We start from the raw sequence: 183,277 nt of genomic DNA on the forward strand, positions 1-183,277 counted from the left end.
AGTCAGGTTTTTGCCGATCATTCTGGTGCGGATGATCGGCAAAAACCTGACTGACAAAGCCTGAGGCCCGCCATGACTCTTCAACAATCCCGCCGGCTGCAAAGCCTGCTGCTCGGCACCCTGGCCTGGGCCATCGCGATCGTGATTTTCTTCCCGATCTTCTGGATGGTGATGACCAGTTTCAAGACCGAAATCGACGCCTTCGCCACGCCACCGCAGTTCATCTTCACGCCGACGCTGGAGAACTATCTGCACATCAACGAGCGCAGCGACTACTTCAGTTTCGCCTGGAACTCGGTGGTGATTTCCTTCAGCGCCACCGCCCTGTGCCTGCTGATCGCGGTGCCCGCCGCTTACTCGATGGCGTTCTACGAAACCCAGCGCACCAAGGGTACGCTGCTGTGGATGCTCTCGACCAAGATGCTGCCGCCGGTAGGCGTGCTGATGCCGATCTACCTGCTGGCGAAGAGTTTCGGCCTGCTCGATACACGCATCGCACTGATCGTGATCTACACCCTGATCAATCTGCCGATTGTGGTGTGGATGATTTACACCTACTTCAAGGACATCCCCAAAGACATCCTCGAAGCCGCCCGTCTGGACGGCGCCACCCTGTGGCAGGAAATGGTCCGCGTGCTGCTGCCGATCGCCAAGGGCGGCCTCGCCTCCACCGTGCTGCTATCGCTGATCCTGTGCTGGAACGAGGCCTTCTGGTCGCTGAACCTGACCTCGTCGAAAGCCGCGCCACTGACGGCGCTGATCGCCTCGTACTCAAGTCCTGAGGGCTTGTTCTGGGCCAAGTTGTCGGCGGTCTCGACTCTGGCCTGTGCGCCGATTTTGATCTTCGGCTGGATCAGCCAGAAACAACTGGTACGCGGCTTGTCGTTCGGCGCCGTGAAATGAATATCTCTGACCCAACACAACCACCTGTAGGAGTGAGCCTGCTCGCGATGAGGCCATGTCAGTCGACATCATCGCTGAATGACACTCCGCTATCGCGAGCAGGCTCACTCCTACAGAAAAGCTGATCCGGTTCAACTGAATAATTTATCGCGGAGGCCCACCATCATGGCCAACCTGAAAATCAAGAATCTGCAAAAAGGCTTCGAAGGTTTCTCCATCATCAAGGGCATCGACCTTGAGGTGAACGACAAGGAATTCGTGGTCTTCGTCGGCCCGTCCGGCTGTGGCAAATCCACGCTGCTGCGGCTGATCGCCGGGCTGGAAGAAGTCAGTGGCGGCACCATCGAACTCGATGGCCGCGACATCACCGAAGTCAGCCCGGCCAAGCGCGATCTGGCGATGGTGTTCCAGACCTACGCGCTGTACCCGCACATGACCGTGAAAAAGAACATGTCATTCGCCCTCGATCTGGCCGGCGTGCCGAAAGCCGAAGTCGAGAAAAAGGTCGGCGAAGCGGCGCGGATTCTCGAACTCGGGCCGATGCTCGAGCGCAAGCCGAAACAGCTGTCCGGCGGGCAGCGCCAGCGCGTCGCCATCGGCCGGGCCATCGTGCGCAATCCGAAGATCTTCCTGTTCGACGAACCGCTGTCCAACCTCGACGCTGCCCTGCGCGTGCAGATGCGTCTGGAGTTGCTGCGGCTGCACAAGGACCTGCAAGCCACGATGATCTACGTGACCCACGATCAGGTCGAAGCGATGACCATGGCCGACAAGGTGGTGGTGCTCAACGGCGGCAAAATCGAGCAGGTCGGTTCGCCGCTGGATCTCTATCACAACCCGGCCAACCTGTTCGTCGCCGGTTTTCTCGGCACGCCAAAAATGGGTTTCCTCAAGGGCACGATCGCCCGCGTAGACAGCCAGACCTGCGAAGTTTCGCTGGACGCCGGCACGCGCATCACCCTGCCGTTCAACGCTGCCAACCTGAGCGTGGGCAGCGCGGTGACCCTGGGCATTCGCCCGGAACATCTGGAACTGGCCCAACCGGGCGACTGCACCCTGCAAGTCACCGCCGACGTCAGCGAACGCCTGGGCAGCGACACCTTCTGCCATGTCACCACCAGCGCCGGCGAAGCCCTGACCATGCGCGTGCGCGGCGACCTGGCGAGCCGCTACGGCGCGCAACTGAACCTGCACCTGGACGCCAGCCATTGCCACCTGTTCGACGCCAATGGCGTGGCGCTGACCCGCCCGCTGCGCGTCGCGGCCTGAATTTCGAGACTTGCCCGATGAAACTGAATAAACAAAACCTGCATCGCCTCGCCCCCGAGGTGCAACTGCCGGCCTACAGCCTCAGCGACACCCGGCAGGGCATCGCGCACATTGGCGTCGGCGGCTTCCACCGTGCGCATCAGGCGTATTACACCGATGCGCTGATGAACACCGGTCAGGCGCTGGACTGGGCGATCTGCGGCGTCGGCCTGCGCGCTGAAGACCGCCGCGCCCGTGACGACCTGAAGGAACAGGACTACCTGTTCACCCTGTTCGAGCTCGGTGACAGCGACGACACCGAAGTGCGGGTGATCGGTGCGATCCGCGACATGCTCCTGGCCGAAGACGGCGCACAAGCGCTGATCGACAAACTCGCCGATCCGCAGATCCGTATCGTCTCGCTGACCATCACCGAGGGCGGCTACTGCATCGACGACAGCAACGGCGAGTTCATGGCGCACCTGCCACAGATTCAGCACGACCTGACCCATCCGCAGGCGCCGAAAACCGTGTTCGGCTTCCTCTGCGCAGCGCTGGAAAAGCGTCGTGGCGCAGGCACACCGGCGTTCACCCTGATGTCCTGCGATAACCTGCCGCATAACGGCGCAGTGACCCGCAAAGCCCTGCTAGCGTTCGCCACTCTGCGTGACACTGGGCTGCGCGACTGGATCGAGCAGAACGTCAGTTTTCCCAACGCCATGGTCGACCGCATCACGCCGATGACCAGCACCGCGCATCGCCTGCAACTGGCCGACAAACACGCGGTGGACGATGCCTGGCCGGTGGTCTGCGAGCCGTTCGTGCAGTGGGTGCTGGAGGACAAATTCGTCAACGGTCGCCCGGCCTGGGAACAGGTCGGCGTGCAGTTCACCGATGACGTTTCGCCCTACGAAGAAATGAAGATCAAACTGCTCAACGGCAGCCACTTGGCGCTGACGTATCTGGGTTTTCTGAAGGGCTACCGCTTCGTTCACGAAACCATGAACGACCCGCTGTTCGTGCGCTACATGCGTGCGTACATGGACCTCGACGTCACCCCACAACTGGCGCCGGTACCGGGCATCGATCTGACCGACTACAAAAATACGCTGGTCGCGCGCTTCTCTAATCAGGCGATTGCCGATCAGCTGGAGCGGGTGTGTTCGGATGGCTCGTCGAAGTTTCCCAAGTTCACCATTCCGACCATCAACCGCTTGATTGCCGATGGTCAGGAAACCAAGCGAGCGGCGCTGGTGGTGGCGGCGTGGGCGCTGTATTTGAAGGGTGTGGATGAGAACGGCGATACCTATGCGATTCCCGATCCACGGGCGGAATTTTGTCAGGGGTTGGTGGCGGATGATGCGTTGATCACTCAGCGCTTGCTGGCGGTTGAGGAGATCTTCGGCACGACGATTCCGCGGTCGGCGGCGTTTGTGGCGGCATTTGAATGGTGCTGCAACAGCTTGCGTGAGGTGGGTGTTTCGCGGACTTTGGAGCGGGTGCTGGCTGAGTGATGCGGTGAAACCACCGACGCCTTCGCGAGCAAGCCCGCTCCCACAGGGAAACGCGTTTCAAAATGTGGGAGCGAGCCTGCTCGCGAATGGCAGCCTCACCCTGGCAAACCCGACACCCTGAGGACTTCACTGTGACCACCCGACAACTCTTCCTCGGCATCGACTGCGGCACTCAGGGCACCAAGGCGATCATCCTCGATGCCGCCAGCGGTCAGGTGCTCGGCGAAGGCGCCGCCACGCACACGATGATCAGCGGCGCCAACGGCCGGCGCGAGCAGGACACTCAACAGTGGCTGGACGCCTTCGCCCTCGCCACCCGCCGCGCCTTGCTCGCCGCCGATGTCGACGGTCAGGCGATCCTCGGCATCGGTGTCTCCGGCCAGCAACACGGTCTGGTGCTGCTCGACGATCAGGGCCAGGTACTGCGCCCGGCCAAGCTGTGGTGCGACACCGAAACCACTGATGAAAACGACCGTTTGCTCAAACACCTCGGCGGCGAAAAAGGCTCACTGGAGCGCCTCGGCGTGGTCATCGCGCCGGGCTACACCGTGTCGAAACTGCTGTGGACCCAAGAACAACACCCGGAGGTGTTCTCGCGTATTGCGCGGATCCTTCTGCCCCACGATTATCTGAATTTCTGGCTCACCGGTCGCGCCTGCAGCGAATACGGCGACGCCTCCGGCACCGGCTATTTCAATGTGCGCAGCCGCCAGTGGGACTTGCAACTGCTACGCGACATCGACGCCAGCGGTCGCCTGCAAGCCGCACTGCCGGAGCTGATCGACGCGCATCAGGCGCTCGGCACGCTGCTGCCGGCGGTTGCCGAACAACTCGGCCTCAACCCGAATGCGCTGGTCTCCAGCGGCGGTGGCGACAACATGATGGGCGCCATCGGCACCGGCAACATTCAGCCGGGGGCGATCACCATGAGCCTCGGCTCCTCCGGCACGGTGTACGCCTACGCCGCAGCGCCGAAGGTCAGCGCGGATGCCTCGGTCGCGACGTTCTGTTCGTCCAGCGGTGGCTGGCTGCCGCTGATCTGCACCATGAACCTGACCAACGCCACCGGCGCAATCCGCGAACTGTTCAACCTCGACCTGGAGCAGTTCAATCAACTCGTGGCCCAGGCGCCGATCGGTGCCGAAGGCGTGAGCATGCTGCCGTTCCTCAACGGCGAACGCGTCCCCGCCCTGCCCCATGCCACCGGCAGCCTGCACGGCTTGACCCTGAACAACCTGACCCAGGCCAACCTGTGTCGCGCCGTGGTCGAGGGCACCACCTTCGGTTTGCGTTATGGACTGGATCTGTTGCGCCACAATGGTTTACAAAGCCGCAGCATTTGCCTGATCGGCGGCGGTTCGAAAAGTGCGGTGTGGCGGCAGATCGTCGCCGACATCATGAACACCCCGGTGATCTGCACCGAACACAGCGAAGCCGCAGCCCTTGGCGCGGCGATTCAGGCGGCGTGGTGCAAATCATGGTCGAACGGCCACGAGGACACTTTGGCCGATCTGTGCCAGCGCTGTGTGAAGCTCGATCTGCACAGCGAAACCCTGCCGATTGCCGCGAATGTCGCGGCGTTCCAGCAGGCCTATGAACGCTATCAACAGCATGTCGCAACCCTATAAAGAGCAAACAATTATGTATTTGGTGTGTGGCGAAGCCCTGTTCGATTTCTTCAGCGAAGACGATGCCAGCGGTCTGGCCTCGAAGGTCAATTTCAAGGCGATTGCCGGCGGCTCGCCGTTCAACGTCGCGGTCGGCTTGCGCCGTTTGGGTGTGGATTCGGCGCTGTTTGCCGGGCTGTCCACCGACTATCTCGGCCGACGCTTGCAGCAGGTGTTGCAGACTGAAGGCGTGCGTGCGGACTACCTGATCGACTTCGCCGCGCCAACCACCCTGGCGATGGTCGCGGTCGGCGCCAACGGCTCGCCGCATTACAGCTTTCGCGGTGAAGGCTGCGCCGATCGCCAGTTGAGTCTCGCCCATCTGCCGCAGTTGGGCACCGAAGTACGCGGCCTGCACATCGGCTCATTCTCGTTGGTGGTGCAACCGATCGCCGACACCTTGCTGACGCTGGTGCAGCGTGAAAGCGGCAAGCGCCTGATCACCCTCGACCCCAACGTGCGCCTCAACCCGGAGCCGAACATCGACCTGTGGCGCGAGCGCGTGGCGACCTTGGTGCAACTGGCCGACATGATCAAGGTCAGCGACGAAGACCTGAGCCTGCTGTATCCCGAGCAGGACCCACAACGCGTGATCGAAGGCTGGCTGCAGCATCGCTGCCAGTTGGTGTTCCTGACCCGTGGCGGCGAAGGCGCAACGGTGTTCAGCCGCACTCATGGTTCGTGGTCAGTAGCGGCGTGCTCGGTGCAGATCGCTGATACCGTCGGCGCCGGCGATACCTTTCAGGCGGCGCTGATCACCTGGCTGACCGAGCAAGGACTGGACTCGGTCGAAGGGGTTCAAGCGCTCAGCCGCGAGCAGATCGACGCAATGCTCCGGTTTGCCGTACAGGCGGCCGCCCTTACGTGCAGCAAGACCGGTCCGGATTTACCCTATCGTCACCAGTTGACCTGAGCGCGTAGACTGTCGCCCTTTTTGCGCGCATGGGGATGACGGTTTGATTTCGGGGCGGACGGCGGGACTTTTGATACTGGCGGGATTACTCAGCGGCTGCGGCACCTCGCCGCCGCGTTCGCCGGAAGACATCTGCGCGATCTTCCGCGAGAAAAGCGACTGGTACGACGCCGCGCAAGTTACGCAAAAGCGCTGGGGCGTACCGATCCAGGTGCCCTTCGCGATCATGTATCAGGAGTCCGGCTATCGCTACGACGCCAAGACGCCGCGCAAATACCTGTTGTGGGTGATTCCGTGGGGCCGGGTCACCACAGCCTCGGGCTATGCCCAGGCCAAGGATGAAGTCTGGTCCGACTATCAGAAAAGCACCGGCCGACACGGCGCTGATCGCGAAGACTTCGACGACGCCATCGACTTCGTCGGCTGGTACATGGACAAGACCACTTCGATCAACGGCGTGTACAAATACGACGCCTACAACCAGTACCTCAACTACCACGAAGGCTGGGGCGGTTTCCGCAACAAGACCTACGCCAGCAAAGCCTGGCTGATGCCGACTGCACGCAAGGTGCAGGCGCGCTCCGATGTGTATGCGCGGCAGTATGCCGGCTGCAAGGACGATCTGAATCGCGGCTTCTGGAGCCGGTTCTGGCATTGGTTGTAGGCCGCCGAAGATCCCTGTAGGAGCTGCCGCAGGCTGCGATGTTTTGATCTTGCTTTTTAAAAGATCGCAGCCTGCGGCAGCTCCTACAGGGGTGAGGTTTAGAGGACGGAGAAGTTGTAACTCACAATCAACCGGGTCTCATCCACATCCCGCGCAAACTTTTCATAGTTGGTGCGGTAAGTCGCATTGCGCAGACGCAGGCTGACATCCTTGAACGTGCCCGTCTGGATCACGTACTTCAGCTCGCTGTCGCGTTCCCACTCTTTGCCTTCCTGATCGCTGCCCGGGACCTTGATGTGGTCGCCGTTCACATAACGGGTGAGGAAGCTCAGGCCGTTAATGCCGATGGCCTTGAAGTCATAGTCGTAACGCAGCTGCCACGAGCGTTCCTGCGCGGCGGCGAAGTCGTTGACCTGCACGTAGTTGACCAGATACGGATTGCTGCCATCGAGGTACGGCATCGAGTTGTCGCCGTTCATGCGCTGCCAGCCGGCGCTGAAGGTGTGGCCGCTGATGCCGTAGGACAGCATGCCGCTCAAGGCGCGGTTGTCGATGGAGCCGGCCTTGGCATCACCGCTGTCGGCGCTTTTCAGCAAACGCAGATCGGCCTTCAGTACACCGTCACCCAGCGGCTGGTTAGCCAACAGACCCACAAAGTGCTGGCGATAGATGTCTTCCAGTTCCGCGTAGTGATACTGCGCGGTCAGGCGATCGTTGATCTTGTAGTCGATGCCGTACATATCGAAATGATCGGCGGTGGTGTTACAGGCGTAGCGCTTGTTCTTGCAATGCACGCGGATGTCTTGTGAGTCGGTGGAATCGCGCGCGGTGTACTTGTCCAGACGCGCGGCCATGAAGGTCAGGTCCTTGACCTCTTTGGAGGTCAGCATTGCCCCGTTGAACAGGGTCGGCAGCAAGCGGCCGTCGTTGTACTTGAGCAGCGGCAGGTCCGGCAGCAGCGCGCCATATTTCAACACCGTGTCCGAGACCTTGATCTTGGCGGTCAGGCCCATTTTTGCGTATTGGCCTTTCGAGCCGCGCGGGTTCTCGCCGCTGGACGGCAGCAAGCCGCTGTTGCTGCGATCAGGGCTGGAATCGAGCTGAAAACCGAGCATGCCCAGCGCATCAATGCCGAAGCCGACCGTGCCCTCGGTGTAACCCGATTGCAGATTGAGAATAAAGCCCTGAGCCGACTCTTCACGCTTGGAAGCGCCCTGCTCGTTGGAGGTGTGCCCATCACGGAAATCACGGTTGAAATACACCGTGCGCGATTCGATTTTCGCCGTGGTGTCTTCGAGAAAACCGCTGGCCTGAGCCTGCGCGGCAAAACCGGCGCACAGCACAACGGCTCCGAAGCCAAACGACTGGCGCGGGGTGATGAGGGGGAATGGGGGACGCATGAAAAACTCCAACAGTACAGCGTTTGCGCCGAGGCGCAGTCAGCCAGAAAAATAGCTCCCGTCCCGGGTCAAAAACAGCCGGGAAGAAGTGGACACGCAGGGGTGAGGCGCAATGATGGCAGATGGCTTTGACGGGCCGAAGGCGACTTTAGTCTGAAACTGACCGGCGATTCTTCAGCCTGCGCCTGGCTAGAACCGTGCGCCGACCAGTGGCTCACAGCGGCGAAGCCCCCGGTTTCATTGGGCTAAACCACCACCCTAAGGGTTTTCCCTATACGCTGCGGGCCCCGTGCCTACGGCATTTGCGCCTTGAACGGGGCGGTTTAATCCTCCATCATCCGTCACCTGCTTATTCAATGGACGGAATTCAAGGCATGCTGGACGCCAACGCTACCCACATTACCCTTACGCTCGAAGGCGCCTCCGCCGACCTGCAAGTGCTCAGCTTCACCGGTCGCGAAGCCCTCAACGAGCCTTTCCGTTTCGACCTCGAACTGGTCAGCGCCCGCCCCGACCTCAAACTCGAAGAGCTGCTGCACAAGCCCGGCGTCCTGACCTTCGGCGCCACCGGCGAAGGCCAGATCCACGGCTTGGTGTACCGCATCGAACAAGGCGATTCCGGCAAGACTCTGACCCGTTACAGCATCAGCCTGGTGCCGCAACTGGCCTATTTGCGGCACAACCATGACCAGCAGATTTTCCAGAACCTCACGGTGCCGAAGATCATCGCCCAAGTGTTGGAAGATCGCGGCATCCTCGCCGACGCCTACAGCTTCCAGCTCAACGCCGAGTACCCGCAGCGCGACTACTGCGTGCAGTACGACGAATCCGACCTGCATTTCATCCAGCGTCTGTGCGAAGAGGAAGGCATTCACTTCCACTTCCAGCACAGCAGCAGCGGGCACAAACTGGTGTTCGGCGACGACCAGACGGTGTTCCGCAAACTCAAGGCCGTGAGCTACCAGCAAGACTCCGGCATGAGCGCCGACAAACCGGTGATCAAGCGTTTCAACCTGCGCCTGGAAACCCGCACCACTCGCGTCAGCCGGCGCGACTACGACTTCGAAAAACCGAAGATCCTGCCCGAAGGCGCGGTCAAATCGGAGTTCGCCCCGGACCTCGAAGACTACGATTACCCCGGCCGTTTCACCACCCGCGAGCGCGGCAAGTTCCTCTCGACCCGCGCCCTCGAACGCCATCGCAGCGACTACAAACTCGCCGAAGGCAAAGGTGACGAACCGACCCTGACCAGCGGCCACTTCCTGACCCTGGCCGAACACCCGCGCGCTGAATGGAACGACCTGTGGCTGCTGCTGGAAGTCTTCCACGAGGGCAAACAACCGCAAGTGCTCGGTGAAAACGTCACCAGCGACGTCACCGACAACAAAAGCGATTTCCACCAGGGCTACCGCAACAGCTTCCTCGCCACCCCGTGGGACGCACACTACCGCCCTGCCCTCGAACACCCGAAACCTAAAGTCCTCGGCAGCCAGACCGCGATCGTCACCGGCCCGGCCGGCGAAGAGATCCACTGCGACCAGTACGGCCGCATCAAAGTCCAGTTCCACTGGGACCGCGACGGCCAGGCCGACGACAAAACCACCTGCTGGCTGCGCGTCGCCAGCGGCTGGGCCGGCGCCGCCTACGGTGGCATCGCCATCCCGCGCATCGGCATGGAAGTCCTCGTCACCTTCCTCGAAGGCGACCCCGACCAGCCACTCGTCACCGGCTGCCTGTACCACAAGGAAAACGTCGTCCCCTACGACCTGCCGGCGAACAAAACCCGCAGCACCTTCAAAACCCTCAGTTCCCCGGGCGGCAAGGGCTACAACGAGTTTCGCATTGAAGACAAAAAGGGTGCCGAGCAGATCTACATCCATGCCCAGCGCGATTGGGACGAGAACATCGAGCACGACCAGAAGATTCGTGTGGGCAATGAGCGGCATGACACGGTTGAGGCCAATGCCTACAGCGAATTCAAAGTCGAAGAGCACCGCATCACCCATTTGAATCGCGTCAGTGAAATGCGCGCAGATGACCACCTGACCGTCGCAGTCACCCAGCACCTCAAAGTAGGCACAGCGCAATTCGTCGAAGCCGGCAGCGAAATCCATTACTACGCCGGCCAGAAAGTCGTCCTCGAAGGCGCCATGGAACTGACCGCCAAAGCGGGCGGCAGCTTCGTCAAGGTCGACGCCGGTGGCGTGACCATCAGCGGCGCCGAGGTGAAGGTCAATACCGGCGGTGCACCGGGTGTAGGTACGCCGGCCGCGCCGTTGCTGCCAGGGCCGATGAAGGTGGCGGATGCGGATAAGGCGGGCAAAGCACCGCTCCCCGCTCGTCTCAATGAATCAGGCATCACACCGTTGTGCGGCAAACAGAGTAACGGCGCTTGCAGCCGTAAGGATTGCACATGCATGTAAAAGCGCTGAGCGCTCTGCTGGCAGAGCCTCGCTACAACTTCTCGGATCTGCCCGCTGCAAGCGAATCGCTGTGCTTCATCATCGATCAGGGCCTCCAGCCGCAAGCCTTGAGTCGGCTCTACCGAGTAGGTGAACCCGTTGTTTCTCAAGAGCTGTTCTTCGGTACCGACTTCGCAGAGATCCCTGAGGGCCCATTGTGGTTGATCGCCCCCAGAGGCAGCAAACTGGCTGCAGAAGCGACAAAACTTTGTGAGGAACAGTTTTCGGGAATTGCGATCTCAACACCTGACCCGGAAAAAGCCCTGGCTCACGCACGCTGGCTCCTCAAAGTCAACGACGGTTCTGGAGGGCAGAGTTTGTTGAGCTTCCACAAACCGAGCCTGTGGGCAGCATTGGTCTACACCGCCGATAAAACCTTTGATCAGTTACTGGGTTGCTGGAGCGCCGTTTACTCCCCGGCGCCAAAGAACTTCGGCGAGCAGCGTGGTCCATGGTTAGCCTGGATAGCCAACAAAGAATCGACATGGCCAGGTGACAAAGCGCCATTCAACCTTCCGGAGGCAGCCGCGCAAGTTCAAGCGCGTCTCGGCTGGGTGTATTGGGTAGATGAGGAATACGTAGCTTTTGAAGAGCCGAATGATGATCGTCTGAACGATATCGCCGACAACCTCGACCTCCTGCTCAAGAGCAACATCTATGAAGGTGATCACCTGCTCAAGCTTGGTCATGCCGTGAACGGCCCGCTATTTGAAGCGCAGCCGGAGATCATGGCGATCCTGCAATCAAAGGACGAGTCGTTTATCAAAGTAGATCGGCTCCTGGAATCAGCCGCCGTCGCCCAACGTTAACGGTGACGCGACAACAGAACGGAATCACCATGGAAATCACGAATCACGCCGTCATGCCCGGCGAAACCCTGAGCCAGATTGCCTCGCGCTACAACAGCACCGTGGCGCAACTTCGCCAACTCAACCCCTTCATCACCGATCCGAACAACGTCAAAGTCGGATGGAACCTGAGCGTCCCTAAAAGCGCGCAAACCGCCTCAGCTTCACCCGCTGCTTCGGCACCCGCTGCGCCTAAGGCCCCTGCCGAGACGGCTGCGAATGGTGCAACGCAGTGCTCTGCGGAAGACTTGGTTGAGCTGGATCCGGTCAAGGACTCTCCCGATGGTTCCTCAAAGACCTTCAAGCCTCACGCCCCACCCTGCTCCAAGACTTTTGCGAGCGCCATTTATGCGACAGAGGAACAAGAGTTCTGGCTACTCCCTGAGCGGGCAAAGTCCGCCATCAAAGAGTCGATGTTCGCGCTGGATAAAATGATTGCCCCCAGCAAACCACGTGATGCACGCCTGAACGGGCTGCAAGAATCGGGTTTGCTGGAATACTTCCTTGAGCCCAAGTTGAGCAACTTCCTCACGGGTGCGAAGCGTACACGTATGGAAGAATTTGAGGCGATGGGGGATGAGATCGAAATCGATCCCGCCACCGCCAAAAAGAGGCAAAACGAAGCCAACGGAAAAAAACCGGCAACGGCTGCTGCGCAGTCCCCATTAGAGGACACCGCGCAATCGCGTCTGGATCGTCTAACGGCAGATCTGGCTACTCAGCAAGACGTCCACAACGCCTATACCGATTTTTACAAGCGGAGGGCTGAATGGCATGCGCTGAAAAAAGAAGCGGTAGCGGCTGCGAAGCTGGAAGGCTACACCTACGAAAGCGGCTCTCTCTACTCCAAAGAGGCGATCGAAGCGCGCGCACGGGTACAAGCTTATCTGGAGGCTCGCAAAAAACTCCTCGGCAACAAAGACTTCAAGCAGGTTCCGCTGGAAGACGTTGCCAAAGCCTTGGCGGAAAAGAAGAAAAGTTACGAAAACATCTGCAGCGGCATGAATGACTGCACCGCCGATCTCGTCGGCTATGTTTATACGCTCATCAAAAACGCCGATGCGCTTGATTACCATGCCTACACTGAATCCATTATCAAAGCGTCTGAGTACGGCATCGCACTTCCAGAATTCGCTTTGATCAGTGACGGCCTGCCATCCGGTATCGAGAAGTTCAAACTCTACCTGGATACCGAGAAAAAGCAGGCGGAAGTTACAGCTCAGCTTCAGGAGAAATACAAGCGCTGGATCGAGGCAACAGGCCAGAATGCCCAAGCGCCAGCAGGCCTGGTTGATGCGGAACGTACCGAATGGGATCGCCTGCAAAAAATAAAAGACGACCTTCAGGCCACAGCCCAAAGTAATGTCAGCACTAGCAAACCAGGGCGTTTTCTGGTTTGGGAACCGGAAGAGTTCCAGCCAAAACCGGTGGACCGCATGGTGAAACCGGGCTTTCCGCTGCGTGAAGTCAGTCTTTCTGACGCCAAAGGCACGCCCTTGAGCTGGTTCAGCATGGCGAACCTGAAAGACGCAAAAAAGATCATGAAAGAGGATTCAAAAAAAGCGGCCGGCTCAGTAAAAAAGGTCACTCAAAGTTTGCCCGCGGACGCAACTGAAGGCTCCGATAAAAACAGTGAAATCAATTCGTTCCGCCAATGGCTTCTAGATCAGGGCGCCATAAAGTTCAGCGATCAAGTCGGCGACTGTTTTGATGGAAAAGGCTGGTTCAAAGCCAAAGACTTTTATGCTTACTTGAAAAAGCAAGGCTATGAGGTCACCGAACTGGAGGACGACGCGGCGCTGACCAACTGGGGCAAGCATCTTCAGCAACTGGTGTTCAAGAAAAGTGTACGCGGCAAAGTAAGACTCTTCGATGCAAGTCCTCAGGCGCAATTCGTTCGCTGCCTGACGCCGCCACAGCCAAGCATTCACGGCGAAGTGAAGCTCGAAGGCCCGAAAATGTCTGCCGCCGAGGGCTTCCAGATATCTGGCGAGATGGGCTTGAGCCTGGACTTGGCCCGTGGCGAAGTTCAGTTGTTGAAAGTCGACATGCCTGCCAAAGCCAGTGCTCAAGACATCACGCTTGATTACTTCCTGGACGGCAGCCCCCAAAAAATGAATTTCGGCCGCTTCTCCTTCCACTTTGGTGTGAAGGCATGGGGCTACGCCGGAGCATCGTTGCTGCTAGCCGGCAGCGTGGAGTTGAGCCCCATCCTCGGCAACGTCAAATACGGCGCCTCCCTCAGCCCGGTCAAACGCGCACAGCGTGAAGACGCATCAGCCAAAGAAGAACGTGCAGATCACGATGCGGCCAAGAAAGCCAAGGCCGACAGCGGCGACAACAGCCCTACTCCCGACCTTGAACACAAGTCCAAATCCGGCACCGTGGCCAGTACCAAAAGCACAGACCAAGTGCTGACCGGGCGTGCCGCCAATGTCCAGATCGAAAACGGAGCGAAAGCGACTTTCAATGTTTTCGGAGGCTTGCAAGCCGCCATCGAACTCACCGGCGCACTGAACTGGGCACCACCTAAAGAACTGGTCGCCCTGCGCACCGCTCCAACAATGGGTATCGGCAGCGATAAAGACGCGAAAAAAGCGAATCCATGGTTGACGCTTGCCAAGCTGAGTGGGTCTGTGGGGGTTGCGCTGGGCGCAGGATTCCAGGGAACGGCGCAGATTTCTGTGGATAAGGGCCGCTTCATTCTCAATCTGAAGGCTGCGGTAGTGCTGGGCCCTGGTGCTAACGGCAGCTTTAAGTTTGAGATTGGTTATGAGGCGGTGGTTGATATCATCAACTTGTACCGTAAGGAACTTCACAAGACTAAAGGTCGTAAGGTCGAGTGGATGGATCCTGAAGCGAGCGAATATGCTTCAGCGCTTAATGCATTGGGTGCTGCCGGGTTGAACGTGGCGATGGCGTACATGATGCGTTGGGATGTTGTGATGAGCCTATACGAGGCTTTGACTCGTAGTGGCAAGGGTGGCCCAATTGCGGATGCGATTATCACCTATAAAAATCAGAATGAGCTTGAAAATTGGGTTATCAACGCAATACCAGACGCTCTTGGGCCACTTATAATGACACTGATAAGCACTCCAAAAGCATTTATCATCACTGATAATGACGCTAACAAATCCGGACTTTCTGAGAAGCGTACTTACGACAGCGAAGAGGCGCATTTACTTCAACAGAAAGCAATTGAGCGGATACTTGGATGGATCGTTGAAAATGCAAAAAAACAGAATACAATCAGCCAAGCCCAAAGTCAGTTTGAAAGTATATGCATGCGAATGAACGGATTCGGTACACAGCCAGCGGAAGATGGGCAACTTTATTGCACAAACCGACTTGAACTCGATAAATTTATGGGCGAAGCAGTAAAGCGACTGAGCGATCCAGAAAACGACAGGATGCGTGATCGTTACAAGAAACACGTTGCTGTTCTAGGCGAGAACCTTGATAAAACTTGCCATCGAAGCCAATTTTATGGCCGCACTTACATACCATCTAGCGCCGGCACAGCCCGATACATCGGGCCAATTAAATAATTTAGGTCAGACCATGAAAACTTCGACATTTTTATTCAGCATTCTCCTCTCAATCGTATCCCTCTCTGCAAATGCAGAGTTGAAGCCGGAACAGATTCTAGCAAAGAACAAGGGCCTAGTCCTTTATAACCAACTAAAAATCGACTTAGCCACGCCCTATCTAAAAACTGCTTCAGAAGCTGGAGACTCTGAATCTCAGTATTATCTTGCAGAGGCAATTAGACAAACCAACCGTTATATGACTCCGGAGGCAGAAAAGTGGTACGAAGCTGCAGCCCGCCAAGGCAACTACTATGCAATGATACAACTAGGGCGGAGTGGCAACGATCTTTGCAAAGTAATGAGTAATTGCCCTGATTCCGGTAAACCTCCTGTCGACTGGCTAAAAAATGCACGTTCACTTGCGGAATCTTTGGCAGAAAAAGGTGACGCGGAGGCCATGTACGTAATGTATGAAATTACATTGAATCGTGATTGGTTAGAAAAGTCTGCAAATTCCGGCAATCCAGATGCACAATTCTGGATGGCAATTGGTGACAAGCAAGGTGAGGGCTTCTTACTTCCCTGGAAACGTAAGGAGGCAGTGGGAAACTGGTTTAAAGCATCTGCAGAAGGAGGAAATCCTCGAGCCATGATGGAGTATGCCGCTTACCTTTATGAGAATGAAGGTGATCTTAAAGTTGCTCGACATTGGATAAAAATAGCGGCCGAGAAAGGATACAAAAGCGGCGTGAGCAGTTACGGTGCTTATTTAGCGCATGCTCCCGAACGATTTGGCTTCGAACTAGACTTGGTTAAGGGTTACGCTATCACTTCGCTTTTAAAAGATCTTGATGGCGGGGGCAACGTGCAGGTCTACGTCGAGGAAGTTCTTCCGGAAATCGCAGAAAAAATGACCTCCCAACAAATAAAAGAAGCGGAAGACTTTGCCATTCAATGGAAGAAATCCCATCCGCCACTTTCGTTTTTTCCAGACAAATTAAGCCGGTAGTTTCGATGAAGGTTCTAGCATACCTCTTAGTCGCTTCACTTTTTACCTTTAGTGAAACCGGCCCAGCAAAATAGCAAGCGACCAAATTAGAGCCAGATACAAAAAACATGTTGAGGAGCTTGGCGCGAGACTAGACGGATTATGTCAACGATTCACGCATTATGGCCGGGCATACCTTCCTGGCGGACGAGCAACATATAGCGACCCAAAGAATAAATGACTAAAACACAATCATGACAACACAAGTCCAGATCCGGCACCGATGCCAGCACCAAAAGTACAGACCAAGTGCTGACCGCGCGTGCCGCGAATGTTCAGATCGAAAACGGAGCGAAAGCGACTTTCAATGTTTTTGGAGGTTTGCAAGCCGCCATCGAACTCACCGGCGCACTGAACTGGGCACCACCTAAAGAAATGGTCGCCCTGCGCACCGCTCCAACAATGGGTATCGGCAGCGATAAAGACGCGAAAAAAGCCAATCCATGGCTAACCCTTGCCAAGCTGAGTGGGTCTGTGGGGGTTGCGCTGGGCGCAGGATTCCAGGGAACGGCGCAGGTGTCTCTGGATAAGGGGCGCTTTATTCTGAACTTGAAAGCGGCGGTAGTGCTGGGTCCTGGTGCTAACGGCAGCTTTAAATTCGAAGTTGGTTATGAGGCAGTAGTTGACCTAATCAACTTGTACCGCAAGGAGCTGCACAAAGCGAAAGGCAGAAAGGTAGAGTGGATGGAACCTGAAGCAGGAAAGTTCGCATCCGCGCTGAACGCATTAGGAGCAGCTGGACTTAGTGTGGAAATGTCCTATCTTATGGGTTGGAATTTAGTCATGGACTTATATGACGCAATGACCAGCGGAGGAAAAGGCGGCCCAATTGCTCATGCCATTGTTGAATACCAAAATCCAGAAGAGCTAAAAGCATGGGTTGTGGAAGCCACTCCGGCGGCACTCGGCCCCATTTTAATGACTCTTATCTCCACCCCAGCAGACTTCTCAATTAACGCCAATACAAAAGAAAGTGACACGCCGCCAACTTTCAGCAAGCAAACCTACCCAAAAGACAAAGCACATTTAACTCAGCAGGTAGCAATTGGGATAATTATTGACCACATAGTCACTAACGCAAAAGAAAAGGACGCACTGGAAGAGGCTCAAAAACAATTTGAACTAGCCTGCGCAAGCATGAATAAGTTTGGAATTGAACCAGTTGATATCGGTCAAAAATATTGTGAAAACCGTCATTTACTCGATACTTTCATGAGTGATCCGGTACTCAGTTTTACCGACCCAAGGGGAAATAAATCAAGAGCCCGCTACAAGGAAAATTCAAAAATATTAGGCCAGCGCATTGATGGAGCTTGTAAAATTGTAATGGGTGAAAACAGTTACATACCGAGCACATCCGTAAAATACTTGCCCCCTGCGAGCATATAAAATTGAAAACAAAGTCAAACTTAATCCGCACACCTTTTTTTGCAGTTTTTCTTTTAATGTGCGTAAACGCGAATGCGGAGCTTACTTCACAACAACAGGAGGCAAAGAAAAAAGGTATAGAGCTTTACAATCAATACAAGGCTATTTCTGCAATCGAACCACTCAAAATAGCGGCCGAAGGCGGTGATGATGAAGCACTTTATTATCTGGGTGAGGCATTAAGAAAAAACAACCGCTTCATGACTCCGGAAGCTAAAAAAGCATATGAAAGTTCCGCAAGAAAGGGGAATATCTACTCTATGATTCGCCTCGGGAGAATTGAAGACGACTTGTGTTCAACCATGAAAAACTGTCCACCGGGTGAAGAATCTCCTAGCAGTTGGGTAATCAAAGCTAAAAGCCTTGCAATTCAACGATCAACGCAGGGAGATAGCGAATCAATGTACCTGTTATATGAAATGACAGGGAACGATGACTGGTTGGAAAAATCAGCAGAGAACGGATTCGCATTTGCACAGTTCCGTCTGGCGACTAAATACCAAGAAGGAAGTGGTTCATTTTTACTACCCTCCAGGCGCAACCAAGCTATCGAACGATGGATGAAGGCCTCTGCGGAAAATGGTTACCCACCTGCGATGATGGGGTTAGCCGCGATCATGATCGAAAAAAAAGATTTAGCCTCGTTCAGAAGCTGGAACGAAAAAGCAGCTGAGTCGAGCTTCGTAGAAGGTGTATTTGGATATGCATCCTACATAGGCGAAGAGAACTCAAAATACGGCTTCGTCTTCGACCCGATAAAATCACATGCTTTACTGTCAAACCTGCTGGAACTTAATGGCGGAGGCAATGTAATACGAGACGTCAATGACACCTTGCCCGATATAGAAAAAAACATGTCAAAAGCGCAAATAGAAATAGCGAAAGACCTCGCAAAAACGTGGAAGGCCAACCACCCGCCTCTCTCGTTCTACCCTGACAAGCTAGGATATTAATTTTAGTGAGCGTATATTTTCGGATCTTAGCGATAGTTATTTCTGCGCTCACCGAAACGTGCGCAGTCGCAGGATGGCGGGGGGGATGCAGGAAAATGTTAAATACAAGCTTCCCGTCATTGCTTCCAAGTTGACCCCTTCGCAAATATTAGAAGCTAAAGAGCAATCAAAAAAATGGATATCCATTCACCCTCCCCTGTCCTTCTTCCCTGACAAACTAAGCCGTTAGCTTGTTTTATTCGAATACAAGGGCACAAGAATCATACAAACGGGAGGAGTAGATGGCGTGAGGTTCTCCAACGCGATCCTACTCCCGTTCTCATTCAAGGCATCAAACCGGCGCCTTCCAATCCAGCATCTGCTGCTGCGCCACCTGCAGCAAATCATTGCCGTCCTGCGCCAGAAGGTATAGCGCATGGGTAATGTGTGGAATGTCCTGAACATCGCCATGGCGGAAGCACATGCAGTGCAGGGTTTCGAGCAGGTCGCTGCAGGCGCGGATGCGCTGGACGGCGGACTCGAGGATGTCTTGGGGGTTGGCTTGGGTGTCGATGACCATTGGCGCGCTGTCGGTGACGCCGCTGTTGAGCGGGTGATAGCGGTTTGGGAGCGGGTTTAGTATTGGCATACTGATTACTCAACTGTATTAGAGGGTAACCGCTAACACCGTGACCAAACGGTGGGAGGCGGCCGTGTACAGGCTTGGTCAACCGAGAACAGTTCAAACTCAGCTCGCCCGAAGGCGTCCTGCACACAGCCGCCACAGCAGTGCACTTTACGAACATGAGTGTCCGTAGTGCAAATGAAGGCACATATGCAATGAACTCTTCTCAGGTGACCAAACCCGAATCGCTGATTTTGCAGCGACGCCAAACCATAACCGCCCCGCTCCCACCGCCGAAAGCAGACAAGGCATCACCTCTTGTAGGAATCGGCACCACATCCCCGAGAAATCATCCCGCTGCCAGACAGCCGGCGTTCAGCCAGGTTAACCATCGCTTAACGCCGCAGTCCAAGACTGTACTGAACCGCACACTTCAGCCCCTGGCTGACGCCGAGTGCGGCAGGTTCGGCCGTGTTGCGCCGAACGCTCATTCCGTCGCACGGGAGTCCGATTCATGAACATTCGCACGCTGTTGCTCACCTCCGCCCTCGCCTGCAGCGCATTCGCCGGGCTGGCTCAGGCCAATGACACCTCCGCTACGTCCAAAGCCGTTCCCTATCAGTACGGCATGCCGTTGCATGTGAACAAAGTGATCTCCATGACCGAGCCACAGACACAGCAGTGCAAAGTCATCACCGCCGACATGAAGTACATCGACAACGCCGGTAAGCCTGAGGAAATCACCTACCGGAAAATGTCTGACGCCTGTAACTTCCAGAACTGACAGAAGGCTCTGATTTGCGGCTTTGCGGTAGGCGGTGAAGGGTTCGCGGGTTATGCTCGGGACCCTTCCTCACTGCCGCAAGGACTCGCCATGCAGTTGTCGTTTCGCACGTTGTCGATCATCACTTCTTCGTTGTGTTTTGTGCTGGCGCTGGCCTGGGGCGTTTTCCCACAGGTGTTGCTGGCGATCTGGAGTATCGAGTACTCGAGTGCTGCCGGTTTTGTCGCGCGGCGCAGTGCGGTGCTGTTTGCGGCGTTGGGGGTGATGTTTTATCTGGTGCGCAACGCACCACCGTCGTTGGGTCGCAATGCCCTGAGCAATGGATTTATCGTCGGTTGTTTTGGTTTGGCGGTGCTGGGTTTCGGCGAATGGCTCAACGGCCATGCCGGCCCCGGGATTCTGCTCGCGGTGCTGGTCGAGTTCGCGCTGGGCCTTGGTTTTGTGCAGGCCCGGCGCGTGACGATCGAACTGGGTGAAACGGTTCGTTAAACAGCTCTGGAGCGGGGACTGTAATGGGTTGGCGTGGTTTGTTGCGCCAGATCCGAACGCAGGCCGGCAATCAGCTCGCTGATTTCGCGGGGGCCGTTGAGGGGGCGGGCGTCGATTCCGCTGACGTGCAGATCAACCTGGTCAGTCTGGTGGTCGCCGAATACCTTGACGGTCATCGACAGGTCTGGCGACAGCGTGCACTGACAGCGTTTAGGCAGAAAACTGCTTTCAATGATATTGCGTAGTTCCAAGGCAGACAGAAACATGGTGAACCTCTCCTTATTGATGAAACTGCCAATCAACTCTTCACGTTGACCGCTTTTGCTGCCCCTGCACGGGTGTGTCCCCGCTGATTCCCTGGTGCGGCAAACGGTTGTACGGCGAAATGCCTCTTGGAGTGTAGGCGCCCGGACCCGGTGCGCTGCACCAGATAGAGGCATAAACTGTGCCTTTCATCGGATCATTTTGATCCTTTTGAAATCAAGCACTTGGCGGCTGAGCCAGTATTTGGCCAGTTGCAAAATGCAAGAATTGCCTGTCGGGGCACTGCAATTTGCAAGTCGACGCCGGTTTGCATTCATCACGCATGGCAGTGAGAATGCCCGTCTTTCACCCTACACCCGCCAGGAGGCTTTCATGGGTTCTTTACGCGCTCGCGCGACAATCGGTCTGCTCGTTGCTGGCCTGTCCACCCTCGCCCACGCGGCCAAACTCGAAGACGTCGCGCCGTACCCCAAGGCGGAGAACGGCTTTACCCGTCAAGTCATTCACCTGCCCAAGCAAGATCAGGAAGAGAATTTCCAGGTTGAAGTACTCGCCGGTAAAACCCTGGAAGTCGACTGCAATCGCCAGCGCCTGGGCGGTGTTCTGGACGAAAAAAACCTCGAAGGCTGGGGTTACCCGTTCTACCGCCTGGAAAAAGTCATCGGCCCAATGAGCACGCTGATGGCCTGCCCGCCCGGTACCCAGAAGAAACGCGCATTCGTGCCCGTCGTCGGAGACGGCTTCATGCTGCGCTACAACAGCAAGCTGCCACTGGTGATTTACGCCCCCAAAGACGTCGAGGTGCGCTACCGCATCTGGTCTGCGTCGGACAAGGTCGGCACCGCCACTGCAGAATGACCTGAACAGGGAGCGTCAAACGTGATTACCTGCCATGTGCGATACGTCATCGATCCGTACCAATTGAGCGAATTCGAGGCCTACGCAAAGGCCTGGCTGGGCATCGTCGAGCGGTTGGGCGGCACTCATCACGGCTACTTCCTGCCGTCCGAGGGCGCGAGCAACATTGCTTATTGCCTGTTCAGCTTTCCATCGCTGGCCGATTACGAAAGCTACCGGCACATCGCGTTGACCGACCCGGAAAGCACGGCGCTGGTGGAATCACTGGTGCAGAAAAAATTCATCGTCAGCTACGAGCGCAGTTTCCTGCGCCCGCTGCTGCCCTGAGCCCTGTCACGCCGGGACGCTGCATACGGCGGCGCGCTCGGCGACGTGCCGCAAGCTGTCGAAGTTGATGTTCGCGCCCGAGTCGATGGCGATGAAGGTTTCCCCACGAACAGCGTTGCGCGCCGCGTATTGCTTGATGCCCGCTACCGCCAGCGCGCCGGAAGGCTCGGTGATCGAGCGGGTATCGTCGTAGATATTCTTGATCGCGGCGCAAAGCTCGTCATTGCTGACGGTGATCACCTCGTCCACGCAAAAACGGCACACTTCGAAACCATAAGCGCCAATCTGCGCCACCGCTACGCCATCTGCGAATGTACCGACACTGGGCAGCACCACTCGATCATCCACTTGCAGCGCCGCCTTCAGGCAGGCCGAATGCTCCGATTCGACACCGATGATCCGCACCTCCGGCCGCAGGTATTTGACGTACGCCGCGATGCCGGCGATCAATCCGCCACCGCCGACTGGGACGAAGATCGCATCCAGCGGCCCCTGATGCTGACGCAGGATTTCCATGGCCACCGTGCCCTGGCCGGCAATCACGTCCGGGTCATCGAAAGGCGAGACAAAGGTGCGCCCGGTTTGCTCGGCCAATTGCAGCGCATGGGCCAGGGCAAACGGAAAACTCTCGCCGTGCAGCAGCGCCTCGGCGCCGCGACTTCGCACCCCAAGCACCTTGAGTTCGGGCGTGGTCGAGGGCATGACGATGGTCGCGGTGATCCCCAGCTCCCGCGCTGCCAGCGCCACGCCCTGCGCATGATTGCCCGCTGATGCGGTGATGACGCCGCGTGCTTTCTGCGCATCGCTCAATTGCACCAGTTTGTTGTAAGCACCACGGATCTTGAAGGAGAACGTCGGTTGCAGGTCTTCGCGCTTGAGCAAAATCCGGTTGCCCAGCGTCTCGGACAACGCCGGCGCCGCTTGCAACGGCGTACGCACGGCGATGTCGTAGACCGGCGCGGCGAGGATCCTTTTCACGTACTGCTCAAGCAGAGCTTGCTGGTCGGGGCTGTATTTCATCGTCATCTCCGGGCGCTCTGTGCAGGAGCTGCCGGAGGCTGCGATCTCTTGATCTTGCTGTTGATTTGAGCAAAACAAAGTCAAAAGATCGCAGCCTTCGGCAGCACCTACAGGGAGCCTTCGTTGTTAAAACCCTGGAGACAGAAAATGAAAACCCGCCTCTAGGGCGGGTTGGGTGCTTCAGTCGTGAGCTAGCCCGCCAAATGAGGAATGGCGGTAATAATGCTTGGCTGGCAGCGCAATACGGTGGAAGTCATGGGCCCGAAATTAGCCCGGCGGCGGCGGGCGAGTCAATGGCTTATTTACGGATGCCAAGGTAGGCTGGCGATTCTGCTCATCACCCCAAGGAAGGAAAACATGATGTCCGTCGCCCTGCCCCTCACTGCGTTGATTGCGTTTACCGGCTACACCGTGTCGGTGATGCTCCAGGCCGAACAGTCGTTGATCGACTTCGGCATCAGCCTGATGTCGCGACCGGACACGGCGCAGGTGGTGATTGATCTGTATCTGCTGGCAACGCTGGCCGGGGTGTGGATGGTCAGGGATGCGCGGGCGCGGGGGATGTCGGTGTGGTCGGTGGTGCCGTATCTGTTGTTGACGGCGGTGTTTGTGTCGATCGGGCCGTTGTTGTATCTGGTGGTGCGTGGGGTTCGGGAGCGTAAGAAACTGGCAGCGCCAGCCCCTGCGAGCTGATCCCGAGCTTCGAATGCTGCTGAGATCGCTTTCGCGAGCAAGCCCGCTCCCACAAGGGGTTTGTGTCAGGCACAGATCCCGTGCCAACCCGCGATCCACTGTGGGAGCGGGCTTGCTCGCGAAGGCGTCGGCCAAGTCACCACAAATCACTTGGCCAACCGCCGCAACCCGAACAACATCCCCCCCGCCCCCAACAACATCACCAGCAGAAACACCGGGTAGGAAATCCACCACGGCGTGCCCGCCGTCATCATGCTGAACTCCGACATCCCGCCAATACTGGCGATCAGGTTCAACGGCAGAAACACTACGTTGATCAACGTCAGTTTGCGCAGCAGATTGTTCATGCTGTTGTTCATCAGATTACCGCGTGCATCGATCAGCCCCGAGAACACCGTAGAGTAGATTTCCGCCTGTTTGTAGCACTGGTTGTTTTCGATGATCAGGTCGTCGATCAACCCCAGCGCTTCGCTGCCGAAGTGCTGTTTTTCCGCGTGATTGCGCAGCCGCGTCAGCACCGCGCCATTGCTGTGCAGGGCGTTGATGTAATAGATCAGGCTTTCGCTGAGGTTGAACATCTGCACCAGATGCTGGTTCTGCATCGAGGCGTTGAACTTCTGTTGCAGCTCACGGGCGACCAGTTTGATCACCTTCAGATGGCCGAGGTAATGGTGGATGTTGTTGAACAGCAAATCGAGCAACACATCCAGCGGCGCATTGAGTGGCTGGCGCGTGCCGATGCCGTGCAACGGCGTGTCGTCGGTGGCGATCACCAGCAGTTGGCCGGGCGAAAACAGCAGACCGCAGGACGACACTTCAAACGCCAGGCTGCCACCGCCGGAATAGTTTTCCGGGCGTTTCCAGATCAGGAACAAGTGATCGGGGTGAAACTCGATGCGCGACACTTCGTCCGGGTCCAGCGCCGAGGCCAGCGCATGTTCGTCGACCTTGTAGTGACTGTGGAGCAAGTCGCGCTCGGCAGCATCAGGATTGCTGAACAGCATCACCTCAGCGTCCAGCCGCTCGACCCGCTGCAGCGCGCCATGACTCAATGCGAAACTGCTGATCATCGGCGCTTCACCAGGCCTGGCCGCGACGTTTGAGCTCCAGGCGTCGCACAAACTCCTCCAGCACCAATGAATACAGATCGTCCTGCAAGTAGGCGTCTTCAATGCCCGCGTCGAGATTCGGGTTATCGTTGACCTCGATCACCACCACTTTGTCGCCGGCCTGTTTCAGGTCCACGCCGTAGAGGCCATCGCCGATAAGGTTGGCGGTCTTGACCGCCAGTTCCACCACTGCTCGCGGCGCCTCGTGAACGGCCAGGGTGCGGCACTCGCCGTTGATGTCCTGACCCTTGGCCTTGTGGTTGTAGATTTGCCAGTGGCCCTTGGACATGAAGTACTGGCAGGCAAAGATCGGTTTGCGGTTGAGCACGCCGATGCGCCAGTCATACTCGGTGTAGAAAAACTCCTGAGCCAGCAGCAACACCGAGTGTTCGAACAGTTCAGCGGTGGCCTCAAGCAGCGCCTGCTGGCTTTCAACCTTGATCACCCCGCGAGAAAAACAACCATCGGGAATCTTCAGCACCAGTGGAAAACCGAGGCGTTCGCCGACCCGTTCGAAGTCTTCCGGTCGCTCCTTGTAGAGGATTTCCGTAGCGGGCATGCCCAGTTGGTGGCTGTTGAGCAGGTCGGTCAGATAGACCTTGTTGGTGCAGCGCAGGATCGACGTCGGGTCATCCATCACCACCAGGCCTTCGCTCTCGGCTTTTTTCGCGAAGCGATAGGTGTGGTTGTCGACGCTGGTGGTCTCACGAATCAACAAGCCGTCGTACTCGGCAATCCGCGCATAGTCCTTGCGCTCGATCAGCTCGACGTCGATGCCCATGCGCTTGCCGACCCGGACGAAATTCTCCAGTGCCTTGGCATTGGATGGCGGCAAGGCTTCCTGTGGATCGTGCAGGATCGCCAGGTCGTAACGCGCCACTTGTGGCGAGCGTGGCGCCCGCCAGACTTTACGGCTGAAGCCATCCAGCGCATTGGCGAACTGATCTTCCTGATCGTCGCGTAACTTGTGCAAGGCACCGGATTTTATGCCTTCGATGTGCCAACCGTTAGTTCGACGAAACTCAACTAACAGGATCGGACACGGAAACACTTCGAACAATTGTCGGGCCAGATCCTGCAACGGCTCGATATGCGTCTTGCCGAAGTAAAGTGTCAGGGTAAAACCTTCGGTATCGCTATACAAATGATGACTGAGGGCTTTTTCCAAGGTTTTATCGAGGTCGTCCAGCGCCAGGCCGTAAAGCGATTTCCTGGTCAGTTCGCTGATCGTGCGCACCGATGGAATCACCTTGTGGCCGCGGGCTTCAGCCAGCAGCGAGCAGTAGTAACCGTGCCCGAGGTACTTGTAGCTGCGGCACAGGTTGATCACCTGCACCCGTTTGCCGGGCTCGCTGTCACGGGTTTGCTCGAGGTATTCCTGAGCCGTGACGATGTCCTCGCTGGGAAAGTACGAGGCCCAGTCTTCCTTGCGCTCGACGATAATCAACACTTGACTGGAAGTTCTGATGGCTGAATTTAAAAAAGTTGCCGCCGGCAAACTTTGCTCGGATACTTCGCGCCAATGACCCTGTACCGCTGACATAGAGATTGATCCGTTGGAGAACAAGACCATTTCTATTAAGCACGAAGTTTTTCGAAAGTCCCGTTTCGTTACGCAACTTTTACGGTGGTCATATGAATGCTGTTTTTCGTTTGGCGGTAGTTGAAGATCTGCCAGCGCTGCTGGCCCTGGAAATGCAATGTTTCACCACCGACCGGCTCACCAGCCGCAGCTTTCAATGGATGATCACCCGCGCCCATGCGCAGCTGCTGATCGCCGAACTTGATGGTCGATTGCTCGGCTACGCACTGGTGCTGTTTCATCGCGGCACATCGCTGGCGCGTCTGTATTCCATTGCGATTGCCGCCGAAGCCCGTGGCAGCGGTCTGGGCAAGCAATTGCTGCAGCGTATCGAGGCCTGCGCCGTGGAGCACGATTGCGCATACTTGCGGCTTGAAGTGCGCATCGACAACCCCACCGCCATCGCACTGTACGAGCGCAACGGCTACCGACGCTTTGCGCTGATTCACGATTACTACGAAGACCATGCCGACGCGCTGCGTCTGGAAAAGCGCATTGTTCAGCACCGTGATTCACGCAGCATCAAGGTGCCCTACTACCCGCAAACCACTGAGTTCACCTGTGGCCCGGCCTGTCTGTTGATGGCCATGGGCGCGTTGCAACCTGCACGTCTACTCGAGCGGCGTGAGGAATTACAGATATGGCGTGAAGCAACCACGGTGTTCATGACGTCCGGCCATGGTGGCTGCAGCCCCCAAGGCTTGGCGCTGGCGGCCTGGCGCCGGGGTTTCCGGGTACGTTTGCAGTTGAGTATGGCCGGGGCACTGTTTCTCGACGGCGTGCGCGATGCGCATAAAAAAGACGTCATGCGCCTGGTGCACGAGGAGTTCACCGCGCAAATGCAGGACACCGACATAGAACCGAAGATCGGCGCCAATCTGGATCTGCCGCGCCTGTTGCAGGCTGGGGGCCAGCCTCTGGTGCTGATCAGCAGTTACCGCCTGACCCGCTCCAAGTCACCACATTGGGTGGTAGTGACCGACTGCGATGAAGACTTTGTGTACCTGCACGACCCGGATGTCGATCACAGCCAGCATCGCCAGCCGATGGACTGCCAACATGTGCCGGTGAGCCATGGGGAGTTTGAAAAGATGAGTCGGTTTGGGCGTGGGAAATTGCGCGCGGCGGTGGTTTTGTATGCCCGGAATGTACCCGCCGATTGAAACTTTGTGGTGAAAGGATTTGGCGAAACGTCGCACCACCCCGATTGCGCGTGACGCAGGCCCTCTCCGAACTTTCAGGGCCTGCTGCGCAGGCCATCGGGGATAAATCCCCTCACCACAGGGGATCTGTGAAAATTTGAAGTGAAGTTACTTCAGGCCGATCTTGTAGAGCGCACCGTCCTGCTCATCCGTCAGCACATACAGATACCCGTCGGGCCCCTGTCGCACATCACGAATCCGCTGTTTAAGTTCGCCCAGTAGCCGCTCCTCGTGCACAACTTTGTCTCCATCGAACTGCAACCGGATAAGCTCCTGGCTGACCAACGCGCCAATGAACAGGTTCTGCTGCCACGATTTGAAGCGATCAGCGTCATAGAACGCCATCCCGGTAACGCCGGGAGACTTCTCCCACACATGGCGCGGATCCACGCCGCCTTCGACACTCTTGCCCTTGGCTTCAGGGATCGGTTGCAGCGAGTAGTTGATGCCGTGGGTCGCCATCGGCCAGCCGTAGTTCTTCCCACGCTCGATGAGGTTCACTTCATCGCCGCCGCGCGGGCCGTGTTCGTTCTCCCAGAGGGTGCCGTTCCACGGATTGAGCGCCGCCCCCTGCGGGTTGCGGTGGCCATATGACCAGATTTCCGGACGCACGCCGGACTGGCCCACGAACGGGTTGTCATCCGGCACCTTGCCATCGGGGAAGATCCGCACGACTTTGCCTTGCAGCTTGTCGAGATCCTGCGCGGTCGGTCGATCGTTGTTTTCGCCCAAGGTGATGAACAGGTAACCGTCGCGGTCGAACACCAGCCGTGAGCCGAAATGGTTGCCGGTCGAGAGCTTCGGCTCCTGACGGAAGATCACCTTGAAGTTCTCCAGGGTCCGCAAGTCGTCCGACAGCCGCCCACGCCCCACGGCCGTCCCGGCCTTGTCCCCGGCACCACCACCCTCGGCGTACGACAGGTAGACCAGCCGGTCCTGTTTGAAGTCGGGCGACAGCACCACATCGAGCAATCCACCCTGCCCCTTGGCCCAGACTTTCGGCACGCCACTGATCGGTTCAGAGCGCTTGCCATCGGCACCGATCACCCGCAGATTGCCTGGACGCTCGGTCACCAGCATGCCCTGACGATCCGGTAGAAACGCCAGGGCCCAGGGATGCTCGAGACCTTGGGAGATCGTGGTGACTTCGAGGGTGCCCTGCTCGCTTTGCAGCTCTTTGGCGGCAGCGGCGAAAGCTGGAGCGCTGATCAGCGCGCCGGCGCACAGTGTGGCTAGAAGGGTTTTACGCAACATGCACGATTCCTTTTGTTCGTTTGAAAGGCTGGCAGGCGTTCAGTCCTGCCGTTCAACGGTTGCTGTCTCCATCACGTGGCGGTGGGTTGGGAATGAATTTTGGTGGCGTACTCGGAACCGAGCGTTGTTGCTGGCCATTACCGATACCGCCATTACCAACGGTGGGTGAGCTGGGCACCGGCACCGTGTTCGGTCCGCGTATCACCGGTGCATTGGGCTGCGTGCCTTGCATGCTGTTGGGATTGGCTCGGCGGATCGGGCTGTTGTAGGGATTGTTGTTGGTGCCGGTGGGACTTTGTGCCAGCAACAGCGGCGCGGACGGAGCCGTGCCTTCGGCATGCGCCAGCCCCGCCCCCAGGAGCAGAACGATAACGCCTGGCAGTATTCGGTTCATGGGGCGGCCTCTCGATGCTCAGGGGATAGAGCCTTCGAGTCCACGCTACGCCCTGGGTTCGGATTTGTTAACCCACCCGCCTTAAACAAGATGTAACACGGCTTGACCGGCAACGCAGCGAGCCACGCAAACGCTGGAAACTTTCGCCACCCGCCGCAGGTCACCTGATCATCACTCGGAGGACTCACCATGGCTCGGGCAATCTGGAAAGGCGCGATCAGTTTCGGACTGGTACACATCCCCGTCGCGCTGGTATCGGCAACCTCCTCGCAGGGTGTGGATTTCGACTGGCTCGACAGTCGCAGCATGGATCCGGTGGGTTATAAACGGGTAAACAAGGTCACCGGCAAGGAAGTCACCAAGGAGCACATCGTCAAAGGTGTGGCCTATGAAAAGGGGCGCTACGTGGTGCTCAGCGAGGAAGAGATCCGCTCGGCGCACCCGGTCTCGACCCAGACCATCGACATTTTTTCCTTCGTCGATGCCGAGCAGATCCCGCTGCAGAACATCGATACGCCTTATTACCTGGCCCCGGACAAGCGCGGTGGCAAGGTCTACGCCCTGCTGCGCGAAACATTGAGCAAAACCAACAAGGTCGCCCTCGCCCGCGTCGTCCTGCACACTCGGCAATATCTGGCGGCACTGATGCCGCTGGAATCGGCGCTGGTGCTGGTCAAACTGCGCTGGCCGCAGGAAGTGCGCGGCCTCGACGAACTGGAACTTGGCAGTGAAGTGACCAAGCCGCAACTGGCCAAGGGCGAGTTGGACATGGCCAAACGTCTGGTGCAGGACATGAGCGGCGACTGGAGTCCGGAGGATTACAAGGACGAGTTTGAAGACAAGATCATGGCCCTGGTCGAGAAAAAGGCCCATGAAGGCAAGATCGAGGATGTGGAGACCGTGGGTGGCGAGGAGGAGCGCAAGTCTGCGGATGTGATCGACTTGACCGAGTTGCTTAAACGCAGTCTGGGCGGTAAAGCACCGGCCAAACCAAAGGCCAAGGACAAGCCTGCAAGTAAGGCAGCCCCGGCGAGAAAAACCAAAAAGGCCTCGGGGGAGTAATCAGATTCGGTTCTTGTCAGGAAGCTGACAGGTTGGTTTTGAGAGAGTCATCGCTAGCAGACTGGCTCCTACAGAATGCGTTCCCTCCTGAACTCACATTCCACTGCAGGAGCCAACCTGCGGGCGATGGCTTAAAAAGGCATGATAAAGCGGTCAGATCAAAATGAAGATCGCCAGCAAACCGCCGAAGATCGCCCACTTTTCCATGTAGTAACGCGCGCGGTTGCGTTTCTTCAGTTCTTTGCCGCGCAGGCGCACTTTGTAGATTCTGGTAAACAGGCGGTTGATCCCACCCGTGCGGTCGCCCGCATCGTTGGGCGCACCTGCTGCCGACATCACGGTGCGGCTGAACCAGCTGTTGAACGCCGCCGCCCAGCGATATTTCATCGGGCGCTCGATGTCGCAGAACAGGATGATGCGGTTTTTGTCGGTGGTGTTTTCGGCGTAGTGGATGTAGGTCTCATCGAACATCACCGCTTCGCCGTCGCGCCAGTGGTAGCTCTCACCGTCGACATTGATATAGCAACCCGCGTCGTTCGGCGTGTCGAGACCCAGGTGGTAGCGGTACGAACCGGCATACGGGTCACGGTGACGAACCAGTTTCGAACCCGGAGGCAGCTCGGCGAACATCGCGGCCTTGATCGAACCGATGCTCTGCACCAGTTCGGTGGTGCGCGGGCACAGTTTCATCGCCGACGGATGGCTCTCGCCGTACCATTTCAGGTAGAAACGCTTCCAGCCACTTTTGAAGAATGAGTTGAAACCGACATCATCGTACTGATTCGAGCGCTTGATCTCACCGGCGCGCAGCAGGTTCTGGCCTTCCTGGCGAATTTCTTCCCAATGCGCCTGCAACGGGCTCAGGTCGGGAAATTCCGATGGATCGAGATACGGCTTGTTCGGCTTCTTCGAAAACAGGTACAGGAAGCAGTTGATCGGGGCCAGGAACGTCGAGTGATCGCTCAACTGACGGCCCAGTTTGTGACGCACACGGCCACGAAGGTGAACGTATGCAATCGAAATGACATAAATAGCAGCAATGATGAGTTTCACGGAAATCGTCACACGTCAAAAGTGAACAAACTGCGCGCCTGCCGGCCAGTGGCCCAGGGTCTGATGCAGTGGCATGAATACAAATACTGTCCCGGTGGCACTTCCTTGAGCCCTTGCCGTTAGTGGCTATTGGGTAATTGGCTGGCATTTTAGCCATACTTTGTAACCAAGGGTGAACCTGATCTGTGAAAAACTGTCCGCTGAATCTGCCAAACGGCGGACGCGACGTCTTCGCCCTATCGTTTAAAGAGCCAGACCAGTACAATCGCCGCCAAACTTTACGCGCCCCCCTTGGTTGATGACGGGACTGTCCCGCTTCAGCGCACTTTGACTCGGGCCAAGCGCTCCAGCCGCACCCTCGCTACTCAGAATGCTTCGCAGGAAAAACCTTTGATTTCTACAGCTAACATCACGATGCAGTTCGGCGCCAAGCCGCTCTTCGAAAACGTTTCGGTCAAATTCGGCGCGGGCAACCGCTACGGCCTGATCGGCGCCAACGGTTGCGGCAAGTCGACCTTCATGAAAATCCTCGGTGGCGACCTCGATCCGTCGGGCGGTCAGGTCATGCTTGAGCCGAACGTGCGCCTGGGTAAATTGCGCCAGGATCAGTTCGCCTACGAAGAATTCACCGTGATCGACACCGTGATCATGGGTCACGAAGAGCTGTGGAAGGTCAAGGCCGAGCGCGACCGCATCTACTCGCTGGCAGAAATGTCGGAAGAAGACGGCATGGCTGTGGCCGAGCTGGAAACCGAGTTCGCCGAGATGGACGGTTACACCGCCGAATCCCGCGCCGGTGAGCTGCTGCTGGGGTTGGGTATTCCACTGGAACAGCATTTCGGCCCGATGAGCGAAGTCTCGCCAGGCTGGAAACTGCGGGTATTGCTGGCTCAGGCGCTGTTCTCCGATCCGGAAGTGCTGTTGCTCGACGAACCGACCAACCACCTGGACATCAACACCATTCGCTGGCTGGAAAACGTCCTGACCCAGCGTAACAGCCTGATGATCATCATCTCTCACGACCGTCACTTCCTGAACAGCGTGTGCACGCACATGGCTGACCTGGATTACGGCGAGCTGCGTCTGTTCCCGGGCAACTACGACGAATACATGACCGTGGCGACCCAGTCCCGCGAGCAACTGCTGTCGGATAACGCCAAGAAGAAAGCGCAGATTTCCGAGCTGCAATCGTTCGTCAGCCGCTTCTCGGCCAACGCCTCGAAAGCCAAACAGGCCACCTCCCGCGCCAAGGCGATCGACAAGATCCAGCTGGCCGAGGTCAAGCCTTCCAGCCGCGTCAGCCCGTTCATCCGTTTCGAGCAGAACAAAAAGCTGCACCGTCAGGCCGTCATGGTCGAGAAAATGGCCAAAGGTTTCGACGGCAAGCCACTGTTCAAAGACTTCAGCTTCCAGGTTGAAGCGGGCGAGCGCGTAGCGATCATCGGCCCGAACGGTATCGGCAAAACCACCCTGCTGCGCACCTTGGTCAACGAACTGACCCCGGATGCCGGTAGCGTCAAGTGGACCGACGCCGCGGAGCTGGGCTACTACGCTCAAGACCACGCGCACGACTTCGAAGACGATGTGACGCTGTTCGACTGGATGGGTCAGTGGACGCAGGGCGAGCAGATGATTCGCGGTACTTTGGGCCGCATGCTGTTCTCCAACGATGAAATCCTCAAGTCGGTCAAAGTGATCTCCGGTGGTGAGCAAGGTCGCATGCTGTTCGGCAAGCTGATCCTGCAAAAGCCGAACGTGCTGATCATGGACGAACCGACCAACCACTTGGACATGGAATCGATCGAGGCGCTGAACCTGGCGCTGGAAAACTATCCGGGCACGCTGATTTTCGTCAGCCACGACCGTGAGTTCGTATCGTCCCTGGCCACGCGCATCATCGAGCTGAGCCCGAATGGCGTGACCGACTTCAGCGGCACCTATGATGACTACCTGCGTAGTCAGGGTGTGGTGTTCTAAGAGCAGCTGCGAGTTTTAAGTTGCTAGCTTCACGCTAAGGCCCTGTCCATGTGACAGGGCTTTTTGCATTTCCAGGGATAGTGATTTTGTGCTGCGAAGCCCTTCGCGAGCACGCTCGCTCCCACAGGAAACGCATTTCAAATGTGGGAGCGAGCTTGCTCGCGAAGAGGCCCTCAAAAACACCATCGACTCCAGGAAAATTAGTTAGCCTGCTTCCTTTTATTTCAGCGCCAAGCCATGATGCCGACTCTCCCACCGCCGCCCGCGAACGAGTCCAAATGTCTGCGCAGCAACAGCCTCCGCAAAGCTCAATGGCGATCACTCTGCAGATCGTCTCCATCGTGTTCTACACCTTTGTCGCCTTCCTGTGCATCGGCCTGCCGATCGCGGTGTTGCCCGGTTATGTGCATGAACAACTGGGGTTCAGTGCGATCGTCGCCGGGCTGGTGATCGGCTCGCAGTATCTGGCCACTTTGCTCAGTCGGCCGATGGCCGGGCGCATGTCGGATACGCTGGGTACCAAACGGGCGATTGTTTATGGCTTGTCAGGGATTGTGCTCAGCGGGCTGCTGACGCTGTTTTCGACGCTGTTGCAGGATTTTCCGTTGCCGAGTCTGATCATTCTGATCATCGGGCGCCTGCTGCTCGGCGTGGCACAGGGCTTGATCGGAGTCGGCACCATCAGTTGGTGCATGGGCCAGGTCGGGGTCGAACACACGGCAAGGTCGATCGGCTGGAACGGCATTGCCTCCTATGGCGCGATTGCGATCGGTGCGCCACTGGGCGTGGTGATGGTTGCCGACTACGGCTTTGCCAGCCTGGGGATCGCCCTGTCGATATTGGCCGCGGGCGCTCTGGTGCTGATCCGCAATAAACCTTCGGTGCCGGTGGTGCGTGGCGAACGGCTGCCTTTTTGGGCGGTGTTCGGGCGGATTGCACCGTATGGGGCCAGTTTGAGTCTGGCGTCGATCGGTTACGGCACGCTGACCACCTTCATCACCCTTTATTACCTCAACCGTGGCTGGAGCGGTGCCGCGTATTGCCTGACGGTTTTTGGCGTGTGTTTCATTCTGTCGCGGCTGCTGTTTATCTCGGCGATCAGTCGTTTTGGCGGCTTCAACTCGGCCATTGCCTGCATGAGCATCGAAACCGTCGGCCTGGTGCTGTTGTGGCTGGCGCCGTCCACCGCGTTCGCCTTGATTGGCGCGGGGCTGGCCGGGTTTGGCTTGTCGCTGGTGTATCCGGCGCTGGGGGTCGAGGCGATCAAGCAGGTACCCAGTTCCAGCCGTGGCTCGGGGTTGGGGGCTTATGCGGTGTTCTTCGATCTGGCGCTGGCGATTGCCGGGCCGCTGATGGGCGCGGTGGCGTTGAATCTGGGGTATGCGTGGATATTTTTCAGTGCGGCGCTGTTGTCGGTGATCGGGCTGGGGTTGACCTTGCTGCTCAAGCGCCGGGCGATGAGCTGAAAGACCAGAATGTTGCCAAAAGCAAAAGATCGCAGCCTTCGGCAGCTCCTACAGGGGATTGCATTCAATTGTAGGAGTTGCCGGAGGCTGCGATCTTTTGATCTTTATTGATCCGCGGTCTGCATCCCCGCCCGGCTCGGCTTGCCGAGGGTTCGCGAGAAGAACTGCCCGGCCTCGGAGATCAGGTTGCGGTGGATGTCTTCGCGATCAACGCCGTCAGCGTCGGTGCACAGCGCCGGCATAGCGCGGATCTGCTCTTCATTGCACGGTGCCATGAACACGAAGTGCCCTGCCCCGGCGAGCAATTTGAAATCCGGCGCGGTCGGCAGTTTTCGCGCCAGTGCAGCAGCGTTTTTATCGAAGGCCACCAGTTTGTCGCCATCACCGCTGTACAGCAGCACCGGCACATGCACGTCTGCCAGAGTGTGGCGGCCGAATTTCAGGCTCAGCGGCGCCATCAGTAGCAACGCATGCACGCGCGGATCGGCCACTGGCTGCAAGTCATCGCGGTCGACGATCAGTTCGCCCTGGGTATTGCAGGCATCACGGTCGTCCGGGCGTTCCTGGCAGTAACGGCGCAGGCGATCCAGATCCGGCTGCGCGCCGGAGAGGATCAATGCGGTCTCGCCCCCCGCCGAGTAGCCAATGACTCCGACCTGATCGGCGTTGACGAACGGCGAGAGCATCGGATCGCCGAGGGTGGCGGTGATCGCTTCGGAAATCTGGATCGGCCGCCCGTACAGATTGCTCAGGGTGCCGAGCCGGCTGTGGTCCTTGGAGTTGTCACCGGGATGAATCACCGCGACCACCACAAAGCCCTTGCGCGCCAGCGAGGTGGCGAGGTCATGCAGCGCGATAGGCGTGCCGGTATTGCCGTGGGACAGCATCAGCATCGGAAAGCGGCCGATGGCCACCTTGGTGTCGGCGCCGGCCTCGACGGTGTAGCCCTCAAGCAGGCTGGTGTGTTCGCGGTCGCTGGAGGGATAGAAGGCGATGGCACGCATCGGTTGCAGATCCAGCGGATCGAGGAACGTCATCTCGTGATAACCGACGCTCCAGACAGGGTGTCGCCCGGGCGCGGCATGCACTGAACCGAGGCTGCCGAGCAGGCAAATCAGTAACGCTGCACAAAGACGCATCATGGGATGGCCCACCCTGTGTTACTCAATCGAAAGATCCTTTGTGTTCCGACACGCCCGAAACCCGGTGGTTCGGTGATCCGGCGCGGCGTTGCACTCAGACGTTGATCGTTTGACTGCATAACCCGGGCCAGATTATGCAACAGTCAGAAACAAAAAAATCCGCATCTGGCCCTTGCAGAACCAGAATACAGAGTTTTTTCAGAGGCTACCTGAACGGCAGCTGCTCTTTACGCAATGCTTACGCAGCGGCGAACAGTTGCTCGCTGATCTTCGCCTGAGCAGCGCTCATCGCGTTGTTGCGCACTTCATCACCGTAGGCCAGACCTTCGGCACGGACGATTTCGATGTCGGTGATGCCGAGGAAGCCCAGGACCAGTTTCAGATATTCTTCGTGAGCGATGCCGCTCGCCTGACCGGCATGGATGCCGCCGGAGGTGGAGACGATCACCACTTTCTTGCCACCGCACAGACCTTCAGGGCCGGCTTCGGTGTAGCGGAAAGTCTGGCCGGCCACGGCGACGCGGTCGATCCACGCCTTGAGCTGGGTCGGAACGGTGAAGTTGTACATCGGCGCGGCGATGACGATGGCGTCAGCGGCGATGAATTCGGCCAGGGTCGAAGCGCTCAGCTCGGCTTCGTGCTGTTGTGCAGCGTCGCGCAGTTCAGCAGTGGTACCGGCAGCCACCAGGGTGGTCGACGAGAAGTGGCTGATGGCGTCGGCGGCCAGGTCGCGGTAGGTCACCACGGCGGTTGGCTCGGCGGCTTGCCAGGCTTTGACGACCTGGCTGCTCAGCTGACGGGAAGCGGAGTTGTCGCCCAGAATGCTCGAATCGATGTGCAGCAGTTTCATGTGGAATCTCCTGTAAAGAATCGCCGGCGGCGACGGAATGGAGACAATCCTACGGAAGAAACCAATAGCTGATTAGCCGCCGACAATGCGATAGTTCGTCCCACTGATAGAACGGTGGACTTTTCATGCAGGATCTCAACGACCTCTACTATTTCGCCAAAGTGGTCGAGGCTGGGGGCTTCGCGGCGGCTGGCCGATTGCTGGGCATTCCCAAGTCGCGGTTGTCGCGGCGTATTGCCGAACTCGAAGAACGCCTCGGCGCCCGCCTGCTGCAACGCACCACCCGCCAGCTGAACCTGACTGCGGTCGGTGAGCGCTACTTGCGTCACTGTCAGGCCATGTTGCTGGAAGCGGAAATGGCCGACGAAGCCGTTGCCAGCATGTCCAGCGAGCCACGCGGCCGCTTGCGCGTGTCTTGTCCAACCGGTCTGGCGCGGGAAATGTTGCCGTGGGTGATCAGCGAATTCCTCGGCAAATTTCCTCAGGTACAACTGGAAGTGGTGCTGATCAATCGTCGCGTCGATCTGGTTGCCGAAGGTTTCGACGTTGCGTTACGGGTGCGCGAACTCGGCGATGAAGATCCGTTGCTGGTGACCCGGCGTCTGCGTCAGGCGCAAATGGTCGTGGTGGCCAGCCCGGCTTTTGTCGAGGGCAAAACCATCGCCCACCCGCAGGACCTGAAGAACCTGCCGGTGCTCGGCGCGCTGGAAGCCGATCGCATGGTGCACTTGCGTTTGCTCGATCAACAGGGCAACAGCGTCGAACTGAACATGGAAGCGCGGCTGGGCATTGATGACTTCATCGTGCGCAAGGCCTGTGTGCTGGCCGGCCAGGGGTTTACCCTGCTGCCGATGATGTATTGCGAGGGCGACCTGGTGAGCGGCGCGCTGGTGCAACTGTTGCCTGAATGGTCGTTGCCCGGCGGCTGGCTGCAAGCGGTGTATCCGCATCGGCGCGGGGTGATGCCGGCGGTGCGGGCGTGGATCGATCACCTGGTCGATTCGTTCAATGCGTGCGGGGAGCGGTTGTTATGAAACAGGGAAAGATGAACGAAGCGCAGGTCGCCGCCTTCTGCCTGGCCTTGCCGGGCGCGCGCGAGGATTACAAGTGGGGCGGCGTGCGGGTGTTTTCGATTGCCGGCAACAAGATGTTCGCCTTGCAAGGGCTACGTGGAGACTCATTGGCGTTCAAGGTCGACAAGGACCTGTTTCTCGGCCATTGCGACCGCCCTGGCATTCACCCGGCACCTTATCTGGCGCGGGCGCAGTGGATCATCATGCATCCGCCCTACCCGCTGGGCGCCGAGGAACTGCAGGGCTTGCTGCAGCGGTCGCATCAATTGGTGGTGGGCAAGTTGCCCAAAAAAACCCAGGTTGGATTGTTGCTTTAGCTTTTGACTTTGGTGGGAGCGGGCTTGCTCGCGAATGCGCTGTGCCAATGGACGAATATGTTGTCTGACACACCGCATTCGTCGGAACGCCGCCCGGAGCAAGCCCGCTCCCACAGGGTTTCTTGTGGTGATTTAGAACAGTGAAAGCAGGTTTGAACCGAGAAACAACTGGTCGATCCAGAACACCTGATGCAGCGCCACGATCACCCAGAATAGAATCTGAAACGACGCCTTGCGCGTCTTGTGCCGGAACACCTGTTGGGCAATCAGCGCGCCGGGCCAGCCGCCGGCCAGTTCCAGCGCATGCAGGATGTTTTCCGGGGTGCGCCACGCATCGGCGCGGGCCTTGCGCTTGTCTGCCCAGTACATGAAAAACGCCAGCACGCTGACCACGCCATAAGCGATCAGCGGCACCCGCGAGATCCCGTGCAGCAACATCGACAGCGAACCGAACAGTGGCAGTGCGCAGACGATCAGCAGCACCACCAGTTTCAGTTTCAGATGCTGAATGCCGCCACTGGGCGGGCGCCCCTGCGGGCGGCGCGTGCGCGAATCACTCATGGTTTGGCCGCCGACCAGTCCACCCAGCCGAACTGCCAGGTCGCCAGAATCACCAGGCCGAAGACGATCCGGTACCAGGCGAACGCCGCGTAGCTGTGGTTGGCGATGAACTTGAGCAGACCGCGCACGGCAATCATTGCGAAGACGAACGCGGTGATGAAACCGATGGCGAACACCGGGAAATCCGCCGGCACGAACAGGTGGCGATACTTGTAGCCGGAGTACACCGCCGCACCGACCATGGTCGGCATGGCCAGGAAGAACGAGAACTCGGTCGCGGTCTTGCGCGACAGGCCGAACAGCAGGCCGCCGATGATCGTCGAGCCGGAACGCGAAGTGCCGGGAATCATCGCCAGACATTGGGCGAAACCGACTTTCAGCGCGTCCTTCCAGGTGATCTGGTCCACGGTTTCGGCGTGCACTTCATGCTGGCGGCGTTCGGCCCACAACATGATCACACCGCCCACCACCAGCGCGGTCGCGACGGTGATCGGATTGAACAGGTATTGGTGAATCAGGTCGGCAAAAATCACCCCCAACACCACCGCCGGCAGAAACGCGATCAGCAGGTTGGCAGTAAAACGCCGCGCACTCGGCTGGGTTGGCAAGCCAATCACCACGTCGAGAATCTTGCGGCGAAACTCCCAGACCACCGCGAGGATCGCACCAAGCTGAATAATGATGTTGAACGCCATGGCCCGTTCGCCGCCGAAGTCGAGCAAGTCGGCAACAATGATCTGGTGTCCGGTACTGGAAATGGGCAAAAACTCCGTCAGCCCTTCTACAACTCCTAGAATCAGTGCCTGCAAGGCGGTCCAAAGATCCATCAGTCCCCCAAAGAGCGATGCACGGCGGCATGCCCCGATAATATTTTTCGTTCACTGCGATCAGCGTAGCTGTCTGTTGCTGTACCGATTCCGCGCGCACAGCATCCACACGAAACGGTCAAAATTCCGTGAAATATCAACTTGGATTCAGGTTTTCTCGCGCGGGGCCGAAATCCTAACAGACAAGCTTTAATAGTGCTGCGGCGTTATACGACTTGGGTCGCGTATGCCCGATCACCCAAACGTGGTTGGATGCTGGCGTTGATTTATTACAAGAAAAAGAAATCGGAGTGACAGCGTTATGAACAGCTTGCGCAGTGTGTCGATCAGCCGACGCTTGTGGCTCATTTTGATTGTGGCCGTGGTCATGTTGTTGACCTTGGGCGTGTTGATGCTCAAGCAGATCCACGATGACCTGTATCACGCCAAGGCGCAGAAAACCCAGCATGTGGTGCAGACCGCCAGCGGCCTGCTGACCTACTACCATGACCTGGAAACCGCCGGCACCCTCACCCGCGACGCCGCACAGAAACAGGCGCTGACCGCCATTCGCGGCCTGCGCTACGACCAGAGCGATTACTTCTGGATCAACGACCTCACCCCCGTGATGGTCATGCACCCGACCAACCCCAAGCTCGAAGGCCAGAACCTCTCGGCGATCCGTGACCCGGACGGTTTCGCGGTGTTCAACGAAATGGTCGCGATCGCCAAAAGCCAGGGCGCGGGCATGGTCGATTACCGCTGGCCGAAACCCGGCGCCAGCGAGCCGGTGGCGAAAACCTCCTACGTCAAACTGTTCGAGCCGTGGGGCTGGGTACTCGGTTCCGGGGTTTACATCGACGATGTGCAGAACGAATTCCAGGGTCAGGTGATCAAGGCTTCGGTGATCGGCCTGGTGATCGCCGTGATCATGGCCCTGCTGGTGATCCTGATTGCGCGCAGCATCGTGCGTCCGTTGCAGGAAACCGTGAATGCCATGGCCAACATCGCCAGCGGCGAAAGCGACCTGACCCGCAGCCTCGATACCCACGGCCAGGACGAAGTCACGCAACTGGCGCACCATTTCAACGCCTTCACCGCCAAGTTGCGCCGGGTCATCGCTGACCTGCAGGTTTCGGCCAGCGCGCTGGGCCAGTCGTCCAGCGAACTGGGCAACGATGCGACCCAGGCCCAGCAACGCAGCCAACAGCAATCGCAACAGATGGAACTGGTGGCGACCGCCATCAACGAGGTCACCTACGGCGTACAGGACGTAGCGAAAAACGCTGAACATGCCGCCGCTGAAATGCGCGACGCCGAAGCCCAGGCGCAGCAGGGCCAGATCAACATCGACGGCAGCCTGCAACAGATCGACAAGTTGTCCGGGACCATTGATCAGGCGGTCGAAGTGATTCGCACCTTGGCGGCGGAAAGCACGCAGATCGGCAGCGTGCTGGAGGTGATCCGTTCGATTGCCGAGCAGACCAACCTGCTGGCACTCAACGCGGCCATCGAAGCGGCCCGCGCCGGTGAACAGGGCCGTGGCTTTGCGGTGGTGGCCGATGAAGTTCGGTTGCTGGCGCAGCGCACGCAAAAGTCGACCGCGGAAATCCAGACCATGATCGAGCGCCTGCAGAATCATTCCGAAGCGGCGGTGAAGGTCATTGGCGACAGCAGCAAGGCCTCGCAACTGACCATTGAGCAAGCCGGCCTCGCCGGTGCCAGCCTCAATGCCATCGGCCAGGCACTGCGCAATCTCAATGGCTTGAACGCCTCGATTGCCAGCGCCACCTTGCAACAGGCGCATGTGGTCGAGGACATCAATCAGAACGTCACGCAGGCGGCGGGCCTGTCCCACAGCACCGCGTTGGCGGCGGAGCAGTCGAGTGCGGCGAGTGTGAAACTGGGGCAATTGAGTGAACAGTTGAATCAGCTTCTGCGCCAGTTCCGCGTCTGACCCCTCACCCTTGTGACACTCCACCCTTGTGGGAGCGAGCCTGCTCGCGAAGGCGTAATGTCAGTCAACATCTGCGTTACTGAAATACCGCTTTCGCGAGCAGGCTCGCTCCCACAGGTTTTTGGGTACAATTGCGCCCCTTCTTGCACTCCCCCAAGGAACCCCCATGTCCGGGCTTGAACTGTTTGCCGCCGCCCTCGGTGTGATCGCCGTCTGGCTGACGGTCAAACAGAATCCGTGGTGCTGGCCGATCGGTCTGGTCATGGTGTTGCTGTACAGCTGGATCTTCTATGACGTGAAGCTGTACTCGGACATGTTGCTGCAAGTGATCTACGCCGCGTTGCAAGTCTACGGCTGGTGGCAATGGACCCGTGCCGGGACGATGCATGACGGCCGCGAAGTCACTCGTCTGGACCGCCGTTCGATCCTGCTCGGCCTGAGTGTCGGCGCACTTGGCAGCCTGCTGCTGGGCGCGGCCATGGCGCACTGGACCGACGCGGCGCAGCCGTGGCTCGACGCCGCGCTGACAGCGTTCAGCCTGGTTGCGCAATTGTGGATGGCGCAGAAACGCCTGCAATGCTGGGCGCTGTGGTTCGTGCTGGATGTGATTTTCGTCGGTCTGTTCCTTTATAAGGGCTTGTACCTCACCGCCGCGCTGTACGCCCTGTTCACCCTGATTGCGCTGCAAGGCTGGCGGGAATGGCGCGCCGATCCGGCGTTGCAGCGATGAAGGTGGTGGTCCTCACCGGCCCGGAATCCACCGGCAAGAGTTGGCTGGCGGCGGGCCTGCAGGAACACTTCGGCGGCCTGCGGGTGGATGAATACGTGCGCTGGTTCATCGAGCAGAATCCCCGTGATACCTGCCTGAACGACATTCCCGCTATCGCCCGTGGGCAGTTGCAATGGGAAGATCAGGCCCGAGCGCAGCAACCGCAACTGCTGATTCTCGACACTCACCTGCTGAGCAATATCCTCTGGAGCCAGACCCTGTTTGGCGACTGCCCGGCGTGGCTGGAGCCCGAGCTGCTGGCACGGCATTACGACCTGCACCTGCTGTTGTCGCCGGAGCAGATCGACTGGACGGATGACGGCCAACGCTGCCAGCCGCAGCTCAGTGAACGCATGGCGTTCTTTCAGGCCACCCGCGACTGGCTGGAACAACACCGGCAACCGCTGCAAATCATTCAGGGCAACTGGGATGAACGTCGGTCTCAGGCCTTCGAAGCCGTGGCGCATTTGTTGGCTGATTGACTTGGCAAACGGGCCCTGTCGAGGGCCAAGTGTCCATTCCTGAAACACTCGCCACAGCGCAAAGCAGCCGTTTAAATGGTCTTCATCATTTTGTAAGGCAATCTGTTACGCCCGTGTAACACCTCATGGCAAACCCTTGTTCCAGAGCTTTGCGCCGGCCGTGACCACCGCGGTGACCGGGGGTCTGTTTCAGCGTTGAAACAGATTATGTATCAACATTGCGCGCCACACTGCCAACTCATTGATATTCAAGTAAAACCCAAAAGCGGCACAGCTTTCGCTCTCTCTTTCCCAACGCTGACAAGAGCCAGCCCACTGAAGAAGGAATTGCCGCCGTGGGGAATATCAATAAAGGCCTGACCTGCCTTCTGCTGATTGGATCAGCAGCCAGCACATTCATCAGTTTCAACGTTCAGGCCGAAGGCAATGGCGTGATCGTTCTCAACCGCGACGTTCAGCCCATTCCCATCGGACGCAGCGGCGGAAAAGACCCCTATCCCACCACGGTCAATGCCAACCCTTCGGCTCGCATCAATCAGGCGATGACCAGCACCGAGCTCAATGACGGTGACTTTGCCAGTGTAGCCAGCGGCTCTTCGATCCGCAGCAACATCATCACGCCGAACTCGGACATGCCCGGCATGAACGTATTGACCAACCCCAACGGTCTGCCCGGCATGAGTGCCGGTCACGGTGGCGGCGGTGGCGGCACGATCTCCAACACGATCAATCGCTCGTTGAGCACTGGTCTTGCGCCGCTGACCCGCATGGCTGGAGGCCAATGAGATGAATCGTTCCCTTCTGCTGCTTGCCCTTTTCAGCTGCGCCAGCGCCATGGCCGATCCGAGCTCCGTGAACAACGCAGATATCCAGGATAGCGGTGTGCAGTACCGCGGCAACTTCAACGTCAACCAGGCCGCCGGCGACCAGATGCAACAGACCAACACCAAGGCGATCGCCATTGGCACCAATGCCAGTGCCACGACCATCGTCAGGCAAAAGCTGGATACGCCGGCCAACCCCTCGATGAACGCCAGCGCCACCATTGGCGGCACCTCTTTCAGTAATGGCAACGGGATCCTGGGCGTGAACCAGGGCGCCGGTGCCAATAACCAGATGGCCAACGTGACGCGCGTCAGCATCAGTGCTGCACCGCAGAGCGTTGACGACAGCGCCCTTTCGCAACAGAACGTGGCGCTTTTACCGAGCTCAGGAGCAACTGGCACCTCACCCGGCAGTCGCCAGGTCACGACAAGTGATCAGGCCTTCACCGGCAGCCGAGGGGTGATTCAGGTGAACCAGAGTGCCGGGGTGGGGAACCGTATGGCTAACACCCTGAGCATCCGGGTCGCTGACTGACCCAAACAACAAAAGCAGTGCAATTAGAAAGTACCAACACTTAACCAACTAATAAGCACGACGGAGAAACACCATGAAAACTACAATGGCTCTCAAACCACTGGTTTTCGCACTTGCAGCAGTAATGGCAATGGCGGCTCAAGCAGGCGGCAACGATCATGGTAACAATGGTGGTCACGGTCACAACCCTCCTCCACCAAAAAGCCCTACCCTGGAAGAACTGCTGCAAATCGGTGCAGGGGCCGGTGCTGCAGTACTCGACGTGCAAAACAACGACGGTAACACCGTCCTGAACCAGGGCACCCAGAACAACGCCAACGTCAGCGGCTCGCTTAACGGCGCCAACGGCAACATCGGCGCCAACAACGCGGCGGGTGACGGCAACCAGCAAGACAACGCCGCTGCTCTGGCTACCGCCGACGAAAGCTTCATCTTCGGCTCTGCGGTGTCCGCTTCCAGCGCCACTCAAGTCAACAACAACAACACCGTTGGCAACTACTCCACCACCAACAACGCTAACATGAACAATGTTGGCAACAGTGGCTCGGGTAACATTGGCGTGAACAACGCTGCCGGCAACTTCAACCAACAGAAAAACAACCTGGCAATCGCTGTGTCCGGTGGTCGTGTAGCGCAAGCCGCTGCTGCGGCCAACCAAAGCACTACCGGTCTGCAAGTCGGCAACAACGGCACTCAGACCTACAAAAAAGACACACTCACTGGCACTGTCGCCGCCGTCGGCGTATTCGGCGCCGTGGGCGAAGCTACCATCAAAGGTGACAGCCACGGCGGTGGCGGTTACGGCGACAAAGGCCATGGCGGCAGTGGCGGCAGCAAAGATCAAAAAGCCACCTTCGAAGCTGTGGGTGCCTTCGGCCTGGCCGGTGTAACCACTCAACAAGTGCTGACTCCGGACGGCTGGAAAAACCCTGTTACCAACAACGCCAGCATGACCAACGTAGGCAACAACTGGTCGGGCAACGGTGGCTTCAACAACGCCTCCGGTGTTGGCAACCAACAAAGCAACTCGCTGTCCATCGCTGCAGGTTGCAAAGCCTGCATGTAATCGCGATCGAAACGAAAGCCCCGGAAACGGGGCTTTTCCTCAGTCCGCAAAGGCGTATCGATCATGCGTAAGACTGCCTTTATCGCCCTGCTTTGCCTGTCCGGCCTGACCCAGGCTGCCCAGATGCCTATCGCTGCCCTGCCCGGCGGCGTACTCGTCTACAAGAACGTGCAAAGCATCCGTGAACGCAAGTTTGCCGACATCGTCGAACAAAAAACCGATTTCAGCTGCGGCGCCGCCGCACTGGCCACGGTACTGCGCCAGGCTTATTGGCTCGACGTCGATGAGGAGCACATCATCAAAGGCATGCTGGTCAACGCTGACCAGGACCTTGTTCGCACTCAAGGTTTTTCCATGCTGGACATGAAGCGCTACATAGAAAGCATCGGCATGCGCGCCAGAGGCTACAAGATTCCACCGGAAAAACTCGACGATGTAACCATCCCGGTGGTGGTACTGATGGAAATTCGCGGCTACAAGCATTTCGTGGTGCTGCAGCGTTCGGACAAGAATTGGGTTTACATCGGAGACCCGGTTCTAGGCCACAAACGCTACGCCCATGATGACTTTGTCAAAGGCTGGAACGGCATTGTCTTCGCCATCGTCGGCCCCGGATACGACAAAACCAATGCACTACGCAGTCCTCCGGAACCGCTGACCGCCAAGAACAAGCTCGATAATTTCAACCCTGTCAAAGATGCTGAATTGATGGACTTCGGGTTCATACAGAGCGACTTCTTTTAATCGCCGATTATAAAGAATGGGGCTGGATGTCCCGGGAGCAGCAGATGAAAACCTCATACTGGCTGGCCGCCGCCTGCCTGGCAGCGAGCGCGTCAGGCTATGCCAATGCAGGGTTCAAACCTATCGAAATTCAGGACCAGGAGCTCGCCGAGCTACGCGGTCGTTACGTGATGCCGGGGCGGATTATCAGCTTCGGCATTGTCATGAGCAGTACCTGGCGCAACGCCAGTGGTGATCTGATCGGAGCAGCAAGCTCAATGCAGATCCAGGCCGCCACGATCAAACCGGAATTCTACGTCTCGACCATCAAGGAACACGGCAATGGCAGCACCCCGACTCCGGGCACTGGCACTGTCGTTGGTGGCGCGGCACTCAACAGCAGCCAGGGCGTAACCCAAAGCGTACGCGCCGCCGGCGACGGCAACACCGCCAACAACAACGTGGCGATCAATGTTCAGGAAGCCAACACTCCTCCTGCCCTGGTCCCCGCACAAGGCCAGGCCCTGATGGCCGGGCAGACGATCGGTGCCAGCAATGCCGCCGGCAGCGTCGCCGTTTCGGCCAGCAGCGGTGGCGTGCAAATGGCCATTCAGGCCTCGGGCAATCAAGGCACCGCACTGCAACAGGTGGCCCAGGGCGGCCTGCTGCAGAACACTCGCCTGCTCGGCAGCGCCAACGTGGTCAACAACATGACCCAACTCAATGTTGTGCTTAACAATAACGGCATCAGCCCCGGCGCATTGGACTGCAACCTGACTCAACTCAGGGCACTACGCAATATCGGATATTGAACTACGCTGAGTCTCGATCATTGGGCTTAAAGGGACGGCTTATTCATGTATCGATCAGTATCACTGCGTGCCGCTGTATGTTTGAGTACTCTTCTACCTGCGGCGATGCTGCAAGCAGCACCTGACGCAGATGTGGAGACCCTGAAACAGGAACTTCTGGAGCTGAAGCAACGATACGAAGTACAACAAAAAGCGCTGGCGGTGCTCGAACAACGGGTCCGCCAGGTCGAAGACCAACCGGCAGCCCCGCAACCCAAGCGTCTGGCCAAGTCGCCCGCCGACATGAAGGGCAATCCAAAAGTCGCTACCAGCACCGGAGCGCCTGGTACCGGTGCCGCAGCAGCGTCGGGGGGCGCAGCTGGGGGCAGCGGCGCGTCCTACGGACAATCGCTGGCCGACGATTCGCAACCGGCCCAGAGTGTGTCCAACCTCTACGACGAGGCCAGCGGCTTCTTCGGCGGCGGCAAGTTCAGCTTTGAAACCGGTGTGACCTACTCGCGTTACGACACGCGGCAGTTGATCCTCAACGGCTTCCTCGCACTGGACTCGATCTTTCTCGGTAACATAAACCTCGACCGGATCAAGGCCGACACCTGGACGCTGGACCTGACCGGGCGCTACAACTTCGACAATCGCTGGCAGTTCGACGTGAACGTGCCGGTGGTTTACCGCGACTCGACCTACCAGTCCGGTGGCGGCAACGGCGGTGCGTCAAACGTCACGACCGAACAGGACGTCGATCGCGACCCGACCATTGGCGACGTCAACTTCGGCATCGCGTACAAATTCCTCGACGAATCGGTCAACACCCCGGACGCCGTGGTTACCCTGCGGGTCAAGGCGCCAACCGGCAAGGACCCGTTCGGGATCAAACTGCGCCAGAGCGATGCCAACTCCAACCTGTTCGTGCCTGACACCTTGCCCACCGGTAACGGCGTCTGGTCGATCACACCGGGCGTCTCGCTGGTCAAGACGTTCGACCCGGCTGTGCTGTTCGGCAGTTTGTCGTACACCCACAACCTCGAAGAGTCGTTCGACGACATCAGTTCTACCGTCAACCAGAAAACCCCGGGCAAGGTACAGATCGGCGACAGCTTCCAGATCGGCGCCGGTATTGCGTTCGCTCTGAACGAAAAAATGAGTATGTCGTTCTCGGTGTCTGACCTGGTACAACGCAAGAGCAAGCTGAAACAGGATGGCGGTGATTGGCAATCGGTGGTTTCCAGTGACGCCAACGCCGGTTACTTCAACGTCGGCATGACCATTGCCGCCACACCTAACTTGACCATCGTTCCCAACCTGTCCATCGGCATGACCGACGATGCCCCGGACTTTTCCTTCAGCCTGAAATTCCCGTACTACTTCTAAAGCAAAAGATCGCAGCCTGCGGCAGCTCCTACATTTGAAATTCCTGTAGGAGCTGCCGCAGGCCGCGATCTTTTGAGCTTTGGTCTCTAGCGAATCTGATGCTTGTGCAGCAGGCGATAAAACGTCGGCCGCGACACACCCAGTACCTTCGCCGCCACGCTGAGGTTGTCGCTGTGCCGGTTCAACACGTCGCACAGCGCCTGGCGTTCGGCGCGGGTCTTGTAGTCTTCCAGCGTCCCCATCGGTGCCGAAATCGAGTGCTGACTGAGTAATCCCAGATCTCGGGCTTCGATCTGCCTTCCCTCCGCCAGCACCAGACCACGTCGCACGCGGTTGGCCAGTTCCCGCACGTTGCCTGGCCAATCGTGTTTGCCCATGGCGATCAACGCATCCTCACTGAAGCTGCGCGGACGGCGCCCGGTCTCGTGGCTGTAAAAGTGGGAAAAATGGTTGGCCAGCATCGACAGATCACCGTGGCGTTCGCGCAATGGCGCGGTCGCCACCTGCAGCACGTTGAGCCGGTAATACAGGTCTTCGCGAAAACGCTTTTTCTCGATGGCCGCTTCGAGGTCGACGTGGGTGGCTGCCAGCACACGCACATCCACCGGAATCGGCTGACTGCCGCCGACGCGCTCGATGTGTTTTTCCTGGAGAAACCGCAGCAGATTTGCCTGCAATTCCAGTGGCAGATCGCCGATCTCATCCAGAAACAACGTACCGCCGTTGGCCGCCTCGATGCGCCCGACCTTGCGCTGATGCGCGCCGGTGAAGGCGCCCTTTTCATGGCCGAACAGTTCAGACTGAATCAGGTGTTCGGGAATCGCCCCGCAATTGATCGCCACGAAGGGCTTGCTGTGGCGCTGCGACTGACGGTGCAGCGTGCGCGCCACCAGCTCTTTGCCGGTGCCGCTTTCACCACGGATCAGTACCGGGGATTCGGTCGGCGCCAGTTTGCTCAATAACTTGCGCAGCTCGCGGATCGGCTTGCTGTCACCGAGCAGTTCATGTTCCGGCTGATCAACGTGAATCGTGCCTTGCCCGCGCAGGCGCGCCATGCCGAATGCGCGCCCCAGAGTCACCTGGACCCGTGAGACATCGAACGGCAAGGTATGGAAATCGAAAAACCACTCGCAAACGAAGTCACCGACGTTCTGCAAACGCAGGACTTCCTGATTCAACACGGCGATCCACTCGGTGCCGCTGCGGCTGATCAACTCCTTGACCGCCTCCGGGCGTTCGAGGTGAAAAGGTTGCAGTCGCAACAGTCCGACATCGCATGTCCGATCGGCGGCATTTTCCAGGGTACAGCTGTCAACATCCCAACCCACCGCGCGCAAACCGGGTAACAGCCGGTGACAATCGTCGCACGGGTCGACCACCAATAAACGTCGTAACGCAGGCGCTTCGATCATGACTGTTCCTTGGCGCCAAATTTAAGGAATTTATTGTAAAAACAGTCATTTGGCAGACCCGACTGTAACATTAGCAAGAAATTGACAGGGCCTTGTACCGTTTGCTTATAGGCGTACAAGCTAACGAGTTATAAGAAGCCAGTTTATTAGTTAGCTATCGACTCGCTATCTTTCACCAGGCTTTCAAAGACTGTCGGAATGTTGAGCATAAGCAATAAAGTTGAAATTTCTGTGTTTCGTGTGTGACCTGCCACGGGGTTGCGTGCATCAGTACAAGTAACCAGCCGAACGGTAAGCCCAACCGACGGCACATCACTTGATTGGGCACGACAGAGAGAAGACCCCATGACCGCCCCGCTCCGTATCAACGAAGCTCTTTTGATTGCCAACCACGCGTTCAAACCTTTCCAGTGCGTGGCCTGGGCCCCACAAGACGGCAACGGCGAACTGAACCTGACCGTCATCGACCGCACCAACTCGCACATCGGCCGCCAGCAGATTCCGAGCAGCGCCTACTCTGATCCGGCGCAACTGGAACTGCTGTTGCAACAGGCTCGTGCCGAACTGAGCAAAGAAGGTTACCTGCTGCAATCGTGGTCGATGCCACATTGATCAAAGGGTAAAGCGGATGACTTTTAAGTCATCCGCCCTGTTCTTTGTTAGTTATTCGCTGCGGTTTATCTCCACTACCTCTGTACAACTTCCTTTAAAGCGCGAGGCAGTATTGCTTGGCACGCTTTCATTTGGGTCAAAAAGACACTGTTCTGGCACAGTACGACGCTCCACCTGTTAGTTCTGTCAGTTGAACTTGCGCCTATTCAGGGATTGAATGTTCCGCTCATGCAGTTACCCGCCCGATTCGGGTCCCGGTCAACTTGCAAGGAGACGCATGCATGTCTACCGAGAACGCCTTTGCGCTCCCGACGCCACTGAATAACGCCGGAGAACTCGACAGCAGTTTCGCCCACAGCGGCATTGCTCAAGTGTATTTCCCTGACAGCCTGTCCAGCATGACCCAGGGTCTGGCACTCGATTCGCAAGGCCGCGTGCTGGTAGCCGCCAAGGTCAGCACTGCGCAGGGCAGTCGTTTCGGACTTGCGCGGATGTTCGCTGATGGTTCTGCCGATCTTGGCTTCGGTACTCACGGCAGCGTGATCGGCGAATTCGCCCCCGGCTTCGAAGCCATGGGCGCGAAAGTGCAGGTATTGGCGGACGGGCGCATCCTGCTGGCCGGTCTGCATTACGAGAACGCCCACCGCACGCTGCCCGCCCTCGCCCTGTTCAACACTGACGGCTCACCTGACCCGACATTCGGCAGCGATGGTCGGCAGGTCGTGCGCTTGCCGGGTGATCTGTCCATTGGCTCCCGGGATGCCTGGTTGCCGCCCGGTGTACCGGGCGCCGAAGCCTGTGACGTTGCGGTGCAGGACGACGGGCATATTCTGCTGATCGCCAATCACCACTTCGAGCTGGCCGACCATGCCGGCATGCTGATCCGCCTCACGCCAGACGGCGCGCTCGATGCAAGTTTCAATGGTCGTGGTTTCGTGATGATCCGCCATCTGTTGCTCAACACCTGGCTCAGTAGCCTGGTGTTGCAGGAGGATGGGCGGATCCTTGTCGCCGGCTCCATTGACTTCCCCCAGGAGGGGCTGGTCGCACGCTACTTGCCCGATGGGCGCCTGGATGAGCGCTTCGCCGTGGATGGTTTCCTCGCCTTCAAGGCCCACGGCAAAAGCGCCATGGTCAGTCAGGTCATCGCGTCGCAGGAGCACCTGCATTGTTTTGGCAGCAGTCGTGATCCGATCCGCTGCCTGGCGCTGAGCCTGCACTCCAATGGTCGACCGCAGGTGCGCAACAACGCCGGCCATCCGCATCTGCTGGAGATTGGCCCCAGCGGCTGCCAGTGGAGCGCAGCCCAATGCATGGCCGATGGGCGAATCGTCGCGGTGGGCGCAACCATTGGCGGGATCGAGGCGGATTTTATCGTCGCGCGCTACCTGGCCGACGGGCGACTCGACGCGCAATTCGGCAACGGCCACGGCTGGCTGCGCACGCGTCTGGGACACAGCCTGGACACCGCCAACTCGCTTGCCGTGCAGGCAGACGGACGCATCCTGGTCGGCGGCTATTCACTGGACGGCAACTACCGCGCCATGATCGCGCGTTATCTGAATCAATAATTGCTCCCGGACTTGAACTCACCAAACGCTTGCGGCAACTTGCGCGCTTCTTAATACAAGGAGCAACCGATGTCCGGTTCACTGACCCAGGCGTTCGCGCACAATTTCCTCGGGCATTCGCCCCGCTGGTACAAGGCGTGCATCGTCGGGTTCCTGATCCTCAACGCCGTGGTGCTGTTCACCGTCGGCCCGGTCGCCGCAGGCTGGTTGTTGGTGATCGAGTTCATTTTCACCTTGGCCATGGCCCTCAAGTGCTATCCGTTGATGCCCGGCGGTCTGTTGCTGATCGAAGCCCTGCTGCTGAAGATGACCACGCCGCAGGCGCTGTACGACGAATTGCTGCACAACTTTCCGGTGATCCTGCTGCTGATGTTCATGGTCGCCGGCATCTACTTCATGAAAGACCTGCTGCTGTTTCTGTTCTCGCGATTGCTGCTGGGCGTGCGTTCCAAGGCGCTGCTGGCGCTGATGTTCTGCTTTCTCTCGGCGTTTCTGTCGGCATTTCTCGATGCCTTGACCGTAACCGCGGTAATCATCAGCGCGGCGGTCGGTTTCTATTCGGTCTACCACCGTGTGGCCTCGGGCAACGATCCGCGTCAGGACAGTGAATTCAGCGACGACCGACACCTGCATGCGCTGCACCATGAGGATCTGGAGCAGTTTCGCGCGTTCCTGCGCAGCTTGCTGATGCACGGTGCGGTGGGCACCGCCCTCGGCGGGGTCTGCACCCTGGTGGGCGAGCCGCAGAACCTGCTGATCGGCCATGAGATGGGTTGGCACTTCGCGGAGTTCTTCCAGAAAGTTGCGCCGGTATCACTGCCAGTATTGGTGGCAGGCCTGCTGACCTGCGTGCTGCTGGAAAAACTGCGCTGGTTTGGCTACGGCACGCTGCTGCCGGACAACGTCCGTGCCGTGCTGGCCAACTACGCCGCTGAAGACAACGCCGAACGCACCTCACGCCAGCGGGCTGCCCTGCTGGTGCAAGGCGCCGCTGCATTGATCCTGATTGGCTGCCTGGCGTTTCATGTCGCCGAAGTCGGTTTGATCGGCTTGATGGTGATCGTGTTGATCACCGCCTTCACCGGCATCACCGACGAGCATCGCCTGGGCAGCGCGTTCAAGGACGCCATGCCGTTCACCGCATTGCTGGTGGTGTTCTTTGCGGTGGTAGCGGTGATTCACGATCAGCAACTGTTTGCCCCGTTGATCCAGTGGGTGTTGGCCCTGCCGGCGGAGCAACAGCCAGGCATGCTGTTCATTGCCAACGGCTTGCTCTCGGCGATCAGCGACAACGTGTTTGTCGCCACGATCTACATTACCGAAGTGAAACAGGCCTTCCTGTCCGGACACATGAGCCGCGAGCATTTCGAGACACTGGCGATCGCGATCAACACCGGCACCAACCTGCCGAGCGTGGCGACGCCGAATGGTCAGGCGGCGTTTCTGTTCCTGCTGACCTCGGCCATTGCGCCGCTGGTGCGCCTGTCTTACGGGCGGATGGTGTGGATGGCGTTGCCGTACACCGTGGTGATGGGATTGCTGGGGTGGTATGCGGTGAGCTACTGGCTCTGACAACACCCGCTCCCACAATGGTCTGTGGTGAGCCAATGGCTATGGCTGCACCCGATTAAAACTGTGGGAGCGGGCTTGCTCGCGAAGGGGCAGTGTCAGGCAATGATGTGTTGGCTGGCACACCGCTTTCGCGAGCAAGCCCGCTCCCACAATTGTTTGTGGGTTCATTCAGCGACGGAGGATGTGTTTTTCGATCGCTTGCGCCACGCCGTCTTCGGTGTTTGGCGCGGTGACCACGTCGGCTTGACGCTTCACCGCCTCTTCCGCCTGCCCCATGGCGATCGACAATCCCGCGCAATGGAACATTGCCGGGTCGTTACCGCCATCGCCAATCGCCGCCGTCTGCTCCAGCGGGATGCCGAGATGTGCGGCAATCGTCGACAGCGCCGTGCCCTTGTTCGCCTCCAGCGCCGTAACGTCCAGATACACCGGTTGCGAACGTGAAACCTGCGCCATGCCGCTGACCTTGGCCAACAGGCGCGCCTCAAGCTCGATCAGCAGATCGGTGTTGTGGCTGGTAGCGACAATCTTGTCGATGCGCTCCAGATACGGTTCGAAACTTTCAACCACCACCGGCGGGTAACCGAGGCCGTGCTGTTCGCGCGGCACCATCGGCCCGTGCGGATCCTTGAGCAACCAGTCGCCGCCGCTGAACACCCAGATTTCCACCTCCGGCTGATCAGCGAACAATGCCAAAGCAATCAGCGCCGTCGGCACCGGCAGGTAATGCGCCACCAACAGGCTGCCATCCGGGTTGACGATGGTGCCGCCATTGAAGGCGGCGGTCGGCAGATCGACGCCCAGGGCTTCGATTTGCTGCAACATGGCTTTGGGCGGACGCCCGGTCGCCAGGCTGAACAACACGCCGGCCTCGCGCAGCGAACGCACGGCGTCAATGGTGCGCTGGCTCAGGCTGTGATCGGGCAGCAACAGCGTGCCGTCCATGTCACTCAGTAAAAAGCGGATCGGCTCACTCATCCCAGACCATGCCAGACGCGACCATCGCGAGTCAGTAGATCATTGGCGGCTTGCGGGCCGTCTTCACCGGCCGCGTAGGTCTGCACGCTGGCGTCCTGCTGCCAGGCATCGAGGAACGGTTGCACCGCACGCCAGCCGTTCTCGATGTTATCGGCGCGCTGGAACAGCGTCTGATCGCCGGTCAGGCAGTCGTAGATCAGCGTTTCGTAGCCGGTGGACGGCTGCATCTCGAAGAAATCCTTGTAGGCAAAACCCAGCTCGATGTTGGCCATGTTCAACGCCGGCCCCGGCCGCTTGGCCAGCAGGTCGAACCACATGCCTTCGTTGGGCTGGATCTGGATGCGCAGATAAGTCGGCTGCAACTCGTCGACCTCGGTGTCACGGAACTGCGCGTACGGCGCCGGTTTGAAGCAGATGACGATCTCGGTGTCGCGCACGCTCATGCGCTTGCCGGTGCGCAGGTAAAACGGCACGCCGACCCAGCGCCAGTTGTCGATCATGACCTTCAGCGCGACGTAGGTTTCGGTGTTGCTGTCGGGCGCCACGTTGGCTTCCTGGCGGTAGCCATTCAACGCTTTGCCATCGACTTCACCGGCGCTGTACTGACCGCGTACCGAGTTGGCCCGTGCTTCATCAACGCTCCATGGGCGGATCGCGCCGACCACTTTGGCCTTCTCGCCGCGCACCGCGTCGGCGCCGAACGCCGCCGGCGGTTCCATGGCAACCATCGCCAGCAACTGGAACAGGTGATTGGGCACCATGTCGCGCAACGCGCCGGTGTGTTCGTAAAAACTGCCACGGGTTTCGACGCCGACGGTTTCTGCGGCGGTGATCTGCACGTGGTCGATGTAATGGTTGTTCCAGAACGCCTCGAACAGGCTGTTGGAAAACCGGCTGACCAGAATGTTCTGCACGGTTTCCTTGCCCAGGTAATGGTCGATCCGATAGATCTGTTTCTCGGACATGACCTTGAGCAGGCAGGCGTTCAATGCTTCAGCGGTTTGCAGATCGGAGCCGAACGGCTTCTCGATCACCACCCTTCTGAACGCTTCCGGGGTTTCCTCCAGCAGTTTGGCGGCGCCCAGTCGGGTCACCACTTCACTGAAAAAGCGTGGCGCGGTGGCCAGATAGAACACGGCATTGCCAGTGCCGCTGTCGGCGATTTTTGCCGCCAGCGCGGAATAAGTGCTGTTGTCCAGGAAGTCGCCCTGGACGTAGCTGATACCTTTGGCGAGCTTGGCCCACAAGGCCGGATCAAGCATCTGATCGCCCTTGCCGACTTTCGCCGCCACTTCGGTACGGATGAAGTCTTCGAGTTTTTGCGCGAAGGCTTCATCGGTAATGGCGTTGTGGTCAACGCCGACGATCCGCAGATTCTCGTCAAGCAAGCCGTCGCGACTGAGGTTGTACAGCGCCGGCATCAGCAAGCGCTTGACCAGGTCGCCGTGGGCACCGAACAGAAACAGCGTGGTCGGTGGTGCGGGTTCTGCCTTGGATTTTCTGCGGATCGTATGGGTCATTTCTTCGGTGTCTCCACGTGGCCGCCGAAGCCGAAGCGCTGGGCCGAGAGAATCTTGTCGCCAAAAGTGCCCTGACCGCGCGAGCGGTAGCGCGAGAACAGCGAGTTCGACAGCACCGGTACCGGCACCGCCTGCTCCATGGCCGCTTCGATGGTCCATTGGCCTTCGCCGCTGTCAGCCACCGAACCGGAGAAGCCGTCGAGTTTCGGATCGCTGGCCAGCGCGTCGGCGGTCAGGTCGAGCAGCCAGGACGAGACAACGCTGCCACGGCGCCAGACTTCGGCGATGTCAGCCACGTTCAGGTCGAAGCGCTGATCTTCCGGCAGACGTTCGCTGGACTTGGTCTTGAGGATGTCGAAGCCCTCGGCGAACGCGGCCATCATGCCGTACTCGATACCGTTGTGAATCATCTTCACAAAGTGCCCGGCACCGGCGGGACCTGCGTGGATGTAGCCGTGCTCGGCACGGTGATCATCGGACTTGCGGTCCTTGGTGCGCGGAATCTCGCCCATGCCCGGTGCCAGAGCGGCAAACAGCGGGTCAAGACGGCTGACGGTCTCGGCATCACCGCCGATCATCATGCAATAGCCGCGCTCCAGGCCCCAGACGCCGCCGGAGGTGCCGACGTCGATGTAGTGCAGGCCCTTCTCGGCCAGGGTTTTCGCCCGGCGGATGTCGTCCTTATAGTTGGTGTTGCCGCCGTCGATGATGGTGTCACCGGCTTCCAGCAAGTCGCTCAGGGTGTTGATGGTGTCTTCGGTCGGCGCGCCGGCCGGCAGCATGACCCATACGGCACGTGGCTTGGCCAGGCCTGCCACCAGAGCGGGCAGGTCGGCAACGCCGGTGGCGCCCTCGGCGGCCAGGGTGTCGACAAAAGCGGTATTGCGGTCGTAAACAACGGTGGTGTGACCGTTGAGCATCAGACGCCGCGCAATATTGCCGCCCATGCGGCCCAGTCCAATAATCCCGAGTTGCATGTGCTGATGCTCCTTACTACAAATAAATGTGTGTCATTGGTTATAGCCCAACGCGACTGATGGAGGTTAGTCCAGAGCGTTGCGATGAAGTTTCCGGGCATTGTGCCCGATCCAGACTGATAACGCCCCGAATCCTGCCGAAGACACACCGACCGTGAAAAATAAAAAAGTTCCATTCACGGGCGAAAGAAATCAAAATTGCTGCCGATAGCAAGTCAGTACCCCGAACGCGGGGACGATTTGCAGTTGAGACACGCCATTTGCGAGGTGAGCAATGGGCACAGTACACACAGCAATGCCGCCACAAACCCTGTACGTCACGATCCGTCGCGATGAATTGCGCCAGTTGAAAGACGAGCGCGACCAATTGAAGCAGGAGCTGGCGCAGCTGCGCGCTCTGACTCAGGGCGCTCAGCCCAAACCTCTGCCGGTTGTCCAGCGCAATCCGCACGCCTGACCTGTCCCGCCAGCTTCGGGAACGGCGCTTGTCGTTCCCGACATGATGCACCCCTGCCCCTGATCAGCAACTAACGAAGTTTTCACACTGCCTTGGTGATACTCCGGCCCATTCTGGCCGTGCGTTTGCGCGCGGCTTCCGTTCGTCGGTTTGATGTAGCGTACCGGCGGTGGTTAGTGACGATGAGCTGGAGTGCTGAATGGCATTGTTCAAACGCAGCAAAACGACTGCGACAGGTTTCGACTGGGCCGGGGTTCTCTGGCTGTTCGCGTTTTTCTGGTATTTCTCGGGCATCACCCAACTGCTCATTCAGCTGACCGGCACCTCCGGTTTCAGCGGGTTCCGCCAAGCCTTTGTGATGAGTGCGCTCTGGCTCGCTCCGATGCTGGCGTTTCCCAAACGCACCAAGCTGCTGGCGGCGTTGATCGGTATCGTCCTGTGGGCCTGCTCCATGGCCAGCCTGGGCTATTTCTTCATCTATCAGCAGGAATTCTCGCAAAGCGTCATCTTCATCATGTTCGAGTCGAACATCTCTGAAGCCGGCGAGTACATGACTCAATACTTTGCCTGGTGGATGGTTCCGGCGTTCCTCGCCCATACCGCTTTCGCCTACTTCCTGTGGACGCGCCTGCGCCCGGTTTACATGCCCCGTGGCCGCGCCTTCGTCGCTGCGCTGGCGATCCTGATTGCGGTGGTCGGCTACCCGTTGATCAAACAGACTCAGCGCACCGGCAGTTTCGCCGGCGGTTTCGAGAAATTCGAAGACCGCATCGAGCCGGCCGTGCCGTGGCAGATGGCCGTGGCTTACCACCGTTACCTCGACACCCTGGCCGGCATGCAGGACATGCTGCATAGCACCAGCAAGGTTCCACCGCTGCATAACCTCAAGGTTGCCGACGCCGACAAGCCCTCGACCCTGGTGCTGGTGATCGGCGAGTCGACCAACCGTCAGCGCATGAGCCTGTACGGCTATGGGCGCAAGACCACACCGGAGCTGGACAAGCTCAAGGATCAGCTGTCGGTGTTCGACAACGTCATCACCCCGCGCCCTTACACCATTGAAGCGCTGCAGCAGGTGCTGACCTTCGCCGACGAAGAGAACCCTGATCTGTACCTGTCCACGCCGTCGCTGGTCAGCATGATGAAACAGGCCGGCTACAAGACGTTCTGGATCACCAACCAGCAGACCATGACCAAGCGCAACACCATGCTCACGACCTTCTCCGAACAGGCCGACGAGCAGGTGTACCTGAACAACAACCGCAACCAGAACGCCGCACAGTACGACGGTGACGTGATCGAGCCGTTCAACAAGGCACTGACCGACCCGGCTCAACGCAAGCTGATCGTCGTGCATCTGCTCGGCACCCACATGAGCTACCAGTATCGCTATCCGCCGACCTTCGACAAGTTCCAGGACCGTACCGGCGTGCCGGCCGGCGTGCGTGATGACCAGGTGCCGACCTACAACAGCTACGACAACGCCGTGCTGTACAACGATTTCGTGGTGTCGAGCCTGATCAAGGACTACGCCAAGTCCGATCCGAACGGTTTCCTGCTGTACCTCTCCGACCACGGAGAAGACGTGTTCGACTCGGCAGGCCACAACACCCTGGGCCGTAACGAGAACAAACCGACGGCGCCGATGTACACCATTCCGTTCATGGCCTGGGCTTCGCCAAAATGGCGCGAGAACCATGACTGGAACTTCGCCGCGGATCTGAGCCGGCCTTACAGCAGCTCGCACCTGATCCACACTTGGGCGGACATGGCCGGTTTGAGTTTCGATGAACTGGACCGCAGCAAGAGCCTGGTCAGCGACAGCTTCAAACCGCGCCCACTGATGATCGGCAACCCGTACGAACGCGAGCAGCGCGCCTTGATCGACTTCAGCCTGATGAAGCCGAAAAAGGTCGACCCTGCCGCTGCGAATGTCGTGCAGCAGTAACCGCTCGGAAGGCGCCGGTTTCGAGAGATCGCAATCGGTGTAACGCCTACAGAAAAAGCTCCGTATCGCAAGATACGGAGCTTTTTTCATTCCGGGCGGACAAGTCGTCCGCTGGTTCGGGGCCCTGCTGTGCCATCTGAAGGGAATCGGCACGGCCTGCATGCTCGAAGGCACCCTCCCCTTGAAAACGCAGCCAACGCGCTCAGAGGGCGTCAGTAAATCGCGGCGTAGGGCTCAGGGATTATTTCCAGCACAAAAACAAACGCCCCGAACAAGTCGGGGCGTTTGTGGGGCATTCACTTGGGTGCATTCACACTTCGCGATGCAGATCCGGCGCTATCAGTAAGCCTTGCCGGTCTTGTAGAAGTTCTCGAAGCAGAAGTTGGTGGCTTCGATGTAGCCTTCGGCGCCACCGCAGTCAAAACGCTTGCCCTTGAACTTGTAGGCCATGACGCAGCCGTTCTGGGCCTGCTTCATCAGGGCGTCGGTGATCTGGATTTCGCCACCCTTGCCTGGCTCGGTCTGTTCGATCAGGTCAAAGATGTCCGGAGTCAGGATGTAACGACCGATGATCGCCAGGTTCGACGGCGCGTCTTCCGGCTTTGGCTTCTCGACCATGCTGTGTACGCGGTAGATGTCGTCACGGATCATCTCGCCGGCGATCACGCCGTACTTGCTGGTTTCCTGCGGATCGACTTCCTGAATCGCGATGATCGAGCAGCGGAACTGCTTGTACAGCTTGACCATCTGGGTCAGTACGCCATCGCCTTCGAGGTTGACGCACAGGTCGTCCGCCAATACCACGGCGAACGGTTCGTCACCGATCAGCGGGCGACCGGTGAGGATCGCGTGGCCCAGACCTTTCATTTCGGTCTGACGGGTGTAGGAGAACGAGCACTCGTCCAGCAGCTTGCGGATGCCGACCAGGTATTTCTCCTTGTCGGTGCCCTTGATCTGGTTTTCCAGTTCATAGCTGATGTCGAAGTGGTCTTCCAGAGCGCGCTTGCCACGACCGGTCACGATCGAGATTTCAGTCAGGCCAGCGTCCAGAGCTTCTTCAACGCCGTACTGGATCAGTGGCTTGTTTACCACCGGCAGCATTTCTTTGGGCATGGCTTTAGTCGCTGGCAGGAAGCGAGTACCGTAACCGGCTGCTGGGAACAAGCATTTCTTGATCATATAAGTCCTTGAAAGGGCTGTGTGTACGAGTTTCGGCGCAGTCTAATCAGGCGGCGTGCACCTTACAATGCCCCGCACTGGCTAACCGATGTCAACATAGAGAAATATTCTCGCCGTTAGTTCCGTTGGCGCCTTCGAGCGGCGAAATCAGAGTAGCTCAAACACGCAAATGCGCTGTCCCACCATACACTCATCATCCCCCAATGTGAGGATTTGTCGGTATCATGGCGCCTTTGAACCAGCGAACGAGACAGATAGATGGCCGCGGTAAAAATCATCAACGGGTACGTGATCGACAAGAAAGACGGCAAGTGGAGCCTGACCACTACCAACGGCGAACACATCGCCGGGCCTTTCGACAGCGAGCAACTGGCGACGGATGTGGCGTCGGTGTTCACCGACACGCCTGCGTCGTCCAAGCGCCGGGGCAAGGATCAGGACTGACCGGTTGCGATACGCGCCGAGCCCTGCCCTTGCGCAGGGCTTTTTTGTGGCCGCCCGCAGCCCGATGAAAACAAGTGGCCAATCGCTATAACCTTTTCACTCCGGCGCTGTCAGAGCGTTTAGCCCCTCCCTCGCTGAAGACGACACACCTATGAACATGAACAGAATGCTGCCGCTGATCGCGGTATTGGCCCTTGGTGGTTGTGCGACCTCGGAAACCACCTACCTGAACAACGGCGAACAGGGTTTGAGCATCGACTGCTCCGGGGAAGCCAACTCCTGGGCCACCTGCTACGAAAAGGCTGACGCCTCCTGCGCCGGCACCGGTTATCGCATCGTCGGTACTGACGGCACGCCGGCCCCCAAGGAAAGCGACAAGACCCTGGGCGTCGATGTCGGCAACTACAAGAATCGCAGTGTGGTGGTGGTCTGCAAATAGCCCCTACATGTGGATCTCGGCGAATTTGATCCCGAGCCCGCGCACGACCTCGATCAGGTCGTCGAGCCGGGCGAAGGATTCGACTTCGTCGTTATCGTCGACCAGGAAGTAGCTGCGACCGGCGCTCTTCTTGAAAAACACGATCCACTCGCCCGAGTTCGCCGGATTTTGAATCACATGCGTGGCAGAGATAAGGCCCTCTGCATGCCGTTCCCGTACTTGCTCTCGCTTCATGCGCGACTCCAGAAATGAAAATGCCGTCACAGCAAGACTGTGACGGCATCGGTGCTGATGACCGCTATTCTATCAGCCGGAAATACAGGCATTGGCGGCGTTTTGCACATCATGAGGACGCACCGGCACATTGGACATGCGCTCATGCAGCTTGATGCTGCTGCCGCCGGAACGGTCTTCGATATCAAACACCGCGGCCGCGCCGGTGGAAAACTTTCCGGGAACAATCACTCGCACGCCATCCTTGTGCGGCTGCATCTGCAGCGCGCCACGACTGGTGGCAAGCTTGTCCGCCAGGCACTGAGCATACTCATGGGGTTTCTTGCCGGAAATCACGCTCATGGTCGGCAAGGTTTCATTGATCTCGGAAACACTCGCGCAACCACCCATGACCAACATCAACGGCAGACACACCACACCCCACTTCATACGAATACCTCCCATAAAAACCCTCGGACAGCATTAATGCCATTTTTCTCCGAGGCTTACTCCATTAAACCCGCATCGAATCGCGAATAACTGTTTTTAATTGTCAAAGCAGCGCTCGACGGCGGGATAATAACCCGTTCGGGCTGATAAACTGCGCCAATCGCACATGCTATCGTTTTGATTTAGTAGAAAAAGCCCTTCTGGAGGCGCCCATGAAATTCATTCACCAGCGCGAGCACCTCAACGAAGACGACATCGTCGTCATCCAATGCTCGCAAACCTGCAACATCCGTTTGATGAACGACGCCAATTTCCGCGCGTTCAAGAACGGTGGCCGCCACACTTACCATGGCGGCGCTTTCGACACGTTTCCGGCGCGCATCACCGCACCCAGCACCGGTTTCTGGAACATCACCATCGACACCGTCAGCCGTCGCGCCATCAGCGTCACGCGCAAACCGACCCTGACCCACTCGATCAAGATCATCCGCCGCTCCAGCACCAAACTCAGCTGAGCCGCCCCCCAACGCAAAGGTAAGCACGACCGTGGCCCAAACGACCAAATACGTCATCAAATACAAGCTCAACGGTGAACGCCGCTTCGAGTTCGCGCAACTGGAACAAGGCACGGTAGAAGAGGCCAAGGCGGCACTGGACGCGATCCACGGCCAGACTGAAGACGTGATCAGCGAAATCGCCGTGAGCAAAGCGCTGTAACACCACATTCCGAGATTCGACCGCAAGCGGCGGAGTGTTATGCCGCCGGGACTTGCCCAGACTGACCGCCTCGACCAAAGGGTTCAGGAGTCAGAATGTCAATGTCCCCGTCTCGGCTGGATGCGCTCGATTGGGCAAGCCTCGAACAGCATCTGGATCAATATGGCTATGCCATCGTCCGCTCGCTGCTGTCGGCGCAAACCTGTGAACGCCTGAGCGCCCTGTATCCGCAGACCGAACCGTTTCGTTCGCAGGTCGTCATGGCGCGCCACGGTTTCGGTCGCGGGGAATACAAGTACTTCAGCTATCCCCTGCCGACCACTATCGAACGTCTGCGCACTGCGCTTTACCCGCGCCTGGTGCCGCTGGCCAACCGCTGGTACGAACGCATGAATGTGCCTGTACGCTTTCCCGCAACCCATTCCGAGTTTGTGCAGTGCTGTCAAGCTGCCGGCCAACTGCGGCCGACACCCTTGCTGTTGCGTTACGGCCCGCAGGACTACAACTGCCTGCATCAGGATCTGTACGGAGAACTGGTTTTTCCACTGCAAGTGGCGATTCTTCTGTCGCAGCCCGGACAGGATTTTGCCGGTGGTGAGTTCGTCCTGACCGAGCAGCGTCCACGCATGCAGTCGCGCCCTCACGTCCTGGATCTGCAAAAGGGTGACGCAGTCATATTCGCGGTCAACCAGCGCCCGGTCAGCGGCACACGCGGCGATTATCGAGTGACCATGCGTCACGGCGTCAGTCGCCTGCACAGCGGAAATCGGCATACTCTGGGCATCATCTTTCACGACGCATCATGAACACCATGCAACCGACCACCTTCGACCTGTTCGCCGACCACGAACCCGAGCAACAACCCCGCGCCGAGCAGATCGGCGAACAATCGTGGGTGTTGCGCGGCTTCGCTCTGCCGGTTGCAGACCAACTGCTGCCCGCGCTGGATGCCATTGTTGCCGCAGCACCGTTGCGCCACATGATGACGCCGGGCGGTTTCAGCATGTCGGTGGGCACCAGCAGTTGCGGAACGCTGGGCTGGATCACCGACCGCAGCGGCTATCGCTACAGCGCGGTGGATCCGCTGACCGGCAAGCCTTGGCCGGCGATGCCAGAAGTGCTGTCAGAACTGGCGCGCAAAGCAGCACTAAGCGCAGGATTTGCCGACTTTCATCCAGACTCCTGCCTGATCAACCAATATGTCCCCGGGGCAAAAATGTCTTTGCACCAGGACAAGGACGAACATGCCTACGCGGCGCCAATCGTTTCGCTGTCTTTGGGTTTGCCCGCCATGTTCCTGTTCGGCGGTTTCGTTCGCAGCGACAAGAGCCAGCGCGTCCCCCTGCTGCACGGCGACATGGTGATCTGGGGCGGCGTCGACCGCTTGCGTTTTCACGGCGTATTGCCGATCAAGCCCGGGCGCCATCCGCAGCTTGGCGAACGCCGAGTCAACCTGACTTTTCGTGTTGCCGGATGCTTGTGAAAAATTTGACCGCAAGGCCCGGAGTGTTACCCACCTCGCTGCTGGTTAACCTGAATCAAACAGGTCAACGGACTACTCGTCATGAAAAAGCTGTCGCCGATCATCAACATTGAAACCGATCCACGCTGGGCTGCCGTGGTTGCGCGGGACCCACGGGCCGACGGGCAGTTTGTCTATGCGGTGAAAACCACCGGCATCTATTGCCGCCCCAGCAGCCTTTCACGTTTGCCCAAACCGCAGAACGTCGAGTTCTTCGAAAGTGCTCAAGCTGCCGAAGCGGCGGGCTACCGCCCAAGCAAACGCACGAGTAAGGATCAGACTGAAGTCGCCAGCCAGCACGCCGCGACCGTGGCGATAGCCTGTCGGCAGATCGAGTCGAGTGAAACAGTGCCCGCGCTCAATGAACTCGCCGAGGTCGCCGGCCTCAGCCCGTTCCATTTTCATCGCGTGTTCAAGGCTGCTACCGGCCTGACGCCCAAAGGCTATGCAGCGGCGCATCGTTCGCGCCGGGTGCGTGAACGGCTTGCAGACGGCGGCACAGTGACTGATGCGCTGTACGACGCGGGTTTCAATTCCAACAGCCGCTTTTATGAGTCAGCCGACAAGGTACTGGGGATGAAGCCCGGTGACTATCGCGCTGCCGGGCGCAACAACGACATTCACTTTGCCGTTGGCCAATGTTCACTCGGGGCGATTCTGGTAGCGCAAAGCGCGCGCGGGGTGTGCGCGATTCTGATGGGCGACGATCCGCATCAACTGGTCTGCGACCTGCAGGATCAGTTCCGTCAGGCCAATCTGATTGGTGCCGACACCGGGTTCGAGCAGTTGATCGCCAAAGTCGTGGGCTTCATCGAGGCCCCGGCGCTGGGTCTCGATCTGCCGCTGGACGTGCGCGGCACGGCGTTTCAGGAACGGGTGTGGCAGGCACTGCGGGAAATCCCGGTGGGCCGCACCGCCAGTTACGCCGAAATCGCCCAGCGCATTGGCGCGCCGACCTCCATGCGTGCTGTGGCACAAGCCTGTGGCGCCAACCGCCTGGCCGTGGCGATCCCTTGCCACCGCGTGGTGCGCAGCGATGGCAATCTTTCGGGGTATCGCTGGGGCGTGGAGCGCAAGCGCCAACTGCTGGAGCGCGAAACGCAGCCTTAGCGCACGCCGATGTAGACCGATACGGACTCGGGGCCGGTATAGGCCTCGAAGTCGGTCGCGTAGCGGCGCTGGATCTGCGGATTGGCCTCGAAGAACGACCAGATCCGCCCCCAGGTCGAAATCACCGCATCAGGCAATGCGCCCTGCGCCTCGAACACCAGATACTCGCCTGCTTCGATCAGGACCGACTCGTAGTCTTTGGCCGGAGCAGTCACCGCAACACCGGCGGTGACATCGAATTCGCCCGAGGCATCCGACTCGTAAGCCGAATACACGCCATAAATCGGCGAATTGGCCGACTTGCCGGGAATGGTTTCGGCCAGTTCCTTGCCGAAAAACTGCCCCCACATCGGGCCGATTTTCGCTGTCTCGGGTTGGTGCTCTGCTGCGTTATGGGTGCGAACCCGCAGGCCGGCTACGGTGAAGGCGTCGATTTGCTTTCGTTTCAAGTCCATCGAAATTGCCGCTCCCTTAATAGAAGTGCGGCCACGCGGGGCCGCAATGCCGCCTACTCTGTCAGCGATTGACGTCGACCACAACCCTGCCGCGCAGCTGTCCGGCGAGCAACTTCGGCGCCGCGTCGATGGCTTCGCTCAGGGCGATTTCATGGCTGATCAAAGGCAACAGGGCGAAGTCCAGGTCCTTGGCCAGACGCGCCCAGGCCTCAATCCGCCGCGCCTTCGGCTGCGTCACGCTGTTGATCCCGGCCAGGGTCACGCCGCGCAGAATGAACGGCGCCACCGACGCCGGGAAATCCATGCCCTGAGCCAGACCGCAAGCCGCTACCGTGCCCTCGGCGCGGGTGCTGGCACAAGCATTGGCCAAGGTGTGACTACCGACCGAATCGATCACCCCGGCCCAGCGTTCCTTGGCCAAAGGCTTGCCTGGCGCCGAAAGGGTCGCGCGGTCGATGATCTCGCAGGCACCCAATTGCTTCAGGTACTCATGCTCGGAGACCCGGCCGGTGGACGCCACCACGCGGAACCCGAGCTTGCTGAGCAAGGCGATGGCAAAACTGCCCACCCCGCCGTTGGCGCCGGTCACCAGCACTTCGCCCTGATCCGGGGTCACGCCGTTCCGCTCCAGCGCCAGAATGCACAGCATCGCCGTGTAGCCGGCGGTACCGATGGCCATGGCTTGCGCAGCGGTAAAGGCTTCGGGCAACGGAATCAGCCAGTCGCCATTGAGCCGCGCCTTCTGCGCCAGCCCGCCCCAGTGATTCTCGCCAACCCCCCAGCCGTTGAGCAGCACCTGATCACCCACCTTGTAGTCGGGATGCGAACTGACTTCGACCGTGCCCGCCAGATCAATCCCCGGCACCATCGGGAATTTGCGCACCACTGGACTGCTGCCGGTAATCGCCAGTCCGTCCTTGAAGTTCAGCGTGCTGTACGCAACCTTCACCGTCACGTCGCCTTCGGGCAATTGCGCTTCGCTGATCTGCTGCAGGCTGGCGTGGTACCCGTTGTCGTCTTTGTCGATCAAAATGCCGTTGAACATGGCTGCCTCTCAAGCAATGGATTCAAGTTCTCGTGCCTTGAAATAACACAAAGCAACACATTGCCCCACTCGACTTTGCGCCAATTCGCAAATCTGCCAAGTAATTGCGAAGCGGGCGACTATGCTTTTTCGACGGTCGTGCTTTCGCTGCCATCCTTGCTGAAAGCGGCCCTGTCGATGGAGCTGACAATGTCTTACCTGCGCTCGTTGCTTGCCATGTTGATGCTGTGCCTGCTGACTATTGGCAATGTCTGGGCTGCGCCCGCTGCCGCGACCAAGGCGCCTGCGGCCGACTCCGCCGCGAGCGCACCGACCTGGCCGCAGGTGATCAGCAGTGGCAAGGCCAAACTGACCGTGTACCAGCCGCAACTCGATAGCTGGGATGGCTACACCCTCAATGCCCGGGCCGCCGTCGAAGCCACTGGCGCCGACGGCAAGCCCACCTACGGCATCGTCCAGTTCAGCGCGCACACGCTGGTCGACAAGGCCACGCGCTGGGTCGCGCTGGATCAGTACAAGATCATCAAGGCCGACTTCCCGGCCGACGCCAGTCAGGCCGACGTCTGGCTCAGCGCTCTGCAAAAAGATGCCGACAGCCGCAAGAAAACCATTTCCCTCGATCAACTCGAAGCCGCCGTCAGCGTGCTGTCGGCAGAACAGAAGGCTGACAACGCGCCGCTGGAAAACACCCCGCCGGCGATCATCAGCTCCGACGTCCCTGCCCTGCTCGTCTACATCGACGGCGAGGCGGCCTACCGGGCGGTTGACGGCACGGGTCTGCAGCGGGTGATCAACACCCGTCCGCTATTGCTCAAGGATGCTCAGGGCAAACATTACCTGCACGTGTTCGATGGCTGGATGGTTGCCGACAGCCTCAGTGGCGACTACACCCGTCTGGCCACCGCGCCGGCCGATCTGCAGAAGGCCAAACAAGCGGCGATCCAGAGTCGTCAGGTCGATCTGCTGACCGGCCAGAGTGATCCGAAAGACAAGGTACCCAGTCTGGCCAAGCCGCCGCAGCCGAAAATCTTTATTGCCACCACGCCCACGGAATTGATCGTCACCGACGGCGCACCGCAGTGGCAGCCTATTCAGGGCACCCGCCTGCTCTACGTGAGCAACACCACCGGGCACGTCTTCAAGGAGATTGGCGACCAGAACAGTTACGTGCTGATCTCTGGCCGCTGGTTTCGCGCGGCCGACATGAAGGGGCCATGGACGTTTACCCCGGCGGACAAACTGCCGGCAGACTTTGCCAACATTCCCGACGACAGCCCGAAAGAGAACGTCAAGGCATCGGTCGCGGGCACGCCGCAAGCTCAAGAAGCCGCGATCGCTGCGACCATCCCGCAAACCTCGGCGATCAAGAAAAGCGCAGTGAAAATGAGTGCGCCGCAGTTTGATGGCGAGCCGCAGCTCAAGGCGATCAACAACACGTCGTTGCAGTACGTGGCCAACAGTGCCACGCCGATCATTCGGGTCGACAACGACAGTTGGTTTGCGGTGGAAAACGGCATTTGGTTCACCGCCACCTCAGTCAACGGACCATGGAGCGTCGCCAGCTCCGTTCCGGCAGTGATCTATTCGATCCCGCCGAGTTCACCGATGCATTACCTCACCTACGTCAAAGTCTATGAATCCACTGGCGATACCGTGGTGGTGGGCTACACCCCGGGGTATCAGGGCTCGAACCTGGACCCGGCCACCGGCGTGGTGGTCTACGGCACCGGTTATCCGTACACGCCGTGGGTCGGCAGCGTCTGGTACGGGCCGCCCGTGACCTACGGTTTCGGCGTTGCGATTCGCTACACGCCGTGGACCGGCTGGTCCTTCGGCTTCGGTTTCGGCTGGAGCTGGGGCGGCGGCAATACCGGGGCCATGGGTTGGGGCTGGGGCGCTTATCCGTGGTGGGGCAATTACGGTTGGGGTTACGCCTGGGGACCGCGTTTGTACCCCGCGCCACTGGCCTGGGGCGGTGCCGCTTACGGTTATCGCGGAGGCGCCGTAGCCTGGGGCCCCGCAGGCTGGGCCGGGACCACCGGCAACCTCTATCGTCAGTGGGGCGACCGCGCGACCGTGAGCCGCTATGGCGCCGGGTACAACGCCTGGACCGGCAATCGCTGGGCCGGTCAGGTCGGTTCGTCCTATAACTCGCGCACCGGCATTGCAGCCGCAGGCCAGCGCGGCGCGGTACACAATGTCTACAACGGCAATTATGCGGCCGGGCGCAGCGGTGAGGTGGTCGGCCCGAACGGTGGCGCCATCGCCGGCGGCCGGGTCACCGCAGGCAATGTTCGCAATGGCACGCAGGTCACCGCCAATCGTGGCGCGGTGTACAACCCCAACACCGACAAAACCACGCAATACGGCAGTGTCAGGGGCCGAAACGGCGGCGCCGCGCGGGTGGGCGACAACGTCTACGCCGGGCATGACGGCAACGTCTACAAGAAGACCGACACCGGCTGGCAATCCATGGTCAAGGGCAGCCCGACCCGCACGGCACCGGTCAATAACAATGCCCAGTTGCAAAACCTCAATCGCGAATCCGCCGCGCGCAATTTCGGCAACCAGCGCACCAACAACTTTCACAACTCCTCGCAATTGATGAATCACTCATTTGGAGGTGGCGGCGGTGGTTTTCATCGACGCTGAACAGCTGCGTGGAAAATTCGGGCTGGCCCTGAGTCCGGTTTTGCTGTTAAAAAACCGGCTCCGCCGTCCCTGCCCCGTTTCGTCGTTCGGAGAACCGCTTCCATGAGCCCATGGCCTGACACGCGCATTCTTGACCTGCTCGGCATCGAGCTGCCGATCATCCAGGCCCCAATGGCCGGTGCCACGAACTCGTCCATGGTGATCGCCGTGTGCAATGCCGGTGGCTTGGGTTCGATGCCTGCGGCGATGCTGAGCATCGAACAGTTGCGCGAAGAGCTGAAGACCATTCGCGAACACACCCGCAAACCGTTCAACGTCAATTTCTTCTGCCACCAGCCACCGGCCGCCGACGAACAGCGCGCACAAGACTGGAAGAATCTCCTTGAGCCGTATTACCGCGAACTGGGCGCCGACTTCGACGCACCGACGCCGGTGTCCAACCGGGCGCCATTTGATGCGGCGGCGTGCGCCGTGCTGGAAGAGTTTCGTCCTGAAGTGGTGAGCTTTCACTTCGGTCTGCCGGAAAAATCCCTGCTGGATCGGGTCAAGGCTACGGGTGCGAAAATTCTCTCGTCGGCCACCACCGTCGACGAAGCCGTTTGGCTTGAGCAAAACGGCTGCGACGCGATCATCGCGATGGGCTACGAGGCAGGCGGGCATCGCGGGATGTTTCTCAGCGATGACCTGAGCAGCCAGGTCGGTACCTTTGCGCTGGTGCCGCAGATCGTCGATGCGGTGAAGATGCCGGTGATCGCTGCCGGCGCCATCGCCGATGCGCGCGGTGTGGCCGCGGCATTGATCCTCGGTGCATCGGCAGCGCAGGTCGGCACCGCCTATCTGTTCACTCCGGAAGCAAAAGTCAGCGCCGCGCATCATCAGGCGCTGCGCAGCGCCAAGGAAAGCGAAACCGCGATGACCAACCTGTTCACCGGCCGTCCGGCTCGCGGCATTCTTAATCGGGTGATGCGCGAAATCGGCCCGATGTCGTCCAAGGCGCCGGCATTCCCGCTGGCGGGGGGAGCGTTGATGCCGTTGCGTGCCAAAAGTGAAGCGCAATTCAGTAACCTTTGGGCCGGTCAGGCTTTCCCGCTGGGCGAAGAGTTGGGCAGCGCCGAACTGACCCGGCAACTGGCACAAGGCGCGCTGGCAAAACTGGGCCGCGGCTAATTCGATTCAGGGTGAGGCGTGGCATAGCCTCATCCTGTATACAACAGCACTTCCTGTTTAGCGGCATTTCGCTATATATTTCGCTATATAGCGTTTCACCCCCTCGCATCGGTGCAGTCCACCCCTAACAATAACTGCCCTCTGCACTTGCCAATAACGGAGCTGTTACATGACCATTCGTGCCTCACGTTTTGCCCCAACCTGCCTGGCCACCCTGTTTGCGGTATTCGCCTTCGGTGCCGCTCAGGCTGATGAAGTGCAAGTGGCGGTTGCCGCCAACTTCACCGCACCGATCCAGGCGATTGCTGCCGATTTCGAAAAAGACACCGGGCACAAACTGGTCGCTGCCTACGGCGCCACAGGCCAGTTCTACACCCAGATCAAGAACGGCGCACCGTTCGAAGTGTTCCTCTCGGCGGACGACACCACGCCGGAAAAACTGGAAAAAGAAGGCGACACTGTCAAGGGTTCGCGCTTCACCTACGCCATCGGCACCCTGGCCCTGTGGTCGGCGAAAGAAGGTTATGTCGACGCCAAAGGTGAAGTCCTGAAGAAGAACGAATACCAGCACCTGTCCATCGCCAACCCGAAAGCCGCGCCATACGGCCTGGCCGCCACTCAGGTGCTGGAAAAACTCAAGCTGACTGAAGCGACCAAGGCCAAGATCGTCGAAGGCCAGAACATCACTCAGGCCTACCAGTTCGTGTCTACCGGCAACGCCGAACTGGGCTTCGTCGCGCTGTCGCAGATCTACAAGGACGGCAAGGTCACCAGCGGCTCGGCGTGGATTGTTCCAGCGAGCATGCACGACCCGATCAAACAGGATGCGGTGATTCTGAACAAGGGCAAGGACAGCGCCGCCGCCAAAGCACTGGTTGAATATCTCAAAGGCCCGAAAGCCGCTGCGGTGATCAAGTCTTACGGTTACCAGCTCTAAATGTCGCTGACGAGTGCCGACTTCGCGGCGATCTGGCTGACCCTGAAACTGGCGTCCCTGACCACCGCTATCCTGCTGGTCGTCGGCACTCCGATTGCCCTGTGGTTGTCGCGCAGCCGTTCCTGGCTGCGCGGCCCCATCGGCGCAATCGTCGCCCTGCCCCTCGTGCTGCCGCCGACCGTGATCGGCTTCTATCTGTTGCTGATGATGGGCCCCAACGGCTTTCTCGGCCACTTCACGCAATGGCTGGGTCTGGGCACTCTGACCTTCAGTTTTACCGGGCTGGTGATCGGTTCGGTGATTTATTCCATGCCGTTTGTGGTGCAACCGTTGCAGAACGCGTTCTCCGCCATCGGCACCCGCCCATTGGAAGTCGCCGCGACCTTGCGCGCCAATCCCTGGGACACTTTTTTCAGCGTGATCCTGCCGTTGGCCCGCCCCGGTTTCGTGACAGCGGCGATCCTCGGGTTCGCGCATACCGTCGGTGAATTCGGCGTTGTGCTGATGATCGGCGGCAACATCCCCGACAAGACCCGCGTGGTCTCGGTGCAGATCTACGACCATGTCGAAGCGATGGAATATGCCCAGGCCCATTGGCTGGCCGGGGCGATGCTGGTGTTTTCGTTTCTGGTGTTGCTGGCGCTCTACTCCAGCCGCAAGACCCGCGCGGGCTGGAGCTGATCGATGATTGATGCACGTCTGAAAATCGCTTATTCGGGCTTCAGCCTGGACGTCGATCTGCATTTGCCGGGACGCGGCGTGACCGCGTTGTATGGTCATTCCGGGTCGGGCAAAACCACCTGTCTGCGCTGTATCGCCGGGCTTGAGCGCGCCGAGCAGGGTTTTATCAAGATCAACGACGAAGTCTGGCAGGACAGCGAACGGCGGATTTTCGTCCCGCCGCACAAACGTGCAATCGGTTATGTATTCCAGGAAGCCAGCCTGTTCCCGCATCTGTCGGTGCTGGCCAATCTGCAGTTCGGTCTCAAACGCATCGCCAAGGCTCAGCGCCGGGTCGACATGGCGCAGGCCACCGAATTGCTGGGCATCGGTCATTTGCTGGAGCGTGATCCGCAGCACCTGTCCGGCGGCGAACGTCAGCGCGTCGGCATCGCCCGCGCACTCTTGACCAGCCCGAAACTGCTGCTGATGGACGAGCCGTTGGCCGCCCTCGACAGCCAGCGCAAAAATGAAATCCTGCCGTATCTGCAACGCCTGCACGACGAGCTGGACATTCCAGTGCTTTACGTCAGTCACGCACAGGATGAAGTGGCGCGCCTGGCCGATCATCTGGTGTTGCTCAGCGATGGCAAGGCCCTGGCCAGCGGGCCGATCGGCGAAACCCTCGCCAGGCTGGACCTGCCGATGGCGATGGGCGACGACGCCGGGGTCATCATCGAAGGCCAGGTGAGCGCCTACGATGCCGAGTACCAGTTGCTCAGCCTGCAATTGCCGGCCACCGCCATGAATATCCGCGTGACTCATGCGCCGATGGCGGTCGGTCAGGCTTTGCGCTGCAAAGTGCACGCCCGCGACATCAGTCTGGCGCTGCACGACAGCGAGGCCAGCAGCATCCTCAATCGCTTGCCGGTGACCGTGGTCAGCGAACAGGCGGCGGACAATGCCGCACATGTGCTGATTCGTCTGGACGCTGGCGGCACCCCGCTGTTGGCACGGATCACGCGGTTTTCCCGGGATCAGCTCGGCATCCATCCCGGTCAGCATTTGTGGGCGCAGATCAAGGCTGTCGCAGTGCTGGCCTGAATTGGTTGGCACGACGGCCACGGCGCGCGGTCAATCGCAGTAACAGAGCGATTCGCCAAGGACACCGCCATGCCCGACACCGCATTAGCCGACGTATTACCGCCCGACCTGCATTACGTCGACGATACCCAACCCGGCCTGCGCCGCAAAAAGCTGCGCGGCAAGTTCGCCTATTTCGATCCGGCCGGGCAGCGCATTACCGACCCCGACGAAATCAAACGGATCAATTCGCTGGCAGTGCCACCGGCCTACACCGACGTGTGGATCTGCGCCGATCCGCGTGGCCATTTGCAGGCCACCGGCCGCGATGCCCGGGGCCGCAAGCAGTATCGATATCACCCGCGCTGGCGCGAGGTGCGCGATGCCGACAAGTACTCGCGCCTGCGTGAATTCGGCATGGCGCTACCGAAGTTGCGCAAACAGCTCGAAACCCTGCTGGACGCCCCCGGCTTCAGCCGTGACAAGGTCATGGCCACTGTGATCACACTGCTCGACGCCACACTGATCCGCGTCGGCAACACCCAGTACGCGCGGGACAATCGCTCCTATGGCCTGACCACGCTGCGCAGCCGGCATGTCGAGGTCAACGGGAGCGCGATTCTGTTCCAGTTTCGCGGCAAGAGCGGCATCGAACACCAGATCACCGTGAAAGATCGACGTCTGGCACGCATCATCAAGCGCTGCCTGGAAATCCCCGGACAGAATCTGTTCCAGTATCTGGATGAAAACGGCGAGCGACACACCGTCAGCTCGCACGACGTCAACACCTACCTGCAAACCCTCACCGGCGCCGACTTCACCGCCAAGGATTACCGCACCTGGGCCGGCAGCGCGCTGGCCCTTGCGGTATTGCGCGAACTGCAATGGGAGTCCGAAGCCGAGGCGAAACGGCATGTGGTGGAAATGGTGAAGAGCGTGTCCAAACAGTTAGGCAACACCCCGGCGGTGTGCCGTAAGTGCTACATCCATCCGGCCGTGGTCGAGCGCTTCCTGCTCGGTGCGCTGGCCGAACTGCCACGTCCGAGAATGCGCAAGGGCCTGCGCTCCGAGGAAGTTGCCTTGGCGATGTTTCTCGAGCAAATGATCGAGGCGTCTTGATCGCGGCGGACGGGTGATCTAGGCTAGCCACCTTCCCGCCTCCAGGACAACCGCAGAAAGTGAATAATCCAGCCTTCTGAAAACGTAATCGCGACCAGCGCTGAATTGCGCCTGTCACCGTTCACGACATTTTTCGGAGGTGCCGATGACTCACGTCTCGCGTACGCCTGCCCTCGTCTGCCTGAATCAAACCGGTTTTCAGTTCGCCAATGGCGAGACGATTTTCAACGACCTGAATCTGCAATTCGATCACACCCACACCGCGATCGTCGGGCGCAACGGCGTCGGTAAAAGCGTGCTGGCCAAACTGATTGCCGGACACTTGCAACCGACTGCCGGCAGCGTGACCTGCTCGGCTCCCTTGGCGTATGTGGCGCAAACCTTCACCGCCGAGGCGGGACAGACCGTGGCCGATGCTACCGGCACCGCTGCCGCTCTTTGCGCACTGCAACGGCTGCAGTGTGGCGAGGCGGCTGCAGAAGATTTCGACATCCTCGCAGAGCGCTGGGATCTGCCCGAACGCCTGCGCCAATGGCTGGACGATGCCGTTCTGCCGGACATCGCCCACACGGATTTGACCCAACCGCTGAGCGGCGGCCAGCAGGCACGGCTGGCGTTGATCGGAGCGTTTCAGAGTCCGGCGCGCCTGTTGGTGCTGGATGAGCCGACCAACCATCTCGACGGCCCCGGCCGCCACTGGCTGATGAAAGAACTGGAACGCTGGCGCGGCGGATTGATCGTCATCAGCCACGACCGGCAATTGCTTGAGCGCATGCAACGTATCGTCGAGCTGACGCCGCTGGGTGCCACGGTGTACGGCGGCAATTTTTCCGCTTACCAGCAGCAACGGCAGATCCAGCAGGCGGCGGCACAAACGACACTGGATCAAAGCCGAACCGAGCGCCGGCGCGAGCAGCAGCGCTTGCAAAGCGAGCATGACACCATCCAGCGGCATGCGGCCCGCTCACTGCGCAACGCCAAAACCGCTAATGTCTCGGGCTTCGAACGCGCGAGTCTGAAAGGTGCCGCGAGGCAGATCATGGGGCAGGTGCGTCATGGTCATCAGCAGCGCAAATCCGAACTCGATGCGCGGGTGCGCGATGCCTACGCCAAAGTGCTCGCGGACGATGTGGTGCTGATGAACCTGCCCGGCAGCGCAGTGCCTGCTGCACGCAGGGTCTGTACGCTGATTGATGCGCGTGTGCCATGGTTGCCGGCGCAACCGTTCAACCTCGCGCTGAGCGGGCCCGTGCGCGTCGCCGTCAATGGCCCGAATGGCTGCGGCAAATCGACGTTGCTCAGGTTGCTCGCGGGTCAACTGCATCCCGCCAGCGGCGAATGCATCACCCATGTTCCTGTGGCTTATCTGGACCAGCATCTGAAGCTGCTGGACGACGGTCTCAGTGTCATAGAGCAACTGCTCGCGCTGCACAGTCCGCTCAGTGAAAGTGCATTGCGCAGCCATTTGGCTCATCTGCAACTGGACGCGCGACGGGTCACCCGAGCGAGCGCGTCACTGAGCGGTGGCGAACGCTTGAAAGCCGCGCTGGCGGTAGCCTTGTGGGGCAAGACGCCTGCGCAATTGTTGCTGCTGGATGAGCCTGGCAATCATCTGGACCTGGCCTCGGTTCAGGCTTTCGAGCAGGCATTGCAGACGTTTCCCGGGGCAATTGTCGCGGTTTCCCACGACCCTGAGTTTCTACAGGCGTTGAAACCGACGCATCGCCTGGATTGGTATTGCGAGGGATGGCACCTGCAACCGACGAACTGACTGTCTATTTTTTGCACGATTGGCCAAGGCTTCTATAGTTGATCTGACACCCATTTGCTGTGGTGACGCCATGGAAGACATCTTTGTCGTGAAGCGCTGCAACAAGATCATCATTCACGGCCGGCGCGCCGGCGAAAGCCAGCATGAACCCGCCGAAGCCAGCAGCTGGTTTCGGATCAACGACACGCGCACCGGCGGCTTTATCGGTGATGGCTACGATCTTGAGGAAGAGGCTCGACGCGAATGCCGTCGGCTCAATGCGGCCAGTTCGCCGGTCCCGGCGCGCCAATCGGCCGGCTGATGCAATTGACAGGCGGGGTCTATACTCAAAGCAACTGACGGACCAGCGCCCCAACGGCAGAGAACTCGCAGCCTGCGGGCTTTTTGCTGCCTCTCAACGGTTTGTTTGAACGGAGGTGTTCCATGTCCGAAAAAGAGTCCATCACCACCCTTCTCACCCTGCTCGACTCCCGTCAGGCGCGCCTGGCTGCGGCCTGCAAGGAACTCGCCGACTGGGTCGATCACCAAGGCGGCCATCCGACCGCCCTGCGCATCCGTGATCGCCTGAACGACATCGAAAAAGACACGCCGCTGATCCGCAGCACTTTGTCTTCGCTAAAACCTGTCGAGCGGCCACTGCCTCGTTTCAGATGATTGCGCAGTGATAAACGACAGTCTCCGAGCGTGCCACCTGGCCGGTGCGGCGAACGCCCGTGGCCGTTTGAGGTCATAACCTGTACACGTCACCCAGGAGACTGTTCATGGTTATCCATTTCAAAACAGACGGACATCTGGCTTGTGGTCACAAGGGCAACAACCTCGCCTCGAGCCTGGAACTCAATCGCGTCAAATGCCGCAGCTGCCGCAACACCGATGCCTACAAGGAAGCGCGCAAAACCCAGCGCAATGCCGCACGGCGCGCAGCGCGCGATACCAAGGCTGATCATGGTGCATCGAACTGGCGTTCGGAGTGGATCGAACGCCTCACCGCACTGGCCGGGCCACAGCGCCTGCCACGGGGCTTTTTCGGGCAAGCGTTTGTATAACCGTTTGATGTCGTGTGTTTAATCCATCACTCGATGTGAACTGCCCTGAATTCAAACCTCCAACCCATCCATGCCCTGGCGTTATCGTCAGGGCTTTTTGTTGAAAACACCGGTGCGAGCAGCCCCTTACGCTGGGTCAAGCTTGCAAATAGCCAACGCGCCCTCATAACCAGAACCGTATCTACAGTCACCGAGAGGCAAAAAAGATCATGACCGGACAAACTGAAACCGCGATTCTCGCCGGCGGCTGCTTCTGGGGTATGCAGGACCTGCTGCGGCGCTATCCCGGCGTGCTGAACACCCGTGTCGGTTATACCGGCGGCGAGGTGCCGAATGCCACCTACCGCAACCACGGCAACCACGCCGAAGCCATCGAAATCGTCTTCGACCCGGCCGTGATCAGCTACCGGCAGATCCTCGAGTTTTTCTTCCAGATCCACGACCCCAGCACGCCTGACCGCCAAGGCAACGACCTGGGCCCGAGCTATCGTTCGGCGATTTATTACCTCAGTGAAGAGCAACGCGACATCGCCGAGGACACTGCGGCCGATGTCGACGCTTCAGGTCTTTGGCCGGGCCGAGTGGTTACCGAAATCGAACCGGCGGGACCGTTCTGGGAAGCGGAACCGGAGCATCAGGACTATCTGGAGCGGATACCGAACGGCTACACCTGCCACTTCATCCGCCCGAACTGGAAACTGCCCAAGCGCAGCTGAAAACACACCTGCGTAATCACTCCTCGCGCGGCGCTGGCCTTAACTGAAGGCCGGCGCTTGCGCACCTCTGGAATCGATCATTTCGGCGAGCCCTCCGTAGCACAGTTCAAGCGCCCGAGGATGAACATACGTTCATCGCAAGCATGGCTCAATGCGTCTAGCCTGCGGGTTCCAACATAGTGCCTACAGGAGTACCCCACCATGTTCTCGCACGAAAGCCTCCCGCTGATTGCCATTTTCATCATCTTGCTGCTGTGCATACTCGCGGCGTTTTTACACCCGGTTCACGCTTTCTATAGCTGGATTCGGCGGCGTAGGGAAAGAGCGTCGGCGCGGACTCAGGAAAAAGTAAATTCGCGCTGAGGGTTTGCCCTGAGAAGCCCGGATGCCTCCGGGCTTTTTGTTGCCTGCCGATCAGCCCATAATTATTCAAAATGGTGAAGCGGCCGTGCTCACGTAACCACTTCGACCTGAGTAATTCCCATCACATCCGCCTGCTGGAGAATCTCTTCAGCGGTCGAGTCCGCAGTCGGCATGATCAAACTGTTCTCACCATCGCCGAAATGTAGCTCGAGCAGGTGCATTGCAGCATCCGCCACCGAAAGCTCAGATTGATTCAGCTCAAGCTGATGCGTGCGGGGCGCGTCGTTGAACAAATATTGGATCGTGTAGTTGCGCATAAATGACCTCTGAGTGAAGGGACGACACATTATCCCGACTTACCGGTCAGCTTTTAGTTCAAGGAAAACTGCGGACATGTGATGTGCCTGGCAGGCTTCGACTAAGCCTCTCGAGAGTTCACCCATTGCCACGCCACGACTGGCTGATTCGCAAAACCTTCGTGCTCTATTGACACCCTGCCAATTGGTTGATGGCTAAAGAGCGGCCATAGCTGGCAACCTCTGATTTTTAATGATCAATCGAAAAGGCTATGCCCACTGAAGTCATCACCGCCATGGCAATGGCACGCTCAAACTTCGGGTATCTCAGTGAAGCCCGAGATGAAACTCAGCTTTTGGCGCTGAAGAGCAGTTCGACCAGCTTCAACCAGGCCCTGAAGGTAGCTGGCATGATCACTCGCGAAGAATTGACGTGTCTTACAGAAGAACTGGAGTCGGTGTGTCTGAGCTGGCACAGCCTGCGTCGATAGCCCTCAGCGCAGTAAGACGTTTTCACCCGCCCCTCTTGGGCGCGTGGTCGAATCGCGGGCACAAAAAAACCCGGAGCTGAGCCGGGTTTTAAGTTGTGTGTGGTTCGCATTAATGATGCTCACACTCTGATGCGCCATCCACCTTCCCGAGATGATCATTCGAAACAGTAAATCGCGAAGCGGGCTCAACAATCGCGGAGCAGAAATGATAAGGGCCTGCATGAGTAATCTCATACAAGCCCTTGATATTCATGGTGCCCGAAGCCGGAATCGAACCGGCACGCCCTTACGAGCGGGGGATTTTAAGTCCATTATTTTTTCCCTATAAATCATAACCTTATAGTGATTATTTTTCCGCATCACACAAATTCTCTGTTCGTTTTAGGGTAGTGAAACCAGGACCTCAAAACAAATTGCGGAAAGAATTCGGGCCGCCGGAAGCCCGTATTTCAAGCAAAGGCAGTCGGATGTAGGTCTGTAGAAATGGCCTTGAAGCTAGTACCGGTTACAGCTCTACACTGAATCCGCTGAGGCCCACGCCTTCGGCAAAACGTTCCACGGCGGTCAAGCTGGCCCAGGTGCGCATTGACTCCCGTCGCGAGCGCACCGGCACCCAGCGTGCGCCGCTGCCGCCCAGGCGAATCGACAGGCCCCAGTCGGGGCTGCCGTTGATCCTGGCCACCAGGCATTCGCGCACCGCGTGTTGTTCGACCAGGGCGCGCAACACGTCTTCGTGAATACCTTCGCCGATCACTGTTCGTGCTCCTGACGCCGCGCCGTGGCCGCTGCCTCGAAAGTCTTATACAAACCTTCGATACTGGCCGCATTCAGCACCTTGACCGTCTCCAGGCCCAGCACAAAATCTTCGGCACGATCACTGGCTCGAAACAGGTCGTCAGCCGTGTGCGCCAGTTCAATTTGGTGCAGCAGTTTCAGGGTTTGCACCTCAACTGCGTTCGGCAGTTTCAGTGCCGCCAATGCATCAGTCATGCGTACTCCCACGTCCAGAGATCAACCAGATATCGAGGGAATGGTAGACCAGCCCTGGGGGGACCGGCTTCCACGGCCACAAAAAAAGGCCCCCACACCTGAGCCAGGTGTGGGGGCCGATTGAACATAGGCTGGAATTATGTCTACCTATCGATAAAGGTCGCTATGTCGCTATAAAGCTCTAGCTACCAGTCTGCATTGGGATCTGCTAATCGGCTACGAATATACGCAATAGATCCCGATAGTCTTAACGTGGTGCGGATGATAAAACCTTGAAAGAGAAGGTTCAGCCACCGCACCCGTCATCACTACTTCAAACCCAAAGAAAGTTGTTCTTTGTAATTCGCCCCAAACACACGCTCAAAATTACGCTTGAACTCAACCACGCCATTTGAAAGCTCCATGATCGTAATGAGCTTAGTGATGTGTTTTTCTAAGTGAGGAATACCAATGTCGCCAGACAAGAATTGGTGATGTTTTTTTGAACGATTCCCCGAGTCATTTTTTGGGTTTTTTTGCCGCAACTCTTTGAGCACACCGGCGGGCAAATGCTCATAGACGTACTCGTTTGTGAACTTCCCTAGATACTGAGGGTGAGTCATTTTCAGAGGATCATATTCCCAATCATAGAGACGATATAGCTCCTGATAGTATTTCCGTGGAAAGCGTGCCTGCCACTTCAACAAATCTTCAGATATGTAGGCTTTGAGAATTGTTTGCAGCGCGTTACTTTCGCGCTCATATTGATAACCGGTTGCCTCATCGATAAGAGCGGTTATGCCAACCTTAGCGAGAGCACGAATCAAAATGTGCGCTTGGAGAACAATTTTCTCCTGGCTCTCGAGTAGAGCATTCTCATCGTTTGCTGTGAGATACAACTCGCATATCAGAGGAATCAATTCGGCATTGTGCCCCGAAACTACTTTTCCCGTTGGGGAGTAATAGTGTACGACAGCTGATTTTTCTTTAAGCTCATCAGAGATAAATGGAAGGAGGTTTTTAGCGCCGATCACAGAGGGCAAACCATCAATGCGTTTCTCTCCCTTCCTCGGGCGATCAAAAGCATCAAAGAGCGCGGTCTGCGTGATTATCCGCATACCATTGCTTAAAATCGCACATGAGATTGTTTTATCGCCGATTACCAGCTCACCACGGTGCGTGCACTCAAAAACTTCCATACTGATTCCTCCCGGTCACTGATTTCGTTTGAGAATAGTGACCTCGACGGTCACCATTGTCAACTGAAAAGTGTGACCAGCCAAGCTGGCACATATCAACCGAGATCAAAAATGAGCCGGTAGGGGGTGAACGCCTGCTGAGGATACGAAAATGCCAGTCAGTTGTTTTTGCAGAATCAGTCGCAGGTCCCTAACACTCGCGTAATCGCATGATCGCATTTGTGAGTGCTTGGGCATTTGTATCCAACGTTTCCATAGCTGCGATCGCGTTATCCCCAACAGTCTCTGCGCCATTCTCTGAAAACCATTTTGCAAATTCATCTATTGCAGCACCGATGGCATGCTGGTTTTGCAGTAACAATGTCAGCGCATCAGCAGTGGCGATATTAGAGGCAGAGTTATCCGGCATGCGATCCATCCTAGACGTGAGGGGTATGCAAAGCCTAGCTCATACGGTCGCAGCGGTAGAGCGGTCCATCGACTCTCTCAGCAGCAGCTTTTTACGCACCAGAATAGTGCACCAGTCCCATCTCAGTCCCACGTGGCCTTTTTTCAGACTCCAAAAACCACAAACCCCCGACTTTCTCTAGGAAAATCAGAGGTTTGCGTTTACTGAATGTGGCGGTGAAGGAGAGATTCGAACTCCAGAATATCTGCGAGCATAAATATTCAACACGATAACTTCCCACTGGCAGCTTTCGGCCAAAAGCAGTCGTTCCGAGCGACCTTTTCGACCCAGAAGCGACACTCACTGTCCCAAACGCATAGCCACGAAGAAGCCCCTTTTGGCCAGACACAGGTAGCCAATACCTAGTTTTAACCGGCCATAGATGTCTGTGTGCCTACAGACCGCGATTGTCACCAGCGGTCATCGGCGTGTAATTGGTTTACTAACCGCTTGTAAGAGACTGAAGTCCGATGCGGTTCGAAAGCTAATGCCTGCGAGTCCACTTGATGCGTTCTCCGGTTGTGCCTGCAATGTTGCTCCGGAGAGCGGACATTCGAGGCGCTGATTTGAAGGTGCCGCGACCTTGTCAGGATGTCGAACGGTGCATCCAGCACCGAGTAATGAATACGCTGCTGGCTCCCTGCCCTACATAAAACATCTACTGCGCCCAAGAAAGGCGGCGTCCAACTCGCCTGATTCGATCTACGATTGAGTGCTCGAAGCAGGCTGATAGATGTGAGTAAGCTTGTGAATATGCTGGTGGTTCGCGTAGTACTCGTGCAGGTTGTGCGCCTCTACTGACCGGTGATGGAAGCCACGCTCTCCCCACATTAGCCATACCAGCGCCTTGCCGAACTGCGTCAAGTAGCTATCAAGAAGGTCACGACGCAGATAGCTAAAAAAGCCACTGGCCTGCGAGCCATACTCACCGACTTCTCGGTACAGGGACGCCACGCCTGCAGCATCGTGCAGGTCCCATTTGTTGGCGCAGTACCTGAGACTCAAAGCCTGACAGAGCTGTTTAGCGGGCAGGCATGCACCGCTGTTCTGGTTCACCACGCTGTGGTAGCTCTCCCAGTTGTACTTCTGCACTGGGATGTCGACCGCGATGCCATTGTTTGACCACCTATCAGCGGACACCATGTATTCGACGCGGTCACCCTCTTGCTCGTCAGTGACAGGCAGTCCCGGAATCGAAGAGAAAGGCATCTCACCCGCATAGGTGTAGTAGTAGCTTGGCTCGCTCGGAATGGCGTCATTGCCGGGGTACTCGAGGCCAGTGAACAACGTGCACAGGCGGTCGACTTCTCCGCTGTCCACGAGTACACCTCGGAGAAAGGTGAAGACCTGTCTGTCATCAGCGGGGGCGTTCTGTTCGAGGAACCCGTCAAGTACGACCCATGGCCCCGTCATGCCATCAATCTCCGCTAATTCGAGGATGCCACGGTAGTCTGGTTGCGGACCTCTCACTATCCAGTCGCCAGCATCCGTAGGCTGACTGCCGAACAAGTCTGGAAGCGGCAGGTCAATGCTCGCGGCCTCAAGCGGGAACGTCGGGTCGATGTCCACATCTGAGGGACGAGCGCTGCGTTCTTCGGCAAGGAGGCCCCGCGCGTACCGCACCCCCCACATCTCGAAGTAAGCAATCCAGCCGTACTTCTTCCCGTATCTGTCGACCTTGTTCTTGTCATTTCCCATACGAGGACCGGAGTCCATTTGCCGATCAACAGCTTCGAATTTCTCGGGGTCATAGCCAAGCACCAGCATTCGCGAAACGATTGCCGGTAGTACCCGTTGGTACTCTGGATTGCGGTCGTCGTAGTTCGACCGACCTGGAATCAGTCTCCCCATCGTGTAGTTGCCAAAGTCCATTCTAATCGCCGCGCGCTTCGCACGTTCGATCACCGCCGGGTCATAATGTGGCATGTTCTCGAACGGACTGGGTAGATGGTCAAACGGTGGAACGAGATGAGCTGCCTCGTCCTCAGACAAGCAAGCCGGATCAACCGTCCTCGCGATGGTAATGGTTCCCAGGCAGTACTGCTGATATAGAGCATGCCAGGTGGGATGCGTCGCGCCAGGCGCGAACATCGCTTGATAGATCTCACGAGCAATTCTCGGCAGTGCCTCACGCATCTCCACAGCATTAGTATCCCACCAATTGGTCAGCACCGTACCGTAGGCCGCGGCGAACATCCGCTCGGGGACATATGGATCTGAAATGGCGATTGCCTCCACTGCCAGCCGGAAAAACTCCCCGGGCCGCTTGGCGGCGAATTCGTATAGGGTCTTGGTGGCCACGTCTCTCAGGCTTCTGGACGTCGACGTTAGCGTCCACATCACCCAGCGCGCCCGCCGAATCTCTCGTTCGTCTAGGCTACCCGACTTCCATTTAGTCGACAGGAATTTGAAATCGTCTTCAACATCTTTAGACCGCTCGCGAACCCACTCCGACCAGAAAAGATCGCGCTGCGTATTGGACATGGCCAAGAGCACGCCGTGCAAGAAGTCCATGTCAAACGGATGCGCTCGCGCTGCCCTGGTGCTCCAAAGTCTTTTGAAGGCCATCCGTGCGAACTGCTTCGACTCCTGCATTGCGCGCGCGAACCGTTCCACCGTTTCCCGCCCGATTTGCCTTGGGTCTGATTGCGCTGTCAACAACAGAGCGTTCATGACAAGGTTCTCGTCCGACAATTCTTGCCAAAGCTGGCGCCTGCCAAGGCGTTGGGGATACAGGCCAACCAGAGCCTGGAACACGTCATAGGCGAAGGTATGCGATCCAGCCTCACGGAATTGGAATTGAGTGCGTCCTTCATCGCTTTGCAGCCACTGCACCAAGGACGGCCTGGCGAGGAGGTACCGTGCCATCATATGCCCGGCCATCAGATCGTATGAGAACGCGATTCCTTGGCCACCGTCTTCAGAAGTCGTTCGAACGAGGATGCCTTCGGACTCCAGCGCGCGAATAACGCTGGCGTCCCAACGGCCCACGTCTCGAACAGCCGTTCGTGCAGCTTGGAACTCCACGCTTCTCGCGTTACCCCTCCAGAGGAGACCCGCGATCGTCAGCAGCGCATCTTGCACTTCCTCCTGATAGATGCGATGCGCCGCCGGTGAAAGCTCAGCAACTCGTTCGGCGACCTTATTGAAGTGCACTTCAAACAGGCTTGCAAGCGAACTGGGTAACGCCTCCACGCCGACAATGTGCTGGCGTCGAGGGTTTGCCACCTCGCAGAAGATTCTCAGCGTCAAAGGATGCTGCAAGAACTCAATTGGCAGATCCGCGTCGGTGGCGTCGATCTTGTAGTACATAAAGTACTTATCGATAGCCGTCTGCGGATCTTCCTGGAACCCGTTGTGCTCAACTTTAGGAAACTCCTCTGGCAGACACATCTGCGTGAACTCATTGCGCAGAGTGACAACCAGCAGTACGTAGGGAAAGTCCCTAAGAAGCTCATCCGCCCTGCAGAGTTCATCCCTCCAACTTCTCGGGTCTTCCGCTTCATTTAGACCGTCAATGACAATAGGGATACGCTTGCCCGCGCGCTGACCCGCCGCATCTACTGCCTCAACCAGTCGGTCGAAGCTCTCCGCCGGCCTTCCAGAAATCTTGAAGGCAGACACTAGATCGTCAAGTCCCTGGCCTGCATGGAGATTCTTGCCCAGCAGCAAAACACCACCGGGGAATTCTCCGTCCGCCTGCGTCACCTTGACGGCAAGCTCGGACTTTCCTTCGCCGGCAGCCGCAAGCACGGCGACGGCTCGAGCGCCGATCGACCGATCCAGACTGCGCAGTGCCGACGAAACTGCGTGGATGTCCGCAACCAGATTCGCGGCTAAAGGAGCTCCGTCTGAACGCGCCCCACGCAGCTTCGAGAGCAGCCTGTCATAGCGCACCGGCTGCGAAGGATTCGACGCCAGTATTTGTTGTAAAGCGTCGAAGTCGCCCTTGCCAAGCGCCTCGTGCAGGCTATCAAGCAGGTCAGCCAGTCCAGTGGCTCGAGCCAAGAGCGATTCGACTTCAGCCTTTATTTCATCTTTGACTTTCCCTGTCAGCGAAGCAATGTCCGTACAATTCCTCTTGAGAGCACTTGAGAGCTTCTTCAGTGATTCCCACGCGCTCTGGCCGCCCAGACGCCTGAGTACCTTCTCCTCTGCTCCAACGACAACATGAACTTCTGGCTGATATCGGCGCTTGAACGGAGCCGCAGCGAGCCTGTACTGCTCAGCAAGTAGCGCAGGCGTCAGAACGAGCTCGCCGAAGTAGGTTTCTCGAAGTAGCGCTCCCGGCCCAACCAAGAGGTCGTCAATATCGGTTGCCGTCAACAGCTCCAACTTCAACTCGGGGAAGCGGTCTTTCTCAAGCGCGAAGAACCACTCTTGGTCTCCCTTTGTCAGGGTGTGGTATGTCCAAAGCTTCCAATCGGTCACGCCTTGGACATGCTTTCGCGTCTTCTCCATGCCCTCGATGATATTGTTGCGGCGCGTGGCTCCCAAGTCTTGTCCGTTCGCCAGCTGATACCATTTGCATTGCCAACCAATCCACCGTGGCGGCGCTCCGAGATCACAAGACTCCGTCAGTTGGAGGTGGAACTCCACGCCAGGCTGGTTTGCGAGTTGCTTGAAGCGACCGAAGCGACTGTAGTGTCGGCGCACCAGAGAGCGGCAAAGCTTCTCGAAGTTTTCATCCGCTGCTCCGGGTAGCTCGCTGAATACATCCCAATTTGCTTCAGGCATCAGTATTTTCCCTGTCAACTAACGTCGGCGGAATCGGACGGGTAGTCGTGAGCCGAGAAAACTTCGACCTTTGCCCCAGCCTCGATAAAGATCTTCACGAACGCGGACACCTCAGCCTCGTCAGTCGTGACAGTGATTCGATCGCCCTCTCGCGTGAGATAATGCTCAGATGCCAGCTGGCCGAGATCAGTTGGCCCCAAGGTGTTGAGGTTCAGGCTGCGCAGCAACGAGAGCATGTCATCTGAAAATCTCTGATCCTCTGGCTCACCAAAAGTGATGGAGTGGCTGTCATCTTTCGAGGCCTGAGCGCTGAGACTGTCAATGTCCTTCTCGACCTTCTCTGCGTCTTGCACTCGCTTGAACCTCCCAATGAGAACCAAGTTCATCGAATGCTCAGACCCGTATCCGTTCCAAATCTTCATGATTGCGTCTCGCGTTTAATCTCGAAGGTATTTCTCAGTCGCTGAAGCGCCGACAGAACGCCGGCGTCTCCAATCTTCGCACCGGCAGGTGAGTAAGAACTAGCGCGAAGCATGCCGGACGCGTCTATGTGCGCATAGGCCTGAAGGCCACGCTCATCGGGCAGAGGGTCGCACGTAGGCAGTCCTGACGCACCCGCCTCACTGACCGCAAGGCGAACCCTGCCTCCGTAGCTGGAAACCCAGTCCTGAAGTGCTCGGCAGACCAACCCATCCATGCTTGCGACTGCGGTGGTTGCTTGCTGAGGTAGCAACAGCAATTCGCTAGCTCCAACCTTTTGCGCGAGCTCGCTTATCGCGTCAAGTTCTGCAACCGTTCGCTCGTTGACCACGACGTTGATCCCAAAGGGCGACAAGGTCGCAATCGAATCCATACCTCGGAGCAGGCTGGCAAACTGCTTCCCGCGCTGTTCTTCATAGGTGCGACCTACCCCGTCAACGCTAATGCGTGCGAAGTGGATCGAGCCCTTGAGGCGCTCGACCAGCTGTGGCGTCAGGCGATGACCATGAGTCGTGAATGTGACCGCGAGCTGAGTTTCTCCCGCAATCCGTTTGCATATGTCGACGAAGTCAGGATGCAGCGTGGGTTCGCCGCCGCCAAATCCGATGCCGAGGCACCCCTCAGTATCCAGTTCCTTCAACCAGCTGAGCACCTGGTCAGTATGCAGCGACGCCTTGTGCTTCGGCGCGTAGCAGTACGCGCAGTGAAGGTCGCAAACATTTGTTAGAGCAATGGATACCTGGCGGGGGGACGTTGACCAAATCGCCTCTTTCGGGCGCAACTCGTCTAGCAGCACATTCAGACCTGAAAGGCGATCGAAAAGATGCACCCCGTTTGGGCCGATTCTTGACTTCATAAGACTTTGTCACCGTAAGCGGTTCTACGTTAAATGACATTCTAGCGCGTCGATTTTCTCGAGACAGCCTACCAGTGAGTCAGCGCCTACGGCCCGTGTTCTGCCAATCGAGGACGCAGCCCTCATGATCACCAAGAACTCGTCCGAGACGACCTCTACCGCGCGATCGAATGCAGCGACCGATTCGGACCCGGGGCGGTGCGAAATCGCTACTTCCGCTTTCTCAATAGCCGCGACCGTTGCGTCGTTAAGGCTGTGTGGCTGCATTTGGCCGGAAGCAGTCGTTCCCGGATGTCCGCTTCTGGCCGAAAACGGTAGCTTGGTACGGCAGGTTTCGGCTAGAAGCGAACTCGACAGTTAGCCGCTGATGTCTCTACGCTGATCGATCTGGTGAAAGCACACCACTAAAAGGAGCAGTCATGTTGGTAGTTGCCATTGATCGAGATAGCGTTCATGCGGGAGATGATCTGGAAAGTCATGCAATATCGGTCACACTCGATCAATCAGCAACACTGCGCACCTTGATCGAAGTGATACAAGATATGGGCTACCTACCTCGTATCAGTGGAGGCAAGGCCACTTGGGTTGTTTATTCATCTGGCAAACCATTAGGTGTTTTAGCCCAGCAATGGCCAGAACCTAAATGGGTCGTGCGCCCCGAGAGAATCGTGGATCAATTTTTCGGAAATATCGAGCCTCGCCTACTTTTCAGATATTGGTGTCAGGCAGATCCAGATGAGGTCTTTTCGGATGCCCAGGCCGGAAATGAACTGCCATCACGATTTTAGGATGGGCAGGAGGCATTGCTTTAGATCAATGCGGTTCAGATTACTGCTGTGCGTCGATAGCTGCCTCCCGTGAACGACCTCTTTTGCCCGTTGCGGCCGTTCTGAGGAACATTGCAGGCAATCAAAGCGGAACACTGCGGCTCATAACTCATTGAAATTAGTCGAATTATTAAAGGTCTTGAAAACCGTCGACTGTAACAGGTCCATGAGTTCGAATCCCATCGCCTCCGCCATCTTATGTACGACAAAGCCCTGATTATTCAGGGCTTTGTCGTTTCTGGGGATCGAGCTTTTTTACTCCTTGATGTCCATATCGTTTCCGCATCTTTTCAGTCATTTCCGCAACCCTACCCCTTCGAAACAAGTGCGTCCCCCTAAAATTTAGTTAATTCGACTTCGATACTCACGGGGGTGTGTCTGTCTTCATAGGCAGCTTTCGGCCAAAGCGGAAATTCGTACTCAACTGGCGCGAGAATCAAAACGTTTGTCCGAGACAAGTTCGACGTCATCAAGGAGCCATAAACCTATACCGCGTGACGCTATACCCTTGACTATCTACACTGCCTCAGACACCAAAACCTTTGGCTCGACCGGGGCTACACGCATGAACCTTCAACATCGCAACAACGTAAAACTATTGGGCGATGGTCCTTCAACGTTGATCTTTTCCCATGGTTTCGGCTGCGATCAGACCATGTGGCGTTATCTTGCCGAAGGTTTCGCCGATCGATTTACAGTCCTTCTGTACGACCTCGTCGGCGCCGGTGAGTCGGATCTTGAAGCCTATGATCGGGAAAAGTACAACTCACTGGCCGGGTACGCACGTGACCTCAATGAAATCATCGACTATTACACTCGCGGGCCCGTGATCGTCGTAGGCCACTCTGTCAGCAGCATGATCGGTGCGTTGGCTGACCGCCAGGCGCCCGGAAGCATTTCTGCCCATATAATGATCGGTCCCTCACCCTGCTACATCGACACCGACGACTATGTCGGTGGTTTCAAGCTGGAGGACATTTACTCACTGCTCGACACACTCGACAGCAACTACCTTGGCTGGTCTAGCACCATGGCTCCAGTGATCATGGGCACACCTGGGCAACCGGCACTGAGCGAAGATCTGACCAATAGCTTTTGCCGCACCGAGCCCGATATCGCCAAGCAATTTGCGCGAGTGACGTTCATGTCCGACAACCGCCAAGACATCATCGGGCTGGCTACACCCACGCTGATCCTGCAATCCACAGACGACCTGATCGCTCCCGTCGCCGTTGGTGAATACCTACAGTCTGTGATGACCTCTAGCACGCTCTGCCTGGTGGCTAACGTCGGCCATTGCCCCCACATGAGTTCGCCCAGTGCATGCTCTGAGGCCATGGAAAACTTTTTGTTACCCTGGATGGGCGAATATGTCGACTGACCAGCCATTGCTGCCAGATGCTCACGCGCTGTTTGATGAAGCCCCATGCGGATTGGTGGTAACGAAGGAAGACGGCACGATTCTTCGCAGCAATAAGACGTTCAGCCATTCAATCGGCTTGGACGCCCAGGAGATCATCGGGCGGCGTTTTCAGGACCTACTGACGATGGGCGGACGCATTTTCCACCAAACTCATTGGTCGCCGCTGATGCAGATGCAAGGCTCCGTCGCTGAGGTAAAGCTCGACCTGGTCCACCATGACAAACACATTGTGACCATGTTGCTTAATGGCGTCCGACGCAAGCACGCCAGCGGTGCGTTTTATGAGTTAGCGCTGTTTCGCACCAAAGATCGCGATAAGTATGAGCGTGAGCTGCTCAACGCACGAAAAATCGCCGAAGACCTGCTGCGCGAAAAAACCGCCGCCGAAACAGCTCTCAGACTGGCTCAGGAGGAGCTAAAAAACGCCTACGAAAAGGCCCAGGTTCGCGCCGCGTTTGCCGAACAAATGGTCGCCATCGTCAGCCACGATCTGAAAAACCCGCTGACGGCTATCAAAATGGCCTCTGGCATCCTTGCCCGAGAGGAACGTCCCACTCGAGATAACAAGATGCTCGGCCACATCAGCCTGTCGGCAGACCGTGCTGAACGCATGATTGGCGACCTGCTAGACTTGGCATTAGCCAGAGTTGGGCAAGGCATTACTATCGGCCCTTCGACCGTGGATTTACATGCCTTCGTTGGCGCCAGCGTCGATGAATTGCGTATGACGTTCCCCCAAGCCAAGTTGGTGCATCGGACTGTGGGGACCGGCAGTGCTTTTCTGGATGCAGACCGCGTGCAGCAAATCATTGGTAATCTGGTGGCTAACAGCGTGGTGTATGGTGATTTACAACAGCCGATCACGATCACTTCACGCATCGAGCAGGATAACGCCATTGTATCGGTACAAAACCTGGGGCCAGCCATTCCCAAGTCGTTGATGGGCGTTTTGTTTGAGCCCATGATTCGGGGAGAAATGACCGGCACCGACTCGCGAAGTGTGGGGCTTGGACTCTTTATCGTTCGAGAGATCGTCAGGGCGCATAACGGTGTCGTATCGGTGAATTCAACACGAGAGAGTGGCACCACCTTCACCGCGAAATTTCCGATGGTTTGATACACCGCATCCGCCTCAATTTCTCTTGTATCGACGTTACATTAATCGATCGTTTTCCGCCCGGGACGAAAGACAGAGTGTGGGGCCGGAAAACTTAATGACTTTACTGCTGTAGGAGGTACTGAAATGTAGCCCTTAGGCTAACCGCTCGAGCGCCGTCATTAAAATCCCGTCGGGGCGAGCAAGATCCTCAAGCACCGAGAAATGTGTGCAGTCAGGAACATACACACTCTCGACTCTTTCTCCTGCAGCTTCACACGCTGCCGAGTATGCGTCTGACTGGCGTAACAACTCGGGTAGTTCCGCAGCGCCAACCGCAACAATCATTGGAGCCCCCCGACTTATATGGCGTATTGGGCTATAAATTTCGACCTCCGCACTGGTCAGTTGCAATTTGTCATTGAGCCAACAGAGGCTAATTGGCTCAAGATCGACCAGCGCGCTTATTGCGAGCGCATTTGCGACAAGTGGATGCGAGCGATGTACTGCAGTCAGATGCCCCCCGGCCGAGTGACCGCTGAGACAAACTTTACCACCAGCAATTCCAAGCCCTTCGACGTCCATTGTAAGACAATCAAGTAGACGTCCTATTTCCCCAACGATATGTGTGATAGATGCTTCAGGTGCAAGAGTGTATTCGGCCAATATCACATTAAAGCCTTTTGCGAGTGCTCCTTCCGCTATAAATGCAAAATCTTCTTTGGCGCAGTTCTGCCAGTACCCTCCGTGAATGAAGATGAAAGTGGGAGCTTCCGCGTAGCCGCAGGGGAACCAGTCGAATCGCTGCCGCGAGCCCTCGCCATAGCGAAGGTCGCGCCTGCATGGTCTCCTTTCGTATAGTCGGGTGCTACGCGATTGAAATTTCCTCAGCACATCGGGAAAATCAGATATTGCTTGGGTGTTATTGTATGCGGCGTCGAGAGCTTTTCTATCCATGCCGTGATAAAGCGTTGTCATATTTTCTCCTGGATGGCTTAGCGAACAGCTACATAAAATGGCGTACATGGCAGCACTGCGCGTCGCTCAAACAGCTGCTGCAAAAGCAATTACACCTCAGTAGAACAAGTAAGAATCAAAAAAATCATAAACACATGCTCACACTTAACAAAAAACAATCTTAAAAGTCATTAATATTTACCCTTCAGCACTTTTTCAAGCACACCAACAACTACTAACTCACATTCTATACTGCCGAGCGCCAATCAACATAACCACAAAATAAATGCCCGGCCATACCAACTTGAAAAATATTTTCCCCTAAAGCTGTTCAGTATTTCGATCACCAGGTTACTCCACCCGCACGGATCCGCCGCCAGCCCTACACTTGAAACATCTAATAGATAATACGCGAAACTAACTATTAGCCGTATCAATCAGAGGGATAAGATTTTCGAGCACGGTGGAATCTGCTTTTTTTACTCTCCACACATAGTAGGCTGACCGTTCAGATAGGACCTCAAGCTCATTTGAGGATTTGTACTCATCGTAAATCAACACATGTTTCAAACGAGAACTACTCAAACAAAACTGCGCCCATTGAACTTTAACATCACGAAATATTCGCGCATTAGCTATTAACAAATCAAAACGCTCAAACAAGTCAGGTGAGTAATGAGTAATTGAAACCAGCTCATCAAAATCGCTAACAGTAGCTGTACGAAAACAGCCCAATGCAATCAACGAATTCTCGACAGAACACCTTTGCTCAAAGTTTTGTTCAGCGACAACTGCCCTGATTGCTCTGCCTGAAATTAGACGAGATCTCATCTGAAGACCTTAAAATACTAAGGTGATAGCTTAACGGCCAACTTTGCCGGCTATCAATCAGACAAATCTGAAAGTGCATTTAACTAGCAGGAGGGGCATGCAAAAACCTTACAATTTGGTACGGAGTGAAGGCTAAGATTGAATATTTGCCCCTCCTGAATGAGAGTCTTACCTCAGAACTCGAAGCTAACCCCAATGGTACCTTGCAGCCTTGAGTCGATCTGAGAGCCTCCTCCGTTATGGAACGTCTTGCCTACTTCGGCGTGGACCCGGGTACGGTCATTGAGATGCAACGTCGACCCAAAGGAGAGTTCTGTCGAGCTGTAGTCGGTACTCTCGGAAAAACGGGTACTAGTGCCTGGGGTCACGAAGCGCGTCGTGTCGGTACCACCAAAATCATGCCACACATTGACCCGTGTATAAGGGGTCAGCCGGCCAAGCGGCGTGTCCGTCTCCCCTCCGAACCTCACCCCCAAACGCCCCGTCACATTGGTGGCCATATCCTGCTGAATAGAAGCTCCCGGTATCGAGGTATTAGCGAGATTATTATGGCCCACTAGGATTTGCGCCTGTGGTTCCACCCACATCTCCTGGCTCAAAGCGAACCGCTGCCCAATTTCCACAGATCCAGTGACGCTGTTGCCGCGACGTTCTTCATCATTAGTGCCTGAAGGAGTTTGGGCAGTAATGTTTTGATGACTGGACTGAAATACGATATCGGCATACTGATGCCGCGCATTCGCATAGTTCGCATAGCCCGCAATAGCCAGAGTATCGAACTTGAGATCGCCTGCGAATCTACGATCTGCGCTGGCAAGGCCATAGCGGCCGTTCACACGAGCACGACTGTGCAAATAACCCACATAAAAGCCGGTCGTCCAATCATCGTGAGCGAAAAGATCCACTCCAACTTGTATCCCTGAGAAGCCAACGTCACTGTCAGTTTTGGAAGCTCCACCCTGACGTATCCGCGAGTTTGAGCCTAGCGTTCGCAACCAGGCCTCTGGACCGTTCGACAAGCGCGCCCCATCTGTGTCGCCCCTTCGGGCGTGCAACGTTGACAACATAGTCATATCGCTTTGACGCAGCAGGTTTGGGAGTGCGCTGTACAGCGGTACTTCTGCCCGGTAGTTTGCATGCTGAAGCACCTCACCGGAGGTAGTGCGCAGATACCAGTTTTCGCCCTCGCCCTTCGCGTCTCCGGCGTAGAGACGATACTCAAACGCACCTGCGTCAACATGACCGCCCACAAGCGAAAACCCATCCTTGGAGGTCTGCGCGGTGGTCACAGCGCCATTCTCTGCCGCGATGATATTAATTCCGTCGCCAGTGGTCTGCGCACCTAGTCCCCCCCGATTGGTGACCTGTATGAACGTATGACCGGTCACCGTCGCATCAGGGCCGCTCAAAAGCAATCGATCTGTAGCGCTGCCATCGGCCCCCAATGAAGTGCCCAATTGAAGGATGCCGTTGTGACTGGTGTAAGCGCCCGTAACCTTCAAAGTCGAGCCTGCGCCGCCACCGAGCAAAGCGACAATTCCGTTGTTTTCCAGCGAGCGCAGAGTTTGACTCCAGCCCGCCGTGTCCAACCTCGCGTAAGGCGCCACCACATAGGAGGCGGCTGCGCCAAAAGTATCTTCCGCTCCAGCACGCAATGTGCCTGCTTCGACGTTAGTGGTGCCGGTAGATGCACTAGAACCTGTCAAAGTCAGCGTGCCATCACCAAGCTTGAGCCAATTACCGTAGCCCGACCGGCGGCTGACCATCGTCCAGTCGTGATTTGCATCGATTGTCACAAGCCCGTCATTGTCCACCGCCGCACGACCAAGATCGGCGGCATCAGCGACCCAAAGCCTTGCGCTCTCTCTCACGTCGTAAAGTCCTGAGAACGCCTGATTATTACCCCTGATCGTCACATCACTCTCGTTTGTCAAGCTGACCGTACCTGCGCCGCTGAGAGCATTGCGCAACACACCTCCAGCGTCATCCAAGACGAGCGTGCCGTGGTTGTTAATCTCACCATTCCCCAAACCTGACGCGTCATCAAGGTAGGCCGCGGCATTGGAGGCAATAGTCGTGTCGGCACTCAATGCTTCGTTAGCCCCGTCGATGAGCAGATTCCCGTCACGCAGATAGATCTGCCCCTGCCCCATAAGGCTCCCTTCCGACAGGCCACCTTCTCGGATCGTCAATGAACCATCGTTGATGTCTATGCTTGAGCCGCGCTGCCCCTCGAGTCGGCCAATTGTGGCGACCATACCGTTTAGGTCCACTGCGCTATTGCTGGAGACTTGTAACGCGCGGGTCCGTCCCAGAGCGTTATCAGCTTCTAGCAGCAAAGTCCCTGAAGAAACGGTTGTCGTTCCCAAATAATCATTGTGTGCGTTAGATAAAGATAAATGGCCGACACCAGCATTGACTTCAATATTTCCGTTGCCGCTTAGTTGCGCTGATAGGTCTGCGGCGGCACCGGTCGCTGAGTCGCGTTGTGCCAGAGCAAGAGTCTGGTTCAATTGCAAATCAAGACGTGAAAGTCCGTAATTGACGTATAACCCATCGCCCGGTGCCGTGGTGAGTCGATAGTCGTAAGTGCCCTTGGCAACGATTTGATCATTCTGCGCAATATCAATATGCTGCGCAGCACTAATTACCCGGTCGTTTTGATCGACAAGCGTCAATGCACCTGCGCTACCGAAAACTTGCTCTGCATTCACAAGACGAGTACCCACGCCAGCATCATCCTGGCTCAACAGGTCAACTGTATTGCCTAAACCAGGAGGCGTGGGGGTAAATGGCGTCGGTAACTTAACCTGAATAGCCCCTCCCTCTCTCGTGTTTAAGCTCTGGGTAGTAACAAGACTTTCAGCAGTCATCTGAGCGGGAACGGTTGCGTTGAATGCAAGTTTCCCCCCTTTAATCTCCAAACCTTTGATATTTTGCTCGCCGTCGGCGACAGTTATGAGGCTGCCGGTGTCAGCTCTCAGTGTTGCGTTGCCAAGTGACAGCGCGTTAAAACCTCCCAGGTTGAAGGTACTACGCCCCACGACTAACACACCTTCGAAAGCCTTCCCAGTGGACGCTGCCAAATCAAACGCATGACTATCAGTGTCAATGGTGATCAGCCCTGCGCCACTCAATGAATTACTCAGCACGACATCGTTACTCCGCCGCACGGCCAAGACGCCACCAGTGCTGACAATCACGTCACCGGATACACTGCCGCTAGCCCCGCCATCGCCCAACTGCAGTACTCCCGCATCAACTAGGGTCGGTCCTTGATAACGACTGTCTCCGCTCAAGATTGTTGTCCCGAGCCCCGTTTGACGGACGGCACCCGCTCCGGCAATGGTATTTACTCGGACGGTATCGGGGCGATCGAACACCAGCATCGAATCATTATCGACATAGCCAAGCTCAACCTTGCCCACTGCTTCACCGTTACCTATTTTCAAGGTGCCATCCGACACCATAATAGAACCAGCGCGACTGATCCCGCTCGAAAGCGTCAGCGTACCGCCCCCCTCTTTCACCAGATGGCCTGCATTGATCAATTCAGGAGCCGAAAGCATGGCGGTGCCCTCAATAATGCCCATCATAGTGGCGCCCGCACTGAGGCGAACGTTATCCGCAACAGTGAGCTCTGCACCGTCGGCAAACCTGAGTTCGCTGCCGCTGACCCCCAGACTACCAAGCGTTGAACGGCCTGTTTCCAGTGCCCATACCGATCCGCCATTCAAGTTCACGGTCGAATGATCTGCGGAAGTATTGCCAATCAATGCAGAGGCATCGTTCGCGGTCAGATTTATAGATTGGCCGTTATCCCTGATCAGCGAGACGCCTGATAGAAGGCTTTTCGAGAGCGTCAAATCCAAACCGGCCGGAGCAGAATGGGCGACGCCGAGGATTGCTACCCCACGGGTGCTTTGCATATCGCTATCAGTCAAGGCAAGCGAATTGAGACCACCGGCAGATCGAATGACGCTGGCATCCGGACCATCCATCGTGGCGTGTAGCTCACTGAAAGTTTGACCGGAATGGTCGACGAGTGTGATGGCAGAACCTTCCGCTGCCGTGGAATTCAGGAACAACGGCGCATTGCTGGTCAGTTTTGAGTCCTGGCCTTGAATAATGAGCGCTGAACTGCCGTTGCCGGAAAGAGTTAGCGTGCCTCCCGTGAGTGAAACTTTGCCACCCTCTCGAGCTTCAATGCCGTTGCCACTGAGTCTCGCACCGGCCAGCACCTCTGAATTGGTCACCTTCACCTCACCCTGATTGTCAGCAACGATCGCCGAGTCTGTTGCACCAGTGGTCGTAAGGTCTCCGCCGTCAAATATAACCAGCCCACCGTCTGTGGCGCGTGCGACCGTTTTAACGGCGCTGACATTTCCGGAGCTGACGATCGAGCTTCCAGTGCCCATCGCCTCCAAGGCCGTATCGCTTCCGAACATGGTTCCGCCCGATGCTAAAAGATAAGTGCCGCCATTCGAAGCGCGAGCGCCAGTTGCATTGGAGCCGGTAATGGTCGCGGCGGTGTTTCGGATCACAGAATTGCCGCCGTTCGCTTCCAGGGCAATATTGTTCCAGTACGGTGCGATAATCTGGCCGCTGGCGAGTTCGACTGACGCGCCGTCCAATGCGCTGACAGCGCGTGAGCCCTGGATCTCACTTTGTTGGACCACAGCCTCCGACATGCGGATAACGGAGCTAGGACCAGTGGCGAGCAGCGCCTGACCGGCCCCGACAACTGTACCGCCGACCAGATCGATCACGCCTCCCTCAGTGGCTTTCAAGGCTGTCGCGTTGCCGAAACCCGTAACTGTGATGTCGGCAGAGGTGGTGATGTGACTGGGGACTACGCCTCGTGCAGTTACGGCAGCAACACCCCATCCTTCAGCGTCCACCGTACCCCCATCGAGCACAATTGCTGCGCCGTTCACTGCCCTGATTTCTCCGGTGGTGGCAACCGATCGAGCGGTGATGGTGCTGCCAGGATCTCTTGCAACCATACCGTTTTCAACTTTGCTGCCGCTATCCAGCGTAATACTAGCGCCCCGCTCCGCGAGCACGCCGGCGCCCGCTTCGGTCCCAGCGGCATAGGTTGAGCCCTCGACGATACTGCCTTCGCCGCTAGCGGCAATGCCAAAAAGTCCGGTATAGGTGCCGCCGTTAAGATTAAGCCGCCCGCCCCCAAAAACGGCTGCCCCACCCGTCACTCCGCTAACTTTGGCTGAACTATTCACTTCGCCGGTGCCCCTGACCACCATGCCAAATGCACAACACAAATCAGGAGGCGTGGCAGGCTCGATCGAAACTGCGCTGAACTCATCTAGATTTACGATCCCACCGTCAGCTACATAAAGCGCGCCCTGAATACCTCCCTCAAGCCCCCCCTCTCGCGCATATGAGTTGATCAACACGCTATAGCCTGTATAAATTCCTCCCGAATTGACATAGACAGCAGCTGCGTTCGGATAGTCGTGTGTGACGTGGCTTTCTGTAAGCGGGCCGGTCACAACGAAAGGGAAGCCGTCTCCTCCTCGCGCCTGGCAACACACGACAAAGCCCAGCGATAGCGAAGAAAAGCAACCCATAATACGGGTAGCGTAGCGCACCAGCTTGCGGGCTCCGGAGTTGCAATGTCGTCGGGCATATTCAGACGCGACCACCCACCCCTTGGTGGCTGTTTTCCACACAAGAGAATAAACAAAGTTCATTTTAATACTTCCATTACCAAGTCAATCGATAACCGATGTTCAGTGCCCAGGGACGCTCGAGAGTAGAGCTGTGACTTGTCTCCAGATCTGCATAGATTTGGTGGCCATTACCAACCGAACCGGTGATGCCGGCTCCGCCGTACCAACCTCCCCCTTTGCCATCGGGATGACTTGCAATACTGTTGGTCTTAACTTCGTCGCGAGCATTCAGGTCTTGCGTCCACCCGGCTTTCAAGTACGGCTGCAGGGTTACGCTCCCTTCTAGTTTCAGATCACGACCCAACAGGCTGCCGACGCGGGTCTGAGTGGACATTTCACCGCTCGTGCTCACGCGCATACCGTTGCTCAATCGGTAACTGTCGGCAGAGGCATAAAGCGTCGAGAACTGGACCTGAGGTTCAACGAACCAGCCATCATCAAGGGTGAATCGTTTGCCTACCTCGAGTGCAATACCGGCACCATAGTTGCGGGTATGACCTTTTATCTGAGCACCGTCGCTACCTTGGACGTCCAGTCGGGTTGACCAGCGATTCAGTGTGAGCAAACCATCGGCGTACCAGCCAGCGTCATCGAAGTAGGTGGTGTAACTCCCAATCTGATAGCTCTCCAGCTTGCCGCTGCCCTCATCGTTGAAACGCCTGTTGGTATGGCTGTATCCCAATAGCCCGCCCAGAATCAAAGATCCGTTACCGACGGCAATTCGACGATCTATGCCGAACTGAACGCCTTTAACATGCTGGGAAAAATGCCGGCCGACATCGTTATCTAATAGCTGTTTCTGTCCATAACTGCGTATCCACACCCCCTCATGCTCTGCATTTTGTCGCGCATCACCCAAACGCTGGATCAGCGTGCTGCGCTCCGCATCCCAAGTGCCGCGCAAAGTGGCAATGGCACTTGAGTTGATTGCGGCGCTGGCTGCAGTGGATAGGTTTCGGGCGGTTGGTACCGGGGGGGGTGTTGGAATAGCAGGCTCGGGTATAGGCGGCTCCGGCGTCGGGAGCAAAGGCCCAGGCAGTGCTGGCTCCAAGGGGTCAGGCGAAGTAACGGGCGGCTTAGGAGTAGATACACTAGGCGGCGGAATCGAAGGTTCAGTTGGCTCTCCAGGCTCCGGGTCAGGCTCAACGTGAGAAACGTTGACCAAACTCCAGCGTGAAACATTCTGGCTCCCACTTGCCTCGCTATCGCTACGGCGCAATACGTAGCGGTAGGAGCCAACATCTACTACCTGGTTTCGGTTCGCCAATAAGAAACCACCACTGCCGCCTTGGCTTTGTACCAATGTCAGGCTTTGAGCGTTCACCGATGGTTCCGTGCCGCTGTTTCTTACCAAAATTTGATTGTTACCCGTCACCTGCCCGCCAACCTCAAGACGGTCACCCTGCTGAGCGCTTAAGTTGGTGTTCACGGCGTAATGACCATCGCCGTTGAGATCTCCACCAATTGTGAGATGTTTGAAGTTTTCTGTGACTGGGCTGCCGAAATCGACCATACCGTTATTCGTGAGCGATGCGATGCTGGAGTCACCCCGAATGGTCCATTTGCTGCTGCGATCAATGGATATGGCAGAAGTCATGAGGCCTGCGTCACGAACCGCGCCGTCGAGCAAAGATTGGTCATGCAAGCCTATGTAAAGCTGGCCGGCATCCTGTTGTATATCTCCGTTGATTGAAGAGTTGTAAGCGTCCATGGCCACGTACCCTGCCTTGACGTCACCGGTACCATTGGTCACCCATACCGCAGTGCCGGAGTCTTCGCCCTTGCTGCCGCTGAGCGTGCTTTTAATCATGGATAATCCGAGGCTGCCACCCGAAACTCTCAGCGCACTGCTTTTATACGACTGCACATCGCTATCAACGAGTTGTATGTGGTTGCTCACCTGTGATTCAGCAGCCTGGCTGACCAGCGCATACGCCCTATTCGCAAAGGTCTTGACATGCGACCCCTCTAAACTGACGAAGCCGTTATTACTGATGTGCACTCCATAAGCTGAGGCGCCTAGAGTGGTCACAGTACTGTTAGTCACCTCTAGCTCAGCGCCCTTACCCGATGCGAATAGCCCATGTCCCATCTCCCCGTGAGTCAGCACCTGACTGTCGGTGATTGCCATGCGCGCTCCCGCATACCTAGCCAGCGCACCGACAGAGCCCGCGCCATAGGTCTCGATTAAAACGTTCTGCACATCGAAGGAAGCTGAAGGTTTTTCGGAAGGGTCACCGATAACGTCCGTTGACGCATACAGCCCGTGGGCCGATTTACCGTGGGTAATCACGCTACCGCCTGCCATTTGTACTGCGCCTGCGCGATTGTCAACTCCTGCCGCCTGTGCGCCCCAAGTTTGCAGATCGCTGTCTTTAATCACTGCGAGGGTGTCGGTACCCGGTAACCAGAGCGTAGCGCCGCGGTTGCCCTCGGTTGTTACTTGCACGTCGTCCAACTGCGCCTTAGCTTGGCGTGCATCTAGAACGATCGCATTGCCAGTCTGCGAAGCGATGTGTGAGTGATCGACCGATACCTCCCCGCCGTTTTGCGAGCCGGGCCTTATTAGAATGGCATCGCCTTTGGCTTTCAGACTGCCATTGCTGAAGACGAACCGCCCCCCCTCTATATCTGCCCCTTGGGCATTCTGAGCCAAAGCGGAAACACCATCGGACTCGATGATAGTGTCGGCGCCGATAATCGTGAACACAGGTGCGAATTGCCCAAAAGTTACGGCCGATACGCCGGTTAATTCAACGATTGCGCCTTTTTGTGCCCTGACCGCGTAAGCAATTTTGCCCGAGGACGTGAGAGTTGAGCCGTTGCTCCTGATGACCGAACCTGCCCCATTGGCCGATAACACGTCACCAGAATTACCACTGGAGCTAAGGGTTCCTCCAGCGAGTTCAGCCACAGCGCCTTTTTCCACCACGACACCTCGGCCACGATCACCGGTAGCAATGATGTTGGTGTCCTGCAAGCGCAAAAGGGAGCCTCTTCCGCTGGAGCTCGAACCATCGGCTAAATTACCGCTGGCGAGGATCGTCGACTGCTTCAATTGCGCCGCCCCCCCGGCAAGTACTTGCACGCCGCTGACAGCACCATTGTCAGTATCTGCGATTGCCTTAATATTTAGAGCGGATCCGTTCAAGATGTTATTCGACCCGCTGACTCTAATGCCGGGCCCTTGACCGATATGCGTGACATGGTCACCTTCCAGTGTGAGAGATTTTCCGGAAGTGGATGACAGGTCAATTTGGTCATACTCAGCGGCGTCTGCAGGCGACATCAAGACTAACAGCGCACAACTTATCGCCAGATCGACAGGTGATCTTTTAAGTAACCCCATCCGTCATCTCCCATATAAAACTTAAGCAAAATCACGCAACCAATCGAAAAATCTTCCCGACTGCCCGACCAGAATTTTAATCACTGATAACTTACGGTTACCGTAGCTGCCCCATGGACTTTCCCGGGAGAAACACAGTTTTTACCTGCATCGCTTTGGTAATAGCGCACTTGATAAGGCAAGTTAAAACTGGCCGAACCATTCAACACCGACCCGACAACTCGCCTTACCCCGAGAGTTATTGGTTGCCCGGTATCAGAGTCGATAATTTGAAGTGCAATACATTCCGCATTGCCGCTGCCAGTTTGGGGTTTGATAAGTCCCGCACTGCCGTTGGCAATAAAACGGTCGGCGTCAAGATTCAGAGTGACGGCGCCATTGCTTCCAGAGCAAGTGAAGGCAACATTAAATGGTGTCTCACCACTCGTCGTACCCAATCCTTGGAATCGGCTGATCGGCACAGCGCCCATTTCCACAAGCAAGTCGCCAATCGAGCATGTGCCGGTTTCCGGCACTATCTCACCGCCACCACCCGAAATCCTTGTAGTTAGAAAAACTCCGCTGTTGAAGGGATAAGTGCCATAGGCTGTATTGTTGGTATATATACCACCCGCCAAGGCGCCTGATCCCACATCAGTACTGGTCTTTATCAACTCGACCACAACTCTTCCGCTTACATTTACAGCGAGCGAATTCTGCTGCACTGACCCGCTTACACCTGGCATGCCTAATTGCCAAGTAGTTGATTGGCCTGCATAGAAAGGTATCGCCGCTCCTGCCTGATACCAGCTGGTTCGAATGCCTACACCGGCTATATTGGTACTGTAAACATTTTCTATTGAGGTGGCAGTTCCTTTAACAACTCGCCATTGGGTGGTATCTCCTGGGGTGCAACTTAATATAGCGAAATACGAACCTGTAATAGGAAACTCCTGAGTATAAAACACCTCGCCGACAGCGGCAGTGGCCGGCACAGATATTCGCCCCATTGCCATATCGATAGTTGCGCCCTCTTGATAATTAGGCATCATGCCGCAAATTGCGTAAGCCGATGACGAAAACATCAAGACCAACATCGCACGAAATAATTTACTCAGAAATTTTAACCGTATACTTCTAGCACAACACTTTCCAACGGCATTCTTGCAGCATTGTTTGATCAAGTATTTCATCGGCTGCTCAGGCTTGCGCCTCCTCTAACCACACAAGGGGCCTGAGCACGCATAATGTCGTGATTACCTGCATTCGCAGCCGCCAATTGATATATCACTTCACAACTGGAATCGTCCTGCATGCTTACGGTCAGGGAGCCGTTGTCGCCGACACCTTGTACGAACAGATTGTTGCCTTGGCCTACTACACCCACCACGTTGCCTTCCTGATCGCGGACGTCCGCGCCGAAGGTCAGATTCAAGCTTTTGCCGTTGCTAACGTGTATCACTGCTGACTGCCCGACCCTAGTCTCGAAGTCGACTCGAACGATGGCGCCTGCGTAAGGAGCGACCTGTTTGGTGGTGTTCTGGAACGCGACATTCATTGAACTGCCTTTCGGATCCAGATTGATGTTGTTCATGCGATAAGGTGACAACGACGGAACGATGGCGTAGCCGTTCTTATCGACTACCAGGCCGGATAAACCACCAACGCTCGCGCCCTCCCCACCCGGCGCGGAGACCAGTCCGATGGTCTCGCCAGTGTTGGGCGAGAAAGTCACCCCTCCGCTGTGCGCCAGCACGCTGCCGTTACTGCCAAACGATGTAGATTTATAATCGCCACCTCTTTCGAAGGATCCTCGCAGTGTGCTGCGATTGCCTCGATACTGCGTGTTGAGGCTGCTAGAGCTTGAGGTGTTGGTATCAGTCGCTTGCGTGATGCCGTAACTCCAACGTCCAGCCTCATCGGCTACGCCACTAAGGTAGTTGCGCAATGTGCTACCCTGGCCCGGACCGCCGGTATACTGAGTGCTGAGCGTCGGCGACCTCCCGCTATTTCCAAGCGGTATGTTCAAGCTAACGAAGTATTGAGTTTGAGAGCCAAGAAACTCGTCGTTATTGCGGCTGGCGGAAATGCTGTAACTGATGTCGCCCGCATTGCCGTTGAACCCTATTTCAAACTGGCGGCTAGAGTCGTTTCCGCCACCCCAGGTTTGACGAGTACTGCCGGTCAAGAATAGCGAGCCAAAGTTGCCGACGGGTTGGTCGATGCTTAAATCGAAGCGATCACGCTCGTGTCCTTCCCATAGCCACTGCTCACGAAACCCTGGAGCGTTGACCCACTCGCGAGCATCCACAGCCTGGGTTAGGGTCATATATTTAGAGGAGGAATAGCGATAGGCGGCCAAAGTGAAGTTGGTCTTGGTTTCACTCAGCATTTTGCTGTACGCGATTTTGAGACTACGGCCTTCAGTCGAGCCATAGCCACCACTAAGCTGGGTGTTTTCCTGCGTTAAATCTAACGAAAACGCTCCGTAGGTAGTATTCACCCCCAAGCCTAAAAGCCCGGATTGAAAACCCTCGCTGAATTGAAGCCCTCCGTATCCGGTTAGGTAATTGTTCAAGCCGTAGTACACCGTACCCTGCAACAAATGGGCATCATTGGCCATAACCTGGTTATAAAGCTTGCCTGAGACAAGATCGTATTTAGCTCGACCTGGTCGCATGAGATTGGTAACAGAAGAATAAGGCACATCGAAGCGCCGCTCGCCCCCGTCAGCCTCGGTTACAACAACATTTAGATCGCCGCCATATCCTGTTGGGTAAAGATCGTCGATCACAAAATTACCTGGAGTCACTGTCGTCTGGTAGATTTTTGTGTCGTTCTGCCACACCTCTACACGCGCGTTGCTGCGAGCAAAACTGCGAATGGTTGGTGCAAAACCAATCTGCGAGTCTGGGAACATGCGCTCGTCGGACGCCAAACTGACGCCTCTAACCGCCACGCTGTCAAAGCCCGCACCTTTTGTATTGAACTCGCCCAAAGAAACTGTGCTTTTGATGTCGCCAACAGGTCGTTGCACATAGGTTGATAAACGGTTCCAAGTGCTTTTGGAGCCATTGGTCCAGTTGACGTTGGCGTTGTGCCTGAATTGCCAAAGTCCGAAGTTGAACCCGCCACGCAAGCTTAGGTACGCGGAGTCCGTACTGCCGGAATGGTCATTCTGACTGTTGAAATAGTTCAGGTTATAGTCAAGTTTGCCCGCCGTAATACCAGGATCCCAGTAATCGGGTTCGACATAGCCTCGTGCAGTGCGGCGCAGTGCTGCCTGGGGGATTTGCAGGTAGAGTTTTTGCTCCGAGATGTCAGCATAGGAAACAGTGTTAGACATCACCGCAGAGAGGGTGCGACAGCCCTGAAATACTTTCAGGGATTTAGTATCGATTCCAAACTGATGCATTGCGTCCAGGGTCAGGCAGGCTTGGGCAATGTTGCTGCTGCTTATTTCAACAAATTCAACTTTTGCCCTGGTAACCTGTTTTCCGTTGATATAAATATCTAGATCGTAGAATCCAGGTAGCACCGGATTGCCTTTTTGATAGCGCGACATGTCCATGGTTTTAGCATTGCCTACTAGAAATGAGCTACTGAACTCGGCATCCTCATATTCCGCGTGCGACGCCGCTGCGGGCAGCGTTGCTTCTGCTGCCATCGCCCTAACATCAGCTATGCCCAAGATCAGAAAAAACATCGCACGAAAGCAACTGCTCGCGCGAAGTGGCATCGCCAAAAAAAACTGACGGCGAGGTATTGATAAATCAAAACTCTTCATAAAACATCACAACTAAGAGCCCGTTAACACCCATACACTTTCTCTGCTGCGGATGAGATAGCGCACAACAGGTGAGTAGCACTGCGATTGAGAAAGATGTCAGCACATATGAAAAACGGCGTGCGCAAATAAGCTTGTGCCAAATCGTCAATACTTAGATAGCTTGCGAGCTCAACATCTTGAGCGCGCCGTAGTCATTTATATATTCAAATTGTACCTGCCCATCCCCCGCCCCTGTTCGGACAACATCTTGACGAACAAGCCTGAAAACCTCTTTCTTTCCTGGCGCCACCATGTGAGTTCCTTCTTTGTTACCAAGGCTACCCCCATCTTTGGTGACTTGAATATTGGCGAATGAGATATGCAACGGTGAATTATTAGTACAACTTAGCTTCCATTGTCCGTCCTCTTTTATCAGATGCCACTTTAGCGTTTTCGCTGCCTCCTCTAGTGTTTCCTTGACTTTCTCCGGACGATAGAAAACCTTGATACGGCTTTGCACAGCAAGTAATAAGTTATTCTTGTCCTTCGAATTCGCAGCTACAGGTGGAATCTCCAGCACATTGAGATAAAACACTGCCTCCTTATCCTCTGGAAGTTTTGCACCGTTAAAAAGAATTCGTAGAGTTTGAGAGGCTTGACCTTCGATTCTAGAAATTGGAGGCATAACGAAAAAAGGTGCCGAACTATTCTCGGGTGTAGAATTGGTCGCACCATCATCCATCCAAGACTGCACCAGAGAAGGCGTTACACCTTTGTTAGCCAATGCAATTGTAACTTCCCTCTCCCCTGCTGGGTAAATCAAGCGCGTACCTCCCAATACGATATTCGCGCATGCAACCGGACTCGAAAGACAAACTATTAGAAAGCTTATAAAACATGAATACTTTGGCATGGTCACAGTAGCGCCCCCCTGCGCAAACGTCGCACAGGGGGACGAATCTCAGTTATAGCTAAGTTGATATTTAACTTGGCTCTTCACCAAGCCCGCGGATGACTTTCCAGTGGCGTAGTATTGCACGCCATAGACCATCTCAGCGGCGCCGTTATCAACGGCGAAAGTTTTAGCGGCGCCCGCATCACCTGGCTTAATAACGCTACTATCATCATAATTATAAAGCTGTAGACCGACGTTGCTTGCGGATGTCGCGCCGCTCACTTGATTCTTGAGCAGACCCGAGCTCAAATCCACCAAGCTTGCATCATAAAGAAATTGCGCACGCACGTTGGTTACTGTTGGCGAGCAATTATCGATCGCAATGCGGAAGTTGGAAGGAACAGCTGTCGCACCTGCAATACTCAGATCACTAGACTTTGCGGTCGCCAGATTTACGGTGAAATCTCCCGCCGCCCCGGTGGTTACTTCACATGTTTCATCAGTAACCTTTCCGTTAAATGTGATCGTGCCGGAATCCGCAGCATTTGACGTTGTGGACAGCATCAGCAGACCGAGGACACTGAACGCAGTCACATTCAGCGGCAACATGAAATGTTTCTTCATAAACATCATCCTTCGTTAGTACGATAAAAACACCGGACACCCCAGCGTCTTAAATCCGAGCTCAGATTAGCGAATACAAAAGCGTAATCAAAACTCTCCAGCGACCTACCTGAGTGCGATAAGCATCACAATTTCATAACCTTATCTCAATAAAGAATTCGGGAACAAAAAGTGATACAACAGCCGCACACCCACAGCGAGTTGCTGGACCCGATGATAGTCAACGAAAAAACTTTGGTCTTTAAGATATATCTGAAAATCTTTCAGAGCAGCAGCGTAAAATGCAAGGACACGCCACTAAATGCTCCACCTCATTGAAACTCTCTGGAATCAATGCAAAAAGCCAACAATGCCTGCTCATTATCAACACTTAGTTTACGCATGGCTGAGATTTTTTGGGCGCTAATTGTCTTTGTACTTCGATTGAGCAGCAGTGCAGTTTCACGCCCATTCAGGCCGGCAACGAAGTGTCGGAGCACTTCATATTCTCTTGCTGACAGACTTGAAATTCGAGCCTCAACACTTTCTTCTGCTGGGGGCGGGCTATAAAGCGAAGGCAGCCTTGAAACATAATATTTCCCCCCACAAAGCAAGACATCCAATGCACGGAGTATCTCATTAAAGTCTCCACTTTTAAGGATTACCCCTGACACACCTAAATCGTACAAGCGACCATGAATCAAGGGATTAGAGAGCATTGTCAATATCAAAACCTTTGAATTCTTGAAGTGGCGAAGTAGATATTCAATCATTTGCAGACCGTCGCCGCATGTTTCATCACCCGGCATACTGTAGTCGGCAATGATCACACTCGGTAAGAGTTCATGGCATAGACGGACGAGTTCGCTCGGACCGTTAGCGACCCCTGCTACATAGAACCGATCATCCCGCTCGATTATCTCTTCGACCGCCAACAATATAAGCGGATGATCATCGGCTATCACAACGCTGACTCTATTCATCATTTTCCGATCCCGTATCAGATAGCGCACGAGGAATCCCGTGGCGTGAATCGTGACTCTGCCCATCAGCGTTTCGAACACGCAAGAGCAGGCATTCAAGATTCTTCACGAGTTCGGCCAGGGCCAAGGGCCATTGCAGGTCACTGCTCGACTCCAGAAGCTGGTGCTCAAGCTGCTCACATGAATGTACTAAATGGCGGGCGTTTACCGCAGCTAACGCACCTCGAATCCGATGCAACTGCTGCGTAACGGTATTTACATCTTGACGTTCACAGGCATCCTGCAACTTCTGGATGTCCTCGTCCATGGTGGTCAAAAATAGCTTAAGCATCCTCGGCGAAGACTTTAATACAACTTCTTCAACGCGCAATTGTGCGAACTTCTCGGGCTGCACAATCTCGACTCTATTGGCACGGGGGCACCAGTTGCGCAGCACCTCGTACAGATCACGTAGGCTCATTGGCTTTACTAACCAAGCGCTCACCCAATCTTCAACGAGTCGCCTGCTTTTCTCCTGTACCGTGCTAGCGCTGATCACTACGATCGGCTGGTTGGCCCCTCGCCGGCGTAGCTCTTGAACCAATTGGTAGCCATCCATCGTCGGCATGTTTACATCGGTCAAGACCGCATCGAAACCTGCGCTCCACCTTTGTAAAGCTTCGACTCCATTGCTTGCTAAAGTCACGCGACAGCCCAGCTCCTCCAACTGATGGCTGAGCAGGGCCTGATTGATTGGATTGTCTTCAACTACCAATATCGATAAACCTAGCTCACCTAAGCGCTGCTGGGGGGGCCGTTGCCCTCGCGCTGGGATTTCAGCTTGAACCACCTCGAGTTTTAGGCTGAATGTAAAACGACTTCCAACGGCCACTTCGCTGGCTACCTCGATCCGTCCGCCCATTAATTGTGTAAGATAGGCACATATCGATAGTCCCAGACCAGTACCACTGATGGTATGTTCAACTCGGTGCGCCTGATAAAAAGGCTCAAATAAATGTGCCTGCTCGCTAGCCGCTATTCCGATGCCAGTATCGATCACCTGCCAATTCAGGGTTACATAGCCGTCGTCCAGTTGCGCGCCCACCATTAACGTAACGCTGCCCTGCTCTGTGAACTTCAGCGCGTTGCTGAGCAAATTAGTGATGATTTGGCGAATGCGGAGAGCATCCCCCTTAACAGCACCGGGAATTCCAGGATCAAGACAGAGTTGCAACGATAAAAACTTTCCCTGAGCCAAACCGTAAAACTGTCTGACGACGTCCTCAGCGAGATCCACTGGACTAAATTCCGTGTAGGCGAGCGCCATCTCTCCAGCTTCTATCTTGGACACGTCCAGCACATCGCTAACCAGTTGCAGCAGAATCAAGGAGGATCTCTCGATGGTCTGATGATAGATTCTCTGTTGGCGATCCAGATTGGTAAGGCCGAGCAATTCCAGCGTACCTAAGGCACCATAGAGAGGCGTGCGAATCTCGTGGCTCATGGTAGCGAGAAATCGTGACTTGGCTGCGCTAGCAGCATCAGCGCTGCGTTTCGCTTCCGCCAATTTTTTCTCGGCTTGGCGGTGAGCGCTAATGTCATTGAATGTGCAAAGCACCACGTCTTCACCCTGGTAACGTGCGGACGCAAAACTGCCATGAAGAGTCGTGGAGCCAACACTGTCGAAGATGACATCTGTTTCGGGAACAGCGGGATCATGATTTATGTTCCAGCTTTCACTGAGTCGTGCAACGTCACTAGCGTCCCCCAACAGCTTTTCCGCAAGAGGGTTGTGCATGATCAACTGCCTATCCGTACGCCTGAGGACGCAAAGAGCCACAGGTGCGATCTGAATTACAGTACGACTGAATGTATCACTCTCAACAATTTCTAGGTGCGCGCGCCGCGCAGGCGATATGACCTTACGGGCATACCAACGAGTTGCCACCCAACCGCCAACTAAGGTCGCGAGGAATAACAGAAAGCCCCCCAACACCTGCCATTTGGCATACCCGAAAAAGCTTTGATATGTGACCTCATACAATGCAACCCAACCACCTGAACCGGCGTCTTCCATTTTGAATATCAGGCCAAGAGGTGCGAAATTGAGCCCTTTGTGATAGCCATCAACCGAACCGATCTGATCACCAAGAGAGTTTCCGCGTGGCGACACCAGTTGGAGCCTGTCGTAAGTGAGGCTTTGCATTCCATAGGTCACATTCCCAACCTGGTTGAGCTCTAGCAAGCTGACTGCAATAAGTTGGCGCTTGATTTTAGGCACCCACCAAAGGGCATCTGGCATTGTGAAATAAAGATAACCAAGCAGTTCTTTCTGAGCCGCGCCGCTGTAATGGCGGGCTGGCGCCCACCGCACTTCCATCTTACTCATTGGCCCAGCTTTAGCTGGTAAAGCGTTGAAAATGCTGTGGACCACACTAAAGTAGGACTCTAACGTCACAACGCCAATTTTTCCGATAGCGGGCACCGCCATGCTGGTATTGCCCCGTGCACCGATTATGAAAACTTGTGGAGATGGATAGGCCGACGTGCTCCAGAAATTTCCATAGAAGCTAGCGAGTAACGCTCCCAAGTAAAAATTTCGGGGGTGAGGCTCAGCTCTTGCGTGCTGTTGTGAGAGAGTGAAAGGCATGGAAAATGAATACGCGGCGCCTTCGTAGATCCTGCGCCCTCGTTCATCGACGAGCAAACGATGCGACGTCACCGCGCCATTTTCGGTTTTTATGGGAGCGACCGAGTTGCCGTGCTCAGCGACTCGTAACAGAAACTCTTCATGCTGGCGAATTTCGCTCACCAGCCGATTGAAATGCACCGATACCTTGTTCCGCTCGAGGGTAACCAACCTTGATAACGCCCAACCAAAGGCCGCCAAAGTAAGGAGGTTGAGAAACATTGCACAAACCAGCACTTTATTAAGCCGGAGGGCCGTATTCGCCAGTTTCCGAATCAAGCTGTAGTTGTGCTCAGGCATGCGAACAACTTCCAGTAGGGGTGTGGCTCAGGGACAACCTTTACGCCCTGATCACCATGGAAACGGCGATCTCAAGGGTAGCAATCGTTTTGGGTCACTGAGCAATTAACTAGAGGCTTAATTGACTCATCCCTGACCAGCGCTCCTACGTAGCCCATGGTGCTGGCGTTGCGCTGGGACACGGTAGCCCAACGGCAAGTTCAAGTATTTAGGATAGATCTGATTTTCATTGCCGGGTGTCTGTGAGCAGCATCAAGCAACGCTAGCGTAGCGAGTTCCAAAGAACCTTCTGAACTACATCAGACAGGTATGGAAATTTGTTTCTGCAGTAGGAGCTTGCCATTCGTCAACATTCTTCCAATGTTAGTCCAAAGTCATCGCCGGATACCTGAGCAGCTTCGTTGAGCCGTTGACGTAGTGCAGCGGTCAGCTGCCGTTCCACTTCCCATGGGTCTGACAGCGCGGCGAGCTGTGGTGCCAATTGCGGCGACAGGCTCATCAACGAATGATTGAGCGATCGCGCCGTTTCAAAAGCGGCCTTCTGCACAAAGCTGATTTCCACCAGTTCCCCCTGCGCCTTGCGAAATTCCATTTCAGCCATCCTCGCCAAGTAATGTTCGCGATGTGCACGCGCTTTCTGAAAGTCTGGAGTCTGCCCTTGCGCAGGATCAGCGGGCGGCGGCGCAGCCATGTTAGTCGGCTCGGATTGGGCTGAGACTTGGCTGTACACATCACGCTTAAGCCGCTCCTGTTGGTGGCGAGCAGCGACGGCAACCTTGCTCGGGTCAGCGGTATCGCGGATAAATGCTTCGGTGGCCAGCAGCTCGGGACCAACTTGGGCACACCACCGTAGGGATGACAGAACAGTACATCCGTATGCGAAAGGGCATGAAGGTCACCCCTACGAGGTGACTAACGGTCACGAATTGCGGAAAAGATTTTTTGATTGCGGAAAAAAGAACTAAGGGCTTGCATGAGGTACGTCATGCAAGCCCTTGATATTCATGGTGCCCGAAGCCGGAATCGAACCGGCACGCCCTTACGAGCGGGGGATTTTAAGTCCCATGCGTCTACCAGTTTCGCCATTCGGGCGGTAGCGCGGTGTAGTGCTCAACTCAGCTATCAGTAAACCTGACAGAACCGAGCCTTGTGAAGCAGAGCGGGAAATATATACATCACGTCCCGGTGAAGCAAGTTCGCAGTCGCTGATTTCAAGACTAAATCTTGCAGCGCACTGCAAATAAAAAAGCTCCGTAAATCATGGATCTACGGAGCTTGTTTATAGTGGAGGCCGAGGTCGGAATCGAACCGGCGTAGGTGGATTTGCAATCCATCTATAAAGCTACGTATTTCAATAGGTTAGCACTATTTCCGTTCCGCAAGCTACTGATTTTTAAATGGCTGTAGGCCGCGTGCGCCTTGGAGGATTCTAGAGGTTGCGGAACGCTTCGACGCACCCTGTTCATCTAGTGCCGGCAAGTCGCACATGGCACTTTAAAATCACGTCAATCGCAGCGATGATTACGCCTTTGGATTCGGCCGGAGAGAGAGAGGAATACATGTCCAGGGATTACAGTCCACCAGTTTATGAAGCTGAACGCTTCCATTGCCCATTTCCAGATTGCGGCGCTTTTGCCCATATGATTTGGCAACAGGCAACGCGAGATATTTTTACGGCGGAGTGCGCTGGTTGCAACAAAAGATCGATTTGGCGCCACTTTACCAAGTCTCAGGGGATAGGATTTGTAAGATGCGGAGAGATGCTCTATCCAATCGCAACCCTGGCTCCGCAACACCACCCTGATTTACCGGAACATATCAAATCTGACTATGAAGAAGCGCGCCTGATCTGTGCGCAGTCCCCTCGAGCTGCCGCAGCCTTACTTCGCTTGTGCGTACAAAAATTGTGCAATCACCTGCTGGAGAAGGAAGGGGATATCAACACTCAGATCGGGGAGCTCGTGCAGAACGGTTTGCCGGTAAAAGTACAGAAAGCCCTAGACTCGGTTCGGGTAATTGGTAACGAGTCAGTGCACCCAGGCACAATGGATCTAAATGATACTCCCGAGCTGGCAATAGTTTTATTTCGATTGGTAAACCTAATCGTACAAAACTGCATCACCGACCCTAACGAAGCTGATGAGATTTTTGACGGGCTTCCGGCTAACAAAATTAAGGGCATCGAAAACAGGGACAAGGTAAAAAACAGCTGATTACCCAATACTCCGATTGTGTGGACCATTGTCTAAAGAGCGGGCGATTTACGTCCGCCTCTGGTGGTATCACTCACTTCGTCGCTTTCCTTTTGCGTACGCTGCGCGGCCAGATTACTGTATATAAAAACAGTATTCGTAAGGAGCGGACGGTGACCGAAGCCGAAATAGAGAACACTGACGACTGGCTCGGATGTCCCACACCTCTGGAAACCTGCCAGCACCAGCTCAGGTTATACGAGAACGAATTCGATGAACTGAATCTGCAACTCCGGGAGGCGCGGGAAAGGATCTTCAAGCTGGTTGATATGCACGCCGAAGCCATCAGCGAAAGGGACGAAGCCAAGGCCACCCTCCGGGAGAAAGCAGCCGAAACGGCGAAGCTGCGCAAGAGTCTCTATGACTTGAACATCACGGCGAGGGGTTACCAAAGAGAAGTAAATCGGCTACGCGGAATGCTCGATGGTCTGACGCCCAACACGAAAACAATCGTATAGTCATTCATAGCGACTTGGTTGCAGCGCCCTGACGTACGCCTGGCACGCCTGAAGCGCGATCAATCCCTTGTCGCCTTCATCGGTGATGGCGACAATTCGTTGAGCATGCGCTGGGTCAAGTTCGGCTTGTATGGGGCCATGAACCACGCCGCCGGTGCCGGAGGCGGCAGGCACTGAACAGCCACCGGTTGAACTCGCATCGAGGAGGACTGACAGCCGCAGATCAGAAGTGGCAAGGCGATCGCGCATGCGATCCTGGTTCTTTTGAGCATCGCTCAGTTCCTTATAGTGTGATTGCTCACTGGCCGACAGGCGCTGTTCCAGTACCAGCCGTCTGTCCTGCTCGGCCTGCTGCGCGGCGGCAGCGGCCATGGTCAATTGGTTGAGGGTTTCAGTTTGCAGTCGGGCCTGATCAGCCAACTGCTTGCCGTAGCGCCAGTTCTGGAACTGCCAGGCGCTGGCAGCGCCGATCAGCACCAACACCAGAACACCCGCTGCTCTCCACAGCATAGGCATTACGGCACATCCTTGAAGAAGAGGTGGCCACCCAACTTGCAGGTCTGTTTCGCCTTCGCGGCCCAAGCCGGTGGAGATTCATGCTGGTGACGTAGTAGTGCGTGGCGCCGCCAGTGGGGTCTGAAACCTTGCCATCAATCACTTGGTCAGCGGCCTTCCGTGCTTGAGCAAGCTCGCGGCCTGAGATCGGCTTAGCACCGCTGAGGTACGGGAAATTCGGATCGTTCTTGTTCCAGCAGCTAAATTGGTAGGGTTTCTGGCACACGCCGGCGTAGCCCTCCCCCCACCATGAATTGGTCTTGCCATCGTCCACGCGGTTGCGGATCGCCCACGCCACAGCCACTTGACCATCCGCGCCCTCACCGCGAGCCTCGCCCCACAGCGTGCGCGCAAGAATGTCGCGCTCTTTTTCCGTTGCATTCATTACGATTCTCCTGACAAGAAAAAGCCCGCACGTGGCGGGCTATGGGTTTATTGATTTGATGGTCACTCGGGCCAGGGAAAGTCGGCCTGAATCTCGGCGTACCGATCCAGCCCTGTCTGCCGGGCTACCTGAATCTCGCTCTCGTCCGCCCCCATCATTTGAAGTCGGGCAGCCTCCGAGAAGAACCGGTCGGATCCTGTAATTGGATCGGCGTAAGCCTGCAGACGCTTGGCCTCGGTCTGCTCTCGCAGGCTCGGGACAGGGATGTCCACGATCATTGGCAAACCGTCGGGACCGGGTACCACCCGCTTGTCAGCGGGCCGGAAGCGTACAAACTCATCGTACTGTGCAGCGGTCAGCTCCACGGCATCGGACGGGAAGTCTGAATAGTTTGCGGGGTCGTCATACCAACTGTTTGTCACGGCGCTGTAGTACATGCCAATTCCTCAATATCCGATTGCTATAACGCCGAACGAAGAGGGAACAGTCCCGGCCCAAGCGTTGAAGGTGGTTGTGGTCGGTGTTCCCACCGCGATGGTGTAAGGCGCGCCCCCGTTGGTTGATGCTCCCCAAACGCCGCAACAAGCGTTTGGAAACGCAATTGGGAAGGTAGATGAAGCCCCTTGACCGCCTAAGGTTGTTGTGCGAATCCACTGAATGATCAACTCGCGCCGCACGCCATTTGTCTTGTCCCGGAACGGGATCTTGATGTAATCGTTATTCGCCGCTCCGCCGGCACCGATGAACGTGGCCAACAACCCTAGCGGCGAAACTGCCTTGTCTGAAATCGCACCAGCCAGAATTTCCGCGGGGCTCGCAAACTGCGTAACACCTACCGCCGACTCAGTAGCGGTCTGACCCAATGCGACGGCGTGATGACTTTTGGTTCCATTCGGCACTTGCAAGCCGCCGCCCGTGGATGACACCAATACCCACGCGGCCAGAGCGACCGAATACCTGACGGTGCACAATCCATTCGCAACAATCTCTCCGCCCTGAAGCGGAAGATGGGACGGACCAAGCAAAGGACTGGGCGCCAAACCGTTGGGTGCAAAGGTACAGGCACCCGTGTTTGCCGTCTTTGCCTTAAACCGGAGCACCAGTTTTTCATCGACTGCCGCGACGGCAGGCGTGTAGGCAACCAGATAAGCGTTTGCCACGCCAGTGTCAGCTCCGTAGCCACCGGAGCCCAACTGGCCGATGACTCGAATTGCCTGCAACAACTGGGTCAGATCCGCTTCAGCCGGCGCGAGCCCAGCAGCCTGAATGACATTGAGGACTTCATCTGTTACCGAGTTACCCCAGGCAGATGGAATCAAGGACCCAGGCGTTCCTGTCAGCGGATTCTCGTCGACAAACTTGCCGTCCACCAGGCCAATGCTGGGCACACTTTTCGGATAATCCACGTTCTCACCTCTCAGCCATAATTGATGTGCACTACGGTGTGCGCCGGCGCCGGGCGCCGGATTGAACACTCCAGCGGATCACCTGGGTTTGCACCGAAACGCTCCCCCCAGTAGCTGACACCGAATCGTCTGCCCTGCCGCTGGCGACCGCCGGTGTTGAGCGTCCACATGAACTGCGCGTACCAGGTACCGAAGTGCGCAGACCCAAAACGAGAACGCCCCATACGGGGCGCTCGGTGTTCGGTGATGGTCGCATCGGGGTAGCCCTGGCTTACCGCTATCTCAATAAAGTACGCCCTGCTCTGCCCCCCGACCTCCACAAGCCGCCGGCGTACAGCAAGGCGTCGATCCTCGAACGCTGGATTTGGCCCGAGGCACGGGTCGGGCAGATTCATCACCGCTTCCCAGTCGGGCACGAGCTCACTCACGCCCGACGGGTCCATCTCGTTAAGCAGATCCACGGCGCGGGCATCAATACGGGAGAACTCCACGGCTACCCCGTTCAGCACCAGATCGATCTCCGGCACCAACTCAGGGTCCCAGGCCTGGCCTAGGGGCAACAGCCCGCGCAGTTGGCGACGGTACTGCTCTGCTGTGCGCGCTATAGCCATGTGATGCCCCCAAAGGTCAGCAGCTCATTCGAAAGCGCCGTAACATTTGCGGCAGGCAGAGTCAGGGAATGATCGGTTTCACCCGCCGCCCCGCTGATTGCCTCCCGGATATGGCTGATCAACAGGGTTTCGCCCAGCCCAGCTTCACGCTCATGAAGGTCAATCAGGTTCGTCTGAATCGCGGCACGAACGGCGCTGGTATCTGGTACGGGGTGGATGCTGTAGAGCACGGGCTTCTCCGTGGGAGCGAGCACATACAACTCAGCAGTCACAGGACGTAGGGGCTCGATGTAGTCCTTGGTCTCTTGCAACTGCGTGGGGTTGGGTACCGGATCAGGATCGTTGTCACGCATAACAAACAACCCAACCGTGCCGGGCCCCATGTAGTTCCCCCGGCACCAGGCTCGTGTGACGCCGGGCACCTCGAGCGCCCAGGTCTCGTAATCATCTACCGAGCCGCCGTGCGGGATCACCCTGTAGGAGCGAATCACCCGCGACCGAAGCGACTCGATGCTCTCCTTCGCAATGCCGCCACTCAAGCCAGGCGCAATGACGGTGAAGGCATTGACTACCCCAGGCACCGGCTGGACCAAAGTAAGAACCAAACCCGCGTCAGCGTTGCCGAGCGCGCCAGCATCGACGGCTTCTATCGTCGTTGTGTTGTTCCCCGCCACGGTGGTAACACCCGTCGTGACGCGGTACATGCGCCCGTCACTGGCCTGCAGCACGACGTCAACATCCAACACTGCGCCGGCGGCAGCACTGAAGGTCACGCTGCCCTCGGCCGGCTGGGCCGCGTTCCGCGGCTGGTTCAGACGTAGCGCGGCAATCCGTTCAAGGGTTTCTTCGTCGGCCTTGTCCGGCAGGATCTGATCGACAATCCAATTTAGATAGCCGTACAGGCCGTAGGCAGTGCCGCCCATTGTTCTGGCCAGCACCTGAGCGTCGGAGCGCCGGAGCGCGTCGCCGACCAGGTCACTATGGGTGCGACTGATGAGCACCGGCAGTGAAGGTGTGTCAAACGGCATAGATCACCTGCCAGGAAGAGTTGGGTTTGATTTCGACGCGATCGCCCCCGGGAATGGTCAGGATGACGATCAGGTTCAGCCGACTGGTATCGTGCTTCTCGCTGGCGATCTCGATCGCAATGACGTGACCGTCATCGAGCAGCCACTGAAGCGCCTCATTGGCGTAGAACTCGGCGTCACGCTGGGTGGCATCGGTGAGTTTTACCCGGCGCAGTAGCCACAAGCGCGAGCCAATCCGGTCATCGGCGATGGTTGGGTACCCAGCATGGGCGCAGGCGATGAAAGCGCTCGGCTACCAGCTCGCCCCGCACATCGTTGATTGCGCTGACTTGGGCGTGCCGCAGCACCGCATCAGAATGTTCATGATCGCAACCAGAAGCAAGGCACCACTCCACCTCAACCTGCAGAAGTACCAGCACGTCCCTGCCAGCTCTTTCATCGACTTTGATTCTGGCAACTGGTCATCCATCGAGAAGCCGGGCCGCGCTGCCTCAACGCTGACTCGCGTCGCAAACGGTCGGAAGAAGTTTGGTGAGCGATTCCTGATGCCTTACTACGGATCTGGATCCGGTTTGACCGGGCGCTGCATCGAGCGACCAATTGGAACCATTACAACTCGCGATCGCTGGGCAGTCGTGGATGGCAACAAGATGCGGATGCTCACCGCCGACGAAGTATTGGCGGCTCAAACATTTCCAAGCAGCACCCTTCGGCCGGACAACCACCGCCTCACTGTCCACATGGCGGGGAACGCAGTCCCGCCACTGGCGGCGAAACGGATTATCCAAGCGCTCAAGGAGGCTGCATGACCACCGCCCATATCAGCACTATCGGGAGTCAGACCATGGAATTCCTAAGTGAAACCCTCACAGACGAAGAGCTGGCAACCATCACCGGTTACAAGATTCCATCCTGCCAGCGCCAATGGCTGGCCAGCAATCATTGGGAGTTCGTACTGACCGGCGCCCAGCGCCCAGTGGTGGGCCGCGTTTACGCCCGGTTGAAGTTGGCCGGAGTCAAGCCCACGGCAAACAACGCCGTAGCAGAGACCTGGACCCTTGACTTGGCACGCGTGGGCTGAAGATGCGACAGAAGAAAACAGCCAATCGGGATCTGCCACCACGGATGATCCGGCGCACTCGAAAGAGAAAAGGCGGTACCACCTGGACGGGTTACTACTACAACGGCAGGGACGCCGACGGTAACCGAGTTGAAATTCCGCTCGGCAGCGACCTCGACGAAGCCAAGATCGAATGGGCGCGGCTCGACCGCAAGGCGACTCCCAAACCGACCCACTTGATGGGACGACTTTTCGACGACTACGAAAAAAAGGTGATCCCCACGCTCAAGCCTGGCACTCAGCGCGACTACCTAAAAGGATTAAAGCAACTTCGAAATTCATTCGAGTCCGCCCCTATCGACGCGATCACCCCACAGGTGATTGCTCAGTACAGAGACGCACGCACGGCCAAAGTGCGCGCCAACCGGGAAGTAGCACTGCTTTCAACCATGTTCACCTTCGCCCGCGAGTGGGGCCTTACTGACAAGGCCAATCCCTGCTTCGGCCTGCGCCGGAATAAGGAAACGCCGAGGGACTTCTACGCTGGCGATATAATCTGGAATGCGGTGTACGGCCAAGCTGGACAGGATCTTAGGGACGCAATGGACCTGGCATATCTGACCGGCCAGCGCCCGGCCGACGTGTTGAAAGCGTCAGTCACCGATCTCAACCATGGTTTTCTGATGGTTGGCCAGGGCAAGACGGAAAAGCGCCTGAGAATTCGTCTCTACGACGGCGACAACGAGACGGACCTCTGCGTCTTCATCAACGGCCTACTTGATCGGCGGGCACAGGCGGGCACCAGGACATCGATCCTAATCACCAACCAGGCCGGCCTCCGTATGAGTTATAACATGTTGCGCAACCGCTGGGACGAAGCCCGGAACAAGGCCGCGAACAAGGCGGTAACTGACGGTGATGGCGAGCTCGCCACCACAATTCGGAAGTTTCAATTCCGAGACATCCGGCCCAAGGCCGGCAGCGAGATCGCGGACATCAAAGACGCTAGCCGTTTACTGGACCACTCAACGGAAGAGATGACAAAGAAGGTTTATCGACGAGTTGGTGAGATAGTCAAGCCTACAAAATAACGAATTCAAAAATTCGTGCAATACCGCAATTAAACTTCTAATTACGGCATCATTTCGTTTCCGGCTCAGAATCGCTCCGCTTTTTAGGGTTATAAATAAAGTTTTTCGGCCCACGGTGGTTTTTTAAAACTTCATTTATTTCAATCGCTGTGAGCCCCAATTGCTGGGCACCACTACTTATTTCGCTAGCCGTATATTTCCCCGACATTGCCATGTCCAACATTTGCGTAAACCTATTTATAGCCCCCACCTCGATCACAGAATCTGAGTGCACAGACGCTCTGTTCTCGAGCTCGCGAACTCTAGTGGAAAGCATTCTGGTATTTGACAAGATTTCCGCCAGCATGCTGTCTCCAGATCGAGGCACAACCTCCACCTCCTGCGGAGTAGCGGCAAGCAACTCCGCAAATGACGCTTCAAATTTCGGCCAATACGTATCAAATACTTGCGTCAAAATACGATCATCAAGCCGAGTGTTTTCAAGACAGGAATTCAACGAGCTAATCAATCCCCACATTGAGGAGCGCTCTGGGAAGGTGTGATTAAACTGCGCCAGCGGGTCCTCTATATCAGTAGGCGTCAAGTCTACAAGAAACGTACAAACTCGATTTGTGCTTAATCCCTTCGCGAGTGCACCAGTTTCAAAAAGAATCCATGGCTTATTCTTGTTTTCTTGGGTAAGGCAAACTATTCCTGCAGCCGTTTCACGAAGCTGATCTGAGATCTCAGAAAACCAGATTGCGCCTTTATCAATATCACGAGTTGATATCCAAGGTTGAGATCCTTGAAGCACACATTTAATCCAATCTCTTAACAGCTCAGCGACAACCCTGCTTCGGTGTCCAGACCAACTGACGAATACCTTCATTCCTTATCCCTTACAAAAAGCCTGAGATATCAATATGGCATAGCCCAAGCAAAAATACACTCCATCCTAGCCTTATGTCTTTACCTCGGCAGGGATGGTGAAAAGAACGCCCGGCTCGGCCAAGAACCGCCAACCCATCACCGTATCGTAGACGGATCGGCACCCATAGAGACTTCAAGTTGCGGAACACCTATCCAAAGTTGCGGAACACCCCACTTTTTCACAGGCAATAAAAAACCCCGTAGATCACTGATCTACGGGGTTTTTAATAGTGGAGGCCGAGGTCGGAATCGAACCGGCGTAGGTGGATTTGCAATCCACTGCATAACCATTTTGCTACTCGGCCTCAAACGATCGCTGTTTAGTAGCACAACAACAACCGCGTACAAATTGGAGCGGGAAACGAGACTCGAACTCGCGACCCCGACCTTGGCAAGGTCGTGCTCTACCAACTGAGCTATTCCCGCTTGGTGTGGCGCATTCTATAGATTTCAGAAGCCCCGTCAACCCTTTGATTCAAAAAAGTTTTATTTCTTTTCAACGTCGGTTTTCAGATGCGGCCAGGCAGCCCGCAGGTATTGCACCATCGACCACAATGTCAGGCCTGCCGAGATCATCAGCAAGGAGTAGCCCAGCAAGACCCAGAAGCTGAAGTCGCGGGGATTGGCCAGCAGGATCACCAGCGCCAGCATCTGCGCCGCGGTTTTCCACTTGCCGAGATTGGACACCGCCACGTGGGCACGTGCACCGAGTTCGGCCATCCATTCACGCAAGGCCGATACGACAATCTCGCGGCCTATGATGACGGCAGCGGGAAGCGTCAACCACAGGTTGCCGTGTTCCTGCACCAGCAGCACCAGGGCGACCGCCACCATCAGCTTGTCAGCGACCGGATCGAGGAAGGCTCCGAACGGTGTGCTTTGTTCCAGGCGACGGGCCAGATAGCCATCCAGCCAGTCAGTGGCCGCCGCAAAGGCGAATACCGAGGCGGAAGCCATGTAGCTCCACTGGTAAGGCAGGTAGAACAGCAAAATGAAGATCGGGATGAGCAGGACGCGTAGAACGGTAATCAGATTCGGGATATTCATCGGCACAACTGGCTACGAGGTGAGTTGGCATTCTACTCGCTATGCAGGTTTGCATAAATCGACTCTGCGAGCTTTTTACTGATCCCCGGTGCTTTGGCGATCTCTTCGATGCTTGCACGAGACAGCTCCTGCAATCCACCAAAATGTTTCAACAAGTCCCGACGTCGGGTCGGCCCGACACCGGCAACACCTTCCAGCGTTGAAGTGCGGCGGGTTTTGCCGCGTCGTGCGCGGTGGCCGGTAATTGCGAACCGGTGCGCTTCGTCGCGAATCTGCTGGATCAGGTGCAGCGCCGGCGAATCGCCACGCAAAGTGAACTCGTGCGCGGCATCATTAAGATACAAAGTTTCGAAGCCGGCCTTGCGCGTGGCGCCTTTCGCCACACCCAAGAGGATGAGATCAGGCACGGCGAGTTCATTGAGTACGTCACGGGCCATCGACAGCTGTCCCTTGCCGCCATCCACCAGCAAGATGTCCGGCAGCTTGCCCTCGCCGTCCTTCAGTTTGCTGAAGCGCCGGGTCAGTGCCTGGTGCATCGCCGCATAGTCATCGCCTGCCGTGACGCCTTCAATGTTGTAACGACGATAATCGGACTTGATCGCGCCTTCCGGGCCGAACACGACACAGGAGGCGACGGTGGCCTCGCCACTGGAATGACTGATGTCGTAGCATTCCAGGCGTTGCGGCGGCTCATCCAGATTCAGCACCTCAGCCAGTGCATCGAAGCGTGCAGCCGTGTGTTGACGGTTGGCCAGGCGTGCACCCAGCGCCTGCTCGGCATTGGTGACCGCCAACTGCTGCCAGCGTGCCCGCGTACCACGCACCCGATGGCTGATGCTCAGTTCACGACCGCGCAACTCGTGGATGGCCTCGATCAAGGCCGTAGCGTCTTCAGGCACCACGTTGACGATCAGCTCGCTCGGCAGGTCGCGCTCAGGACTGCTGATGAAATACTGACCAAGGAACGCCGCCATGACTTCGGCAACCTCCTCCTCAATACCGACCTGCGGGAAGAAGTTCTTGCTGCCCAGCACTCGCCCGCCACGCACGCTGATCAAATGAACGCAGGCGCCGCCCGGATTGACGAAGGCCGCGATGACATCAATGTCGCCCGTCCCGCCTTCCATGCTTTGCTGATCCTGAACCCGGCGCAGCAAGGCAATCTGGTCACGCAGCTCCGCGGCGCGCTCGAACTCGAGATTGATCGCCGCCTCTTCCATCGCCGTTGACAGCTCATTGGTCAATGCGTGACTGCGCCCCTCAAGGAACATCACCGAGTGGCGTACATCCTCGGCATAGACCTCTGGCTCGACCAGGCCGACGCAAGGCGCCTTGCAGCGTTTGATCTGATATTGAAGACACGGACGCGTGCGATTCTTGTAGTAACTGTCTTCGCACTGACGGACGAAAAAGGTCTTTTGCAGCAGGCTGAGGCTTTCGCGAATGGCCCCGGCGCTCGGGTACGGGCCGAAATACCTACCCTTGGCCTTCTTCGCACCACGATGGATGCTCAGACGTGGGAATTGGCCGTCGGAAAGGAACACATAGGGGTAGGACTTATCGTCGCGCAACAGAATGTTGTACGGCGGCCGCCACTCCTTGATCAGCGTCTGCTCAAGCAGTAATGCTTCCGTTTCGTTGGCGGTAATGGTCGTTTCGACCTGCGCGATACGCCCGACCAGCGCAGCGGTTTTCGGCGCCAGTCCGGTCTTGCGAAAATAGCTGGCAAGGCGCTTCTTGAGGTTCTTGGCCTTGCCGACGTACAGCAGGCGCGCCTCGCTGTCGAACATGCGATAGACGCCGGGACGCCCGCTGACTGTCGCCAGGAAGGCGCCTGAATCGAATACTTCAGTCATGATCAGGCGCTGGCATCAACCATGCCGTGGCGTACTGCCAACAGCGTCAGCTCGACGTCACTGCTGATCGAGAGCTTTTCGAAGATCCGATAGCGGTAAGTGTTCACCGTTTTCGGCGACAGACACAGTTTGTCGGAAATGATCTGCACCTTCTGGCAGCCGACAATCATCAAGGCGATCTGGATTTCCCGTTCGGACAAGGCATCGAAAGGTGAATCGTTGGTGGGCTGGAACGATTTGATCGCCAGTTGCTGGGCAATCTGCGGGCTGATGTAACGCTGCCCGGCAAATACCAGGCGAATCGCCTGGACCATTTCCGGCAATCCAGCGCCCTTGGTCAGGTAACCGGCGGCGCCGGCCTGCAGCAGACGCGTCGGAAACGGATCTTCCTCGCACACCGTGACCGCGACAACCTTGATGTCCGGATGACTGCGCAACAGCTTGCGCGTAGCCTCGAGACCACCGATACCGGGCATCTTGACGTCCATCAGGACCACATCGGGTTTCAACTCACGGGCCTTGATCAGGGATTCTTCCCCGGACTCGGCCTGTCCCACTACCTGCAAGCCATCGATATCGGCCAGCATTCGTGTAATGCCTGTACGAACGAGATCATGGTCATCGACCACTAGCACCCTAATCAAGCAGACACCTCGCGATATGGTCTTATTGGGATGCCGGACACCTTAGCAAAAAGTGCCAGACAGACCTAGCGGCAAGCATCATTTAAAAAGTTTCAATTCATCATCGAGGGCTTGCCGGCCGTGGGTTTCAGAGCACAGGTGTACCGAAATCGAGCTGCATCCTCAGGAAACACTCGTCCTCGCCGCACCCATTCAGACCTTTTCTCTTATACAGACTTTGTGCCGGATTATTCTTGAATACGGTCAGACGCAGCGCCGGCACTCTCTCGGCACGGGCCATGGCGATAACCTGATCAATCGCCCAGGATCCAGCACCCTGCCTGCGAAATGCCTCGGCTATTTGTAGCTCGCGGATATACAACGCCCGGCGATCCCGACTGAGACTGAAAAATCCCACGGGGACTTTGCCAAGAATGATCAACCAATTGTCGCGTCCATCCCAGGCAACGTCGAACGCTTCGTCCTGCCACAGCAGATCGTGGTCAATGTAATAGCGCAGCATGTTCCGGCACGTCAGCTCTCGGGCGAATCCCCGATCAGCCGGTTCGGCACGACGCAACTGCCATGTCATTGCTCCACCGCCACGGGCACCACCCGCCCCTGCCATTCGCCGCCTTCACGTCGCGCGATGACCAACAGTTCACCCGGCCCTGGCGCCGCAATCACCAGCGATCCGCTTTCAGACCAGACTGCGCTGCGCCCCGCGGACTGCCATCCACCCGTGAGCCCGGCGTGATTGGCCATCAACACCGCCATTGAGTGTTTTTGGGCATAGCCCTGCAGTATCGCGCTATCCACGCCATAGCCTTTTTCGCCAATCAGCACGCCTGCTGCGTAAAGGTCGGCGCCAGCAACGGCGGCCGCTGCCGCGTGGCTGGCATGGGAAAAATCAGCGCAGACCGCCAGCGCGACGGTATTGCCGCCTATGCGCAAGGTCGAACCACCGGCACCTGGGGCGTAAATAAACGCTTCGCCGCTGTGCAAATGTTGTTTGCTGTACACCTCAAGAGAACCGTCGCGGCCTAACGTCAGAGCGCCGATCAATACCTTCGAACTGTCCTTCAGGCGAATCGGCATACCTACGACAACGGTGATGCCCAGTGCGCGAGCGCAATCGCGCAAGGGTTGCAATACCGCGTCCTCAGGATCAATTGCCTGGTCCGCAGCCATCTGCCCTTCGTAACCTGTGAGCGACAGTTCCGGGAACACCAGCAGCTCAACACCCTGCTCCGCCGCCACGGCCATGAAACGCAAATGACGGGCAATGTTCGCCGTCAAATCACCGGCAACGGAAAACGCTTGAGCTGCTGCAATGGTGAACGCCGACATTATTCATCCTTGGGGTTATGCAAAACACGCAGTGTGTCACAACGCCCGTGGCACTCAAGCGATAGGTAACGTCTTGAATGAGCGATAGCAATTTCTGATTGCTCAGGCGCATGGGCCTCTAGTAAGCTCGGCGCATTCATCGGAGACAGACCATGTTCAACGCCCTCTCACAGCTTCGTTCCGCCAGCGCCCTGCGCTCGGTTGCGGCTGCCCGGGCGAATGACGTTTGCGCTCCAGCGAGCTTTTATTTTGGGTATTGGTTTAGCCACTGGCGCGCCTGATACCCACACGGCGCCCATAAAAACGGGTCGCCTACCAGAGAATTCTCAACCCCCGGTCGGCCTCCCGACCGGGGGTTTTGTTTTTTCAGGCCCATCACTTTTTAGCAACACACCAGACACTTTGAGGAATTACGACATGAACTACGCCACTTATTACCGTTACGACAGTTTTACCGCCTGGCGATTTAGCAGCCTCCGCTCGGGACAGCCTGCCGCCTCCGATCGGTCACCCACAGGTGGCAAGCACACACACGCAGCCAATACGGCCAATTGTCGAACACCCCAGTAGGGCCGAGTGAGCGGGAAGCACCCGCCACCAGCCCAGGAATCCCGAATATGAACTCTTCTGTTTCTGCTCTGCCACTGACCACCCTGAACTCTGCCAACGAAGCACTGACCCTGCGTCTGCCCAGCTCGTTGCAGCTCAAACAGCAATTGCCCCTGAGCACTGCCCTCGCCCAGCAGGTCGCAGCCCACCGCCAGGCGGTCCGCGCGATTCTCAATGGTGAAGACCATCGCCTGCTGGTTGTCGTCGGCCCCTGCTCGATTCACGATCCGCGCTCCGCACTCGAATACGCCGAAAAACTTTCCCGCCTGGCCCATGAAGTCAGCGACGAGATGCTGCTGGTGATGCGCGCCTACGTCGAAAAACCACGCACCACCGTCGGCTGGAAAGGCCTGGCCTACGATCCGCACCTCGATGGCAGCGATGACATGGCCGCCGGCCTGACCCTGTCCCGCGAGTTGATGCTTGAGATGATCCGCCTCGGCTTGCCCATCGCCACCGAACTGCTGCAGCCAATGGCCGCCGGCTACTTCGACGACCTGCTCAGTTGGGTTGCCGTCGGCGCACGCACCACCGAGTCGCAGATCCACCGGGAAATGGCCAGCGGCCTGAGCATGCCCGTTGGTTTCAAGAACGGCACCGACGGTGGCGTAACCGTTGCCGTCGATGCCATGCGTTCGGCAGCCCATCCGCATCGGCACTTCGGCGTCGACAGCCAAGGGCACCCGGCGATCATTCAGACCCCGGGCAACCCCGATACCCACCTGGTTCTGCGCGGTGGTCATCAAGGCCCGAACTACGATCGCGAAAGCGTCGCCCGGGTACATGCCGACCTGAATCGCTTGAAGATTCCGAGCCGAATCATGGTCGATTGCAGCCACGCCAACAGCGGCAAGGATCCACTGCGCCAGCCCGACGTGTTCAACGAAGTACTCGAGCAACGCCTGCAAGGTGATCGCTCCTTGATCGGCATGATGATCGAGTCCCACCTGTTCGAGGGCTGCCAGCCTTTGAGCCCCGCCCTGCGTTATGGCGTGTCGGTCACCGATGGTTGCCTGGGGTTCATCGCGACGGAGCAATTGTTGTCGAACGCAGCCAAACGGCTGAAGGCCTGACGCGCAGAACAATCTTTGCGGGTGGTAGCAGAAACCCGCAAAGGTCGAACCAACGCTCAATCCAGAATTACGCCCGCACCCGGATGCGGGCGATACTGGAAGCCTGACTGACATCATCCAGCCGCTCTACCAGGTACGACACCTGCACCACGGTTTCCCGATGCTCTCGCCAGAAACGGTAAGGCACGATGAATACCAGCGGCTGACCGGCGGTCTCCCGAGTGATGTCGCGATCATCGCGATGACTGAAATACTCCCCATCGCATTTCAGGTATACCAGTTCGCCCTCCTCGGCCTGGGCATTGCCGATTACCACGGTCACGCCATCCTCGGCGTCGGCCACCTCCAGTTCACCGTCTTGCGCTTCCAGCACTTGCGGTGCCTCGAGATCGCCGCGAATCAACGGTGCAATCAGAATTTGCGAGATCGCCGATTTCCTCACCCACCCCTCGCTTGACTCGACCCGGTAACTGACGCTGACTTCTTGCGCCGAATGGGGGGCGATGTATTCCGCCGTTATCCAGAACGACAACCCTTCACCAACGGCAAAGTGCTCCACACGCAACACATCATTGAAGACAGGTGTCCCGGAAGCACCCTGCCAGGACAGGAAAACCCGGTCACCTGCGGCCATCCGGGCATAGGGACGCACGGCAACGCTTGTACCCTGCGGAACGCGCGCCGGATCAAGCGTCCCGCCCACGGTTTCTTCAATGATCGGTGCAAGCAGCTCTGGCTCCGGGTCACCCACATCCAGTTGCAGGCGTGACGATGCAACCGGTTCGGGCAGCGCAACGCTGTGCAGCGTCCAGTAGACCTCCAGAGAACCGCGCTCCAGTGCGGCGATGTGGACGCCTTTGATCACGAAGACGATCTCCTGACCCAACTGGCCTTGACTGACAGTGCGTGTAACTTCATGGGTATAGGCCACCCCGTCGGCATCGAGCCCGTGCCAGCTCAGCAGCAGTTTGTCGCCGCACAGCATATTCGGGTATGGCGCCACCCTGACGAACGCATTGCTCAGCGAGGGATCGAGCATCCCCTGTTCCAGTACCTCAAGCATCGGAGCAGGCAGGCGCAAGGCTGACGATGGCGTCGGTGCAGACGCCGGTCGATAGCTCAACTGGAGGTTGTCACCGTCCACTTTCAAACTCAGGTGGGTTCTCCCATCGGAATCAACCGACAAGGTGGAAGTATTTGTCGCCGGCACTAGAGAAGCGTCGGTAGTGACTTGGTACTTGGACATTCGTGGCTCCATTCCTTGGATAGAACGCCGCCGAGAAGGCAGCGTCGAACGAACGCCATTGAACACTATCAATCGAATGGCCGAAGTCAGCCCAAAGCCCTGCGCCCCCGGGGTAAACACACCGCATGACGTAGGCATACGGCAAGGAATCTACGGATACAGGGCAAAAGATTGCCAAATGTTCCGACTACCCTCTCAACCAGAACCGAAACTTCGCACCGCTTTTTATCCGGATTCCTCTCGACTCCGAGGATTTTTCAGACATCGCCGACCTGCTGGCCTGCTTTACAGTGACACGCCTCAACCACTGACAAGCATCTGCAAAAGAGGCAGGAACATGCAACGGAATGCGACCACCCGCTACCCTATCCTTTTAGTCCATGGCCTGTTCGGCTTCGAACGTATTGGCCGTTTCGAGCTGTTTGATGATGTCAAGCAAGCGCTGCGAGAGGCTGGCGCCCAAGTCTTTGTACCGCAGCTCTCCGCGGCCCATGACAATGAACTTCGCGGCCAGCAATTGCTGCTGCAGATCGAGCGTGTCCTGCATGGCACCGGGGCCGCCAGAGTGAATCTGATCGGCCATAGCCAGGGTGCGCTGGCCAGTCGTTACGCCGCAGCGACGGCACCACACAAGATCGCTTCGGTGACATCGGTCAGCGGCCCCAACCACGGCTCGGAACTCGCCGACGCCTTGCGCAAGGCACTGATTCCGGGGAGCCTGCCGGAGCAGGTGGCAGAGCAAGTGGCGACCCGGTTCGCTGACTTTCTCTCACTCCTGAGTGGTCAACCGACCCTGCCGCAGAATGCCGTGGCGGCGCTGAACGCCTTGACGACCCAGACCGTCAGCCGATTCAACAGGAAGTACCCTCAAGGCCTGCCCGCTACCTGGGGCGGCCAAGGCGCGGAACGGGTCAATAATGTTCACTACTATTCCTGGAGCGGCACGCTGCCAGAAGAATGGCTGCCGCCGCTGGATCCGGTGCATGCCGTGTGCCGGGAATTATCGGGACACTTTGTCGTCGATGCCGGGCAGAACGATGGCTTCGTCGGTCGCTACAGCTCACATCTGGGCACGGTCATCCGTTCCGACTACCCCTTCAACCACCTCGCCACCCTGCGGCGGCCAGACGACTTGCTGAAACCCGGCCCTGATCCCGTCGAACTCTATGTCGAGCACGCCCTGCGCCTGAGAGCCGCACAACTGTAGACATACGCCGGTAACCCGAGTGGAACTTTGCCGAGAAATCGCTTACTGAATCCGGTAGGCTCCACACTTTACTGAAATAGATTGGAGAATTTCCCCATGGCTAAAGCCACTGCCCGCCACATCCTGGTTTCCAGCGAAGACAAGTGCAACGAACTCAAGGCCCAGATCGAAGGCGGTGCTGATTTCGCCGAAGTCGCCAAGGCCAACTCCACCTGCCCTTCCAGCCGTCAGGGCGGCGACCTGGGTTCGTTCGGTCCTGGCCAGATGGTCAAGGAATTCGACACCGTGGTTTTCAGCGCCCCGATCAACGTCGTGCAAGGCCCGGTGAAGACCCAGTTCGGTTATCACCTGCTCGAAGTCACCAGCCGCCAGGACTGATCCCGCGTCCGGTTTGCTGTGCAACGGCCCGCCTTCTGGTGGGCCGTTGTGTTTTGGTTACAGGATACGGCTGGCGACTGACGCGCTGCTCGCGTACAAATTGCGCTTATCGATCACCCGGCTTTAAGGCTGACAATGCGACTGGCTTTCCCGACTTTGCTGTTCACTGCCGTGGCCCTGCTGTTGGGCGCCGCTGGTGTGGACGCCACCCCGCAACACGCGTTGACCGTCTATGGCGAACCCGCCAAATACCCGGCCGGTTTCAGCCACTTCGACTACACCAATCCGCAGGCGCCCAAGGGCGGCACCATGCGCCGTTCGGCGATCGAAATCGGCCATTTCGATCACATCCTGCCTTATATAGACAAAGGCATCGGCGTCACCCAGATCGACGGCATGCTCTATTCGCCGCTGGCCCAGCGTTCGATGGACGAGCCTTACACCGTCTACGGCCTGGTGGCGCAAAAGATGGAGCGCTCGGAGGATGGTCTGTCGCTGCGCTTCTTCATCAATCCCAAGGCACGCTTCGCTGACGGCAAACCGATCACTGCCGAAGACGTGCGCTACACCTATGACTTGTTGATGACCCAGGGCAGCCTGCGTTATCGCACGCAGTTCGCCGACGTCAAAGGCGTGGAAGTGGAAGCGCCGCTGACCGTGCGTTTCGATTTCAAGAGCAATGAAAACCGCACCTTGCCGCTGGACATCGCCACCCTGCCGGTATTCCCCGAGCACTGGTGGAAAACCCGCGACTTCGCCGGCGGTGGTGGTTATGAACCGCCACTGGGCAGCGGCCCGTATCGGGTCGGCAAGGTCGACTCCGGGCGCAGCATCACCTTCGAGCGCAACCCTGACTGGTGGGGCAAGGATCTACCGGTCAGTCGCGGCCTGTATAACTTCGATCACTTCAGCATCGAGTATTTCGGCGACACCGATGTCGCCCGCCAGGTATTGCGCGGTGGCGCCTATGACTACAACCGCGAGTTTTCCGCCACCGGCTATTCGATCGGCTACGACAGCCCCGCGCTGAGTGACGGCCGCTTGCAGAAAGCCCACCTCGCCACCGAAGCCCCGCAATCGGCCCAGGGCTTTGTATTCAACCTGCAGAAACCGATGTTTCAGGATCGTCGGGTACGCCAGGCGCTGGCGATGCTCTGGGATTTCGAGTGGAGCAACCGGCAGATGATGCGCAACATGTACATCCGCCAGCAGAGCTACTTCTCCAACTCGGCACTGGCAGCCCGCGAGTTGCCGGATGCCGCCGAGCTGAAAATCCTCGAACCGTTGCGCGGGCAAATTCCCGATGAGGTGTTCACCCAGGTCTTCGAAGCGCCGAAAACCGATGGCAGCGGCCTGATCCGCGACAAGCAACTGCAAGCCCTGCAATTGCTGGAACAAGCCGGCTGGAAACCTGATGGCGACCAATTGGTCAACGCCGAGGGCGAGCCGTTAAGTTTCACCTTCCTGGTCAGCCAGAACGGCATGGATCGCCTGCTCCTGCCTTACAAGCGCACGCTGAAACAGATCGGCATCGAGCTGAATATCCGCCGCATCGACTCCTCGCAATACGTCAATCGCCTGATGAGCCGCGACTACGACATGATCGTCACCGGCTACCCGGTCACCACGTCGCCGGGGGGCGAATTGCTCAACTACTTCGGTTCGATTTCGGCCAACGACCCCGGTGCCAACAACTACATGGTGCTGAAGAATCCGGCGGTCGACAGCTTGATCAACGGCCTGATCCGCGCCTCGACCCAAAGCGACATGCTGCACTACGCCCACGCTCTGGACCGGGTGTTGCAATGGAATTACTACTGGATTCCCAACTATTACCCGCCGGGCACCTCCACCGTCTGGTGGAACCGCTTCGGCATGCCGGCGATCCAGGCGAGCAATGACGAAGCCATCGAGAGCTGGTGGGAGATCAGCAGCACGCCGCTGACCAATCAGCAGATGACCGCGGAAAAAATCGGCCGTGGCAGACCCGGAGGACCGCACTGATGTGGGCATACATTCTGCGGCGCCTGCTGCTGATCATTCCGACGCTGGTGATCATTCTGCTGGTCAATTTCGTGATCATTCAGGCGGCACCCGGCGGCCCGGTCGAACAGGCCATCGCCCATCTGCAAGGGATCGGCGGTGCGAGTGTCGGCGGCAGTTCCAGCGAGACCATGAGCAACACTTCGCGCGCCAGCCGTGGCCTCGATCCGCAACTGATCAAGGACATCGAAAAACAGTACGGTTTCGACAAACCGGCACATGAACGCCTGTGGCTGATGCTCAAGAACTACGCGCAACTGGATTTCGGCAAAAGCTTTTTCCGCGGCGCGACGGTCACCGACCTGATTCTGGAAAAAATGCCGGTGACCATTTCCCTCGGCCTGTGGGCGACGCTGATCACCTATCTGGTGTCGATCCCGCTGGGTATCCGCAAGGCCGTGCATCACGGCAGCCACTTCGATATCTGGAGCAGCACCGCAATCATCATCGGCTATGCGATGCCGGCGTTTCTGTTCGCGATGTTTCTGATCGTGGTGTTTGCCGGTGGCACATCTTTGAACTGGTTTCCGGTGCGCGGGCTGGTCTCCGACAACTTCGAATCGCTGTCGACCCTGGGCAAGATCGCCGATTACTTCTGGCACTTGGTGTTGCCGGTGACGGCACTGGTGATCGGCGGCTTCGCCACGTTGACGATCCTTACCAAGAACTCGTTCCTCAATGAAATCACCCGACAATATGTGGTCACCGCACGCGCCAAAGGCTTGAGCGAACGGCGCGTGCTGTACGGCCACGTATTCCGCAACGCGATGCTGCTGGTGGTTTCGGGGATTCCGCAGGCGTTCATCAGTGTGTTCTTTGCCGGTTCGCTGCTGATCGAAGTGATCTTTTCCCTCGACGGTCTCGGCCGCATGAGCTACGAAGCGGCGGTGTCCCGGGACTATCCGGTGGTGTTCGGCTCGCTGTTCATCTTTACCCTGTTCGGCCTGCTGATAAAACTGATCGGCGACTTGTGCTACACCCTGGTCGACCCACGTATCGACTTCGCCGCGAGGAACGCCTGATGTTCAAGCTCTCGCCTCTGGGCCGTCGCCGTTTTGCGCGATTCAAGAAAAACCGCCGTGGCTGGTGGTCGTTGTGGCTGTTCATCGGTCTGTTCATCGTGACTCTGGGCGGTGAACTGATCGCCAACGACAAACCATTGGTGGTCAGTTATCAGAACCAGCTCTACTTCCCGGTCTTCAAGCGCTACACCGAACAGGAGTTTGGCGGGCAACTGCCGTTCCAGGCCGATTACCGCAGCGACTATGTGCAGAACCTGATCCGCAAGGACGGTGGCTGGCTGCTGTTCCCGCCGATCCCGTTCAGCGATGACACGCCCAACTACGACCTCAACCAACCGGCGCCGAGCCCGCCCTCCCAGGTCAACTGGCTGGGCACCGACGATCAGGCGCGTGATGTGTTGGCGCGGGTGATTTTCGGCGCCCGGGTGTCGATCCTGTTTGCCCTGATGCTGACCGCCGTCAGCGCGCTGATCGGCATTGCCGCCGGCGCCCTGCAAGGCTATTACGGCGGCTGGGTCGATCTGCTCGGGCAGCGTTTGCTGGAAGTCTGGAGCGGATTGCCGGTGCTGTACCTGCTGATCATCCTGTCCGGTTTCGTCGAGCCGAATTTCTGGTGGCTGCTGGGGATCATGGCGCTGTTTTCATGGCTGGCGCTGGTGGATGTGGTGCGCGCCGAGTTCCTGCGCGGACGTAATCTGGAATACGTCAAAGCGGCTCGCGCATTGGGCCTGAGTGACCGCAAAGTGATTTTCCGGCACATCCTGCCGAATGCGATGAACGCGACACTGAGTTACCTGCCATTCATTCTGACCGGGGCGATTTCCACCCTCACCGCTCTGGATTTCCTCGGTTTCGGCATGCCCGCCGGCAGCGCTTCGCTGGGCGAACTGATCGGCCAAGGTAAGCAGAACCTGCAAGCGCCGTGGCTCGGGCTGACGGCGTTTTTCACTCTGGCGCTGATTCTTTCTTTACTGGTGTTCATCGGCGAAGCGTTACGTGACGCGTTCGACCCACGATCCTGAAGTGTGACCATGACTGATAACCTGATCGAAATCCGTGACCTGAACGTCGCCTTCCATGGCCAGCCGGCGGTGCGCAACCTGTGCCTGGACATCCGCCCCGGCGAGTGTCTGGCGCTGGTCGGCGAGTCGGGTTCGGGCAAATCGGTGACCGCGCATTCGATCCTGCAGTTGCTACCCGAAGGCGACGCGCAAACCAGCGGCAGTATTCGCTATCGCGGTCAGGAACTGCTCGGCGCCGATCCGAAGGTGCTGCGTGAACTACGCGGCAACCGCATCGCGATGATCTTCCAGGAACCGATGACCTCGCTCAATCCGCTGCACACCATCGAAAAGCAGATTGGCGAAACCCTGCTGGTGCATCGAGGACTGGGTGGTAAAGCGGCGCAACAGCGCATCCTTGAACTGCTGGAACTGGTGGGCATTCAGAAACCCAAAGAGCGCCTCAAGGCCTATCCGCATCAACTGTCCGGCGGCCAGCGGCAACGGGTGATGATCGCCATGGCCCTGGCTTGCGAGCCGGAACTGCTGATCGCCGATGAGCCGACCACGGCGCTGGATGTGACGGTGCAGCGCAAGATCCTGCTGCTGCTCAAATCCTTGCAACAACGCCTGGGCATGTCGCTGCTGCTGATCAGTCACGACCTCAATCTGGTGCGCAGCATTGCGCAACGGGTGTGCGTGATGAAGGCTGGCGAAATCGTCGAGCAGGCGCCGTGCGAAACTCTGTTTACCGAACCCAAGCACCCTTACAGCTGCGTGCTGCTGAATGCCGAACCGGAGGGCGAAGCCCTGCCCCGGGACGAGCGCGAGAACGTGCTGGAGGTGGATGATCTGCGCGTCAAGTTTGTCGTCGGTGGCGGCCTGTTCCAACGCAAACAATATTTGCGCGCGGTGGACGGCATCAGCCTGAATATCCAGCGCGGCAAAACCCTGGGCATCGTCGGCGAGTCCGGTTCGGGTAAATCGACCCTGGGCCAGGCGATTCTGCGGCTGCTCGACTCCGAGGGCAGCATCCGTTTTCAGGGCACCGCCCTCGACGGTCTCGATCAGAAGCAGTTGCGGCCGTGGCGCCGGCAGATGCAGGTGGTGTTTCAGGACCCGTTCGGCAGCCTCAGTCCACGGATGTCCGTGGCGCAAATCATCAGTGAAGGGCTGGAGGTGCATTGCCAATCCAGCGCCGAAGAGTGCGATGCACAGGTGATCCGCGTGCTCAAGGAGGTTGGCCTGGACCCGGAGAGTCGTCATCGCTACCCGCACGAATTTTCCGGAGGTCAGCGCCAGCGCATCGCCATCGCCCGGGCGCTGGTGCTGAAACCGGCATTGATCCTGCTCGACGAGCCGACCTCAGCCCTCGACCGCACCGTGCAGAAACAAGTGGTCGCCCTGCTCCGCGACCTTCAGGAAAAACACGGCCTGACCTACCTGTTCATCAGTCACGACCTGGCGGTGGTGCGGGCGCTAGCCCATGACATGATCGTGATCAAGGACGGCAAAGTGGTTGAGCGCGGTGCCAGCCATGAGGTGTTCGATTCGCCACAGCATCCCTACACCAGGGAGCTGTTGGCGGCGGCGCATCCGGGGTAGGCATAATCTGGCGCATGCCTTGATACCGAGTCGCGACCCTTCGCTGGCAAGCCAGCTCCCACAGGGATTGGGTTGTACTCAAATATTGGGTACCCCAGAGAAACCTGTGGGAGCTGGCTTGCCAGCGAAGAGGCCCGAACAGACAACCCAAATTCCGGATCCGCCAACCCATGAACACCACCGAAAGCCTCAAGGACTACCAACGCGTGCGCACGCTGGCGATCCGTTCGTTGTTCGAGATCATCGAGCAGTCCAGCGAAGGCACGGTGATTGTCGATCGTGATGCCAACATCGTCTGGATGAACGAGCGCTATGCCCGGCGTTTTGGGCTGGAGTCGGCAAAAAAAGCCATCGGCAAACCCTGCGAAAGCGTGATCCCCGGCAGCCTGCTGCGCGAAGTGGTGCGCACCGGCCGCCCCATTCTGCTGGACATGCAGGACACGCCGAAAGAGCCGCTGGTGGTGATGCGTCTGCCGATTCACGACGATGCCGGCGCAGTGATCGGCGCCATCGGTTTTGCCTTGTTCGACGAATTGCGCAGCCTGTCGCCGATGCTCAAGCGCTACCTGAGCATGCAGGAAGAACTGGCCTCGACCCGCTCGCTGCTGCGGGCGCGGCAGACCAAATACAACTTCGCCCATTTCATCGGCACCAGCAGCACCAGCCTCGAAGTCAAACGCCGCGCCCGGCGCAGTGCCAGCGCCGAATCACCGGTGTTGCTGCTCGGTGAAACCGGTACCGGCAAGGAGTTGCTGGCACAGGCGATTCACAGCGCTTCGCCCCGGGCGCACAAGGCCTTCGTCAGCATCAACAGCGCGGCGATCCCCGAGGCGTTGCTTGAGGCAGAATTTTTCGGCACCGCGCCCGGCGCGTTTACTGGCGCGGATCGCAAGGGGCGCACCGGCAAGTTGCAAATCGCGCAGGGCGGCACGCTGTTTCTCGATGAAATCGGCGATATGCCATTGCCGCTGCAAAGCAAACTGCTGCGGGTGCTGCAGGAAAAGGAGTTCGAACCGGTTGGCTCCAACGAGGTGATCCAGAGCGATGTACGGGTGATCGCGGCGACTTCGACCGATCTGCAAGCCGCGATCAAGCGCGGTGAGTTCCGCGCCGATCTGTATTACCGCCTCAACGTGCTGCCGATCCAGGTCCCGCCACTGCGCGAACGCCTCGACGATCTGCCGGCACTCAGCGAGGCGATCCTTGAAGAGCTGCGCAGCCAGCATGAGCTGAGTCGCGCGGCGTTGGAACTGCTCGGACAACACGCCTGGCCGGGGAACATCCGTGAACTGCGTAACGTGCTGGAGCGCGCGGCGCTTCTCAGTGATGACCTGACTCTTACCGAGGAGGATATTCGCGCGGCCATCGGCACCTTTACCCCGGTTGAGCGCTCGTCGCTGCCAACGCTGGAACCGTTGGCGGAAGAGACTTTCGCCGAGGCGCGGCAGCGGTTTGACCGGCAGTTGATCCAGTCCGCCCTCGCGCAATGTGCGGGCAAGGTGCCGGAGGCGGCGGCTCGGCTGGGGTTGGGGCGGTCGACGTTGTACAAGAAGATGCTGGCCCTGGGTATTGCCGAGTCTCAATAAAGAGACTTAAGTCTCCAAAAAAAGACAACAGCCAGAGCTTCGCGAGCAAGCCCGCTCCCACAGGGGATACGCGTTCCAAATGTGGGAGCGAGCTTGCTCGCGAAGGCGTCAGCCCTCTCAACAAAAAATCTCCAAAAAGAGACATCCCTTCAATTCTCAACACGCTGAAACCTATAAAACCCTTACATTTCAATGATTTGAGTATCTGGCACAGATCTCGCTAACACCTCTACTGCACCCGCTTCACCCACAAAAATAACAATCCCTGGAGACACACCATGAGTGTGATCATTGCCTTGGCAGCCCTCGCGCTGCTGATGCTCGCCGCCTACCGTGGCTATAGCGTCATTCTCTTCGCCCCGATCGCCGCCCTCGGCGCTGTCCTGCTCACCGATCCGTCCGCCGTCGCCCCTGCCTTCACCGGGGTGTTCATGGAGAAAATGGTCGGTTTCATCAAACTGTATTTTCCGGTGTTCCTGCTCGGTGCGGTGTTCGGCAAGTTGATCGAATTGTCGGGGTTCTCCCGTTCGATCGTGGCTGCAGCGATTCGCTTGCTCGGCACCCGTCAGGCGATGCTGGTGATCGTGCTGGTCTGTGCCCTGCTCACCTACGGCGGCGTGTCGTTGTTCGTGGTGGTGTTTGCGGTGTATCCGTTTGCCGCCGAAATGTTCCGCCAAAGCAACATTCCCAAGCGCCTGATCCCGGCGACCATCGCCCTTGGCGCATTTTCATTCACCATGGACGCCCTGCCCGGCACGCCGCAAATCCAGAACATCATCCCCAGCACGTTCTTCAACACCACCGCGTGGGCCGCGCCGTGGCTGGGGCTGATCGGCACGATCTTCGTGTTCTGCGCCGGCATGCTGTTCCTCCAGCGCCAGCGCAACAAGGCCCAGCGCGCGGGTGAAGGTTATGGCACCGAACTGCGTAACGAGCCGGAAACCGCCGAAGATCTGCAACTGCCGAATCCATGGCTCGCCCTGTCGCCGCTGCTGGCGGTGGGCATCATGAACCTGCTGTTCACCCAGTGGATTCCGCAGTGGTACGGCAAGACCCACAGCCTGGCGTTGCCGGGGATGGCCACGCCGGTGACAACGGAAATCGCCAAGCTCACGGCGATCTGGGCGGTGCAGGCGGCATTGCTGATCGGCATCCTGATGGTGCTGGTGTTCGGCTTCAAAGCAATCCGCAGCAAACTCGCCGAAGGCAGCAAAAGTGCGGTCAGCGGTGCACTGCTGGCGGCGATGAACACCGCGTCGGAGTACGGTTTCGGCGCGGTGATCGCCTCGTTGCCGGGCTTTCTGGTACTGGCCGACTGGCTCAAGCAAATCCCCAATCCGCTGGTCAACGAAGCGATCACCGTGACCCTGCTGGCGGGTATCACCGGTTCGGCATCGGGCGGCATGAGCATCGCGCTGGCGGCGATGTCCGAGCAATTCATCGCGGCGGCGCACGCGGCGAACATTCCGCTGGAAGTGCTGCACCGCGTGGCCGCGATGGCCAGCGGCGGCATGGACACCCTGCCGCACAACGGCGCGGTGATCACACTGCTCGCGGTCACCGGCCTGACCCACCGCGAAGCCTATAAAGACATTTTCTGTATTACGCTGATCAAGACCCTGGCGGTCTTCGTAGTGATCGGCACTTTCTACGCCACTGGCATTGTGTGAGGTATTCATGACGACTCTTTCCGGCAAGACCGCATTGGTTACCGGTTCCACCAGCGGCATCGGTCTGGGCATCGCCCTGAGCCTGGCCAAGGCCGGCGCCAACCTGATTCTCAACGGTTTTGGCGATGCGTCGAGCGTGATCGCCGAAGTCGGCCAGTTCGGCGGCAAGGTCGGTCACCACCCGGCGGATGTCAGCGATCCGGCGCAGATTGCCGAGATGATCGCTTACGCCGAACGCGAATTTGGCGGCGTCGACATTCTGGTCAACAACGCCGGGATCCAGCACGTGGCGGCCGTGGAGGAGTTTCCGGTGGAGCGCTGGGACTCGATCATCGCGATCAACCTGTCGTCGGTGTTCCACAGCACCCGCCTGAGCCTGCCGGGGATGCGCGCCAAAGGCTGGGGGCGAATCATCAACATTGCCTCGGTGCACGGTCAGGTTGGCTCGACCGGCAAAGCCGCCTATGTCGCGGCCAAGCACGGGGTGATCGGTTTGACCAAAGTGGTCGGCCTGGAAACGGCGACCAGCAACGTCACCTGCAACGCGATCTGCCCGGGCTGGGTGCTGACGCCGCTGGTGCAGAAGCAGATTGATGATCGTGCGGCCAAAGGGGTCGATCCGCAGCAGGCGCAGCATGATCTGCTGGCGGAGAAACAGCCGTCGCTGGAGTTCGTCACGCCGCAGCATCTGGGGGAATTGGTGTTGTTTCTGTGCAGCGAGGCTGGGAGTCAGGTGCGCGGGGCGGCGTGGAATATTGATGGGGGGTGGTTGGCGCAATAAACGGCGCGAAACCGCTGTGGCGAGGGAGCTTGCTCCCGCTGGGTGGCGAAGCCGCCCCGGCAATTTACGACTGCTGCGCAGCCGATCGGGAGCAAGCTCCCTCGCCACACAAGTAAGTGCTGCACCCTGGCCTGTGTGCTTGACCAACAAAACAAGAGGCAAACCAATGTCCGACCTCCTCTGGCAACCCGATGCCGAGCGTATCGCCCAATCGCGCATGGATCAGTTCCGCCGCGACATCAATCAGCGTCATGGCCTGGCGCTGAGCAGCTACACCGACCTGCACCGCTGGAGCGTGGATCAGCGCGAGGCGTTCTGGCAGGCGATCGTCGATTGCTTCGACATCCGCTTTCACACCCAGCCCGACGCCGTCCTGCGTGAAGGCGCGCAGATGCCCAGTGCCGAATGGTTTCCCGGCGCGACCCTGAATTTTGCCGAGCACCTGCTGCGCCGTCGCGACGATGCAGTCGCGGTGATCGCCGTGGCGGAAAACGGCCAGCGCGAACAACTGACCTGGGCCGAACTGGCCGAACACGTCGGCGGTTTTCAGGCCAGCCTGATGGCCTGCGGAATCGGCCTCGGCGACCGCGTGGCCGCGTGTATGCCCAACACCTGGCAGACCTTGGTGGCGATGCTCGCGACCACCAGCCTCGGCGCGATCTGGTCGTGCTCGTCGCCGGACTTCGGCACCCACGGCGTAATCGACCGTTTCGGCCAGATCGAACCCAAGGTGTTGATCACCTGCGCCGGCTACCGTTACGCCGGCAAAGACATCGACCAGACCACCAAGGTCAACGAAATCCTCGCGCAACTGCCGTCGCTGCAGCAGTTGGTCATCGTGCCCTACGCCCGCGCGCAGGCCCGTGCCGAGGATTACCACAGCCACGCCAACGTGACGTTGTGGGACGATTTCTACCAACCCGGCGGCGAACCGCGTTTTGTCTCGGTGCCGTTCAATCACCCGCTCTACGTGTTGTATTCCAGTGGCACCACCGGCGTGCCGAAATGCATCGTGCACAGCACCGGCGGCGTGCTGCTGCAGCATGCCAAGGAGCATGGGCTGCACGTCGATCTCGGCCCCGGTGACCGGTTGTTCTACTACACCACCTGCGGCTGGATGATGTGGAACTGGCTGGTCTCGGCCCTCGCGGTCGGCAGCACGGTGGTGCTGTATGACGGCTCGCCGTTTTACCCCGGGAATGAGCGACTGCTGGACCTGATCGACGACGAGCGCATCAGCGTATTCGGCACCAGCCCCAAGTTTCTCGCGACGCTTGAGAGCAGCGGCGTGAAGCCCGTGCACAGCCACGATCTGAGTAGCCTGAAGACCTTGCTCTGCACCGGCTCCGCGTTGTCGCCGCAGAGTTATGACTTCGTCTACCGCGACGTCAAGCGCGATGTATGCCTGGCGTCGATGTCCGGCGGCACCGATGTGGTGTCGTGCTTCGTCAATGGCAACCCGCTGTCGCCCGTGCGTCGGGGCGAAATCATGGGCAAGAGCCTGGGCATGGCGGTTGAGGTGTGGAACGACGCCGGCGTTGCAGTAATCGGCGTAAAAGGCGAACTGGTCTGCACCCGGCACTTCCCGGCCATGCCCGTCGGCCTGTGGCTCGACCCGGACGGCGAAAAGCTGCGCAAATCCTATTTCAGCCTGTTCCCCGGTGTCTGGGCCCAGGGCGACTACGCCGAACAATTGCCCCACGGCGGGATGCTGATCCACGGCCGCTCCGACGCCGTGCTCAACCCCGGCGGCGTGCGCATCGGCACGGCGGAAATCTATCGTCAGGTCGAGAAAGTCCCGCAGGTGCTGGACAGCGTGGCAATCGGGCAGCAATGGCAGGACGATGTGCGCGTAGTGCTGTTTGTCCGTCTGCAGGATGGCGTGACGCTGAATGACGCCCTGCAACAGCAGATCCGCCAGGTGATCCGCGCCAATACCACACCGCGCCATGTGCCGGCGAAGATCGTCGCGGTGACCGATATTCCGCGCACCATCAGCGGCAAGGTGGTGGAACTCGCGGTGCGCAATGTGGTGCATGGCGAGCCGGTGAAAAATACCGATGCGCTGGCCAATCCCGAGGCCTTGGAGCAGTTCCGCAATCGCCCGGAGCTGTCGGATTAGCACGCCATGCCCTTGGGGGGCGGGCTTGCTCGCGAAAGCGGTGTGTCAGTCGATAACAATGTGACTGATACACCGCTTTCGCGAGCAAGCCCGCTCCCACAGGGTGAGGGGTGGGGTGTTAATCCATCAGGCCCCAGTCGCCTGATGCAGTGGGCGCGGGTGCCGGCCCTGCCTCGGCATGCAGTTTCAGGCGCAGGCGCAGGTTGTTTTGTGAATCCGCATGTTTAAGCGCTTCGTCTTCACTGATCACGCCCTCCACCACCAGCCCGTACAGCGCCGCGTCGAAGGTCTGCATCCCTACCTCGCCAGACTTTTCCATGATGCCCTTGAGTTCGCCCAATTCGTTGCGGCGAATCAGGTCGGCGATGGTCGGCGTGCCGAGCATCACTTCGACCGCCGCCCGGCGCTGGCCGTCCAAAGTGCGCACCAGCCGTTGCGAGACGAACGCCTTGAGGTTGTTGCCCAGCGCATGCAACAACTGCGGGCGGCGCTCTTCGGGGAACAGATTGACGATACGGTCCAGCGCCTGATTGGCGTTGTGCGCATGCAACGTCGACAGCACCAGGTGCCCGGTATCGGCGAACGTCAGCGCGTGCTCCATGGTCTCGCGGTCGCGGATTTCGCCGATCAGCACCACGTCCGGGGCCTGGCGCAGGGTGTTTTTCAGCGCCGCATGGAAACTGCGGGTGTCGACACCGACTTCGCGTTGATTGATGATCGAGCGCTGGTGTCGATGGATATACTCCACCGGGTCTTCAATAGTGATGATGTGCCCGCTGCTGTGGCGATTACGGTGATCGATCAACGCCGCCAGCGAAGTGGACTTGCCGGAGTCGGTGGCACCGACGAACAGAATCAGCCCTTGTTTGAGCATCACCGTTTCCAGCAGTATCGGCGGCAGTTTCAGATCTTCGAAGCGCGGAATATCCAGTTTGACGTTGCGGATCACGATCGACACGTCATTGCGCTGCTTGAAGATGTTCAGGCGAAAACGCCCGACACCGGTGCGGGAAATCGCCAGGTTCATTTCCAGATCCCGATCGAACTCGCGCCGCTGTTCGGCGTCCATCAGGGAGTTGGCGATGGCCTCGACTTCACCGGGCTTGAACGGCCGCTCGCTGAACGGCGTCAGCACGCCATCGATGCGCGCACTGGGCGGCGCCCCGGTGGACAGGAACAGGTCAGAGCCGTGCTGGCTCGAGAGGCGGAGCAACAGTGCATCGATTTCCATGGCAAAAAGCACCCGCGAAGCATTCAATGAACAGAAATGACCCGGTGTCGTGACGTAACGGGTCATACAGCGTCTACCGCAAGTGCAAGAATAGTAGATGCCAACGCACTGACCGACGCTCAGGATAGATGTGATGAACGCAGCACCCTCCCCCGATGACGCGCAAGCGCTGATCGCCCGTACCGACTGGAGCCGCACTCCGTTGGGCGCCGCCGGCACCTGGCCGCAAAGCCTGCGCACCGCGGTGGACATCGTGATTCACTCGCCGATGCCGATGTTGCTGTTGTGGGGGCCGCAGCTCACGCAGATCTACAACAATGGCTTTGCGATGCTCGCCGGCAGCAAGCATCCGCACGCTTTCGGACAGCCGGCGCACCTTATATGGCCAGAACTTGAGGACTTTACCGACCCGATTTATCGAGCCGTCCTACAAGGCCAAGTGCGTACCTACAGCGAACGGCGATTTACCCTGCAACGCGAGGGCAAAGAATCCGACTTCTGGCTGGATCTGACGTACTCCCCGATTCGCGATGAAAACGCGCAAGTGGCGGGGATTCTGGTAACCGCCATTGAAACCAACGAACGCCGACGCATCGCCCTCGAACTGCAACGCCGCTCCGAAGAAAGCCTTAAAGCGCAGCGCGACACCGAAGAACGCCTGCAACTGGCCCTGGCGGCCACCGATGCGGTCGGCACCTGGGACTGGGACATCGGCGAAGACCGCTTCATCGCCGACGCGCATTTCGCCCAGTTGCACGGCATCGATCCGGCGCTGGCCAGCCAATTGCCGATCAGCGATTACCTGCAAGGCGTGCATCCCGAAGACCGTGCCCTGATCGCCCGCAGCATCAAACATTGCATCACCCACGGCACCGAGTACGCCGAGGAATATCGCTTGCTGAAAGCCGACGGCGAACTACGCTGGGTGTTTGCCCGGGGCCGCTGTTACAAGGATCACCACGGGCGACCGGTGCGCTTCCTCGGCGCCGCGCTGGACCTGACCGAGCGCAAGCACACCGAGCAGGCGCTGCGTCAGAGCCAGACGGAATTGCAGCTGATCATCAACGCGATGCCGATCCTCATCAGTTATGTCGACCACGAAGAGCGCTTCCGCCTGAACAACGCCGCGTATCTGGACTGGTACGGCCTGACGCCGCAGGAACTGTATGGCCGCACCATTCGCGAGGTAATCGGCGAAGAAGCCTACTTCCTGCGCGCACCATACATTGCCGAGGCGCTGGCCGGGCGGCCCTGTTCGTTCAGCCTGTACACCCCGCACCGTGACGGCAGCAGCCGTCACGCGCTGATGAATTACCTGCCGCGCCACGGTGCCGATGGCGCGGTCAATGGTTTCTACATTTTCGTGATCGACGAGAGCGAACGGAAGAAGACCGAAGAGGCGTTGCGCAATCTCAATGAAACCCTGGAAGAACGGGTCAGCGCCCGCACCGAACAACTGGCCCAGGCCAATCAGCGCCTGCAGAACGAGATGTTCGAACGCGAGCGCGCCGAAGATGCGTTGCGCCATGCGCAGAAGATGGAAGCGGTCGGTCAGCTCACCGGCGGTATCGCCCACGACTTCAACAACATGCTCACCGGAATCATCGGCAGCCTCGACTTGATGCAACGCTACATTGCCGATGGCCGCGCCCATGAAATCGGGCGTTTCACCGAGGCGGCGGTGTCGTCGGCCAACCGTGCGGCGGCGCTGACCCATCGCCTGCTGGCGTTCTCACGCCGGCAGTCGCTGGATCGCAAGACCCTTAACGTCAACGAACTGATTCATTCGCTGGAAGATTTGATCCGCCGTACCAAGGGCGACCCGATCGGCCTCACCCTGCGCCTGGCCGACGATGTGTGGCCGATCAGCACCGACGTCAGCCAACTGGAAAACGCCCTGCTCAATCTGGTGATCAACGCCCGCGACGCCATGCCCGACGGCGGCGAGCTGCTGATCGAAACCGCCAACGTCTACCTCGACGGCCATGACCTCACCACCCTCGAACCGGTCAAGGCCGGCGACTACCTGATGCTGGCGGTCAGCGACAACGGCACCGGCATGACCCCGTCAGTACGGGCCAAGGCGTTCGATCCGTTCTTCACCACCAAACCGATCGGCCAGGGCACCGGGCTGGGGCTGTCGATGATTTATGGTTTCGCCCAGCAGTCGGGCGGGCATGTCAGCCTCGACAGCCTGCCGGATCATGGCACCTGCGTGCGGTTGTACCTGCCGCGCCTGAATCTGCTGGAACCCGAACGTCCGCTGGTGGAAGCGATCAGTGCTGCGCCGACCGCCACCTGTGGCGAAACCGTGGTGGTGGTTGAAGATGATCCGGCGGTGCGCATGCTGGTCCTCGACCTGCTCAAGGAACTGGGTTACCTCGCCCACGAAGCCGCCGACGCCAGCGCCGCCCTGCCGCTGCTGGAATCGGCGCTGCGTGTGGATCTGCTGGTGACCGACGTCGGCCTGCCGGGGATGAACGGCCGGCAATTGGCGGAAATCGCCCGCCAGCATCGGCCGGGGCTGAAAGTGCTGTTCATGACCGGTTACGCGCAGAAAGCCGCCGAACGTCAGGGCTTTCTCGAGGATGGCATGGACATGGTAGCCAAGCCGTTTTCGATTGAAGTGCTGGCGAACAAGATCCGCGAGATGATCAACCAAACGCCGTCACTTGAGGCATAATCCCGCGCCCTGCCGTCACCCCGTTACAGGTATCGCACGATGAAAGCCCAAGCCCGCCACATTCTGGTGAAAACCGCCGAAGAGGCCGAACAGCTCAAACAACGCATTGCCAAGGGCGAAGCGTTCGATGTGCTGGCGAAGAAATACTCGACCTGCCCGTCCGGCAAACGCGGCGGTGATCTGGGTGAAGTACGGCCGGGGCAGATGGTTGGCGCGATTGATGCGGTGATCTTCAAGAAGCCGCTGCGCACGGTGCATGGACCGATCAAGAGCAAGTTCGGCTATCACCTGGTGCAGGTGTTTTTCCGCGATTGAAGGCCTTGCTTTCGGGCGTTTGTGGCGAGGGAGCTTGCTCCCGCTGGGTGGCGGAGCCGCCCCAATAAGGCTTGCGCCTGCTGCGCAGTCGAGCGGGAGCAAGCTCCCTCGCCACAAGAACACTCATTCTTTCGGAATCAACGCTCCCGGGACCTGGATGACCCGACTCGCCAGCCAATGCCCCGCCTGCGCCGCCTCGACCGGACTGCCCCCCAGCAACCGCCTGGCCAGATACGCCGCACTGAACGAGTCCCCCGCCGCCGTCGTATCCACGACCTTGTCGACCTTCTGCGCCGGCACGTCGAACGCCTCGCCATCACAACGAATCAGACAGGCCTCGGCACCACGCTTGAGCACCACTTCCGGTGTGCCGATCTGCGCGTACGCCTCGAACACCGCGTCGCAATCGGCAAAATGGAACAGCGCCTGCTCGTCATCCACGGTCAGCAACGCCAGATCGACATGCGGCAACACGCTGCGATAGGCCGCCCGCGCCTCTTCCTGTGACGCCCATAAACGCGGTCGATAGTTGTTGTCGAAGACGATCCGTGCATCGCGCTGCCGGGCTTCGATCAGGGTCTGGATCAGGCGTTCGCGGCCCTTCGCACCTAACACCGCGAGGGTGATGCCACTGAAATACAACACGTCGTAGTCCGCCAGCGCCGCCAGAATCGGCTCGGCGGCCGGGGTGGTGAAGCAATCGCGCACCGCCGCTTCATTGCGCCAGTAAAGGAAACGCCGCTCACCGTTGGCGTCGGTCTGGATGCAGTACAGGCCCGGCAAGCGACCGGGCAGACGCTGCACGAGGTCCAGGCCAATGCCTTCGTCGACCCAGCTCTGGCACATGGCGTCGCTGAAGCTGTCGTCGCCGAGCGCGGTGACGTAATCGACCTGGGCTTTGTCGCCGAGCGCGCGGGACAGGTACACCGCGGTGTTCAAGGTATCGCCGCCGAAGCTTTGCTGCAGGCTGCCGTCGGCGCGGTGCTGGAGTTCGATCATGCACTCGCCGATCAGGGCGATGCGCGGGGTATTCGGGCCCAGGGGGCTGAGGCTGGTCATTGGGTGGCGTCTCTGGATGATCATCGGTGTTTGGGCGGCCCTCATCGCGAGCAGGCTCACTCCTACAATTGGAATGCGTTCCCCTGTAGGAGTGAGCCTGCTCGCGAATGACCCGACTCGGTCTCAAACCTTAGAAACAAGTCTCCATGCTCTCGACCACCGTCAACTGCTCATCCACCAGCAACCCCACCCGCCACTTGTCGAACGTCAGGCACGGGTGCGAGGTGCCGAAGGAAATAATGTCGCCCAGCCGCAACTCAATCCCCGGCGCGACGCTCATGAACGCATGCTGGTCCATCACCGCCGTCACCTTGCAGGCGCCGACATCGTCACCCACCGCTGGCAACACACCGGCCTTGTAACGCAGCAATGGCACCGGGAGCCCGGCATCGAACGCCACGTCGCGCTTGCCGAGGGCGATCACCGCAAAACCCGGCTCCGGCAGCGATTGCACGTGGGCCCAGACTTCCAGCGCCGGACGCAAGCCTTCATGCAGGTCGCTGCGACGATCCAGCACGCAGCATTGCGCTTCCTTGTAGATGCCATGGTCATGCGCCACATAACTGCCTGGACGCAGCACGCTGAGGAAGCGTCCACCGGCGTTCTGCGCTTCGAACGACTCAGCGATCAGGTCGTACCACGCCGAACCCGAAGCGGTGATGATCGGTTTGGCGATGGCAAACGCGCCGCTGTCCTGCAACTGCACCGCCAGACGCACCAGCGACGCGGCGAATTCACGAATGCCGCTGACCGCGTGATCTCCGTGGATCACCCCTTCGTAACCTTCGATACCGGTCAGGGCCAGCGCTGGTTGCGCATTGATCGCCTGGGCCAGCGCGATGACTTCCTGCTCGCTGCGGCAACCGCAGCGGCCGCCGACAACGCCGTACTCGATCATCACGTTCAACTTGACTCCGCGCGAGGCGAAGTAGGCGCCGAGATCGGCGACGTTGTCCGGGTGATCAACCATGCAGTAGAAATCGAAATCCGGGTCTGCCAGCAGATCGGCAATCAGCGCCATGTTCGGCGTGCCGACCAGTTGGTTGGCCATCAGCACCCGGCGCACGCCGTGGGCATACGCGGCGCGAGTCTGGGTGGCGCTGGCGAGGGTGATGCCCCACGCCCCGGCATCGAGCTGACGCTGGAACAGGGCTGGAGTCATGCTGGTCTTGCCGTGGGGCGCGAGCTCGGCGCCACTGTCGCTGACGAACTTCTGCATCCAGCGAATGTTGTGCTCCAGCGCCTCGCGGTGCAGCACCAGCGCCGGCAGGCTGACGTCACGCACAAGGTGCGCGCCGATGGCGGCATCGCCCTTTTCCACAGCGGTATTGATGGCAGTCGTCATGGTCAAACTCCTCGCATTCATTCGCGGCCACAGGCAACCGCGGTTATTCGTTGATACGCCGGGCGAGGCTGTTGGCGCTCTCGATCAGCACCCGGCGATAGTCGTCGTAATTGTTCTTTGCATCGGCCCGTGGGGCGACGATGCACAGGGTGCAGATGGCGATGCCGCTGGGGTCTTTGACCGGGGCGGCAAAGCAATGGGTGAAGGTGTCGGCCACGCTGTCGAACGAGAAGAAACCGTCGATGCCAGCCTGGCGGATCTCCGCCAGAAAGCGTTCCAGCGGCAGGCGTTCACCGTCGGGCAAGATGTAGTCGTCTTCGTCGATCAGGTCGATGATCTGCTGATCGCTCAAATGCGCCAGCAGCAGGCGCCCGGACGCAGTCCACGGGATCGGCGCGTTTTCGCCGATGTCGGAAGAAATACGGAAATGCCGCTCGCCCTCCTTCATCAGTGCCACCGTGTATTTGCGCCCGTTGAGCAGGCACATCTGCGCGGTTTCCCGGGTCTGGCTGACGATTTCCTGCAAGGCATGATCGGCCTCGCGACTGAGGTCGAAATGGCGCAGATGCGCCTGCCCGAGGAAGTACAACTGGCGACCGAGATAGACGTGACCGTCCTTGCCCACCGGCTCCAGAATCCGTCGTTCCAGCAGCGACGCCACCAGTTCGTAGACCGTGGATTTCGGGCTGCCGATGCCGTTGGCGATGTCGTTCGGACGCAGCGGCTGGCCGATCTCCTTGAGGAAATCGAGGATATCGAACGCCCGGTCCAGACCGCGGGCCCGGCGTTTGATGGTGTCTTCGGTCATGTCAGTACTCACTCAAAATTCCTCTGTAGGAGCTGCCGCAGGCTGCGATCTTTTGATCTTGCCTTAGTGGTGCATCCAAAATTGCCAAAAGATCGCAGCCTTCGGCAGCGCCTACAAGAGCCGGCGGAAGTCAGGCCTTTTTCTTGTAGGCGATGCAATCGATCTCGACCTTGCAATCGACCATCATGCTCGCCTGCACACAGGCCCGCGCCGGGGCGTGTTCCGGTTTGAAATACTCGCCGAAAACCTTGTTGAAACTGCTGAAATCCCGCGGGTCGTCCAGCCATACACCAGCGCGCACCACATCCTCCAGGCCATAACCGGCCTCTTCGAGAATCGCGATCAGGTTCTTCATGGTCTGGTGGGTCTGCTCGACGATGCCGCCAACGATGATCTCGCCATCCACCGCCGGCACCTGGCCGGACACGTGCAGCCAGCCATCCGCTTCAACGGCGCGCGCGAAGGGACGTGGCTGGCCGCCAGCGGCGGTGCTGCCGGTGCCGTATCGAGTAATGCTCATGGGTACTTCTCCTGATTACAAAGCAAAAATTAGAACCGCGTGCTCTTGAGAAACTCAGCCAGACGCGGTGATTGCGGGCGTTCGAACAGTTCCTTGGGAGGCCCCTGCTCTTCGATCCGCCCCTGATTCATGAACACGATCTTGTCCGAGACCTCGAAGGCGAAACGCATCTCGTGGGTCACCAGCAACATGGTCATGCCGTCTTCGGCGAGGCCCTTGATCACGTTCAGCACTTCACCGACCAACTCCGGATCGAGGGCCGAGGTGACTTCGTCGAACAGCATCAGGCTCGGGTTCATCGCAATCGCCCGGGCAATCGCCACGCGCTGCTGCTGACCGCCGGAAAGCTGTCCGGGAAAGTGATTGCGCCGTTCCAGCAGGCCGACCCGCTCCAGCCATTTTTCGGCCAGCACCACGGCTTCGTCCTTGTGCATCTTCTTCACTTTGAGCAGCCCGAGGGTGACGTTCTGCAACGCGGTCAGGTGCGGGAACAGGTTGAATTGCTGGAAGGCCATGCCGGTCATGGCGCGATGGCGGGCGATGACTTTTTCGGCGTGACGCACGCGTTTACCGCCGACCTCGTCATAGCCGATCGACTCGCCGTCGAGCAGGATCTGCCCGCCCTGAAACTCTTCGAGCATGTTCACGCAGCGCAGCAAGGTGGTCTTGCCCGACCCGCTGGAACCGATCAACGTCACGACGTTGCCGCGCTGCATGCTCAGGTCGACGCCCTTGAGCACTTCGACCGCGCCGTACTGTTTGTGCAGACCACGGATGTCCAGCAGCGGCTGACCGTTCTGAATGTTGGAAACTTGAGCTTGAGTCATGGCAGGGCCACCCGCTTTTCAATGTGCCGGCCGAGTAATTCGATGCCGTAGTTGATGACGAAGAACAGAAAACCGGCGAACAGATAAAACTCCAGAGTTATGAAGGTCCGGGCGATGATCTGTTGGGTGCTGAGCAGTAATTCGGCGACGCCGATCACCGAGAGCAAGGTCGAGGCCTTGACGATTTCGGTGGACGAGTTGACCCAGGTCGGCAGGATCTGCCGCAACGCCTGCGGCAACAGCACGTAACCGAGGGATTGATAAAACGTCAGGCCGATCGCCTTGCTCGCTTCCATCTGCCCGCGTGGCAAGGCCTGCAACGCACCGCGCACGATCTCGGCGACGTGCGAGCCGCAAAACAGCGTCAGGCCCAGCGCACCAGCCTGAAACGCGCTGATCTGCCAGCCCAGCGCCGGCGCCATGTAGAAGCAGGCCAGCACCAATACAAACACCGGCGTACCGCGAATAATGTCGACATAAAAGCGGAATGGCGCGCGCATCCAGAACTTGCCGTACGTCAGCACCAGACCGGTGACCACGCCGAGCAGCGTGCCGAACAGAATCGCCAGCGCCGACACTTGCACGCTGGTCAGAAAGCCTTGCAGCAACGTCTCGCGTGCCACCCACAATTCATGCAACCAACTGGGAGATTCGTACATCGCAGCCTCCTATCGGCGGATCGCCAGACGCTGCTCGAGGTAGCGCAGCAGCATGGCAATGAGGTAACAGGCCGCGACATACAACGCCGTGGTCACCAGCCAGGTTTCGATTACCCGGTAGCTCTCGACGTTGATCTTGCGCGCGTAATAGGTCAGCTCCGGCACCGCAATCGCGGCGGCCAGCGAGGTGTCCTTGAACAGCGAGATAAAGTTGTTCGACAGCGCCGGCAACACGTTGCGCAGCATCACCGGCACCGTGACGTAGGCCTTCACTTGCCATTCACCGAGACCGATTGCCAGCCCGGCTTCACGCTGGCCTTTGGGGATGCTCAGCAAACCGCCACGAAACACCTCGGTCAGATAGGCCCCGGCGTACAGCGACAAGGTGATGATGAACGACGGGATCTTGTCCAGACGGATCCCCAGGCTCGGCAAGGCAAAGTAAATCAACAGAATCAACACCAGAATCGGCGTGTTACGCACCACCGTGACGTACACCGAGGCCAGCACCCGCAAGGCGCGATGCTTAGAGAGCAAGGCAAACGCCATCAGCAGGCCGATCACGCAGCCGATGGCGATCGACACCAGCGCCAGTTCAAGGCCCAGACCGAGCCCCGCCAACAGGGTGTCGAAATCGCGCCACACGGCGGCAAAGTTCAACTGATAGTTCATGGTCAGCAGTACCTTGAGCGGGGCGATTTGTATCGCCCCACTCTCACGGGATCATTTGAATTCGACAGGGAAACCGATGGCCGGCGACGGCAGATCGACCCCGAACCATTGCTTGAAGGATGCCGCGTAAGTCGGGAACTCGACGCCGGTCATGGCTTCATGCAGGGCGGTGTTGACGAAATTCAGCCAGTCCTGATCGCCGCGTTTGACGGCGCAGGCGTAGGTCTGCGGGCTCCACGCGTAAGTCGGGCTGCGGTAGCGGCCAGGGTTCTGCACCATCAGGTATTTGACCGACGACTGATCGGTGGCAGCGGTGTCGGCACGGCCGGAGTTCACCGCCTGATACATCAGGTCGACGCTGTCGTACTGATCAACCTTGGCCTTGGGCAGCGCCTGATGCACCAATTCTTCGGCATAGACGTTTTGCAGCACGGCCACGGTAACGCTGTCGCCAGCGGCCTGCAGGTCTTCGATTTCCTTGTACTTGCTGTTGGCCGGCAGCAGCAGGCCAACGCCTTCGCGGTAGTACGGCAGGGTGAACGCCACTTGTTGCGCGCGGCTGGCGGTAACGGTGATGAACTGGCAGCTCATATCGACCTTGTCGGTCAGCAGATTGGGAATCCGCGCATCCGACGACTGCACGACGAACTCGACCTTGTTCGGATCATTGAACAAGCCCTTGGCCACCATCCTGGCGATGTCGATATCAAAGCCCTGCAACTTGCCGTCCGCCCCCTGAAAGTGCCACGGCGCATTGGTGCTGCCGGTGCCGACAATCAGCTTGCCCCGGGCCAGAACACTGTCGAGTTTGCTGTCGGCTGCCTGGGCCATGCCCATCACAGCGGACGAAGCCGCAAGAACAAAAACACACGCTTTGAACAACGAAGGACGGCGATGCATGGCAAGCACTCCAGGATGATGTTTATTCCGCTATACCGGAACACGGTTTGTTACTACGGAATAGACAGCAGAAAGTGTGCCACAGGAATCACCGGGAATCTGTAGGGAGGTAAAATGTTTTTGGAATCAACGGGATGCAGGAAATGTGAAAAATGGAGTCAGGTGCGGGTCCCGATGGGCTGCGCTACCTTAGGCTACAAATAGCGAGTAGCAGGTTCCCAGATGGAGCACGGATGGGCGGATTCGGTGCAATGCGATTGAAGTTCGGATTTGTCTCATAGGTCATCTAGCGAGACTTTAAAAAAGGGATCATTTTCTCGCTCCTCACACAGCGTGATCAGCTCCCGATCCTCTAGTTTATCCATTATCGCTTCATACTCCTTTTCAGACGCGCAATTGAAAACGGGCTCGATCCGATGAAGGACTACGACAGTTTTACTGTCACCAGCGGCGACGGTGGCAATGGGCTTTCGTTTCAATTCAGAAATTCTCGCTACGACATAACGAACGATATAAGCCCCACCTCCGTTTTCGGAGGAGTGAAAAAGGTATCACTTCCCGACATTCCACATTTCCGGGTTTCGTGTCGGTCGGTCCTTCAAAAAAGTGGGAAAAATCTCGCGAATCCACGGGCCACCTGTAATTTCTGACAGTAGACCGGTTCTGCACCCTCCTTTAACGTCATCGAACCTTCGAGGTCGTTGAAAAGGAGTTCTCAATGAGCGCTGCCAATACCATTTCCAATCTGGCCCCGGTTTACCGCAAAGCCCTGAAAACCTGGCGTCCGGTGATTCTGTACTTCGCCAATGAACACTGTCCCGCCTGCGAATGGGCCGGGCCGGTGTTTCGTGAGGTGGCCGAGCCGTATCGGCTCCGGGCGAACATTTACATGCTCAACACCAGCGAGGCGCCGCGCCACCCACTGGTCACAGGCACCCCGACCGTGCTGTTCTACAAGAACGGCAAACTGTTGAAAAAGCTCAAGGGCATCGGCACTCCAGAAACACTAAGTGAAGATTTCGCCCGGCACATCGGCAAAACCAAAGCGCCAGCAGTCATCCGCCCACCCCGGCATGATCTGGCCTGGCTGCGGCGCACCTTGCGCACACTCTGCACCGTCCCCCGCGCACATCGATGGAACTTTTCCTGAAAGTGCCACCTAAGAGCCATCAACCGATGGCACTTTCGTTCCAAATTATCGGTAACACACAAGCCTCGGGCCGGATTGGACAAGCTCCATTCCGGCTGCTTTTCTTTTATTTCTCGGCAAGCGAACACAGGCGTCAGGTGATTTAGCCCGGCGTTGCCATGTCCCAGGAGGGATCAATGTCTTTCAAAGTCATGATGGTTTTCGGTACTCGTCCGGAGGCCATCAAAATGGCCCCGTTAGCCCGGGTTCTGCGCCAGTGGCCCGACATCCAACTGAACATCTGCTCCACCGGCCAGCACCGTGAGATGCTCGCCCAGGTGCTCGACGCCTTTGAGCTGACGCTCGACGAAGACCTGCAAGTGATGACCCAGGGCCAGACCATCAACGGCCTCTCGCAGAACCTGCTGGGACAACTCGATCAAGCCTACGAACGCGCCAAGCCGGACATCGTGCTGGTACACGGCGACACCACTACCAGCTTCATCGCCGCCCTCGCCGCGTTCAATCGTCAGCTACCCATCGGCCACGTCGAAGCTGGCTTACGCACCGGCAACCTGCGCGCACCATGGCCTGAAGAGGCGAATCGACGCTTGACCGGTGTGATTGCCGACCTGCATTTCCCGCCAACCTCCAAGACCGCCGCCAACCTGCTTCGCGAAGGTGTGCCCGAGGACAATATCGAAATCACCGGAAATACTGTGATCGATGCCTTGCTGTGGATGCGCGATCACCAGCAACAAACCCACTGGCACCCAGCCGCCGACTCGCCGTTGGCTGTACTCGATGATCAACGCCGGATGATCCTGATCACCAGCCATCGCCGGGAAAATATCGGCGATGGCTTTCGCAACATCTGCCAGGCATTGGCAGAACTGGCCGAGCGTTATCCCGACGTTCAGTTCGTTTACCCGGTGCACCTCAACCCGCTGGTGCAGGAAGTGGTGTATGGCACGCTCTCGGACAAACCCAACATCTATCTGATCGCCCCGCAGGACTACCCGAACTTCGTGTGGCTGATGGGCCGAGCGCATTTCATCCTCACCGATTCCGGCGGCGTGCAGGAGGAAGCCCCGGCCATCGGCAAACCGCTACTGGTGCTACGCGATGTGACCGAACGGCCATCCGTGCTGGAAAGCGGCACCATGCTGCTGGTGGGGACCGACAAGTCCCGCATCGTCAAAGAGGCCAGCCAGTTGCTGGACGACCAGGACACCTACACCCGCATGAGCCGTGTGCACTTTCCCTACGGCGACGGCCACGCCAGCGAACTGATCGCCACCCGCCTCCACGCTTGGCTTAGCGCTCGCTCGGCGGCGGGTAGCGACGTATGAGTCTGGGTTGGGTCGACTTCTTTGCGTATGTGCTGTTTGGTCTTAAATATGTGGCGATCGCCCTCGCCCTGTTGATGTTCATCCTTGGTCTGGATGACCTGTTCATCGACCTTGTCTACTGGTTTCGCATTGATCCGGCGCTGGCGGATCTACGAAAAATTCGAGCGCGCGGACGAACAACGTCTCTACACCATCCCCGAAAAACCGCTGGCAATCATGGTGCCGGCGTGGAACGAAGTCGGTGTCGTCGGCGAAATGGCGCGATTGGCGGCCTCGACCATCGATTACGAAAACTATCAGATTTTCGTCGGCACCTACCCCAACGACGCCGAAACCCAGGCCGACGTCGACGCGGTCTGCCAGCACTACCCCAACGTGCACAAAGTGGTCTGCGCCCGCCCCGGCCCGACCAGCAAGGCCGATTGCCTGAACAACATCATCGACGCGATCCTGCGTTTTGAAAGCGAGGCGAAAATCCAGTTCGCCGGGTTCATCCTGCATGACGCCGAAGACGTGATTTCGCCGATGGAATTGCGCCTCTTCAACTACTTGCTGCCAAACAAGGATCTGATCCAGATTCCGGTCTACCCCTACGCGCCTGAGTGGAAAGGTTTTACCGCCGGGCACTATGTCGACGAATTCGCCGAGAACCACGGCAAGGACGTCATCGTCCGTGAAGCCCTGACCGGTCAGGTACCCAGCGCCGGGGTCGGCACTTGCTTCAGTCGAAAAGCCATCAGCGCCCTGCTCGAAGACGGTGACGGTATCGCGTTCGATGTACAGAGTCTCACCGAGGATTACGACATCGGCTTCCGCCTCAAGCAGAAAGGCATGAAGTGCATTTTTGCCCGTTACTCGGTCAGCGATCCGAAGCTGGCACTGGAGCAACCATGGATGTTCGGCATGAACCGCGAATTCTCCCAGGTGATCTGCGTGCGCGAGCACTTTCCCCGCGATCTGCAACACGCGATCCGGCAGAAGTCGCGCTGGATCGTCGGCATCGTCTTTCAGGGCACCAAGAACCTCGGCTGGAGCCGTAAGGGCCTGCTCAACTACTTCCTGTGGCGAGACCGTCGCGGGCTGATCGCCTATATGTTGAGTTTTCTGGTCAACCTGCTGTTCGTGGTCCTGATCGCGATGTGGCTGATCACCGTGATTTCCCCCGAATCGTGGCGTTATCCATCGATTCTCTCCGACAGTTCGCTGCTCTCGGCATTGCTTTGGCTCAACGGCTTCATGCTGCTCAACCGGCTGTTCCAGCGTGGCTGGTTTGTCACTCGCTATTACGGACTGGTGGAAGGTCTGCTCTCGGCTCCCCGCATGATGTGGAGCAACTTCGTCAACTTCTTCGCCAACCTGCGCGCACTGCGTCAGGTCATGGAAATGGGTGATTCGCGGCGCGTAGCCTGGGACAAGACTACCCATGAGTTCCCGGCATTGACCAAGGCCCAACGCACGCCACTGGGTCATCGACTGGTGGAAAAGGGCCTGCTCACCGAGGAGCAACTGGAAGCGGCGATCACCAGCCCGGTGCGTCGGCGTCTGGGCCGTGAACTGCTGCTGCGTGAGTACATCAACAGCACCCAACTGGTGCAGGAACTGGCCGAACAACTGGAGCTGGAATGGGCCCCGCTCAATCCGTTCAAGCTCGACCCGCGTCTGATCGAAGCCGTGCCGCGCCGGGTCGCTTCGCACTACGGCGTACTGCCGGTCGCCGAGGAAGGCGACACTCTGGTGCTCGCCTCCGAAGGCCCGGTCAGTCAGGTATCGCTCGGTGCGATCAGCCGTCAATTGAAACGCCCGGTGCGCTGCCGACTGGCACCGCAGGGGCGCGTGACGCTGGGGATTCGCTACTGGTACGCCAGCCCCCGGCAAAGTGAGGAAGTGCGTCACATGCTGCAAGTGCTTGAGCGCCATCAGGACGATGAAGACCTGCTGGAACGCGTCAGTCGCCATCAGGTACTGCTCGGCAACCTGCTGCAGGTGCGCGGCATGGTTCCGCCGACTCTGTTCAATCAAGCGCTGATCGATTTCGATGCGGAAAACATGTCCCTCGGTGAACACCTGATTTCCCGCGGCATGATCACTCAGGAAGTTCTACAGCAAGCCCTGGCCGATCAGGCCAGTGAACAACAAGCGGCTTACCGCATCGTCCGGGAGGTCGCATGAAACCAGTACATCGTCACACTTTATTGATGGGCAGCCTGCTGCTCGGCCTGAGCAGCGCCTACCCGCTGCAAGCCGCGCCGCTGAGCGATTTCGAACAGTTTCGCAGCTATCCCTACATGGACCGCAGCTATCGGGAAGCGAAGAAAGGCAACTGGAAAGAAGTCGAACGCCTGATGCGCCACCTGCTGGAAAAGGTCCCGAAGAACGACGAAGCGCGGGCTTTGCTGGTGGAATCGCTGGCTAAACAGCGGCGTTACAAGGACGCCGTTGAAGCCTTGCCGGCCAATGACAGCGAAGCCACGCTGGACTTGCGTCTGACCTGGATCGAACAGGATCCGCCGAGCAGCACTCAGGTCGAGCAATGGATGGCGACCAGCGACCTCAATGACCGCGTGCGCCTGTGGCAGGCCTACAGCCTGAGCCTGGCCAAATTCGGTGGCGCGGCCAAGGCCCACGACTGGCTGGCGCAACTGGCGCCCAGGGGCGATGACAACATCCTGCGTCTGGCCCGCGCCAACTGGTCCGAACAACTGCGTGACTGGAGTGGCACCATCGATCAGTTGGCCCCGCTCGCGGAACACAAGCAACTGGATGCCGAAGGCTGGCAACGTCTGGCCAACGCCTACGTGCAGCGTCTGGACGAAAAACCGTTGCAGCAACTGCTGCAACAGGCACCAAGCCCTGACGCCGCGCGCAAGGTACGTCTGGCGATGGTCGATCGCGCTATTGCCATGGGCCACGATCAACAGGCTCAGCGCTGGTTGCAGTCATTGCCCGCTGCGGATTTGGCGGATCCGACACAACGCCAGCGGCTGTGGGAACTGGCCCGGCAGACCGACGATGTGCCCACCGTGCAGCGCCTGAGCAACGACCTGCAGCGCCCCTGCCTGGAAACCGTCGACTGGCTGTCGCGCCACGATCCTGAAGCAGCGCTGACGCAGTTACGCAGTTGCCAGCCAACCGATGATCCCCAAGCGTGGCTGGTACTCGCTCAGCGCCTGCAAGCCACCGATTTGTTGCAAAGCACGACCTTGCCGCAGCCATGGGAAAACCGGCGACAGGCACAACTGCTCGATGTCTGGCAGGAACAGGGGCAGAGCAGCAAAGTCATGGTCTGGCTTGCGGGGCAGCCACAGACCCCGGCGGTAGTCAAACGCCGCGCGCAAGTGGCCCAAACCATGGGGCGTCGCACCGAGGAACAGACTCTGTGGGAATACCACTACCGTCAGACCGGCGATCTGGCTTCGCTGAATCAGGCCAGTTTCCTCGCTCTCAGTAGCGGTGATCGTGCCCACGCGCAGGATCTGCTGGAAAACGCCTATGACCGCTTCGGCGGTCGTCTGCCGGGCACTGCCCTGCAGCGTCTGGCCGGAATCTACGCGTCATCCAAGGACACCACGCCCGCACAACAGCGGCGGATGGCATCGCTGATCAGCCAGATTGACGGCGCCAGCCGTGGTCAACTGCTTGCGCAACTGGCGGAAAACGGTCAGTGCGATGTCGTGCAGCAAGCAATTGGCAGCCACCCGCAGGCCGCCGCCGATTATCGTGCGCTCGGCCGCTGTGCAATGCCGGACCGCCCCGGTGAAGCGGTGGTTTATTACCAACAGGCAGAAAAGCTCGGCGACCGCGGCAGCCGTCTGCCACTGGCCTATGCGCTGGAGGCCGCGGGTGACTCTGCTGGTGCCTTGGCGATCTGGCGCAGCATTCCCGCCGCCGAACTCAGCGACAACGCACGTTTGACCGCCAGCCGCAGTGCGCTGAATGCCGGTGATAGCCAGACTGCCGAGGGTTACTGGCAGCAAAGCGCAACTCGCGGTGCCAATGAATGGGCACTCGGCGCAGCGATTGCCGATGCCCGTGGCTACCACGCTCAGGCGTTGCAGCGCCAACGTCAGGCCTTGCAGCAAGCGCCGGATGCCGGGCATTTCTATGCCGCTTCCGTCACTGCACAAAAGGCTGGCGACATGCCGCAAAGCAATGCCTGGCTGGCGGAAGCGGTGCGTCGCGATCCGAACAACCCGCGTTACCGCGCCGATTACGGCATGCGCCTGTCCGGCGCGCCGACTCGCGAAGAACGCGCCCGGGCGATTCCGTACCTGCAGCAGGCGACCCGGGATTTCCCCGAGGATTATCGTCTCGGCGAAACCCTGGCCTGGCGCTATGACGAAGTAGAGGACAGCGCCTCGGCGCGCAAGGAATTGCGCCGAATAATCGATCTGGAACAAAACCCGGTAGCCGCCGACGATGAAGACGGCAGTATGGAAGCCCGGCGCTATCGCCAGCGTCGCGCCCACGAAACGCTCTCACGGCGTGACAGTTTCACCCTCGCCAGCACCTGGTCGCCAGCCGGTGTTTCGACCAACGATTTCCTGCGCGACGACAACAGCAAAGGTACACGCCGCAGTGCCAGCTCGCAGAACGTGCAAGTAGCGATGTGGGACCATGCGCTGGGTGAAGAACCCAGCCGCGCGGGCAGCACGCTGTCGGTCTACGGGCGGGTTTTGCTCGGTGGTCAGAGTCGCTCCAGCTACGCTGAATCCGCCGCAGCGGGTGTCGGCCTGCGCTACAAACCGTGGGGCACGCAGAACATCAACCTCTACGCCGAAATCTACAAGCAGAGCCAGTTCGATGATCAAGACAATCATGGCCTGAGCCTCGGACAGATGATCAACCCGCACAAGCTCTCGGATCAGCTCGACGATCATCGTCAGGACGGCCACACCACTACCGATTACCTGCTGCGCGCCACGGCCTCGTTCCTCGATCAGGGCCAGTACCGCAATGACTGGCGTGTCGATGAAAGCGATTGGGATGAGCGCTTTCTCTATCTTGATGCCGCATGGTGGACCAAGGCTGGCGATCACCAGTGGTTGTCGCGTTTCCAGCAAGGTCATGCGTGGAAGCTGCCATCCAACTCCGCGCAAACGATCATGCCGTATGGCTTCCTCGAATTTGCCAGTCAGGACCCGAGCAACGACTGGCGTCAGGACCTGCGCACCGGTGTCGGTCTGCGCTGGCAATGGTGGTATGACGATGACCGCTACAACGCTTACCGTTCGAAACTGACAGTGCGCACCGAGTACCAGCAATCGCTGGGCGGCAATCTGTACGACGGCGGCAACGGTGTGCTGCTGGGCGTGGAGTGGAATTTCTGATGGCGCGCTGGATGATGTTTTTCTGTCTGCTGCTTGGCGCAGTTGTCGTACGTGCCGACGAGCGCGTGTTTTACCAACCGCTGAATGTCGATGCCAGCCTCAGTCAGGCTCAGTGGCAGCAAATCTGGCAAGACACTGCGCGTCAGGGTGCCCGCACCGTGATCGTGCAGTGGACAGCCTATGGTGATTCGGACTTTGGCGGCGCCAACGGCTGGCTCGCCAACAGTCTGAAACTGGCGCAACAACAAGGCTTGCAACTGGTGCTCGGGCTGAAGATGGATCCGGCCTATTACCAGCGCATCGACGAACTCGACAGTGCCGGTCTCGCCACCTACTGGCAAGCACAGTTGGGTCAGTCACTGGCGCAACAGCAAACACTGCGCAAGGACTGGAAATTGCCTGTCAGTGGCTGGTATTTGCCGATGGAACTGGATGACTTCCACTTCCTGGCGGCCGATCGCCGAGCCACGTTGCAACGACAGCTCAAGGCTTTCGCCGGCAAGCTCGACGCACCGCTGCACATCAGTGCGTTCAGCGCCGGCAAACTCGCACCGACGGTTAATGGGCAATGGCTGGGCGAGCTGAGTGGCACCGATATTCAGGTGTGGTGGCAGGATGGCGCAGGCACGGGAAAACTGTCGCCACTGGTGCGCGACGGCTATGCCAGTGCTCTGCCTTGCTCCGTGGGCATCGTGCGCGAGGCGTTCCGTCAAGTCAGTGTCGAAGGCCAGCCGTTTCGTGCCGAACCTGCGGTGCCCGATGCGGCATCCACCGGCTGTCACGTCAACGCTGTGTTTTCCCTGCGTTACCGCCCTTGGGGTCGGGTGATCCTCGACAACCAGCGCAAACAGCAAGGCAGCAATGTACAAACTCGTTGAAGAGCAGGTACTGAAAAAAACCGCGCCCGCCCAGTTGCGGGCCGAGTTCATCCAGCATGAATTCGAACGCCTGCACACTTTCAGCCTGCTGATCTACGTCGCGAGTTTCGCCATCTGGCTGGTGTTCGATCTGGTCGTCAGTTTCCTCGGCGAACAGGGATTCACCTGGCGCTCGATGGCCTTCATCACTTTTTTTTCAACGTTGACCGTCGTAATGGGGTTCACCCACAAGGCTCGCCATTTCGACGTAATCACGCTGCTGTTCGTACTGGGCCTGACCGTGGGCGTGCGGCTGATCATCACCGGCGTCCCGCTCGCGGTTCACAGCTCCTGGCTGGTGCTCGCGGCGGCGAGCATGCTCTACAGCGTATCGGTGCTGCCACTGAGTCGCTGGGCATTTTTCGCGACGCAAGCCATCATCTGGCTGGTACTCAACCCGTTCATCAATACCCCCACCACCCTGATTGAACTCAGGGGCGTGATGACCGCCTGCTACAGCGTGTTTCTCTGCTCGTTGAGCATCTACACCTTCCTCAAACTGCGTGAGGCCAAGCTCTACAACTACATCATGTCCCGGCTGCTGCTGGATCAGGCCTATAACGACACGCTGACCGAAATCCCCAACCGTCGATCGTTCATGACAGTGGCGCAAAACCATTTGAAAACGGTTCCTCGCGAGCACGACCATTACCTGGCGATGATCGACATCGATAACTTCAAGAAAGTGAATGATGTGTACGGTCACGACATTGGCGATGAAGTGCTGAAACGCGTGGCAGCCGATATCAAAACGGTGATGGCACAGCACGATTTCGCGCGCCTGGGTGGTGAGGAATTTGCGATTTATCTGGCGGGTGTGCGCCGCGAGGATGTCGAGGCGCTGGCTGGCGAGTTGTGCCGAGTGGTTCGCGAGCAACCGACACAGCACCCGGTCACGATCAGCATGGGAGTGGCCCGGGTGGAGGATGGCGACACCTTGAATCAGGCACTGGTCAAGGCGGATGACGCGCTGTATGAGTCAAAGCATACGGGCAAGGATCGCTTTACCTTTCATCAGTGATTTTGTGGCGCAGGACAGATTGCATTCGCGAGCAGGCTCGCTCCCACTCTGGAACACATTCCACAGTGGGAGCGAGCCTGCTCGCGAAAGGAGCGCCCAAGGATTACTCGGTTTCACGCACCAACAACACCCGCGTCACCCGCCGCTCTTCCACGGCCACCACGGTCATCTGCCAACCTTCGTACTGCAGGCGATCCCCCTTCATCGGCAAGCGATCCAGCAGGCTCATCACCAGCCCGGCCAGCGTTTGGTAATCCTCTGTTGGCTGCGCACCGAACCCGGTACGTTGGCGAACACGAGTCAGGTTCAACGCACCATTGACGATGAACCCACCCTGCTCCTCGATCACGTCCGGGCCTTCGATTTCGCTGGCATCGGGCAATTCGCCGGCAATCGACTCGAGGATATCGGTCATGGTCAACACGCCGACGAAGTCACCGAATTCGTTGACCACGAAGGCGATGTGAGTCGAAGCCGCGCGCATCTGCTCCAGCGCATTGAGGATCGAATAGCTGTCGAGCAGGTTGATGGTCTTGCGCGCCAGGTGTTCCAGGTTCGGTTCGACACCAGCCAGGTATTCCTTGAGCAGTTCCTTCTTGTGCACGAAGCCCAGTGGCTCATCCACCGCGCCGTCGCGAATCAGCGGCAGACGCGAATACGACGAGTGCATCAGTTTTGTGCGAATCGTCTCGGCGTCGTCGGCCAGATCGATGGTGTCGACGTCGGCACGCACGGTCATCAGGTTCCGGATCGGCCGCTCGGCCAGTTGCAGCACGCCACTGATCATCACTCGCTCGCGGCGGTCGAACAGCTCCATACCTGGGGCTTCGCTGTCATCCAGCAGGTCGGAGATTTCCTCGCCGACCTCCTCCACCTCCAGCTTGCGCCCGCCCAGCAGGCGCATCACCGCGTGGGCCGTGCGTTCACGTATGGGGCGCAGGCCTTGCATCGAGCGTTTGCGTCGGGCCCGGGCGATCTGGTTGAACACTTCGATCAGGATCGAGAAACCAATCGCCGCGTAGAGATAGCCTTTCGGGATGTGGAAGCCCAGGCCTTCGGCCGTCAGGGCGAAACCGATCATCATCAGGAAGCCCAGACACAGCATGATCACCGTCGGGTGCGCATTGACGAAGCGGGTCAGCGGTTTGCTGGCGACGATCATCAGACCGATGGAAATGATCACCGCGATCATCATCACCGCCAGTTCATCAACCATGCCGACTGCGGTGATGACCGCGTCCAGCGAGAACACCGCGTCCAGCACGACGATCTGCGCGACGATCGGCCAGAACAGCGCGTAAGCGGCATTGGTCGAACGCTGGCCGACGTGGCCTTCGAGTCGTTCGTGCAGCTCCATGGTGGCCTTGAACAACAGGAATACACCACCGAACAGCATGATCAGGTCACGGCCGGAGAAGCTCTTGTCGAACACCTCGAACAACGGCTGCGTGAGGGTGACCAGCCAGGAAATACTCGCCAACAGGCCCAGACGCATGATCAGCGCCAGCGACAGGCCGATGATCCGCGCGCGATCGCGCTGATGCGGCGGCAGTTTGTCCGCCAGGATCGCGATAAACACCAGGTTGTCGATACCCAGCACCAGTTCCAGCACGATCAGAGTCAACAAGCCTAACCAGGCCGTCGGATCCGCTAACCATTCCATAAATGTCTCGATCTCTCTTCAGTGAATTCAGGCTGCCGGACACGGCAAGGCGCAACGCGAAGGCTCTGAAGCCGCGTTGACAACGATAGTCGGGAGTCGGAAAACCGGATGCTGCGAGTGCGTCAAGACCGCGCCATGGCGCGTGGAGAACGTACGACTGGGAGGCTCCAAGAGGGTGTTCATGCAAGTCCTGAATGAAAAATGGCCTTGGAGCGTACAGGCTCAAGGCACATTTTCTACAGCGGCAAATCATTTCAAAATCTGTAAGAGCACAAGAAATGTGTTTTTCCTGTTGGCCCTTTCGCGAGCAAGCCCGCTCCCACAGGGGTTATTCGTCGGACGCAAGTTCTGAGTTCAAAGAGGGGCCAATGTGGGAGCGGGCTTGCTCGCGAAGGGGTCATCAAACACGCCACATCATCGTCCGGCAAAGCGCAACCGCGACAACTGCCGCAAATCCCCTTCCACGTAGTAATCATTGGTCCAGCTGTCATCCACCGCCAGCGGACTCACCTGTTTCAGCTCCAGCTTCTTCGCGAAATAGCGAAAGCGGTAATGCTCATAGAAGCGCAGCAATTCCAGGCCATAACGATCGGCCAGATCGGTATCGCCTCGGATGATCAGGTAGTTCTCGTCGTTACCGTTGCTGGCCGAAGTGCTGAGGTTGTGGCTGCCGCTGATGATGGTTGGCGCGTCTGTGGTGAAGTCGGTGACCACGGCCTTGGTGTGCACCAACAGGTTACCCTTCTGGCCTTTCATGTTTTCTTTCAGCCAGCCTTCCAGCCCAGTATTGAGCAAAGCTGTGGCGGCGAACTCGGCGGTACGGTCGGCGTGAAACCCAGTAATGCTGCTCGCGGTGTTTTGCAGGCCGTAACGCAGGATGTCGTCATGCGGTTTGCCGAGCAGCGCGTTGAGGATTGCGTCCGGCAAACTGAACGCCGTAACGAACAACACATCCTTTTTTGCTGCCTCGATGATCTCGACAAACTCATGCAAATCGCCGCCACCGCTGCGGGGCGAGAATCCGGCGAACAGCGGCTGCGTCGGGTCCATCGGATTATGCTCGGTGATCCAGCTGCGCGTCGCAGCGACGTCGGCGGGGTTGGCCCAGACCTCTTCGAAGGTTTGCAAGTAGCGCGTGGCAATCGTCACGTCGTCGAGCGTATGCACCACGTTGGCCTGGCGATAAACGCCGTTGGCGGTGAAATTGGTGCTGCCGCACAGCACCGCCTGCGGTTGCCGCTGACCACCGCCATCGACGCGGCTGAGAACCATGAATTTGTCGTGGAAGATGTTATGGGTGACCCGGCCGCGCTTGTTTGCCGCCGGTAACCTGGCAAGGTTCGCTTCATTCAGGGTCGTATCCGGATCATCAGGCTGGGCGTGATACAGCACGCGCACCTGAACCCCGCGTTCGAACGCCGCATTCACCGCGTCAATGATCGCCTGCAACTGGTACTCGTAGATCGCGATGTCCAGCGCCCACTGCGCGTCCTTGGCGCGTTCGATAAAGCCGAGCAAACGCTCCAGCAATCCATTCTCGAGCCACAGCCGCGCCGGGTCGGGCCAGGCTTCGATGGGCAGGTTCTTGTTGGCGCTGATCTGCGCGTCGAGGTCGGGAAACTTGCGCTGGAACGCCTGACTGGCGGCCACGGCGCGATTGAAAATCACGCTCTGGTTGACCGGATGGCCGTCGTCACTGGTGATGCTCAGTTCCAGCGATTCGCCCAGCTGCGGCGCGTCCGCCGTGCCGTAGGCCAAGTGCACGCGATAGTGCATCGTCGTGCCCGGATTGACCGCGTAATCGGCCCAGCGAAATTTCTGCAACGGTGCCTTATCGCTGGGCGTGGCGTGGTACTGGGGAAAGGTGTGGGCCTTGCCGGGAAACGTCAGGCTGTTGAACAGGAACAGCCACGGCTTGTCGCCCTGCTGCTTCTCGATGGCAAAGCCGAGCAGGCCTTTGCGCCGGGGTTCGGCCAGATCCATGGCAAGTAACACGCCGTTGGTGCCGGCGTAGGCTTTGACGCGAAAATCGTCCTGAGGATTGGCGACCAGTACCCGCATGATTCACTCCTTGTGATTGGGCTGGGGGTGAGCATAGAGCAGCGCTGCAAGTTTTGATGATATCGGTTGGAACCGAGGTGACCTCTTCGCGAGCAAGCCCGCTCCCACAGGTGAAGCAGCGTTCATATTCCTTGTGGGAGCAAGCCTGCTCCCACAGGCAAAGCAGCGTTCATATTCCTTGTGGGAGCGAGCCTGCTCGCGAAGAGGCCTGCTCAGGCATCACAGATCATCAATGTGCCGATACTCCGCATTCAACGCCGCCGCCAATTCCCGCGCCCGTGCCAAGCGGATGGGCCCGCGCTCAATGTCGATCAACAATCCCGGACACTCCAGCGCCGGTATCGCCGGCAAGGCTTTCAAACGCCCATCCGTGACCACCAGCAAGCGCTGCTGCTCGGCCGGAAAACGCTTTTGCCGCTGCACCAGCCATTGCTGCGCCTGCGCCAACGCCGCCACCAACGGCGTGCCACCCCCCGCGCCCAACGCCTCCAGCCAGGTGCGCAAGCCACTCGAGGCCTTCAAGCCTTGCACCTGCCATTTCGGTGCGCTGCCGCTGGCGGTCAGCAAGGCCAGCCGCGCTCGCTGCCGATAAGCGTCATCGAACAATTGCGCGAGCAGACCTTTGGCATCACTCAGCGCCTGATGCCGACGCGTTGACGCCGAGGCATCGACGATCACCAGCCACAGTTCATGGGGGGAACGCGTACGCAACTGGAACTGCAGATCTTCACGGGTCTGCGGTCGACCGTTGAGCAGCGTCCCCGACCAGTTCACCAGGCCGCTGCGCGCGGCGTGGCGCTTGCCCTGGCGTCCATGATCGAGGCGTCCGGCGCGGGGTCTGGCATTCGCCCCCGCGTCGGATCGGGGACGAATGCCGGTTACTTTTTTGGCCAGCTCGGCACTTCGCGGCGGGCACCGGTGGCCAGTGCCGGAGCGGGCATGTCGCCCCACTGCCCCTGTCCTTCGCTCGGGTCGATTTGGGTATTGGCCGAGGTTTGCGCGGGTGGTTGCGGACTGGAAGAAGAGGACTCTTTACGGCGATGACGCAGGGCGAATTCCGCTACCGCGTCGATATCCTGCTCGGCAATCGCTTCAGCGCCGCGCCATGCCGCATGCGCACGGGCCGCACGCAGCCAGACCAGATCGGCGCGCAAGCCATCAACACCTGCCGCAAAGCAACGCTCGGTTATCAGCGCCAATGCCACATCATCCAAGGCAATAGTCGCCAAGGCAGCGCGCGCCTGTTCGCAGCGTTCGCGCAGGGCTTGCTGCTGTGCTTCCCACTGCGCGCAGAACGCCTGCGGGTCGCTGTCGAAATCCAGCCGGCGGCGGATAATCTGCCCGCGTTCGGTCGGCGCGGTGTGGCCGCTGAGGGCGACGTTCAGGCCGAAGCGGTCGAGCAGTTGCGGCCGCAATTCGCCCTCTTCCGGGTTCATCGTGCCGATCAAGACGAACCGCGCCGAATGCCGATGGGAGATGCCGTCACGTTCGATCAGGTTGGTGCCGCTGGCCGCCACATCAAGCAGCAAATCCACCAGATGATCGGGCAGCAGGTTCACTTCGTCGACGTACAGCACGCCGCCATCAGCCTTGGCCAAAACACCGGGAGAAAACTGCGCACGACCTTCACTCAGCGCAGCGTCGAGATCGAGGGTGCCGACCAGACGCTCTTCGGTGGCACCCAGCGGCAGCGTGACGAACTGCCCGCTCGCCAGCAGATCGGCGAGACCACGGGCCAGGGTCGACTTGGCCATGCCGCGCGGACCTTCGATCAGCACGCCGCCGATTTTCGGGTCGATGGCGGTGAGGTACAGCGCCAGTTTCAGGTCATCGGCGCCGACCACGGCGGAGAGCGGGAAATGCGGGGTGTCGGTCATCTTCAATACTCGGTCATGGTCGGAGTGAATGCATTTCAATGTAGGAGTGAGCCTGCTCGCGATAGCGGTGGGTCAGCGACAAATAGGTTTGCTGATACACCGCTATCGCGAGCAGGCTCACTCCTACAAGGTATCGTGGTGTGTCAGGTGTCTTCTTCTATATCCAGCAGCAGGTTTTCCAGGGCCTCTTTGTAGACCCCGGGTTCCTGCCACATCCCGCGCTGCTGCGCTTCCAGCATGCGCTCGGTCATGTCGCGCAGCGCATGCGGATTGTGTTCGCGAACAAAATCCCGGGTCGCCGGATCGAGCAAATAGGCGTCGGCCAGCAACGCGTACTGATGATCGTCAATCAGCTGCGTGGTGGCGTCGAAAGCGAACAGGTTATCAACCGTCGCCGCCAGTTCGAACGCGCCTTTATAGCCGTGCCGCTTGACCCCGTCGATCCATTTCGGATTGGCCGCCCGCGAGCGGATCACCCGGTTCAATTCTTCTTTCAGGGTGCGGATTTTCGGCAGATCCGGCTGGCTGTGATCGCCGTGATAACTCGCCGCCGCTTCGCCACGCAGGGTTTCCACCGCCGCGAGCATACCGCCCTGAAACTGGTAATAGTCGTTGGAATCGAGCAAGTCGTGCTCGCGATTGTCCTGGTTCTGTAGCACTGCTTGCACCTGGCTCAGGCGCTGCACGAACTGCTCGCGAGCGGCGGTGCCTTCGTCAGAGCCGCCATAGGCGTAGGCACCCCAGTTCAGGTAAACCTCGGCCAGATCCTCGCGGGTTTGCCACAGGCGACCGTCGATCGCGCCCTGTACACCCGCGCCATACGCACCGGGTTTGGCACCGAAGATTCGCCAGCCAGCCTGACGCCGCGCGGCGTCGGCATCCAGCCCCGATTGCAGCAGCGCCTCGCGCTCGGACCGCACTTTCGCCGCCAGCGGATTGAGGTCATCCGGTTCGTCCAGTGCCGCCACCGCTTGCACGGCCGCGTCGAACAGGCGAATCAAATTGGCAAAGGCATCGCGGAAGAAACCCGAGACCCGCAGCGTGACATCGACCCGTGGCCGGTCGAGCAGGCTCAGCGGCAGAATCTCGAAATCATCGACGCGCTGACTGCCGGTGGCCCACACCGGACGCACACCCATCAGCGCCATGGCCTGGGCGATGTCGTCACCGCCGGTGCGCATGGTCGCAGTGCCCCACACCGACAGGCCGAGCTGACGCAGGTGATCGCCGTGATCCTGCAAGTGCCGCTCGAGAATCAGCGTGGCGGACTGGAAGCCGATGCGCCACGCTGTAGTGGTCGGGAGGTTGCGCACGTCCACCGAGTAGAAGTTGCGCCCGGTGGGCAGCACGTCGAGACGGCCACGGCTGGGTGCGCCGCTTGGGCCGGCGGGGACGAAGCGACCGTTGAGGGCGTCGAGCAGGCCGCGCATTTCGGCGGGGCCGCAGGCGTCGAGGCGTGGGGCGACGATTTCGCGCAGGTTTTCCAGGATCACGCTCACTTCAGCCCCCCTCGGTTCCTGTAGGAGTGAGCCTGCTCGCGATGGCGTCAGGTCAGGCAATTCAGTGTTGAATGACACACCGCTATCGCGAGCAGGCTCACTCCTACAAGGGGCGTGCACTGTTTGGGAGATCAGTTGGGTGGCGAACAGTTCGAGGCGTTCGCGGGTGTCGCCGGCGGTGCGCCAGATCTCGTCGCTGACGCTTTGCAGCTCCGGCGGACGCGGGCCGTTCCACGGATCGGCAAGTGCACAATCCAGCGGATCAAAGCCCAATTCAAACGCCTTGGCCAACGCCCGCAGCAAACTCGATTGCGCGCCTTTGCCGTCGCCACGCGGGATGCGCAGCAACGCCAGCAACGTGTCGATGCGCAACCGTCCGGAGGGCGACTCGCCGAAAATGTGCAGGCCATCGCGGATCTGCGATTCCTTCAGGTCACACAGATAGGTGTCCAGACGCGGCAGCCAGATCGCGGCGTCGGCGTCGCTGTCCATGCCCGCGTCGAGTTGCAGTTCGCGGTCGATCTGCGTCTCGCGCACCAGTTGCAGAATGTCGCGTTGCAACTCCCGCGCACGACGCGGATCGAGCAGTTGCGCCTCGTAATATTCGTCGGCCAGCAGCTCCAGATTGCGCAATGGGCCGTAGGTTTCGGCACGGGTCAGTGGCGGCATCAGGTGGTCGATGATCACTGCTTGCGTGCGCCGTTTGGCCTGCGCGCCCTCGCCCGGGTCGTTGACGATAAACGGATAGATGTTCGGCAGTGGTCCGAGCAGCGCGTCCGGCCAGCAATTCTCCGAAAGCCCCACGCCCTTGCCCGGCAGCCATTCGAGGTTGCCGTGCTTGCCGACGTGGATTACTGCGTGCGCGCCATAGGTGTTGCGCAGCCAGAAATAGAACGCCAGATAGCCGTGGGGTGGCACCAGATCCGGGTCGTGGTACACCGCGCTCGGATCGACCTGATAACCGCGCGCTGGTTGAATGCCGACGAAGGTCAGGCCAAAACGCAGACCGGCGATCATCATTCGTCCGTCGCGGCACATCGGATCATTTTGCGGCGGCCCCCAGCGCTCGACCACCGCCGCTTGATTGGCGGCGGGCAGCGCGTTGAACATCGTCAAGTAAGCGTCCATCGCCAGGCTTTGCTGGCACGGACGCAGGTCGATGCTGTCGAGGTCATTGCTGACGCCGCCGAGCAATTGCTGGATCAACGCGGTGCCGCTGTCCGGCAACTCCGCCGTCAACGGAAAGCCCTCAGCCTGCAACGCGCGCAGGATATTCAACGCCGCCGCCGGCGTGTCGAGACCGACGCCATTGCCAATCCGACCATCGCGGGTCGGGTAGTTGGCGAGGATCAACGCGATACGTTTTTCCGCGTTCGGCAGCCGCGCCAGATCACTCCAGCGCCGCGCCAGTTCGGCGACAAAATCCATGCGCTCGGGTTGCGCCCGGTAGCAGACCACGTCGGACTGGCTGCGCTCGCTGCGCCAGGCCAAGTCCTTGAAGCTGATCGGCCGGCTGATGATGCGCCCGTCGAGTTCCGGCAAGGCGATGTGCATCGCCAGATCCCGTGGCCCCAGACCCTGCTCGCTGTCGCGCCAGCCCGGTTCGTTGTCCTGAGCGCAAATCGCCTGGATCACCGGAATATTGCGCCGGAACGGCCGCAGGTGCGGGGCTTCCGGGCTGGATTGCGCGAACCCGGTGGTGTTGAGAATCACCGCCGCCTCGACCTCATCCAGCCAGTCCTCGACCACACTGAGGCAGCCGGGTTCTTTCAGGCTGGCGACCGCAATTGGCAACGGATTGAGCCCCGCCGCCTGCAAGCGCTGGCAGAACACATCGATGAACGCGGTGTTCGCCGCTTGCAAATGCGAGCGATAAAACAACACCGCCGTCACCGGGCGATCCGGCTGCCAATCGGCTTGCCAGTCGCTCAGTGCGGCGGTGTTTTTCTGTGGGTGGTAAATCGCCGTACGCGGCAGCGCTTGCGGCTCGCCCCAGGCGTAATCCCGCGCCAGCCAGCGGTTGGCCAGACAGTGGAAGAAGTCCAGCGCATTGCCCATGCCGCCCTGACGCAGGAACTGCCAGAGACGGTCACGATCTTCGGCGGGCACGGTGCTCAGGTCGCTGAGTTCCGGGTCGGGACGATCATCCCCCGGCACTAGAATCACCTGCACGCCGCGCTCGGACAACTCCACCAGACGCTCGACGCCATAGCGCCAATAAGCGATGCCGCCGTGCAGCGAGATCAGGATCACTTTGGCGTGACGCAGCACCTCATCGACATACAGATCGACCGAGGCGTGATTCTGCACCTGCATCGGATTGGCCAGACGCAGGCTCGGGTAATCCTCGGGCAGTTGCTGCGCCGCTTCGGCGAGCAGCGCCAGGCTGGAGTCGCCGCTGCATAGGATCACCAGCTCGGCGGGGGTTTGTCCAAGGTCGGCGATGTTGTCATCCGACACGAAACCGCCGGGCTGGGTCCTGAGCAGGTGCATGGTTTAAACGCTGAGCGCGGCGCGCAGCTGCGCTTCGAGCTGCGCGGCGTCGAGTTCCTGACCGATCAGCACCAGACGGGTGACGCGCGCTTCGTCAGCGCCCCACTGGCGGTCGAAGTGCTTGTCGAAACGCGTGCCCACACCTTGGATCAACAGGCGCATCGGCTTGTTCGGAATCGCCGCGAAACCTTTGACGCGCAGGATGCCGTGCTTGACCACCAATTGCGTCAGCGCGTCGAGCAGCAGGCTTTCGTCGGCTTGCGGCAGCTCGATGGAGATCGAATCGAAGGCGTCGTGATCGTGGTCGTCGTGATCGTCATCACCGTCGTGGTGGTGATCGTGATGGCTGTGGCGACTGTCGATGTGTTCTTCGGAACCGGCGCCGAGGCCGATCAACACGTCCAGCGGCAGGCGACCGTTGCTGGCTTCGATGATTTTTACGGCGGGCGGCAGTTCTTCGGCGACTTCAGCGCGAACGCGAGCCAGATCTTCCGCGCTGGTCTGGTCGGCCTTGTTGAGGATCACCAGGTCGGCGCTGGCCAGTTGGTCGGCGAACAGTTCGTGCAGCGGCGATTCGTGATCGAGGTTCGGATCGAGTTTGCGCTGGGCGTCGACCTGATCCGGGAACGCGGCGAAAGTGCCGGCGGCCACCGCCGGGCTGTCGACCACGGTGATCACCGCGTCAACCGTGCAGGCGCTGCGAATTTCCGGCCACTGGAAGGCTTGTACCAGCGGTTTTGGCAGGGCCAGACCGGACGTCTCGATCAGGATGTGGTCGAGGTCGCCGCGACGCGCAACCAGTTCGCGCATCACTGGGAAGAACTCTTCCTGCACCGTGCAGCACAGGCAGCCGTTGGCCAGTTCGTAGACGCGGCCGGTGGCTTCTTCTTCGGTGCAGCCGATGGTGCATTGCTTGAGGATTTCACCGTCGATGCCCAGTTCGCCAAACTCGTTGACGATCACCGCGATGCGGCGGCCCTGAGCGTTGTCGAGCATGTGTCGCAGCAAGGTGGTTTTGCCCGAGCCGAGGAAACCGGTGACGATGGTGACGGGGAGTTTGGCCAGTGTTTTCATCGGATGCCCTTTGGCAAGGTGGCGGGCATACGGGACGAGATCCGCTGCGAGCATGCGCGCGGAAGAATTCGCCACCGGATCACCCCGCCCGGTTGTAGTGAGAAATCTGTGACGAGGCAGGTCTCCTGGCTGACGGTGTTCAGGCCTTGGGCCGGGCATTCGTTGCGCCTTCCCGCGGGCTCAGTCGATTGAGCTGGCAGTGGCGTGGCAACGAACTTCACCGTTCACAGTTGCGGGGGCAGCCGCGGCTTTGACCGCGTTCCCTTCTTAGCTTCGGCGTGGGCCGAAGAACCTCGAAAGCGCAAGGCTACGCATCGGGTGGTGACCGGTCAATGGTTGGTGGATTTTTGGATTGGGGGCATATCCGTTCCTTCGGGTGTTGCCGCTGGCGGTTTCGCTCTTACAGCGAGTCACCTTTTCCAAACGCCGAAAAGGTAACCCAAAAGGCTTTGCCCCGGCGTACGGCACTTCGCTGAGGCTCAGTGTTCCCTCGCTACGGTGTCCATCCGGGGGCATCGCCTCCGGTTTGCTTCGCTGCACCTCCTCTCGATGTATGCGGCTTCGCCGCATGGCGCTGCGCGCCTAACCCCCGGATGAACACCTACGCTCGGCCTGCCGAAGGGGCTGAAGATCAAGATCCAAAGCCAAAGCCAAAGCCAAAGCCAAAGCCAAAGCAGATCAAAAGATCGCAGCCTTCGGCAGCTCCTACATGGGACTGGGTGCATTCAGTGAGAGATTGGTCGGCTGTCAGGCCGTCATCGCTGGCAAGCCAGCTCCAACAAAAATCACAGCAGACCGCATCCGCTTTTCACCACTCAACACAATGAGCGTTAGCTCGAGTACCGCTTTTGATCTGAGGGCCCGTCGGCAGGCTGAGTGGAGGGATTTATCCGGGGGTGGGAGCGTAGCGACCGTTTGGCGCAGCCAAACACAGCGAGAGGAGGTGCAGCGAAGCAAACCGTAGGCGCTGCCCCACGGATGAATCCCGCAGCGAAGGAACCCGAGCCTAGGCGAGGGCCGAACGTCAGGGCATAGACCTTTTGGTTACTTTTGGGGCGTTTGCCAAAAGTGACCCGCCGTAAGGGCGGAACCCTAAGTGGCCGTTACCGCAGCAACGGATATACCCACCCCACTCAATTGACTCAAATCCCCAACCCATGCTCTCCTACACACCTTGTTACGGGTGCCCTTCACAGGGTGAAACGGGAAACCGGTGAATCATGTGCTTTACTCAAAGCCATGTCAGTCCGGTGCTGCCCCCGCAACGGTAAGCGAGCGAAGCGTCAGATCCACTGTGCCAGTACGGCATGGGAAGGTGACGCTTGCAGGTCGGCCAGACGCCAACCCCTCGTGAGCCCGGAGACCGGCCCGCAACACACAGTGCGCATTTGCGTCGCTGAACATAACAAACCCGCGGTGGGCGGGCGCTGTTCGAACCTCTGCGTGCCCGACTCGCAGGGGTCTTCATGCGCTCGAAACACCCGCTGACACTCCAGAGGGAAGCGCCATGTCGATCATCAGCAGCACCGGTAGCAACACCGACAAAATCTCCAGCACCGCCACGTTGAGCCAACGCCTGACCGCCGCGATCTTCGCGTCGATCCTCGGCGCCAGCCTGGTGTACTTCGCCGGCTTCTCGCACATCGAAGCGGTGCACAACGCCGCTCACGATACTCGCCACAGCGCCGCGTTCCCGTGCCACTGAGACCTGCCGACATGATCAAGCGTATTGCGCAAACCGCAGGTTTCACCGGCCTGCTGGCCGCCCTGCTGCTGACTCTGCTGCAGAGTTTCTGGGTCTCGCCGCTGATTCTGCAGGCTGAAACCTTCGAAAAATCCGAACCGGTGGCGGTTCATGAACATGCAGCCGGCGCGGCTGCGCACACCCACGATGCCGAAGCCTGGGAGCCGGAAGACGGCTGGCAGCGTGTGGTCTCGACCACCGGCGGCAATCTGGTGGTGGCGGTCGGTTTCGCCCTGATGCTCGCCGGCCTGTACACCCTGCGTGCACCGACCAAAACCTCGCAGGGTCTGCTCTGGGGCCTAGCCGGTTACGCGACCTTCGTCCTCGCGCCAACCCTCGGTCTGCCGCCTGAACTGCCGGGCACCGCTGCCGCCGATCTGGCTTCGCGGCAAACGTGGTGGATCGGCACCGCCGCCTCCACCGCTGTCGGCCTGGCCCTGATCGTGTTCAGCCGTCACTGGCTGATGAAGCTGCTGGGCGTGGCAATCCTGGCCGTGCCGCACGTGATCGGCGCGCCGCAACCGGAAGTGCATTCGATGCTCGCCCCGGAAGCGCTGGAAGCTCAATTCAAAATCGCTTCGCAGTTGACCAACGTGGCGTTCTGGCTGGCCCTGGGCCTGATCAGCGCCTGGTTTTTCCGCCGCAAAAGCGAAGGTCAGTACCACGCATGACCGATGACCGCGCAGCGCCGACCTTCGTGGTCGGCCTGGGCTGCCAGCGCGGTTGCCCGGCCAGCACGCTGCGCGCGTTACTCGACCAGGCGTTGCAGGCGCATCGTATAGAACTTGCAGCGGTCAAGGCCTTGGCCAGCATCGATCTTAAACGCGATGAACCCGGCCTGCAGGAACTGGCCAGCCAACTGGCGTTGCCGCTGTTGTATTTCAGCAGCGACGAATTGGCCAGTTACCAGCAGCGGCTCAGCCACCATTCGCAGATCGCCTACGAACGCACCGGTTGCTACGGCGTGGCGGAAAGTGCCGCCCTGGCTCTTGCCGAGCATTTGATTCAGGCACCGGCAAAGCTGCTGATTTCCCGGCAGAAATACGCTCAGGCAACCTTGGCATTGGCCGGCGCTGCGTAAAATCCCGATAATCCCCCTGTTTGATCATGAGCAATCTTCATCTGAAGCGTTGCCCTGCCCCGTTTTTCACAGGATTTCTTCATGACCGTCTACTTCATCGGCGCCGGCCCCGGCGACCCGGAATTGATCACCGTCAAAGGCCAGCGGCTGATCCGCAGTTGCCCGGTGATCATCTACGCAGGCTCGCTGGTACCGGCCGCCGTGCTGGAGGGGCATCAGGCAGAGAGCGTGGTCAACAGCGCCGAATTGCACCTGGAACAGATCATTGAACTGATCAAATCCGCCCATGCCAAAGGCCAGGATGTGGCGCGGGTGCATTCGGGAGATCCAAGCCTGTATGGCGCGATTGGCGAGCAGATTCGTTATCTGCGCGAGTTGCAGATTCCGTTCGAGATCATTCCCGGCGTCACCGCCACCGCCGCCTGTGCAGCCTTGCTCGGCGCCGAGCTGACGCTGCCGGACGTGTCGCAGAGCGTGATCCTGACCCGCTACGCGGACAAGACCGCAATGCCGGCGGGTGAGGAGTTGAGCAGTCTGGCGCAGCACGGCGCAACCATGGCGATTCACCTGGGGGTTAACCATCTGCAGAAGATCATCGCGCAACTGCTGCCGCATTACGGCGCGGATTGCCCGATTGCAGTGATTCACCGGGCGACTTGGCCGGATCAGGATTGGGTGGTGGGGACACTGGAGGATATAGCCGCAAAGGTCGAGGCCAAGGGGTTTCGGCGCACGGCGTTGATTCTGGTGGGACGAGTGTTGGGGAGTGAGGTGTTCAGCGAATCGTCGCTGTATCGCGCGGGGCATGCGCATCTCTACAGACCCTGAGTCAGATGACTTTTGTGGCTGGGTACAAAACCTGTGGTGAGGGGATTTATCCCCGATGGGGTGCGAAGCAGCCCAAAAAAATGGAACTGCTGCGCAGTTCATCGGGGATAAATCCCCTCACCACAAAGTACGGGCATAAAAAAACGGCGCTCACGGGGCGCCGTTTTTCATGTTCGCAGTGAACACCTTACTCAGTAGTAGGCGTTTTCTTTCTGCGTGTGGTCGGTCACGTCGCGCACACCTTTGAGCTCTGGAATGCGCTCCAGCAAGGTGCGCTCGATGCCTTCCTTCAGGGTCACGTCGGCCTGGCCGCAGCCTTGGCAGCCGCCGCCGAACTGCAGCACGGCGATGCCGTCTTCAACCACATCGATCAGGCTGACCTGACCGCCGTGGCTGGCCAGCCCCGGGTTGATTTCGGTTTGCAGGTAATAGTTGATGCGCTCGTTGACCGGGCTGTCGGCGTTGACCATCGGTACTTTGGCGTTTGGCGCCTTGATGGTCAGCTGGCCGCCCATGCGGTCGGTGGCGTAGTCGACGACGGCATCGTCGAGGAACGCTTCGCTGAACGAGTCGATGTAGGCAGTGAAGCTTTTCAGCCCCAGCGCCGTGTCTTCAGGTTTTTCTTCGCCCGGCTTGCAGTAGGCAATGCAGGTTTCGGCGTACTGGGTGCCAGGCTGGGTGATGAAGACGCGGATGCCGATGCCCGGGGTGTTCTGCTTGGAGAGCAGATCAGCCAGGTAATCGTGGGCGGCGTCGGTAATGGTAATAGCGGTCATGGAAACTCCTCGCAGGCTTGGGCGCAGTTTACGCCAATCGTTGCGCCGGACAAAGTCCTAGTATTTTTGTCGGGAAAGATTCTCGACAGGCGCGCAAACCGGCTCGCGATCAATCCGCGCTTTAAGCCACTGATAGCTGCGTTTTTCCACCCATTCGTAGCTCAACCACGAACCCACGCCGATGGCCAGAGCGCAGCCGATGAACATCAGATACGGATTGATCCCGTAGCGCTGGCTGATAAAACCGCCAATCGACAGCACCAGCACATGCATCAGGTACACCGAATAAGAACAATCGCCCAGCAGCTTGAGCAGGTGGTTGCGCTCGACATAACGCTCCAGCGCCATGCACGACATCACCAGCACCGCGCTCGGCACACCCCAGTTCAACAACCGCGGTGCCGGCGCCAAGTGATAGATCGCCGACAACGCGCCGCCAATCGCCAACAGCGGCAGCCACAAGCCGGCGCCGATCCAGCCCCGACGATAGAGCATGCCGATGCCGATCCCCAGCAGAAACTCGTAAACAATATCCGCACGGTAAAACTCATTGATCCAGCCAAACGCCTGGCACACAGAAAACAGCAACGCGGCGACCACCAGCAAGCGCACCTGCCAGCGAAACATCAGCGCGCAGGCAAACAGCACATAAAAGAGCATTTCGTAATTGAGCGTCCAGCCGACATTCAGCGTCGGATAAATCCCGTAGCCGCCGGGGTTCTGTGCCGGAATGAACAACAATGACAGCAGGAAATGCGCCCAATCCACCGTCTGATCAGGTAACAGCGGCCGGGCGAACACCACCAGCAACGCCATCAGCAACGTGTACAACCAGTACGCCGGGACAATGCGCGACAGGCGATACAACAGGAACTGTCCGGGCCGCAGGACCTTGTCTTCGGTGGACAGAAAGATCACCAGGCCGCTGATGACAAAAAACACATCGACGCCGACTGCGCCCTTATCAATGAAGAACTGCCCGACCGGGCCGCGCGCCTTGAAGTCAAAGAAAATCTGCATGAAGTGGTGGCAGACCACCGCCCACGCGGCAAACGCCCGCAGGGCCTGCACTGAAATCAACATGATCGGTTCCTGTCCACAATTCCTGGAACACCTACCTCCTGTAGGAGCTGCGGCACGCTGCGATCTTTTGATCTTCTGGTTAAAAGATCAAAAGATCGCAGCCTCGTTGCACTCGACAGCTCCTACAGGGGTTTTGCGGTGTTGCTAAGAATTGGGACAGCAGCCCCCTCTCAAACGATCAAAGATTCTCGTAGCGGTTCATGTCCAGTACGCCCTCTTCCACCGGGTCGGTCTCGTGCAGGTACTGGCTCAGATCATGGAAATAGAACCAGAATTGCGGATGACTGCGGCGAATTCCCCAGCGCTCGACGATTTTCTCGAAGCGCTCGGCATCCTTGGCGTTCTCCATGGCATCGACAAACTCCGGCACCTGCTCGGCCGGAATGTTAAAGATGAAATTCGGATAACTGCTGAGCACACCCGGATAGACGGTCAAGGTGTCCAGCCCCGGTTGATAGCGCAGCGATTCACCCAACAGGAATGCCACGTTGCTGTGCGCACGGTTGCGCAGCAGGCTGTAAACCTCGCGCTTGCCGCTGCGGGTTTCGATGCGCAGCATGCTCGCTTCCGGTAACTGGTCGATCACCTTCAGGCCGGCGGCCGGGCGCGACGTCAGGCGACTGAGCGCCTGTTCGGCATTCTGCAGGGCCGGGTCGATATTCGGCCGCGAGCAATAGGCGCCTTCGCAGCGATTGATCGGATCGGGCCGCGCATTGAGATCACCGTAACGCGCCAGCAACTGCATGGCGAAGTCGTATTTCGGGTCTTTCTCGTCGAGCTTCAGCGCGGTCGGCTTGTCGTCGTCGATGGCCTCATAGTCGAGCCACATCTTGAACTGGCCGCTGCTCTGGTACCAATCGTCGAGATAGTCCTCGCGGGAATCGGCCGGCATCAGACGCAGAAAGTTCTGCTCGGCGCCGTTGCGGATCAGGTCGAAATACAGGCGGGTCTGCGCCTGATGGGAGACGTTGCCGAACACGTCGAAGTTGACCGCCAACTGGTAATAGGTGCGTTCCAGCAATGGGTAGTCGAACAGCCACATGGTCTGCGGCACCTCACCGATCAGGCCCTTGGTCACCGAGGCGCTGTCGAAGTGGCGGAAGATGCTCAGCAGCGCGTTATCGTTGCCGGCCCACAGGCTCGACCAGCTCGGCGCCGGCAGTTCGGCGTAGCTGTCGCGGCGCAGCGCTTCGTATTCGTTACGCTTGTTGCGGTAGTTGTGCCACAGGCTCAGCACGCTGCCGACGTCGTCGTTCTGCCCCGGCATCGCCAGCAGTGGCGTGGCCTGGCCGCGATAGATCGGGTCGGTGATGTACAAATCGTGTTCCGGCGCCTGGAACAGCGCCCAGAAGTTGTCGCGGATCACATCGGTCGCAATCTGCCCACGGCACACCGGACCGCGAATAAAGGTGCGCACAAAGTATTCGGCGTTATCGAGCATGAACTGGTAACGCGCCTGCGCCGGAATCGCCTCGAACGTGGCGAACGGATTGGCCCGGCTCTGCGGCCCGTAACCCGGCAACGCAGTGACCTGCCAGTTGCCGCTGTAGAACAGGCTCTTGACCCGCGCCATCTTCGCCGCGCTCAGCGGATAGGTGATGTGGGTCTTGTGCACGATCACCCCTTGCACCGGCCACAGGCGGTAGTAAACCTGGGTGCCCGGATCGTCATTCGGGCGACGGGTGGCGATCAGGTCGATCGGCTGGCCGCTCGGCGTGCGCGAACGTACCCACTGAAAGTAGTGCCCCGGCTCGCCATCCTTGAAGTAGATGTGCGCCAGGAACCAGTGTTCGAACAACCAGCGCCCGACCAGACTTTCCCGCGCCCCCGGCTGATTGAGCAGGTTTTCCCACTGAACGATTTGCAGCGCCTCCTTGGCACTTGGCGCCAGGCCTTGCTCGTCGATCGGCGCACCGGACGCCAGCCAGCGTTGCAGGGTCTGGTATTGCTGATCGGTCAGGCCGGTCACCGCCAGCGGCATGCCTTCCTGAGGGTGGGCGCCGGCGTAACCGTCAAACTCGGCAGGCATCGCGCACATGTTTTCCCGTTGCAGGCCGAGGACGATGTCTTGCGGCAGTTTGGCATTGGGTGTCAGCGGGGTCTTGTGCCCCAGCTCGAGCATGCGCGCCATCAGCGCGGCTTGGCTGCCTTGGGCATCCAGTACCGAATAGAAGCCTTTCTGCTGCCAGGCGCGTTTGCCGAAGGCGTCGTAGAACAGCCGGGTGGTCGGCGCCGCCTGACTGCGTTCGCCGTCGTAGACCGGCATCTTGCTCGCGCCCCGCCCTGCACCTTCGCCACTGCCCAGATTGAGCTGGCAGGCAGAGTCGTAGCAGGCATGGCAGGCCACGCATTTCTCGGTAAAGATCGGCTGGATGTCTCGGGTATATGAAATCGGTGAGATCGCGGGTTCCTGCGCAACGGCGCCCCAGCTTAAGAACAGCATGAAAATGCTGATGACGCGGTACGACATGCCGGTAATCCCGATCCTGAAAAAAACGCCCGCGATTCTACAGTATGACGCTCGTACCAACATGAGCGATATTCATGCAAAACCACCAAACGCTCCAAAACCGCACAGGTTTGTTATGATCCCGGCCCTTCGTCATGGTCTTTTCGAGTAGTCCCAATGTCCGATCGCAGCGTCCGCCTTCAAGCTCTCAAGCAAGCCCTCAAAGAGCGCATCCTGATTCTCGACGGCGGCATGGGCACGATGATCCAGAGCTACAAGCTCGAAGAGCAGGATTATCGCGGCAAACGCTTCGCTGACTGGCCGAGTGACGTCAAGGGCAACAACGACCTGTTGGTGATCACCCGTCCGGACGTGATCGGCGGTATCGAAAAGGCCTATCTGGATGCCGGTGCCGACATTCTGGAAACCAACACCTTCAACGCCACGCGCATTTCCATGGCCGACTACGGCATGGAAGAGCTGGCGTACGAATTAAACGTAGAAGGCGCACGCCTGGCGCGCAAGGTGGCCGACGCCAAGACCGCCGAGAACCCGGACAAGCCACGCTTCGTCGCCGGCGTGCTCGGCCCTACCAGCCGTACCTGCTCGCTGTCGCCTGACGTGAACAATCCCGGTTACCGCAACGTCACCTTCGACGAACTGGTGGAAAACTACACCGAGGCCACCAAAGGCCTGATCGAGGGCGGGGCCGATCTGATCCTGATCGAAACCATTTTCGACACACTCAACGCCAAAGCCGCGATCTTCGCCGTGCAAGGGGTGTTCGAAGAGCTGCACATCGAACTGCCGATCATGATTTCCGGGACCATCACCGATGCGTCCGGTCGTACCCTGTCGGGCCAGACTACCGAAGCGTTCTGGAACTCGGTGGCCCACGCCAAGCCAATTTCGGTCGGCCTCAACTGCGCCCTCGGCGCCAGTGAGCTGCGTCCGTACCTGGAAGAGCTGTCGAACAAGGCCAGCACCCACGTTTCGGCGCACCCGAACGCCGGTCTGCCGAACGAATTCGGCGAGTACGACGAACTGCCGGTGGACACCGCCAAGGTCATCGAAGAATTCGCCCAGAGCGGCTTCCTCAATATCGTCGGCGGTTGCTGCGGCACCACCCCGGGCCACATCGAAGCCATCGCCAAAGCCGTGGCCGGTTACGCACCGCGGCAGATTCCGGATATCCCCAAGGCCTGCCGCCTGTCCGGTCTGGAGCCGTTCACCATTGATCGCAGCTCGTTGTTCGTCAACGTCGGCGAGCGCACCAACATCACCGGTTCCGCCAAGTTCGCCCGTCTGATCCGTGAAGACAACTACACCGAAGCCCTGGAAGTCGCCCTGCAGCAGGTCGAGGCCGGCGCGCAGGTGATCGACATCAACATGGACGAAGGCATGCTCGATTCGAAGAAGGCCATGGTGACCTTCCTCAATCTGATCGCCGGTGAACCGGACATCTCCCGCGTACCGATCATGATCGACTCCTCGAAATGGGAAGTGATCGAAGCCGGCCTCAAGTGCATTCAGGGCAAGGGCATCGTCAACTCGATCAGCATGAAAGAAGGCGTCGAGCAGTTCATCCATCACGCCAAACTGTGCAAACGCTACGGCGCGGCGGTGGTGGTGATGGCGTTCGACGAAGCCGGCCAGGCCGACACCGAAGCGCGCAAGAAAGAAATCTGCAAACGCTCCTACGACATTCTGGTCAACGAAGTCGGCTTCCCGCCGGAAGACATCATCTTCGACCCGAACATCTTCGCCGTGGCCACTGGTATCGAAGAACACAACAACTACGCCGTGGACTTCATCAACGCCTGCGCCTACATCCGCGACGAGCTGCCGTATGCGCTGAGTTCCGGTGGCGTGTCCAACGTGTCGTTCTCGTTCCGTGGCAACAACCCGGTGCGCGAGGCGAT

At 58.3% G+C, this 183,277-nt stretch carries 156 protein-coding genes, 3 tRNA genes, 6 pseudogenes and 2 riboswitches; of the genes and pseudogenes, 89 read left to right on the forward strand and 76 right to left on the reverse strand.

Annotated elements, in window-relative coordinates; genetic code table 11:
* The 7 genes and pseudogenes from ACIOUG_RS00720 to ACIOUG_RS00750 form a co-directional block, all read left to right on the forward strand.
* Positions 1-64, forward strand: a pseudogene (locus tag ACIOUG_RS00720) (hypothetical protein); the annotation flags it as partial.
* 8 nt (positions 65-72) lie between these two features.
* Complete coding sequence (locus ACIOUG_RS00725) at positions 73-903, forward strand: carbohydrate ABC transporter permease (RefSeq protein WP_003225143.1); 831 nt, start codon at positions 73-75, stop codon at positions 901-903.
* 165 nt (positions 904-1,068) lie between these two features.
* The gene (locus tag ACIOUG_RS00730; RefSeq protein ID WP_401061727.1) at positions 1,069-2,172 is read left to right on the forward strand and encodes an ABC transporter ATP-binding protein; all 1,104 of its coding nucleotides are present in this window, start codon (positions 1,069-1,071) and stop codon (positions 2,170-2,172) included.
* A gap of 17 nt (positions 2,173-2,189) precedes the next feature.
* Positions 2,190-3,665 (forward strand): mannitol dehydrogenase family protein, encoded by a 1,476-nt coding sequence (locus ACIOUG_RS00735; RefSeq protein WP_401061729.1) that lies wholly within the window; start codon positions 2,190-2,192, stop codon positions 3,663-3,665.
* A gap of 131 nt (positions 3,666-3,796) precedes the next feature.
* Positions 3,797-5,293 carry a xylulokinase gene (xylB, locus tag ACIOUG_RS00740; RefSeq protein WP_401061731.1) on the forward strand — a complete coding sequence of 499 codons (1,497 nt, stop codon included), beginning with the start codon at positions 3,797-3,799 and terminating at the stop codon, positions 5,291-5,293.
* Between the two features lie 13 nt (positions 5,294-5,306).
* Positions 5,307-6,245: a carbohydrate kinase gene (locus ACIOUG_RS00745; RefSeq protein WP_401061733.1), complete on the forward strand. Its 939-nt coding sequence runs from the start codon at positions 5,307-5,309 to the stop codon at positions 6,243-6,245.
* Between the two features lie 43 nt (positions 6,246-6,288).
* Positions 6,289-6,909, forward strand: coding sequence for a hypothetical protein (locus ACIOUG_RS00750; protein WP_003225153.1), 621 nt, complete (start codon positions 6,289-6,291; stop codon positions 6,907-6,909).
* Between the two features lie 98 nt (positions 6,910-7,007).
* Here ACIOUG_RS00750 and ACIOUG_RS00755 read toward each other — a convergent pair whose 3' ends face one another.
* On the reverse strand, positions 7,008-8,309 hold the full coding sequence (locus ACIOUG_RS00755) for an OprD family porin (protein WP_401061735.1): 1,302 nt from the start codon (positions 8,307-8,309) through the stop codon (positions 7,008-7,010).
* A gap of 374 nt (positions 8,310-8,683) precedes the next feature.
* On the opposite strand from ACIOUG_RS00755, the gene ACIOUG_RS00760 reads away from it, so the two are divergent.
* The 6 genes from ACIOUG_RS00760 (at position 8,684) to ACIOUG_RS00785 (ending at position 18,581) form a co-directional block, all read left to right on the forward strand.
* Positions 8,684-10,732, forward strand: a complete 2,049-nt coding sequence (locus tag ACIOUG_RS00760; RefSeq protein ID WP_401061737.1) for a type VI secretion system tip protein VgrG — start codon at positions 8,684-8,686, stop codon at positions 10,730-10,732.
* Complete coding sequence (locus ACIOUG_RS00765; protein WP_401061739.1) at positions 10,723-11,580, forward strand: DUF4123 domain-containing protein; 858 nt, start codon at positions 10,723-10,725, stop codon at positions 11,578-11,580. Before ACIOUG_RS00760 ends, ACIOUG_RS00765 begins: the two co-directional genes overlap by 10 nt.
* Positions 11,581-11,609: 29 nt before the next feature.
* Positions 11,610-15,170, forward strand: a complete 3,561-nt coding sequence (locus tag ACIOUG_RS00770) for a LysM peptidoglycan-binding domain-containing protein (protein ID WP_401061741.1) — start codon at positions 11,610-11,612, stop codon at positions 15,168-15,170.
* A 13-nt stretch (positions 15,171-15,183) separates the two neighbouring features.
* Positions 15,184-16,161 (forward strand): tetratricopeptide repeat protein, encoded by a 978-nt coding sequence (locus ACIOUG_RS00775; RefSeq protein WP_401061743.1) that lies wholly within the window; start codon positions 15,184-15,186, stop codon positions 16,159-16,161.
* A gap of 288 nt (positions 16,162-16,449) precedes the next feature.
* Positions 16,450-17,589: a hypothetical protein gene (locus ACIOUG_RS00780; protein WP_401061744.1), complete on the forward strand. Its 1,140-nt coding sequence runs from the start codon at positions 16,450-16,452 to the stop codon at positions 17,587-17,589.
* Positions 17,590-17,591: 2 nt separating this feature from the next.
* The gene (locus ACIOUG_RS00785) at positions 17,592-18,581 is read left to right on the forward strand and encodes a tetratricopeptide repeat protein (protein ID WP_226499254.1); all 990 of its coding nucleotides are present in this window, start codon (positions 17,592-17,594) and stop codon (positions 18,579-18,581) included.
* 331 nt (positions 18,582-18,912) lie between these two features.
* Here the strand turns inward: ACIOUG_RS00785 and ACIOUG_RS00790 are convergent, their stop codons facing one another.
* Positions 18,913-19,209, reverse strand: coding sequence for a hypothetical protein (locus ACIOUG_RS00790; RefSeq protein ID WP_047597132.1), 297 nt, complete (start codon positions 19,207-19,209; stop codon positions 18,913-18,915).
* A 490-nt stretch (positions 19,210-19,699) separates the two neighbouring features.
* Between ACIOUG_RS00790 and ACIOUG_RS00795 the strand changes: the two genes are divergently transcribed.
* A complete protein-coding gene (locus tag ACIOUG_RS00795; protein ID WP_401061747.1) occupies positions 19,700-19,969 on the forward strand; it encodes a DUF2790 domain-containing protein in 270 nt (89 codons plus the stop codon).
* Positions 19,970-20,059: 90 nt separating this feature from the next.
* A complete protein-coding gene (locus tag ACIOUG_RS00800; RefSeq protein ID WP_401061748.1) occupies positions 20,060-20,458 on the forward strand; it encodes a hypothetical protein in 399 nt (132 codons plus the stop codon).
* Here ACIOUG_RS00800 and ACIOUG_RS00805 read toward each other — a convergent pair.
* Positions 20,455-20,724: a DUF1652 domain-containing protein gene (locus ACIOUG_RS00805; RefSeq protein WP_401061750.1), complete on the reverse strand. Its 270-nt coding sequence runs from the start codon at positions 20,722-20,724 to the stop codon at positions 20,455-20,457. The two genes, ACIOUG_RS00800 and ACIOUG_RS00805, sit on opposite strands and share 4 nt — an antisense overlap.
* A gap of 370 nt (positions 20,725-21,094) precedes the next feature.
* Between ACIOUG_RS00805 and eco the strand changes: the two genes are divergently transcribed.
* Both eco and ACIOUG_RS00815 read left to right on the forward strand, forming a co-directional pair.
* Positions 21,095-21,580 carry a serine protease inhibitor ecotin gene (gene eco, locus ACIOUG_RS00810; RefSeq protein ID WP_401061752.1) on the forward strand — a complete coding sequence of 162 codons (486 nt, stop codon included), beginning with the start codon at positions 21,095-21,097 and terminating at the stop codon, positions 21,578-21,580.
* 21 nt (positions 21,581-21,601) lie between these two features.
* Complete coding sequence (locus ACIOUG_RS00815) at positions 21,602-21,907, forward strand: NIPSNAP family protein (protein WP_401061753.1); 306 nt, start codon at positions 21,602-21,604, stop codon at positions 21,905-21,907.
* 30 nt (positions 21,908-21,937) lie between these two features.
* Here ACIOUG_RS00815 and ilvA read toward each other — a convergent pair.
* Positions 21,938-22,933: pseudogene (gene ilvA, locus ACIOUG_RS00820) on the reverse strand (threonine ammonia-lyase, biosynthetic); the annotation flags it as partial.
* Between the two features lie 351 nt (positions 22,934-23,284).
* On the opposite strand from ilvA, the gene ACIOUG_RS00825 reads away from it, so the two are divergent.
* On the forward strand, positions 23,285-23,620 hold the full coding sequence (locus ACIOUG_RS00825) for a DUF2834 domain-containing protein (protein WP_401061755.1): 336 nt from the start codon (positions 23,285-23,287) through the stop codon (positions 23,618-23,620).
* A 146-nt stretch (positions 23,621-23,766) separates the two neighbouring features.
* Here the strand turns inward: ACIOUG_RS00825 and ACIOUG_RS00830 are convergent, their stop codons facing one another.
* Both ACIOUG_RS00830 and ACIOUG_RS00835 read right to left on the reverse strand, forming a co-directional pair.
* Positions 23,767-24,690 carry a magnesium transporter CorA family protein gene (locus tag ACIOUG_RS00830; protein ID WP_401061757.1) on the reverse strand — a complete coding sequence of 308 codons (924 nt, stop codon included), beginning with the start codon at positions 24,688-24,690 and terminating at the stop codon, positions 23,767-23,769.
* Positions 24,691-24,697: 7 nt separating this feature from the next.
* Entirely contained in the window at positions 24,698-26,272 is a 1,575-nt protein-coding gene (locus ACIOUG_RS00835) for a RimK family protein (protein WP_401061758.1), read from the reverse strand.
* Positions 26,273-26,364: 92 nt separating this feature from the next.
* Between ACIOUG_RS00835 and ACIOUG_RS00840 the strand changes: the two genes are divergently transcribed.
* On the forward strand, positions 26,365-27,474 hold the full coding sequence (locus ACIOUG_RS00840) for a GNAT family N-acetyltransferase/peptidase C39 family protein (protein ID WP_401061760.1): 1,110 nt from the start codon (positions 26,365-26,367) through the stop codon (positions 27,472-27,474).
* A gap of 147 nt (positions 27,475-27,621) precedes the next feature.
* On the opposite strand, the gene ACIOUG_RS00845 is transcribed toward ACIOUG_RS00840, so the two are convergent.
* Together ACIOUG_RS00845 and ACIOUG_RS00850 are read right to left on the reverse strand one after the other, a co-directional pair.
* Positions 27,622-28,767: a PQQ-dependent sugar dehydrogenase gene (locus ACIOUG_RS00845; protein ID WP_401061762.1), complete on the reverse strand. Its 1,146-nt coding sequence runs from the start codon at positions 28,765-28,767 to the stop codon at positions 27,622-27,624.
* A 52-nt stretch (positions 28,768-28,819) separates the two neighbouring features.
* Complete coding sequence (locus ACIOUG_RS00850) at positions 28,820-29,161, reverse strand: hypothetical protein (protein ID WP_401061764.1); 342 nt, start codon at positions 29,159-29,161, stop codon at positions 28,820-28,822.
* Positions 29,162-29,350: 189 nt separating this feature from the next.
* On the opposite strand from ACIOUG_RS00850, the gene ACIOUG_RS00855 reads away from it, so the two are divergent.
* Positions 29,351-30,223 (forward strand): Ku protein, encoded by an 873-nt coding sequence (locus tag ACIOUG_RS00855; protein ID WP_401061766.1) that lies wholly within the window; start codon positions 29,351-29,353, stop codon positions 30,221-30,223.
* 153 nt (positions 30,224-30,376) lie between these two features.
* Here the strand turns inward: ACIOUG_RS00855 and lpxO are convergent, their stop codons facing one another.
* Positions 30,377-31,276, reverse strand: a complete 900-nt coding sequence (gene lpxO, locus ACIOUG_RS00860; RefSeq protein ID WP_401061768.1) for a lipid A hydroxylase LpxO — start codon at positions 31,274-31,276, stop codon at positions 30,377-30,379.
* A gap of 390 nt (positions 31,277-31,666) precedes the next feature.
* Between lpxO and ACIOUG_RS00865 the strand changes: the two genes are divergently transcribed.
* On the forward strand, positions 31,667-33,253 hold the full coding sequence (locus ACIOUG_RS00865; RefSeq protein ID WP_080593251.1) for an ABC-F family ATPase: 1,587 nt from the start codon (positions 31,667-31,669) through the stop codon (positions 33,251-33,253).
* Between the two features lie 278 nt (positions 33,254-33,531).
* Positions 33,532-34,719 carry an MFS transporter gene (locus tag ACIOUG_RS00870; RefSeq protein ID WP_401061770.1) on the forward strand — a complete coding sequence of 396 codons (1,188 nt, stop codon included), beginning with the start codon at positions 33,532-33,534 and terminating at the stop codon, positions 34,717-34,719.
* Positions 34,720-34,823: 104 nt separating this feature from the next.
* On the opposite strand, the gene ACIOUG_RS00875 is transcribed toward ACIOUG_RS00870, so the two are convergent.
* The gene (locus ACIOUG_RS00875) at positions 34,824-35,861 is read right to left on the reverse strand and encodes a dienelactone hydrolase (protein ID WP_003225347.1); all 1,038 of its coding nucleotides are present in this window, start codon (positions 35,859-35,861) and stop codon (positions 34,824-34,826) included.
* A 238-nt stretch (positions 35,862-36,099) separates the two neighbouring features.
* Complete coding sequence (locus tag ACIOUG_RS00880; RefSeq protein ID WP_027612710.1) at positions 36,100-36,711, reverse strand: FMN-dependent NADH-azoreductase; 612 nt, start codon at positions 36,709-36,711, stop codon at positions 36,100-36,102.
* Between the two features lie 125 nt (positions 36,712-36,836).
* Here ACIOUG_RS00880 and ACIOUG_RS00885 point away from each other — a divergent pair, with 125 nt between their 5' ends.
* Positions 36,837-37,745 carry a LysR substrate-binding domain-containing protein gene (locus ACIOUG_RS00885; RefSeq protein WP_401061772.1) on the forward strand — a complete coding sequence of 303 codons (909 nt, stop codon included), beginning with the start codon at positions 36,837-36,839 and terminating at the stop codon, positions 37,743-37,745.
* Entirely contained in the window at positions 37,742-38,101 is a 360-nt protein-coding gene (locus tag ACIOUG_RS00890; protein ID WP_401061774.1) for an MmcQ/YjbR family DNA-binding protein, read from the forward strand. The genes ACIOUG_RS00885 and ACIOUG_RS00890 overlap by 4 nt, the downstream gene beginning before the upstream one ends.
* A gap of 132 nt (positions 38,102-38,233) precedes the next feature.
* Here ACIOUG_RS00890 and ACIOUG_RS00895 read toward each other — a convergent pair whose 3' ends face one another.
* Both ACIOUG_RS00895 and ACIOUG_RS00900 read right to left on the reverse strand, forming a co-directional pair.
* On the reverse strand, positions 38,234-38,662 hold the full coding sequence (locus ACIOUG_RS00895; RefSeq protein ID WP_401061775.1) for a DUF1294 domain-containing protein: 429 nt from the start codon (positions 38,660-38,662) through the stop codon (positions 38,234-38,236).
* Positions 38,659-39,489: an undecaprenyl-diphosphate phosphatase gene (locus ACIOUG_RS00900; protein ID WP_401061777.1), complete on the reverse strand. Its 831-nt coding sequence runs from the start codon at positions 39,487-39,489 to the stop codon at positions 38,659-38,661. Before ACIOUG_RS00900 ends, ACIOUG_RS00895 begins: the two co-directional genes overlap by 4 nt.
* 301 nt (positions 39,490-39,790) lie before the next feature.
* Here ACIOUG_RS00900 and ACIOUG_RS00905 point away from each other — a divergent pair, with 301 nt between their 5' ends.
* From ACIOUG_RS00905 to ACIOUG_RS00945, 9 genes are all read left to right on the forward strand, one after another.
* Positions 39,791-41,425: a methyl-accepting chemotaxis protein gene (locus ACIOUG_RS00905; RefSeq protein WP_401061779.1), complete on the forward strand. Its 1,635-nt coding sequence runs from the start codon at positions 39,791-39,793 to the stop codon at positions 41,423-41,425.
* Between the two features lie 166 nt (positions 41,426-41,591).
* Positions 41,592-42,155, forward strand: a complete 564-nt coding sequence (gene pnuC / locus ACIOUG_RS00910; RefSeq protein ID WP_047598516.1) for a nicotinamide riboside transporter PnuC — start codon at positions 41,592-41,594, stop codon at positions 42,153-42,155.
* Complete coding sequence (locus tag ACIOUG_RS00915; RefSeq protein WP_401062424.1) at positions 42,152-42,676, forward strand: AAA family ATPase; 525 nt, start codon at positions 42,152-42,154, stop codon at positions 42,674-42,676. Before pnuC ends, ACIOUG_RS00915 begins: the two co-directional genes overlap by 4 nt.
* Positions 42,677-43,011: 335 nt before the next feature.
* Positions 43,012-43,461 carry a hypothetical protein gene (locus ACIOUG_RS00920; RefSeq protein WP_401061781.1) on the forward strand — a complete coding sequence of 150 codons (450 nt, stop codon included), beginning with the start codon at positions 43,012-43,014 and terminating at the stop codon, positions 43,459-43,461.
* A gap of 1 nt (position 43,462) precedes the next feature.
* A complete protein-coding gene (locus ACIOUG_RS00925) occupies positions 43,463-44,035 on the forward strand; it encodes an adhesin (RefSeq protein WP_401061783.1) in 573 nt (190 codons plus the stop codon).
* A 73-nt stretch (positions 44,036-44,108) separates the two neighbouring features.
* The gene (locus ACIOUG_RS00930) at positions 44,109-45,101 is read left to right on the forward strand and encodes a heme utilization protein (protein ID WP_401061785.1); all 993 of its coding nucleotides are present in this window, start codon (positions 44,109-44,111) and stop codon (positions 45,099-45,101) included.
* A gap of 63 nt (positions 45,102-45,164) precedes the next feature.
* Complete coding sequence (locus tag ACIOUG_RS00935) at positions 45,165-45,845, forward strand: C39 family peptidase (protein ID WP_401061787.1); 681 nt, start codon at positions 45,165-45,167, stop codon at positions 45,843-45,845.
* A 44-nt stretch (positions 45,846-45,889) separates the two neighbouring features.
* Complete coding sequence (locus tag ACIOUG_RS00940) at positions 45,890-46,636, forward strand: hypothetical protein (RefSeq protein WP_401061789.1); 747 nt, start codon at positions 45,890-45,892, stop codon at positions 46,634-46,636.
* 45 nt (positions 46,637-46,681) lie between these two features.
* Positions 46,682-48,004, forward strand: a complete 1,323-nt coding sequence (locus ACIOUG_RS00945) for a hypothetical protein (RefSeq protein WP_401061791.1) — start codon at positions 46,682-46,684, stop codon at positions 48,002-48,004.
* A gap of 86 nt (positions 48,005-48,090) precedes the next feature.
* Here the strand turns inward: ACIOUG_RS00945 and ACIOUG_RS00950 are convergent, their stop codons facing one another.
* Positions 48,091-49,416, reverse strand: a complete 1,326-nt coding sequence (locus tag ACIOUG_RS00950; RefSeq protein ID WP_401061793.1) for a sigma 54-interacting transcriptional regulator — start codon at positions 49,414-49,416, stop codon at positions 48,091-48,093.
* Positions 49,417-49,761: 345 nt separating this feature from the next.
* On the opposite strand from ACIOUG_RS00950, the gene ACIOUG_RS00955 reads away from it, so the two are divergent.
* The 3 genes from ACIOUG_RS00955 (at position 49,762) to nhaB (ending at position 53,171) form a co-directional block, all read left to right on the forward strand.
* Positions 49,762-50,028: a hypothetical protein gene (locus ACIOUG_RS00955; RefSeq protein WP_003225374.1), complete on the forward strand. Its 267-nt coding sequence runs from the start codon at positions 49,762-49,764 to the stop codon at positions 50,026-50,028.
* Positions 50,029-50,309: 281 nt separating this feature from the next.
* Complete coding sequence (locus tag ACIOUG_RS00960; RefSeq protein ID WP_401061795.1) at positions 50,310-51,599, forward strand: hypothetical protein; 1,290 nt, start codon at positions 50,310-50,312, stop codon at positions 51,597-51,599.
* A 69-nt stretch (positions 51,600-51,668) separates the two neighbouring features.
* Positions 51,669-53,171, forward strand: coding sequence for a sodium/proton antiporter NhaB (gene nhaB, locus ACIOUG_RS00965; protein ID WP_401061797.1), 1,503 nt, complete (start codon positions 51,669-51,671; stop codon positions 53,169-53,171).
* A gap of 168 nt (positions 53,172-53,339) precedes the next feature.
* Here the strand turns inward: nhaB and ACIOUG_RS00970 are convergent, their stop codons facing one another.
* Genes ACIOUG_RS00970 through gnd form a run of 3 tightly spaced genes read right to left on the reverse strand, consistent with a single transcriptional unit; the run spans position 53,340 to position 56,670 of the window.
* Positions 53,340-54,149 carry an HAD family hydrolase gene (locus ACIOUG_RS00970; RefSeq protein WP_401061799.1) on the reverse strand — a complete coding sequence of 270 codons (810 nt, stop codon included), beginning with the start codon at positions 54,147-54,149 and terminating at the stop codon, positions 53,340-53,342.
* Complete coding sequence (gene zwf / locus ACIOUG_RS00975) at positions 54,146-55,669, reverse strand: glucose-6-phosphate dehydrogenase (protein WP_401061800.1); 1,524 nt, start codon at positions 55,667-55,669, stop codon at positions 54,146-54,148. The genes ACIOUG_RS00970 and zwf overlap by 4 nt, the downstream gene beginning before the upstream one ends.
* On the reverse strand, positions 55,666-56,670 hold the full coding sequence (gnd, locus tag ACIOUG_RS00980; RefSeq protein WP_401062426.1) for a phosphogluconate dehydrogenase (NAD(+)-dependent, decarboxylating): 1,005 nt from the start codon (positions 56,668-56,670) through the stop codon (positions 55,666-55,668). Before gnd ends, zwf begins: the two co-directional genes overlap by 4 nt.
* Before the next feature lie 250 nt (positions 56,671-56,920).
* On the opposite strand from gnd, the gene ACIOUG_RS00985 reads away from it, so the two are divergent.
* Positions 56,921-57,103, forward strand: coding sequence for a DUF6026 family protein (locus tag ACIOUG_RS00985; RefSeq protein WP_401061802.1), 183 nt, complete (start codon positions 56,921-56,923; stop codon positions 57,101-57,103).
* A 199-nt stretch (positions 57,104-57,302) separates the two neighbouring features.
* The gene (locus ACIOUG_RS00990) at positions 57,303-59,051 is read left to right on the forward strand and encodes a phosphoethanolamine transferase CptA (protein WP_401061804.1); all 1,749 of its coding nucleotides are present in this window, start codon (positions 57,303-57,305) and stop codon (positions 59,049-59,051) included.
* Positions 59,052-59,390: 339 nt separating this feature from the next.
* On the opposite strand, the gene galU is transcribed toward ACIOUG_RS00990, so the two are convergent.
* Entirely contained in the window at positions 59,391-60,230 is an 840-nt protein-coding gene (galU, locus tag ACIOUG_RS00995; protein WP_007912230.1) for a UTP--glucose-1-phosphate uridylyltransferase GalU, read from the reverse strand.
* Positions 60,231-60,488: 258 nt separating this feature from the next.
* Here galU and ACIOUG_RS01000 point away from each other — a divergent pair, with 258 nt between their 5' ends.
* Positions 60,489-60,674: a hypothetical protein gene (locus tag ACIOUG_RS01000; protein WP_401061806.1), complete on the forward strand. Its 186-nt coding sequence runs from the start codon at positions 60,489-60,491 to the stop codon at positions 60,672-60,674.
* Between the two features lie 151 nt (positions 60,675-60,825).
* Entirely contained in the window at positions 60,826-61,113 is a 288-nt protein-coding gene (locus ACIOUG_RS01005; protein ID WP_007964655.1) for a hypothetical protein, read from the forward strand.
* A 3-nt stretch (positions 61,114-61,116) separates the two neighbouring features.
* On the opposite strand, the gene ACIOUG_RS01010 is transcribed toward ACIOUG_RS01005, so the two are convergent.
* The gene (locus tag ACIOUG_RS01010; protein WP_007964656.1) at positions 61,117-61,347 is read right to left on the reverse strand and encodes a hypothetical protein; all 231 of its coding nucleotides are present in this window, start codon (positions 61,345-61,347) and stop codon (positions 61,117-61,119) included.
* A gap of 72 nt (positions 61,348-61,419) precedes the next feature.
* Positions 61,420-61,776, reverse strand: a complete 357-nt coding sequence (locus tag ACIOUG_RS01015; protein WP_401062428.1) for a hypothetical protein — start codon at positions 61,774-61,776, stop codon at positions 61,420-61,422.
* Positions 61,777-61,988: 212 nt separating this feature from the next.
* Between ACIOUG_RS01015 and ACIOUG_RS01020 the strand changes: the two genes are divergently transcribed.
* The 5 genes from ACIOUG_RS01020 to ada all read left to right on the forward strand — a co-directional run bounded on the left by ACIOUG_RS01020 (position 61,989) and on the right by ada (position 65,125).
* Complete coding sequence (locus ACIOUG_RS01020) at positions 61,989-62,291, forward strand: DUF1883 domain-containing protein (protein WP_401061808.1); 303 nt, start codon at positions 61,989-61,991, stop codon at positions 62,289-62,291.
* 31 nt (positions 62,292-62,322) lie between these two features.
* The gene (locus ACIOUG_RS01025) at positions 62,323-62,493 is read left to right on the forward strand and encodes a hypothetical protein (RefSeq protein ID WP_401061810.1); all 171 of its coding nucleotides are present in this window, start codon (positions 62,323-62,325) and stop codon (positions 62,491-62,493) included.
* A 95-nt stretch (positions 62,494-62,588) separates the two neighbouring features.
* Positions 62,589-63,299, forward strand: coding sequence for a 2OG-Fe(II) oxygenase (locus ACIOUG_RS01030; RefSeq protein ID WP_401061812.1), 711 nt, complete (start codon positions 62,589-62,591; stop codon positions 63,297-63,299).
* A 5-nt stretch (positions 63,300-63,304) separates the two neighbouring features.
* A complete protein-coding gene (gene alkB, locus ACIOUG_RS01035; protein WP_401062430.1) occupies positions 63,305-63,976 on the forward strand; it encodes a DNA oxidative demethylase AlkB in 672 nt (223 codons plus the stop codon).
* An 81-nt stretch (positions 63,977-64,057) separates the two neighbouring features.
* Positions 64,058-65,125 (forward strand): bifunctional DNA-binding transcriptional regulator/O6-methylguanine-DNA methyltransferase Ada, encoded by a 1,068-nt coding sequence (gene ada, locus ACIOUG_RS01040; RefSeq protein WP_401061814.1) that lies wholly within the window; start codon positions 64,058-64,060, stop codon positions 65,123-65,125.
* Here the strand turns inward: ada and ACIOUG_RS01045 are convergent.
* Both ACIOUG_RS01045 and ACIOUG_RS01050 read right to left on the reverse strand, forming a co-directional pair.
* Entirely contained in the window at positions 65,122-65,580 is a 459-nt protein-coding gene (locus ACIOUG_RS01045; RefSeq protein WP_401061816.1) for a GyrI-like domain-containing protein, read from the reverse strand. The two genes, ada and ACIOUG_RS01045, sit on opposite strands and share 4 nt — an antisense overlap.
* A gap of 61 nt (positions 65,581-65,641) precedes the next feature.
* Positions 65,642-66,625, reverse strand: coding sequence for an MDR family oxidoreductase (locus ACIOUG_RS01050; protein ID WP_401061818.1), 984 nt, complete (start codon positions 66,623-66,625; stop codon positions 65,642-65,644).
* A 189-nt stretch (positions 66,626-66,814) separates the two neighbouring features.
* On the opposite strand from ACIOUG_RS01050, the gene ACIOUG_RS01055 reads away from it, so the two are divergent.
* The 11 genes from ACIOUG_RS01055 (at position 66,815) to msrA (ending at position 77,776) form a co-directional block, all read left to right on the forward strand.
* On the forward strand, positions 66,815-69,277 hold the full coding sequence (locus ACIOUG_RS01055; protein ID WP_401061820.1) for an autotransporter: 2,463 nt from the start codon (positions 66,815-66,817) through the stop codon (positions 69,275-69,277).
* Between the two features lie 102 nt (positions 69,278-69,379).
* Positions 69,380-70,444: an NAD(P)H-dependent flavin oxidoreductase gene (locus tag ACIOUG_RS01060; protein WP_401061822.1), complete on the forward strand. Its 1,065-nt coding sequence runs from the start codon at positions 69,380-69,382 to the stop codon at positions 70,442-70,444.
* A 169-nt stretch (positions 70,445-70,613) separates the two neighbouring features.
* Positions 70,614-71,381, forward strand: a complete 768-nt coding sequence (gene modA, locus ACIOUG_RS01065) for a molybdate ABC transporter substrate-binding protein (RefSeq protein ID WP_401061823.1) — start codon at positions 70,614-70,616, stop codon at positions 71,379-71,381.
* Complete coding sequence (gene modB, locus ACIOUG_RS01070; protein WP_329698192.1) at positions 71,382-72,062, forward strand: molybdate ABC transporter permease subunit; 681 nt, start codon at positions 71,382-71,384, stop codon at positions 72,060-72,062.
* A 3-nt stretch (positions 72,063-72,065) separates the two neighbouring features.
* The gene (gene modC, locus ACIOUG_RS01075) at positions 72,066-73,145 is read left to right on the forward strand and encodes a molybdenum ABC transporter ATP-binding protein (protein WP_401061826.1); all 1,080 of its coding nucleotides are present in this window, start codon (positions 72,066-72,068) and stop codon (positions 73,143-73,145) included.
* Between the two features lie 69 nt (positions 73,146-73,214).
* A complete protein-coding gene (locus ACIOUG_RS01080; RefSeq protein WP_401061827.1) occupies positions 73,215-74,243 on the forward strand; it encodes a DNA topoisomerase IB in 1,029 nt (342 codons plus the stop codon).
* A 145-nt stretch (positions 74,244-74,388) separates the two neighbouring features.
* Entirely contained in the window at positions 74,389-76,014 is a 1,626-nt protein-coding gene (locus ACIOUG_RS01085) for an ATP-binding cassette domain-containing protein (protein WP_401061829.1), read from the forward strand.
* A 70-nt stretch (positions 76,015-76,084) separates the two neighbouring features.
* Positions 76,085-76,315 carry a hypothetical protein gene (locus ACIOUG_RS01090; protein WP_401061831.1) on the forward strand — a complete coding sequence of 77 codons (231 nt, stop codon included), beginning with the start codon at positions 76,085-76,087 and terminating at the stop codon, positions 76,313-76,315.
* 122 nt (positions 76,316-76,437) lie between these two features.
* A complete protein-coding gene (locus ACIOUG_RS01095) occupies positions 76,438-76,668 on the forward strand; it encodes a hypothetical protein (protein ID WP_401061833.1) in 231 nt (76 codons plus the stop codon).
* Positions 76,669-76,775: 107 nt separating this feature from the next.
* Entirely contained in the window at positions 76,776-77,060 is a 285-nt protein-coding gene (locus ACIOUG_RS01100; RefSeq protein ID WP_401061834.1) for a hypothetical protein, read from the forward strand.
* A gap of 209 nt (positions 77,061-77,269) precedes the next feature.
* Positions 77,270-77,776 (forward strand): peptide-methionine (S)-S-oxide reductase MsrA, encoded by a 507-nt coding sequence (msrA, locus tag ACIOUG_RS01105; protein ID WP_401061836.1) that lies wholly within the window; start codon positions 77,270-77,272, stop codon positions 77,774-77,776.
* A gap of 452 nt (positions 77,777-78,228) precedes the next feature.
* Here msrA and ACIOUG_RS01110 read toward each other — a convergent pair whose 3' ends face one another.
* Entirely contained in the window at positions 78,229-78,456 is a 228-nt protein-coding gene (locus ACIOUG_RS01110) for a hypothetical protein (RefSeq protein WP_401061838.1), read from the reverse strand.
* Positions 78,457-78,707: 251 nt separating this feature from the next.
* Here ACIOUG_RS01110 and ACIOUG_RS01115 point away from each other — a divergent pair, with 251 nt between their 5' ends.
* Positions 78,708-78,926, forward strand: coding sequence for a hypothetical protein (locus ACIOUG_RS01115; protein ID WP_401061840.1), 219 nt, complete (start codon positions 78,708-78,710; stop codon positions 78,924-78,926).
* A 505-nt stretch (positions 78,927-79,431) separates the two neighbouring features.
* Here the strand turns inward: ACIOUG_RS01115 and ACIOUG_RS01120 are convergent.
* The 7 genes from ACIOUG_RS01120 to ACIOUG_RS01150 all read right to left on the reverse strand — a co-directional run bounded on the left by ACIOUG_RS01120 (position 79,432) and on the right by ACIOUG_RS01150 (position 87,615).
* A complete protein-coding gene (locus tag ACIOUG_RS01120; RefSeq protein ID WP_401061842.1) occupies positions 79,432-79,680 on the reverse strand; it encodes a hypothetical protein in 249 nt (82 codons plus the stop codon).
* Positions 79,677-79,916 carry a hypothetical protein gene (locus ACIOUG_RS01125; RefSeq protein ID WP_401061843.1) on the reverse strand — a complete coding sequence of 80 codons (240 nt, stop codon included), beginning with the start codon at positions 79,914-79,916 and terminating at the stop codon, positions 79,677-79,679. Before ACIOUG_RS01125 ends, ACIOUG_RS01120 begins: the two co-directional genes overlap by 4 nt.
* Positions 79,917-80,224: 308 nt before the next feature.
* Positions 80,225-81,094, reverse strand: coding sequence for a P63C domain-containing protein (locus tag ACIOUG_RS01130; protein ID WP_401061845.1), 870 nt, complete (start codon positions 81,092-81,094; stop codon positions 80,225-80,227).
* Positions 81,095-81,284: 190 nt separating this feature from the next.
* Positions 81,285-81,503 carry a hypothetical protein gene (locus tag ACIOUG_RS01135; protein ID WP_401061847.1) on the reverse strand — a complete coding sequence of 73 codons (219 nt, stop codon included), beginning with the start codon at positions 81,501-81,503 and terminating at the stop codon, positions 81,285-81,287.
* Between the two features lie 741 nt (positions 81,504-82,244).
* Entirely contained in the window at positions 82,245-86,279 is a 4,035-nt protein-coding gene (locus ACIOUG_RS01140; RefSeq protein WP_401061849.1) for a hypothetical protein, read from the reverse strand.
* A 14-nt stretch (positions 86,280-86,293) separates the two neighbouring features.
* On the reverse strand, positions 86,294-86,701 hold the full coding sequence (locus ACIOUG_RS01145; RefSeq protein ID WP_274659014.1) for a DUF6375 family protein: 408 nt from the start codon (positions 86,699-86,701) through the stop codon (positions 86,294-86,296).
* Complete coding sequence (locus ACIOUG_RS01150; protein WP_401061851.1) at positions 86,698-87,615, reverse strand: radical SAM protein; 918 nt, start codon at positions 87,613-87,615, stop codon at positions 86,698-86,700. The genes ACIOUG_RS01145 and ACIOUG_RS01150 overlap by 4 nt, the downstream gene beginning before the upstream one ends.
* 419 nt (positions 87,616-88,034) lie before the next feature.
* Between ACIOUG_RS01150 and ACIOUG_RS01155 the strand changes: the two genes are divergently transcribed.
* The 3 genes from ACIOUG_RS01155 (at position 88,035) to ACIOUG_RS01165 (ending at position 90,982) form a co-directional block, all read left to right on the forward strand.
* Positions 88,035-88,403, forward strand: coding sequence for a hypothetical protein (locus ACIOUG_RS01155; protein WP_401061853.1), 369 nt, complete (start codon positions 88,035-88,037; stop codon positions 88,401-88,403).
* A gap of 604 nt (positions 88,404-89,007) precedes the next feature.
* Positions 89,008-89,823 (forward strand): alpha/beta fold hydrolase, encoded by an 816-nt coding sequence (locus tag ACIOUG_RS01160; RefSeq protein ID WP_401061855.1) that lies wholly within the window; start codon positions 89,008-89,010, stop codon positions 89,821-89,823.
* Positions 89,813-90,982: an ATP-binding protein gene (locus ACIOUG_RS01165; RefSeq protein WP_401061857.1), complete on the forward strand. Its 1,170-nt coding sequence runs from the start codon at positions 89,813-89,815 to the stop codon at positions 90,980-90,982. Before ACIOUG_RS01160 ends, ACIOUG_RS01165 begins: the two co-directional genes overlap by 11 nt.
* 135 nt (positions 90,983-91,117) lie before the next feature.
* On the opposite strand, the gene ACIOUG_RS01170 is transcribed toward ACIOUG_RS01165, so the two are convergent.
* The 12 genes from ACIOUG_RS01170 to ACIOUG_RS01225 all read right to left on the reverse strand — a co-directional run bounded on the left by ACIOUG_RS01170 (position 91,118) and on the right by ACIOUG_RS01225 (position 112,080).
* Positions 91,118-91,939: an alpha/beta hydrolase gene (locus ACIOUG_RS01170; protein ID WP_401061859.1), complete on the reverse strand. Its 822-nt coding sequence runs from the start codon at positions 91,937-91,939 to the stop codon at positions 91,118-91,120.
* Between the two features lie 396 nt (positions 91,940-92,335).
* Positions 92,336-92,749 (reverse strand): hypothetical protein, encoded by a 414-nt coding sequence (locus ACIOUG_RS01175; protein WP_401061861.1) that lies wholly within the window; start codon positions 92,747-92,749, stop codon positions 92,336-92,338.
* Between the two features lie 173 nt (positions 92,750-92,922).
* Positions 92,923-98,463, reverse strand: coding sequence for an autotransporter outer membrane beta-barrel domain-containing protein (locus ACIOUG_RS01180; protein WP_401061863.1), 5,541 nt, complete (start codon positions 98,461-98,463; stop codon positions 92,923-92,925).
* A 13-nt stretch (positions 98,464-98,476) separates the two neighbouring features.
* Complete coding sequence (locus ACIOUG_RS01185) at positions 98,477-101,791, reverse strand: autotransporter outer membrane beta-barrel domain-containing protein (RefSeq protein WP_401061865.1); 3,315 nt, start codon at positions 101,789-101,791, stop codon at positions 98,477-98,479.
* Between the two features lie 80 nt (positions 101,792-101,871).
* Complete coding sequence (locus tag ACIOUG_RS01190; protein ID WP_401061867.1) at positions 101,872-102,963, reverse strand: fimbrial protein; 1,092 nt, start codon at positions 102,961-102,963, stop codon at positions 101,872-101,874.
* Entirely contained in the window at positions 102,960-105,557 is a 2,598-nt protein-coding gene (locus ACIOUG_RS01195) for a fimbria/pilus outer membrane usher protein (RefSeq protein ID WP_401061869.1), read from the reverse strand. Before ACIOUG_RS01195 ends, ACIOUG_RS01190 begins: the two co-directional genes overlap by 4 nt.
* Before the next feature lie 154 nt (positions 105,558-105,711).
* A complete protein-coding gene (locus ACIOUG_RS01200) occupies positions 105,712-106,452 on the reverse strand; it encodes a molecular chaperone (RefSeq protein ID WP_401062432.1) in 741 nt (246 codons plus the stop codon).
* A 48-nt stretch (positions 106,453-106,500) separates the two neighbouring features.
* Positions 106,501-107,058, reverse strand: coding sequence for a fimbrial protein (locus tag ACIOUG_RS01205; protein WP_401061871.1), 558 nt, complete (start codon positions 107,056-107,058; stop codon positions 106,501-106,503).
* 311 nt (positions 107,059-107,369) lie between these two features.
* Positions 107,370-108,023, reverse strand: a complete 654-nt coding sequence (locus tag ACIOUG_RS01210) for a response regulator (RefSeq protein ID WP_401061873.1) — start codon at positions 108,021-108,023, stop codon at positions 107,370-107,372.
* Complete coding sequence (locus tag ACIOUG_RS01215) at positions 108,013-110,988, reverse strand: ATP-binding protein (protein ID WP_401061875.1); 2,976 nt, start codon at positions 110,986-110,988, stop codon at positions 108,013-108,015. The genes ACIOUG_RS01210 and ACIOUG_RS01215 overlap by 11 nt, the downstream gene beginning before the upstream one ends.
* A gap of 346 nt (positions 110,989-111,334) precedes the next feature.
* Positions 111,335-111,580: a hypothetical protein gene (locus ACIOUG_RS01220; protein ID WP_401061876.1), complete on the reverse strand. Its 246-nt coding sequence runs from the start codon at positions 111,578-111,580 to the stop codon at positions 111,335-111,337.
* A 413-nt stretch (positions 111,581-111,993) separates the two neighbouring features.
* Positions 111,994-112,080 (reverse strand) — tRNA-Leu (locus ACIOUG_RS01225).
* A 467-nt stretch (positions 112,081-112,547) separates the two neighbouring features.
* Here ACIOUG_RS01225 and ACIOUG_RS01230 point away from each other — a divergent pair.
* Together ACIOUG_RS01230 and ACIOUG_RS01235 are read left to right on the forward strand one after the other, a co-directional pair.
* The gene (locus tag ACIOUG_RS01230; RefSeq protein WP_401061877.1) at positions 112,548-113,201 is read left to right on the forward strand and encodes a DUF4145 domain-containing protein; all 654 of its coding nucleotides are present in this window, start codon (positions 112,548-112,550) and stop codon (positions 113,199-113,201) included.
* Positions 113,202-113,353: 152 nt separating this feature from the next.
* On the forward strand, positions 113,354-113,698 hold the full coding sequence (locus ACIOUG_RS01235; protein ID WP_401061879.1) for a hypothetical protein: 345 nt from the start codon (positions 113,354-113,356) through the stop codon (positions 113,696-113,698).
* On the opposite strand, the gene ACIOUG_RS01240 is transcribed toward ACIOUG_RS01235, so the two are convergent.
* The 7 genes and pseudogenes from ACIOUG_RS01240 to ACIOUG_RS01270 all read right to left on the reverse strand — a co-directional run.
* Positions 113,699-114,214 carry a lysis protein gene (locus ACIOUG_RS01240; RefSeq protein ID WP_401061880.1) on the reverse strand — a complete coding sequence of 172 codons (516 nt, stop codon included), beginning with the start codon at positions 114,212-114,214 and terminating at the stop codon, positions 113,699-113,701.
* A pseudogene (locus ACIOUG_RS01245) lies at positions 114,214-114,638 on the reverse strand (cell wall hydrolase). The gene ACIOUG_RS01240 and the pseudogene ACIOUG_RS01245 overlap by 1 nt, the downstream one beginning before the upstream one ends.
* Positions 114,639-114,700: 62 nt before the next feature.
* Positions 114,701-115,075, reverse strand: a complete 375-nt coding sequence (locus ACIOUG_RS01250) for a hypothetical protein (protein ID WP_401061882.1) — start codon at positions 115,073-115,075, stop codon at positions 114,701-114,703.
* A gap of 9 nt (positions 115,076-115,084) precedes the next feature.
* Positions 115,085-116,044 (reverse strand): hypothetical protein, encoded by a 960-nt coding sequence (locus ACIOUG_RS01255; RefSeq protein ID WP_401061884.1) that lies wholly within the window; start codon positions 116,042-116,044, stop codon positions 115,085-115,087.
* 11 nt (positions 116,045-116,055) lie between these two features.
* On the reverse strand, positions 116,056-116,655 hold the full coding sequence (locus ACIOUG_RS01260) for a YmfQ family protein (protein WP_401061885.1): 600 nt from the start codon (positions 116,653-116,655) through the stop codon (positions 116,056-116,058).
* Positions 116,646-117,683: a baseplate J/gp47 family protein gene (locus ACIOUG_RS01265; RefSeq protein WP_401061887.1), complete on the reverse strand. Its 1,038-nt coding sequence runs from the start codon at positions 117,681-117,683 to the stop codon at positions 116,646-116,648. Before ACIOUG_RS01265 ends, ACIOUG_RS01260 begins: the two co-directional genes overlap by 10 nt.
* Positions 117,673-117,942: pseudogene (locus tag ACIOUG_RS01270) on the reverse strand (phage GP46 family protein); the annotation flags it as partial. The gene ACIOUG_RS01265 and the pseudogene ACIOUG_RS01270, both read right to left, overlap by 11 nt.
* Here ACIOUG_RS01270 and ACIOUG_RS01275 point away from each other — a divergent pair.
* From ACIOUG_RS01275 to ACIOUG_RS01285, 3 genes and pseudogenes are all read left to right on the forward strand, one after another.
* A pseudogene (locus ACIOUG_RS01275) lies at positions 117,941-118,492 on the forward strand (DNA cytosine methyltransferase); the annotation flags it as partial. The pseudogenes ACIOUG_RS01270 and ACIOUG_RS01275 overlap by 2 nt on opposite strands.
* A 35-nt stretch (positions 118,493-118,527) precedes the next feature.
* Positions 118,528-118,764 carry a DUF4224 domain-containing protein gene (locus ACIOUG_RS01280; protein WP_401061889.1) on the forward strand — a complete coding sequence of 79 codons (237 nt, stop codon included), beginning with the start codon at positions 118,528-118,530 and terminating at the stop codon, positions 118,762-118,764.
* Between the two features lie 2 nt (positions 118,765-118,766).
* Positions 118,767-119,834 carry a tyrosine-type recombinase/integrase gene (locus ACIOUG_RS01285; protein WP_401061891.1) on the forward strand — a complete coding sequence of 356 codons (1,068 nt, stop codon included), beginning with the start codon at positions 118,767-118,769 and terminating at the stop codon, positions 119,832-119,834.
* Positions 119,835-119,883: 49 nt separating this feature from the next.
* Here the strand turns inward: ACIOUG_RS01285 and ACIOUG_RS01290 are convergent, their stop codons facing one another.
* The 8 genes from ACIOUG_RS01290 to ACIOUG_RS01325 form a co-directional block, all read right to left on the reverse strand.
* Complete coding sequence (locus ACIOUG_RS01290) at positions 119,884-120,702, reverse strand: hypothetical protein (protein WP_401061893.1); 819 nt, start codon at positions 120,700-120,702, stop codon at positions 119,884-119,886.
* Between the two features lie 272 nt (positions 120,703-120,974).
* Positions 120,975-121,048 (reverse strand) — tRNA-Cys (locus ACIOUG_RS01295).
* A 45-nt stretch (positions 121,049-121,093) separates the two neighbouring features.
* Positions 121,094-121,169: transfer RNA gene (locus tag ACIOUG_RS01300), tRNA-Gly, on the reverse strand.
* Between the two features lie 60 nt (positions 121,170-121,229).
* The gene (gene pgsA, locus ACIOUG_RS01305) at positions 121,230-121,790 is read right to left on the reverse strand and encodes a CDP-diacylglycerol--glycerol-3-phosphate 3-phosphatidyltransferase (RefSeq protein ID WP_007965084.1); all 561 of its coding nucleotides are present in this window, start codon (positions 121,788-121,790) and stop codon (positions 121,230-121,232) included.
* A 32-nt stretch (positions 121,791-121,822) separates the two neighbouring features.
* On the reverse strand, positions 121,823-123,646 hold the full coding sequence (uvrC, locus tag ACIOUG_RS01310; RefSeq protein WP_401061895.1) for an excinuclease ABC subunit UvrC: 1,824 nt from the start codon (positions 123,644-123,646) through the stop codon (positions 121,823-121,825).
* A gap of 2 nt (positions 123,647-123,648) precedes the next feature.
* A complete protein-coding gene (gene uvrY, locus ACIOUG_RS01315; RefSeq protein WP_024012761.1) occupies positions 123,649-124,290 on the reverse strand; it encodes a UvrY/SirA/GacA family response regulator transcription factor in 642 nt (213 codons plus the stop codon).
* A 127-nt stretch (positions 124,291-124,417) separates the two neighbouring features.
* Positions 124,418-124,861, reverse strand: a complete 444-nt coding sequence (locus tag ACIOUG_RS01320) for a GNAT family N-acetyltransferase (protein ID WP_401061897.1) — start codon at positions 124,859-124,861, stop codon at positions 124,418-124,420.
* A complete protein-coding gene (locus tag ACIOUG_RS01325) occupies positions 124,858-125,619 on the reverse strand; it encodes a carbon-nitrogen hydrolase family protein (protein WP_401061899.1) in 762 nt (253 codons plus the stop codon). Before ACIOUG_RS01325 ends, ACIOUG_RS01320 begins: the two co-directional genes overlap by 4 nt.
* 617 nt (positions 125,620-126,236) lie before the next feature.
* Here ACIOUG_RS01325 and ACIOUG_RS01330 point away from each other — a divergent pair.
* The gene (locus tag ACIOUG_RS01330) at positions 126,237-127,301 is read left to right on the forward strand and encodes a 3-deoxy-7-phosphoheptulonate synthase (RefSeq protein WP_401061901.1); all 1,065 of its coding nucleotides are present in this window, start codon (positions 126,237-126,239) and stop codon (positions 127,299-127,301) included.
* Between the two features lie 67 nt (positions 127,302-127,368).
* Here the strand turns inward: ACIOUG_RS01330 and ACIOUG_RS01335 are convergent, their stop codons facing one another.
* A complete protein-coding gene (locus ACIOUG_RS01335) occupies positions 127,369-128,547 on the reverse strand; it encodes a hypothetical protein (RefSeq protein ID WP_401061903.1) in 1,179 nt (392 codons plus the stop codon).
* A 337-nt stretch (positions 128,548-128,884) separates the two neighbouring features.
* Here ACIOUG_RS01335 and ACIOUG_RS01340 point away from each other — a divergent pair, with 337 nt between their 5' ends.
* The 10 genes from ACIOUG_RS01340 to ACIOUG_RS01385 all read left to right on the forward strand — a co-directional run bounded on the left by ACIOUG_RS01340 (position 128,885) and on the right by ACIOUG_RS01385 (position 141,962).
* Positions 128,885-129,754, forward strand: coding sequence for an esterase/lipase family protein (locus ACIOUG_RS01340; protein WP_401061905.1), 870 nt, complete (start codon positions 128,885-128,887; stop codon positions 129,752-129,754).
* A 96-nt stretch (positions 129,755-129,850) separates the two neighbouring features.
* Positions 129,851-130,132, forward strand: coding sequence for a peptidylprolyl isomerase (locus tag ACIOUG_RS01345; protein ID WP_007912303.1), 282 nt, complete (start codon positions 129,851-129,853; stop codon positions 130,130-130,132).
* 135 nt (positions 130,133-130,267) lie between these two features.
* A complete protein-coding gene (locus ACIOUG_RS01350) occupies positions 130,268-132,136 on the forward strand; it encodes an extracellular solute-binding protein (RefSeq protein WP_401061907.1) in 1,869 nt (622 codons plus the stop codon).
* Complete coding sequence (locus tag ACIOUG_RS01355) at positions 132,136-133,197, forward strand: microcin C ABC transporter permease YejB (protein WP_027612667.1); 1,062 nt, start codon at positions 132,136-132,138, stop codon at positions 133,195-133,197. The genes ACIOUG_RS01350 and ACIOUG_RS01355 overlap by 1 nt, the downstream gene beginning before the upstream one ends.
* Positions 133,197-134,219, forward strand: a complete 1,023-nt coding sequence (locus tag ACIOUG_RS01360) for an ABC transporter permease (protein WP_401061908.1) — start codon at positions 133,197-133,199, stop codon at positions 134,217-134,219. Before ACIOUG_RS01355 ends, ACIOUG_RS01360 begins: the two co-directional genes overlap by 1 nt.
* Before the next feature lie 9 nt (positions 134,220-134,228).
* Positions 134,229-135,803: an ABC transporter ATP-binding protein gene (locus ACIOUG_RS01365; RefSeq protein ID WP_401061910.1), complete on the forward strand. Its 1,575-nt coding sequence runs from the start codon at positions 134,229-134,231 to the stop codon at positions 135,801-135,803.
* Between the two features lie 170 nt (positions 135,804-135,973).
* Complete coding sequence (locus ACIOUG_RS01370) at positions 135,974-137,389, forward strand: sigma-54 interaction domain-containing protein (protein ID WP_401061912.1); 1,416 nt, start codon at positions 135,974-135,976, stop codon at positions 137,387-137,389.
* A 278-nt stretch (positions 137,390-137,667) separates the two neighbouring features.
* The gene (locus ACIOUG_RS01375) at positions 137,668-139,059 is read left to right on the forward strand and encodes a GntP family permease (protein WP_401061914.1); all 1,392 of its coding nucleotides are present in this window, start codon (positions 137,668-137,670) and stop codon (positions 139,057-139,059) included.
* 7 nt (positions 139,060-139,066) lie between these two features.
* Positions 139,067-139,840, forward strand: a complete 774-nt coding sequence (gene hbdH / locus ACIOUG_RS01380) for a 3-hydroxybutyrate dehydrogenase (RefSeq protein WP_129394102.1) — start codon at positions 139,067-139,069, stop codon at positions 139,838-139,840.
* A 166-nt stretch (positions 139,841-140,006) separates the two neighbouring features.
* Positions 140,007-141,962: an acetoacetate--CoA ligase gene (locus ACIOUG_RS01385; RefSeq protein ID WP_401061916.1), complete on the forward strand. Its 1,956-nt coding sequence runs from the start codon at positions 140,007-140,009 to the stop codon at positions 141,960-141,962.
* 118 nt (positions 141,963-142,080) lie between these two features.
* Here ACIOUG_RS01385 and ACIOUG_RS01390 read toward each other — a convergent pair whose 3' ends face one another.
* The gene (locus ACIOUG_RS01390) at positions 142,081-143,193 is read right to left on the reverse strand and encodes a PilT/PilU family type 4a pilus ATPase (protein WP_401061918.1); all 1,113 of its coding nucleotides are present in this window, start codon (positions 143,191-143,193) and stop codon (positions 142,081-142,083) included.
* A gap of 133 nt (positions 143,194-143,326) precedes the next feature.
* On the opposite strand from ACIOUG_RS01390, the gene ACIOUG_RS01395 reads away from it, so the two are divergent.
* Positions 143,327-145,876: a PAS domain S-box protein gene (locus ACIOUG_RS01395; protein WP_401061920.1), complete on the forward strand. Its 2,550-nt coding sequence runs from the start codon at positions 143,327-143,329 to the stop codon at positions 145,874-145,876.
* A 39-nt stretch (positions 145,877-145,915) separates the two neighbouring features.
* The gene (locus tag ACIOUG_RS01400; RefSeq protein ID WP_003225447.1) at positions 145,916-146,191 is read left to right on the forward strand and encodes a peptidylprolyl isomerase; all 276 of its coding nucleotides are present in this window, start codon (positions 145,916-145,918) and stop codon (positions 146,189-146,191) included.
* Between the two features lie 123 nt (positions 146,192-146,314).
* Here ACIOUG_RS01400 and ACIOUG_RS01405 read toward each other — a convergent pair whose 3' ends face one another.
* From ACIOUG_RS01405 to ACIOUG_RS01440, 8 genes are all read right to left on the reverse strand, one after another.
* Complete coding sequence (locus tag ACIOUG_RS01405; RefSeq protein ID WP_401061923.1) at positions 146,315-147,250, reverse strand: sugar kinase; 936 nt, start codon at positions 147,248-147,250, stop codon at positions 146,315-146,317.
* A 130-nt stretch (positions 147,251-147,380) separates the two neighbouring features.
* Positions 147,381-148,595, reverse strand: a complete 1,215-nt coding sequence (locus ACIOUG_RS01410; protein WP_401061925.1) for an amino acid deaminase — start codon at positions 148,593-148,595, stop codon at positions 147,381-147,383.
* Between the two features lie 43 nt (positions 148,596-148,638).
* The gene (locus ACIOUG_RS01415) at positions 148,639-149,403 is read right to left on the reverse strand and encodes an IclR family transcriptional regulator (RefSeq protein WP_007965122.1); all 765 of its coding nucleotides are present in this window, start codon (positions 149,401-149,403) and stop codon (positions 148,639-148,641) included.
* A gap of 130 nt (positions 149,404-149,533) precedes the next feature.
* Entirely contained in the window at positions 149,534-149,923 is a 390-nt protein-coding gene (locus ACIOUG_RS01420) for a RidA family protein (protein ID WP_007912330.1), read from the reverse strand.
* A gap of 29 nt (positions 149,924-149,952) precedes the next feature.
* Complete coding sequence (locus tag ACIOUG_RS01425) at positions 149,953-150,750, reverse strand: amino acid ABC transporter ATP-binding protein (protein WP_401061927.1); 798 nt, start codon at positions 150,748-150,750, stop codon at positions 149,953-149,955.
* A complete protein-coding gene (locus ACIOUG_RS01430) occupies positions 150,747-151,409 on the reverse strand; it encodes an amino acid ABC transporter permease (protein WP_401061929.1) in 663 nt (220 codons plus the stop codon). Before ACIOUG_RS01430 ends, ACIOUG_RS01425 begins: the two co-directional genes overlap by 4 nt.
* 9 nt (positions 151,410-151,418) lie before the next feature.
* Positions 151,419-152,081 (reverse strand): amino acid ABC transporter permease, encoded by a 663-nt coding sequence (locus ACIOUG_RS01435; protein ID WP_003225455.1) that lies wholly within the window; start codon positions 152,079-152,081, stop codon positions 151,419-151,421.
* A 51-nt stretch (positions 152,082-152,132) separates the two neighbouring features.
* Positions 152,133-152,981 (reverse strand): transporter substrate-binding domain-containing protein, encoded by an 849-nt coding sequence (locus ACIOUG_RS01440; RefSeq protein WP_401061931.1) that lies wholly within the window; start codon positions 152,979-152,981, stop codon positions 152,133-152,135.
* 718 nt (positions 152,982-153,699) lie between these two features.
* Between ACIOUG_RS01440 and ACIOUG_RS01445 the strand changes: the two genes are divergently transcribed.
* The 6 genes and pseudogenes from ACIOUG_RS01445 (at position 153,700) to ACIOUG_RS01470 (ending at position 162,727) form a co-directional block, all read left to right on the forward strand.
* Entirely contained in the window at positions 153,700-154,131 is a 432-nt protein-coding gene (locus ACIOUG_RS01445; RefSeq protein ID WP_401061933.1) for a thioredoxin domain-containing protein, read from the forward strand.
* Positions 154,132-154,307: 176 nt separating this feature from the next.
* A complete protein-coding gene (gene wecB / locus ACIOUG_RS01450; RefSeq protein WP_401061935.1) occupies positions 154,308-155,462 on the forward strand; it encodes a non-hydrolyzing UDP-N-acetylglucosamine 2-epimerase in 1,155 nt (384 codons plus the stop codon).
* Positions 155,459-157,631 (forward strand): annotated as a pseudogene (nrfB, locus tag ACIOUG_RS01455) (cyclic di-3',5'-guanylate-activated glycosyltransferase NrfB). Before wecB ends, nrfB begins: the two are co-directional and overlap by 4 nt.
* The gene (locus ACIOUG_RS01460) at positions 157,628-160,789 is read left to right on the forward strand and encodes a phage receptor (RefSeq protein WP_401061937.1); all 3,162 of its coding nucleotides are present in this window, start codon (positions 157,628-157,630) and stop codon (positions 160,787-160,789) included. The pseudogene nrfB and the gene ACIOUG_RS01460 overlap by 4 nt, the downstream one beginning before the upstream one ends.
* Positions 160,789-161,667 carry a DUF4434 family protein gene (locus ACIOUG_RS01465; protein ID WP_401061939.1) on the forward strand — a complete coding sequence of 293 codons (879 nt, stop codon included), beginning with the start codon at positions 160,789-160,791 and terminating at the stop codon, positions 161,665-161,667. The genes ACIOUG_RS01460 and ACIOUG_RS01465 overlap by 1 nt, the downstream gene beginning before the upstream one ends.
* Positions 161,651-162,727 carry a GGDEF domain-containing protein gene (locus ACIOUG_RS01470; RefSeq protein WP_401061940.1) on the forward strand — a complete coding sequence of 359 codons (1,077 nt, stop codon included), beginning with the start codon at positions 161,651-161,653 and terminating at the stop codon, positions 162,725-162,727. Before ACIOUG_RS01465 ends, ACIOUG_RS01470 begins: the two co-directional genes overlap by 17 nt.
* Positions 162,728-162,830: 103 nt before the next feature.
* Here the strand turns inward: ACIOUG_RS01470 and ACIOUG_RS01475 are convergent, their stop codons facing one another.
* The 6 genes from ACIOUG_RS01475 to cobW form a co-directional block, all read right to left on the reverse strand.
* Positions 162,831-164,390, reverse strand: coding sequence for a transporter associated domain-containing protein (locus ACIOUG_RS01475; protein WP_401061942.1), 1,560 nt, complete (start codon positions 164,388-164,390; stop codon positions 162,831-162,833).
* Between the two features lie 414 nt (positions 164,391-164,804).
* A complete protein-coding gene (locus ACIOUG_RS01480; RefSeq protein WP_401061944.1) occupies positions 164,805-166,451 on the reverse strand; it encodes a phospholipase D-like domain-containing protein in 1,647 nt (548 codons plus the stop codon).
* Positions 166,452-166,670: 219 nt separating this feature from the next.
* Positions 166,671-167,402 carry a VWA domain-containing protein gene (locus tag ACIOUG_RS01485; RefSeq protein WP_401061946.1) on the reverse strand — a complete coding sequence of 244 codons (732 nt, stop codon included), beginning with the start codon at positions 167,400-167,402 and terminating at the stop codon, positions 166,671-166,673.
* A complete protein-coding gene (locus tag ACIOUG_RS01490; protein WP_401061948.1) occupies positions 167,330-168,328 on the reverse strand; it encodes an ATP-binding protein in 999 nt (332 codons plus the stop codon). The genes ACIOUG_RS01485 and ACIOUG_RS01490 overlap by 73 nt, the downstream gene beginning before the upstream one ends.
* 143 nt (positions 168,329-168,471) lie before the next feature.
* A complete protein-coding gene (cobN, locus tag ACIOUG_RS01495; protein ID WP_401061950.1) occupies positions 168,472-172,320 on the reverse strand; it encodes a cobaltochelatase subunit CobN in 3,849 nt (1,282 codons plus the stop codon).
* Between the two features lie 3 nt (positions 172,321-172,323).
* Complete coding sequence (cobW, locus tag ACIOUG_RS01500; protein ID WP_103485159.1) at positions 172,324-173,394, reverse strand: cobalamin biosynthesis protein CobW; 1,071 nt, start codon at positions 173,392-173,394, stop codon at positions 172,324-172,326.
* 97 nt (positions 173,395-173,491) lie between these two features.
* Positions 173,492-173,705: riboswitch (cobalamin riboswitch) on the reverse strand.
* An 853-nt stretch (positions 173,706-174,558) separates the two neighbouring features.
* A riboswitch (cobalamin riboswitch) is annotated at positions 174,559-174,781 on the forward strand.
* 120 nt (positions 174,782-174,901) lie between these two features.
* Between cobW and ACIOUG_RS01505 the strand changes: the two genes are divergently transcribed.
* The 4 genes from ACIOUG_RS01505 to cobM all read left to right on the forward strand — a co-directional run bounded on the left by ACIOUG_RS01505 (position 174,902) and on the right by cobM (position 177,047).
* A complete protein-coding gene (locus ACIOUG_RS01505) occupies positions 174,902-175,099 on the forward strand; it encodes a CbtB domain-containing protein (RefSeq protein ID WP_003225486.1) in 198 nt (65 codons plus the stop codon).
* Between the two features lie 11 nt (positions 175,100-175,110).
* A complete protein-coding gene (locus ACIOUG_RS01510) occupies positions 175,111-175,809 on the forward strand; it encodes a CbtA family protein (RefSeq protein ID WP_401061952.1) in 699 nt (232 codons plus the stop codon).
* A complete protein-coding gene (locus ACIOUG_RS01515; protein ID WP_401061954.1) occupies positions 175,806-176,219 on the forward strand; it encodes a cobalamin biosynthesis protein in 414 nt (137 codons plus the stop codon). Before ACIOUG_RS01510 ends, ACIOUG_RS01515 begins: the two co-directional genes overlap by 4 nt.
* An 81-nt stretch (positions 176,220-176,300) precedes the next feature.
* Entirely contained in the window at positions 176,301-177,047 is a 747-nt protein-coding gene (cobM, locus tag ACIOUG_RS01520) for a precorrin-4 C(11)-methyltransferase (protein ID WP_401061956.1), read from the forward strand.
* 191 nt (positions 177,048-177,238) lie between these two features.
* On the opposite strand, the gene nfuA is transcribed toward cobM, so the two are convergent.
* The 3 genes from nfuA to ACIOUG_RS01535 form a co-directional block, all read right to left on the reverse strand.
* Positions 177,239-177,823 carry a Fe-S biogenesis protein NfuA gene (nfuA, locus tag ACIOUG_RS01525; protein ID WP_003225494.1) on the reverse strand — a complete coding sequence of 195 codons (585 nt, stop codon included), beginning with the start codon at positions 177,821-177,823 and terminating at the stop codon, positions 177,239-177,241.
* A gap of 57 nt (positions 177,824-177,880) precedes the next feature.
* Complete coding sequence (locus ACIOUG_RS01530) at positions 177,881-178,906, reverse strand: acyltransferase family protein (RefSeq protein ID WP_401061958.1); 1,026 nt, start codon at positions 178,904-178,906, stop codon at positions 177,881-177,883.
* Between the two features lie 178 nt (positions 178,907-179,084).
* Positions 179,085-181,376 (reverse strand): fatty acid cis/trans isomerase, encoded by a 2,292-nt coding sequence (locus ACIOUG_RS01535; protein ID WP_401061960.1) that lies wholly within the window; start codon positions 181,374-181,376, stop codon positions 179,085-179,087.
* Positions 181,377-181,532: 156 nt separating this feature from the next.
* Here ACIOUG_RS01535 and ACIOUG_RS01540 point away from each other — a divergent pair.
* Positions 181,533-183,277, forward strand: a 1,745-nt coding sequence (locus ACIOUG_RS01540; RefSeq protein WP_401061961.1) for a homocysteine S-methyltransferase family protein, incomplete at its 3' end; no start/stop codon positions are given.

The sequence above is a fragment of the Pseudomonas sp. NPDC087803 genome (genome assembly GCF_044742995.1).
In the GTDB taxonomy this organism is placed as follows: Bacteria; Pseudomonadota; Gammaproteobacteria; order Pseudomonadales; family Pseudomonadaceae; genus Aquipseudomonas.

Excerpts from the sequence above, each read along its gene's own strand:
- ACIOUG_RS01045 (WP_401061816.1), bottom strand. The coding sequence starts at position 65,580 with ATGGACTTGAAACGAAAGCAAATCGACGCCTTCACCGTAGCCGGCCTG.
- ACIOUG_RS01360 (WP_401061908.1), top strand. The coding sequence starts at position 133,197 with ATGTTCAAGCTCTCGCCTCTGGGCCGTCGCCGTTTTGCGCGATTCAAG.
- ACIOUG_RS01100 (WP_401061834.1), top strand. The coding sequence starts at position 76,776 with ATGGTTATCCATTTCAAAACAGACGGACATCTGGCTTGTGGTCACAAG.
- ACIOUG_RS00745 (WP_401061733.1), top strand. The coding sequence starts at position 5,307 with ATGTATTTGGTGTGTGGCGAAGCCCTGTTCGATTTCTTCAGCGAAGAC.
- ACIOUG_RS00725 (WP_003225143.1), top strand. The coding sequence starts at position 73 with ATGACTCTTCAACAATCCCGCCGGCTGCAAAGCCTGCTGCTCGGCACC.
- ACIOUG_RS01425 (WP_401061927.1), bottom strand. The coding sequence starts at position 150,750 with ATGACTCAAGCTCAAGTTTCCAACATTCAGAACGGTCAGCCGCTGCTG.
- ACIOUG_RS01060 (WP_401061822.1), top strand. The coding sequence starts at position 69,380 with ATGAGCCCATGGCCTGACACGCGCATTCTTGACCTGCTCGGCATCGAG.
- cobN (WP_401061950.1), bottom strand. The coding sequence starts at position 172,320 with ATGCACCTGCTCAGGACCCAGCCCGGCGGTTTCGTGTCGGATGACAAC.
- ACIOUG_RS01410 (WP_401061925.1), bottom strand. The coding sequence starts at position 148,595 with ATGACGACTGCCATCAATACCGCTGTGGAAAAGGGCGATGCCGCCATC.
- ACIOUG_RS00990 (WP_401061804.1), top strand. The coding sequence starts at position 57,303 with ATGGCATTGTTCAAACGCAGCAAAACGACTGCGACAGGTTTCGACTGG.
- pnuC (WP_047598516.1), top strand. The coding sequence starts at position 41,592 with ATGTCCGGGCTTGAACTGTTTGCCGCCGCCCTCGGTGTGATCGCCGTC.
- nhaB (WP_401061797.1), top strand. The coding sequence starts at position 51,669 with ATGTCCGGTTCACTGACCCAGGCGTTCGCGCACAATTTCCTCGGGCAT.
- ACIOUG_RS01195 (WP_401061869.1), bottom strand. The coding sequence starts at position 105,557 with ATGAAGAGTTTTGATTTATCAATACCTCGCCGTCAGTTTTTTTTGGCG.
- ACIOUG_RS01240 (WP_401061880.1), bottom strand. The coding sequence starts at position 114,214 with ATGCCTATGCTGTGGAGAGCAGCGGGTGTTCTGGTGTTGGTGCTGATC.
- ACIOUG_RS00795 (WP_401061747.1), top strand. The coding sequence starts at position 19,700 with ATGAACATTCGCACGCTGTTGCTCACCTCCGCCCTCGCCTGCAGCGCA.
- ACIOUG_RS00760 (WP_401061737.1), top strand. The coding sequence starts at position 8,684 with ATGCTGGACGCCAACGCTACCCACATTACCCTTACGCTCGAAGGCGCC.
- ACIOUG_RS01155 (WP_401061853.1), top strand. The coding sequence starts at position 88,035 with ATGTTGGTAGTTGCCATTGATCGAGATAGCGTTCATGCGGGAGATGAT.
- ACIOUG_RS01430 (WP_401061929.1), bottom strand. The coding sequence starts at position 151,409 with ATGTACGAATCTCCCAGTTGGTTGCATGAATTGTGGGTGGCACGCGAG.
- ACIOUG_RS01465 (WP_401061939.1), top strand. The coding sequence starts at position 160,789 with ATGGCGCGCTGGATGATGTTTTTCTGTCTGCTGCTTGGCGCAGTTGTC.
- ACIOUG_RS01330 (WP_401061901.1), top strand. The coding sequence starts at position 126,237 with ATGAACTCTTCTGTTTCTGCTCTGCCACTGACCACCCTGAACTCTGCC.
- ACIOUG_RS01345 (WP_007912303.1), top strand. The coding sequence starts at position 129,851 with ATGGCTAAAGCCACTGCCCGCCACATCCTGGTTTCCAGCGAAGACAAG.
- ACIOUG_RS00845 (WP_401061762.1), bottom strand. The coding sequence starts at position 28,767 with ATGTTGCGTAAAACCCTTCTAGCCACACTGTGCGCCGGCGCGCTGATC.
- ACIOUG_RS01530 (WP_401061958.1), bottom strand. The coding sequence starts at position 178,906 with ATGTTGATTTCAGTGCAGGCCCTGCGGGCGTTTGCCGCGTGGGCGGTG.
- ACIOUG_RS01030 (WP_401061812.1), top strand. The coding sequence starts at position 62,589 with ATGTCAATGTCCCCGTCTCGGCTGGATGCGCTCGATTGGGCAAGCCTC.
- ACIOUG_RS00945 (WP_401061791.1), top strand. The coding sequence starts at position 46,682 with ATGTATCGATCAGTATCACTGCGTGCCGCTGTATGTTTGAGTACTCTT.
- ACIOUG_RS00835 (WP_401061758.1), bottom strand. The coding sequence starts at position 26,272 with ATGTCAGCGGTACAGGGTCATTGGCGCGAAGTATCCGAGCAAAGTTTG.
- wecB (WP_401061935.1), top strand. The coding sequence starts at position 154,308 with ATGTCTTTCAAAGTCATGATGGTTTTCGGTACTCGTCCGGAGGCCATC.
- ACIOUG_RS01080 (WP_401061827.1), top strand. The coding sequence starts at position 73,215 with ATGCCCGACACCGCATTAGCCGACGTATTACCGCCCGACCTGCATTAC.
- ACIOUG_RS01090 (WP_401061831.1), top strand. The coding sequence starts at position 76,085 with ATGGAAGACATCTTTGTCGTGAAGCGCTGCAACAAGATCATCATTCAC.
- ACIOUG_RS01355 (WP_027612667.1), top strand. The coding sequence starts at position 132,136 with ATGTGGGCATACATTCTGCGGCGCCTGCTGCTGATCATTCCGACGCTG.
- ACIOUG_RS01160 (WP_401061855.1), top strand. The coding sequence starts at position 89,008 with ATGAACCTTCAACATCGCAACAACGTAAAACTATTGGGCGATGGTCCT.
- ACIOUG_RS00830 (WP_401061757.1), bottom strand. The coding sequence starts at position 24,690 with ATGATCAGCAGTTTCGCATTGAGTCATGGCGCGCTGCAGCGGGTCGAG.
- ACIOUG_RS00840 (WP_401061760.1), top strand. The coding sequence starts at position 26,365 with ATGAATGCTGTTTTTCGTTTGGCGGTAGTTGAAGATCTGCCAGCGCTG.
- ACIOUG_RS00940 (WP_401061789.1), top strand. The coding sequence starts at position 45,890 with ATGAAAACCTCATACTGGCTGGCCGCCGCCTGCCTGGCAGCGAGCGCG.
- ACIOUG_RS01135 (WP_401061847.1), bottom strand. The coding sequence starts at position 81,503 with ATGCCGGATAACTCTGCCTCTAATATCGCCACTGCTGATGCGCTGACA.
- ACIOUG_RS01150 (WP_401061851.1), bottom strand. The coding sequence starts at position 87,615 with ATGAAGTCAAGAATCGGCCCAAACGGGGTGCATCTTTTCGATCGCCTT.
- uvrC (WP_401061895.1), bottom strand. The coding sequence starts at position 123,646 with ATGACTGAAGTATTCGATTCAGGCGCCTTCCTGGCGACAGTCAGCGGG.
- ACIOUG_RS01055 (WP_401061820.1), top strand. The coding sequence starts at position 66,815 with ATGTCTTACCTGCGCTCGTTGCTTGCCATGTTGATGCTGTGCCTGCTG.
- ACIOUG_RS01460 (WP_401061937.1), top strand. The coding sequence starts at position 157,628 with ATGAAACCAGTACATCGTCACACTTTATTGATGGGCAGCCTGCTGCTC.
- ACIOUG_RS01375 (WP_401061914.1), top strand. The coding sequence starts at position 137,668 with ATGAGTGTGATCATTGCCTTGGCAGCCCTCGCGCTGCTGATGCTCGCC.
- ACIOUG_RS01110 (WP_401061838.1), bottom strand. The coding sequence starts at position 78,456 with ATGCGCAACTACACGATCCAATATTTGTTCAACGACGCGCCCCGCACG.
- ACIOUG_RS01210 (WP_401061873.1), bottom strand. The coding sequence starts at position 108,023 with ATGATGAATAGAGTCAGCGTTGTGATAGCCGATGATCATCCGCTTATA.
- ACIOUG_RS00880 (WP_027612710.1), bottom strand. The coding sequence starts at position 36,711 with ATGAAACTGCTGCACATCGATTCGAGCATTCTGGGCGACAACTCCGCT.
- ACIOUG_RS00950 (WP_401061793.1), bottom strand. The coding sequence starts at position 49,416 with ATGATCGAAGCGCCTGCGTTACGACGTTTATTGGTGGTCGACCCGTGC.
- ACIOUG_RS01050 (WP_401061818.1), bottom strand. The coding sequence starts at position 66,625 with ATGTTCAACGGCATTTTGATCGACAAAGACGACAACGGGTACCACGCC.
- ACIOUG_RS01215 (WP_401061875.1), bottom strand. The coding sequence starts at position 110,988 with ATGCCTGAGCACAACTACAGCTTGATTCGGAAACTGGCGAATACGGCC.
- alkB (WP_401062430.1), top strand. The coding sequence starts at position 63,305 with ATGCAACCGACCACCTTCGACCTGTTCGCCGACCACGAACCCGAGCAA.
- ACIOUG_RS01125 (WP_401061843.1), bottom strand. The coding sequence starts at position 79,916 with ATGACTGATGCATTGGCGGCACTGAAACTGCCGAACGCAGTTGAGGTG.
- ACIOUG_RS01220 (WP_401061876.1), bottom strand. The coding sequence starts at position 111,580 with ATGGAATTTCGCAAGGCGCAGGGGGAACTGGTGGAAATCAGCTTTGTG.
- ACIOUG_RS01470 (WP_401061940.1), top strand. The coding sequence starts at position 161,651 with ATGTACAAACTCGTTGAAGAGCAGGTACTGAAAAAAACCGCGCCCGCC.
- ACIOUG_RS01505 (WP_003225486.1), top strand. The coding sequence starts at position 174,902 with ATGTCGATCATCAGCAGCACCGGTAGCAACACCGACAAAATCTCCAGC.
- ACIOUG_RS01020 (WP_401061808.1), top strand. The coding sequence starts at position 61,989 with ATGAAATTCATTCACCAGCGCGAGCACCTCAACGAAGACGACATCGTC.
- ACIOUG_RS01200 (WP_401062432.1), bottom strand. The coding sequence starts at position 106,452 with ATGCCAAAGTATTCATGTTTTATAAGCTTTCTAATAGTTTGTCTTTCG.
- ACIOUG_RS01325 (WP_401061899.1), bottom strand. The coding sequence starts at position 125,619 with ATGTCGGCGTTCACCATTGCAGCAGCTCAAGCGTTTTCCGTTGCCGGT.
- ACIOUG_RS01280 (WP_401061889.1), top strand. The coding sequence starts at position 118,528 with ATGGAATTCCTAAGTGAAACCCTCACAGACGAAGAGCTGGCAACCATC.
- zwf (WP_401061800.1), bottom strand. The coding sequence starts at position 55,669 with ATGACCCATACGATCCGCAGAAAATCCAAGGCAGAACCCGCACCACCG.
- ACIOUG_RS01185 (WP_401061865.1), bottom strand. The coding sequence starts at position 101,791 with ATGGGGTTACTTAAAAGATCACCTGTCGATCTGGCGATAAGTTGTGCG.
- ACIOUG_RS01265 (WP_401061887.1), bottom strand. The coding sequence starts at position 117,683 with ATGCCGTTTGACACACCTTCACTGCCGGTGCTCATCAGTCGCACCCAT.
- ACIOUG_RS00800 (WP_401061748.1), top strand. The coding sequence starts at position 20,060 with ATGCAGTTGTCGTTTCGCACGTTGTCGATCATCACTTCTTCGTTGTGT.
- ACIOUG_RS01445 (WP_401061933.1), top strand. The coding sequence starts at position 153,700 with ATGAGCGCTGCCAATACCATTTCCAATCTGGCCCCGGTTTACCGCAAA.
- ACIOUG_RS00765 (WP_401061739.1), top strand. The coding sequence starts at position 10,723 with ATGCATGTAAAAGCGCTGAGCGCTCTGCTGGCAGAGCCTCGCTACAAC.
- ACIOUG_RS01085 (WP_401061829.1), top strand. The coding sequence starts at position 74,389 with ATGACTCACGTCTCGCGTACGCCTGCCCTCGTCTGCCTGAATCAAACC.
- ACIOUG_RS00730 (WP_401061727.1), top strand. The coding sequence starts at position 1,069 with ATGGCCAACCTGAAAATCAAGAATCTGCAAAAAGGCTTCGAAGGTTTC.
- ACIOUG_RS01000 (WP_401061806.1), top strand. The coding sequence starts at position 60,489 with ATGGCCGCGGTAAAAATCATCAACGGGTACGTGATCGACAAGAAAGAC.
- ACIOUG_RS01175 (WP_401061861.1), bottom strand. The coding sequence starts at position 92,749 with ATGAGATCTCGTCTAATTTCAGGCAGAGCAATCAGGGCAGTTGTCGCT.
- modB (WP_329698192.1), top strand. The coding sequence starts at position 71,382 with ATGTCGCTGACGAGTGCCGACTTCGCGGCGATCTGGCTGACCCTGAAA.
- ACIOUG_RS00850 (WP_401061764.1), bottom strand. The coding sequence starts at position 29,161 with ATGAACCGAATACTGCCAGGCGTTATCGTTCTGCTCCTGGGGGCGGGG.
- ACIOUG_RS01340 (WP_401061905.1), top strand. The coding sequence starts at position 128,885 with ATGCAACGGAATGCGACCACCCGCTACCCTATCCTTTTAGTCCATGGC.
- ACIOUG_RS01440 (WP_401061931.1), bottom strand. The coding sequence starts at position 152,981 with ATGCATCGCCGTCCTTCGTTGTTCAAAGCGTGTGTTTTTGTTCTTGCG.
- ACIOUG_RS01180 (WP_401061863.1), bottom strand. The coding sequence starts at position 98,463 with ATGAACTTTGTTTATTCTCTTGTGTGGAAAACAGCCACCAAGGGGTGG.
- ACIOUG_RS01395 (WP_401061920.1), top strand. The coding sequence starts at position 143,327 with ATGAACGCAGCACCCTCCCCCGATGACGCGCAAGCGCTGATCGCCCGT.
- ACIOUG_RS00805 (WP_401061750.1), bottom strand. The coding sequence starts at position 20,724 with ATGTTTCTGTCTGCCTTGGAACTACGCAATATCATTGAAAGCAGTTTT.
- ACIOUG_RS01475 (WP_401061942.1), bottom strand. The coding sequence starts at position 164,390 with ATGGAATGGTTAGCGGATCCGACGGCCTGGTTAGGCTTGTTGACTCTG.
- cobW (WP_103485159.1), bottom strand. The coding sequence starts at position 173,394 with ATGAAAACACTGGCCAAACTCCCCGTCACCATCGTCACCGGTTTCCTC.
- ACIOUG_RS01415 (WP_007965122.1), bottom strand. The coding sequence starts at position 149,403 with ATGACCGAAGACACCATCAAACGCCGGGCCCGCGGTCTGGACCGGGCG.
- ACIOUG_RS01535 (WP_401061960.1), bottom strand. The coding sequence starts at position 181,376 with ATGTCGTACCGCGTCATCAGCATTTTCATGCTGTTCTTAAGCTGGGGC.
- ACIOUG_RS00870 (WP_401061770.1), top strand. The coding sequence starts at position 33,532 with ATGTCTGCGCAGCAACAGCCTCCGCAAAGCTCAATGGCGATCACTCTG.
- ACIOUG_RS00825 (WP_401061755.1), top strand. The coding sequence starts at position 23,285 with ATGATGTCCGTCGCCCTGCCCCTCACTGCGTTGATTGCGTTTACCGGC.
- ACIOUG_RS00790 (WP_047597132.1), bottom strand. The coding sequence starts at position 19,209 with ATGCCAATACTAAACCCGCTCCCAAACCGCTATCACCCGCTCAACAGC.
- ACIOUG_RS00970 (WP_401061799.1), bottom strand. The coding sequence starts at position 54,149 with ATGAGTGAGCCGATCCGCTTTTTACTGAGTGACATGGACGGCACGCTG.
- pgsA (WP_007965084.1), bottom strand. The coding sequence starts at position 121,790 with ATGAATATCCCGAATCTGATTACCGTTCTACGCGTCCTGCTCATCCCG.
- ACIOUG_RS01010 (WP_007964656.1), bottom strand. The coding sequence starts at position 61,347 with ATGAAGCGAGAGCAAGTACGGGAACGGCATGCAGAGGGCCTTATCTCT.
- ACIOUG_RS00885 (WP_401061772.1), top strand. The coding sequence starts at position 36,837 with ATGCAGGATCTCAACGACCTCTACTATTTCGCCAAAGTGGTCGAGGCT.
- ACIOUG_RS00960 (WP_401061795.1), top strand. The coding sequence starts at position 50,310 with ATGTCTACCGAGAACGCCTTTGCGCTCCCGACGCCACTGAATAACGCC.
- ACIOUG_RS01095 (WP_401061833.1), top strand. The coding sequence starts at position 76,438 with ATGTCCGAAAAAGAGTCCATCACCACCCTTCTCACCCTGCTCGACTCC.
- ACIOUG_RS01335 (WP_401061903.1), bottom strand. The coding sequence starts at position 128,547 with ATGTCCAAGTACCAAGTCACTACCGACGCTTCTCTAGTGCCGGCGACA.
- ACIOUG_RS01515 (WP_401061954.1), top strand. The coding sequence starts at position 175,806 with ATGACCGATGACCGCGCAGCGCCGACCTTCGTGGTCGGCCTGGGCTGC.
- ACIOUG_RS01145 (WP_274659014.1), bottom strand. The coding sequence starts at position 86,701 with ATGAAGATTTGGAACGGATACGGGTCTGAGCATTCGATGAACTTGGTT.
- ACIOUG_RS00900 (WP_401061777.1), bottom strand. The coding sequence starts at position 39,489 with ATGGATCTTTGGACCGCCTTGCAGGCACTGATTCTAGGAGTTGTAGAA.
- eco (WP_401061752.1), top strand. The coding sequence starts at position 21,095 with ATGGGTTCTTTACGCGCTCGCGCGACAATCGGTCTGCTCGTTGCTGGC.
- msrA (WP_401061836.1), top strand. The coding sequence starts at position 77,270 with ATGACCGGACAAACTGAAACCGCGATTCTCGCCGGCGGCTGCTTCTGG.
- ACIOUG_RS01390 (WP_401061918.1), bottom strand. The coding sequence starts at position 143,193 with ATGGAAATCGATGCACTGTTGCTCCGCCTCTCGAGCCAGCACGGCTCT.
- ACIOUG_RS01140 (WP_401061849.1), bottom strand. The coding sequence starts at position 86,279 with ATGCCTGAAGCAAATTGGGATGTATTCAGCGAGCTACCCGGAGCAGCG.
- ACIOUG_RS01365 (WP_401061910.1), top strand. The coding sequence starts at position 134,229 with ATGACTGATAACCTGATCGAAATCCGTGACCTGAACGTCGCCTTCCAT.
- ACIOUG_RS01350 (WP_401061907.1), top strand. The coding sequence starts at position 130,268 with ATGCGACTGGCTTTCCCGACTTTGCTGTTCACTGCCGTGGCCCTGCTG.
- ACIOUG_RS01420 (WP_007912330.1), bottom strand. The coding sequence starts at position 149,923 with ATGAGCATTACTCGATACGGCACCGGCAGCACCGCCGCTGGCGGCCAG.
- ACIOUG_RS00875 (WP_003225347.1), bottom strand. The coding sequence starts at position 35,861 with ATGATGCGTCTTTGTGCAGCGTTACTGATTTGCCTGCTCGGCAGCCTC.
- ACIOUG_RS00955 (WP_003225374.1), top strand. The coding sequence starts at position 49,762 with ATGACCGCCCCGCTCCGTATCAACGAAGCTCTTTTGATTGCCAACCAC.
- ACIOUG_RS01285 (WP_401061891.1), top strand. The coding sequence starts at position 118,767 with ATGCGACAGAAGAAAACAGCCAATCGGGATCTGCCACCACGGATGATC.
- ACIOUG_RS00925 (WP_401061783.1), top strand. The coding sequence starts at position 43,463 with ATGAATCGTTCCCTTCTGCTGCTTGCCCTTTTCAGCTGCGCCAGCGCC.
- ada (WP_401061814.1), top strand. The coding sequence starts at position 64,058 with ATGAAAAAGCTGTCGCCGATCATCAACATTGAAACCGATCCACGCTGG.
- ACIOUG_RS00735 (WP_401061729.1), top strand. The coding sequence starts at position 2,190 with ATGAAACTGAATAAACAAAACCTGCATCGCCTCGCCCCCGAGGTGCAA.
- ACIOUG_RS01400 (WP_003225447.1), top strand. The coding sequence starts at position 145,916 with ATGAAAGCCCAAGCCCGCCACATTCTGGTGAAAACCGCCGAAGAGGCC.
- ACIOUG_RS00905 (WP_401061779.1), top strand. The coding sequence starts at position 39,791 with ATGAACAGCTTGCGCAGTGTGTCGATCAGCCGACGCTTGTGGCTCATT.
- ACIOUG_RS01480 (WP_401061944.1), bottom strand. The coding sequence starts at position 166,451 with ATGCGGGTACTGGTCGCCAATCCTCAGGACGATTTTCGCGTCAAAGCC.
- ACIOUG_RS00935 (WP_401061787.1), top strand. The coding sequence starts at position 45,165 with ATGCGTAAGACTGCCTTTATCGCCCTGCTTTGCCTGTCCGGCCTGACC.
- cobM (WP_401061956.1), top strand. The coding sequence starts at position 176,301 with ATGACCGTCTACTTCATCGGCGCCGGCCCCGGCGACCCGGAATTGATC.
- ACIOUG_RS01115 (WP_401061840.1), top strand. The coding sequence starts at position 78,708 with ATGCCCACTGAAGTCATCACCGCCATGGCAATGGCACGCTCAAACTTC.
- ACIOUG_RS01320 (WP_401061897.1), bottom strand. The coding sequence starts at position 124,861 with ATGACATGGCAGTTGCGTCGTGCCGAACCGGCTGATCGGGGATTCGCC.
- ACIOUG_RS01165 (WP_401061857.1), top strand. The coding sequence starts at position 89,813 with ATGTCGACTGACCAGCCATTGCTGCCAGATGCTCACGCGCTGTTTGAT.
- galU (WP_007912230.1), bottom strand. The coding sequence starts at position 60,230 with ATGATCAAGAAATGCTTGTTCCCAGCAGCCGGTTACGGTACTCGCTTC.
- ACIOUG_RS01005 (WP_007964655.1), top strand. The coding sequence starts at position 60,826 with ATGAACATGAACAGAATGCTGCCGCTGATCGCGGTATTGGCCCTTGGT.
- ACIOUG_RS01250 (WP_401061882.1), bottom strand. The coding sequence starts at position 115,075 with ATGTACTACAGCGCCGTGACAAACAGTTGGTATGACGACCCCGCAAAC.
- ACIOUG_RS01260 (WP_401061885.1), bottom strand. The coding sequence starts at position 116,655 with ATGGCTATAGCGCGCACAGCAGAGCAGTACCGTCGCCAACTGCGCGGG.
- ACIOUG_RS01015 (WP_401062428.1), bottom strand. The coding sequence starts at position 61,776 with ATGAAGTGGGGTGTGGTGTGTCTGCCGTTGATGTTGGTCATGGGTGGT.
- ACIOUG_RS00855 (WP_401061766.1), top strand. The coding sequence starts at position 29,351 with ATGGCTCGGGCAATCTGGAAAGGCGCGATCAGTTTCGGACTGGTACAC.
- ACIOUG_RS01290 (WP_401061893.1), bottom strand. The coding sequence starts at position 120,702 with ATGAAGGTATTCGTCAGTTGGTCTGGACACCGAAGCAGGGTTGTCGCT.
- ACIOUG_RS00985 (WP_401061802.1), top strand. The coding sequence starts at position 56,921 with ATGGGCACAGTACACACAGCAATGCCGCCACAAACCCTGTACGTCACG.
- hbdH (WP_129394102.1), top strand. The coding sequence starts at position 139,067 with ATGACGACTCTTTCCGGCAAGACCGCATTGGTTACCGGTTCCACCAGC.
- ACIOUG_RS00755 (WP_401061735.1), bottom strand. The coding sequence starts at position 8,309 with ATGCGTCCCCCATTCCCCCTCATCACCCCGCGCCAGTCGTTTGGCTTC.
- ACIOUG_RS01510 (WP_401061952.1), top strand. The coding sequence starts at position 175,111 with ATGATCAAGCGTATTGCGCAAACCGCAGGTTTCACCGGCCTGCTGGCC.
- ACIOUG_RS00890 (WP_401061774.1), top strand. The coding sequence starts at position 37,742 with ATGAAACAGGGAAAGATGAACGAAGCGCAGGTCGCCGCCTTCTGCCTG.
- ACIOUG_RS01170 (WP_401061859.1), bottom strand. The coding sequence starts at position 91,939 with ATGACAACGCTTTATCACGGCATGGATAGAAAAGCTCTCGACGCCGCA.
- ACIOUG_RS01130 (WP_401061845.1), bottom strand. The coding sequence starts at position 81,094 with ATGGAAGTTTTTGAGTGCACGCACCGTGGTGAGCTGGTAATCGGCGAT.
- ACIOUG_RS01405 (WP_401061923.1), bottom strand. The coding sequence starts at position 147,250 with ATGACCAGCCTCAGCCCCCTGGGCCCGAATACCCCGCGCATCGCCCTG.
- ACIOUG_RS01205 (WP_401061871.1), bottom strand. The coding sequence starts at position 107,058 with ATGAAGAAACATTTCATGTTGCCGCTGAATGTGACTGCGTTCAGTGTC.
- ACIOUG_RS01490 (WP_401061948.1), bottom strand. The coding sequence starts at position 168,328 with ATGACCGACACCCCGCATTTCCCGCTCTCCGCCGTGGTCGGCGCCGAT.
- ACIOUG_RS01370 (WP_401061912.1), top strand. The coding sequence starts at position 135,974 with ATGAACACCACCGAAAGCCTCAAGGACTACCAACGCGTGCGCACGCTG.
- ACIOUG_RS00930 (WP_401061785.1), top strand. The coding sequence starts at position 44,109 with ATGAAAACTACAATGGCTCTCAAACCACTGGTTTTCGCACTTGCAGCA.
- nfuA (WP_003225494.1), bottom strand. The coding sequence starts at position 177,823 with ATGACCGCTATTACCATTACCGACGCCGCCCACGATTACCTGGCTGAT.
- ACIOUG_RS01230 (WP_401061877.1), top strand. The coding sequence starts at position 112,548 with ATGTCCAGGGATTACAGTCCACCAGTTTATGAAGCTGAACGCTTCCAT.
- ACIOUG_RS00895 (WP_401061775.1), bottom strand. The coding sequence starts at position 38,662 with ATGAGTGATTCGCGCACGCGCCGCCCGCAGGGGCGCCCGCCCAGTGGC.
- ACIOUG_RS01190 (WP_401061867.1), bottom strand. The coding sequence starts at position 102,963 with ATGAAATACTTGATCAAACAATGCTGCAAGAATGCCGTTGGAAAGTGT.
- modC (WP_401061826.1), top strand. The coding sequence starts at position 72,066 with ATGATTGATGCACGTCTGAAAATCGCTTATTCGGGCTTCAGCCTGGAC.
- ACIOUG_RS01385 (WP_401061916.1), top strand. The coding sequence starts at position 140,007 with ATGTCCGACCTCCTCTGGCAACCCGATGCCGAGCGTATCGCCCAATCG.
- ACIOUG_RS00915 (WP_401062424.1), top strand. The coding sequence starts at position 42,152 with ATGAAGGTGGTGGTCCTCACCGGCCCGGAATCCACCGGCAAGAGTTGG.
- ACIOUG_RS00770 (WP_401061741.1), top strand. The coding sequence starts at position 11,610 with ATGGAAATCACGAATCACGCCGTCATGCCCGGCGAAACCCTGAGCCAG.
- ACIOUG_RS00775 (WP_401061743.1), top strand. The coding sequence starts at position 15,184 with ATGAAAACTTCGACATTTTTATTCAGCATTCTCCTCTCAATCGTATCC.
- modA (WP_401061823.1), top strand. The coding sequence starts at position 70,614 with ATGACCATTCGTGCCTCACGTTTTGCCCCAACCTGCCTGGCCACCCTG.
- ACIOUG_RS01435 (WP_003225455.1), bottom strand. The coding sequence starts at position 152,081 with ATGAACTATCAGTTGAACTTTGCCGCCGTGTGGCGCGATTTCGACACC.